The organism is Thioalkalivibrio sp. AKL19, from assembly GCF_000420165.1.
Lineage (GTDB): Bacteria > Pseudomonadota > Gammaproteobacteria > Ectothiorhodospirales > Ectothiorhodospiraceae > Thioalkalivibrio.
This window is the reverse complement of record NZ_ATUK01000014.1, coordinates 75356-301341: the sequence shown is the minus strand read 5'-3', so window position 1 is coordinate 301341 and position 225986 is coordinate 75356. Positions and strand designations below refer to the sequence as shown.

206 protein-coding genes, 2 tRNA genes and 1 riboswitch (2 of these 209 running past the window's edge) are annotated in these 225986 nt (G+C 66.9%); of the genes, 117 read left to right on the top strand and 91 right to left on the bottom strand.

Features of this window, described 5'->3' with window-relative positions:
* The 3 genes in view from def to F817_RS14325 are tightly spaced (at most 59 nt apart) and all read left to right on the top strand, a layout consistent with a single transcriptional unit that may run on beyond the window.
* A protein-coding gene (gene def / locus F817_RS0111110) for a peptide deformylase (protein ID WP_024327724.1) crosses the window boundary here: on the top strand, positions 1 to 155 show its 3' end. 382 nt of this gene lie to the left of the window's left edge; 155 of the gene's 537 nt are visible here — the last part of the coding sequence; its start codon lies off the left edge, out of view; the stop codon is at positions 153 to 155.
* 59 nt (positions 156 to 214) lie between these two features.
* Positions 215 to 622: a (deoxy)nucleoside triphosphate pyrophosphohydrolase gene (locus F817_RS0111105; RefSeq protein WP_024327723.1), complete on the top strand. Its 408-nt coding sequence runs from the start codon at positions 215 to 217 to the stop codon at positions 620 to 622.
* Positions 623 to 634: 12 nt separating this feature from the next.
* Positions 635 to 1255 carry a bifunctional 2-polyprenyl-6-hydroxyphenol methylase/3-demethylubiquinol 3-O-methyltransferase UbiG gene (locus F817_RS14325; RefSeq protein WP_081644493.1) on the top strand — a complete coding sequence of 207 codons (621 nt, stop codon included), beginning with the start codon at positions 635 to 637 and terminating at the stop codon, positions 1253 to 1255.
* Here F817_RS14325 and F817_RS0111095 read toward each other — a convergent pair.
* The 4 genes from F817_RS0111095 to F817_RS0111080 form a co-directional block, all read right to left on the bottom strand.
* Entirely contained in the window at positions 1245 to 4559 is a 3315-nt protein-coding gene (locus tag F817_RS0111095) for a DUF3427 domain-containing protein (protein ID WP_024327721.1), read from the bottom strand. The genes F817_RS14325 and F817_RS0111095 overlap by 11 nt on opposite strands.
* A gap of 216 nt (positions 4560 to 4775) precedes the next feature.
* Positions 4776 to 5834, bottom strand: coding sequence for a type IV toxin-antitoxin system AbiEi family antitoxin (locus F817_RS0111090; RefSeq protein WP_024327720.1), 1059 nt, complete (start codon positions 5832 to 5834; stop codon positions 4776 to 4778).
* A gap of 231 nt (positions 5835 to 6065) precedes the next feature.
* Positions 6066 to 7046: a UDP-glucose 4-epimerase GalE gene (gene galE, locus F817_RS0111085; RefSeq protein ID WP_024327719.1), complete on the bottom strand. Its 981-nt coding sequence runs from the start codon at positions 7044 to 7046 to the stop codon at positions 6066 to 6068.
* Between the two features lie 42 nt (positions 7047 to 7088).
* Positions 7089 to 7865, bottom strand: a complete 777-nt coding sequence (locus F817_RS0111080; protein ID WP_024327718.1) for a YdcF family protein — start codon at positions 7863 to 7865, stop codon at positions 7089 to 7091.
* Positions 7866 to 8115: 250 nt separating this feature from the next.
* Between F817_RS0111080 and F817_RS0111075 the strand changes: the two genes are divergently transcribed.
* The 5 genes from F817_RS0111075 to prsT all read left to right on the top strand — a co-directional run bounded on the left by F817_RS0111075 (position 8116) and on the right by prsT (position 16625).
* Positions 8116 to 8763, top strand: a complete 648-nt coding sequence (locus F817_RS0111075) for an XrtA/PEP-CTERM system exopolysaccharide export protein (RefSeq protein WP_024327717.1) — start codon at positions 8116 to 8118, stop codon at positions 8761 to 8763.
* A 154-nt stretch (positions 8764 to 8917) separates the two neighbouring features.
* A complete protein-coding gene (locus F817_RS0111070) occupies positions 8918 to 10312 on the top strand; it encodes a TIGR03013 family XrtA/PEP-CTERM system glycosyltransferase (protein WP_024327716.1) in 1395 nt (464 codons plus the stop codon).
* A gap of 7 nt (positions 10313 to 10319) precedes the next feature.
* Positions 10320 to 12371, top strand: coding sequence for an XrtA/PEP-CTERM system histidine kinase PrsK (gene prsK / locus F817_RS0111065; protein ID WP_024327715.1), 2052 nt, complete (start codon positions 10320 to 10322; stop codon positions 12369 to 12371).
* 61 nt (positions 12372 to 12432) lie between these two features.
* Positions 12433 to 13770, top strand: coding sequence for a PEP-CTERM-box response regulator transcription factor (gene prsR, locus F817_RS0111060; protein WP_024327714.1), 1338 nt, complete (start codon positions 12433 to 12435; stop codon positions 13768 to 13770).
* Positions 13771 to 13838: 68 nt separating this feature from the next.
* Positions 13839 to 16625 (top strand): XrtA/PEP-CTERM system TPR-repeat protein PrsT, encoded by a 2787-nt coding sequence (gene prsT / locus F817_RS0111055; RefSeq protein ID WP_051132343.1) that lies wholly within the window; start codon positions 13839 to 13841, stop codon positions 16623 to 16625.
* Between the two features lie 322 nt (positions 16626 to 16947).
* On the opposite strand, the gene F817_RS13805 is transcribed toward prsT, so the two are convergent.
* The 11 genes from F817_RS13805 to F817_RS0111000 form a co-directional block, all read right to left on the bottom strand.
* Positions 16948 to 18288 carry an FMN-binding glutamate synthase family protein gene (locus tag F817_RS13805; RefSeq protein ID WP_231369407.1) on the bottom strand — a complete coding sequence of 447 codons (1341 nt, stop codon included), beginning with the start codon at positions 18286 to 18288 and terminating at the stop codon, positions 16948 to 16950.
* A 336-nt stretch (positions 18289 to 18624) separates the two neighbouring features.
* The gene (locus F817_RS0111045; RefSeq protein ID WP_024327712.1) at positions 18625 to 19077 is read right to left on the bottom strand and encodes a hypothetical protein; all 453 of its coding nucleotides are present in this window, start codon (positions 19075 to 19077) and stop codon (positions 18625 to 18627) included.
* Between the two features lie 68 nt (positions 19078 to 19145).
* On the bottom strand, positions 19146 to 19535 hold the full coding sequence (locus F817_RS0111040) for a hypothetical protein (protein ID WP_024327711.1): 390 nt from the start codon (positions 19533 to 19535) through the stop codon (positions 19146 to 19148).
* 132 nt (positions 19536 to 19667) lie between these two features.
* Positions 19668 to 20555 carry a PfkB family carbohydrate kinase gene (locus tag F817_RS0111035; protein WP_024327710.1) on the bottom strand — a complete coding sequence of 296 codons (888 nt, stop codon included), beginning with the start codon at positions 20553 to 20555 and terminating at the stop codon, positions 19668 to 19670.
* Between the two features lie 19 nt (positions 20556 to 20574).
* Positions 20575 to 21861, bottom strand: coding sequence for a GGDEF domain-containing protein (locus tag F817_RS0111030; protein WP_024327709.1), 1287 nt, complete (start codon positions 21859 to 21861; stop codon positions 20575 to 20577).
* A gap of 117 nt (positions 21862 to 21978) precedes the next feature.
* The gene (locus tag F817_RS0111025; protein ID WP_024327708.1) at positions 21979 to 22860 is read right to left on the bottom strand and encodes an endonuclease/exonuclease/phosphatase family protein; all 882 of its coding nucleotides are present in this window, start codon (positions 22858 to 22860) and stop codon (positions 21979 to 21981) included.
* Between the two features lie 37 nt (positions 22861 to 22897).
* The gene (locus F817_RS0111020) at positions 22898 to 24538 is read right to left on the bottom strand and encodes an acetolactate synthase large subunit (protein WP_024327707.1); all 1641 of its coding nucleotides are present in this window, start codon (positions 24536 to 24538) and stop codon (positions 22898 to 22900) included.
* A 45-nt stretch (positions 24539 to 24583) separates the two neighbouring features.
* Positions 24584 to 25216, bottom strand: coding sequence for a thiol:disulfide interchange protein DsbA/DsbL (locus F817_RS0111015; protein WP_024327706.1), 633 nt, complete (start codon positions 25214 to 25216; stop codon positions 24584 to 24586).
* On the bottom strand, positions 25217 to 26389 hold the full coding sequence (gene ccsB, locus F817_RS0111010) for a c-type cytochrome biogenesis protein CcsB (RefSeq protein ID WP_024327705.1): 1173 nt from the start codon (positions 26387 to 26389) through the stop codon (positions 25217 to 25219).
* 27 nt (positions 26390 to 26416) lie between these two features.
* Positions 26417 to 28483, bottom strand: coding sequence for a cytochrome c biogenesis protein ResB (locus tag F817_RS0111005; RefSeq protein WP_024327704.1), 2067 nt, complete (start codon positions 28481 to 28483; stop codon positions 26417 to 26419).
* Positions 28484 to 28747: 264 nt separating this feature from the next.
* Positions 28748 to 29371 carry a cytochrome c gene (locus tag F817_RS0111000; RefSeq protein WP_024327703.1) on the bottom strand — a complete coding sequence of 208 codons (624 nt, stop codon included), beginning with the start codon at positions 29369 to 29371 and terminating at the stop codon, positions 28748 to 28750.
* A gap of 461 nt (positions 29372 to 29832) precedes the next feature.
* Between F817_RS0111000 and yihA the strand changes: the two genes are divergently transcribed.
* Positions 29833 to 30462 (top strand): ribosome biogenesis GTP-binding protein YihA/YsxC, encoded by a 630-nt coding sequence (gene yihA, locus F817_RS0110995; RefSeq protein WP_024327702.1) that lies wholly within the window; start codon positions 29833 to 29835, stop codon positions 30460 to 30462.
* 256 nt (positions 30463 to 30718) lie between these two features.
* Here the strand turns inward: yihA and F817_RS0110990 are convergent, their stop codons facing one another.
* From F817_RS0110990 to polA, 3 genes are read right to left on the bottom strand one after another with little or no spacing between them, the layout of a single operon-like run.
* Positions 30719 to 31366, bottom strand: a complete 648-nt coding sequence (locus tag F817_RS0110990) for an SCO family protein (RefSeq protein WP_024327701.1) — start codon at positions 31364 to 31366, stop codon at positions 30719 to 30721.
* Between the two features lie 11 nt (positions 31367 to 31377).
* On the bottom strand, positions 31378 to 31896 hold the full coding sequence (locus F817_RS0110985) for a hypothetical protein (protein ID WP_024327700.1): 519 nt from the start codon (positions 31894 to 31896) through the stop codon (positions 31378 to 31380).
* Positions 31897 to 34599 carry a DNA polymerase I gene (polA, locus tag F817_RS0110980; protein WP_024327699.1) on the bottom strand — a complete coding sequence of 901 codons (2703 nt, stop codon included), beginning with the start codon at positions 34597 to 34599 and terminating at the stop codon, positions 31897 to 31899.
* A gap of 119 nt (positions 34600 to 34718) precedes the next feature.
* On the opposite strand from polA, the gene F817_RS0110975 reads away from it, so the two are divergent.
* The 6 genes from F817_RS0110975 to ntrC all read left to right on the top strand — a co-directional run bounded on the left by F817_RS0110975 (position 34719) and on the right by ntrC (position 40167).
* Positions 34719 to 35444, top strand: coding sequence for a TIGR00730 family Rossman fold protein (locus tag F817_RS0110975; RefSeq protein ID WP_024327698.1), 726 nt, complete (start codon positions 34719 to 34721; stop codon positions 35442 to 35444).
* Entirely contained in the window at positions 35444 to 35839 is a 396-nt protein-coding gene (locus F817_RS0110970; RefSeq protein WP_024327697.1) for a DUF2782 domain-containing protein, read from the top strand. The genes F817_RS0110975 and F817_RS0110970 overlap by 1 nt, the downstream gene beginning before the upstream one ends.
* Positions 35839 to 36693 (top strand): hypothetical protein, encoded by an 855-nt coding sequence (locus F817_RS0110965; protein ID WP_024327696.1) that lies wholly within the window; start codon positions 35839 to 35841, stop codon positions 36691 to 36693. The genes F817_RS0110970 and F817_RS0110965 overlap by 1 nt, the downstream gene beginning before the upstream one ends.
* 101 nt (positions 36694 to 36794) lie before the next feature.
* Positions 36795 to 37451, top strand: coding sequence for a DUF4124 domain-containing protein (locus F817_RS0110960; RefSeq protein ID WP_024327695.1), 657 nt, complete (start codon positions 36795 to 36797; stop codon positions 37449 to 37451).
* A gap of 182 nt (positions 37452 to 37633) precedes the next feature.
* Positions 37634 to 38731, top strand: a complete 1098-nt coding sequence (gene glnL / locus F817_RS0110955; RefSeq protein WP_024327694.1) for a nitrogen regulation protein NR(II) — start codon at positions 37634 to 37636, stop codon at positions 38729 to 38731.
* On the top strand, positions 38731 to 40167 hold the full coding sequence (ntrC, locus tag F817_RS0110950) for a nitrogen regulation protein NR(I) (protein WP_024327693.1): 1437 nt from the start codon (positions 38731 to 38733) through the stop codon (positions 40165 to 40167). Before glnL ends, ntrC begins: the two co-directional genes overlap by 1 nt.
* A 319-nt stretch (positions 40168 to 40486) precedes the next feature.
* Here ntrC and F817_RS0110945 read toward each other — a convergent pair whose 3' ends face one another.
* Positions 40487 to 41479 carry a dihydroorotate dehydrogenase gene (locus tag F817_RS0110945; RefSeq protein WP_024327692.1) on the bottom strand — a complete coding sequence of 331 codons (993 nt, stop codon included), beginning with the start codon at positions 41477 to 41479 and terminating at the stop codon, positions 40487 to 40489.
* On the opposite strand from F817_RS0110945, the gene F817_RS0110940 reads away from it, so the two are divergent.
* The 3 genes from F817_RS0110940 (at position 41478) to F817_RS0110930 (ending at position 44377) form a co-directional block, all read left to right on the top strand.
* Positions 41478 to 41942 (top strand): tRNA (cytidine(34)-2'-O)-methyltransferase, encoded by a 465-nt coding sequence (locus F817_RS0110940; RefSeq protein WP_024327691.1) that lies wholly within the window; start codon positions 41478 to 41480, stop codon positions 41940 to 41942. The genes F817_RS0110945 and F817_RS0110940 overlap by 2 nt on opposite strands.
* A 116-nt stretch (positions 41943 to 42058) precedes the next feature.
* Complete coding sequence (locus F817_RS0110935; protein WP_024327690.1) at positions 42059 to 42931, top strand: dienelactone hydrolase family protein; 873 nt, start codon at positions 42059 to 42061, stop codon at positions 42929 to 42931.
* A 237-nt stretch (positions 42932 to 43168) separates the two neighbouring features.
* Positions 43169 to 44377, top strand: coding sequence for a 6-phosphofructokinase (locus tag F817_RS0110930; RefSeq protein WP_024327689.1), 1209 nt, complete (start codon positions 43169 to 43171; stop codon positions 44375 to 44377).
* A gap of 128 nt (positions 44378 to 44505) precedes the next feature.
* Here F817_RS0110930 and adk read toward each other — a convergent pair whose 3' ends face one another.
* Positions 44506 to 45162, bottom strand: coding sequence for an adenylate kinase (adk, locus tag F817_RS0110925; protein ID WP_024327688.1), 657 nt, complete (start codon positions 45160 to 45162; stop codon positions 44506 to 44508).
* Between the two features lie 150 nt (positions 45163 to 45312).
* Between adk and F817_RS0110920 the strand changes: the two genes are divergently transcribed.
* Entirely contained in the window at positions 45313 to 46479 is a 1167-nt protein-coding gene (locus tag F817_RS0110920) for a hypothetical protein (RefSeq protein ID WP_024327687.1), read from the top strand.
* Between the two features lie 82 nt (positions 46480 to 46561).
* On the opposite strand, the gene F817_RS0110915 is transcribed toward F817_RS0110920, so the two are convergent.
* The 3 genes from F817_RS0110915 to F817_RS0110905 are packed head-to-tail and all read right to left on the bottom strand — an operon-like array spanning position 46562 to position 51158.
* Entirely contained in the window at positions 46562 to 47548 is a 987-nt protein-coding gene (locus F817_RS0110915) for a DmsC/YnfH family molybdoenzyme membrane anchor subunit (protein WP_024327686.1), read from the bottom strand.
* A 17-nt stretch (positions 47549 to 47565) separates the two neighbouring features.
* Positions 47566 to 48297, bottom strand: coding sequence for a 4Fe-4S dicluster domain-containing protein (locus F817_RS0110910; protein WP_024327685.1), 732 nt, complete (start codon positions 48295 to 48297; stop codon positions 47566 to 47568).
* Positions 48294 to 51158: a molybdopterin oxidoreductase family protein gene (locus F817_RS0110905; RefSeq protein ID WP_024327684.1), complete on the bottom strand. Its 2865-nt coding sequence runs from the start codon at positions 51156 to 51158 to the stop codon at positions 48294 to 48296. The genes F817_RS0110910 and F817_RS0110905 overlap by 4 nt, the downstream gene beginning before the upstream one ends.
* A gap of 227 nt (positions 51159 to 51385) precedes the next feature.
* Between F817_RS0110905 and F817_RS0110900 the strand changes: the two genes are divergently transcribed.
* Both F817_RS0110900 and F817_RS0110895 read left to right on the top strand, forming a co-directional pair.
* Complete coding sequence (locus F817_RS0110900; RefSeq protein ID WP_024327683.1) at positions 51386 to 51913, top strand: metallophosphoesterase family protein; 528 nt, start codon at positions 51386 to 51388, stop codon at positions 51911 to 51913.
* Between the two features lie 134 nt (positions 51914 to 52047).
* Positions 52048 to 52650 carry a CBS domain-containing protein gene (locus tag F817_RS0110895; RefSeq protein WP_024327682.1) on the top strand — a complete coding sequence of 201 codons (603 nt, stop codon included), beginning with the start codon at positions 52048 to 52050 and terminating at the stop codon, positions 52648 to 52650.
* 97 nt (positions 52651 to 52747) lie between these two features.
* Here the strand turns inward: F817_RS0110895 and sat are convergent, their stop codons facing one another.
* Positions 52748 to 53941 (bottom strand): sulfate adenylyltransferase, encoded by a 1194-nt coding sequence (sat, locus tag F817_RS0110890; protein WP_024327681.1) that lies wholly within the window; start codon positions 53939 to 53941, stop codon positions 52748 to 52750.
* A gap of 566 nt (positions 53942 to 54507) precedes the next feature.
* Here sat and F817_RS0110885 point away from each other — a divergent pair.
* The 6 genes from F817_RS0110885 (at position 54508) to F817_RS14610 (ending at position 58994) form a co-directional block, all read left to right on the top strand.
* On the top strand, positions 54508 to 55284 hold the full coding sequence (locus tag F817_RS0110885; protein WP_024327680.1) for a hypothetical protein: 777 nt from the start codon (positions 54508 to 54510) through the stop codon (positions 55282 to 55284).
* A 38-nt stretch (positions 55285 to 55322) separates the two neighbouring features.
* Positions 55323 to 55802, top strand: coding sequence for an adenylyl-sulfate reductase subunit beta (gene aprB, locus F817_RS0110880; RefSeq protein WP_038029702.1), 480 nt, complete (start codon positions 55323 to 55325; stop codon positions 55800 to 55802).
* Positions 55802 to 57703, top strand: a complete 1902-nt coding sequence (aprA, locus tag F817_RS0110875; protein ID WP_024327678.1) for an adenylyl-sulfate reductase subunit alpha — start codon at positions 55802 to 55804, stop codon at positions 57701 to 57703. Before aprB ends, aprA begins: the two co-directional genes overlap by 1 nt.
* 153 nt (positions 57704 to 57856) lie before the next feature.
* Positions 57857 to 58207, top strand: a complete 351-nt coding sequence (locus F817_RS0110870) for a hypothetical protein (RefSeq protein WP_017942946.1) — start codon at positions 57857 to 57859, stop codon at positions 58205 to 58207.
* Between the two features lie 16 nt (positions 58208 to 58223).
* On the top strand, positions 58224 to 58736 hold the full coding sequence (locus tag F817_RS0110865; protein WP_024327677.1) for a peptidylprolyl isomerase: 513 nt from the start codon (positions 58224 to 58226) through the stop codon (positions 58734 to 58736).
* A 93-nt stretch (positions 58737 to 58829) separates the two neighbouring features.
* Positions 58830 to 58994 (top strand): hypothetical protein, encoded by a 165-nt coding sequence (locus tag F817_RS14610; RefSeq protein WP_196801212.1) that lies wholly within the window; start codon positions 58830 to 58832, stop codon positions 58992 to 58994.
* 151 nt (positions 58995 to 59145) lie between these two features.
* Here the strand turns inward: F817_RS14610 and F817_RS0110855 are convergent, their stop codons facing one another.
* A complete protein-coding gene (locus F817_RS0110855; protein WP_024327676.1) occupies positions 59146 to 60174 on the bottom strand; it encodes a porin in 1029 nt (342 codons plus the stop codon).
* A 241-nt stretch (positions 60175 to 60415) separates the two neighbouring features.
* On the opposite strand from F817_RS0110855, the gene F817_RS0110850 reads away from it, so the two are divergent.
* Complete coding sequence (locus F817_RS0110850; RefSeq protein ID WP_024327675.1) at positions 60416 to 61831, top strand: hypothetical protein; 1416 nt, start codon at positions 60416 to 60418, stop codon at positions 61829 to 61831.
* Positions 61832 to 61898: 67 nt separating this feature from the next.
* Positions 61899 to 63956, top strand: a complete 2058-nt coding sequence (locus tag F817_RS0110845) for a TonB-dependent receptor (RefSeq protein ID WP_155988455.1) — start codon at positions 61899 to 61901, stop codon at positions 63954 to 63956.
* Positions 63957 to 64071: 115 nt separating this feature from the next.
* Here F817_RS0110845 and F817_RS0110840 read toward each other — a convergent pair whose 3' ends face one another.
* On the bottom strand, positions 64072 to 64800 hold the full coding sequence (locus F817_RS0110840) for a rhomboid family intramembrane serine protease (RefSeq protein WP_024327673.1): 729 nt from the start codon (positions 64798 to 64800) through the stop codon (positions 64072 to 64074).
* A 268-nt stretch (positions 64801 to 65068) separates the two neighbouring features.
* Complete coding sequence (locus F817_RS0110835; protein ID WP_024327672.1) at positions 65069 to 66574, bottom strand: SulP family inorganic anion transporter; 1506 nt, start codon at positions 66572 to 66574, stop codon at positions 65069 to 65071.
* A 310-nt stretch (positions 66575 to 66884) separates the two neighbouring features.
* Here F817_RS0110835 and F817_RS0110830 point away from each other — a divergent pair, with 310 nt between their 5' ends.
* On the top strand, positions 66885 to 67373 hold the full coding sequence (locus F817_RS0110830; RefSeq protein WP_024327671.1) for a universal stress protein: 489 nt from the start codon (positions 66885 to 66887) through the stop codon (positions 67371 to 67373).
* A 331-nt stretch (positions 67374 to 67704) separates the two neighbouring features.
* Here the strand turns inward: F817_RS0110830 and moaA are convergent, their stop codons facing one another.
* Positions 67705 to 68709: a GTP 3',8-cyclase MoaA gene (gene moaA / locus F817_RS0110825; protein ID WP_024327670.1), complete on the bottom strand. Its 1005-nt coding sequence runs from the start codon at positions 68707 to 68709 to the stop codon at positions 67705 to 67707.
* A 227-nt stretch (positions 68710 to 68936) separates the two neighbouring features.
* Between moaA and F817_RS0110820 the strand changes: the two genes are divergently transcribed.
* The 3 genes from F817_RS0110820 to F817_RS0110810 all read left to right on the top strand — a co-directional run bounded on the left by F817_RS0110820 (position 68937) and on the right by F817_RS0110810 (position 73681).
* Positions 68937 to 71843: a molybdopterin oxidoreductase family protein gene (locus F817_RS0110820; protein ID WP_024327669.1), complete on the top strand. Its 2907-nt coding sequence runs from the start codon at positions 68937 to 68939 to the stop codon at positions 71841 to 71843.
* 67 nt (positions 71844 to 71910) lie between these two features.
* Positions 71911 to 72606: a 4Fe-4S dicluster domain-containing protein gene (locus tag F817_RS0110815; protein ID WP_024327668.1), complete on the top strand. Its 696-nt coding sequence runs from the start codon at positions 71911 to 71913 to the stop codon at positions 72604 to 72606.
* A 25-nt stretch (positions 72607 to 72631) separates the two neighbouring features.
* Entirely contained in the window at positions 72632 to 73681 is a 1050-nt protein-coding gene (locus F817_RS0110810; RefSeq protein WP_024327667.1) for a DmsC/YnfH family molybdoenzyme membrane anchor subunit, read from the top strand.
* A 138-nt stretch (positions 73682 to 73819) separates the two neighbouring features.
* Here the strand turns inward: F817_RS0110810 and F817_RS14765 are convergent, their stop codons facing one another.
* Entirely contained in the window at positions 73820 to 73954 is a 135-nt protein-coding gene (locus F817_RS14765; protein WP_017942933.1) for a hypothetical protein, read from the bottom strand.
* Between the two features lie 190 nt (positions 73955 to 74144).
* Here F817_RS14765 and rfaH point away from each other — a divergent pair, with 190 nt between their 5' ends.
* A complete protein-coding gene (gene rfaH, locus F817_RS0110800; RefSeq protein ID WP_024327666.1) occupies positions 74145 to 74666 on the top strand; it encodes a transcription/translation regulatory transformer protein RfaH in 522 nt (173 codons plus the stop codon).
* Between the two features lie 808 nt (positions 74667 to 75474).
* Here the strand turns inward: rfaH and F817_RS0110795 are convergent.
* Positions 75475 to 75551 (bottom strand) — tRNA-Arg (locus F817_RS0110795).
* A gap of 184 nt (positions 75552 to 75735) precedes the next feature.
* On the opposite strand from F817_RS0110795, the gene F817_RS0110790 reads away from it, so the two are divergent.
* On the top strand, positions 75736 to 76608 hold the full coding sequence (locus F817_RS0110790; protein ID WP_024327665.1) for a c-type cytochrome: 873 nt from the start codon (positions 75736 to 75738) through the stop codon (positions 76606 to 76608).
* A gap of 79 nt (positions 76609 to 76687) precedes the next feature.
* Here the strand turns inward: F817_RS0110790 and F817_RS0110785 are convergent, their stop codons facing one another.
* The 3 genes from F817_RS0110785 to F817_RS0110775 form a co-directional block, all read right to left on the bottom strand.
* Entirely contained in the window at positions 76688 to 78193 is a 1506-nt protein-coding gene (locus F817_RS0110785; protein ID WP_024327664.1) for a YifB family Mg chelatase-like AAA ATPase, read from the bottom strand.
* A gap of 59 nt (positions 78194 to 78252) precedes the next feature.
* Complete coding sequence (locus tag F817_RS0110780; RefSeq protein WP_024327663.1) at positions 78253 to 78513, bottom strand: accessory factor UbiK family protein; 261 nt, start codon at positions 78511 to 78513, stop codon at positions 78253 to 78255.
* Positions 78514 to 78577: 64 nt separating this feature from the next.
* Positions 78578 to 79327 (bottom strand): pteridine reductase, encoded by a 750-nt coding sequence (locus F817_RS0110775; RefSeq protein ID WP_029681105.1) that lies wholly within the window; start codon positions 79325 to 79327, stop codon positions 78578 to 78580.
* A 55-nt stretch (positions 79328 to 79382) separates the two neighbouring features.
* On the opposite strand from F817_RS0110775, the gene F817_RS0110770 reads away from it, so the two are divergent.
* Together F817_RS0110770 and tsaD are read left to right on the top strand one after the other, a co-directional pair.
* Positions 79383 to 80582, top strand: coding sequence for a class I SAM-dependent methyltransferase (locus tag F817_RS0110770; RefSeq protein ID WP_029681103.1), 1200 nt, complete (start codon positions 79383 to 79385; stop codon positions 80580 to 80582).
* 76 nt (positions 80583 to 80658) lie between these two features.
* Positions 80659 to 81681 carry a tRNA (adenosine(37)-N6)-threonylcarbamoyltransferase complex transferase subunit TsaD gene (gene tsaD / locus F817_RS0110765; protein WP_024327660.1) on the top strand — a complete coding sequence of 341 codons (1023 nt, stop codon included), beginning with the start codon at positions 80659 to 80661 and terminating at the stop codon, positions 81679 to 81681.
* Between the two features lie 55 nt (positions 81682 to 81736).
* Here the strand turns inward: tsaD and plsY are convergent, their stop codons facing one another.
* Positions 81737 to 82366: a glycerol-3-phosphate 1-O-acyltransferase PlsY gene (gene plsY, locus F817_RS0110760; protein ID WP_024327659.1), complete on the bottom strand. Its 630-nt coding sequence runs from the start codon at positions 82364 to 82366 to the stop codon at positions 81737 to 81739.
* Between the two features lie 47 nt (positions 82367 to 82413).
* Between plsY and F817_RS0110755 the strand changes: the two genes are divergently transcribed.
* The 10 genes from F817_RS0110755 (at position 82414) to ccoS (ending at position 93068) form a co-directional block, all read left to right on the top strand.
* Positions 82414 to 83238 (top strand): alpha/beta fold hydrolase, encoded by an 825-nt coding sequence (locus tag F817_RS0110755; RefSeq protein ID WP_024327658.1) that lies wholly within the window; start codon positions 82414 to 82416, stop codon positions 83236 to 83238.
* On the top strand, positions 83235 to 84107 hold the full coding sequence (gene bioC, locus F817_RS0110750) for a malonyl-ACP O-methyltransferase BioC (RefSeq protein ID WP_024327657.1): 873 nt from the start codon (positions 83235 to 83237) through the stop codon (positions 84105 to 84107). The genes F817_RS0110755 and bioC overlap by 4 nt, the downstream gene beginning before the upstream one ends.
* 204 nt (positions 84108 to 84311) lie before the next feature.
* Positions 84312 to 85796 carry a cytochrome-c oxidase, cbb3-type subunit I gene (ccoN, locus tag F817_RS0110745; protein WP_042799149.1) on the top strand — a complete coding sequence of 495 codons (1485 nt, stop codon included), beginning with the start codon at positions 84312 to 84314 and terminating at the stop codon, positions 85794 to 85796.
* A 19-nt stretch (positions 85797 to 85815) separates the two neighbouring features.
* Positions 85816 to 86550: a cytochrome-c oxidase, cbb3-type subunit II gene (ccoO, locus tag F817_RS0110740; protein WP_024327655.1), complete on the top strand. Its 735-nt coding sequence runs from the start codon at positions 85816 to 85818 to the stop codon at positions 86548 to 86550.
* 18 nt (positions 86551 to 86568) lie between these two features.
* Complete coding sequence (locus tag F817_RS0110735; RefSeq protein ID WP_017942920.1) at positions 86569 to 86787, top strand: cbb3-type cytochrome c oxidase subunit 3; 219 nt, start codon at positions 86569 to 86571, stop codon at positions 86785 to 86787.
* The gene (ccoP, locus tag F817_RS0110730; protein ID WP_024327654.1) at positions 86784 to 87713 is read left to right on the top strand and encodes a cytochrome-c oxidase, cbb3-type subunit III; all 930 of its coding nucleotides are present in this window, start codon (positions 86784 to 86786) and stop codon (positions 87711 to 87713) included. The genes F817_RS0110735 and ccoP overlap by 4 nt, the downstream gene beginning before the upstream one ends.
* A 184-nt stretch (positions 87714 to 87897) precedes the next feature.
* Positions 87898 to 89298: a cytochrome c oxidase accessory protein CcoG gene (gene ccoG / locus F817_RS0110725; protein WP_024327653.1), complete on the top strand. Its 1401-nt coding sequence runs from the start codon at positions 87898 to 87900 to the stop codon at positions 89296 to 89298.
* 114 nt (positions 89299 to 89412) lie between these two features.
* Positions 89413 to 90246, top strand: a complete 834-nt coding sequence (locus F817_RS0110720) for a FixH family protein (RefSeq protein ID WP_024327652.1) — start codon at positions 89413 to 89415, stop codon at positions 90244 to 90246.
* 17 nt (positions 90247 to 90263) lie between these two features.
* Positions 90264 to 92813: a heavy metal translocating P-type ATPase gene (locus tag F817_RS0110715; protein ID WP_042799148.1), complete on the top strand. Its 2550-nt coding sequence runs from the start codon at positions 90264 to 90266 to the stop codon at positions 92811 to 92813.
* Positions 92814 to 92843: 30 nt separating this feature from the next.
* Positions 92844 to 93068: a cbb3-type cytochrome oxidase assembly protein CcoS gene (gene ccoS, locus F817_RS0110710; RefSeq protein ID WP_024327650.1), complete on the top strand. Its 225-nt coding sequence runs from the start codon at positions 92844 to 92846 to the stop codon at positions 93066 to 93068.
* A gap of 304 nt (positions 93069 to 93372) precedes the next feature.
* Here ccoS and rpoH read toward each other — a convergent pair whose 3' ends face one another.
* The 4 genes from rpoH to ftsY all read right to left on the bottom strand — a co-directional run bounded on the left by rpoH (position 93373) and on the right by ftsY (position 96960).
* Positions 93373 to 94236: an RNA polymerase sigma factor RpoH gene (gene rpoH, locus F817_RS0110700; RefSeq protein ID WP_024327649.1), complete on the bottom strand. Its 864-nt coding sequence runs from the start codon at positions 94234 to 94236 to the stop codon at positions 93373 to 93375.
* Between the two features lie 102 nt (positions 94237 to 94338).
* Complete coding sequence (locus tag F817_RS0110695; RefSeq protein WP_024327648.1) at positions 94339 to 95268, bottom strand: ABC transporter permease; 930 nt, start codon at positions 95266 to 95268, stop codon at positions 94339 to 94341.
* Positions 95265 to 95942 (bottom strand): cell division ATP-binding protein FtsE, encoded by a 678-nt coding sequence (gene ftsE / locus F817_RS0110690; RefSeq protein ID WP_024327647.1) that lies wholly within the window; start codon positions 95940 to 95942, stop codon positions 95265 to 95267. Before ftsE ends, F817_RS0110695 begins: the two co-directional genes overlap by 4 nt.
* A gap of 10 nt (positions 95943 to 95952) precedes the next feature.
* Positions 95953 to 96960, bottom strand: coding sequence for a signal recognition particle-docking protein FtsY (gene ftsY, locus F817_RS0110685; protein ID WP_024327646.1), 1008 nt, complete (start codon positions 96958 to 96960; stop codon positions 95953 to 95955).
* A gap of 55 nt (positions 96961 to 97015) precedes the next feature.
* Here ftsY and F817_RS0110680 point away from each other — a divergent pair, with 55 nt between their 5' ends.
* The 14 genes from F817_RS0110680 (at position 97016) to F817_RS0110615 (ending at position 111950) form a co-directional block, all read left to right on the top strand.
* Positions 97016 to 98428, top strand: coding sequence for a pitrilysin family protein (locus F817_RS0110680; protein WP_024327645.1), 1413 nt, complete (start codon positions 97016 to 97018; stop codon positions 98426 to 98428).
* A 14-nt stretch (positions 98429 to 98442) separates the two neighbouring features.
* On the top strand, positions 98443 to 99747 hold the full coding sequence (locus F817_RS0110675) for a pitrilysin family protein (protein WP_024327644.1): 1305 nt from the start codon (positions 98443 to 98445) through the stop codon (positions 99745 to 99747).
* Complete coding sequence (rsmD, locus tag F817_RS0110670; RefSeq protein ID WP_024327643.1) at positions 99734 to 100345, top strand: 16S rRNA (guanine(966)-N(2))-methyltransferase RsmD; 612 nt, start codon at positions 99734 to 99736, stop codon at positions 100343 to 100345. The genes F817_RS0110675 and rsmD overlap by 14 nt, the downstream gene beginning before the upstream one ends.
* A gap of 180 nt (positions 100346 to 100525) precedes the next feature.
* The gene (locus F817_RS0110665) at positions 100526 to 102148 is read left to right on the top strand and encodes a BCCT family transporter (protein ID WP_024327642.1); all 1623 of its coding nucleotides are present in this window, start codon (positions 100526 to 100528) and stop codon (positions 102146 to 102148) included.
* Between the two features lie 9 nt (positions 102149 to 102157).
* On the top strand, positions 102158 to 103039 hold the full coding sequence (locus F817_RS0110660; RefSeq protein ID WP_081644490.1) for an NAD(P)-dependent oxidoreductase: 882 nt from the start codon (positions 102158 to 102160) through the stop codon (positions 103037 to 103039).
* Between the two features lie 369 nt (positions 103040 to 103408).
* Positions 103409 to 103612, top strand: a complete 204-nt coding sequence (gene rpmE, locus F817_RS0110655; protein WP_024327640.1) for a 50S ribosomal protein L31 — start codon at positions 103409 to 103411, stop codon at positions 103610 to 103612.
* Positions 103613 to 103628: 16 nt separating this feature from the next.
* The gene (locus F817_RS0110650) at positions 103629 to 104492 is read left to right on the top strand and encodes a hypothetical protein (protein WP_042799156.1); all 864 of its coding nucleotides are present in this window, start codon (positions 103629 to 103631) and stop codon (positions 104490 to 104492) included.
* A 15-nt stretch (positions 104493 to 104507) separates the two neighbouring features.
* Positions 104508 to 105374 (top strand): M48 family metallopeptidase, encoded by an 867-nt coding sequence (locus F817_RS0110645; protein WP_024327638.1) that lies wholly within the window; start codon positions 104508 to 104510, stop codon positions 105372 to 105374.
* 74 nt (positions 105375 to 105448) lie between these two features.
* Positions 105449 to 106669 (top strand): malic enzyme-like NAD(P)-binding protein, encoded by a 1221-nt coding sequence (locus F817_RS0110640; protein WP_024327637.1) that lies wholly within the window; start codon positions 105449 to 105451, stop codon positions 106667 to 106669.
* A gap of 29 nt (positions 106670 to 106698) precedes the next feature.
* On the top strand, positions 106699 to 107622 hold the full coding sequence (gene mdh / locus F817_RS0110635) for a malate dehydrogenase (protein ID WP_024327636.1): 924 nt from the start codon (positions 106699 to 106701) through the stop codon (positions 107620 to 107622).
* Entirely contained in the window at positions 107606 to 108562 is a 957-nt protein-coding gene (locus F817_RS0110630) for a 5'-3' exonuclease H3TH domain-containing protein (protein ID WP_024327635.1), read from the top strand. Before mdh ends, F817_RS0110630 begins: the two co-directional genes overlap by 17 nt.
* The gene (locus F817_RS0110625) at positions 108559 to 109218 is read left to right on the top strand and encodes a DUF1007 family protein (RefSeq protein WP_024327634.1); all 660 of its coding nucleotides are present in this window, start codon (positions 108559 to 108561) and stop codon (positions 109216 to 109218) included. The genes F817_RS0110630 and F817_RS0110625 overlap by 4 nt, the downstream gene beginning before the upstream one ends.
* Positions 109219 to 109228: 10 nt before the next feature.
* The gene (locus tag F817_RS0110620) at positions 109229 to 109768 is read left to right on the top strand and encodes a pseudouridine synthase (RefSeq protein WP_024327633.1); all 540 of its coding nucleotides are present in this window, start codon (positions 109229 to 109231) and stop codon (positions 109766 to 109768) included.
* Between the two features lie 115 nt (positions 109769 to 109883).
* The gene (locus tag F817_RS0110615) at positions 109884 to 111950 is read left to right on the top strand and encodes a transglycosylase SLT domain-containing protein (RefSeq protein WP_024327632.1); all 2067 of its coding nucleotides are present in this window, start codon (positions 109884 to 109886) and stop codon (positions 111948 to 111950) included.
* Between the two features lie 348 nt (positions 111951 to 112298).
* Here F817_RS0110615 and F817_RS0110610 read toward each other — a convergent pair whose 3' ends face one another.
* Positions 112299 to 112682: a group III truncated hemoglobin gene (locus F817_RS0110610; RefSeq protein WP_024327631.1), complete on the bottom strand. Its 384-nt coding sequence runs from the start codon at positions 112680 to 112682 to the stop codon at positions 112299 to 112301.
* Positions 112683 to 112750: 68 nt separating this feature from the next.
* On the opposite strand from F817_RS0110610, the gene F817_RS0110605 reads away from it, so the two are divergent.
* Positions 112751 to 113659, top strand: coding sequence for a fructosamine kinase family protein (locus F817_RS0110605; protein WP_024327630.1), 909 nt, complete (start codon positions 112751 to 112753; stop codon positions 113657 to 113659).
* 306 nt (positions 113660 to 113965) lie between these two features.
* Here the strand turns inward: F817_RS0110605 and proC are convergent, their stop codons facing one another.
* Entirely contained in the window at positions 113966 to 114784 is an 819-nt protein-coding gene (gene proC, locus F817_RS0110600; protein WP_024327629.1) for a pyrroline-5-carboxylate reductase, read from the bottom strand.
* Positions 114781 to 115497, bottom strand: a complete 717-nt coding sequence (locus F817_RS0110595; protein ID WP_024327628.1) for a YggS family pyridoxal phosphate-dependent enzyme — start codon at positions 115495 to 115497, stop codon at positions 114781 to 114783. The genes proC and F817_RS0110595 overlap by 4 nt, the downstream gene beginning before the upstream one ends.
* Before the next feature lie 141 nt (positions 115498 to 115638).
* Between F817_RS0110595 and F817_RS0110590 the strand changes: the two genes are divergently transcribed.
* From F817_RS0110590 to F817_RS0110580, 3 genes are read left to right on the top strand one after another with little or no spacing between them, the layout of a single operon-like run.
* Complete coding sequence (locus tag F817_RS0110590; protein WP_017942890.1) at positions 115639 to 116673, top strand: type IV pilus twitching motility protein PilT; 1035 nt, start codon at positions 115639 to 115641, stop codon at positions 116671 to 116673.
* 51 nt (positions 116674 to 116724) lie between these two features.
* On the top strand, positions 116725 to 117897 hold the full coding sequence (locus tag F817_RS0110585; protein ID WP_024327627.1) for a PilT/PilU family type 4a pilus ATPase: 1173 nt from the start codon (positions 116725 to 116727) through the stop codon (positions 117895 to 117897).
* Between the two features lie 20 nt (positions 117898 to 117917).
* Positions 117918 to 119036: a PilT/PilU family type 4a pilus ATPase gene (locus F817_RS0110580; RefSeq protein WP_024327626.1), complete on the top strand. Its 1119-nt coding sequence runs from the start codon at positions 117918 to 117920 to the stop codon at positions 119034 to 119036.
* Positions 119037 to 119088: 52 nt separating this feature from the next.
* Here the strand turns inward: F817_RS0110580 and F817_RS0110575 are convergent, their stop codons facing one another.
* The 11 genes from F817_RS0110575 to gshB all read right to left on the bottom strand — a co-directional run bounded on the left by F817_RS0110575 (position 119089) and on the right by gshB (position 127840).
* On the bottom strand, positions 119089 to 119997 hold the full coding sequence (locus F817_RS0110575) for a dihydroorotate dehydrogenase electron transfer subunit (protein WP_024327625.1): 909 nt from the start codon (positions 119995 to 119997) through the stop codon (positions 119089 to 119091).
* Positions 119994 to 121286, bottom strand: a complete 1293-nt coding sequence (locus tag F817_RS0110570; protein ID WP_024327624.1) for a dihydroorotase — start codon at positions 121284 to 121286, stop codon at positions 119994 to 119996. Before F817_RS0110570 ends, F817_RS0110575 begins: the two co-directional genes overlap by 4 nt.
* Positions 121283 to 122296: an aspartate carbamoyltransferase catalytic subunit gene (locus tag F817_RS0110565; RefSeq protein ID WP_024327623.1), complete on the bottom strand. Its 1014-nt coding sequence runs from the start codon at positions 122294 to 122296 to the stop codon at positions 121283 to 121285. The genes F817_RS0110570 and F817_RS0110565 overlap by 4 nt, the downstream gene beginning before the upstream one ends.
* Before the next feature lie 19 nt (positions 122297 to 122315).
* Positions 122316 to 122834, bottom strand: coding sequence for a bifunctional pyr operon transcriptional regulator/uracil phosphoribosyltransferase PyrR (gene pyrR, locus F817_RS0110560; protein ID WP_024327622.1), 519 nt, complete (start codon positions 122832 to 122834; stop codon positions 122316 to 122318).
* On the bottom strand, positions 122831 to 123226 hold the full coding sequence (ruvX, locus tag F817_RS0110555) for a Holliday junction resolvase RuvX (protein WP_024327621.1): 396 nt from the start codon (positions 123224 to 123226) through the stop codon (positions 122831 to 122833). The genes pyrR and ruvX overlap by 4 nt, the downstream gene beginning before the upstream one ends.
* 2 nt (positions 123227 to 123228) lie before the next feature.
* On the bottom strand, positions 123229 to 123807 hold the full coding sequence (locus F817_RS0110550; protein WP_024327620.1) for a YqgE/AlgH family protein: 579 nt from the start codon (positions 123805 to 123807) through the stop codon (positions 123229 to 123231).
* Positions 123808 to 123869: 62 nt separating this feature from the next.
* Positions 123870 to 124811, bottom strand: a complete 942-nt coding sequence (locus tag F817_RS0110545; protein WP_024327619.1) for an energy transducer TonB — start codon at positions 124809 to 124811, stop codon at positions 123870 to 123872.
* Positions 124812 to 124877: 66 nt separating this feature from the next.
* Positions 124878 to 125435: a Gx transporter family protein gene (locus F817_RS0110540; protein ID WP_024327618.1), complete on the bottom strand. Its 558-nt coding sequence runs from the start codon at positions 125433 to 125435 to the stop codon at positions 124878 to 124880.
* Between the two features lies 1 nt (position 125436).
* On the bottom strand, positions 125437 to 125811 hold the full coding sequence (locus tag F817_RS0110535; RefSeq protein WP_024327617.1) for a NusG domain II-containing protein: 375 nt from the start codon (positions 125809 to 125811) through the stop codon (positions 125437 to 125439).
* Positions 125808 to 126845: an FAD:protein FMN transferase gene (locus tag F817_RS0110530; RefSeq protein WP_024327616.1), complete on the bottom strand. Its 1038-nt coding sequence runs from the start codon at positions 126843 to 126845 to the stop codon at positions 125808 to 125810. The genes F817_RS0110535 and F817_RS0110530 overlap by 4 nt, the downstream gene beginning before the upstream one ends.
* Before the next feature lie 5 nt (positions 126846 to 126850).
* Positions 126851 to 127840: a glutathione synthase gene (gshB, locus tag F817_RS0110525; RefSeq protein WP_051132342.1), complete on the bottom strand. Its 990-nt coding sequence runs from the start codon at positions 127838 to 127840 to the stop codon at positions 126851 to 126853.
* A gap of 143 nt (positions 127841 to 127983) precedes the next feature.
* Here gshB and F817_RS0110520 point away from each other — a divergent pair, with 143 nt between their 5' ends.
* The 6 genes from F817_RS0110520 to F817_RS0110495 are packed head-to-tail and all read left to right on the top strand — an operon-like array spanning position 127984 to position 137759.
* Entirely contained in the window at positions 127984 to 128400 is a 417-nt protein-coding gene (locus F817_RS0110520; RefSeq protein ID WP_024327614.1) for a PleD family two-component system response regulator, read from the top strand.
* 37 nt (positions 128401 to 128437) lie between these two features.
* A complete protein-coding gene (locus F817_RS0110515; RefSeq protein ID WP_018865952.1) occupies positions 128438 to 128803 on the top strand; it encodes a PleD family two-component system response regulator in 366 nt (121 codons plus the stop codon).
* On the top strand, positions 128800 to 129381 hold the full coding sequence (locus F817_RS0110510; protein ID WP_024327613.1) for a chemotaxis protein CheW: 582 nt from the start codon (positions 128800 to 128802) through the stop codon (positions 129379 to 129381). The genes F817_RS0110515 and F817_RS0110510 overlap by 4 nt, the downstream gene beginning before the upstream one ends.
* A 36-nt stretch (positions 129382 to 129417) precedes the next feature.
* Positions 129418 to 131508, top strand: a complete 2091-nt coding sequence (locus F817_RS0110505; RefSeq protein ID WP_024327612.1) for a methyl-accepting chemotaxis protein — start codon at positions 129418 to 129420, stop codon at positions 131506 to 131508.
* Between the two features lie 15 nt (positions 131509 to 131523).
* Positions 131524 to 137271, top strand: a complete 5748-nt coding sequence (locus tag F817_RS0110500; RefSeq protein WP_024327611.1) for an Hpt domain-containing protein — start codon at positions 131524 to 131526, stop codon at positions 137269 to 137271.
* A complete protein-coding gene (locus F817_RS0110495) occupies positions 137268 to 137759 on the top strand; it encodes a hypothetical protein (RefSeq protein WP_024327610.1) in 492 nt (163 codons plus the stop codon). Before F817_RS0110500 ends, F817_RS0110495 begins: the two co-directional genes overlap by 4 nt.
* A gap of 55 nt (positions 137760 to 137814) precedes the next feature.
* Here the strand turns inward: F817_RS0110495 and F817_RS0110490 are convergent, their stop codons facing one another.
* The 4 genes from F817_RS0110490 to metK form a co-directional block, all read right to left on the bottom strand.
* Positions 137815 to 138561, bottom strand: a complete 747-nt coding sequence (locus tag F817_RS0110490; RefSeq protein ID WP_024327609.1) for a 16S rRNA (uracil(1498)-N(3))-methyltransferase — start codon at positions 138559 to 138561, stop codon at positions 137815 to 137817.
* Between the two features lie 5 nt (positions 138562 to 138566).
* Positions 138567 to 139421: a methylenetetrahydrofolate reductase [NAD(P)H] gene (gene metF, locus F817_RS0110485; RefSeq protein WP_024327608.1), complete on the bottom strand. Its 855-nt coding sequence runs from the start codon at positions 139419 to 139421 to the stop codon at positions 138567 to 138569.
* A gap of 95 nt (positions 139422 to 139516) precedes the next feature.
* Positions 139517 to 140929 carry an adenosylhomocysteinase gene (gene ahcY / locus F817_RS0110480; RefSeq protein ID WP_024327607.1) on the bottom strand — a complete coding sequence of 471 codons (1413 nt, stop codon included), beginning with the start codon at positions 140927 to 140929 and terminating at the stop codon, positions 139517 to 139519.
* A 19-nt stretch (positions 140930 to 140948) separates the two neighbouring features.
* Positions 140949 to 141030: riboswitch (S-adenosyl-L-homocysteine riboswitch) on the bottom strand.
* 33 nt (positions 141031 to 141063) lie between these two features.
* Positions 141064 to 142236 carry a methionine adenosyltransferase gene (gene metK / locus F817_RS0110475; RefSeq protein ID WP_024327606.1) on the bottom strand — a complete coding sequence of 391 codons (1173 nt, stop codon included), beginning with the start codon at positions 142234 to 142236 and terminating at the stop codon, positions 141064 to 141066.
* Between the two features lie 404 nt (positions 142237 to 142640).
* Between metK and tkt the strand changes: the two genes are divergently transcribed.
* From tkt to F817_RS0110445, 6 genes are all read left to right on the top strand, one after another.
* The gene (gene tkt, locus F817_RS0110470; RefSeq protein WP_024327605.1) at positions 142641 to 144641 is read left to right on the top strand and encodes a transketolase; all 2001 of its coding nucleotides are present in this window, start codon (positions 142641 to 142643) and stop codon (positions 144639 to 144641) included.
* A gap of 41 nt (positions 144642 to 144682) precedes the next feature.
* Positions 144683 to 145681, top strand: a complete 999-nt coding sequence (gap, locus tag F817_RS0110465) for a type I glyceraldehyde-3-phosphate dehydrogenase (RefSeq protein ID WP_024327604.1) — start codon at positions 144683 to 144685, stop codon at positions 145679 to 145681.
* Between the two features lie 129 nt (positions 145682 to 145810).
* The gene (locus tag F817_RS0110460) at positions 145811 to 146989 is read left to right on the top strand and encodes a phosphoglycerate kinase (protein ID WP_024327603.1); all 1179 of its coding nucleotides are present in this window, start codon (positions 145811 to 145813) and stop codon (positions 146987 to 146989) included.
* Positions 146990 to 147026: 37 nt separating this feature from the next.
* On the top strand, positions 147027 to 148457 hold the full coding sequence (pyk, locus tag F817_RS0110455) for a pyruvate kinase (protein ID WP_024327602.1): 1431 nt from the start codon (positions 147027 to 147029) through the stop codon (positions 148455 to 148457).
* A 79-nt stretch (positions 148458 to 148536) separates the two neighbouring features.
* Positions 148537 to 149601, top strand: coding sequence for a class II fructose-bisphosphate aldolase (gene fba / locus F817_RS0110450; RefSeq protein WP_019583042.1), 1065 nt, complete (start codon positions 148537 to 148539; stop codon positions 149599 to 149601).
* Positions 149602 to 149732: 131 nt separating this feature from the next.
* Entirely contained in the window at positions 149733 to 150512 is a 780-nt protein-coding gene (locus F817_RS0110445) for a lipid-binding SYLF domain-containing protein (protein ID WP_029681097.1), read from the top strand.
* Here F817_RS0110445 and bioD read toward each other — a convergent pair.
* Both bioD and F817_RS0110435 read right to left on the bottom strand, forming a co-directional pair.
* The gene (gene bioD, locus F817_RS0110440) at positions 150452 to 151171 is read right to left on the bottom strand and encodes a dethiobiotin synthase (protein WP_024327600.1); all 720 of its coding nucleotides are present in this window, start codon (positions 151169 to 151171) and stop codon (positions 150452 to 150454) included. The genes F817_RS0110445 and bioD overlap by 61 nt on opposite strands.
* Positions 151168 to 152064: a phosphoribosylaminoimidazolesuccinocarboxamide synthase gene (locus F817_RS0110435; RefSeq protein ID WP_024327599.1), complete on the bottom strand. Its 897-nt coding sequence runs from the start codon at positions 152062 to 152064 to the stop codon at positions 151168 to 151170. Before F817_RS0110435 ends, bioD begins: the two co-directional genes overlap by 4 nt.
* 276 nt (positions 152065 to 152340) lie before the next feature.
* Here F817_RS0110435 and purE point away from each other — a divergent pair, with 276 nt between their 5' ends.
* The 13 genes from purE (at position 152341) to trpC (ending at position 163593) form a co-directional block, all read left to right on the top strand.
* Positions 152341 to 152850 (top strand): 5-(carboxyamino)imidazole ribonucleotide mutase, encoded by a 510-nt coding sequence (purE, locus tag F817_RS0110430; protein ID WP_024327598.1) that lies wholly within the window; start codon positions 152341 to 152343, stop codon positions 152848 to 152850.
* The gene (locus F817_RS0110425) at positions 152847 to 154016 is read left to right on the top strand and encodes a 5-(carboxyamino)imidazole ribonucleotide synthase (protein WP_024327597.1); all 1170 of its coding nucleotides are present in this window, start codon (positions 152847 to 152849) and stop codon (positions 154014 to 154016) included. Before purE ends, F817_RS0110425 begins: the two co-directional genes overlap by 4 nt.
* Entirely contained in the window at positions 154013 to 154630 is a 618-nt protein-coding gene (locus tag F817_RS0110420) for a class I SAM-dependent methyltransferase (protein WP_024327596.1), read from the top strand. Before F817_RS0110425 ends, F817_RS0110420 begins: the two co-directional genes overlap by 4 nt.
* 2 nt (positions 154631 to 154632) lie before the next feature.
* Positions 154633 to 155298, top strand: a complete 666-nt coding sequence (locus tag F817_RS0110415; RefSeq protein WP_024327595.1) for an energy-coupling factor ABC transporter permease — start codon at positions 154633 to 154635, stop codon at positions 155296 to 155298.
* 170 nt (positions 155299 to 155468) lie between these two features.
* A complete protein-coding gene (locus F817_RS0110410) occupies positions 155469 to 155792 on the top strand; it encodes a c-type cytochrome (RefSeq protein ID WP_024327594.1) in 324 nt (107 codons plus the stop codon).
* A gap of 190 nt (positions 155793 to 155982) precedes the next feature.
* Positions 155983 to 156672, top strand: a complete 690-nt coding sequence (gene rpe, locus F817_RS0110405; protein ID WP_017942853.1) for a ribulose-phosphate 3-epimerase — start codon at positions 155983 to 155985, stop codon at positions 156670 to 156672.
* Between the two features lie 23 nt (positions 156673 to 156695).
* On the top strand, positions 156696 to 157379 hold the full coding sequence (locus F817_RS0110400) for a phosphoglycolate phosphatase (RefSeq protein ID WP_024327593.1): 684 nt from the start codon (positions 156696 to 156698) through the stop codon (positions 157377 to 157379).
* Between the two features lie 94 nt (positions 157380 to 157473).
* Positions 157474 to 158961 carry an anthranilate synthase component I gene (gene trpE / locus F817_RS0110395; RefSeq protein ID WP_024327592.1) on the top strand — a complete coding sequence of 496 codons (1488 nt, stop codon included), beginning with the start codon at positions 157474 to 157476 and terminating at the stop codon, positions 158959 to 158961.
* A gap of 10 nt (positions 158962 to 158971) precedes the next feature.
* Positions 158972 to 159772, top strand: coding sequence for a triacylglycerol lipase (locus F817_RS0110390; protein ID WP_024327591.1), 801 nt, complete (start codon positions 158972 to 158974; stop codon positions 159770 to 159772).
* 142 nt (positions 159773 to 159914) lie between these two features.
* Positions 159915 to 160508: an aminodeoxychorismate/anthranilate synthase component II gene (locus tag F817_RS0110385; protein ID WP_024327590.1), complete on the top strand. Its 594-nt coding sequence runs from the start codon at positions 159915 to 159917 to the stop codon at positions 160506 to 160508.
* The gene (locus F817_RS0110380; protein WP_042799145.1) at positions 160505 to 161719 is read left to right on the top strand and encodes a multidrug effflux MFS transporter; all 1215 of its coding nucleotides are present in this window, start codon (positions 160505 to 160507) and stop codon (positions 161717 to 161719) included. The genes F817_RS0110385 and F817_RS0110380 overlap by 4 nt, the downstream gene beginning before the upstream one ends.
* A gap of 30 nt (positions 161720 to 161749) precedes the next feature.
* Complete coding sequence (gene trpD, locus F817_RS0110375) at positions 161750 to 162784, top strand: anthranilate phosphoribosyltransferase (protein WP_024327588.1); 1035 nt, start codon at positions 161750 to 161752, stop codon at positions 162782 to 162784.
* Positions 162781 to 163593 carry an indole-3-glycerol phosphate synthase TrpC gene (gene trpC, locus F817_RS0110370; RefSeq protein ID WP_024327587.1) on the top strand — a complete coding sequence of 271 codons (813 nt, stop codon included), beginning with the start codon at positions 162781 to 162783 and terminating at the stop codon, positions 163591 to 163593. The genes trpD and trpC overlap by 4 nt, the downstream gene beginning before the upstream one ends.
* A gap of 34 nt (positions 163594 to 163627) precedes the next feature.
* Here the strand turns inward: trpC and crp are convergent, their stop codons facing one another.
* Entirely contained in the window at positions 163628 to 164275 is a 648-nt protein-coding gene (gene crp, locus F817_RS0110365; RefSeq protein ID WP_018142212.1) for a cAMP-activated global transcriptional regulator CRP, read from the bottom strand.
* 193 nt (positions 164276 to 164468) lie between these two features.
* Here crp and F817_RS0110360 point away from each other — a divergent pair, with 193 nt between their 5' ends.
* Together F817_RS0110360 and speD are read left to right on the top strand one after the other, a co-directional pair.
* A complete protein-coding gene (locus tag F817_RS0110360; RefSeq protein WP_024327586.1) occupies positions 164469 to 164897 on the top strand; it encodes an OsmC family protein in 429 nt (142 codons plus the stop codon).
* Positions 164898 to 164989: 92 nt separating this feature from the next.
* Positions 164990 to 165799 carry an adenosylmethionine decarboxylase gene (gene speD, locus F817_RS0110355; protein ID WP_017942843.1) on the top strand — a complete coding sequence of 270 codons (810 nt, stop codon included), beginning with the start codon at positions 164990 to 164992 and terminating at the stop codon, positions 165797 to 165799.
* Positions 165800 to 165857: 58 nt separating this feature from the next.
* Here speD and coq7 read toward each other — a convergent pair whose 3' ends face one another.
* Together coq7 and F817_RS0110345 are read right to left on the bottom strand one after the other, a co-directional pair.
* On the bottom strand, positions 165858 to 166499 hold the full coding sequence (coq7, locus tag F817_RS0110350) for a 2-polyprenyl-3-methyl-6-methoxy-1,4-benzoquinone monooxygenase (protein ID WP_024327585.1): 642 nt from the start codon (positions 166497 to 166499) through the stop codon (positions 165858 to 165860).
* Between the two features lie 62 nt (positions 166500 to 166561).
* Entirely contained in the window at positions 166562 to 167755 is a 1194-nt protein-coding gene (locus F817_RS0110345; protein ID WP_231369408.1) for a (Fe-S)-binding protein, read from the bottom strand.
* A 103-nt stretch (positions 167756 to 167858) separates the two neighbouring features.
* Between F817_RS0110345 and F817_RS0110340 the strand changes: the two genes are divergently transcribed.
* The 4 genes from F817_RS0110340 to F817_RS0110325 all read left to right on the top strand — a co-directional run bounded on the left by F817_RS0110340 (position 167859) and on the right by F817_RS0110325 (position 169503).
* Complete coding sequence (locus F817_RS0110340; protein ID WP_024327583.1) at positions 167859 to 168596, top strand: YdiY family protein; 738 nt, start codon at positions 167859 to 167861, stop codon at positions 168594 to 168596.
* An 82-nt stretch (positions 168597 to 168678) separates the two neighbouring features.
* Positions 168679 to 168984, top strand: coding sequence for a ferredoxin (locus tag F817_RS0110335; RefSeq protein ID WP_024327582.1), 306 nt, complete (start codon positions 168679 to 168681; stop codon positions 168982 to 168984).
* Between the two features lie 65 nt (positions 168985 to 169049).
* Positions 169050 to 169126: transfer RNA gene (locus F817_RS0110330), tRNA-Met, on the top strand.
* A gap of 167 nt (positions 169127 to 169293) precedes the next feature.
* Positions 169294 to 169503, top strand: a complete 210-nt coding sequence (locus F817_RS0110325; protein ID WP_024327581.1) for a hypothetical protein — start codon at positions 169294 to 169296, stop codon at positions 169501 to 169503.
* A gap of 34 nt (positions 169504 to 169537) precedes the next feature.
* Here F817_RS0110325 and F817_RS0110320 read toward each other — a convergent pair whose 3' ends face one another.
* From F817_RS0110320 to F817_RS0110310, 3 genes are all read right to left on the bottom strand, one after another.
* Entirely contained in the window at positions 169538 to 170548 is a 1011-nt protein-coding gene (locus tag F817_RS0110320; RefSeq protein WP_024327580.1) for a M14 family metallopeptidase, read from the bottom strand.
* A gap of 8 nt (positions 170549 to 170556) precedes the next feature.
* Positions 170557 to 171996 carry a glutamate-cysteine ligase family protein gene (locus F817_RS0110315; protein ID WP_024327579.1) on the bottom strand — a complete coding sequence of 480 codons (1440 nt, stop codon included), beginning with the start codon at positions 171994 to 171996 and terminating at the stop codon, positions 170557 to 170559.
* 265 nt (positions 171997 to 172261) lie between these two features.
* Positions 172262 to 172723, bottom strand: a complete 462-nt coding sequence (locus tag F817_RS0110310; protein WP_024327578.1) for a hypothetical protein — start codon at positions 172721 to 172723, stop codon at positions 172262 to 172264.
* A 146-nt stretch (positions 172724 to 172869) separates the two neighbouring features.
* Here F817_RS0110310 and F817_RS0110305 point away from each other — a divergent pair, with 146 nt between their 5' ends.
* The 3 genes from F817_RS0110305 to F817_RS0110295 are packed head-to-tail and all read left to right on the top strand — an operon-like array spanning position 172870 to position 174751.
* Entirely contained in the window at positions 172870 to 173433 is a 564-nt protein-coding gene (locus F817_RS0110305; RefSeq protein ID WP_024327577.1) for an RNA polymerase sigma factor, read from the top strand.
* Positions 173423 to 174241 carry a hypothetical protein gene (locus F817_RS0110300; protein ID WP_024327576.1) on the top strand — a complete coding sequence of 273 codons (819 nt, stop codon included), beginning with the start codon at positions 173423 to 173425 and terminating at the stop codon, positions 174239 to 174241. The genes F817_RS0110305 and F817_RS0110300 overlap by 11 nt, the downstream gene beginning before the upstream one ends.
* Positions 174242 to 174262: 21 nt before the next feature.
* Positions 174263 to 174751: a DsrE family protein gene (locus F817_RS0110295; protein ID WP_024327575.1), complete on the top strand. Its 489-nt coding sequence runs from the start codon at positions 174263 to 174265 to the stop codon at positions 174749 to 174751.
* Positions 174752 to 174789: 38 nt separating this feature from the next.
* On the opposite strand, the gene murU is transcribed toward F817_RS0110295, so the two are convergent.
* From murU to F817_RS0110280, 3 genes are read right to left on the bottom strand one after another with little or no spacing between them, the layout of a single operon-like run.
* The gene (gene murU / locus F817_RS0110290) at positions 174790 to 175464 is read right to left on the bottom strand and encodes an N-acetylmuramate alpha-1-phosphate uridylyltransferase MurU (RefSeq protein ID WP_024327574.1); all 675 of its coding nucleotides are present in this window, start codon (positions 175462 to 175464) and stop codon (positions 174790 to 174792) included.
* 3 nt (positions 175465 to 175467) lie between these two features.
* Positions 175468 to 176463, bottom strand: a complete 996-nt coding sequence (locus tag F817_RS0110285) for an aminoglycoside phosphotransferase family protein (protein WP_024327573.1) — start codon at positions 176461 to 176463, stop codon at positions 175468 to 175470.
* Positions 176460 to 177242, bottom strand: coding sequence for a phosphodiesterase (locus F817_RS0110280; protein ID WP_024327572.1), 783 nt, complete (start codon positions 177240 to 177242; stop codon positions 176460 to 176462). The genes F817_RS0110285 and F817_RS0110280 overlap by 4 nt, the downstream gene beginning before the upstream one ends.
* A 160-nt stretch (positions 177243 to 177402) precedes the next feature.
* Between F817_RS0110280 and dksA the strand changes: the two genes are divergently transcribed.
* Positions 177403 to 177828 (top strand): RNA polymerase-binding protein DksA, encoded by a 426-nt coding sequence (dksA, locus tag F817_RS0110275; RefSeq protein ID WP_024327571.1) that lies wholly within the window; start codon positions 177403 to 177405, stop codon positions 177826 to 177828.
* 12 nt (positions 177829 to 177840) lie between these two features.
* Here dksA and argA read toward each other — a convergent pair whose 3' ends face one another.
* The 3 genes from argA to F817_RS0110260 form a co-directional block, all read right to left on the bottom strand.
* Complete coding sequence (argA, locus tag F817_RS0110270) at positions 177841 to 179202, bottom strand: amino-acid N-acetyltransferase (protein ID WP_051132346.1); 1362 nt, start codon at positions 179200 to 179202, stop codon at positions 177841 to 177843.
* 110 nt (positions 179203 to 179312) lie between these two features.
* Positions 179313 to 179786: a DUF192 domain-containing protein gene (locus tag F817_RS0110265; RefSeq protein WP_024327569.1), complete on the bottom strand. Its 474-nt coding sequence runs from the start codon at positions 179784 to 179786 to the stop codon at positions 179313 to 179315.
* Positions 179787 to 179789: 3 nt separating this feature from the next.
* A complete protein-coding gene (locus F817_RS0110260; RefSeq protein ID WP_024327568.1) occupies positions 179790 to 180062 on the bottom strand; it encodes a heavy-metal-associated domain-containing protein in 273 nt (90 codons plus the stop codon).
* An 85-nt stretch (positions 180063 to 180147) separates the two neighbouring features.
* Between F817_RS0110260 and ilvD the strand changes: the two genes are divergently transcribed.
* On the top strand, positions 180148 to 182004 hold the full coding sequence (gene ilvD, locus F817_RS0110255; protein WP_024327567.1) for a dihydroxy-acid dehydratase: 1857 nt from the start codon (positions 180148 to 180150) through the stop codon (positions 182002 to 182004).
* 120 nt (positions 182005 to 182124) lie between these two features.
* Here ilvD and F817_RS0110250 read toward each other — a convergent pair whose 3' ends face one another.
* Positions 182125 to 184161 (bottom strand): methyl-accepting chemotaxis protein, encoded by a 2037-nt coding sequence (locus F817_RS0110250; RefSeq protein WP_024327566.1) that lies wholly within the window; start codon positions 184159 to 184161, stop codon positions 182125 to 182127.
* A gap of 457 nt (positions 184162 to 184618) precedes the next feature.
* Between F817_RS0110250 and radC the strand changes: the two genes are divergently transcribed.
* On the top strand, positions 184619 to 185290 hold the full coding sequence (radC, locus tag F817_RS0110245) for a DNA repair protein RadC (RefSeq protein ID WP_024327565.1): 672 nt from the start codon (positions 184619 to 184621) through the stop codon (positions 185288 to 185290).
* A gap of 205 nt (positions 185291 to 185495) precedes the next feature.
* Here the strand turns inward: radC and bioF are convergent, their stop codons facing one another.
* Genes bioF through F817_RS0110225 form a run of 4 tightly spaced genes read right to left on the bottom strand, consistent with a single transcriptional unit; the run spans position 185496 to position 188889 of the window.
* Positions 185496 to 186677 (bottom strand): 8-amino-7-oxononanoate synthase, encoded by a 1182-nt coding sequence (gene bioF, locus F817_RS0110240; protein ID WP_024327564.1) that lies wholly within the window; start codon positions 186675 to 186677, stop codon positions 185496 to 185498.
* Positions 186674 to 187426 carry a class I SAM-dependent methyltransferase gene (locus F817_RS0110235; protein ID WP_024327563.1) on the bottom strand — a complete coding sequence of 251 codons (753 nt, stop codon included), beginning with the start codon at positions 187424 to 187426 and terminating at the stop codon, positions 186674 to 186676. Before F817_RS0110235 ends, bioF begins: the two co-directional genes overlap by 4 nt.
* A 12-nt stretch (positions 187427 to 187438) precedes the next feature.
* Complete coding sequence (bioB, locus tag F817_RS0110230; RefSeq protein ID WP_024327562.1) at positions 187439 to 188434, bottom strand: biotin synthase BioB; 996 nt, start codon at positions 188432 to 188434, stop codon at positions 187439 to 187441.
* Entirely contained in the window at positions 188431 to 188889 is a 459-nt protein-coding gene (locus F817_RS0110225) for a hypothetical protein (RefSeq protein ID WP_024327561.1), read from the bottom strand. Before F817_RS0110225 ends, bioB begins: the two co-directional genes overlap by 4 nt.
* Before the next feature lie 240 nt (positions 188890 to 189129).
* Between F817_RS0110225 and F817_RS0110220 the strand changes: the two genes are divergently transcribed.
* Positions 189130 to 189690 (top strand): ComF family protein, encoded by a 561-nt coding sequence (locus F817_RS0110220; RefSeq protein ID WP_042799154.1) that lies wholly within the window; start codon positions 189130 to 189132, stop codon positions 189688 to 189690.
* Between the two features lie 14 nt (positions 189691 to 189704).
* On the opposite strand, the gene ubiA is transcribed toward F817_RS0110220, so the two are convergent.
* From ubiA to F817_RS0110185, 7 genes are all read right to left on the bottom strand, one after another.
* Positions 189705 to 190574, bottom strand: coding sequence for a 4-hydroxybenzoate octaprenyltransferase (gene ubiA / locus F817_RS0110215; RefSeq protein WP_024327559.1), 870 nt, complete (start codon positions 190572 to 190574; stop codon positions 189705 to 189707).
* 366 nt (positions 190575 to 190940) lie between these two features.
* Positions 190941 to 191507, bottom strand: coding sequence for a TlpA disulfide reductase family protein (locus tag F817_RS0110210; RefSeq protein ID WP_024327558.1), 567 nt, complete (start codon positions 191505 to 191507; stop codon positions 190941 to 190943).
* Positions 191504 to 193837: a protein-disulfide reductase DsbD gene (dsbD, locus tag F817_RS0110205; protein WP_024327557.1), complete on the bottom strand. Its 2334-nt coding sequence runs from the start codon at positions 193835 to 193837 to the stop codon at positions 191504 to 191506. Before dsbD ends, F817_RS0110210 begins: the two co-directional genes overlap by 4 nt.
* Complete coding sequence (cutA, locus tag F817_RS0110200; RefSeq protein WP_024327556.1) at positions 193825 to 194166, bottom strand: divalent-cation tolerance protein CutA; 342 nt, start codon at positions 194164 to 194166, stop codon at positions 193825 to 193827. Before cutA ends, dsbD begins: the two co-directional genes overlap by 13 nt.
* A 3-nt stretch (positions 194167 to 194169) precedes the next feature.
* Positions 194170 to 194967 (bottom strand): efflux RND transporter periplasmic adaptor subunit, encoded by a 798-nt coding sequence (locus tag F817_RS0110195; protein ID WP_024327555.1) that lies wholly within the window; start codon positions 194965 to 194967, stop codon positions 194170 to 194172.
* A 38-nt stretch (positions 194968 to 195005) separates the two neighbouring features.
* Positions 195006 to 196382, bottom strand: coding sequence for a TolC family protein (locus F817_RS0110190; RefSeq protein WP_024327554.1), 1377 nt, complete (start codon positions 196380 to 196382; stop codon positions 195006 to 195008).
* 36 nt (positions 196383 to 196418) lie between these two features.
* Positions 196419 to 196958 carry a thioredoxin family protein gene (locus F817_RS0110185; RefSeq protein ID WP_024327553.1) on the bottom strand — a complete coding sequence of 180 codons (540 nt, stop codon included), beginning with the start codon at positions 196956 to 196958 and terminating at the stop codon, positions 196419 to 196421.
* A gap of 217 nt (positions 196959 to 197175) precedes the next feature.
* Here F817_RS0110185 and F817_RS0110180 point away from each other — a divergent pair, with 217 nt between their 5' ends.
* From F817_RS0110180 to F817_RS0110160, 5 genes are all read left to right on the top strand, one after another.
* On the top strand, positions 197176 to 197658 hold the full coding sequence (locus F817_RS0110180; protein WP_024327552.1) for an FxsA family protein: 483 nt from the start codon (positions 197176 to 197178) through the stop codon (positions 197656 to 197658).
* A 154-nt stretch (positions 197659 to 197812) separates the two neighbouring features.
* Positions 197813 to 198103, top strand: coding sequence for a co-chaperone GroES (groES, locus tag F817_RS0110175; protein WP_024327551.1), 291 nt, complete (start codon positions 197813 to 197815; stop codon positions 198101 to 198103).
* A gap of 49 nt (positions 198104 to 198152) precedes the next feature.
* A complete protein-coding gene (gene groL, locus F817_RS0110170) occupies positions 198153 to 199817 on the top strand; it encodes a chaperonin GroEL (RefSeq protein WP_024327550.1) in 1665 nt (554 codons plus the stop codon).
* A 453-nt stretch (positions 199818 to 200270) separates the two neighbouring features.
* Positions 200271 to 200912 carry an OmpA family protein gene (locus F817_RS0110165; protein ID WP_024327549.1) on the top strand — a complete coding sequence of 214 codons (642 nt, stop codon included), beginning with the start codon at positions 200271 to 200273 and terminating at the stop codon, positions 200910 to 200912.
* A 214-nt stretch (positions 200913 to 201126) separates the two neighbouring features.
* Positions 201127 to 201627 (top strand): thioredoxin fold domain-containing protein, encoded by a 501-nt coding sequence (locus F817_RS0110160; protein ID WP_024327548.1) that lies wholly within the window; start codon positions 201127 to 201129, stop codon positions 201625 to 201627.
* A 350-nt stretch (positions 201628 to 201977) separates the two neighbouring features.
* Here the strand turns inward: F817_RS0110160 and F817_RS0110155 are convergent, their stop codons facing one another.
* The 5 genes from F817_RS0110155 to F817_RS0110135 all read right to left on the bottom strand — a co-directional run bounded on the left by F817_RS0110155 (position 201978) and on the right by F817_RS0110135 (position 212260).
* Positions 201978 to 206117, bottom strand: a complete 4140-nt coding sequence (locus F817_RS0110155; protein WP_024327547.1) for a translocation/assembly module TamB domain-containing protein — start codon at positions 206115 to 206117, stop codon at positions 201978 to 201980.
* An 8-nt stretch (positions 206118 to 206125) separates the two neighbouring features.
* Positions 206126 to 207949, bottom strand: coding sequence for an autotransporter assembly complex family protein (locus F817_RS0110150; RefSeq protein ID WP_029681093.1), 1824 nt, complete (start codon positions 207947 to 207949; stop codon positions 206126 to 206128).
* A gap of 75 nt (positions 207950 to 208024) precedes the next feature.
* Positions 208025 to 209134, bottom strand: a complete 1110-nt coding sequence (locus F817_RS0110145; RefSeq protein ID WP_024327545.1) for an ABC transporter ATP-binding protein — start codon at positions 209132 to 209134, stop codon at positions 208025 to 208027.
* Positions 209131 to 210894 (bottom strand): iron ABC transporter permease, encoded by a 1764-nt coding sequence (locus F817_RS0110140; RefSeq protein WP_029681092.1) that lies wholly within the window; start codon positions 210892 to 210894, stop codon positions 209131 to 209133. The genes F817_RS0110145 and F817_RS0110140 overlap by 4 nt, the downstream gene beginning before the upstream one ends.
* Positions 210895 to 211222: 328 nt before the next feature.
* Positions 211223 to 212260: a Fe(3+) ABC transporter substrate-binding protein gene (locus tag F817_RS0110135; protein ID WP_024327543.1), complete on the bottom strand. Its 1038-nt coding sequence runs from the start codon at positions 212258 to 212260 to the stop codon at positions 211223 to 211225.
* A 152-nt stretch (positions 212261 to 212412) separates the two neighbouring features.
* On the opposite strand from F817_RS0110135, the gene glnE reads away from it, so the two are divergent.
* From glnE to F817_RS0110120, 3 genes are read left to right on the top strand one after another with little or no spacing between them, the layout of a single operon-like run.
* Positions 212413 to 215340, top strand: coding sequence for a bifunctional [glutamate--ammonia ligase]-adenylyl-L-tyrosine phosphorylase/[glutamate--ammonia-ligase] adenylyltransferase (glnE, locus tag F817_RS0110130; RefSeq protein WP_024327542.1), 2928 nt, complete (start codon positions 212413 to 212415; stop codon positions 215338 to 215340).
* Between the two features lie 12 nt (positions 215341 to 215352).
* Positions 215353 to 216273 (top strand): branched-chain amino acid transaminase, encoded by a 921-nt coding sequence (locus tag F817_RS0110125; protein WP_024327541.1) that lies wholly within the window; start codon positions 215353 to 215355, stop codon positions 216271 to 216273.
* Positions 216274 to 216312: 39 nt separating this feature from the next.
* A complete protein-coding gene (locus F817_RS0110120; protein ID WP_024327540.1) occupies positions 216313 to 216537 on the top strand; it encodes a zinc-finger domain-containing protein in 225 nt (74 codons plus the stop codon).
* A gap of 56 nt (positions 216538 to 216593) precedes the next feature.
* On the opposite strand, the gene F817_RS0110115 is transcribed toward F817_RS0110120, so the two are convergent.
* Positions 216594 to 217418: a hypothetical protein gene (locus F817_RS0110115; RefSeq protein ID WP_231369405.1), complete on the bottom strand. Its 825-nt coding sequence runs from the start codon at positions 217416 to 217418 to the stop codon at positions 216594 to 216596.
* A 291-nt stretch (positions 217419 to 217709) separates the two neighbouring features.
* Here F817_RS0110115 and F817_RS0110110 point away from each other — a divergent pair, with 291 nt between their 5' ends.
* The gene (locus F817_RS0110110) at positions 217710 to 218921 is read left to right on the top strand and encodes an O-antigen ligase family protein (protein ID WP_155988453.1); all 1212 of its coding nucleotides are present in this window, start codon (positions 217710 to 217712) and stop codon (positions 218919 to 218921) included.
* Here F817_RS0110110 and F817_RS0110105 read toward each other — a convergent pair.
* The gene (locus tag F817_RS0110105) at positions 218897 to 220006 is read right to left on the bottom strand and encodes a glycosyltransferase family 4 protein (protein ID WP_024327537.1); all 1110 of its coding nucleotides are present in this window, start codon (positions 220004 to 220006) and stop codon (positions 218897 to 218899) included. The two genes, F817_RS0110110 and F817_RS0110105, sit on opposite strands and share 25 nt — an antisense overlap.
* Positions 220007 to 220122: 116 nt before the next feature.
* On the opposite strand from F817_RS0110105, the gene F817_RS0110100 reads away from it, so the two are divergent.
* From F817_RS0110100 to F817_RS14550, 3 genes are read left to right on the top strand one after another with little or no spacing between them, the layout of a single operon-like run.
* On the top strand, positions 220123 to 220794 hold the full coding sequence (locus F817_RS0110100; protein WP_024327536.1) for a 2OG-Fe(II) oxygenase: 672 nt from the start codon (positions 220123 to 220125) through the stop codon (positions 220792 to 220794).
* A 28-nt stretch (positions 220795 to 220822) separates the two neighbouring features.
* Positions 220823 to 221788, top strand: coding sequence for a mitochondrial fission ELM1 family protein (locus F817_RS0110095; RefSeq protein WP_024327535.1), 966 nt, complete (start codon positions 220823 to 220825; stop codon positions 221786 to 221788).
* A gap of 26 nt (positions 221789 to 221814) precedes the next feature.
* Positions 221815 to 222705, top strand: coding sequence for a glycosyltransferase family 2 protein (locus F817_RS14550; RefSeq protein ID WP_196801211.1), 891 nt, complete (start codon positions 221815 to 221817; stop codon positions 222703 to 222705).
* Here the strand turns inward: F817_RS14550 and lpxL are convergent.
* Positions 222662 to 223528, bottom strand: coding sequence for an LpxL/LpxP family Kdo(2)-lipid IV(A) lauroyl/palmitoleoyl acyltransferase (gene lpxL, locus F817_RS0110090; RefSeq protein ID WP_024327534.1), 867 nt, complete (start codon positions 223526 to 223528; stop codon positions 222662 to 222664). The two genes, F817_RS14550 and lpxL, sit on opposite strands and share 44 nt — an antisense overlap.
* A gap of 86 nt (positions 223529 to 223614) precedes the next feature.
* Here lpxL and F817_RS0110085 point away from each other — a divergent pair, with 86 nt between their 5' ends.
* On the top strand, positions 223615 to 224898 hold the full coding sequence (locus F817_RS0110085) for a 3-deoxy-D-manno-octulosonic acid transferase (RefSeq protein WP_024327533.1): 1284 nt from the start codon (positions 223615 to 223617) through the stop codon (positions 224896 to 224898).
* Between the two features lie 56 nt (positions 224899 to 224954).
* On the opposite strand, the gene F817_RS14300 is transcribed toward F817_RS0110085, so the two are convergent.
* Positions 224955 to 225521: a SprT-like domain-containing protein gene (locus tag F817_RS14300; protein WP_231369404.1), complete on the bottom strand. Its 567-nt coding sequence runs from the start codon at positions 225519 to 225521 to the stop codon at positions 224955 to 224957.
* Between the two features lie 141 nt (positions 225522 to 225662).
* Here F817_RS14300 and F817_RS0110080 point away from each other — a divergent pair, with 141 nt between their 5' ends.
* A protein-coding gene (locus F817_RS0110080) for a hypothetical protein (protein WP_024327532.1) crosses the window boundary here: on the top strand, positions 225663 to 225986 show its 5' portion. The gene runs 123 nt beyond the window's last position; 324 of the gene's 447 nt are visible here — the first part of the coding sequence; it begins with the start codon at positions 225663 to 225665; its stop codon lies beyond the right edge, outside the window.

Sequence of the window (225986 nt, the reverse complement as noted above, 5' to 3'; positions counted from 1 at the left end):
GAACGCCGCGCCATCTGGAGCCCGAAGGCTTTCTCGCCACCGTCTTCCAGCACGAGATCGACCACCTCGACGGCAAGCTCTACATCGACCGCGTCACCGACACCACGCGGCTCGCCTTCCACGACGAATATCGCGAGTTCCACGTCTCGATCTGATGGGCCTTCGGCGTGGACGAACCTGGTAGCATCCGGGGCAGCCTGGATGGAGGAGCCCTGTGGCATCGGTCGAAGGCATAGCGGAACGTTGTGTGGTCTGCGCCATCATCGAGGATGAGCGCGGCAGAATCTTTCTCGCCCGCCGCGCGCCGGATCAGGCGTTGCCTGGCTACTGGGAGTTTCCCGGTGGCAAGACCGAGCCCGGCGAGCCTTTGGAAGCTGCCCTTCGCCGCGAGCTGTTGGAAGAACTGGGGATACACGCCGAGATCGGCGAGGAGATCGGCCGCAGCCTGATCCCCGATTCAGGCGGCGTGGAACTGGTCGCGCTATCCGCCGTTGCCCCCGAGGGCCAACCCCGCCTCACCGTCCACGATCACTGCTTATGGGTCCCATCCGAGAAAGCACACGAACTGGACCTTGCTCCAGCCGATATCCCGTTGCTCCATGCCTTTCTCGAAAGGCAGTGATCATTGCGCGCCATGTCAAACGCAAATGACATAGCAACCCGCTGGTACGGTACCCGGGCAAAAGTGCTGGTCGGTCAGTATGAAGCCGTCCGATTCGAGGCTGTTCACCGATGGCTGCTGCCCCATCTTCCTGAGGCGACTCTCGGGTCAGTTCTCGATGTTGGCGCTGGATCCGGACGCGATGCGGCCGCGTTCGCTGAGCGAGGGTATTCCGTCGTGGCGGTCGAACCAACGGATCTGTTGCGCGAAGAAGCGCAACGGCTGCATCCACATTCCCGCATCGAATGGATTGACGACCGTTTGCCGCATCTGTCTCAGCTGCGAACCGCCGCCTATGAATTTCAGCTAATCCTTCTATCAGCGGTTTGGATGCACGTAGCCCCGGAAGAGCGCGAGAAGAGCCTGGGCACTCTGCTCGGCCTGCTTGCTTCCGATGGGGTCCTCGCTTTCACATTGCGTTTGGCCGAACCCGAGGCGGAGCGCGGCATGTACGGCGTAAGCATGGAGGAGCTCGAGAGCTTGGCTGTGGCTCAGGGATTGCAGGTGATTCATTCGAGCACGAACGAGGATGCTTTGAACCGGAAAGGCATTATGTGGGCTGAGATCGCTTTCCGCCGGGGCGCTAAGATTTGAGCTGGAAGGTGACGCTCATTGGGGCCGAACCTTGGTGTGTGACGTACTCGACTGGACCCATGTATTGAAAGTGCGCTGCTCGACCATCGGGCCCAAGCTTATGGTCACGGACGAACAGATGAATATCGATGCCCTTTTCTCGGTGTTCAATGATTTCCTTTCCACGCCTGCTTTCGGGCGTGGTTTGGTTTTGGCTCTGCCAGTGGAACGTGCGTTCGTCGACGAAATAGTCCAGATACCGGTGGTCTTCCGCTTTTCCTTGCTTGTTCAGCGTTACCAGTAGGATATGGGTTCGAGTCTCCGGCAGGACGATGTGTCCCGATTGCCACGCGCCTGAGGTGTACGTGGCTCCGAAGAGTTCCGCGATCTTCGTGCGCTCGAAATGCTGTCCAATTGCGAGGTCCAATGGATCAAGCACGTCCCGCAGGCGGGCGAAGGTCCGCATCGAACTATCGGCTTCGAGATCCCGGTAAGCAGGGTTGTTGGCTTTAAGGATGTAGCGTCCGTGAGCATCCTTGGTGACTACTCGTAGCAGGTACTGGTTATCCCCAGCCTCGTCTTGTCGTTCGATCGCCATGGTTGAACCGGTCACAGACCCGGCGGACGTGTCGGTCACCCACTCAAGCAGCAAGTAGTCACCATCCTGGATTGGATTCTTACCCCCGTTCATGGAGTCCCCCTGCGCACGGGCGACGAAGTGACGATCGGGGTCGAGGCGACCGTAGCCAGCGGGTACGGCGATGTTCTCTTCACCGTCTCCGCGCGCCACGCGGAAATGGCCGCAAGCAATCTTTAGGTCTGGGTAGAAGGGTAGTTGAGTGTGGCCTTCCTGATGTGGAAAAGGGAGGACGTGCGCTTCGTCAGGACGCTGGTCTGCGGGATCGATCGCAGGGCGGTATTGGGCTAACCGGTAATCCACAAGCTCTTGGACCATTTGGGTGAAGGTGTCGGCTTGCACGCGATCGCCGAGGTCAAAAGTTGGGGTGAACTGATCATGATCAACGATGAACCAGCGCCGTACGTCTGGACCTTGGTCGGCCTTGGTCCAGAAGTGAATTGGATTCTTTCGCCAATACGGGCGCAACTTGGTCACATCCAACCCGTCGGGCCCACGGAGCTCGGGGGGTAAATCGGCCTGCAACTGAGGGCGGCGCCTGAACACCTGGGCTGAGGCGGCCACGAGGTCGTCGATTTTCGCCGCTTCGCGGAATCCATCGAGCTCCAATAGGGCTTCCAGTAGAACCATCTTGTACGACCGGTTCAGCTTGGTAACTTCGGCTTCGCGCAGGAAGTCGCCATGAGCTGTCACGCACTCCATTTCGCTATCAGACAAGTCACCATGGTCGGCGAGGAACTGCCACCAACTGCCGCTTTGCTGCCGCAAAGCTTGCATGGAAAGACCCGCCCGATAAGCCTCAGCCGCGGTTGGTCGACGCCCGAGCGAGGCTTTGAGGTTCTCGTAGCGCTCATGGGCCGCCTGTGGCTGGAGCCGTTCCAGGAAATCGAGAAACGCGAGATCGTAGTTCACGAAACAGCCAGAGGGTAGGTCCAGCGTACCCTCCCTGGCTCGTTCCACTAGCTCTTGTAGTTCTCTCCCAGTGTCACCTACCTGGAACAGGGCACGAGGGCGGTTCAGAAAGGCTCGATGGTTGCCAATAAAGTCGAGTACTACCAGGTGTTCCTTGCCTGCTTCGGGGGCCTTGCGGAGCCCGCGCCCAAGCTGCTGGAGGAATAGGACTGGGGATTCCGTCGGTCGAAGCATCATCACGGTGTCCACGACAGGAACATCAATCCCCTCGCTAAACAGGTCCACCGAGAACACTACCTTTGTCTGACCGGTTTTCAGTCGCTCTAGCGCTTCTTCTCGGCTCATTGTGGAACCCGCGTGAACCGAGAGTGCTGCGACCCCCTGACGAGAAAACTCTTCTGCCATGAAGTCTGAATGGCGTCGGGAGGCGCAAAACGCGAGTGTGCGTTGGCCCGCTTTGTGTCTCCATTCACGCAAGTTATGTCGGGCGCGCGCGGCCGTCGCGAACTGGTTCTCTACCGCCTGTTCATCGAAACGACCGTTGCGCCAGGGGATTTGCTTGTAGTCAACGGAATCGTCGTGGATTCCGTAATAGTGAAACGGGCAAAGTAGGCCGGCGCGAATCCCGGCAAACAGGTCCGTAGTCTGTACCAGGTTGTCATCGCACAGTGCGAGGATGTTGGCCTGGTCCGCTCGTTCAGGCGTTGCTGTGAGTCCTAGGAGGAACCGGGGCCCGAAATGCTGTAACACCCGCCGATAGGTCGCGGAAGCTGCGTGGTGAAATTCATCCACCACGATGTAGTCGAAGGCATCTGGTGCGAACCGTTCCAGGTGTTCCTCCCGGTGTAGTGTCTGAACCGAGGCGAACAGCATGGTTGCATCTGTGTCGCGAACGTCGCGGCGATACCGGCCTACGTGCGCCTGCGGAAAGACCCGTTGGAAAGTCGCCTCTGCTTGAAGCAGGATTTCTTCTCGGTGAGCAACGAATAGCACTCGGGTTGCTTGGCACTGCTGTGCGTCGAAGGCTGCGAGGTACGTCTTCCCGAGACCTGTTGCCATTACCACTAGCCCACGCTCGTATCCCTCGGCACGGGTCTGTGCGAGGGCTTCCAGGGCTTCTTGCTGAGGTTGGGTGGGGTCAGGAGGAGGAAACTCTGGATCATCGCTTCCGGGTGCGACCCGCGGGCGCTCGGTCGGCCTGCGTTGTTCGTAGGCATCAACCCATGCATATTCCAATGGCCGCGTACGTGGGTGCCAAAAAACCTCCCGAAAGGCTTCTCGGATTTCGTCCAGGCGATTGGAGCCACCATCGACCGATGCCTCTGCTTCCACCCGGTAGTTCCATTCGATTCCTCGAGTTAGCGCTTCGTGGCTGATGTTGCTCGACCCGACGAAGGCTTCTCCATCTTGGCCGGCACTGCGGAGGAATAAGTATGCCTTGAGGTGAAAGCTCCGCTTGTCGGACTCGTACACGCGCACATCTGCGCCACGCTCAGCGAGAAGAAGAAGCTGTCGCAAGGCCTGGGGGTCGGTGACGCCAAGATAATCGCTGGTAACGATGCGAAGAACAGCGGGCCGGGCGCCATCGCAGCGCTCCACCAGTGCCTCGAAGATCAGGTTGAGGCCTGAGGATTTAATAAAGGCGACAGCTAGCTCGATTTCGTCTGCATGACGGATTGCAGCTAGGAGCCGGGGAAGAAACGGGTCGCGTTCACCGCCGCGGACTAGCCGGCGTACGTCGGTCTCTGCACGTTTGGGTTGTGCGCTCGAAGTCACGGTCGGATCGGTCTCCCCCTAAACCGAAAACCAGGATAGCACGCGTTTTATCAGGTTCTTCCGGTGGATATCCGGTCCCCGCTGTGGAAAGCCCAAGCGCTTTCTTGCATCGCTTTACCAGCTGTCTTCTGTTCCCTCGCGAGGGCGTGGCGGACAATGAGGCCGAGCTCGGTGGCCAGGCGATCGAGCTCGCCCAGCGCTTCTGTTTGCAGTGGATCAATCCGGTTCGAGATGTCCAGCCAGACCCTGTTCATAAAGCATCCTTGCGGTTTCGATGTTCCGTTCGTGTCCGCTCGCCAGTAGTTCGGCATAGACGAGCAGGCGGGGCGCCAGGTCCGGTGCGTCTGTGTTGCACTCCGGGGGCCAGAAGCTCTTGTGGAGCTCGATATTTCCTGTCGGGTCCTTGCGCAGGCCGAAGGTGGCCAGTAGAGGGGCTGGGGCCATTCGCGTGTGAATGGAGATGCGTTCCGGGACCAGGTAGCTGGTGAGTCGCGCGGCCGCCACTTCACCACCCCAGGCGGCTTCGAACGGGGCCAGGTCGGCGTCCTGCCACCACTCCGGGTCGGCCGCGCGGTAACGCCCGAGGAAGGTTTTCGGCCGCAGTTGTTCGGGGTAGGCGAGGGTCCAGCGCTCGATCAGGGTTGGGTAGTTGTGCAGTCGCCGTGTGCGTCGGCTGGTTTCCAGGAGATAGCCCTGGTCCCGCAGTGCATGCAGCGTTCGGCTGGCGCTCCCCAGTGACACGCCGGCGGCCTCGGCGATTTCCCGATAGGTGGAGCTCACGAGATGTGGAGCGCAAAGCAGGGCGAACACGATGCGCAGCCCGGCGCCCTGAAAGGCGGCGTGCGCCGCGGGTGCGGGATCCGGATATTCCATGGCCGCACGCTTGTTGCCCTTGATGAAGACATAAACTGGCGGGGCGTTGATGTACGCGTTGCCGGCGAGGTCCAGAAAGCCGATGTCCATGTCACGCAGGCGGTCGGCCATCTTCGGGTTCACGTATTCGCTGATGATCAGTGCGGGCCATTCGGGATCGAGCCGGTTGGCGGTCAGCCCCAGTTCGACTGGAGTGAGCCGAGGCAGGACGTGGACTTCAAAGCACCGGTTAGTGTGTTCCGGGGCGACGCGCAGGAATGCGGACCGGTCTCCCGCCCGAGCCGTGCTTCCGCGGGCGGGTGCGCGTTCAATTTGCGGCCGTAGTCCCGTCTCGCGCTCCAGGCGCTCGTATGCCTGCTGCAGAAGCGGATGTGCCGCGAGGATTTCGTCAGTCGGGCGCATTCGTTCAGTATTAGTCTTTGTTCAATTCGGTTGAACATAGGCCTAAATGGAACAAAAATCAAAGTCCGGATTGTTTGTACGGTGAGGAACGGGATGTTTCCCGGCGTGGAGTGATGGATTGGTGTTGCGCCGGTGGCGAGAGCGTCGGGGTTTACCCGCGAATCTTCAGGCCTTGCCTTTTGCCCCGTCGGTTATCGGACGGGGCCGCGATTTCCAGGGAGATGTTAGTGCTCAGGCGGTCTCTAGTGACGTCTTCTGCTCCCAGGCGAGGGCGTGGCGGACGATGAGGTCGAGGTCGGCGTATTGCGGTTCCCAGGCGAGGGTCTGGCGGATGCGGCGGGCGTCGGCCATCAGGGCGGGCGGGTCGCCTTCGCGACGCGGGCCGAGCGTGACGTGGAAGTCGACGCCGCTGGCGCGTTTCACGGCGTTGAGGACCTCGAGCACGCTGTAGGCGTGGCCGTAGCCGCAGTTGAGCACCTGCGAGTTGCCGCCACCGTCGAGGTGTTCCAGGGCGCGGACGTGAGCGGCGGCGAGGTCCTCGACGTGGATGTAGTCGCGTTCGCAGGTGCCGTCGCCGGTGGCGTAGTCGGTGCCGAACACGGTGATCCCGTCGCGCTGGCCGGTCGCGGCCTGGCAGGCGACCTTGATCAGGTGCGTGGCGTCCGGCGTGGCCTGGCCGAGACGGCCTTCGGGGTCGGCGCCGGCCACGTTGAAGTAGCGCAGGCTGACATAGCGCAGGTCGGAGGCGGCGCCCAGATCCATCAGCATGCGCTCGGACATCATCTTGGAGGCGCCGTAGGGGTTGATCGGCCGCAGGGGTGCGTCCTCCGCGACCGAGACGGTGTCGGGGATGCCGTAGACGGCGGCGGTGGAGGAGAACACGAAGTAACGCACGCCGGTGGCGGCACAGGCCTCCAGCAGGTTGAGCGTGTTGCGGGTGTTGTTGCCGTAGTATTTGAGCGGGTCGGTGACCGATTCCGGAACGATGATGTGCGCGGCAAAGTGGAGTACGCCGTCGAAGCCGCGTTCGAGTGTTTCCCGCAGGCGCCCGGTATCCGCCAGGTCGCCGACGACCAGCTCGGCATCCCCCACGGCCCATGCGTGCCCGGTGCTGAGGTTGTCGTACACGGTGACGTCGTGCCCGCCCCTGCGCAGATGCCGCAGTACATGGCTGCCGATGTATCCGGCGCCGCCCGTTACCAGCAGATTCATCCGTTGCCCCCGGTTGTGATGGGTTGGGGCTGGCGGGCCGCGTCAGGGGTCCGGCGGTGCCGGGCGACGACCGTATTGCCAGCGATACCACAGAATACCGAGGTACTCGTGCATGGCGAGCCAGCTGGTGCGCATGGCGTTAGCCTGGGGTTTGAAGGCGCCTAACGAGAGGCGCGTGTCGTGGGCGACGAAGGCGCCGGTCGGGGCCGGGATGGGCTGCAACCCCGCGCGTTCGAAGGCCGCTGTGGCGCGCGGGAGATGGTGCGCGTGCGTGACGAGCAGGACGCGCTGCAGGCCGCGTTCCCGCAGCAACGCGGCCGAATTCCGGGCGTTTCCTTCCGTGTCGCGTGCCCGCGTCTCCTGCCACACCGGCGTAACGCCGAACTCCTCGAGGACCTCGGCCATCCAGCGGGCTTCCGGTTCCCGGTCCTCGGGGCCGCCGCCGGTGGCGACGACCGGGAGGCCGGTGCGCCGATGCAGGGCGGCGGCGTAGCGCAGGCGCACCAGGGCCAGGTCGTTGACCGTCTCACCGGAGAATTCCACGGCACCGCTGCGATAGCCGGCGCCGAGGACGACGATGGCTTCGGCTTGCTCCAGCTCGGTGCTGCCGGGTGGCGAGTAGGCTGCTTGCAGCGGTGCCATGAGGGCGTGGCTCACGGGCGGGATGCTGAAGGCGTAGGTCAGTAGAAGCCCGCCGGTCAGCAGCGCCTTGCCCGTCACGGTCCGGTACAGGAGTAGGCCTGCCAGGGCCAGGAGGAGGGGACCGCTGGGTGGGAGCAGCAGCCAGTCGGCCAGGAAACGGAGCGAAAGGAAATCCACGGTAAACCCCTGTTCGGCGGAGTGGGCGACCCGGCTTTCGCCGTAACGCGAACGTTAGTCCCGGAGCGCGGGCAATGAAGGCCTTACATGGACTCTGTTCATAACCGGGGCCTAACATCAAGTTGCTTGTGGAATCCGGCATTCCCGGTAAGCGTAGCCAGTTGCCGCGGCCTTTGGGGTGCGGCGCGGGCCCCGTTCCCGGTCGGGTGAAGCCTCCAACAACCGTCAGATTTTCCTAGGGGGAGTCGTGATGTCCCTGATCAATGCTCCAAAGGCCGGGTCGAAGTCCGGGCCAAGGTTCGGCTTCGTCATCCTGCTGCCGGCCATGCTGCTGGCTGGCTGTGCCACGACGGATTACCCGGAGGCCCCGACCTCCATCGAACGCACGGTGATCGAGCAGTACATCATCGGTCCCGGCGACTCCCTGCAGGTGGCCGTGCGCGGCAACCCGGATCTCTCCACCAGTGTGGCGGTGCGGCCCGACGGGCAGATCACGACCCCGCTGGTCGAGGATGTTCAGGCCAGCGGCCAGACGCCCACGGAGCTGGCGCGCGCGATGGAGGAAGAGCTTTCCCGCTTCCTGCGCGATCCGATCGTGACCGTGATCGTGACTGGCTTTGCCGGGCCCTATAACCGCCAGGTCCGGGTGATCGGGCAGGCCGCGGAGCCGCAGGCGCTGCAATACCGCGAGGACATGAGCGTGATGGACGTGATGATTGCCGTGGGCGGTATCACGGACTTCGCGGCGGGCAATCGCGCGGTGATCGTGCGCCACGAGAACGGCGAGCGCCAGCAGTACCGCGTACGCCTGGACGATCTCGTTAACGGCGGCGATATCTCGGCCAACGTGGACATGCTGCCCGGCGACACGTTGATCATTCCGGAACGACGCTTCTGACGACCCCGGGCGGGTTGCGTTGTGTCCCGGGCGGGCTTGAGGGTCCGTCCGGGGGCAACCACTCCCAGGCAACGGGATCGGGGACGGTGGTAATGGATCCCCTGACAAGGACGAACAAACCCCCTGTGCACGCGCCTCGGCGAGGGGGCTAGCCGTGCGCATCTTTGGCCACTACATTCGCCGCCGCGTCCTGATGCTCGCGGCCGCGGAGTTGTTGGTCGCGTATCTGTGCCTGTATCTGGTGTTGAGCCTGCCTCCCTTCCAGCCGGAGGCCCTGAGCCTGCTGGATCCCGAATTGATGGCGGCGACGCTGATCGTCCTGGTGGTCCTCACCCTGGCCGGGCTGTACGAGTCCGATTACCTCGCGACCCGCAGCATCCCGCGGTCCCTGCTGCGCCTGGTCCCGGCGATCCTGGTGGTTGGCGGGGTGCTGCTGGCCTACGGCGCCATCGTGCCGGCGGCGCTGTTCTCGCCGACGGCCGTGGGTGGCGGCGTGCTGCTGTTGCTGACCGGCCTGGTCGCCGAGCGCACCCTCTGGTGCAACTTTTCCGAGGCGGATGCGTTCAAGCGCCGGGTCCTGGTACTGGGTACCGGGAGTCGGGCCTGCGCGATCGAGACCATCCATCCGGACAAGCCGCCCGAAGACCTGCCGTACCGGGTTCTCGGATACATCGCGACCGACGGCGAGAAGGATTGCCCGCTGGGCCATGGGTATCCCCTGCAGCTCGGGCCGGACGCGAGTCTGCTGGACCTGGCGCGCGAGTACCGGGCGCACGAGATCGTGGTCGCGATCCGCAATCGCCGCGGTAACCTGCCGATCCGGCAGTTGCTCGAGTGCAAGCTGAATGGAGTGGCCGTTACCGACCTGTCGAGCTTTTTCGAGCGCGAACAACAGCGGGTGCAGCTGGATTCACTGAATGCCAGCTGGCTGATCTTCGGCGAGGGCTTCCGGCAGCACTGGACGCGCAGCGCCGTCAAGCGGACGTTCGATGTGTTGGCCAGCGCCACCCTGCTGCTGGCAACCCTGCCGGTGATGCTGGCGACGGCCCTGGCCGTCAAGCTGGAGAGTCGCGGCCCGGTGTTCTACTGGCAGACCCGCGTGGGGCTGGGAAATGTACCGTTCGAGGTCTGCAAGTTCCGCAGCATGCGCGAGGATGCCGAGATGGATGGCGTCGCGCGCTGGGCCGTGTCCGACGACGATCGCATTACCCGCGTGGGGCGCATCATTCGCAAGCTGCGCATCGACGAACTGCCGCAGGTGATCAACGTATTCGAGGGCAGCATGTCGTTTGTCGGGCCGCGCCCGGAGCGTCCGATGTTCGTCGAGCAGCTGACCGAGGAGATCCCCTATTTCCCGGCGCGCCACACCATCCGGCCGGGCATCACCGGCTGGGCCCAGGTGCGGTATCCCTACGGGGCCTCGGTCGAGGATGCACGGCAGAAACTGCAGTACGACCTGTACTACGTGAAGAATCACACCCTGTTTCTGGACATCCTGATCCTGTTCGAGACGGTCAAGGTCGTATTGTTCGGACGCGGTGCCCGCTGATATCGCGATGATGAGTGTTCCCCTTGCCGCGATCAGCTATCTGACGGCGGCGCTTGCGTTCCTGATCCTGGCGGTCGTGACCCTGGTGCGCTGGCGTAACCGGCCTTCGGGCCTCTGGGTGGTGCTTGCCGCGCTGTTGTCGGTGGCATGGGCCGGGTATCTGGCCTTTCTCGCCTGGCACTACGGCACCAGCGCCGCGCTCTCCGGTGGCGTGATGGAGGTGGCGCGCAATGCGGGCTGGTTTGCGCTGCTGCTGGCCCTGCTGGCGGGCAGCGGGAGTCGCCCCGGAGTCGAGCCGCGGGCGTTGCGCGGATGGGCCAGCGCGGTCGCGGCCTTCCTGCTGTTCATGCTGGTGCCGATGCTGTGGCCGCAGTTGCTGGGTGCGATCTGGCCCGGGCTCGCAACCCTGTTGATGGCGATTGCCGGGCTCGTGCTGGTGGAGCAGGTCTACCGCAACACGCCGCCGCAGAATCGCTGGGAGATCAAGTTCCTGTGCCTGGGGCTGGGTGGCCTGTTCGCGTTTGATCTGTTCCTGTTCGCGGACCTGGTCCTGTTCCAGACGATCGACAGCCCGTCCTGGCAGGCCCGCGGGTTCGTCAACGCCCTGGTCGTCCCGTTGCTGGCGGTGGCGATGAGCCGGCGTTTGCCCCAGCGCGAGGGGCCCACGGTTTCCCGCCACCTGCTGTTTCACACCGCGTCGCTGTTCGGGGCCGGACTTTATCTGCTGGCGGTCGGGGGTGCGGGCTACTATCTGCGCCACCACGGGGGCGAACTGGGCGCGTTACTGCAGGTCACCCTTTTGTTCGGGGCCGTCCTGCTGCTGGCGATCGTGCTCTTTTCCGGCAGCGTGCGTGCCCAGTTGCGTGTCTGGCTGGCCAAGCACTTCTTCAACTACCGCTACGACTACCGCCAGGAGTGGCTGCGCTTTACCGGCACCCTGGCACAGACGGATCACGAGACCCCGTTCCGGCAGCGGGCCATCCAGGCCATCGGCGAACTGGTCGAAAGCCCCGGGGGGTTGCTCTGGGTCCGGCGGGACGATGGCACCTTTGCCCTCGACGGGGTGCTGAATCTGGGCGAGCCGGAGTACCCGGCGCTGGAACCGGACGACCCGCTCGTGGTGTTTCTGACGCAGTCCGGATGGGTCATCGACATCGACGAGTTTCGCCGTGATCCGGCGTTCTATCACGGGCTCGTGTTACCGGACTGGCTGGTCGAGAACCCGCGCCACTGGGCGGTGGTGCCGTTGCTGAAAAGTGACGGCCTGGAGGGCTTTGTCGTGCTCGCCCAGCCACGCGCGCGACACCGCATCGACTGGGAGGAGCGCGACCTGCTGAAGACCGCGGGCCGCCAGCTGGCGGTCTACGTGGCTCTGGTGCAGACCGACGAGGCATTGCTGGAGGCACGCCAGTTCGAGACCTTTCACCGGCTGGCGGCGTTTCTGGTCCACGACCTCAAGAATGTCTCGGCCCAGCTGTCCCTGATCAGTGCCAACGCCGAGCGCCACCGCGACAACCCCGAGTTCGTGGCGGATGCCTTCCGTACCGTCGGCCATGCACGTGACCGCCTGGAACGCACCCTGGCCCAGCTGCGCAAGGCGCAGCCGGGTGCCGACAGCCCGCGTCAGTCCATCCAGATGGATACCCTGCTGGACGAGGTTGCCCGTGACAGCGGCGAGGTTCGGCCGCTGCCGAGGGTGTCGATCGAGGCGCCGGCGGAAGTCCTCGGAAACCGCGATGCACTGCGGAATGTGCTGCTGCACCTGGTGCGTAATGCACAGGAGGCTACAGCGGATAACGGCGATATAACCTTGACCCTGAAAACCCGGGACCAATGGGCCATCATCGAAATCGAGGATAACGGGGCGGGGATGGACGAGGACTTCGTTCGTCGGCGGCTGTTCCGCCCGTTCCAGACCACCAAGGGAAACGCCGGCATGGGCATTGGCCTGTACGAGGCCCGGGACCTGGTGGTCCGGATGGGTGGGCGGATCGATGTATCCAGCCGCGTTGGCGAAGGTACCGCCTTCACGCTGCGCCTGCCGCAGTACGCCACATGATCATCCTTCGTGCCGTTCACCATCACGTCCTCCCGGGGCCGGGTACAAAGTAATGGAGTCGATGCTCAAGCTTCTGATTGTCGAGGATGACGCAGGCCTGCAAAGCCAGTTGCGCTGGTGCCTGGACGGCTACGAGATCCTCCAGGCCCAGGATCGTGCCAGCGCAATGGCTCACATGCGCCGGCACGAGCCCGAGTTGATCACGCTGGATCTCGGCCTGCCACCGGATCCCGCCAACGCCACCGAGGGCCTCGCGCTGCTGGAGGAGATCCTGGCGTTCAATCCCGGTGCCAAGGTGATCGTGGTCACCGGAAACGACGATCGCGAGAACGCACTGAAGGCCGTCGCGCTGGGTGCCTACGACTTCTACATCAAGCCCGTGGACGCCGAGCTTCTGCGGCTGATCGTGGATCGCGCCGCGCGCCTGTACGAACTCGAGGACGAGAATCGCCGCCTGGCCCGGGGCAGCACCTCTTCGTTGTCCGGGATCATCACGTCGGACCCGCGCATGCTGCAGGTCTGCCGCATGGTGGAGCGTGTGGCGCCCTCCGATGCGACCGTACTGCTGCTGGGCGACAGCGGAACCGGCAAGGAGGTCCTGGCACGCGCCGTCCACGATTTCAGCAACCGCGCCAGGGAACGGTTCGTCGCGATCAACTGCGCGGCCATCCCGGAAAACCTCCTGGAAAGCGAACTGTTCGGCTACGAGAAGGGCGCCTTTACCGGCGCCACCCGCCAGACCATCGGCAAGATCGAGCACGCCGACAAGGGCACCTTGTTCCTGGACGAGATCGGCGACCTGCCGCAGAGCCTGCAGGCCAAGCTCCTGCGCTTCCTGCAGGAGCGCACCGTCGAGCGCCTGGGTGGGCGCAACGAGATCCCGGTGGACGTGCGCATCATCGGCGCCACCAATCAGGACCTCCAGGCCCTGATCAAGGAGGGCGACTTTCGCGAGGATCTTTTCTATCGCATCAGCGAGATCGCGATCGAGATTCCGCCGGTGCGCGAACGCCCGGGTGACGCAACCCTGCTCGCGCACGCGCTGCTGGAACGCTTTGCCCGCGAGCAGGGCAAGCCGCGCCGCGGCTTCACCGCCGACGCGCTGCGGGCGATCGAGAACCACAACTGGCCCGGTAACGTGCGCGAGATGGAGAACCTGATCCGGCGTGCCGTGATCATGGCCGACGGCAACCTGGTGACCGCGGAAGACCTCGGCCTCCAGGACCGGGACCACGACGCGCCACCGGAACGTCTGCGCGAGGCCCGGGACCGGGCCGAATACCAATCCGTAATCAAGGCGATGGGCCGCTGTAACGGCAACATCGCCCAGGCGGCCGACACGCTCGGCATTACCCGTCCAACGCTCTACGGCCTGCTCGACAAGTACGGGCTTAGATGAGGAGCACCATGGTGACTACCCGATACACAGAACAAGGCCCCGGGCTTGCCCGGCCCCGTCACAGCCGTATGCCGAATGGACGGCTCAAGCCACTGGCCCTGGCCGTGGTGCTGGCCACCGGTGTGGGCCTGGCGGGCTGCGACCAGATCGGGTCGGCCAGCGAACAGGATTACCTCGAACGTGCCCAGGCCCTGCAGGAGCAGGGTGACTACCGCGGTGCCCGCATCGAGTACCGCAATGCCCTCCAACTGAACACCGATGCCCCCGCCACACGGCGGCACCTCGGGGTGGTGTACCTGCAACTGGACAACCCCGAGGAGGCCCGCCGTCAGCTGGAGCGGGCGCAGTCGCTCGGGATCCCGGAGGCGCAGGTCACGCTGCCCCTGGCCGAGGCCTGGTTCGCACTTGATCATTTTGGACGCATCCGCGCACAGGAGGTGCCGGAGGATCTGGCGGCCGAGGAGCGGCCGCGGCTGCATGCGTTGCGTGCCGTCGCATTCGCGGCGGTCGGTGAACGCGACGCGGTGGAAGGCGAGCTGGCGGGGCTCGGCGCGGGCGAACAGGAGCCGTTGCAGGCCCTGGCGCGTGCCCATCTGTCGATGGCCGACGGCGATGCCGAAAGCGCGATCGCGTCCCTGGAACAGGCGCTCGACCTGGAGCCCGGGCTGGGGCAGGCCTGGAGCCTGCTCGGCGAGTTTCGCCGCATAACCGGCGACCTGGAGGGTGCGGAAGAGGCCTTCAGCCGGGCCATCGAGGTACGCCCGGTCTCGGGTCGCGATCACATGGCGCGTGCGATGGTGCGCCTGAACACCGGTGACCACGAGGGTGCCCGGGCGGATGTGGACGGCCTCAAGCAGGGCGGCTCGTCCCATCCGGGCGTGCATTATCTGGACGGAATGCTCCTGATGCAGCAGGAGCGCCATGGCGAGGCGCGGGCGAGTTTCGAACAGGCGCTGGCGGGCAATCGTGCCTACAGTCCGGCGCTGCTGGGCCTCGGGCTGGCGCACCGCAGTCTGGGCAACCTGGAGCAGGCCGAACACAACCTCAACCGTCATGTGCAGGAGAGCCCGGGATCGCTGCAGGGTATCCGCACGCTGACCGCGATCTATCTCGAGCAGGAGCGTGTGGAAGACGCACTGCAGTTCGTGGAGCGGGTGAGCCGCGACTACACCGGCGACCCGGCCGACATGGCCGAACTGCGCGGGCGGTTGTTGCTGGTTGCCGGCGATTCCGACGCCGGGATCGAGGCCTTGCGTGACGCCGCAGCCTCGAGTCCGGGATCACAGGGCCTGCAGGAGCTCCTGGCGGTGGCCCTGCTCCGGGGCGGCGAGACCGAGGAAGGTCTGGAGGCCCTGCGCTCCGCCGGCGGCGGCGAGGCCTCGGTCCAGCAGGCGGATACCACCATGGTGCTGTACCTCTTGCAGATGGGGCGCTATGACGAGGCACTGGAGCGCGCCCAGCGCCTGCAGGAATTGCAGCCGCAAGCGGCAGGACCGTTGAGTCTGCAGGGGGCTGCCCTGATGGGGCTGGGGCGAATCGACGAGGCCCGGGCAGCCTTCCGCGAGGGCGTCGCGCTGGACCCGGATGACCTCTCCGTGGCGATGAACCTGGCCGGCCTGGAGCTCCAGGCCGGCAATCGGGGGGCGGCACGCGAGGTCCTGGAGGGTATCCAGGAACGCCATCCGGGACATGCCCGGTCGGCGGAGCGGCTGGCCAACATGAGCCTGCAGGATGGTGATCATCAGGGCGCGGCCCGCTGGTTGCGGGTGACCATTGACTCCCAGCCCGGCATGCTGCCCCCGCATCTGATGATGGCCCAGATCCAGCTCCAGGGGGGGCAGACGGAGCAGGCCCTGGAGACGCTCCTGGCAGCCCGCGAACATCACCCCGGAAATCCCGACCTGCTGTACGCGCTGGCGGATGTCCAGCAGACGCTCAACCGTCCCGATGCCGCTGTCGCAAGCCTCGAGGAGGCCGTCGAACAGGCACCGGACAATGTGAACCTCCGCCTGGCTCTGGCCCGCGCGCATGCGCAGGCGGGCGACGAGGGCGCGACCGAGGCCACGCTCCGCGAGCTTTTGGAGCGGCAGCCGGACCACTACCGGGCACGCGTGCTCCTGGCCCGTGGTCTCCTCAATCAGGAGCGTACCGACGATGCCCGGCCCCACCTGCAGCGTCTGGCGGAGCGTTTCGAGGACCGTGGCGAGGTCCAGGCCCTGCTGGGCCGCGCGGCCCTGCAGCGGGATGACCCCACAGCTGCCGTGGAGCACTACCGGGCGGCCCTGGAGGACGCGGGTAACCAGCGCCGGGACTGGGTGCACGAGCTGGCCCGGGCCCAGCGCGAGTCCGGCAATGTCGAGGCCGGCCAGGCCACGCTGGCAGACTGGCTCGACGACCACCCGCAGGACCTGGCGACCCGTCACATCTACGCGGCGCAGCAGATGGCCACGGGCGACACGTCCGGCGCCGTGGTGTCGTACCGCGAGATTGTCGAGCAGGATGGCGACGACGTGATCGCGCGCAACAATCTGGCATGGGCGCTGCGCGAGAGTGATACCGGGGAGGCCCTGGAACATGCCCGCCGCGCTGCCGAACTGGCACCGGAGGCGCCCCCGGTACTGGATACCCTCGGCGTGGTTCTGATCCATGCCGGCGAGGCAGCCGAGGCTGCGGAAATCCTCGGTCGTGCCAGTGAGCTGGCACCGGACAATGCGGGTATCCAGTATCACCTGGCCTGGGCGGAAAGCGAGCGGGGCCAGAACGACGCCGCTGCCGAGCGTCTGCGCCGGCTGCTGGATACGCATGACCAGTTCCCCGAACGGGCGGACGCCGAGGCCCTGCTCGATCGGCTGTAAGCCCGGCGCGCCAGGGCCGCAGACAAGGGGGCTCGTCCCCCTTGCTTGCGGACGGGGCTGCTCCGTTGTGGTGGCTGCGAGCGATCGGTGGTCCACCCACCGGTACAGGAGAACCGGATCCGTTACCGCTGGAGGTCGTATTGCCGGCGCCGATCCCTGGTGGATGTGTCCGAGGCGTTGTGCGCGCGAGGCGCGCTCCAGCGGAAAGACAATACTGGCCCGGGGTGGCCGGGGCGACCCCCGTCGTGGCCGACCCCGAAAACGGCGAGGCGGTGAACCGGGATCTTCTCGGGCCCCTGTACGGCCGCGTTGCCGGCATGCGTCATTCGCGATTGCCGGAGGGCTGTGTGCGTGACACACCGGGGCGGACATCCCGGCCCTGGTTGATTTCCCGCAGTGTGGGGTAGAACGCGTCCAGCGGGACGGACTGGCCGTGGCTGGCGACGATGCGGGCGTGGAAACGTTCCAGTTCGCGGGGCTCGCGGACGCCACAGGAGTGCGCGATCACCTCGACCTCGTGGATGGTGTTGCGGACGTAGTGGGCGACGCGCACCGACTTGTGGGCCGGGTCCAGGCCCTGCTGAAGGCGGGGGTTGTGGGTGGTGATGCCGGTGGGGCAGGTGTCCTTGTTGCACTGCATGGACTGGATGCAGCCGAGGGCGAACATGAAGCCGCGCGCGGACACCGCGAAATCGGCCCCCACGCACAGCGCCCAGGCGACGTCGGTTGGGGTCACCAGCTTGCCCGAGGCGATCACCCGGACCCGCTCGCGCAGCCCGTAGCGCTCCAGGATGTCGATGACCATCGGCAGGCTCTCGCGCAGCGGCAGCCCCATGCTGTCCATCAGTGCTCCGGGGGCCGCGCCGGAACCGCCGTCCGCTCCGTCCACGGTCACGAAGTCGGGTGCGAAAGCGGTGCCGCGTTCGAGGATCTCCCGGCACAGGGTCTCCAGCCAGCCGTAGGCGCCGACCACGAACTTGATACCGGTCGGTTTGCCGGTGGTTGTGCGCACCTCCGTGATCAGGTCCAGCAGGTCCGGGATGCTGTCGACCTCGACGTGACGGTTGGGGCTGATGGAGTCGAGCCCGACCGGGATGCCGCGAATCCGCGCGACCTTCTCGGTCACCTTGCGCCCCGGCAGCAGGCCGCCCTTGCCGGGCTTGGCCCCCTGGCTCAGCTTGATCTCGAACATGCGCACCGGCGCCAGGGCGGCCACCTCCCTTAGCCGGTCATGATCCAGGCGGCCGTCCGGGGTTCGCACCCCGTACTTGGCTGTGCCGATCTGGAACACGAGATCGCATCCGGCCTCCAGGTGGTAGGGCGAAAGTCCCCCTTCGCCAGTGTTGAGCCAGCAGCCGGCTCGGGCGGCACCCTGTGAGAGGGCTTGCACCGCGGGTTTGGAGATGGCCCCGTAGCTCATGCCGGAGATATTGAACAGCGAGGGTGCCGCGTAGGGATGGGAGCAGTGCGGGCCGATGACCAGGGGTTCACTGGTGGCCGCGTCGGTCGCCAGGGTGGGGAAGGGACAGTTGACGAAGAACACCGAGCCAGTGGGCGTGAGGTCGCGTGTGGAGCCGAAGCTCGCGGTGGTATCCAGATCCTTCGCGGCGCGGTAGACAAAGCTGCGCTGGGCGCGGTTGAAGGGCAGCTCTTCGCGGTCCATGGCAAAGAAGTACTGGCGAAAGAACTTGCACGAGGTGCTCCAGGAGGTAGCGCAGCCGCCCGATGACGGGATAGTTGCGGCGGATCGCCTGGGTTCGCTGGGTCCGGTCGATCGCGTAGAGCACCATCAACGCGGCGATGATGCTGCCCACCACGAAGATGAACAGCAGCGACATGAATTCCATCAGGCCCATCAGCCAGCCGGACTGTCCCATGGGGGCCTATCTTCGGGGGGGTTGCCCGTTTGCCTGGATCTGTCTCCGAGTATTGGCGCAGCGGTGCGCGGGTGTAAGGGTCGAGCGTCCGGGAGACGTGTCCCAGGGTCCGGGTGGCGCGTTCAGGACCCGCCAACGGCCATCTCGCCCACCCACTGGCCGGCGCGGTAATCCAGCCAGAGATTACGCGGCACCATGCGCCGGGTGCCGGCGCTGGAAAGCTCGCGTCGGGCGGGGTAGCCGGCGGCAAACGCCTCGGGCGAGCAGATATCGGATTCCACCGTGCTCGCCCGGACATACAGTTGCGGGACGGCTGCGACGAAATCGGAGCGCGGCGGTGACTCGTGGAACAGGACCCGCTTTTTCACGACGCAGGAAAAATAGAGCTGCATCTCGACATAGAGGGGCGTTGTTTGCTCCTCCAGGGCCTGCCGGGCGCGATCGGTCCAGTAAACGTGGACGGTCCGCTCGCGGAGGGTGACTTCGGCCGCTAGCCGGTAGGGATGCAACCAGCGGTCGATATGCGGAAGCGGGTTGAAACCGGCGGCCGAGAAATAGGTATGTCGCAGGGCCATGTGGGACTCCTTGTACGGGCGAATGCCGGGCAGCGCGATGGTCCGTGCTGCCCGGAAATGCCGCTCAGTCAGTCGTCGGCGGGCCCGACGTTATCCAGTTCGTACCAGGGGGTCGGATTGATCGGGCAGCGATAGCGAAAGCCGTCCTCGCTGATCGTGACCCGGGCCGATCCGGTCTCGCCCGGCTGCAGCGGGAACATTGCCAGGGTTTCGTTGGTGCGATGGTTCTGCACCTGGAAGCCCGCCACCTTGCCGGCCTGGTTCGTGACGATGAACTCGTATTCACCGGCCTTCAGGTCGGCCAGGGTTTCTTCTGCGGCAAAATAGCCGTTGTGCTGTTCCAGGTGGATGCGGGTGACCTCTTCGGCACTCGCGGTGGCCGAGAACGCCAGCGCGATGGGCAGGACCAGACTCAGCGCCAGGCTCTTGATGCTGCGTGTGCGGATTGAATGATGCATGACCATGCCTCCTCAGTTGGGCTTGCGAACGGGCGATCCGTCATGGATCGCCCTGTTCCTCAAGGTAGAGGGGGCAGCGTGCGCGGGATATGCCGCGGCGTGCGGTCTTTGTGTCCGGGCGTCCCGGTGCGGTCAGCCCGAGCGCCAGTCGCGCGACGCCTCGCGATAGAACGCGGCATCCGCGGTGGTGGCGCCCTGCAGGGAGCAGACGGCGGCCGCGAACCCGAGTGCGCGCTCGAGGGTGGTCGCCCAGGGCCAGTCGTGTTGCAGGCCGATGATGGCCACACTGGCGAAGGCATCGCCAGCCCCCACGGCGTCGCGGAAGCCGTCGACGGCGGGGGCCGGGGCCTGCCAGTGCTGCCCGTCGGCCGTGTGGATGCCGGCGCCGTCGGCGCCGTGGGTGATGATCAGGGCAGAGCGGATGGCCGCCCGTTCCAGCAGCGCCGCCGGACGTTCCGTTGCGGTGACTTCAGGGGCCAGCGTGGCGGCCTCGTCGGTGTTCAGCTTGACCACGTCGGCCCCGCGCATCAGGGCGAGGACGTCGGTGGGCTCGTACCAGGGTGCGCGCAGGTTCACGTCGACGAAGCGCCGGCGGGCGCGGGCCTGAAGGCGTTCCAGCAGGTCCCGGTTGCCGGAGCGCAGGGCCAACGTGCCGTGATAGAGCAGCGCGGCGTTCTCGGGGAGCGCCTCTGCCCAGTCCGCCGGAACATCGTCGTAGGCCTGGTCGGGCACGATGGTGTAGCTCGGTTCGCCGTTGTCCAGTGCGATGCGGACCTGGCCGGTAGGAGCCGACGGGTGGTGGTACAGCCCCCGGGTGTCCATCGCGATGCGGTCCATGTGTGCGCGGATGGCGTGGCCGTCCGCGTCCTCCCCGATGCCGCCGACGAAACAGGCGGCCTCGCCCAGCTGGTGCAGGTTCCAGGCGACGTTGAAGGGGGCTCCGCCGAGTACGCGTGTGCCGTCGGGGAAGCAGTCGAACAGGACTTCGCCGAAGATCAGGTGAGGTGGCTGTGCGTTCATGGCGTCCCTCGACACGGGATCAGTCGTCGGCCCGCTCGATGCGGTCGCGGCCCCGCTTCTTGGCCTGCAGCAGCGCATGGTCGGCCGCGTCGAAGATCATCTCCGGCGTGGCCGCGGGGTCGATCCCGGCCAGACCGGCGGAGATGGTGACCTTCAGGCGCGTTTTCCCCGCCCGCACGATCAGGCGGTCCACCGCCTCGCGGATCGTATTGGCCTGTTCGTGCGCGGCTGCGGGTTCCCGATGGATGATCATCACGAACTCCTCGCCACCGTAGCGCGCGACAAAGTCCGGTTCGCGGACGCCCTCGGCGAGGATTTCGGCGACCGCCCGCAGGACCTTGTCGCCCGCGCTGTGGCCGTATTCGTCGTTGATGACCTTGAAGTGGTCGATGTCCCAGACAAGCAGCGAGGCGGTGCCGGATTGCTTCAGCTCCGCGGGGAGCTGTTCCAGGCGTTGCTCGAAGGCCGTACGATTCGGCAGGCCGGTCAGGCTGTCGTGCGTGGCTTCGGCGCGGGCCTGTTCCAGGCGGGCGCGCAGCGCCTGCACCTGCCCCTCCAGGCTGCGGCCCTTGGAGCGCAGGGCCCGGTTGCGCTCCAGTGCGGCCAGCAGTTCGCTCTCCTGTTCGTCGCGGAAGGTCGTGACCCGTTCCACCATGCGGTCCAGGCCGCGACTGACCTCGGTGCGCAGGGTCGGCAGGTCCTCGACGTCGACGACCCGGCCCTTGATCCGGGCGACATCGCCGGAGATCCCGGCATGCAGCTCCGAGACCGACTCGCGGGCGCGTTCGCCGCGCGCTTCGTCCTCGGACAGGGCGGTGTCGACATCCTCGAGGCGATGCCAGATTTCGCCGACGACCTCGGTAAGTTCTTCGCGCTCGGTCATGGCCTTCTGGCATTTGTCGTGCAGCACCGAGAACAGGCGGCCCAGGGTGCGCTCGATCTCTGCCTTGTCGCGTCGGTCGGCCGCGCGGGTCAGGGCATCCACTTCGGAGTCGAGAAACTCGAACCCGTGGAGGCCGCGGCGGACAACCTCGAGGATGCCCTCGGCGAGGTCCTGGCGCTGGTCACTGGAACGTACGGCATCGGCCAGCTGGCCGCTCAGGCGGTCCAGCCAGGCGGTATCGCCGGGGTCGGATTCGATGGCGCGGGTCAGGTCGCGTACAGCCCCCTCCAGCGCCGGGACCTTCGCGGAAACGACGGCGAGCGCGCGCAAGGCAACCCGTCGAGTGGCATCCTGAACGGCACGTTCCCGCTCCAGCGATCGTTCGAGGTCGATGACGGTTTTTCGCAGATCGCTGTCGGACATCGGGAAATCCCGGATAGTAGGCGCGTCTATTTAAACGCGGAACTGGGGTGGATGCCAGGGAAACACGGACTCATGTACACACTCGCGCTTGAACCGTACCCGTCTTTCGGCATCGGTTTAGTGCGCTGGATCATGAAGGGCCTGGCGCTGCGGGAGCTCGATCTCGATACCGACCGGGAGGTGATCGGACAGGGCCACGTTGTAGACGCGCACGTCGCTGACGTGCAGGTCCGGCGTGAGCAGGATGTGGTCGAAGACCAGGCGCGGGTCCCAGGCGGGATAGGTCGCGGGGCAGGCCATGGGTTCCATCAGGCCGGTGCGCGCGACCAGCTGGCGCAGTTCCTCGCTGTCCTGCTGGCAGTTGAGATCGCCCATCACCACGGCATGCGGCAGGTCCTGGATATGTTCGGCGACGTAGGCCAGCTGGGACTTGCGGGTGCGTTTGCCGAGCGCCAGGTGCAGCAGGAACAGCACCAGCTCCTCGCCATCCCCCATCGCGTAGTGGGCCTCGATGGCGCCGCGCCCGGGCAGCGCGCCGGGCAGCCGGTGCATCTCGACCCGGTCCGGCTCCAGGCGCGAGAACAGGGCGAGGGAGTGCTTGGCGAACTGGCCGAGGTCGCGGTTGATGCGATTGTAGGTGTAGGGGAACTGCGCGCGTTCCGAGAGATAGGACGCCAGGTCGACGAAGTTGCTGCGAATGCTGCCGCCATCCAGTTCCTGCACGCCGACGATGTCGAATTCGGAGATAAACCGTGCGACCCGGTCGAGGTTGTCCATGCGCCCGCCGTAGGGGAGCACGTGTTTCCAGCTGTTGGTCAGGTAGTGATGCAGGCGGGAAGAATGGATGCCCACCTGGGCGTTGAAGCTCAATAGCCGCAGGCGCTGGCTGTCCGGCTCGTGCTGGTAGCCCAGCTGTTCCGGGGCCGACGTGTCCGGTTGTGCCGCACCCGCGTGCTCGGGGCTCGGATCGTGGCCGGTGCCGGTCGCGATTGGGGTCATCGCGGGCATTCTCCTGCTGGCGGTAAAGTCCGTGTCGTCAGAATGGACAAACCAGCTCGCCCAAACGTTCCGTCAGCTTCATGTTCTCGCTGTAGTCCACCGGGCAGTCGATGACGGTCACGCCGGGCTCCACGAGCGCCTCGCGCAGCGCCATCTCCAGGCTGTCGCCGGGTTCGATCCGCACGCCGTGTGCTCCGAAGGATTGCGCCAGCTGCACGAAATCCGGGTTGCCGAATTCGACGAAGGCCTTGCGGCCATATTCGCGGACCTGTTTCCACTCGATCAGGCCGTAGGCGTTGTCGTTCCAGATCAGCACGACAAAGTTGATGCCCAGGCGCACCGCCGTTTCCAGTTCCTGCACGTTCATCAGGAAGCCGGCGTCGCCGGTGACCGCGACCACCTGGCGTTCGGGATAGAGCTTCGCGGCGGCAATGGCACCCGGCAGCGCGATTCCCATGCTCGCGAACCCATTGGAGATCAGACAGGTATTGGGCAGTTCGCAGCGGAACATGCGCGCCATCCAGAGCTTGTGCGCACCGACATCAGTGATCATGATCGCGTCGAGGTCGGCGGCGGTGCGCAGGTCCCAGATCAGTTTTTGTGGCTTGAGTGGCACCTGGGTGTCGTCGCGGTGCTCGTTCATGTCCTGGATCAGGCTCTGGCGCAGCGGACGCAGGATCGTCTCGTCGCGCGGGCTGACCTGTTCCGCCAGGCGGTGCAGACAGGTCGTCAGGTCGCCCAGGACCTCGGCGGTCACGTTGTAGTGCCCGTCGATCTCGGCCGGGGCCGAGTCGATGTGGATCAGGGTGCGGTCGCCGTCCGGATGCCAGAAGCTGGGCGGGTATTCGACCAGGTCGTAGCCAATGCAGACGATGACGTCGGCCTTGTGAAAGCCAAAGTTCACGAAGTCTTGGCTTTGCAATCCGACCGAGCCCAGCGCCAGCGGATGCCGGAACGGCAGCACGCCCTTGGCCATGAAGGTGTTGGCCACCGGGATATTCAGGGCGCTGGCGAGCGCGGCCAGGGCGCCGCTGGCGCCCGAACGGATCACGCCGTTGCCGGCGAGGATCAGCGGGTGGTGGGCCTCGTTCAGCAGCCGTGCGGCCGCTTCCAGCGAAGCGTCGGCCGGAACGGCCGCCGGGCCGGCGTGCACCGGCAGGGGCGGGTTCGGGCACGGCAGGGAAGCGATATTCTCGGGCAGTTCGAGAAAGCTGGCGCCGGGCTTGCCGCCCTCTGCCCATTTGAAGGCCTTGCGCACCACTTCCGGAAGAATCTCGGGCTCGACTACGCTGGAGCTGTACTTGGTGATCGGCTGGAACAGGCCCTTCAGGTCCAGGACCTGATGGGATTCCTTGTGCAGGCGATGGGTGCTGGCCTGACCGGCAATCGCGACCAGCGGGGCGTGATCCATATTGGCGTCGGCGACGCCGGTGATCAGGTTGGTGGCCCCGGGGCCCAGTGTGGCCAGGCAGACGCCGGCGCGGCCGGACAGCCGCCCGTGGACGTCGGCCATGAAGGCCGCGCCCTGTTCGTGACGCGTGGTGACGAACTCGATGGAGGAATCGGCCAGGGCGTCGAGAACGGCCATGTTCTCCTCGCCGGGGAGGCCGAAGATGCGTTCAACGCCCTCTTGCTCGAGACATTCGACCAGGCGCTGAGCGGTGGTCGGCTCGCTCATCGCCGGGCGACCTCGCGAGCGAGGAAGGCGCGGAGTGACCGCGCGCTAGCCGCGGGCACGTTCGATCAGGTAGTCGGCAACCTCCAGCATCTCGTCGTGCCCGCCGGCCATGCTGGCGGAGACGATCGCCTCGCCGTTGATGACCAGGGTCGGCACGCCGCCTACGCCGTAATCCTGCACGGCCTCGGTGGCCTCGACAATCCGGCGCCGGATGGCATCGGAGCGCATGGTTTCGCGGAACTCGTCGGCATCCAGCCCGCGCTGGTCAACGAAGCGCAGGATCGCGCTTTCCGAATGCATCTGGCGGCCCTGGTCATGGATCGCGTCGTAGAACGCCTGATGGATCTCGTCCAGCACGCCCAGCTTCTCGGCGGTGTAATACACCCGGGCATGCAGTGCCCAGACGTCGTTCATCGGGGCCGGCAGGTATTCGAACTGCACGTCGTCCGCCAGGTTCGGCTTCCACGCCTGGACCTTCGGCTCGAAGGCATAGCAGTGCGGGCAGCCGTACCAGAAGACCTCGACCACCTGGATCTTGCCATCCTCGAGGCCGGTGTCGAGCGGCGGCTGGATGACCCGGTAATGCTGGCCTTCGCGGAACTCGGCCGCGAGGCTGGTGCCGCTGGCGAGCAGCAGGCCGGCGCCACCCAGGGCGCCCATGAATTCACGACGCTTCATTTACAGTTCTCCGTAGGAGTGCAGGCCGGACAGGAACATGTTGACGCCCAGGAACGCGAAGGTGGTGATGAACAGGCCCACGATCGCCCACCAGGCCATGGTCGGCCCGCGCCAGCCCTTGGTAAAGCGCATGTGCAGCCAGGCCGCGTAGTTCAGCCAGACGATCAGCGCCCAGGTCTCCTTCGGGTCCCAGGACCAGTAGCCGCCCCAGGCCTCGGCCGCCCACATCGCGCCCAGCACGGTGGCGATAGTGAAGAAGGCGAAGCCGATCGCGATGGCCTTGTACATCACGCTGTCCAGGGTGTCCTTGGTCGGGATGCGCTGGGTGATGGCCGCGTCCGGCCGTGTGCGTTCCAGCCGGTTCCGGATCAGGAAGGCGACGCCGAGCATCGCCGCGATGGCAAAGCCACCGTAGCCCACGAAATTGGTGGGCACGTGGATCTTCATCCACCAGCTGTTCAGCGCCGGAACCAGCGGTTCGACTACGTGGGCATCGCGGGTGAACATGTACCACAGCAGGAAGGTGACCGCGGCCGCGATGATGAGCATTACGAAGGCGCCCATGTTGCGCGAGCCGGTGCGCTGTTCGTAGTACAGATACATCAGCGCGGTCAGGGCCGCGAACAGGATGAACACCTCGTAGAGGTTGGCAACCGGGATGTAGCCCCAGGTCGGGTCGGTCAGGTAGATCTCCCGCCAACGCACCAGCAGGGCCATGGTCCCGGCACCGGCACCTACCCAGGCGAAGGCGGCGCCCACGCGGGAAGGGAAATCGGAACTGGAGAACAGACCCATCAGGTAGGCGACGGTGGAGAGGTAGAGGAACACGCTCATCCACATGACGCCGGCCTGACCAGAACCGATGTAGTTCAGCCAGAAATTCGTCTCGTTGGCGGCCAGGTTGTCGCCGTAGAGCCAGATGCCGAACAGGGACAGCACCCCGACGATGACCGAGAAGGCTTGCCACGGGCGCCAGAACCAGCCCATCCAGGCGCTGGTGCCGACCGCGAGGATCAGGCCGCCGATGTCGTAGCGGTCCATGTTCTCGCCGTAGAGCGCCAGCGAGATCACCGCCACGGCGGCCATCAGTGCAAAGTAGGCCCAGTCGCGCAACTGTAGCTGGCGGAAGAAACCGGGCCGTTCGAAATCCAGGGCCTCGTGGGGTACTGACATGGGCGTGCTCCTCCGACTACTTGCGGGTCATGCGTTCTTGTTTTGGTCTTCGCGTTGCGGGTCCGAACCGACCGGCTTCTGGTCGATGATCCACCGCTTAAGATGCGCGAAACGTTCCTCGAATTCCACCTGGTGGCGGTTGCTGGTGCCGGCCATCACCACGTGGGTGCCCTCGCCATCGTCGCGCCGCCGCGCCATGATCCACAGGCGTTGGTACGACACGTAGAACAGCAGGAAGATCCCGACGATCAGCATGGTGCTGCCGGCGTAGACCGTGCTCTGGCCCGGTGCGCGGGCGATCTGGAGACCCGAGGCCTCGCGGTGCTCGAAATCCGTCAGATGGAAGAAGAACGGCGACTGATACAGGGTGATCGCGTTGATGGCCGAGATCGTGTCCTCCAGGAAACGCTGCTCCTCTTCCTGGATCGAGACGACACCCTCGTCCTGCAGGACCTCCATGTAAAGCCCCTGGAGCCCGGCATGGAGGATGCGAATCATCAGGTCGCGCACTTCCTCGATGCGTTCGGCCGGCACGCGGCGCTCGATCTCGTTGTGTACGGCCATGTAGCCGCCCTCGGCGAACAGGCCCATCAGCTCGGCCGTCGTGCGGGCGATGGCCTGGTTCTGTTCGTCGGCCACCGTCTCATCGTCGCGCGCGACCTGACGGGCGATTTCGTTGCGCACCTCGGGGTTGTGCAGCATGGCCAGATAGGTTCGGAAGCGCTCCAGCGAGTTGTCGGCGTCGGCCGGCAGGAACAGGTAGTGGAACTCGTCAGCCGGGCTTTCGCGCACGCCGCTCAGGAAGTACATCGCGCCTTCCTGCAGGGCGGGGCGCTTGTAGTTACGGTAGTACAGGCCGTGCCCGGTGCGGTCCATCAGACGGAAATCGAAGCTCGGGCCCATCTGGCGGTTTTCACGCACGCCCTCTTCGTTGAGAAGCGGAACGACGTTCTCCGACTGGAAGTTGATGAACTCGATGGTTCGCGTATCGCCATCCGGGGTCGGGATGTCCATCTCCTGGAATACGCGACCCGGGACTTCGAGTTCCTGTAGTGCCTCGGCGCCCAGCGGGATGGCGTCGATGCTCAACCGAGTGCCGCCGTCGGCGAAGCTGGCCTGGTAGATCGCGTAGCCGTTGTAGATCAGCGGGTGATTGACCGAGATGGTGTGCCGCAGCGGCTCGTCGCGGTTTGGATCATGGATCACCAGATCCGATTCGTAGGAGCTCTCGGCGCCGGTGGAGAAGCGCTCGATGCGGAATTCCTCCAGCTCGATGCGGAAGGGAAGTTCCTGCACAAAGTAGCCTTCCCGCATCGGCAGGAAGACCACGTTTGCGGACGCGCCCTCGGGGATCTCCACCGAGCCGCGGAAGGACGGGTTCCACTCCGGCACCCAGGCCGAGCGCGGGACCTCGGAGATCGGCACGCTACGGGTCTCGACCTCGAGGTTCCCCAGCCACTCGTTGACCTTCAGCAGGGTTGTGCCGTCAGCCAGGGCGCCCACACAGATCACCACGATGCCCACATGGGTCAGCAGGTAGCCCATGCGGTTCCAGCGCCCGCGCATGGCGGCAATCACGGTCTGTCCGTCGTGGTTCTTCTCGCGTGCCTTGAAGCCCTGGGCCTTCAGGACCCGGTGGGCGTGCTGCAGGAATGCGTCCTGCGGCTGCTCCAGGTCTGCCTCGGCGGACGAGTGAAACGAGCGCAGCGACTTTTCCTTGACCTGCGTGTTGTAGCGCCGCAGGTCTTTCAGCAGCCCGGGGGTCTGGCGGTAAACGCAGAAGGACGTGGAAATGACCAGGAACGCCACCACCAGCAGGAACCAGGTGGCGGAATACACCTGGTACAGGCCCATCCCGGCAAAGATCTCGTGCCAGAAGGGACCGAAGTCCATCAGGTATTCGGTGTAGGGCTCGTTCTGTACCAGAACGGTGCCGATCACCGACGCAATCGCAAGCGCGACCAGGAGCGTGATCGCCAGGCTCATCGAGCCCATGAAATCGACAATGATCCGGCTGCGCCGCGGCTTGCGGGCGGTCTTCTGACGGGATGCGGGGGCCGGGCCGGCGGTTGCGGCCTGATCGTTATTCGACATTCTGAAACCTGCTTTAACCCTGGCGACTATGCGAAGCAACCCGACGGGGATTCAATTTCCAAGACAAACTGCACGGACGTTCCGCGAGCATTGAGTGGACCGAGCACGCGCCGTGGAGTTCGCCGCGCCCCACCATGACGCATCCGGCTGCGGCGGCATTCCCGTATGAAGCACTTTTCTCCTGCCCAATGAAAAGGGGCGGCCGAGGCCGCCCCTTCCCTGGGTCGTTTCGCCGCCATCCTGCGCGGCGGACTCGAAGCCGAATCAGTCGTTCGGCTGCAGGCCGGCCATGTACTGGGACACGGCCTCGATGTCGGCGTCGGACATGTTGCGCGCGATGTTGCGCATCATGCGGCCGTTGTCGTTGGCCCGGTCACCACTGCGGAAGTAGCGCATCTGATCGGCGCTGTACTGCGCGTGCTGACCCGCGACCGCCGGGAACATGGCTTCCGGGTTGCCGTTGCCGTTCGGGCCGTGGCAGGCGATGCAGGCGGCGACGTTCTGCGACGGGATGCCGCCGCGATAGATCCGCTCGCCACGCTCGACGACTTCTTCGTCGGCGGTTTCCGTGGTGATCTCCTGCTCGGCGTAATAGGCCGCTAGGTCACGCATGTCCTGCTCGTCCAGGTTGGCGACCTGGCCCAGCATCAGGCTGTTCTCGCGGCGCTCGGACTTGTAGTCCTGCAGCTGCTTGACGGTGTACTTCGGATGCTGGCCAGCGAGCTTGGGCCATTCCGGGTTGACGCTGTTACCGTCCGCCTGGTGGCAAGCCGCGCAGGACTGGGAGAGTTCCTGGCCGCGCTGAGGATCGCCCGCCTGGGCCGCCGACAGCGGGAGCAGCAGGGATACGGACAGGGCAGCAAAGAGAGCGGAAAGCTTGTGGTTCATGATGGAGAATCTCCTGCTTGTAAATGCGTGCCGGGTCTCGACCCGTTCCTTGTGCCCCGTGGCAGGGCGATCAACATAAGGGGCGCAGTTTATAGCACAATGCTAATTTGTACTCAAAAATAAACCGAGTCCGGCACTCGGCCAAGGGAAACACTGATCAATGTACACGCTCGCGTTGGGACCCCAGGTTTTCCGAGGCAAGGCGCGTCGCGCAGCGGGTAGTGGATCTACCCGCAAGCGGCGCAACGCCGGATCGGGGAACCTGGGGTGCCAACCCCACAAACGATTCAAAGCAGGGGCTCGGCCGCCCGTTGTGATCAAAAACGGGCGCGGGAACGGCGTTGCGGCTCCCTTGTGCAGAATGACTGCACGGCGGTCGCCGCGCCTTGTTCGCACGCAAAAGCGACTCGAGCGCGCGCGTGTACATTCATCAGTGTTTCCCTAGGATGCTCTCTCGCCCCATGGAACCCCGATTTCGCGAAACCGACTTCCTGCGTGGCGTGGCGCAGATTGCCCAGCTCCCGGCCGACACCGGCGTCGAGATCGCCTTTGCCGGGCGCTCCAACGCCGGCAAGTCCAGCGCCCTCAACGCCCTGTGTGGGCGCAAGGCGCTGGCGCGGGTCGGCCGCACCCCCGGCCGCACCCAGGAGATCAACCTGTTCGGCCTGCCACCGGCGGAGCACTGGCGGCTGGTGGACCTGCCGGGGTACGGCTATGCGAAGGTCTCGGCCGGCAAGCGCGCCGAATGGGACCAGCTCCTTGGCGGCTACCTGCGAACGCGCCAGTGCCTGATCGGGCTGGTGCTGATCATGGATATCCGCCGCCCGCTGACGGACCTGGATCGCCAGCTGCTGGAGTGGGTCCCGCTGGAGCGCTGCCGCCTGCACTGTGTGTTGACCAAGGCGGACAAGCTCTCGCGCCAGGAGGCCGATCGCCAGTTGCGCAAGGCGCACGGCGAGCTGGAGGCCATGGGCGTGGAAGCAACCCTGCAGACCTTCTCCTCGCTGAAGAACCAGGGCGTCGATGACCTGCGCGGCCTGCTGGGCGACTGGCTGGCCGAGCACGATGCGGGTGGCCCTGCGGCCGAGTGAGGACCGCGTCCCCGCGTCTCGCGAAACCCAGACAAAAAGAAGCCCCGGCCTTGGGGTGGGACCGGGGCTAATTTCGGCCTCTACAGGGGGGAGAGAGGCCTATTGCCCGCTCAGGGAGAGAAGCGGGCCGCGCTGGGCTAGAGCGCTCATTGAATGAGAAAGCGGCCCCCGGCCAAAGTTCCGGTCGAGTGCCTCCGGATTGCGAAATTTTTCACAGAATCCATCTTTTCGGGCGGCGCGAGACCGCGGGCGCGGCCTATTCCCGATCGTCGCCCCGTTCCATGTGCCTCTGGAGGCCTTGCAACAGGTCGCCGGCGGGCGTCCCGTGCGGATAGATATCCAGCAGCTCGCCTTCCGGTCCCACCAGGTAGGTGGACGAGCTGTGGTCCACCACATACCCCATCGCCGAGTCGATCTCGGTGCGCTCGTAGAACACCCCGTAGCGTTCCGTGATCGGCTGGAGCTCCTCGTGGCTGCCGGTGGCGGCCTGGATGGCCGGGTGAAAGTGCCCGACATAGGTTTTCAGGCGCTGTGCGTCGTCGCGTTCCGGGTCGACGCTCACCAGCACCGCGGCCACCTCGCCCTCCAGCTCGGGAGGCAGGCGATCCAGCGCGGCGCTGATCCAGCCGAGGCTGGTCGGGCAGGCATCCGGGCAGGCGGTATAGCCGAAGTACACCCAGACGTATTGACCCTCCAGGTCCGCGAGCCGGAACCGTTCGCCCTCCGTGGAGACCGGCAGTTCGATCGGCCCGCCGGATGCCGCATCGGCCACCGGGAGGCGCTCGTGGCCGGCCCCCTGGGACACGGGCGGCGGGGCCGGGCGCAGCATCACGAAGACGAGCAGGGCACCGGCCGCCAGCACGGCCAGGCCCCATAACAGGCTGCTCAGCGGAATACGCTGCATGTCGGTCTCCCTCAGGGTGTCCCCGCGTGGCTGCGGCGGGTGATGAAGCGGAACTGGACCCGGGCCGCGTCCGGGTCGCCCGCGGGCATTACGGTGGCGGCCCAGGTCATGGCCTCGGTGGTACAGATGGGCAGCGTCGTCTCGCCGGTGTAGCGCCCGTTGCCGGTGTGTTCCAGCCGCGGGCGCTGGAAGCCCATGTACATCTCCACCCCCGCCAGGTCCAGCTCCAGGGCCTCCGGCTCGCCCAGGCTGGCGCGGGCCGCCGCATCCAGTTTCAGGGTCAGGTCCAGTCGTTGCAGCATCGGCACCGGGCGCGGTGTGATCGCCAGGGTGAGCGTGCCGCCGGCCGGATGGGGGGCGCTGCAGGGCCGCGTGTTCAGGTCGCAGTCGCCGGGCTGGACGATGGTGATGTCGTCGGAACCACCGGTATCCAGATAGCGATCGGCCAGTACCCAGGCCGTCGCCAGCAGCAGGACCGCGACCAGCCAGGGGGCGACCCGATTGAACCCCTTCGCAAGCGAGCCGGCCATCTAGTGCGCGTCGTCCCAGTTGGCGCCGGTGCCGACATCCACCACCAACTCCACGTCGAGCTCGGCAGCGCCGCTCATGGCCCCGCGCACGAGCGTGGTCAGGGAGTCGATCGCATCGTCGGCCACCTCGAATACCAGTTCGTCGTGCACCTGCATGATCATGCGGGCATCGATTTGCGACTCCGCGAGGTCGTTCGCGACCCGCACCATCGCGCGTTTGATGATGTCGGCGGCCGTGCCCTGCATCGGGGCGTTGATCGCGACGCGCTCGGACTGCTGGCGCCGCGCGCCGTTGCGGCTGTTGATCTCCGGCAGGTACAGGCGACGACCAAACAAGGTCTCGACATAGCCGTTCCCGCGCCCGCTGGCGCGGGCCTTCTCCATATAGTCGTGCACGCCGGGATAGCGATTGAAGTAGCGGTCGATGTATTCGCGCGCCTCGCCCTGCTCGATGCCGAGGTTGCGCGCCAGCCCCCAGGCGGACATGCCGTAGATCAACCCGAAGTTGATCGCCTTGGCGGCCCGGCGCTGGTCGCTCGAGACCTGGTCCGGCTCTGTGCCAAAGACCTCGGCGGCGGTCGCGCGGTGGATGTCCTGGCCCTCGGCAAAGGCCTTGAGCAGGCCCGCGTCCTGCGACAGGTGGGCCATGATGCGCAGCTCGATCTGCGAGTAGTCGGCCGCCAGCAGCTGGTGGCCCGCCTCGGCGACGAAGGCCTGGCGGATGCGCCGCCCGGCCTCGGTGCGTACCGGGATGTTCTGCAGGTTGGGTTCCGACGACGACAGGCGTCCGGTGGCGGCGCCAGCCTGGTGATAGGACGTATGCACCCGCCCGGTTTCGGGGTGGATGCGCCGCGGCAGCGTCTCGGTGTAGGTGCTGCGCAGCTTGGACAGGCCGCGGTGCTCGAGGATCAGGCGCGGCAGGGCGTAGTCGTCCGCCATCTGTTCGAGCACGTCCTCGGCGGTGGAGGGCTGGCCCTTGGGCGTGCGCCGCAGCACCGGAAGCCCCAGGCGCTCGAACAGGATCTCCTGGATCTGCTTGGGCGAGCCGAGGTTGAACTCGCCGCCGGCCTCCGCGAAGGCCTCGCGTTCGATGCGCTCCATCTCGCTCAGCAGTTCCTGGCTCTGCTCGCCCAGCAGGTCCGGGTCCACCTTCACGCCCGCGCGTTCGATGTCCGCCAGGACCGGTACCAGTGGCATCTCGATCTCGCGGTAGACGAAGGCCGGGCCCTCGGCCTCGTTCAGGCGTGGCTGGAATACGGCATCCAGTTGCAGGCAGATGTCGGCGTCCTCGCCCGCGTAGTCGGTGGCGATCCCGATATCCACCTCGGCGAACGGGATCTGCTTGGCGCCCTTGCCGGCCACGTCCTCGTAGTGCGTGGTCTTGTAGTCGAGATGACGCTCGGCCAGCGAGTCGAGATCGTGGCGGTTGGCGCCGGCGTCCAGGCAGAAGGACTCCAGCAGCGTGTCATCGACGATGCCCCGCAGGGTGATGCCGTGATTGCCGAGCACGTTGCGGTCGTACTTCAGGTGATGGCCCAGCTTGCCGTGGTCCGTGGATTCCAGCCACGGCTTCAGGCGCTCCAGCGTCGCGTCGAACGGTAACTGTGGGTCCGCATCCGGCCCAGTATGGGCGAGCGGAAGGTAGTACGCGGTACCCGGCTCGAACGCAAAGGACATGCCCACCAGTTCGGCGCGCATCGCGTCCAGGCTGGTGGTCTCGGTGTCGAACGCGACCCGGTCGGCCTGCTCCAGGCGTTCCAGCAGCTTGGCCAGCTCGGCCTCCTCGCGAAGGGTCTGGTAGTCGCCCTTCGTCTGCGCGGGGCCGGGATTTTCGGCGGCGGTATCGCCGTTGCCGCCTTCCAGCTCCGCACGCCAGCGGGTGAAGCCGTAGCGGCGAACCATCTCCAGCAGGCGGTCGTGGTCCGGTTCCCGGATGGCGAGGTCGTCGGGGCCGATGTCCAGCTCGAGATCACGCTTGACCGTGATCAGCTCGCGCGAGGTCGGCAGCCGGTCGGCGGCCGCGCGCAGGTTCTCGCCGATCTTGCCGCCGATGTCGTCGGCCTGCTCGAGGATGGTGTCGAGGTCGCCGTACTTCGCGATCCACTTGGCCGCGGTCTTCGGGCCGACCTTGTCCACGCCCGGGATGTTGTCGACGCTGTCGCCCATCAGCGCGAGATAGTCGACGATCTGCTCCGGGGTCACACCGAACTTCTCCTGCACCCCGTCCGGGTCCAGGGTGACGCCGCTCATGGTATTCACCAGCGTGATGCGATCATCCACCAGCTGGGCGAGATCCTTGTCGCCGGTGGAGATCACCACGTCGTGCCCGGCGCGCGCGGCCTGGTCCGCGAGGGTCGCGATCACGTCGTCGGCCTCGACGCCCCCGACGCACAGCAGCGGCAGGCCCATTGCGCGGACGAGTTCGTGCAGCGGCTCGATCTGGGCGGCCAGCTCATCCGGCATCGGTGGGCGGGTGGCCTTGTATTCGGGGTAGATGTCGTCGCGGAAGGTCTTGCCCTTGGCGTCGAACACCACCGCCATGTGCTTCGGCCCGTAGTCCGCGCGCAGCTTGCGCAGCATGTTGGCCACGCCGATCATCGCGCCGGTCGGGGCGCCGTCCGGGGCCGTCAGCGGCGGCAGCGCATGGAAGGCGCGGAACAGATACGACGAGCCGTCGACCAGGACGAGGGGCGCTTGCGACATGGATACGGAGTCCGGACAGGGAACGCGCGCCATTCTACAGGCCCGGCCCGTGCCGCGACCATTTGTGCCCACCCGGGGCCGCCGGTACGCTGATGTCCTGACCCTTGGGAATCTGCTGCATGAACAACCGCGAACGTGCCGAACACCCGGGCCTGCGCCCGATCGATGACTCCGCCCTGACCCGGGAAAGCTGGAAGATCTTCCAGATCATGGCGGAGTTCGTGGAGGGCTTCGAGCGCCTGGCGCACATCAAGCCCTCGGTGAGCATTTTTGGCTCTGCCCGTTTTCCCCCGGAGCATCGCTATTACCAGCTGGGCGAGACGACTGCGCGACAGCTGTCGGATGCCGGGTTCGCGGTCGTCAGTGGAGGCGGGCCGGGCATCATGGAGGCGGCCAACAAAGGGGCGTTCGGTGGCCGTTCGCCCAGCATCGGGCTCAATATCCAGCTGCCGCACGAGCAGAGCGCGAACGACTACCAGGACGTGGGCCTGGGCTTTCGCCACTTCTTTTCGCGCAAGGTGATGTTCGTGAAGTACGCCTCGGCCTATGTGGTCCTGCCCGGGGGCTTCGGGACGCTGGACGAGCTGGCGGAGATCCTCACCCTGGTGCAGACCGGCAAGACCCGGCGCATTCCCGTGGTGCTGGTGGGCAGCGAGTTCTGGAAGGGACTCCTCGACTGGTTCCAGGACACGCTCGTGGAACAGGGCACCATCGACCAGGAGGACCTCCAGCTATACTCGCTGGTAGATTCGCCGGAGGACGTGGTGGACGTGATCTTCGAGTACTACGAGGCGCGCAGCTTCGAACCGTCCGCGGAAGAAAAGAAACGACTCATGGAGCTGTGATGATGACCCCGATCCGCCCGAGTCTGCCCCTGTCGCTGCTGGCGGCCCTGCTGCTGGTCTCCGGTACGGCGCTGGCGCAGGAAGACCGCGAATGGGGCGATGCCCCGCCTCCTCCGGAACTCGAGGAGGGCGACGACCCGCCGCCCCCGGTGCTCGACGAGCGCGCCCGCGAGCAGCGTTCGCTGGAGGACGCCGACATCATCATTATCGAGCGCGAAGGCGAGACGCGGCGCGAATACCGTGTGGGTGGCGAGCTGGTGATGATCGAGGTTACACCCGCGGTGGGTCCGACCTACTACCTGATCGATACCACCGGCGATGGCACGCTGGATGGCCGTCGCAACGAGCTGGATCCTGACTTTGTACCCCCTTCCTGGGTGATTTTCCGATGGTAATGACTGATTCCGAGATCCGCGCCTGTGGCGAGTGTGCCGGCCTGGCCCTGGACCCCGGTGCCGGCGGCCCGGAACACGAAGGCCGTCCGGCGCAGTGTCTGCGCGTGGCGCCAGGCGCCGCCCCGGCCCTGGAAGCCGCGCTCGCCGAAGTGCCCGCCGGCTGCGGTCGCGTGATCGGCCGTGGCGTGGATGCCGATACCGGGCAGGTGGTGCTGGTGCTGGAGCGCGGCCAGCCCCGGCAGGACGCGGTCGCGGCCGAGGGGCCGGGCAGCCTTGAGGCCCTGGGCGAGCGCGCGGCCGACTGGCAGGGCCGGCACACGGCCGGCGCCCTGCCGGCCGGCGATGGCTACCGGCGCGGTGTGCTGCAGCAACAGATGCGCGAGCGGGCGGATGCCATCGCGGCTTCGCTGGATGCCGAGTCGCGCGCGATCCTGGATGCCGAACTGCACCACCAGGGGCTTTATCGCTTCGAGGATCTGCCCCTGGCGGGGAGCTACTGGCAATCCGTGCGCGTCTATCCGGAGGGCCCCGGCCTGGCGGACCTGGTCGTCCCGCCCGCACCCGTCCCGGCCTTCTGGCAGCTCGCGCGCATCGCCCTGGCCGTGGCCGTGGACGAGGTCGGCCAGCCGGACGCCGAGCGTTACCGGGCCTTGCTGTCCGGTTTCAATGGGCGTCGTCCGCTGGCCGCCATCGAGCGCGGTGCGGCGCCCACGATGCTCCGCCTGGCCGCGCTGGACGACTGGCTCGAGGAACTGGAAGCGGGCGCCGGCGGGACCGCGCGGCGGGATCGCCTCGCGGCCTTGCAGGCCGAAGCGGCACGCCTGCAGGGCGTCTGGGTACGCGCGGCCGCCTGATCCTGACGCGCACCCGCTCCGGCGGCGGGCAGCCGAGCTCGCCGCGATCGGCAAGCACAAAGGAGGCGGGATTGGTCCGCGTCTCCCAAGGAGGAAGGCCCATGTTCCGAACCACGCTCTGGCTGGCCTTGGCGCTGGCCGTCCTTCTGGCCCCGGCGCTCGCCAGCGCCGAGGTCTACCGCTGGACCGACGATCAGGGCAATGTCCATTTCGGGGACCGGCCGCCGGAGGGGCGTTCCACTGAGTCCGTGGATGTGCGCGAGCCGATGCGCGGGGTGCCGCTGGAGGGGGCGCGGGAGATCCTCGAACGTCCCGTGCGTCCGCGCGGCCAGCCGGAAGCGGAGGGCGCCTATCAGCGAGTCGCGATCGACCGGCCGGAGGACGGCGAGGGGGTGCGCGCGAACGACGGCAACGTCACCGCCGAGCTGGACCTCGAGCCAGCGCTGGATGCCGATGCCGGGCATCGCGTGATCTGGCTGCTGAACGGCGAGGAGGCCGGCGAAGGTGTCGCACCCAGCACCACCTTCGAGGGGCTCGATCGTGGCGCGCACACCTTGCAGGCCCGGATCGTGGATGAATCCGGCCAGGAGCTGGGGGCGAGCGAGACCATCGAGTTCAACGTCCTGCGCATGGCCGTTCCGCGCGAGCAGCAACAGCAGCAGCGACCCCAGCAGTTCCCGCCCGGCGGCGCGCCCCAGGCGCCCCAGGCCCCGCAGGCGCCACGGGCGCCGCAGCCGGTGACGCCTGGCGCGAACTGACAAACCTTTTTCTGCACCTTATTGGTGCGCCATGAGCCCCAACATGGTGCTATAGTTGCACCATGTTGGGGCGTTTTTGTTTTCAGGGTGTGGTGGCCGGCTTCGATTCGTGACCCAGCCCACGGCTTCGGCGCCTCGCCCGGCCATGTTTGCTTGGCGCGATTCCTGCTTGAGGCCTGTTGATGACCACGCCCCCTTCCAATTCCGGACCGGCCACCCCGCCCTGGTGGGACGATCTGTCCACGGCCGTGCTGGTCACCGATGCCGACCTGTGCCTGCTGAGCATGAACAGTGCCGCCGAGGTGCTGCTCGGGCTGAGCCGCGAGCGCATTGTCGGCCATGGGCTGGGGCAGTGGCTCAAGCTGGACCGGAACCTGGCGAACCGGCTGCGTTCGGCCCTGACCCTGGATCAGCCCATCACCCTGCGCGCCCGACAGATGGAGCCGCTGCGCGCCGACCGCTTCCTCGCCGACGTCGTCATCACGCCGCTGCACGGCGAGGCGGGACAACCGGGTCAGCTGCTGTTCGAACTGAACGCGATCGACCGCCACGAGCGCATCAGCCGCGAGGAACAGCTGCAGAAGCAGCAGGCGATCACCCGTGCAGTGACCCGCGGGCTGGCCCACGAGATCAAGAACCCGCTGGGCGGGCTGCGCGGCGCGGCCCAGTTGCTGGCCAGCGAACTGGATGACTCGGGGCTCAGGGAATACACTCAGATCATCATCCGCGAGGCCGATCGTCTGCGCAGCCTGGTGGACCGGATGCTGGGGCCGAACAACCTGCCGCGGCGCGAGGCGGTCAACCTGCACGAGGTGCTGGAGCATGTCCGGGGCCTGGTCAGCGTCCAGCTCCCGCTGGGGCTGAAGATCCGCGGTGACTACGACCCCAGCATCCCCGACGTGCAAGCCGATCGCGACATGCTGGTGCAGGCGATCCTGAATCTGGTGCAGAACGCGGTGCACGCCCTGGAGGATGGGGGCGAGATCACCCTGAGCTCGCGCATCCTGCGCCAGTACACCATCTCCGGCCACCGCCACCGCCTGGTCGCCAAACTGAGCGTGCGCGACAACGGGCCCGGTATCCCGGAAGAGATCCGCGAGCGCATCTTCTTTCCGATGGTGACGGGCCGCGCGGCGGGTACCGGTCTCGGGCTGCCCATTGCCCAGAGCCTGATCCAGCTGCACGACGGACTGATCGAATGCCATTCACGCCCCGGGGTGACCTCGTTCGACATCCTGCTTCCGATTGAACCCCCGAAGGCCCGGGAGGCCACGCACTGATGGAGCCCATCGTCTGGATCATCGACGACGACGACTCGATTCGCTGGGTGCTGGAACGCGCCCTCCAGCGCCACGCGCTCGCCGTGCGCGGTTTCGAGTCCGCGGATGCCGCCTGGGCGGCGCTGGAACGCGACCCGGTCCCGGACACCATCGTCGCCGACATTCGCATGCCGGGCCTGAACGGCCTGGACTTTCTCGCTCGTATGCAGACCCGCCCGGACCCGCCGCCGGTGATCATCATGACGGCCTTTTCCGATCTGGAGAGTGCCGTGGGCGCCTACCAGACCGGGGCGTTCGAGTACCTGCCCAAGCCGTTCGACGTCGACGAGGCCGTGGCGCTCGTGCAGCGCGCGCTGGAGGCGCGCCGGGCCGGCCAGGAGAACGGCCCCGCCGGTCCCGAGATCGAGGAGACCCCGATCATCGGCGAGGCCCCGGCCATGCAGGAGATGTTCCGCGCCATCGGCCGGCTCTCGCGCAGCAACATCACCGTGCTGATCAATGGCGAATCCGGTACCGGGAAGGAACTGGTCGCGCGTGCCCTGCACCAGCACAGCCCGCGCGCCGATCAGCCCCTGATCGCCCTGAACACCGCGGCGATCCCCAAGGATCTGCTGGAGAGCGAGCTGTTCGGCCACGAACGCGGGGCGTTTACCGGGGCCAACCAGAGTCGCAAGGGGCGCTTCGAGCAGGCCGATGGCGGCACGCTGTTCCTCGACGAGATCGGCGACATGCCGTTCGACCTGCAGACGCGCCTGTTGCGTGTGCTGTCCGATGGCACGTTCTACCGTGTGGGCGGGCATACCCCGATCCGGGTGGACGTACGCATCATCGCCGCGACCCACCAGGACCTGGAGGAACGCGTCCGCGCGGGCCTGTTCCGCGAGGATCTGTTCCACCGCCTGAACGTGATCCGCATCCACGTGCCCTCCCTGCGCGAGCGCCCGGAGGACATTCCGCTGCTGGTGCAGCACTTCATGGCGGAGGTAGCGCTGGAGCTGGGGGTAGAGGCCAAGACCATGCGCCCCGAGGTGGTTGCGGAGTTGCAGCGCCTGCCCTGGCCGGGCAACGTTCGACAGCTGGAGAACACCTGTCGCTGGCTGACCGTCATGGCATCGGGCCGGGAGGTGCACCTGGATGACCTGCCGGCCGAGTTGCACCAGCCCACCGAGACCCGCGCCGAGCCGGGGGGCGCCCCGGCCAGCGTCGTGCCCGGCCCGCGGGACTGGACCGCCGAGCTCGCCCAGGTCGCCCGCCAGCACTGGCAGCGGGGTGATCACGACCTGCTGGGTTCGGTCCTGCCACAGCTGGAACGCACCGTGATCCGCGAGGCCCTGAACGCCACCGGCGGCCATCGCCAGCAGGCGGCCGCCCTGCTCGGCTGGGGCCGCAACACCCTTACTCGCAAGATCCACGAACTCGGCCTCGACGACGAGTAGGTTCTTTCACCACGAAGCACACGAAGGCGCGAAGAAGGGCGAAGGCCAAAAGCTTTTGTGCCACAGAGTGCACATTGGACACGGAGAACGGCGCCAATTTTTCAGAGGGGTAGGATGCGTTGAGCCATGCGAAACGCATCGGGGCCGGGCCACCCCGTGTGGCCGATGCGATTCGCTACGCTCATCGGCATCCTACCCGTAACAAAACCATCCCTGGTTTTCTCCGTGTCCTCCGTGATCTCTGTGGTTAAATCGCCCTTGCCCTTCTTCGTGCCTTCGTGGGCTTCGTGGTCAACAGGCTCTTTAGTGAACCGGCCTTTCAGGTGGTGGGATCCTGCGGTGCGGGCGGGGCGCAGGCGGAGACGGCACCATTCAGTTGCAGGGTGCCGGTCAGGTCGCGCACGTGGGTGTAGCCGTGGCGGTCCATGTAGTCGCTGACGCCGTGCAGGATCTTCGGCAGGCACAGGGGATCGTAGAACAGCCCGGTGCCCACGCCGACCGTGCTGGCGCCGGCGATCAGGAATTCCAGCGCGTCGGTGGCATTCATCACGCCGCCCTGGCCGATGATCGGCACGTTGTGCGGCGCGGCCACCTGATAGACCTGCTGCACCTTCAGAAGCGCGATCGGCTTGATCGCCGGGCCGGACAGGCCGCCCTGGTTGTTACCAATGACCGCGCGGCGGTTTTCCACGTCCACTGCCATCCCCATCAGGGTGTTGATCACCGCAAAGGCGTCGGTGCCGGCCTCGATGCAGCGTCGGGCGTTTTCGGCGATGTCGGTCTGGTTGGGCGATAGCTTGGTGATCAGCGGCTTGGAGGTGACCTTGCGGCAGGCCTCGACCACCCGCGCGGACATGTCCGGGTCATTGCCGAAGGCGACGCCGCCCTCCTTCACGTTGGGACAGGAGATGTTGATCTCGATGGCGTCGATCGGCGAGTCGTCGAAGCGCCGGGTGACCTCGATGTACTCCTCGATTGTTGAGCCCGAGACGTTGGCGAAGAAGCGGGTCTCGTCGAAGTCCAGCTGCGGCAGGGTGTGGTCCACCACGTGATCGACCCCGGGGTTCTGCAGGCCGATCGCGTTCAGCATGCCGTCCGGGGTCTCGTAGACGCGGTGCGGGGCATTGCCCAGCCGTGCGGCGCCCGTGGTGCCCTTCAGGCAGATAGCCCCGGCATCGCGATTGGAGAAACCCGCCACGCGGGTGTATTCCTCGCCAAAGCCGACACAGCCGGACAGCAGCACCAGCGGCGTGTTCAAATGCAGCCCGCAGAAGTCCAGGGCCAGCCGCGGATCGGTGCGCGAATCACTCATGCTTCACATCGTCCTCTATGAACCGGAGATCCCGCCGAACACGGGCAATATCATTCGTCTGGCGGCCAATACCGGGGCGGCGCTGCACCTGATCCACCCGCTCGGCTTCGAGCTGGACAGTGCGCGGGCGCGCCGCGCCGGGCTCGACTATCACGAGCTGGCCCGGGTGCAAGAGTATGACAGCCTCGACCATTGGCGGGAATCGGTGCAGCCTGGCCGGGTGTTCGCCATCACCACGCGCGGGCAGGCTCGCTACGACGCCCCGACCTTCCGCGATGGCGATGCCTTGTTGTTCGGTCCGGAGACGCGAGGCCTGCCCGAGTCCGTCCTGGATGCCCTGCCGTCGAAGCATTGCCTGCGCCTCCCGATGCGCGAGGGCAGTCGCAGCCTCAATCTCTCCAATGCCGTCGCGGTGGTGGTCTACGAGGCCTGGAGCCAACTGGGGTTCCCCGGCGGCACATGATCCCGGGCTGGCGGGCAGGCACGGCCTGCGGGATTGCACTACCCTCGGAAGAAAGCACCCGCGCCGTCCGTCTTTCGAGGACGTCGCACCCGTTCGTCCACTATGAGAGGTTTCCGATGTTTCCCGTGCTGCGCTCCTTCTGTCTGCTGGCCGCCACGGCCCTGGTCTCCGCCCCGCTGACGGCCGATGAACCCACCGGTTCCGACAACTGGTGGTGGGACGACGATTGGTGGGAGGACGGGGTGATGTACTCCGACCTGGAAAACCACGAGGTCGAGATCGAGCGCTTCGAGTACCAGCGCGACGACCTTGATATCCCCGCGATGGTGGCCCGCCCGTCCGATGGCGAGGCCTATCCGGCGATCCTCTGGGCGCATGGCCGGCGCGGGCTCGATGACCTTGCCGAGCTGCACGTGAAGCGCCTCGCGGCGCGTGGCTTCGTGGTGCTGGCACCGGACATGTACACCGGTCGTTTCATGGAAAGCCACCCGCTGGATCATGACTACGAACTGGAAGGCGACCTGGACAGGGGGCTGGACGTACTGCTGGAGCGCGACGACATCGTGGGTGACCGTGCCTGCCTGGTGTCCATCACCCGTGGCGGTTACAAGGCGCTCAAGGTCGCCGTCACCTTCGAGCGCCAGGTCGCCGATGTCGCCTGCTGGGCCGGCTACTACCCGCACCTGCAGGACCCGAACCTGGGCGAGCCGCACCAGGTGTATCGCTACGCCAACGAGGTCAACCAGCTCGAGATCCCGATGATGATCCTGATCGGAGAGGAAGAGCAGTACCAGCGCCATCGCACCGCGCGCATGGCCGCCGACGGCCTCGAAAGCCGCGGCGGCGAGGTGCACTGGATCGAGTATCCGGGCGTGGGCCGTGGCTTCGACTTCCGCAACGGCAACAACCGCACCTTCGCCGACGACCTCGCGTCGCGCGACGCGATGATGCGTGTAACGCGCTTCGTCAATCAGAATTTGCGCGACTGAGTCCTTCCTCCGCCCTCCCGCTCTGCCAGCGGGACGATGCCACCAACCCGGGGGTTGGTGGCATCGTCGTTTCCGGCAGTCTGAATTGATCAATAAGTCTTTGACAATACAATTAAATGTTTCCGTGCGCAGAGTGCGGAATTTGCTATCTTCGGGCTTTACGTCATCGAGCTGCACCGGTCGCTGCACGGCCGGTTCCCGGTTTGTACGCACGAAAGTCCAGAAAGGAGGATGAAGATGGCAAAGGTTCTGATCGCCCAGGGCGGAGGCCCGACGGCGGTAATCAATCAATCCATGGTGGGCGCGGTCCTCGAGGCCCGGAAATTTACCGATGTGGAACTCGTTTACGGGGCCTTCCACGGGGTGCGCGGGATTATCGACGAGGAGTTTCTGGATCTGACCCAGGAGACCACCCACAACCTGGAAATGGTCGCGCAGACGCCCTCGTCGGCCCTGGGCTCCACGCGCGACAAACCGGACCTCGACTATTGCAAGGAGATCTTCAAGGTCCTGAAGGCCCACGAGATCACCTATTTCTTTTACATCGGGGGTAATGACTCCTCCGACACGGTGCGCATCGTCAGCGAGGAGGCGCGCAAGGCGAACTACCCGATGCGCTGCGTGCACATCCCCAAGACGATCGACAATGACCTGGTGGAGAACGACCACACGCCGGGCTTCCCGTCGGCGGCGCGTTTTGTGGCGCAGGCCTTTATCGGTGCCAACCTTGATAACTACGCCCTGCCGGGGATTTATCTGGCGGTGGTCATGGGGCGTCATGCCGGCTTCCTGACGGCCGCCTCCGCGCTCGGCAAGAAGTTTCCGGACGACGGCCCGCACCTGATCTACGTGCCGGAGCGGGTGTTCGATGTGGACCGTTTCCTGAAAGACGTGAAGGCGACCATGGACCGTTACGGTCGCTGCGTGATTGCCGTCAGCGAAGGCATCCATGATGCGGAGGGCGAACCGATCGCCACCAAGCTGGCCAAGGACGTGGAAAAGGATGCGCACGGCAACGTCCAGCTCTCCGGTACCGGTGCGCTGGCCGATATGCTGTGTGGCGAGATCCGCGACAAGCTCGGCGTGAAGCGCGTACGCGGGGACACCTTCGGTTACCTCCAGCGGGCCTTTATCGGCTGTGTGTCGGACGTCGACCAGCGCGAAGCGCGCGAGGTGGGCGAGAAGGCGGTGCAGTTCGCGATGTGGGAAGGCCGCGACGGCTCGGTCGCGATCAAGCGCACCGGCTTTTACTCGGTGGACTACGAGTACGTCCCGCTGGAGGCCGTCGCGGGCAAGACCAAGGTGATGCCGGACGAGTTCATCGATGCCTCGGGCACCGATGTCACCGATGCCTTCCGCATGTACCTGCGTCCCCTGCTGGGTTCGCGCATGCCGGATGCCTACCGGCTGCGGCAGAACAAGGTGACCAAGGTCCTGGGGCGCTAGTCGCGGCCAGACCGGCAGGAGAGGGGGCTGGCCGGTTGGCGGGCCCCCGAATCGAAAAGGCCCGCCCGGTGTTTCGGGCGGGCCTTTTTACCTCGTGGGAGGCAGTTTCCGGACCTTCCGGGAGATTGTCAGCCCAGGGCCTTGAAGATCTGATCGCGGATATCTTCCACCGATCCTGTCCCCTTGATGTGGACACACTTCGGGGCGTCGGGCTCGCCGCTTTCCTCCCACTTGGCGTAGAAGTCGACCAGCGGCTGGGTCTGACTGTGATAGGCCTCGAGGCGCTTGCGTACCGTCTCTTCGTTGTCGTCCTCGCGCTGGATCAGATCCTCGCCCGTGACGTCATCCTTGCCTTCGACCTTCGGCGGGTTGAACTCGACGTGGTAGGTGCGCCCCGAACCCGGGTGTACCCGGCGCCCGCTCATCCGGCGGATCACTTCCTCGTCCGGCACATCCACCTCCACGACGAAGTCGAGCGGCACACCCTGATCCTTCAATGCCTGGGCCTGCGGGATGGTGCGCGGGAAGCCGTCGAACAGGAAGCCGTTATCGCAGCAGTCGGGCTGGTCCACGCGTTCCTTGACCAGTCCGAGGATGATGTCGTCGGACACCAGGCCGCCTGCATCCATGACCTCCTTGGCCTTGAGGCCCAGTGGGGTGCCCGCGTTCACGGCTGCGCGCAGCATGTCGCCGGTGGAGATCTGCGGGATGTTGTATTTCTCGCAGATGTACTGGGCCTGAGTGCCTTTTCCGGCGCCGGGCGCCCCCAACAGAATCAGTCGCATGCTCTCGCTCCTATGAGGAGTGGGTGGTTGTGCTATGGTCGCGACAGACGCTTCCATGCCGCGCAAGTTACAGTACAGTGATTGTGGTTGTCGGTACAAGCGTGCCCGCGCCGTCCTGGATCGCCCCCTGGCAAGGAGTCATCGACCGTCATGCAAGCCGGCCCTCGCGAGATCACCACGCCGTTCCGTCCCATCCCTCTCGATATCCCGGAGGGCATGAAACCCAACGAGTTCTTCAACAGCACCGAGAACCTGGCTGACCTGGTCAACAACAACGGCCTGCTGGTCAACCCGGAGAACCTCCTGCTCTATCGCAAGGCTCTGGGGCACAGCAACGAATTCGACTGCTCCATCATCTACAACACCTCGCAGACGATTCTGGATCCCATGGGGCGCCCGGTGCGCCGCACCCAGGTCCCGGAGCCCGTCCGGCATGTCTGGAACCGGATGAACGGGGTCATCATCGAGTACATGCTGGAACAGTACCCGGATCCGGCCGAGGCCCTGGTGCTGGCGGGGGAGGCGAGCCTGGATGCGACCTGGCCGCTGACTGCCCCGGGGGTGCCCAGCATCCGCATGCTGCACAACCATTTCATCGTCTTCCCGAAGTCGAAACTGGCCGATGCGCCGCTGGCGGACCCGGGTAATCCCAATCTGACCGACGGGGGGCAGCACAGCCTGTTCCAGGCCTACATGCGCGAGGTGTACCGCGCCTTCTTTACCCGGGCGCTGGATCTGCAGATCCTCCGGCCGGCGTCGGATCACGAGGCCCGCCTGGAATTGACCGGCTACCCGCACGGCCTGCCGAGCTGGGAGATCCAGGGCGGCGTCGAGGCGCTGAAGGACATCCGCTTCTGGCGTGAATACGACGCGGTCCTGCAGGGCTTCCTGGACTTCTACCGCACCTTCTTCTCGCAGGTTTCCACCCGCAATGCGCCGATGCCCGCTGGCGTGCATTTTCCGAATGCGGTGGAAGAGGTTCTTTTATTCAACAACGATTTCCTGAAGACCGCGAAGAAGGTGCGCGACCGCTGCTTCACCGACGCCAAGTACGCCCACGCAATCCGCTGGCAGCCGGCATTCAAGCAGTTGATCTATCGCAATGACGAAGGCCGGCTGATTGTCACGATCAGTCAGAACTCGATCGGCAACGCGATCACCGAGCTACTGGGCGTGGTGGTCAACCGGGTGCCGGACGCGGAGGCCTACGAGCGCCACGAGCCGGCGCTGATCGAGAAACTGCTGGAGGTGCGCCGCCGTCTGGTGGAGGTGGATCTGGGGCAGGGCATCGCGACCGAGGGCTGGCCCGCCGCCTGACCCGCCGCTTGATTTGGAGGGTTCGAGCCCGCTTCGGGTGGGGAATGGCCGAAGGGGCGGTGGTCCCACCCCTTCAGTGTGCTCAGGCGACTGACTGGTAATAGATGTTCTGCGGGTGGTTGGCCTGGGCGAAGAAGAACCAGCGCTCCGCGATCAGGCCCAGGTACTGGATCACGAACGCCGCGATCAGCACGCCGGTCGGGTCCATGCGCGTGGCCAGGACGACCACCAGCAGGACCGCCGGGATCACGAAAGCCGTCAGCAGGAACATCCATTTCATCCCGCGCAGGAACGCGGCGGACATGTGGTGGAAGAATTCCCGGGTGTTGAACGATCCGCCCATGAAGCCCTGGGATTTCTGCTGGATCTTCGGGTGCTTGACGCCGATCGCGGTCTGCAGCGTGGACTTGGCCTTGATGCGTGAATTGCGAACCAGCGAGGCGGCCCGGGTGGCCAGCCCCAGGATGGTCAGCACGATGGCCACCGTCACCAGGAAGTTCACCAGCCCCGCGGCGCCGGCCCAGGCGGCATAGGCCGCCGCCAGGGTAAAGCCGGAGGCGGCTCCCAGCACGGTGTAGTTGACCACGGTCAGCGGCGAGTGCCATTCCTGCAGGAACTTGATGCAGGCGTAGATCATCGCGGTCGTTATATACAGCACGATCGCGAGCAACGCCCCGAGGGCCCCGAGCAATACGGTCGGGAGGACCGGATAGCCGCCGGCCAGCGTGCCCAATGGCGGGTTGAAACCGAACCAGTGGGCGACACCATAGAGGAACACCACCCCCATGAATGCCGGAAGCACGATCACCTCGCGCGCGAGCCACGAGGTGCGCCACTTGGTGGCCGTGCGCCAGGCCCGCTCCGGGCGCCCCAGATGAAAGAACGATGCCACCAGGCCGAGCACCAGGAATATCAGCGCGATCAGCGACCCGAGCGCCAGGAACTCGGAGCCGGGTGCCGGGAGCACACCCAGATGGCCCAGTGACTCGGCACCGAACAGGGCCAGGAACAGGCCCTGGCCGGCGCCGATGAGGGTGGTGAGGAAAATGACCGAAAAGGCTGGATGCATAACGTGTTCGTCCCTGTTTACCAGCTGGTGACGTCGTCGAGCGAGGGTTCTTCCTGCCCGGGCTTGGGTAGCTGGCTGTCGATCTTCAGCGGGTTGTCGGCGCGTTCCACCTCGTCCTCGCGGATGGTGACGTGCGTCTTGCGGCGCGGCAGGTAGTGGTTCGCCGGTTTGGTCCCCCACTCGGGCATCAGCTGATAGCCCCCGGCCTCGCGGATCGCCTTCGAGACCACCGATTCGGGGTCATGAATGTCGCCGTACAGGCGCGCATTGGTCGGACAGGCCCGCACGCAGGCCGGCTTGCGATCCCACTCCGGCAGTTCCTCGTTGTAGATGCGGTCCACGCACAGGGTGCACTTGGTCATCACCTTGCGTTCGGCATCCACCTCGCGCACGCCGTAGGGGCAGGCCCAGGAGCAGTACTTGCAGCCGATGCACTTGTCGTAGTCGACCAGCACGATGCCGTCGGACTCGCGCTTGTAGGAAGCCCCGGTCGGGCAAACCGGTACGCACGGGGGTTCCTCGCAATGCAGACAGGACTTGGGAAAGTGCACCGTCTCGGTGTTCGGATACTCGCCGACCTCGAAACTCTGTACGCGGTTGAAGAAGGTACCGGTGGGGTCCGCGTCGTAGGGGTTCTGGTCGACCAGTGGGCCGGCATCGCCGGAGGTGTTCCATTCCTTGCAGCTGGTCACGCAGGCGTGGCAGCCCACGCATACGTTGAGATCGATGACGAGGGCGAGTTGGGTCATTTCTTGCCTCCTAGGCCCGCAAAGAAGTTCAAAACACGTGCCCGCGTGGACTGGCCGGGGTACGGTTTGAGGGCCTTGAACTGGGGTGAGGTCTCCTGCGGCTCCCCTTCTTCGGCCTTGTAGATGCGTACGCGGACGTCATACCAGGCCGCCTGACCGGTCACCGGGTCGGAGTTGGAGATCGGGCCGTCGTCACTCGGCAGCTCCTCGGAGATCAGGTGGTTGAGCAGGAAGCCCTTGCGCGACTCGTTGGCGCGCGGGGTCAGGTTCCAGGCACCCGAGGCCTTGCCGATGGCATTCCAGGTCCAGACCGTACCGGGTTCCACCGCCTCGGAGTACTTGGCCATGCAGCGCACCCGGCCCCACTGACTCTCCACCCAGATCCAGTCTTCGTCCTGGATCCCGGCGGCATGCGCGGTACGCGCGTTCACGTACAGCAGGTTGTGCGCGTGGATCTGACGCAGCCAGGCGTTCTGGGAGTCCCAGGAGTGGTACATCGCCATCGGACGCTGGGTGATGGCGGCCAGCGGGTAGGTGTGCTTGTTGGTGGACTGGTATTCCAGTGGGTCGTAGTAGAACGGCAGCGGATCGAAGAAGGTCTCGACCCGCTTGGCCAGGTGTGCGGGCGCCTTGCGCGATGGGCCCTTGCCCTGGGCCGCGGCGCGGAACTTCATCAGCACCTCGGAGTAGAGGTGAATCAGGATTGGCTCGCCAAAGCGCGTAATGCGGTTGCGCTGCGACCACTCGAGATAACCCTTGTTCCAGTTGCGCATGTATTGGTAGCTGCGTGGCAGCTCGTACTGGAATACGCAGTTGTTCTGGGCGTACATCTCCCACTGGTTGGGATTGGGTTCGCCGCGCAGGGATTTCTCGCCGCCCTTGCCGCGCCAGCCGGCGAGGAAGCCGATGCCCGAGCCCGGTTCGGTTTCGTAGTTGACCACGAAGTCCGGGTAGTCGCGGAATTTGCGGTCGCCCTTCTCGTTCACGAACGCCGGCAGTTTCAGGCGCGAACCCAGTTCGATCAGGACTTCCTGGAACGGCTTGCACTCGCCCTTCGGCGGCACCACCGGGATGCGCACCGAGTCCACCGGGCCGTCGAATTCAGAGATCGGGCGGTCGAGCATGGACATCACGTCGTGGCGCTCGAGGTATGTGGTGTCCGGCAGGATCAGGTCGGCAAAGGCCGTCATCTCGGACTGGAAGGCGTCCGCCACAACCAGGAACGGGATCTTGTATTCCCCGTTGTCGTCCTTGTCGTTCAGCATCTTGCGGACCTCTTCCGTGTTCATGGTCGAGTTCCACGCCATGTTGGCCATGAAGATCAGCAGGGTGTCGATCGGGTAGGGGTCCCCGCGCCAGGCGTTGGTGATGGCGTTGTGCATCATGCCGTGCACGGCCAGCGGGTATTCCCAGGAGAAGGCCTTGTCGAGTCGTACGGGCTCGCCCTTGTCGTCCACGAACAGGTCATCCGGGTCCGCTGGCCAGCCGAGTACCATGCCGTCCAGCGGCTTGCCGGGCTGCACGCCTTCCGGCCCCTTCGGGGTGCGGGCGCAGGGTGGGATCGGACGCGGGAACGGCGCCTTGTGGCGGAAACCGCCGGGGCGGTCGATGGTGCCCAGCAGCGACATCAGGATCGACAGGGAGCGGATTGTGTGAAATCCGTTCGAGTGCGCTGCCAGGCCGCGCATGGCGTGGAAAGAGACCGGATTGCCGGTGACCGACTCGTGTTCTTCGCCCCAGGAATCGGTCCAGGCGATGGGGAGCTCGATCCGCTGGTCGCGGGCGGTCACCCCCATCTCGTGGGCCAGGCGCCGGATATCCTCGGCCGAGATGCCGGTGATGCGTTCCGCCCACTCGGGCGTGTATTCCGCGACCCGGTCCTGCAGCAGCTGGAATGCGGGCTTGGTGCGGGTGCCGTCTTGCAGGGTGAATTCACCCAGTAGATAGGGGTCCGCGCCCGGGGTATGGGTTTGCACCGGGCGGCCTGTTTTGCGGTCCCACCAGAGCTGGTCCTGCGCGTCGTAACAGCCCTCCGCCGGTGGTGCGTCGGCGCGCAGGAACATCCCGAAGGCGTCGCTGTCCTCGTCCATGTTCACCAGCTGACCGGCGTTGCTGTACCGCACCAGGAAGTCGCGGTCGTACAGGCCCTTGCTCATGATCTCGTGGATCAGGGCCAGCAGCAGGGCGCCGTCGGTGCCCGGACGGATCGGGACCCATTCGTCCGCGATGGCGGAATAGCCCGTGCGCACCGGGTTGATGGAAATGAAGCGTCCGCCCTGGCGCTTGAACTTGGAGATCGCGACCTTGAGCGGGTTCGAGTGGTGGTCCTCGGCGGTGCCGATCATCACGAACAGCTTGGAGCGCTCGAGGTCGGGCCCGCCGAACTCCCAGAACGAGCCACCGATGGTGTAGATCATGCCGGCGGCCATGTTGACCGAGCAGAAGCCGCCGTGCGCGGCGTAGTTGGGGGTGCCGAATTGCTTGGCGAACAGCCCGGTCAGGGCCTGCATCTGGTCGCGCCCGGTAAACAGCGCGAAGCGCTTCGGGTCGGTCTCGCGGATATGCCCGAGCCGTTCGGCAAGGATCTCGAAGGTCTCCTCCCAGGAGATCGGCTCGAATTCTCCGTCGCCCCGTTCGGCACCGGCCTTGCGCCGCAGGGGCTGGGTCAGCCGCGCGGGCGAGTGCTGTTTCATGATCCCGGAGGCACCCTTGGCGCAGATGACCCCCTCGTTGATGGGGTGCTCGGGGTTGCCATCGATGTAGCGCACCTCCCCGTCACGCAGGTGCACCCGGATGCCGCAACGGCAGGCGCACATGTAACAGGTGGTGTTCTTGATTTCGTGCGAAGGGGTCTGTGCCATAAATCGTCAACGCCTTGAAAGTTAGACAATCGCGATATACTGCAAAACCCCTTAATTCCTTCGGGGTTGCCCCCACTATGCAGTTCCGGGGTGCCCACCACAAGGCGTTTCGAGTGCGATCTTCGCGGCCTGTTTTTACAGGCCCGGGCACGACCGGGACGCGAGGATGGGCGCCGCAGTGTTATGGTTTCGAGCCAGTAGCTTGACAACAAAGGCGCGTGAACCCCATGAAGGTATGCATTGTTTCCGACAGTCACGACCGCGGCCCGATGCTGGCCCGTGCCATCGAGGCCGGCATTGCCGACGGCGCCGAGGCGGTCATCCATTGTGGTGACGTGATTGGCGGGAATACGCTGCGCGCCTCGCTGAAGCTGGGTGTCCCGATCCATGCGGTGCACGGCAACAACCTGGGCGACCCGGTCGCGATCTCGCGCATCGCCCACCAGTCCGACGGCCTGCTCCATTACTACGGGCTGGACGCCACCATCACGCTCGGTGGCCGGCGTATCTTCGTTACGCACTATCCCCATTACGCCCATGCGATGGCCTGTACGGGTGACTACGACCTCGTCTGTTGCGGGCACAGTCACGAGACCGAGATCCGCCAGCAGCCCCATGTGAAGGGTGGTTCCACCTGGCTCGTGAATCCCGGCACCGTAGCCGGTCTCGGGGCGCCCGAGGCGACCTGGGCGCTCGGCGACCTCGAAAGCATGGAGTTCAAGATCCGGTCGACGCCGGAGGAAGATGCGGCCTGAATCCGCCGCAATCGAGCACCGCTGGGTCGTGGTTCGCTGTTGGTGCCTGTTCCACCCCTGATCGCGGGACCGGCTTGTCAGCGGGTGCGTGTCAGGGCATCGTCTAGGTTCCCACCCTGGATGGAGAGAACGCGATGACAGCAGAATTCCCGCACAAACCCCTACCGTCGAGCAAGGCATCGCCCGGGACCGGTCTCCAGCAGGTTACGGAGGAGGACCCCCAGGTCACGCTGGCATCGTCCGCGCTGTGCGTGATGACGGACTTTCGCCGGGTTCCGGTTGCGACCATTGGGCCCGAGGCGACGCTGAACCAGGCGACCGAGCAGATGATTGCCAAGGGTGTGCGGCTGTTGATCGTGGTCGACTCGGAGCGCGTGCTCGGCCTGATCACGGCGCGCGATACGCAGGGCGAACGCCCGATCCAGATGGTGAACGAGCGCGGGATGCGGCACGAGGACCTGAGGGTGCGTGACCTGATGGTTCCGGTGGATGATATCGACCTTCTGGACATGCAGCGTGTCATGCAGGCCGACGTGGCCGACATCGTCGCGACCCTGAAGGACTGGGGGCGTCAGCACGCGCTGGTCGGGCAGCGAGATCCGCAGACCGGGGAAGCCCGTATCCGGGGGATGTTCTCGGCTACGCAGATTGGTCGCCAGCTGGGAATCCAGGTGCAGACATTCGATGTCGCGCGGACCTTCGCGCAGATCCAGGCGACCTTGTCCAAGGCCTATTAGTCCACGGTCAGGCAGGGATTGCTGCCGCAGCAGCGGGTGCTGCGGCAGCAATTGGCCTGCGTGTGTCCGAAGGCGGCGTGTTGAGGGGCCGCCAGCGCTACTGCTGGTTGATTCCCTGGTAGTACTCCATCAGGATTTTCGCCACTTCCGGGCGGGAGAACTCGACCGGGGGCGCCTCCCCGCGTCCCAGCATCTCGCGCACCTTGGTGCCGGATAGCAGCACGAAGTCCTCCTTCGTGTGGTCGGGTGCGTCGCACATCATGACGACGCGGTCGAGCTTCTTCGAATAGGCCGTGTGGTCGGCGCGAAAGATCTCGATCTCCAGGGCATCGTCCGGGACCTCGGTATCGAAAATGGTCTGGGCATCGAACGGCCCGTAGTAGTCGCCGACCCCGGCGTGGTCGCGGCCGATGATGAAGTGGGTCGCTCCCATGTTCTGCCGGAACAGTGCATGAAGGACTGCCTCGCGGGGGCCCGCATAGAGCATGTCGAAGCCATACCCGGTGATCATCACCGTGTTCGGGGGGAAGTAGAGTTCGGCCATCTTGCGAATGGCGGCGTCGCGCACCGGGGCCGGGATGTCTCCGGGCTTGAGCTTGCCCAGCAGCATGTGGATCACAATCCCGTCGGCGTCCAGCTGCTCCATCGCCATCCGGCACAGCTCTTCGTGGGCGCGGTGCATCGGGTTTCGCGTCTGGAACGCGACCACCCGGTTCCAGCCGCGTTCGCTGATTTCGTTGCGAATCTCCACGGCCGTGCGGAAGGTGTCGGGGAAGTCGTCCTGGAAGTACGAGAAATGCAGGACCTCGATGGGCCCGGAGACGCAGACGCGACCGACGCTGTTGAAGGCGGCAACACCGGGGTGTTCCATGTCGGTCGTGCCATAGACCTTCCGGGTCATGGCCTCCATCTGCTCCGGCGTGAACTCCTCGATCGCTTCGACCTCCTGAATGGCGAGCACCGGGTTCCCCTCCATATTCGGATCGCGCAGCGCGATGCGCTTGGCCCCGCGGATTGCGTCGGCGTCTTCCAGTAGGTTGACGATCGGGACCGGGAAAAAGAGACCACTGGTGGTCCGCATGTTCTCGGCGCAACTCACGGCATCCGCCACATTCATGAAGCCGGTGAGCGGCGTGAAATAGCCGCCGCCCATCATTACGGCATTGCCGGCGGCCGCGGAACTGATCACCACGGAGGGGAGGGTCTCCGCCTCTTGCAAAAGGGCATGGTGTCGATCGGGGTCGTATACGAACAGGGGCTTCAGGGTGTCTGCACCGTGCGGTTTGATCATGGGGCTTTATCTCCTGCCGACGCTGGATGTGGGCTGCATGGGTAGGGCGGCATGGGCCGCCGGATGTGGTCCGGGCCGCATTCGTTCAGTCGGCCGCGTGGCCGGCGTTCTGCGGAATCGCCCCCGAACGTAGCACAAGATAGTCCATAAAGGGCCGGGTTTCTTGACCCCTTAACCCGGGCGCCTCCTGCGTGGCCCGGCGCGAGCCGGCACCCGGTCAGGTTATACGCAACGACTCGCCGCTTGGCTTGAGCCCCCATCGGGTCCCCCGCCGCACGCCCGCGACCCCCGCCTTGTGCGCGTCAATGCGGCCCTCGCGCGCCCCGGCATCATCCGGTGTCCGCGGCCGTTCCCGTGATGCCTCCCGCGACCCTAGATTAGCGTTTCCATAAATAAGCATATGACCTAATAGGTTTAATTTATGCGCCGGCAAGCAAGTTTGATTTGAAGCGCAAGATCGAGTTGGCACAGACTCGGTGTGCCAATTGGACACTCTGAGGAGGCCTGACGCCGTGATCACTAGCAATCCCTTTGCCGAACTGGCTGCGTTTATCCCACCAGCCGCAATGCAGGCGTATGTCGTGCTCATGGTCATTCTGGTGGCCGTCGGCACGATCCTCGACATGATGCACAAGAGGAGTGCCCAGTACTTCTTCGAGAACGCCAAGAAAGCCGAAAAGAATGCGACCCGCGGCGTGAGCGGTGGCGAGAAATTCTCCCAGGCCGTCCAGACCCTGGGGAAAGAGGTCATCACCTCCGGCGAGTTCAAAAACCCGAAGCGCCGCGCCTCGCACCTGTTCACGATGTGGGGCTTTATCGTGTTCGTCGTCTCCTCCGCCGTGCTGATCTTCGGTTATGCGACCGAACCGGCTGCGGGCGTGTGGCCGGTCCTGTGGCACCTGGGCGCCCTGTCGCTGGCCTTTGGTGGCTACTGGTTCTGGTTCTTCATCCGCGTCGATGTGTATTCCGAGGGTCGGCGCTGGTACCAGCTGGTCCGCGCCGACCTGTTCATCGTGTCGCTGCTGGCAATGTCGACCTTCGCCATCCTCTGGTCGCTGACCCAGGGGACCGGCGCCCTTGGCTGGCTGTTCTTCGCGCTCTTCCTCGCGGCCACCACGACCCTGTTCGCGACGGTCTACTGGTCCAAGTTCGCGCACATGTTCTTCAAGCCCGCTGCTGCCTACCAGAAGCGCATTACCCGGGCCGACGGCTCCGCGGAGAACCTTCCGACCCTCACGCGCGACGACCCCGAGCAACAGCAGCGCCACTCGATGGAACTGCTGCGCGACGCGCCGATGGACATGGGGAAGGGTATCCAGCGTGAAGCGCCCCACCACTACTAAGCCACTTATCCAAACACCAGCATCGATCGAGGACTACCATGCCAACTTTCGTATACATGACCCGTTGCGATGGCTGTGGATACTGCGTGGATATCTGCCCGTCAGACATCATGCATATCGACGAAACCACCCGTCGCGCCTACAACATCGAACCCAACATGTGCTGGGAGTGCTATTCCTGCGTGAAGGCCTGCCCGCATCACGCCATTGATGTACGCGGCTACGCGGATTTTGCGCCACTGGGTCACAGCGTGCGGGTCGACCGCGACGAAGAGCGCGGCACGATCGCCTGGAAGATCAAGTTCCGGGATGGTCGCGAGAAGAATTTCCTTTCTCCGATTACCACCAAGCCCTGGGGCAAGCACATCCCGCAGCTGGCGGACGTCCCCGCGCCCGACAAGTCGATGCGCGACAGCCAGCTGCTGTTCAACGAGCCCAAGTACATCCGCATGGATGAGGGGGATCTGCACACGCTTGAGGCCGCCGGTCTCAAACTGAAAGAAGGGGTGTACTACTGATGGCCTACAAGACAATCGTCGAAGACAACATCGACATCCTGGTCTGTGGTGCGGGGCTCGGGGGCACGGGCGCCGCCTGGGAAGCCCGCTTCTGGGGCCAGGACAAGAAGGTCGTGATTGCCGAAAAGGCCAACATTGACCGCTCCGGTGCGGTGGCCCAGGGCCTGTACGCGATCAACTGCTACATGGGGACCCGCTGGGGCGAGAACAACCCCGAGGACCATGTGCGCTACGCCCGTATCGACCTGATGGGTATGGTGCGCGAGGACTTGCTGTTCGACATGGCGCGCCACGTCGACTCCACCGTGCACCAGTTCGAGGAATGGGGCCTGCCGCTGATGCGCGACCCGAAGACGGGCGCCTACCAGCGTGAAGGCCGCTGGCAGATCATGATCCACGGCGAGTCCTACAAGCCGATCGTGGCCGAGGCGGCCAAGAAGTCCGCCGACACGATCTACAATCGCATCTGTGTCACCCATCTCCTGATGGACGAATCAAAAGAGAACCGGGTGGCCGGTGCGGTGGGCTTCAACGTGCGCACCGGCAACTACCACGTCTTCAAGTCGAAGTCGGTGGTCGTCGCCGCCGGTGGCGCCTCCATGATCTTCAAGCCGCGTTCCGTGGGCGAAGGCGCGGGTCGCGTCTGGTACGCCCCGTGGTCGTCCGGTTCGGCCTATGGCCTGCTGATCAACGCCGGCGCCAAGATGACGCAGATGGAAAACCGCATCGTGCTGGCCCGTTTCAAGGATGGCTACGGCCCGGTCGGTGCCTACTTCCTGCACCTGAAGACGCGTACCCAGAACTGTAACGGGGAAGAGTACGAATCCAAGTGGTGGCCAGGGCTGCAGGAAATGGTCGGCAAGGAATACCTGGATCCGGAGGTCTCCCACCGGACCCATCGGCCGATCCCGACCTGCCTGCGCAACCATGCCTTCCTCAACGAAGTGAACGCGGGGCGTGGCCCGATCCACATGGTCACCATGGAGGCCTTCCAGGATCCGCACCTCGAGGAGGTGGGCTGGGAGAACTTCCTCGGCATGACCGTCGGCCAGGCCGTGCTGTGGGCCGCCACGGATGTGGACCCGAAGAACGAGAACCCCGAGCTGACCACCTCGGAGCCCTACGTGATGGGTTCGCATGCCACCGGCTGCGGCGCCTGGTGCTCCGGTCCGGAGGATGTTTCCCCGCCCGAATATTTCTGGGGCTACAACCGCATGACCAGCGTCGAGGGCCTGTTCGGTGCCGGCGATGCCGTGGGCGGGACGCCGCACGCGTTCTCCTCCGGTTCGTTCACCGAGGGCCGCCTGGCCGCAAAGGCTGCCTGCAAGTACATCGACGATGGCAAGGCCGACGGCATCCGCGTCTCCGATTCGCAGATCAGCAAGCTGAAAGAGGAGATCTACAAGCCGCTGGAGCACTACAAGGTCTATAGCAACGAGGTGGTTGCTGGTTCGGTCAACCCGAATTTCATCAACCCGCGCCAGGGTCTGGACCGTCTGCAGAAGCTGATGGACGAATACTGCGGTGGCGTGACGGTCAGCTACATGACCAACGAAAAGCTGCTCAATATCGGCCTGAAAAAGATGAAGATCCTCGAAGAGGACCTGGAAAAGCTGGCAGCGGAAGACATTCACGAACTGCTGCGCGCCTGGGAGCTCAAGCACCGCGTGCGCACCGCAGAGAGCGTCTTCCACCACACCCTGTTCCGCAAGGAGACCCGCTGGCCGGGCTACTACTACCGCGGCGACTACATGAAACTCGACGATCAGAACTGGCATCACCTGACCGTTTCCCGTCGTGACCCGAAGACGGGCGAGTACACCATGGAAAAGGCGCCGTGCTATCACCTGGTCGACAAGGACGAGGCCCCGGCGAAGGAAGCCGAGAAAGAGGAAGCCTAGGGTGCTAACGTGGCGGGGTCGGCCGCGACCCCGTCACCTCGCACGGAAGCCGCGACGGCCGGCGCGTTCACGCGCGGGTCTTCTCTTTCAACCGCCAGACCTGAGGGTTTCAACATGACCAGCGCAGCTGAAGCACAAAGCTTGCCGGAGACGATGAACATCATCGATCACTCGGACGAGGAGATCGTGGAGATCGCCCACCCCATGTGGGCCGATCTGGTCAAGTATTCGAACAAGGGGCAGTACGGCAAATTCGTCCGCCGGTTCTCCTACCACCTGCTGTTCGGGCTCAACGAGGTCGAAGTCGGCAAGCAGTTCGCCCAGAGCGAACTGACCCGCAACCTGAGCGCGGACTGGGACTTCCTCGGCATTATCCGTCGGGGCGAACACGTCACCGTCCTCTACCGGGTGCGCAGCACGAAGAAGGAGGGCGAATGGCTTGGTCGCATGGTCCTCGGATACGAGGAAGGCGAGGTGCGTATCTTCGGTGCGTCCATTTTCTGAGACTGCGGGACTTTGAATGACAGATGTAATCCAGGACAACAAGTACGTCGAACTGAACTACCAGGTGATCGACGAGAAATCCGGCCAGGTTCTGACCGAGGTCGAGTTCCCGCTCGGTTATGTGCACGGCGTGAACGAGGTCCTTTCACCCCAGGTGATGGGCGAGCTGGAAGGCAAGGCCCAGGGCGAGACCATCGAGGTTCCCATCGACTGCAACGCCCTGTACGGGCCGCGTGACGAGTCCCTCGTGATCACCGAATCGATCGAGAACGTGCCCGAGGAGTACCGCGAGGTCGGCACCGCCATCCTGATGGAGAACGAGCGCGGCCAGACCAAGAGCTTCCTGGTGACCCGGATGGACGACCAGACCATCACCATCGACGGCAACAACCCGCTGTGTGGTCGACAGGTGGTCTTCAAGCTGAACATCCTGCTGGTGCGGGATGCCAGCGCAGAAGAAATCGAGCATGGCGGCAAGGTGGAGACGGGGCCGGAGATCGACAGCGGGCGAGCGGTCCCCATCGAGTGATGGACCACGTTCGCCCGGTTTTGTCAGTGAGTCGGGGGCGAGACGGCGTTTCTTCCGTCCCCTCTTTTTTCATCGCAGCGAGGTGAATGCACCATGAGTCAGCAATCCGACAAGAAGCACCCGGAAGTTCCGGACGGCAAGTCACGCTTTCTGATAACCCGGCAGATGAAGCCGAACGAAAAGGGCTTTGTCGGCTACGAGACCATCTGGGAACCCTTCCAGAAAGAGGCCGAGTACCAGACACCCAAGCGCCCCTGAAGCCGCGGCGTGAAGGCCCTACCCCGGTAAACGGGGTCCGGGACTAGTCTCTTGTGCAGCAAAATGGCCCCCGCCGGGGCGTAGTCCGGCGGGGGCCTTTTACTGCCTGCCCGCCGACAGTCCTGGCTGCCGGCTGGCTCTTGCTACGGCGTCAGAAGTCGTAGCGCATGCCAACGGAGAATGCGGTGGCCGTTTCCCCGGCGGCGCCACCCGGCGTTGCGCTGCGCGCCTGGCCCCACGGTGTCAGGCTGGAGACGGCGTCATTGTCGACGGTCGCAATGTCGCCGTAAAAGCGCAGGTCGCTGTCGAGGCGGTACTCCAGGCCAATCGCGTACATCGTGGCGTCGGCATCATCCAGATCGGAATCGAGCTGAAAGACGTGGCTGTTGAGACGCAGGCTGGGCGTCAGACGGAACTGCCCGGCCAGGCCGTACACATCCGCCTCGTCGCCGCTGGTGGTTTCCGAGTTCTGGTAGAACGCCGCCATCCGCAGTGCCGGTGTGATGCTGTAGGCCAGCACAGCACGCACTGCATCCGGGTCTACCGCACCGTCTTCCTGCTTTTCGTAGGCGAGTGCCCCGCTGAAGTCCCCCATGTTGAGGTTCAGCGCGGTCGAGTAGGCCTTGTTGGGCGCGCCATCCTCGGTGGTGGCGTCGCCCGTCTCGTTGGAGTATTGGAGATCCCAGGTCAGGCCCCCGAACTCCGGAGTCCGGTAGTGGATGCTGTTATTGAAGCGTTGATCGAACCGCCCGGTCTGGGCGCGCGAGCGGGCAAGGTTGCGCAAGTCGCCGACGCGATCGCCAAAGAAGTTGGCCTCACCCCGCGCACGCTTGAACGGCGTATCAAACTTACCGATTCGCAGCATGCCCCACTGGTCACCTTTCAGGCCAACGAAGGTATCGCGCGTTGCGAAGCTGAGATCGTTGTCTGCGGCGGTGTCGAAGTCGATTTGCTGCTCGATCTGGAACATGGCGATCAACTGCTCGCGAAACTCGCGCTCGCCCTTGAAGCCCAGGCGGCTGGAATTGCTCGAGACGTTGAATTCGTTGTATTCGGCGCCGTCATCCAGGATGTCGGCGGACAGATGGGCCCGCCCGTACAGCGTCCAGTCGGCAGTGGCCAGGGCCGGGACGACCAGGCCGGCGGCGATCAGACTGGTCAGCAGGTGTTTGCGGTTCATGGAATTCTCCCCTAGTGGCGTTTAAAGGTTGGCGGGGCACGGTGGTGTCCCGACAGGGCGCTAGAATGGGGAGAGCCGGTGAAGGGCCCGTTACGTGGCGATGAACATCGCGTTAAAAGCCAACAGCGTTGCCCGATTACAACGGGCGTTCAGGGAACCGGCCGGAACCCGGGCAGGTCTGCTCTGGCAGGGGCGGCGCGGTCCGCCCGACTGTCAGATCCAGATCAGGGGGTACGAACCGATGGCGAAATCGATCAAGGCGTTGAGCGTAGCGGCGGCACTTTCGTTGTCCGGGCTGGCGGCGGCGCAGGCCGCGGTGACCAGCGTCGCGCAGGGGCTGGATGCCCAGGAGCGGGTGCTGGTGCATGCCCAGGGTATGGCCGCCGAGGATGCCTTCATGGCGCTGGGGGCGCTGACCGTGAAGGGCCGGTTGATGCGCGACAGCGAGCTGGGTCACGAGGGTTACCGGCCCGAGTTAACCGGGGACCCGATGCGGGCGGTCGGCGAGACCTGGCTGGAACTGCTGGACGTGGTCCACGGCCGGCTGGTGGACGATGGCCGCATCCGTGCGCACGCCGGTGGTGATGTCGAGGCGTCACCGGTGGCCTACGCGGATGCCGCGTATCTCTATCACATGCACCACAGTGCCGGACGGTTCGAACACCTCGGGCTCTACGACGAACTGACCCATACACCGTCGCCGCTGATTTCCATCCTGACTAGCCATCTCGTCAATGAGCTCTATGCCGATGGTGCGGTGCATGCCGCGAACGATTCCCGGGGCGATGGCTTCGCGTATGGCCTGGATGCGCTGCACGCGGCGGTCTATGCATGGGTGCGGCAGGACAAGCCCGGTGGTGCGGAGGATATGGGCCAGATGGACCGGGCCGCGCTGTCGGGTTGGCTGGGCCATTCCCGCGAGGATCTGGTGGTCATCGCTCGGGCCCTTGCCGAACGTGCCGAGGCCGCCTGGGATGCGGACGCCGGCATTTACGTGTTCGACCAGGGCGCGGAATGGTCGCTGGACCAGCTCGGCGCAATGCTGCGCGGCCACAAGGCGCTCTACGAGATGCTGTATTTGTACGGGGACTCCGACGATGCAGCGCGCGCCGAAACCCTGGCGGATCGCGCTGCCGCCATTACCGAAGCGGTCGTGGCCGGGCATGGTGCGATGCGTGACTGGGGATTGCCGGCTCGACTGACGTTCGAGGACGGCAAGGCCCGGGCCGCCTCCGATCGCGTCGATACCGCGGCGCAGTGGCGCTTCGTGCACCAGTTGACCGGCGGCTTCTCCCTGCTCCGGGAACGCGAGGGGACCTCCGGGCTCATCGGTGAGCGTGCGCCGGAACTGGAAGGCCAGGTGGGGCGCGCGGTCGACCGCCTGGTCCTCGGTGCGCTGGATTACCAGCTGGGCGACGGGATGATCCCCGCCGCCCTGAGCTACTCTGACGGCCGCGTGATCGATCCGCGTGTGACTACGCGCTCGGTCGCGGCCTTCGTCCAGGCCGTCGGAAATGGGTACCGGGTTGGCGAGGCGTTCGACCGTCCCGGCACCTGGGAAGAGGGCTCGCGACTGGCCGAACGCAGCCGCACCCTGTACGACGCCTTTCTCGCCCATGGCGAGCTGTTGACCGAGCGCCTGATCCTGCGGGAGTAAGGGCGCCGTGGTGCGGGCGGTATCGGTGCCGGAGACCGCGGCGGCAACCGCAGTCCGCGGCCTCCTCGTGCTCGGCCTGCCGATTCTCTGGGTGCCGGCAAGCCCGGTCTGGGCGGAAGACGCGCCGCCCCCGGTCCTCGACCCGGTAGAAGTCACGGTGACCGCGCCGCGCCTGGCGACCCCGCTGGCGGATCTGCCGGCGGCGGTCAGCCGGGTCGACGAACGCCAGGCCACCGAGGGGCGGCAGGGGCTGCAGCTGGACGAGGCGCTCAACCGTGTGCCGGGGTTGTTCGCGCAGAACCGCTACAACTTTGCCCAGGATGCGCGGCTCTCGATCCGCGGTTTCGGTTCGCGCGCCCCGTTCGGGGTGCGCGGGCTGCGTATTCTGCAGGACGGCATCCCCGAGACTACGCCGGACGGGCAGTCGCAGGTGGATGCGATCGATCTGCTGAACCTGCGCGACATCGAGGTCCTGCGCGGGCCCAGCGCGGCGTTGTACGGCAATGCCTCTGGCGGCGTGATCGCTGCGCGCACCCGCGACGGGCGGGATCCGCGCGGATTCGGCGGCGGCGTGCTGATGGGCAGCTACGGTTATCGTCGCGCCGAAGCGGTGGCGGAGCAGAACCATGGGACCCACCGCTATTCCCTGACCGCCCATGATTTCGCCATCGACGGCTACCGCGAACAGTCCACCGCCGAGAAGCGCTATATGCGCCTGCACACCGCCTCGGAGCTGGAGGCGGGCACGCTCAACTTTCACCTGCGCTACCTGGATGCGCCGCGCACCGACGATCCCGGCGGACTCACGCGCGAGGAGATGGAACAGAATCGGCGTGCAGCGGCACCGCGAGCAAAGGAGTTGAACAGCACCCAGGAGGCCGAGCAGCTGACAATGGGGCTCCAGTGGGAGCAGTTGCTGGGCGCCGGCGAGCTGCGCCTCGGCGGATTCTGGACCCAGCGTGATTACGCACAACAGCTTCCATTTCCTACTGACTCAAGAGTGGCGTATGACCGGGATTTCTACGGTCTCAACGCCCAGTACGAGCAAGACTTCGGGCGGACCCGAGTGTTGACCGGTATCGACCTGGAGGAACAGCGCGACGACCGGACTCGCCGCTGTACGTCGGGCACTTTCGAGCCTGGGGAGCTGGATTGCGACGATGACGAAGTGGTCGGCGATCTGGCTCTGGATCAGCGCGAACGGGCCCGCTCGCGCGGGGTGTTCGTGCAGACCGATACGGCGCTCGGGTCGGACTGGAACCTGGTTCTGGGCGCCCGACACGATCGCGTCCGCATGTCCATCGACGATCACTTCTCTACCCAGGTGGGGCAGCCCGATCAATCGGGCGCGCGTACCTTCGAAGAGACCAGTGGCATGGCCGGGCTGATCTGGCACTTCCGGCCCGAGTATCGCGCCTACGTGAATGTGGCGACCAACTTCGAGACCCCGACCTTCACCGAGTTTGCCAATCCGGAGGGCGGGGGCGGCTTCAACCCCGAGGTGGAGCCACAACGGGCGCGCAGTATCGAGGTCGGTATCCGGCGCGAGAATCCGCAGCTCTCCTGGGAGGCCTCGTTCTATGCCACGCGGGTTCGAGACGAGATCGTCGTGGACGACGAGGGAGATTTCCGCGATTTCTATGAGAATGCGGGACGTACGGCGCGTGAAGGGGTGGAGCTTGGAGTCGAGTGGCGGGCGTCGGAGGCCTGGACCTTGAGCAGTGCGCTGAGTCTGAACCGCTTTCAGTTTCGGGAGTATGCGGATGCTGGGGGCGAGCACTTCGACGGCAACCGCATGCCGGGGCTGCCGCGCGAGCAGTTGTTCGTCGAGGCCGACTGGCGCGACGGCCCCTGGTTCGTGACCGTGGACACGCTGCACGTGGGGTCGCGTTACGCGGACAATGCGAACACGGAGAAGGTGGGGCCGCAGACGACGCTGAATCTGCGCGCCGGCCGGTTCTGGCGGCAGGGCGGTACCCGCGCCGAGGCCTTCGTCGCCGCCAACAACCTGCTGGATGCGGACCACGTCGACAACATCCGTATCAATGCGGCGGGCGGCCGCTACTACGAGCCCGCGCCCGGCCTGACCTTGATGGCGGGGGTGCGGATGTATTTCGGACAGTGAGCGGGGTGGGACCGGTGCGGTTCGCTGCGCTCACGGCACCCTGCGATCGGCGGGTCCGGAAGCATCATTGCAGGATGCGCTGAGCGCAACGAACCGCATCCACACACGTGTCCGACTAATCGCGACGCCACGGCTCGTCCGACGACTTCCCGGGCTCGATCTCGTCCAGGCGCCCCTGTTCGATCTTGCGCAGGGTCTCCGGGTCGGTGTCGTCGTCCTCCTCCCAGGCGGGCCGCCGTGCCCGGGGTAACGGGTCGCGGCGGTACAGAAACCAGCCGCAGACCGCGCCGACCACCGCTCCGAACAAATGCGCCTCGAACGACACCCGGGGGGTGCTGGGAAAGACGCCCCACAGCATGCTGCCGTAGAGGAACAGGATGATGATGGCGAGCGCGATGGATAGCGCATCGCGGCGGCGGATGCCGATCACGACGGCAAAGAACATCAGCCCGTGGGTCAGGCCCGAGGCACCGATATGCAGCCCCTCGCGGGCGAACAGCCAGACGCCCAGCCCGCCCATCAGCCAGATCAGCGGGACCGCCACGCGTGTGGCACGGGGAAAACCGTAGAGGGTGAGCATGCCCAGTACCCAGAGAGTCGGGACATTGGCCAGCAGGTGGCCCCAGGAGCCGTGGATCAGCGGCGAGGTGATGATGCCCAGCGCGCCGACGGCATCGCGCGGGAGGATGCCCAGGCGTGACCAGTCGCCGCCGGTCAGCTCCTGCAGCGCATGGATCGCGATCAGGATGCCGGCGCCGAGCAGGGGCCAGATCAGGGCACGCCGAATGCGCTCGCGTTCCGCCCTGGGATCGGTCGGGGGTGCCGGCCGGCGCAGATTCATCATGCGCCTAGCCTGCCATGCCTTGGAGCTGGGTCCAATTTCTCCAGTCCCCGGGCGCCGGCCCCAGCACCATCATTGCGAGGAGGCGAAGCCGACGCGGCACAAAAGCAGCGAAGCTGCCTTGAACGGCCGAAGGCCGGCCCGAAGGGCGAGCGGAGCGAGTAACCTCCGAAAGCTGGCGCCTAATTGGGAGCCGGTGGTTCCGGATGGAGGTTGCCGCGGCCCCTCCGGGGCCTCGCAATGACGGTGCGAGTACGTAGTCGCGCGCGGGTCAGTGCCCGCCCGGCCCCAGGTCGGCGCCCTTGTCGTGCAGGGCAAGCTTGTCGTGGAGTTCACCACTCTCGCCGCGCGGGGCCTTGACCTCGACCTCCATGCCGTTACGGCGGAACTTGCCGACGACCTTGTCGATCGCGGCCACCGCCGAGCTGTCCCACAGCGAGGCGCGCGTCAGGTCGATCTCGACGTTGTGGATGCGTTCGCGGTAGTCGAAGCTGTCGATGAACTTGTCCACGGCGACGAAGAAGAGCTGGCCGCGAACGGTATAGATGCGGGTCTTGCCGTCCTCCGACAGGTCGCTTTTCACGTCGACGGCCTTGACCATCTTGCGTGCGAAGAAGATCGCCGAGAGCAGCACGCCGGCGAACACGCCCATCGACAGGTCGTGGGTGATCACGGTGACCGCGACGGTCACGATCAGCACCACGGCATCGGTGCGCGGCAGCTTGTGCAGCGTGGTCAGCGAGCCCCAGTCGAAGGTGGCGATGGAGACCATGATCATCACCGCGACCAGCGCGGCCATCGGGATGATCGACACCAGATCGCCCAGGAACACGATGAACAGCAGGAGGAAGAGGCCGGCCGCCAGCGTGGACAAACGGCCGAGCCCTCCGGACTTGATGTTGATGACCGACTGGCCAATCATCGCGCAGCCGGCCATGCCGCCGAAGAAGCCGGTGACGATGTTGGCGATGCCCTGGCCCTGGGCCTCGCGATTCTTGCCGGAGGGGGTGTCGGTCAGGTCATCGAGGATCGAGGCCGTCAGCAGCGACTCCAGCAGACCAACGATCGCCAGCGCGAACGCGGTCGGGAAGATGATCTGCAGGGTCTCCAGGTTCCACGGGATGTCGGGGAACAGGAACACCGGCAGGCCGGAGGGCAGGTCGCCCATGTCGCCGACTTCCAGCGTGGGCATGCCCATGTAGTAAACGACGGCGGTTAGCGCGATGATCGCGACCAGCGGTGGCGGCAGGAGCTTCGGGTAGCCCGGGATCATCGGCAGGCCGTAGAGGATGATCAGGCCGGTCGCGACCAGCGCCCACATGGTGGTGTCGCCATCGACCAGGTACGGCACCTGGGAGAGAAAGATCAGGATCGCCAGCGCGTTGACGAAGCCGACCAGCACCGTTCGGGGGATGAACATCATGTAGCGCGCGAGCTTGGCCCACGAGAACAGGAGCTGGATGAGCCCGGTCAGGATCGTGGCCGCCAGCAGGTACTGCAGCCCGTGCTCGGCCACCAGCGTGACCGTGAGCAGGGCCATCGCCCCGGTTGCCGCCGAGATCATTCCGGGGCGCCCGCCGGCGAAGGCGATCACCACGGCCATCGTGAACGAGGCGTACAGGCCTACGCTGGGATCCACGCCGGCGATGATGGAGAAGGCGATCGCCTCGGGGATCAGGGCCAGTGCGACCACGATCCCGGCGATCAGGTCGCCGCGGACATTGAAGAACCAGACCTTGCGCTGGCGGGACAGGAAGTCTTGTATGGTCTGCTGCACGTTGCGTTCCCCAATACCGATGCGCGCCGAAGCCGACCCGGGTCGGGATCAACGGGTGAACGAACAGGTACCAGAGACTTTGGGAGGCACGGATCAACACGAGTGGGTGGATCGGCGCTTCCCCGGTGAAGTAGCCGGGCCCGGTTGCCACCAGTGGATGGCGCGGTTGCAAGCGGTTCGTGGCCAGTACAGACTGAGAACCGCTCTGGAAAGGCGCGAAATTATACCACTCCATTAGTCGTTTCTGAAGTTTTCATGCCCGCGAGCCCGCACGCCGGGCCGCTTTCATGCGATCAAAAAGGGGATCCCCATGCTGCAGCGCGTCATCATCGCCATCGACTTCTCGCCCGCCTCGGCGGCGGCCCTGGCGGTTGCCCGCCAGCACTGCCCGGGGGCGAAGAAGCGGTTGCTCTACGTGATGAAGCCGTCGGAAGTGGCCGGTCCCAGCTCCGCCGGTGCGTTCAGTGGTGCGGGCTCGTCGCCGCTGAACGCGAAGGAAATGCGCAACTCGGCGGAAGAGAAGGTGCGTGCGCAGTTGCAGGAGTGGGCGGAGGCAGACGACGACGTCGCGATCGCCGTGGGCAGTGCCCCGGAAGAAATCTCGCGCCACGCCGAGGAGTGGGGCGCGGACATGATCGTGATGGGGACCCGCGGGCGTAGTCAGATCGCCAACATGCTCTCCGGCTCGGCGACCGAGTGGCTGGTGCGCAATGCACGCCTGCCGGTGCTGGTGGTGCACGACGTGCCGTTGTCCGACTCGATGAAGGAAAAGCTGCCGCCGGAAGGCGCCGTCGACTGAGCTGGCTCGCCGTTCCCCGACACGCAGAAGGCCCGCTTTCAGCGGGCCTTTCTCGTTCCTGCGGAATGCTCTTGCAGCGTCGGTGCCCCGGACCGTAGGAGCTCAGCCCTCTGAGCGATAGGGCTTGATCCACGCCCCATCGGCCAGAGGCTGGCCTCCTACGGGGGCGGGGCCGCGCCGGGGTGTTTTTCAGGGCACCGTTATGGCGAGCCCCCGCAGGGGCCGTGGCCATCTCCAGACGCCGCACCGGGCCTGGCTTCCGGCGAGTGGCGGGGCGGCGCTGGAGATCGCCACGGCGCTTCGCGCCTCGCGATGACGGGTACGCCGGGCCTCAGCCCCCGGTCATGGACATGAACCGCATCACCTTCTCCGGGCGCTCGGAGAATTCGTGGCGTTCCGGCTTCAGGTTGATGGCCTGGACCACCAGGTCCTCCAGCTCGGAATCGGTGCAGCCCTCGCGCAGGTAGGGGCGCAGGTTCAGGCTGTGGTCGTTGCCCAGGCAGGTGTAGATCGTGCCGTCCACCGACAGGCGCACACGGTTGCAGGTATCGCAGAAGTGCTGCGAGATCGGGGTGATGAAGCCGATGCGCACGTCGGTATCCGGGATCTGCATGTAGCGCGCCGGGCCGCCGCCGGGCATCACGCCGGGCACCAGGTTGTAGCGCGGTTCCAGGCGGGCGCGCACGTCCTGCAGGTTCACGTAATGCCCCTCTTTCGCCTCGCGGCCGGTATCGCCCATGGGCATGGTCTCGATGAAGCGCAGGGTAAACCCGTGCTCGATGCAGAAGTCGACCATGTCCTCGACCTCCGGCTCGTTGATCCCGCCCATCACGACCATGTTGATCTTGATCGGGTCGAGCCCGGCGGCCTTGGAGGCCATCAGCCCGTCCAGCACCTTCTCCAGCTTGCCGCCGGTGATCTCCTTGAAGACCTCGGGCTTGAGCGAGTCGAGGCTGACATTGATGCGGCCGACGCCGGCGTCCTTCAGTTCCTGCGCGTGGCGCGCCATGCGTGTGGCGTTGGTGGACAGCGAGATGTCGTCGATGCCGGGCAGGGCATTCAGGCGCGCGGCCAGATCCGGCAGGTTCTTGCGCACCAGCGGTTCGCCGCCGGTCAGGCGCACGCGACGGGTGCCGAGGCGGCCGAAGGCGCCCATCACCCGCTCGATCTCCTCGAAGCTGAGCCAGTGGTCGGGCTCCTCGAAGTCGCGGAACCCCTTGGGCATGCAGTAGAAGCAGCGCAGGTCGCAGCGGTCCGTGACCGAGAGGCGGACATACTCGATGCGGCGTCCGAAGGTGTCGACCAGGGCGTTCTCGTCCTTGAGGTGTTGGTCCATGGGGTCATCCTTCCTGCCGGTGAGGGCGATATGTTCCACGATACACATCGTAGACCACTGGCCCGGGAACGCAACAAGAATGCCCCAGATTCGCTATGGCAATAAACAAAATCTCTCGCAGATAATCTTTCCTTATTTCTAGATAAGAAGTTTTCGTTGGCCAGAAGTCCCGTTTATGGCCAATATGGCCCCTGAATAAGCAAACCGTAATCTATGGGGTCGTCTGAATGAGCGCGTTGCCCGAGTTCGAGAACCACAGCGAGCAGGAAATCAAGTACACCACCTGCTACATGTGTGCCTGCCGCTGCGGCATCAAGGTTACCGTCCAGAACAACAAGGTCCGCTATATCCAGGGCAATCGGCACCACCCGATCAACAAGGGTGTGCTCTGTGCCAAGGGTAACGCCGGGATCATGAAGCAGCAGTCCCCCGCGCGCCTGCATCAGCCGATGCGCCGCAAGCCGGGCACCGAGCGCGGCGCCGGCGAGTTCGAGCCGATCTCCTGGGACGAGGCCCTGGACACCCTGTCCACGCGCCTGCAGAAGATCCGCGAGACCGACCCGCGCAAGCTGGCGTTCTTCACCGGCCGTGACCAGATGCAGGCCCTGACCGGCCTGTGGGCGACCCAGTTCGGTACCTACAACTGGGCGGCCCATGGCGGTTTCTGCTCGGTGAACATGGCGACCGGCGGTCTGTATACCACCGGCTTCGCCTTCTGGGAATTCGGCGACCCCGACTGGGACCGCACCAAGTACCACATGCTCTGGGGCGTGGCGGAAGACCATGCCTCCAACCCGATCAAGATCGGGCTGGAGAAGCTCAAGCGCAGCGGCGGCAAGTTCGTCGCCATCAACCCGGTGCGTACCGGTTATCAGGCAATTGCCGACGAGTGGGTGGGCATCAAGCCCGGTACCGACGGCCTGTTCGCGCTGTCGATGCTGCACGTGCTGCTGAAGAACGACCAGTTCGACTGGGACTTCCTGGTGCGCTACACCAACGCCACTCAGCTCGTGGTGCAGACCCCGGGCCAGAAGGGCGACGGCCTGATCCTGCGTGACGACGATGGCAACCCGCTGGTGTGGGAGCTGGAGCAGGAGGCCTTCGTCGACGGCAGCCAGGTGGATATCAAGCCGGCCCTGTTCGGCGAATACACCGCCCCGGATGGCCGCCCGGTCAAGACCGTGATGACCCTGCTGGCCGAGCGCTACCTGTCGGATGAGTATTCCCCGGAGAACACCGAAGAAGTCACCGGTGTGCCGGCCAAGCAGACCGAGCGCCTGGCGCTGGAGATGGCCCACGTCGCCTTCAAGGAGACCATCGAGCTCGATATCGAGTGGACCGACTCCTGGGGCCGCAAGCACGACAAGGTGTTCGGGCGTCCGGTGTCCATGCATGCGATGCGCGGCATCTCCGCGCACTCCAATGGCTTCCAGACCTGCCGCGCGATCCATCTGCTGCAGATCATGCTCGGCTCGGTGGACTGCCCCGGTGGCCACCTGGCCAAGCCGCCTTACCCGAAGCATGTCCCGCCGGGCATCAAGCCGGCCAAGGAATGCGCGCCGAACACCCCGCTGAAGAGCCCGCCGCTCGGTTTCCCGACCGCGCCGGAGGACCTGGTCATCGATGACGACGGCAATCCGCTGCGCATCGACAAGGCCTTCTCCTGGGATGCGCCGATCTCCAACCATGGCCTGATGCACATGGTGGTGACCAACGCGGTCAACGGCGATCCCTATCCGATCGACACGCTGATCTTCTTCATGGCGAACATGTCCTGGAACTCCTCGATGAATACCGCCGAGGTGATGGACATGCTGCGGGCCAAGGACGAGAACGGCGAGTACAAGATCCCGTTCCTGGTGGTCTCGGATGCGTTCCATTCGGAGACGGTCAACTTCGCCGACCTGGTGCTCCCGGACACCACTTATCTGGAGCGCTACGACACCATCTCCATGCTGGACCGCCCGATCTCCGAACCGGCCGCGGCGGCGGACTCCATCCGTCACCCGATCCTCGAGGTCGATCGCAACGTGCGCCCGTGGCAGGAGGTCATGGTCGAGCTGGCCGGGCGTCTGAAGTTCCCGGCGTTCACCAAGGACGACGGCAGCCGCAAGTTCGCGGACTACAAGGACTTCATCGTCAATTACGAGAAGGAGCCGGGTATCGGCTTCCTGTCCGGCTACCGCGGCAAGGACGGCACGACCCATCTGCGCGGCGAGCCGAACCCGAAGCAGTGGGAGGCGTACATCGAGAACCAGGGGTTCTTCGTGCATCACCTCGCACCGAGCCAGCAGTTCTATCGCTACGCCAACAAGGACTACCTGGAGCTGGCCAAGCACGCCGGCTGGGTGGGCAAGACCGATCCGATCACGATCGAGCTCTACTCCGAGACCCAGCAGCGCTTCAAGCTGGCCGGCCAGGGGCTGTATGACGGCCCGCAGCCGACCAAGCAGGAGCACAAGGATCGCCTGACGCAGTTCTTCGATCCGTTGCCGATCTGGCACAAGCCGCTGGAGCAGACCCGTATCGACGAGGACGAGTACCCGTTCTACGCGGTCAACCAGCGCCCGATGTTCATGTACCACTCCTGGGATTCGCAGAACGCCTGGCTGCGCCAGATCTGCGCCCAGAACTACCTGTACATGAACCGCGGCAAGGCGCAGTCCATGGGTATCGAGGACATGTCCTGGGTCTGGCTGGAGTCGCACAACGGCAAGATCCGCGTGCAGGTCAAGCTGATCGAGGGCTGCGAGCCCAGCACTGTCTGGACCTGGAACGCCATCGGCAAGCAGAAGGGCGCCTGGGGTCTGAAGCCGGACGCCAACGAGTCCAACAAGGGCTTCCTGATGAACCACCTGATCAGCGAGCTGCTGCCGAAAAAGGGTGATCCGGTGGACAACATCACCAATTCCGACCCGGTGACCGGTCAGGCCGCGTGGTACGACCTGAAGGTCAAGATCACGCCGGCGGATCCGGACGAGGCCAACACCTGGCCCGAGTTCGACACGATCAAGCCGGCCCCCGGTATGTCCGAGGCCCCGGACCAGCTGCGCTACGCGGCGCACAAGCCGGTGCACCTGAATCGCTCCATCCGCGACGTGCTGACCCGCGGTTCGCTGGACGAAGACAAGTAAACGCCACGAACCCGGGACATGCCGCCGGCAGCGACCGGCGGCTCGAGAGAATTTGAGGAGTAGCTGTATGCGACTTGGACTCGTAATCGACATGGACACCTGCGTGGGCTGCCACGCCTGCGCGGTGGCCTGCAAGCAGTGGAACACCAGCGGCACCACCGGTGCGCTGACCGACTATCGCCCGTATGGCGAGGATCCCAGCGGCGTGTGGTTCAACCGCATCCGCCACTATGAAGTCGGGGACTACCCCAACAACAAGACCGTCAACATCCCCATGTCCTGCATGCACTGCCAGCATGCCGACTGCGTGAATGTCTGCCCGACCGGCGCTTCCTACAAGCGCCCGGAAGACGGCATCGTGCTGGTCGACCAGGACAAGTGCATGGGCTGCAACTACTGCGCCTGGGCCTGCCCCTATGGTGCTCGCGAGCTGGATCGCGAGGACGGGGTGATGAAGAAGTGCACGCTGTGCGTGGATCGCATCTACGACGAGCAGCTGCCGCCGGAAGAGCGCCAGCCCGCCTGCGTGATCACCTGCCCGGCGCATGCCCGGTTCTTTGGTGACTTCGACGACGACAACTCCGAAGTCAGCCGCCTGGTGCGCGAGCGCGGCGGGGTGAAGCAGATGCCGGAGCTGGGCTACAAGCCGGTCAACACCTATCTGCCCCCGCGTATCACCCGCCCCATCCCGACCGACGACGTGCGGGCCAACAAGTTGGTCACCTCGGTGAAGGACTGGGTCAACAAGATGGTCGCGCGCTAGGCGCGGCCCGAACGGGAGAATTCATATGCATCCGGCATTTTCCGTCATCCTGTTTACCGTCATCTCGGGCGCGGGCTATGGCCTGTTCATCCTGCTGGCGGCGTTCCATCTCGCGGGCATTGGTCCGGCGATGAGCCACGGTGAGCTGCTCGCGCACGGCGTCGCGTCGCTCGGCATGATCACCCTGGGGCTGATGCTCTCCACCGGTCACCTGGCGAACAAGAAGAACGCCTGGCGTTCGTTTATGCGCTTCAAGACCTCCTGGCTGTCACGCGAGGCGGTGTTTGCGGTGCTGTTCTATCCGTTCGCCGGGATCTACGGGCTCGGCGTGCTGCTGCAGGGCTCAGCCATCGGGCCGCTCCCGGCGATGGCGGGCGTGATCGCCGCCGTGCTGGCCGTGGTCACCTTGTTCTCCACGGGCATGATCTACGGTTGCCTGAAGACCATCCGCCAGTGGAACACCGCGCTGACTCCGGCCAACTACATCATGCTGGGCATCGCCACCGGTACCGCGCTGTTTGCCGCCATCGCGGCCGCGTTTGGCAATGCCACCACGATGCACGCCGGTGTAGCGATGGTTGCGCTGGTCGCGGCAGCGGTGCTGAAAGGGATCTACTACTTCTGGATCTCGCGGGTGAACGGCCCGACCATCAATACCGCGACCACCTTCAACCGGGCCACCGTCCGTCTTCTGGATACCGGCCACACCGCCGGCACCTTCCTGACCGACGAGTTCGGCTACGACCCGCGCAAGGACACCATCGACAACATCAAGATGGGCGTTTTCCTGCTCGGCTTCATCGCCCCGGTGCTGGTGTTCGCTTCGATCCTTTCCGGTGCACCCGCTGGCATCGCCTGGCTGGCGGCGGTTTCGAGTCTGGTCGGGATCGGCATGGAGCGCTGGCTGTTCTTCGCCGAGGCGAAGCATGTGGTGCGTCTCTACCACGGTGCCCAAACCTGCACCGACTCCCTGGCCGAGCCGAGCCGTGTCGGCCCGGAAGTGGCCGCGGATACCCGTCGCGGCGACGCGCCCCGTGGCGAGCTGGGCGATACGCCCGGGGGTTCCGGCTCCTGATGCCGGCCCCGCGGGCTGTCCGGCTTGTCCGGCCGCCCGCGGGGGCTTCGAACGACACAAGAACAGGCCAGGGCGGAGGTCATCCGATGCCCTGGCCTTTTTATGTATGGGCGGGACCCGCCAGCAGCTGGAAGCGTGTTACCGGCCCTTGTCGTTCTCGTGCATGCCGTGAACGATGAAATACCCGACGTAAGCGAAGAATGCCACGATGCCGGCCAGGGTCAGGATCGTCAGGATCCCGATGGGCGACTGAAACATGATTTCCATCAGCATGATCTTTCCTCCGGTTGGGTCCATGCACCTTCGACGCTAGCGCCGGTACCGGACACCGAAATTGATCCAGATCATGGCTTGCCCCGATCGGGGCTGTTGTCTGGCCACCGTGCTTCGCGGATGGGTATCATCAAGACGTTACACGGCGGATTCCGCCCCGGCATCCGGCCGGTGGCGTTGCGAGGTCCTCTTGAAACACTGGTACACCGTCCACTGCAAACCTCGCGAGGAGGCCCGCGCGGAGGCCAATCTGGCCCGGCAGGGCTATCACACGTTTCGTCCGCTGATCCGCCGTGCCGCGCGTCGTGGTGGACGGCGCACCACGGTGACCGAATCCCTGTTTCCGCGGTATCTCTTCACGGAACTGTGCGACAGCCACGAAAACTGGGCACCGATCCGTTCCACCCGGGGGGTCCTGGGGCTCGTTCGTTTTGGTCATGTCCCGATCCCGGTGCCCGAGCCGGTGATCGAGGCAATTCGCCTGCGACTGGACCCGGCGAGTGGTTGCCTCGACCTGACCCGTGACGCTGATTTGGTCGCCCGGCAGCCCGTCACGATCACCGAGGGCCCTTTCCAGGGGCATGAGGCGCTATTCCTCGCCCGAACCGGCGACGAGCGCGTCATGGTTCTCATGCAGATCATGAACCAGAGTCAGGAGGTCGAACTTCCGGCTGCGGCGGTGGGGCCTGCGGCCTTGGTAAGCGCGTCCTAGGGGAAACACTGATTAATGTGCACGCTCGCGTTGGCACCCCAGGTTTTCCGAGACAAGGCGCGGTGCGCAGCAGGTAGTGGTTCTACCCGCAAGTGGCGCAACGCAGGATCGGGGAACCTGGGGTGCCAACCCCACAAGCTATTGAACGACGGGGCTCGGCCGCCCGTTGTTGATGAAAACGGGCGCGCGCTCGGCGTTGCGGCTCCCTTGTGCAGAGTGACTGCACGGCCGTCACCGCGCCTTGTTCGCACGCAAAAGCGACTCGAGCGCGAGCGTGCACATTAATCAGTGTTTCCCTGGTGGAGGCGTTGGGTCGAACGTAGTTTTGTGAGGTGTGGTTGGGGCGCTTGCGCCCGAGAGGGTGAGCCGGGGTTTTGCGAAGCACGGCTTCGCGCCGGCGAACGCCAAGGGGTCGGGCTGGCTGCGCGGGCCTCGGCTCGAACGGAGGGGCATGGAGTCGGGCTCCGGGGTGTTCGTGCTTCGCGCCCGAGAGGATGGCTTCGCCGCCTGCGGCGGCTCGGTCCTTCGGACCGGTGCAGCCGTTGGCTGCGCCGCGATGTCGGCCCGCTGCGCGGGCCTCGATTCGAACGGAGGTTCGCGGGGTCGGACTCGGGGGTATTCGGGCCGCGCGCCCGAGAGGATGGCTGCGCGACCTGCGGTCGCTTGGCCCTTCGGGCCGGCACCGCCTGTGGCGGTACCGCGCGTCGGCCCGCTACGCGGGCCTCGGCTCGAACGGAGGTTCGAATCGGGCCCTCGGGGCACACCCCCATAAAGAAGAAGGGCCCCTGAGGGCCCTTCTTCTTTATGATGGCGCGCCCGAGAGGATTCGAACCTCTGACCTCTGCCTCCGGAGGGCAGCGCTCTATCCAGCTGAGCTACGGGCGCAAGACCTACAATGATACGGGCGGCGGCTTCGGCGCGTCCAGCCATATTTGACCACGCCGCTGGGTTTGTGGTCGCGCCCGGCATGATGCCCTATACTCTGCGCCCGATTTGCGCGTACCGCGCGAGCGCTTTCGAAAGAGCACACCACAAGGCCACGCACGGCCAGGATCTCGGAGGGAGAGAAGTGGGAAATCAACCGATCAAGATGGACACCGGGAACAAGGTGTTGCTGTTTATCTCGTCGCTGGCCCTGCTGGGGGCGGTACTCTTTCTGGTGTCGCAGCTTGCGGGCTGGATTGCGGGGATGACGGGTTCCCAGGCGGAGGCCGTGAGTGAGGAGCGCATCGCGCAGCGTATTGCCCCCATTGGTCGGGTCGTTTCCGGCGAGGTGGATACGGCCGCGGAAGCCGCGGATCTGAGTCCGGGTGACATCTACGCCAACGTCTGTGCCGCATGCCACGACAGCGGAGCCTCCGGTGCCCCGATCAAGGACGACACCGACGAATGGGCGAATCGCCTGAACGACAAGGGCCTGGATACGATCTTCGACAATTCCATCAATGGCATCGGCGCCATGCCGGCGCGCGGTGGCGACTCCAGCCTGACCGATGAGCAGATGCGCGACGTGGTCGCCTACATGCTGGACGAGGCCGGGGTCGATCACGACTACGAAGGCAGCGATAACGGCAATGGCGACACCGCCGCTGAAGATGCTGCCGAGGGCGAAGAACCGGTCGCCACGACCGAGACTGGCGCCGCCGCGGCCGATGAAGAGGCCGAAGCGGTTGCGGCCATCGCGGTAGAAGACGGTGATGCCGAGCGCGGCCAGTCGCGCTACAACACCTGCGTCGCCTGCCATGGTGCGCAGGGCCAGGGCACCCCGGTATTCCCCAAGCTGGCCGGTCGTGACGCCGAGTACATCGCGGACAAGCTGGTGCGTTACCGTGCCGGCGAGACCGTCGGCGACCAGACGGCCCTGATGGCGCCCAATGCCGCGAACCTGTCGGATCAGGAGATCGCCGACCTGGCGGTCTACGTGGCAACCTTCGAAGACTGACCGTCTCGCAGCCGAGCCGCTCGAAGGCCCCGCCCGGGAAACCGGGCGGGGCCTTTTGTTTGTCGGCCCCGTGTTCCGGTTACTGGGCGCGCCAGTGATCGAGGGCGCGATAGCTGAGCGCCTCTGTCAGATGGGGTGTGTCAATACGGTCCGCGCCGTTCAGGTCGGCAATGCTGCGCGCCACGCGCAGGATGCGGTGATAGGCCCGCGCGGAAAGCCGGAAGCGTTCCGCCGCCTTGTCCAGCAGCTGGCGATCCTGGGTCGCGAGGGTGGCGTGCCGGTCCAAGCCCGCGCCCTCGAGTGCACTGTTGAGCCCGCCCTGCCGTGCGTGCTGCAGGGCTCGTGCCCGGACCACGCGCTCTGCGACCGCCGCCGATCCTTCGGCAGTCGTCTCCGCGCCGGCCAGCTCACTCGGCGGGATGCGCGGGACCTCGATCGCCAGGTCGATCCGGTCCAGGAGCGGCGCGGACAGGCGCTTGCGGTGGCGGGCCCGCTGTTCCGGGGTGCATTCGCAGCGTTCGGCCAGGTCGCAGTCGAAGCCCTGCGGGCAGGGGTTCATCGCGCCCACCAACTGGAAGCGTGCCGGAAACTCGGCCTGGCGGGCGGCGCGCGAGATATGGATGACGCCGGTCTCCAGGGGTTCGCGCAGCACATCCAGCACCGACCGGTCGAATTCGGTTAGCTCGTCCAGGAACAGCACCCCCTGGTGTGCCAGCGAGATCTCGCCCGGGCGGGGCGTGCTGCCGCCGCCGACCAGCGCGACGCCCGAGGCGGTGTGGTGGGGCGAGCGGAAGGGGCGCTCGCGCCAGTCCCCCCGCAGGTGGGCACTGCCGCGCAGGCTGTGGATCGCAGCCGTTTCCAGTGCCTCGGCCTCTTCCATGGGCGGCAGGATGCCCGGTATGCGAGCCGCCAGCATCGACTTGCCACTGCCGGGCGGCCCGACCATCAACAGATGGTGCCCGCCGGCGGCCGCGATCTCCAGCGCCCGGCGTGCCTGATGCTGGCCGCGCACGTCCGCGAGGTCCGGGTGCGTCGGCGGAGCGCGTTCGGGCGGCTGTGCGGGCGTCAGGGCGTCGCGCCCGGAAAGGGCGGCGCACACCGCGGTCAGGTGCGAGCCGGTGAGGACCCGGGCGCTGCTGGCCAGGGCGGCTTCTGTGCCGTCGTCCGGGCTAACGACCAGGGCGCGCTCGGCATCCGCGGCGGCGATCCCGGCCGCGAGGGTGCCCCCGACCGCGCGCAGCTGACCGTCGAGGCCGAGCTCGCCCAGGAATTCGTGGCGGGCCAGGGCCTCGGCCGGGATCTGCTGGCTGGCGGCCAGGATCCCCAGGGCGATCCCGAGGTCGAAGCGTCCGCCGTCCTTGGGGAGGTCGGCGGGGGCCAGGTTGACGGTGATGCGGCGCCGAGGGAATTCGAAGCCGCTGGTCTGGATCGCCGCGCGTACGCGGTCGCGGCTCTCGCGCACCGCGGCCTCGGGCAGGCCGACGATCTGGAAGGCCGGGAGGCCGTTCGCCAGGTGTGTCTCGATGGTCACCAGCGGGGCATGGATGCCGTCGATGGCGCGGGCGTAGGCGATGGTGACGGGCATCCGTGCCCCTCCGTCTGGGCGCCGGGCATCCGTGCGCGGCGCGTGGGTTCAGGTGGTGATTACTGCCCGGATTCGTCGTTCGGGCGGCTTTCCAGCGCGGCGACGCGCGCCTCCAGTTCCGCCAGGCGTTCGCGGGTGCGTTCCAGCAGGGCGACCTGGATGTCGAAGTCCTCGCGGGTGACCAGGTCCATGCGCTCAAAGCCGCTTTGCAGCGACGAGCGGACCTGGCGCTGGACGTCTTCCTGCATGTGGCGCACCGACTCCGGCAGGCTCTCCGTGATACGGCGGGCGAGATCGTCGAAGCGTTTGGAATCGATCATGCGGTGGTCTCCTGGCGCGTGTGCTTGGTCGGGTTCAGTGTAGCGCGGCGGACGGGGTGTGCGGCTACTGCGATGCCGAGCGCCCGCCGTCCACCGGAATCACCTGTCCGGTGATGTAGGGCGCGTCCAGGAGCAGGAAGCGTACGGTACGCGCGATGTCCTCCGGGCTGCCCTCGCGTTTGAGCGCGGTGCGTTCGATCATCGCCTCGTGGGTGCCGGTGTTTTTCGCGTCCTCGGGGGCGAGGATCGCGCCGGGGGCGACGCCATTGACCCGTACGCCCGGTCCCAGTTCGCGGGCGTAGGCCTGGGTCAGGGCCCACAGCCCGGCCTTGGCTGCCGAATACACCGGGTAGCCCTTCAGCGGGCGCAGGGCATGGATGTCGACGATATTGACGACCGCGCCCTGCTGGCGCTGCAACGCCGGGTTGCAGGCCTGGGTGAGGAACGTCGGGCCCTTCAGGTTGGAGCCGATCAGGTCGTCCCAGGCTTGTTGCGTGATCGCGCCCACGGGGGTTGGATAGAACGTCGAGGCGTTGTTGACCAGGAAGTCCAGGCGGCCCCAAGCGCCCTCGGCCTCGCGGGCCAGGCGTTCGATGCCCTCCGGGTCGAGCAGATCGGCCTGCAGCGTGCGGGTGCTGTCGGGGCGCTCCGCGTTCAGCGCGGAGGCGAGCGCCGCGGCGTCCGCGTGTGACCCGCGGTAGTGGATCAGGACCCGCAATCCGGCGGCGTGCAGATGCCGCGCGATGGTGGCGCCGACCCGTCGTGCGGCCCCGGTGACCAGTGCTACCGGGGCCGACCCGGAAGCTGTGTCCATGCTGTTGAATTGTCCCTGCGCCACGTCTGCCCCCGGGTTGGTACCATGCGTCGCCATGATGCCGCCGAAACCTAGCACAAACACCGCGGGCGATCCGGTTGCCCGGGAGATCGCCGCGCGCCTGCGCGTTCACCTGCAAGAGAGTGTCGCCGCGGGCGCGGGGTTCCTTCCGTTCGTCGATTACATGCAGGCGGCGCTGTACGCGCCGGGGCTGGGCTATTACGTGAACGGTGCCCACAAGCTGGGTGAAGGCGGGGACTTCGTCACGGCGCCAGAGCTCTCGCCACTGTTCGGCGAGACCCTGGCCTCCTGGCTGGCTCCGGTCCTGCGCGACGACCTTGGTGGTCGCGGAACCCTGCTGGAGTTCGGCGCCGGCAGTGGGCGCCTGGCGGGGGATGTGATCACGACCCTGCGCGAACTGGGGGTCGACTGGGAGCGTTACTGGATCATAGAGGTCAGCCCGGACCTGCGGGCCCGGCAGCAGGCCTTTCTCGAGGCCACCCTGGAGCCGGCGGAGTACCGGCGTGTCGCGTGGCTGGACTCCCTCCCCGAGACTCCCCTGCGCGGTGTGGTGCTCGCCAACGAGGTGCTGGATGCCCTGCCCGTGGAGCTCTTCCGCTGGCGCGACGGCCACGTTTGGCAGGTCGGGGTCACGACGAGCGCCGACGGCGGGCTGACCCTGGCCGAGCGCGAGGCGCCGCCCGCGCTTGCCGGGCCGGTGACGCGGCTGGCGGCCGAATGCGGTCCCTGGCCCGAGGGCTACCTCTCCGAGTGGCGCCCGGCGCAGGCGGCGTGGGTGACCGCGCTGGCCGATGTCCTCGAGCAGGGGGTGGCCATGCTCGTGGATTATGGCTTCCCTCGTCGTGCCTACTACGCGCCGGAGCGTCACCAAGGCACCCTGGTCGGCTATTACCGTCAGCAGATGATCCAGGATCCGCTGGCCCACCCGGGCCTGATGGACCTGACCGCCAGCGTGGACTTCACCGGGGTGGCCGAGGCCGCGGATGCCGCGGGCCTCGATGTGCTGGCCTACGCCGGGCAGGGCGAATTCCTGCTGGGGGCCGGGTTGCCGCAGCGTTTCGAGGCGCGGGTGGGGAGCGGTGAGGATGCCCGCCTGACCATGCAGGCGGCGCAGGCCGTGCGCATGCTGACCCTGCCGGGCGAGATGGGCGAGCGTTTCCAGGTCATGGCCCTGGGTCGCGGTTGTGCGCACCTGCCGCTGGACGGGATTCCGGATCGCCGGGGGCGCCTGTGATGTCCGCACCCGGTCTTATGGCGCAGTGGATCCGGGGCTGTTTGGTGCGTTCCCCGAAACCGGGCATGCTGGCGTCATGAAAGTACTGGGTATCGAGACCTCCTGTGACGAGACGGGCGTGGCGCTGATCGACGCCGAGCAGGGCCTGCTGGCCCATCGGTTGTACAGCCAGACGGATCTGCACGCGGTCTACGGTGGCGTGGTGCCGGAGCTGGCGTCGCGCGACCACATCCGGCGACTCCTTCCGCTAGTGCGCACGGTACTGGAGGAGGCGGGCGTGGAAGGGCACGACCTGGATGCGGTTGCCTATACCGGCGGACCGGGGCTCCTGGGGGCGCTGCTGACCGGGGCCTCGGTGGCGCGTGCCCTGGCCTGGGGCTGGGGCATCCCGGCGCTGGCGGTTCATCACCTGGAGGGGCATCTGCTGGCACCGTTCCTGGAGGACACCGGACTCGATTTCCCGTTCCTGGTGTTGCAGGTCTCCGGCGGGCACACCCAGTTGATCCATGCGCGGGCCCTGGGCGACTACGACCTGGTTGGCGAGAGCATCGACGACGCCGCCGGCGAGGCCTTTGACAAGACGGCCAAGCTGTTGGGGCTGGGCTATCCGGGTGGTCCGGCGCTGGCGCGTCTGGCCGAGCGCGGCGCGCCGGATGCCCTGCGTCTGCCGCGCCCGATGCTCGACCGCCCGGGGCTGGACATGAGTTTTTCCGGCCTGAAGACCGCGGTACTGACCGCGCTGAAAAAGCAGGCCTACCGCCCGGAAGATGTTGCCCGCGCCTTCGAGGAGGCGGTGACCGACACGCTGGTGGAAAAGACCCGGCGCGGCCTGGAGCAGACCGGGGCCCCGGCGCTGGTGGTCGCCGGCGGCGTGGCAGCCAACACCACATTGCGCGCCGGGCTCAAGGCCATGGCGCAGCGTCAGGGGGTCCCGGTGTACTTCCCGCGCCCGGAGTTCTGCACCGACAACGGCGCGATGATCGCGCTGGCCGGACTGCGACGGCTGCAGGCCGGGGCGTGCGCGGATACCGGGGCGCCGGTGGTGGCGGCGCGGGCGCGCTGGCCGCTGTCCGAACTGGGACCGCCAGCCCCGGCTTGAAGCGGCACGCGAGCCGGCTTGCAAATTTTCAGACCTGTCCGCAGGCCTGCAGGTTTCAGTCGGAGGAGTTTTCCTGCGAGGGCCGCGAGGCCTTGTCTTTCTGGCCGATTCGGGATTCCTCGCCGCGCATCAGGCGGCGGATGTTGCTGTCGTGGCGGATGAACAGGGTCACGCTCATCAGGGCTACCGCGGCACTGAGCCAGTGGTCCATGCCCAGAAGGACCATGTACACCGGGGCCATACCCGCGGCCACCAGGGCAGCCAGGGACGAGTAGCGCCAGACGGCGGCGACGACGAGCCAGGTCAGCAGAACCAGCCCGCCGACCAGCGGGCTGATCGCGAGCATCACGCCGAGCGCGGTGGCCACGCCCTTGCCGCCCTGGAATCGGTAGTAGACCGGAAAGACGTGCCCGAGGAAGGCGGCCAGGCCGATGAGGCCGATCGCCCAGCCGGGGAACAGGTCCAGTTGCAGGGCGACGAACACCGGCAGCCAGCCCTTGCCGACATCCCCGATGAGCGTGATGATGGCCGCCGTCTTGCCGCCCGAGCGCAGTACATTGGTGGCGCCGGGGTTCCTAGAGCCGGTGGTGCGCGGGTCCGGCAGGCGCAGCAGCTTGCTGACCAGAATGGCCGTGGAAAGCGATCCCAGCAGATACGCGATGATGATGCCGATTGTAATTGCCATGAACGGTCAGCCTGCCTGCGCGGATTGGCGAGTGGATGCGAGCGCACATGATACGCAAGCCGGTGGACGCCGTTCAGGGCGCTGACATGCGGGGTGCGGAATCCAGGGCGCGCGCCCCGACGCTGGTGCTGCTGCATGGCTGGGGCTTTTCCGGTTCGGTCTGGGCGCCGCTGCGGGCCGAATTGCCGGCAACGACGCGGGTGCTGGCCCCGGATCTGCCCGGGCACGGGGCCTCGGGCGACGGCGGACGGCTGGCGGAAGCCGAGGACGCCGCCGCGGCGCTGATCGCCGCGTTGCCCGCCGAAATCGAGTACCCCGTCTGGGCCGGATGGTCCCTGGGCGGGCTGGTCGCACTCGCGGCCGCACGGCAATGGCCCGGGCCCCAGGGGCTCATGCTGATTGGTGCGACGCCGCGCTTTCTCCGTGGCGACGACTGGCCGGCTGCTTTGCCACCGGCCGAGCTGGAAGATTTCCGTGCCGCCCTGGAGGGCGACCGTCGTCGGCTGGGACGGCGCCTGGCCATGCTCTGTGCCCGCGGCAGTCCAGACGCGGCCTCGCTGGCTCGCGAACTGGCCGCGCAGCTGCAGGCGGTTCCGGCCTCGCCGGAAGGCCTCGCGGCCGGTCTGGACCTGTTGCGCCGTGCCGACCAGCGCGCCATCTGGGCCGAACTGCGGGCGCCGGCGGCGCTCTGGCTGGAGCCGGAGGACGCGCTGGTGCCCGCGGCGGTGGAGGCCGAGTTGCGTGCTCTGCGGCCCGATTGCCGGGTGGGGCGGGGTATGGCTGGCCATGCGGAGTGGTTGGCCCGGCCGGGGCCACTGGCCGCTTTCGTTTCCGAGTTTCTGGATCACTGCAGTGCAGGGGAGTCCGTATGAGCCGACCCGACAGCTTCGATCTCGACAAGGCGCGGGTCCGCGAGGCCTTCGCGCGGGCGGCGGCCACGTACGAGGAGCATGCGGTCCTGCAGCGCGAGGTGCAGGAGCGGATGCTGGGGCGGCTGGACTGGATCCGGATGGAGCCGGAGCGGGTCGTCGACCTGGGCTGCGGCATCGGCGAGGCCCTGGATCACCTGAGCCGCCGCTACCGCGGGGCGCGCCTGACCGGCGTGGACTTTGCCCCGGAGATGGTGGCCCGGGCGCGACGCCGCGGCCGCTGGCTGCGCCGGCCGCAGGTAGTGTGCGGCGATCTCGAGGCCCTGCCGCTGGCAGAGCGGTCCTTCGATCTGGCGGTCTCCAGCTCGGCCCTGCAGTGGTGCAGCGACCTCGACCAGGCGTTTACCGAGGTCCGCCGCATCCTGCGGCCCGAGGGGCTGTGGATGTTCACCACCTTCGGTCCGGATACCCTGCGCGAGCTGCGCGCGGCCTTCGCGGCGGTGGATGGCGGTGCCGGGGCGCACGTCAACGCGTTCATGGACATGCACGACATCGGCGATGCCCTGGTCCGGGCCGGGTTCGCCGACCCGGTCATGGACCAGGAGGCCCTGACCCTGACCTACCCCGATCTGACCGGACTGATCCGCGATTTGCGCGGGGTCGGGGTGCGCAATGCCCTGTCGGGCCGGTCGTCGGGCCTGTTCGGGCCGCGCCGCCTGGTGGCCGTGGCCGAGGCCTATGCGCGCGAGTTCGGCGTGGAGGGCCGCCTGCCCGCGACCTGGGAGGTGGTGTACGGGCATGCCTGGGTGCCGGATGCGCCGCCGCCGTCGCGTCCGCAGGGCCGCGTGATCCCGGTACAGCCCGTTCATTGATCCAGATCAAGCAATCCGTTGCTCAACCCCTCGCCTGGACGCGCGCGGAGAATGTATTCTTGTCGTCGTCAAAAGTTCCGTCGATCGTGCTCAATATCCGAGTGACACAGGCGGTATTGGTTTTTTGTGGGCCCGGAATGGGGTAGAGTTCACGCCCCCGAACCATCGGGACATCCGTGTTCCCCGCAGCAAGGTGGAAAAGTCATGTCACAAGCAGCCACTACGGCGGGTGCCGCACCCGCAGCGTCAGTCGCGACTTCCGAGCAGTACAACTACGCGATTATCAAGCGGTTTGCCATTGCCGCCGTCCTCTGGGGCGTGTTCGGCATGGCGGCCGGCGTCTGGATCGCCTCGCAGCTGGCGTTCCCGTTCCTGAACTTCGATATCGCGCAGATCACCTTCGGGCGCTTCCGTCCGGTCCACACCACGGCCGTGATCTTCGGTTTCGGGGGTAACGCGCTGTTCGCCACCTCGTACTACGTGGTGCAGCGGACCTGTCAGGCGCGGCTGTGGAGCGACTCCATGGCAAGCTTCACCTTCTACGGGTGGAACCTGGCACTGGTCCTCGGCGTGATCACCTATATGATGGGGATCACCCAGGGCCGCGAGTATGCCGAGTTCAACTGGCAGATCGACCTGATCATCCTGGTGGTCTGGGTGGCCTATTTCATGGTCTTCCTGATGACCCTGCTGCGTCGCAACCAGCCGCACATCTACGTGGCCAACTGGTTCTTCATGTCGTTCATCCTGGCGACCGCGCTGCTGCACGTCTTCAACAACATCCAGGTTCCGGTGGGTCTGTTCCACCCGCATTCCTACTCCATCTTCTCCGGAGTGCAGGATGCGATGACCCAGTGGTGGTATGGCCATAATGCGGTAGGCTTCTTCCTTACCGCGGCCTTCCTCGGGATGATGTACTACTTCGTGCCGAAACAGGCCGGGCGCCCGATCTACTCGTACAAGCTGTCCATCATCCACTTCTGGGCGCTGGTCTTCCTGTACATGTGGGTGGGCGCGCACCACCTGCACTGGACGGCCCTGCCGGACTGGGTCTCCACCCTGGCGGCGACCTTCTCCATCCTGCTGCTGCTGCCCTCCTGGGGCGGGATGATCAACGGGATCATGACCCTGTCGGGCGCCTGGGACAAACTGCGCACCGACCCGATCATGCTGTTCCTGATCACCGCGCTGGCGTTCTACGGCATGTCGACCTTCGAGGGTCCGATGATGTCGCTGAAGAGCGTGAACGCGCTGTCGCACTACACCGACTGGACCGTGGGCCACGTGCATTCCGGTGCCCTGGGCTGGGTGGCGATGATTACCTTCGGCTCCCTGTACCACCTGATGCCGCGGCTGTGGAACGTGAACCTGTACAGCCTGAAGCTGGTGTACGTGCACTTCTTCCTCGCGACCATCGGGATCGTGCTCTACATCACTGCGATGTGGGTCGCCGGTATCGGTCAGGGCCTGATGCTGCGTGCCTTCGACCAGTACGGGAACCTCGCCTACACCTTCACCGAGTCGGTGGTGTTCCTGCACAAGCCGTACGTTGTGCGCGCCATTGGTGGCGGGTTCTTCCTCGCCGGCATGCTGATCATGGCGTTCAACATCGCGATGACCGTTCGCACGGGCATCAAGGCCGAGGCCCGCGAGGCCCAGGCCGCGTCCGCCGAAGCCCGCACGGCCTGATTAGGGAGAGAATAGATCCATGAAGCATGAAAGCGTTGAAACCAATGCCGGCCTGCTGATCATCCTCACCCTTGCGGTGATCAGCGTCGGCGGCCTGGTCGAGATCGTGCCGCTGTTCTACATCGACGACACGATCGAGGAAGTGGACGGCGTTCGCCCGTACACCCCGCTGGAACAGCGCGGGCGTGACATCTACGTCCGCGAGGGCTGCTACACCTGTCACTCGCAGATGGTGCGTCCGTTCCGTGACGAAATGCTGCGCTACGGCCACTACTCGCTGGCGGCCGAATCGCAGTACGACCATCCGTTCCAGTGGGGCTCCAAGCGCACCGGACCCGACCTGGCTCGCGTGGGGGGCAAGTACTCCAACGAATGGCAGGTCCAGCACCTCATTGATCCGCAGTCGCTGGTGCCGGAGTCGATCATGCCGGGCTACCCCTGGCTGGCCGAGACCCCGCTTGACTACTCCGACATCGACCGCCGGATGATCGCGCTGAAGCGCGTGGGTGTGCCGTACTCGCTCACCGACGAGGAATACGAGGCCAACGTCGAGAAGTTCGGCGAGGAACACGCCCGGATGTTCGACATCCGCGACGCCGAGGACAACCTGATTGCCCAGGCGCAGGCTGAAAACTTCGACGGCAACCCCGGGACGATCACCGAGATGGACGCCATCGTGGCCTATCTCCAGGTCCTCGGGACCATGGTCGACTTCAGTGAATACGACGACGGGCACTTTGCCGAATTCCGGTAAGGAGGAGCGGGCGCAAGCATGATGGGACTGTGGGAGTGGATCACCGACATGGGCAACAGCAAGATCGTCGCGCTGTTGCTGTTCATGGGCACCTTTATCGGGGTCGTGATCTTCCTGTTTTCCAATCGTCGGCGCGCCCAGAAGTTCGAGACGTATCGCTACATTCCTCTGGACGACGATGATTCACACCGGGAGCCCGTGGCCCGGCGTGACAAAACCAAGAGTGACGAGCAATGAGCACACAGGACAACCGTGAAAAGGACCCGAACCAGGTCGAGACCACTGGGCACGTCTGGGACGGTAACCTTCAGGAATACAACAACCCGCTCCCGCGCTGGTGGCTGTGGGGCTTCTACGCCACGATCGTATTCGCGGTGGTGTACTGGCTGATCTACCCCGCATGGCCGATCGGCGACACCTTCACCAAGGGCTTCAATACCATCACCTTCGAGCAGGGCGGTGAAGAGCGGACGATGCACTGGAATACCCGTGCGTTGCTCGCCAAGGACATGCAGACCGGCACCTACGCGGTGCGTCAGCGTGAAATGCTGGAGCAGGTGGCCGCCCAGGACTACGAAACGATCCTGGCCGACGCCGAGAGCATGAGCTTCGTCAACGCCTACGCCCAGGGCTCGTTCGGCACCTGGTGTGCCGCGTGCCATCAGGTCGGTGGCGCGGGGGTGGTCGGTCAGTACCCGAACCTGCGCAATGACCACTGGAAGTGGGGCGGTACCGTGGAGCAGATTGAGGAAACCCTGCACCAGGGTCGTCTGGGCTACATGCCTGGCTACCGCGACACCCTGAACAGCGATCAGCTGAACCAGGTTGCCGCTTACGTGCTGTCGCTGAACGACTACACCGTCGATCAGGACGACGCCGATGCCGGCGCCCGGATCTTCACCGGCTCGGACGGCGGCTGCTTCCAGTGCCACGGCATGGATGCACAGGGGCTGACCTCGCAAGGTGCGCCCAATCTGACCAATGATCTCTGGGGTCTGATCGACGTGCGTGGCGCAGAAAGCGACAGCGAGCGCCAGCGCCTGGTCGCCAACTTCATTCGGGATGGCGCCCAGCGCGAGATGCCCGCTTTCGCGGATCGTTTGTCGGACGCGGAGATCAAGATGCTTACCGCCTACGTTCACTCCCTCGGCGGGGGTCAGTAGCCTGGCGCTGGATCATCTGTCGACCGCCGGGGCTGGCGGTCGACAGAACCGCTTTTCCACAGGGGTGCCCGCCGGGTTTCTTGACGCCCGAGGGCACCCCTGTTTGTTTGGCTTGAAGAGTACCCGCGGGTAGCTCGGCGATGCCGCCGGCGCCCCTCTGCCGGATAGCCTCCGGGAGGATTCGATGTCCCAGGCCCAGCCGTTGTACGAAGCGCGTATCCCGATCCATCCGCGATCGGTCAAGGGCCGTTTCCGTAACCTCAAGACCGGGATCCTCCTGGTGGCCTACGGTGTGTTCTTCGGACTGCCGTGGATACGCTGGGAGCGGGAGTACGGGCCCAACCAGGCTGTGCTCTTCGATATTCCGGGCCGCCAGTTTCACATCTTCGACCTGGTGGTCTATCCCCAGGATATCTTCTGGTTGGCGGGGTTCCTGGTGCTGGCCGCCTTGCTCCTGTTCTTCGTCACCGGTGTGGCGGGGCGTGTGTTTTGTGGCTATTTTTGCTTCCAGACGCTGTGGACCGATGTCTTCATGTGGCTGGAGCGCAAGATCCAGGGCGAGCGGCCCGCGCGGCTGCGCCTGGCCAAGCAGCCGTGGAACGGCGAAAAGCTCATCAAGTACGGGCTGACCCACGCTTCCTGGCTGGTGGTCGCGTTCGCGACCGGGCTGGGTTTCGTCCTCTACTGGGGTAACGCGCCGTCCATCGTGGCCGACTTCTTCACCGGGCAGGCGGTCTACGCCGCCTATGTCACTGCCGGAATCCTCACGGCCACTACCTATACCTTCGCCGGCCTGGCGCGCGAGCAGGTCTGCACCTTCATGTGCCCCTATGCGCGCTTCCAGAGCGTGATGTTCGACCGCGACACGATGATCGTGTCCTACGACGAGGCGCGGGGCGAAGGCACGGCTGGCCGGGCGAAAGTCACGGCCGGCCTGAAGACCCGCGAGGAGCGCCAGGCGGCCGGCGTGGGCGACTGCATCGACTGCGGGTACTGCGTCCAGGTCTGTCCGACCGGGATCGATATCCGCGACGGGCTGCAGTTCCAGTGCATCCACTGTGCGCTTTGCATCGATGCGTGCAATACCATCATGGACAAGCAGGGCTGGCCGCGCGGGCTGATTGGCTACACCTCGGAACGCGAGCAGGAGGGGGGGGAGACCCGTGTCCTGAGGGGCAAGACCCTTGGCTACGGGGCCGCGGTCGTCATCGTGATCGTGGCGCTGGCAGCCAGCATCCTCGGCCGCCCCCCGGTCGATGCCAACGTCAACCAGGTGCGTCAGCCCCTGTACGTTCAGATGTCCGATGGGCGGATCCAGAACGGCTACGAGATCCGCCTGAACAACACCGCCGACCGCGAGCTGGACTTCGAGATCGGGCTCGCGGGACTCGAGGGCGCCGAGCTCGATCTCGGCCAGGTGGAGCGCATTCGCCTGGAGCCCGGGGAGCGACTGACCGTGGTCGCCCGGGTGCGCCACGAGGTACCCGCGGGGGCGCCGTCGCCACAGCCTTTCCGGTTTGTCATCACGGACCGCGAGGGACATATCGAACCGCTCGAGGTGACCTCGCAGTTCAGTCATCGATAGCCGCCCTCCGCCGCGAGCGGCGGACGGGCGAGAAACAGTAATCCGGCTGCCGGAAATCGCGCAGCTCAACGCAAGCGCCTAGCTTGCGACAACGCAGGAAACGAAGAAACCGTCATGAGCAATCTCGTCATTACCCTCGGCGTCGGCAGTGCGGCCCTGGCCTTCCTGTTTGCCCTGATCTATCGCTTCACGCGGTTGAAGGCCTACAGCACCGCAGCGGTGGTGGTCGCGATCATGCTGTTCCTGTTTATCCCCTATTCGATCCTCACCTGGCAGGGGGCGGATGTATTCGCCATCCATCTTGCGCTGTACATCATCGTGCCCTATGGCCTGGGGATCGTCTTCACCCAGAAAGAGGCCGAGGCCGAGAACGGTGGCAAGGCCAAGATGGGCCGCTTGCACTGGGCGCCGCTGGTACTCGTCGGGTTCTTCACCATCGTTGCGTCCGTTCAAGCCGTTTTGATCACGCTGGCCCATAACGGCATGCCGCAGCAGTTCATCGGCTCGATCCTGCCCGAACCCGAGAACCGGGCGGAGCAGGTAACCTCGGCCTTCCCGGGGACCGTGGCCGGCATGGAAAGTCGCAAGCAGGCGCTGGCGGTGCACCGAGTGTCCGAGCTTCAGGCCCAGCGCGAAAAGGGCTGGCAGGTCCGCCAGGGCTGGGTGGAGCGTCCCACCGAGGGCGAGACCGCCACCCTCCAGGTCGAGGTCCGCGATGCCGACGGCGTGCCGATCGACGACGCCAGCATCCGCGGCCTGTTCATGTGGCTTGCCGACGAGCGCCGCGACCAGGGCTTCGAGATGCAGCACATGGGGGATGGCCTGTACCAGGTCGAGGTCGCATTGTCGGCCCCGGGCCGCTGGGACTTGCGTTTCCAGGTACAGCGCGACGGGCAGTTGCTGGAGCAGCAGGCCCGGACCCGCGTGCGTAGCGCCCAGTCCGGCTAGATCTCTCCGCCTTCGCCGTGGCGCTCGCGTCCGATTCGCAGGGCCCGGCATCGTCCGCGGCCCCTACCCGTTGTTTCCACTGCGGGCTGGATGTGCCCGACGGCGCCTGCTATCCCGTCGCCTTCGAAGGCCGGGAGGAACCCACCTGCTGCCCCGGCTGCCAGGCCGTGGCCGGTGCGATTATCGAACGCGGCCTGGGCGCCTATTACCATCACCGTGATGCGCCACCGGCGGAAAGCGGCAGTCCCCTGATTCCCGAAGAGCTCCGCGAGCTCGAGCTGTTCGACCACCCCGGTGTGCAGCAGCAGTTCGTGGCGTCCGCGGGTGATGGTGGCAACCGGCGCGAAGCCGCCCTGATGCTCGAGGGCATCACCTGTGCAGCCTGCGTCTGGCTCAACGAACGCCATGTCCAGGCGCTGCCGGGCGTGGAGAGCTTCCGCGTCAACTACTCCACTCATCGCGCGCAGGTGGTGTGGGATCCTGAGCGGATTGCCCTGTCGGACATCCTCAAGGCGATCCGCGACATCGGCTATCACGCCCATCCCTACGACCCCGGAACCCGGGAACAGGCGATCGCACGCGAACGCGGGCTGGCCCTGCGCCGCATCGCCGTGGCCGCGCTGGGAATGATGCAGGTGATGATGCTGGCCGTGGCCCTCTGGCTGGGCGCGGAGGACACCGAACATGAGGATCTGCTCCAGTTTATGCGCTGGGTCGCGGCGGCCCTGACCACCCCGGTGGTGCTGTATTCCGCGATCCCGTTCTACCAGAGCGCCTGGCGCGACCTGCGCCACTGGCAGCTCGGCATGGATGTACCCGTAAGCCTGGCCATCATCGTCACCTACCTGGCCAGCCTCTACGCGGTGATCCTCGGGACCGGGGAGCACGTCTATTTCGAGTCGGTCGTGATGTTCGTCTTCTTCCTGCTCACCAGTCGCTACCTGGAGCTGATCGCGCGCCAGCGCGCCAGCCATGCCATCGACCGCCTGGACCGGCTGGTCCCGGCCATCGCCAACCGCGAGGGCGCGGACGGCCAGGTGGAGGCGGTCCCGGTTGGTGAGCTGGTCCCGGGCGATCGGGTGCGCGTGCGCCCCGGCGAGACCATTCCCATGGACGGCGTGGTGTGCACGGGCGAGTCCACCGTTAACCGGGCCCTGCTGACCGGGGAGCCCGAGCCGCACCCGGCCCGACCCGGCGATGCGGTGACCGGCGGGACCGTGAATGTCGACGGCCCCTTGATGATCGAGGTCCGGCGGGTCGGAGCGGAGACCACCCTGGCGGCCATTCAGCGCTTGCTCGACCGCGCCCAGACCGAAAAGCCGCGCATGGCCCGGATCGCCGAGGCCGGCACGGGCTGGTTCGTGGGCACCGTCCTGGTCCTGACCGCGTTGGCCGGCCTGGTCTGGTACGCCTGGATCGATCCCGCGCGCGCGTTGTGGGTCATGGTTGCGATGCTGGTGGCTACCTGCCCCTGCGCCCTGGCGCTTGCCACGCCGGTGGCGCTGACCGCCACCACCGGCGCGTTGTCGCGCCTCGGCCTCCTGGTGACTCGCGGAAGCGCCCTGGAGACAATGCCGCGCGTCGACCTGGTGTGCCTCGACAAGACCGGAACGCTGACGATCGGCATGCCGCGCCTGGTCGCGCGGACGGACCTGCGGGCCGCGCCCGCGGGCAGTGACTGGCTGCACTGGGCGGCTGCCCTGGAGGCCCACTCCGAACACCCCGTGGCGCGTGCCCTGGTCGAGCCGGCCGGGACCCCGGCGTTGACCGCCAGTGAAATCCGCAATATCCCCGGCCAGGGCCTCCAGGGACGCATTGGGACGCATCGTGTCGCGATTGGTGGTGCTTCCATGCTTCCGTCCGGTGGGGCGCCGAGCCCGCAGCCCCCCGCCGATCATCCCCTCGCCACCCCCGTCTGGCTGATCGTCGACGACCAGCCAGTCGCACGGTTCTGGCTGGCCGATACCCCGCGTCCGGAGGCGCGGCATGTCATACAGGACCTGCGTGCGCGCGGCCTGGAGGTGGTTCTGCTGACCGGCGACCGGCCCGAGGCCGCGCGGGCGTTCGCCGCGCAAATGGACATCTCGGCCGCCGAGGGTGGCATGAGCCCGGAGGACAAGCTCGCCTATGTGCGGGCCCGTCAGGCCGAGGGTCGGGTCGTGCTGATGGCCGGCGAGGGTATCAACGATGCCCCGGTACTCGCCGGCGCCGACGTCTCGCTGGCAATGGGTGGCGGCACCCAGCTGGCTCAGACACAGGCGGACCTGGTCCTGTTGTCGGATCGGCTGGAGCATCTGCCGCAGGCGCTGGACCAGGCTCGCCACACCCGGCGCGTGATCCGTCAGAACATTGCCTGGGCGATCGGCTACAACGTGGTGGCGCTGCCGGTGGCGGCGTCCGGGCTGCTGACCCCCTGGCTGGCCGCGCTGGGCATGTCGCTCAGCTCGTTGCTGGTCGTCGGCAATGCCCTGCGGCTGCGCCCTGCGCGGGGGGTTGAGGAGCGGCCGTCCGAATCCCGGTCCGAAGCGCTCGCGCGCGGCCGGCCATCGGGTGCGCCCCCGGTTTAAGCCCGCCCCGCGGCTGGGTACACTGGGGGCATGACCATCCTGTACCTGCTGATTCCGCTGGCGATGCTGTTTGCCCTGGTGGTGGGTCTGGTGCTGTTCTGGGCCATCCGCTCGGGGCAGTACGATGACCTCCAGGGCCCGGCCCATCGCATCCTGATGGATGACGACGACCCGCGCATCCCGACCGGTTCGGATGATCATCCGCCGGACCGGGATGAGGATGCCCCGCGCGGGCCGGACAATCCCGAGCGCTGACGTGGGTCGCACTTGCGCCTCGGCGCGGCGCGGCTTACCCTTCGCCTGTTCTGGTTGGAAAATTCCGAGGATTGCGAGATGCGCGAATGGTTTAGCTTTGACAACTTTCCGCTGACCTTCACGGTCGGCCTGATCATCTGGTCCTGGATCAGCTTTTTCTCGGTGATCCTGTTCGGTTGACCGGAAACGAACCCAGCCGGGATCGCGGGGCAGGGCCCCGGTGCACCCGGCAACAAAAAGGCCCCGGCGTATGCCGGGGCCTTTTTCGTTCGGGCGATTCCGTTTCCGGCGCCAGACCCGGTCGTCAGTCGTCGAAGGCTGCCCGGATGCGTTTGATCGCGTTGTTCTCGATCTGGCGGATCCGTTCGGCCGAGACGCCGTATTCCGCGGCCAGCTCGTGCAGCGTGGCCTTCTGGTCCGCCATGTAGCGGCGCATCAGGATGGTGCGGGCGCGCTCGTCGAGTTCGCCCAGGGTCTGGCTCAGGCGTTCCTGGTAGTGGCGGTCCCAGTCCTCGTCCTCGGTCACGTGCGCCGGGTCGTCACTCAGGTCCTCCAGGCTCAGGCGCTCGGACGGGGACTGGTAGCCCTCGTCGTCGGCCTCCGGGCCCGGGTCGAAGCTCGCATCCTGGCTCGACAGGCGACGTTCCATCTCCCAGACGTCCTTCTCCGAGACACCCAGGTCCTGCGCGACGGCGGAGACCTCGGCGTTCGACAGCCAGCCCAGGCGCTGTTTGGCGCTGCGCAGGTTGAAGAACAGCTTGCGCTGGGCCTTCGTGGTCGCGACCTTCACGATGCGCCAGTTGCGCAGGATGAATTCGTGGATCTCGGCGCGGATCCAGTGCACCGCGAAGGACACCAGGCGCACGCCCTGATTCGGATCAAAGCGGCGCACGGCCTTCATCAGGCCCACGTTGCCCTCCTGGATCAGGTCACCCAGCGGCAGGCCATAACCCTGGTAGCCGCGCGCGACGTGGATCACGAAGCGCAGGTTATGCAGGATCAGCTGGCGCGCGGCGTCCAGGTCCTGGCGCTCGTGCAGCGCCACGGCCAGTTCGCGTTCCTGTTCGACGTCCAGTACCTCGATGCGGCCAACGGCCTGCATGTAGTGATCGAGGTCGCCCACCGGTACGGGCATGTCGATGCGCGGGGTGGTCAGGGCTTGGGTCATGCGTGGTGATACCTCCGGGTTCATTACTCTAGATTAGCAGTCTGTGGATAAGAGTGCTAAACCCTGCAAAAGTTCCGGCCGTTTTTGCCAGCCCGAGCCTCCTTACGGCGCATCGCGCAGGGCATGGCCGCTGCCCAGCCGCGCCCCCAGCCAGCCAAGGAGGAGCCCGGCCAGCAGCAGGGTCAGGAGGTGGCTGGCCCCGGGGAGTCCGAGCGCGAATTCGAGATCGAAGGCCGCGGCGGCCTGTTCCAGGGGCGCCCGGCTCAGCCCGATCCCGATCAGCAGCAGGATGCCGGCGAAGATCCCGCCGCCAAGGCCGGTGATCAGGCCCCCGTAGAGGGAAGGCCGGCGCAGGAAACGGTGGGTGGCCCCGCTGATGCGCGAGATCGCGATTTCCTCCCGGCGCTCGCGCAGCTCCGAGGCGGTCGCCAGGGCCAGGATCAGCAGTGCTCCCAGGCCCAGCAACGCGCCGACCACCGCCAGGATGCGCAGCCCCAGTTGATGCAGGCTGTTCAGTTGGCGGACCCACTCGTCGTCGCTGACTACGGTCGCGTCCGGGGCGGTCGCCGCGAGCGCCTCGCGCAGCGCCGCCACCGTGTCCGGGTCGGCCGTGGCGGGCACGACGTCGACCACGTCCGGCAGCGGGTTCTCGTCCAGCCAGTCCAGCAGGCCCGGATCGCTCATTCCCTCGCGGTAGGTGGCCAGGGCGTCATCCGCATCGATCCAGGTCCAGCGTTCCACCCGCGCATCGGTCTCCAGGTGGCGTTCCAGATCCGCAACCGTGGCCGCCTCCACGCCGTCGAGGTAGAGGGCGATGCGCGGGTCGTGGTCCACGTGGGCGGACAGGGCGCGGGCGTTGTCCAGCAGGACCCAGAGGTAGGCCGGCAGGGCGAGGATAAAGCCCAGCACGGCGATGCTGATCAGGCTCAGGACCGGGGCCTGCATGCGCCGCTGGAGGCTGCGCCGGCCGGCATCCCGGTGGGCCTCCAGCCAGGCCGGGACGACATCCAGCATGCGCCGCGCGGGCTTCATGCCGTGCCCTCGCCGGCCGCCCGCGCTTCGACGCGCCCGTCCTCCAGGTGCAGGACCGGCTTGCCCATCCGCTCGACCAGCCCGAGGTCATGGCTGGCGATCAGGGCGGTCATGCCGACCCGGTTGAAGTCGTCGAACAGTTGCAGGATCTCGCGCGACAGCGCCGGGTCGAGGTTCCCGGTGGGCTCGTCCGCCAGCAGCAGCACCGGGCGATGGACGATGGCGCGGGCAATCCCGACGCGCTGTTGCTCCCCCGCGGACAGGGTGCGCGGGTTGACCGTCTCCTTGTGCAGCAGGCCCACCTTGTCCAGTGCGGCGCGCACGCGCTTGCGCATTTCCGGGCGGCGGTAGGCGAGAATTTCCAGCGGCAGGGCGACGTTGTCGAACACCGGGCGGTCGAACAGCAGGCGGTGGTCCTGGAACACCAGCCCGATGCTGCGGCGAAACCCGGGGATGGCGCGGTTGGAGAGCCGGTCGAGGTCGTGGCCGTTGACGCGGATGCGGCCGCGGGTGGGGCGTTCCAGCCCGGCGATCAGGCGCAGCAGCGTGCTCTTTCCGGCGCCCGAGGGGCCGGTGATGAAGGCCATCGCGCCCGGGTCGACGCGCAGGCTGACGTTGCTGAGCGCCTCTCCCGCGCTGCCGAACCGCTTGGTGACGCGTTGCAGGTGGATCATCCGGAACGTGTCAGTCGCTGTCGCGGCCGAGCAGGGCGCGGACGAAGGCGCGGGCATCGAATACCTGCAGGTCCTCGGCCTTCTCCCCGACCCCGATGAAGCGCACCGGCACCCCCAGCTGTTCGGCCAGCGCGAACAACACGCCGCCCTTGGCCGTGCCGTCCAGCTTGGTGACCACGATCCCGGTCAGGCCCAGGGCCTCGTGGAACTGGCGTGCCTGGTTCAGGGCGTTCTGCCCGGTCCCGCCGTCCACCACCAGCAGGACCTCGTCCGGGGCCTGCTCGTCCAGCCGCCCCATCACGCGCTTCACCTTGCGCACCTCGTCCATCAGGTTGGTCTGGGTGTGCAGACGCCCCGCGGTGTCGGCGATCATCACCTCGATGCCGCGCGCCTGTGCCGCCTGCAGCCCGTCGTACACCACCGACGCGGAATCGGCTCCGGTGCCCTGGGCAATCACCGGTGCGCCGTTGCGCTCGCCCCAGGTCTGCAGCTGCTCCACCGCCGCGGCGCGGAAGGTGTCGCCGGCCGCCAGCAGCACCGAGCGGCCATCCGCCTGCAGGTGATGGGCCAGCTTGCCGATAGTGGTGGTCTTGCCGGCGCCGTTGATGCCGACCACGAGGATGGAAAAGGGGCGTTCGGCCTCCGGGATTTCCAGGGGGCGCGAGACCGGTTCGAGGATCTCGATCATGGCCGCCTCCAGGGCGTCCATCAGGGCCTCGGCGTCGTCCAGTTGTCCGCGTTTTACCTCGCGGGTGATACGATCGATGATCTGCTGGGTCGCATCCAGGCCCACGTCTGCAAGGAGCAGGCGCTCCTCGAGTTCCTCGAACAGTTCGTCGTCGATCTTGCGCCGGAACAGCGTACCCAGGTCCCCGCCCAGGGCCTGCCCGGTCTTGGCCAGGCCCTTGCGCAGGCGCTGGAACCAGCCGCCGCGGGTGGGCTTCTCCGGCTCGCTGCCGGGTGCCTCCGGATCGGGGGTGGCGGGGTCTTCGGACTTCTTCTTGCGGAAACCGAACATGCTCGATGTGGTCAAGTAGAGAGTTCGCCAATGCTAGCACGAGGATTCATGAATCATGCGCGGTAAAAACCTGGTAACAGTGCTCGTCACGGCGCTTGCGCTGGCCTGGCCCGTCGTGGTCCCGGCCTCGGCGCCCGAAATCGAATCGGACGTGGTCGAGGCCACCTTGGACAACGGCCTGACGGTGCTGGTGCTGGAGGACCGGCGTGCCCCGGTAGTAGCCAATATGGTCTGGTACCGGGTCGGTTCGGCCGACGAGCACAGCGGTGTCACCGGTATCTCGCACATGCTGGAGCACATGATGTTCCGCGGGAGCGAGCAGTACGAGCCCGGCGAATTCTCGCGCATCGTCTCGCGTCTGGGCGGGCGCGAGAACGCCTTTACCGGGCGCGACTACACCGGCTATTTCCAGGTGATCGGGCGCGATCACTGGGAGACGGTGATGGCGATGGAGGCGGAACGCATGCAGCACCTCAAGCTGCAGGAAGACGAGTTCCGGCCGGAGCTGAACGTGGTCAGGGAGGAGCGCCGCCTGCGGGTCGAGGACCAGCCGAACTCCCTGCTGCGCGAACAGCTGATGGCCACGGCCTTCTTCAACCATCCCTACGGTAATCCGGTGATCGGCTGGATGAGCGACATCGAGGCCTACACCCTGGAAGACAACCAGGCGTGGTACGACCGTTACTATCACCCGAACAACGCGGTGGTCGTGGTGGTCGGCGACGTGGATGCCGAGCGAGTGATCGACGCGGCCCGCGAGCACTTCGGCGAGATCCCGGCCGGGGATCTCCCCGAGGCGAAGCCGCGTACCGAGACCCCGCAGAAGGGCGAGCGCCGCATTACCGTGGAGGCGCCCGCCGAACTGCCCTACCTGATGATGGGCTGGAAGACGCCCGTGCTGAACACCGTGGACGACCCGATGGATGCCTACGCCCTGATGGTGGCGGCCGGGATTCTGGATTCCGGCGAGGCCTCGCGCTTCGCCCGCGAGATTGTGCGCGGCGCCGAGCTGGCCGGCGCAACCGCGGCCCGCTACAGCCCGTTCAGCCGGCTGGATGACCTGTTCCTGGTCGCCGCGGTCCCCACGGCGGATACCGACGTGGAGACCCTGGAGGCCGCGCTGCTGGAGCAGGTGGAGCGCCTGAAGGACGAGCCGGTCAGCGACAGCGAGCTGGAGCGGGTGCAGGCGCGGGTCATTGCCTCCGAGGTCTACCAGCGCGATTCGGTACGCTCGCAGGCCTTCCAGCTGGGCATGCTGCAGACCATCGGGGTCGGCTGGCAGGAGGGCGATCGCTTCGTCGAGCGCGTGCGCGCGGTCACCGCCGAGGACGTGCAGCGCGTGGCCCGCGAATACCTGGTGCCACAGCGGCGCACGGTCGGCGTTCTCGACCCGCAGCCCCTGGATGGCGAGGACCCGCCCGATCCGGGTGCGGTAGAACCCTATGGCGAACCCGCGGGGGGCATGTGATGACCGGAGGCAAGATGATGCGTGCAGGATGGCTGACGGCCGTTGTGTGGCTGCTGGCGCTGGCGCTGCCGGCCCAGGCGGTGGAGATCGAGGAATGGGAGACCGACGAGGGGCTGCGGGTGCTGTACGTGGCGGCCCCGGACCTGCCGATGGTCGACCTGCGCCTGACCTTCGACGGCGGGGCCTCGCGCGACGGCGAGCAGAATGGCCTGGCCTCGCTGACCAGTTCTGCGCTGCGCCACGGCACGGCGGAGATGGATGCGGACGCGCTGGCCGAGCGCTTCGAGTCCGTGGGGGCACAGTTCGACACCGACTCGCTGCGCGACATGGCCATCGTCAGCCTGCGCAGCCTGACCGAACCGGACTGGCTGGACGCGGCGCTGGAGACCCTGACCGGCGTGCTGGCCGCGCCGGCCTTCCCCGCGGCGGATTTTGAACGGGCCCGGCGCCAGGCCCTGCAGGGGCTGCAGCGCGAGCGCCAGGATCCCGGGAGTGTTGCCACCCGGCGTTTCTACGAGTTGATGTACGGCGATCACCCCTATGCCAACTGGCCGGGCGGCGAGCGGGAGACCCTCGAGGCGCTGGAGCCGGGGGATGCCCGCGGGTTCTACGAGCGCTTCTACACCACGGGCAACGGCGCCCTGGCGATCACCGGTGGGCTGAGCCGCGAGGAGGCCGAGGCCGTTGCCGCGCGCATCTCCGCGGCCCTGCCACAGGGTCCGGCGGCGGAGCCGCTGCCCGCGGTCGAGCTGCCCGGAGCGCCGGTGGAGGAGCGCGTCGACTTCCCCTCCGAGCAGGCGCATATCCATATGGGGGCCCCGGCCCTGCGGCGCGGGGACGAGGATCACTACGCCCTCACCCTGGCCAACCACGCCTTCGGGGGCGGAGGGTTCACCTCGCGCCTGTTCCAGGAGATCCGCAGTGCGCGCGGCCTGGCCTACTCGGTGAGCAGTCGCCTGCAGCCGATGGCGGTCGAGGGGCCCTTCCGGATCGGGATGCAGACCGGCGTGGATCAGGCGGACGAGGCGGTCACGGCGCTGCGCGAGGAGCTGGCGCGCTGGCACGCCGAAGGCGTCGATGCCGACGAGCTGGAGGCCTCGCGCGAGAACGTCGTCAACAGCTTTCCGCTGTCGCTGGCCTCGAACAGCGACATTGTCGGCCTGCTCGGGATGATGGCCTTCTACGACCTGCCGCTGGACTATCTGGACCGCTATATCGAGCGCATGGAGGCCGTGGAGCTGGACGAGCTGAATGCCCGCCTGCGCGAGCGCATCAATCCGGATGCGATGGTCACGGTGATCGTGGGTGGGCAGGAGTAGGCGCGCCCCTGCCGGGCGCCCGGCACGCATCCGCATCATTGGCGGGGCCTGGCGCCGCCGATGGTTGCCGGTGCCCGGAGTGGGTGGGCTCCGGCCCACCGCCGACGCCCTGCGCGAGACGCTGTTCAACTGGCTGCAGCCCCGGTTGCCGGGGGCGCGGGTGCTGGACCTGTTCGCCGGCACCGGGGCCCTGGGGCTGGAGGCCGCCTCGCGCGGGGCCGATACGGTGCTGCTGGTCGAACGCGATGCGCGTGCCGCGGCGCAGCTCCAGGCGAACTGCGAGACCCTGGGCGCCGGGCAGGTTACCGTGCGCCGGGACGACGCCCGGCGCCTGCTGGCAGAGCCGCCGCCCGACGGCCTCGCCTACGACCTCGTGCTGGTGGATCCGCCGTTCGGCAAGGGGCATGTGCCGCCGGTGCTGGAGGCCCTGCTGGCGCAGGGCTGGCTGCATGCGGACAGCCGGGTGTATGTCGAGATCGAGGCCGAGGCGGATCTGGCCTTCCTCGCCGCGGGCGGCTGGCAGGTCGAGCGCGAACGCCAGGGGGGGCAGGCCCGAGCCCTGCTGCTCGCCCAGCACGCACCCGGTGCCCAGGCATGATCTCGCGCCGGGCGTGACGCTCTTCGCGCTTTTGCAGTCGGATGAGTCTTTCGCTACGGTGACGGGGTCCCACCCAACTGCGGCAACGCCCAACGGGCGCCACCCCGCGCGGCTTCCAGACCACCCCGGAATCAGGCCGCCCGGTCTTGCGCTTGCCACAAGAATACAAGGGGAAACCGAATGGATGAGCAGTCCACCCCCGGTCTGACGCAAACCCGCCTCGGCGGCTTTGGCGTGATCTGCAGCCCGGTCTTCTACACCTCCAGCATCGTGATCGCGCTGTTCGTCCTGTTCGGGGCGATCTTCCCGGACACCGCCGAAGCGGTCTTCAACCAGCTGCAAAGCGGCATCGGGGAGTACCTCGGCTGGTACTACATGCTGGTTGTGACCGTGTTCCTGGTCTTCTCCCTGTACCTGATGTTCAGCCGTTACGGCGGGGTTCGCCTGGGTGATCAGTTCGAGGCCCCGCGCTTCAGCTACACCGCGTGGTTCGCGATGCTGTTCTCCGCGGGCATGGGGATCGGGCTGCTGTTCTGGAGCATCGCCGAGCCGATGTACCACTACCTCAGCCCACCGCACGTCGAGGGCGAGACCGGCGCGGCGGCGGTCGAGGCGATGCGCTATACCTTCTTCCACTGGGGGCTGCATGCCTGGGCAATCTACATTGTCGTCGGCCTGTCGCTGGCGTATTACGCCTACCGCCACAATCTCCCGCTGCTGATCCGTTCCTCGCTGTACCCCTTCATCGGCGACCGGATCTATGGCCCCTGGGGGCACCTGGTGGATGTGGTGGCGCTGTTCGGCACCATGTTCGGCGTGGCGACCTCGCTGGGCCTCGGTGTCATGCAGATCAACTCGGGCCTGAACTTCGTGTTCGGGATCGAGGAATCCACCTACATGCAGATCGTGCTGGTCGCGATCATTACCCTGATCGCGGTGGGCTCGGTCGCGCTGGGCGTCGACAAGGGCATCAAGCGCCTGTCGAACTTCAATATCGGTCTGGCGGTGATCCTGATCGCGCTGCTGCTGGTCATGGGTCCGACCCTGTTCATCCTGCGCCTCCTGGTGGAGAGCACCGGCGTCTACGTCCAGTTCCTGCCCGAGATGAGCCTGTGGGCCGACACGATCGAGGATTCCGGCTGGGCGACCTCCTGGACCATCTTCTACTGGGGCTGGTGGATCTCCTGGGCCCCGTACGTCGGCATGTTCATCGCGCGGGTCTCGCGCGGCCGGACCATCCGCGAGTTCGTCGCCGGGGTGCTGCTGGCCCCGACCGCCGCGGCCTTCGTCTGGCTGGCCGTGTTCGGCGGTACCGCGATGAGTTACGAGCTCGATGGCGTGGTCGACCTGACCGGCGCCGTGTCGGAGAACATGTCCACCGCGCTGTTCGTGACCCTGCAGGCCATGCCGCTGTGGGATTGGCTGTCCGTGGCCGTGATGGCGGCGGCGACGGTGCTGATCGTCACCTTCTTCGTGACCTCCTCGGACTCCGGCTCGCTGGTGATCGACACCCTGGCCTCCGGTGACGTGCGCAACCCGACCGTCACCCAGCGCGTGTACTGGGCCATCCTCGAGGGGGTGGTCGCGTCCATCCTGTTGCTGGCAGGGGGGCTGGCTGCGCTGCAGGCGGCCGCGATCAGTGTCGGGCTGCCCTTCTCGGTCATTATGCTGATCATGGTGTTCGGTCTGTGGAGAAGCCTGCACCAGACCGAGGCGGTCACCCCGAGCAAGTACCAGAAGGAGGCCCCGCCGCCGCATACCCTGTTGGGGTATACGGAAGATCTGGACGACAAGATCAAGTAGGGGGTAACGATGACTGCGTCCCGAGTGGCGCTGCTGGGATGCGGGCTCATGGGGCAACCCATGGGCCTGCGTCTTTTGCAGGCCGGATTTCCCGTGGTGGCTTACAACCGCACGGTCGCGCGCGCGAGCGATCTGGCGGCCGAGGGGGTCACCGTTCACAGTTCGCCCGCCGCGGCTGTCGCGGAGGCGGACGTGCTGGTGCTGATGCTCAGTGATGCCGCCGCCATCCATGCCGTGCTGGATGCCCTGCCGGCCGGCGCGCTGGATGGTCGCTGCGTGATCCAGATGGCGACCATCCTGCCGGCCGAGAGCCGGGCCCTGGCGGAACGGGTGCGGGGCGCCGGCGCCTGTTACCTGGAGGCGCCGGTGCTGGGTTCCATCCCCGAGGCCCGGGATGGCCGTCTGCTGATCATGGCGGGCGCCGACCGCGAGGCCGACTTTGCCCGGGCCCAGCCGGTACTGGCGGCTCTGGGCGAGACACCCCGGCATGTCGGTTCGGTCGGACAGGGGGCGGCGTTGAAGCTGGCCTTCAATCAGCTGATCGCGAGTCTCACGGCGGCGTTTTCCCTCAGCCTGGGGCTGGTACGGCGCGAGGGGGTGGAGGTGGATACCTTCATGGAGATCCTGCGCGACAGCGCCCTGTATGCCCCGACCTTTGACAAGAAGCTCGGCAAGATGGTCTCCGGTGACTTCGGTACCGCCAACTTTCCGGTCAAGCACCTGCTGAAGGATGTGCGCCTGACCGAGCGCGCGGTGGAGGATGCCGGACTGGTCGGGCCGTGGCTGCCGCTGCTGGCCGATCTGCTGGACCGGGTGCGCGAGCAGGGCCTGGCTGACGCGGACTACTCCGCCATTTATGCGGCCATTGCCCCGGAAACCGCGGGTTCATGAGGTACATACGTTGGCCCTTATGCACAGCGGATGCGAATGGCCCGGAAGGCCTGTCCGCCCGGGGCGCGATCTCCCGGGTCGCGAACGATCCGATTTTTAACCTTTCAAAATCAAATCGTTAAAGTGTCGAGCCGGGGTTTTCCGGCGGGTGTCCCTTGACGTTTCCGGCGTGGCCCGTTCCGGGCGCGACAATTCGTCCACAAAGTTATCCACAGGTTGTTCGCGTGGGTAAAACCATGTGGCCATTCAGGGGGTTGTCGCCCGGATTTCAAACGGCCTGTCCAGAAGGCGGTGTAACCCGGTCTTGCGCCCGTGCCCCGGTCTCCGCTACCCTACCGGACTTTTCGCCAGAACCTGCGTGAGCCGACCATGAAAGCCGACATCCATCCGAACTATCACGAAGTCAAGGTTATCTGCAGCTGCGGTACGCAGTTCGAGACCCGTTCCACCCTCTCCGGCGAGGAGATGCATGTGGACGTGTGCTCGCAGTGTCACCCGTTCTACACCGGCAAGCAGAAGATCGTTGATACCGCCGGCCAGGTCGACAAGTTCAACCGCCGCTTCGCATTCTGAAGCCGCGGCGCGCCGCCTGGCGCGCAACGTGACCGGACGCGTGACCGCCCTGGCGAGCCGTGTCCGACCCGACGAGGGCGTCCTGCGGGGCGCCCTCGTCTGCGTTGTGGGCCTGCTGCTTCTGTCGCAGGCCGGGGCGGCCGCGGCGGAGTGCCGGCTGGCGGACCAGGAATCGCGGGGGCTGCAGGAGGTCGGGGTCGAGCGTGTCCTCGGGTTCGACCGGCTGCGGCTGGCCGATGGGCGGACGATCCGCCTGATCGGCCTGGCCCTGGCCGCCCCGTCGCCGGAGGCGATGGCCCCGGTGCGTGACCTTTCCCTGCATGAAGGGTTGCGCGACGCACTCGAGGCACGCCTGGAGGAGGCCGGCCAACGCCTGACCCTGCGCCCGGGACGTCCCGCCCGGGACTCGAGGGGCCGTCCGCGCATGCATGCGTGGCTCCCCGACGGCGCGCTGCTGGCGGCCCGGCTGATCGCCGCGGGTGCGGCGATGCCACGGCCGGGGCCGTGGCCGGAACCCCTCGATGCCTGTCTCTATGCGGCCGCGGCCGAGGCGCGGGCCGGGGAGCGTGGCCTGTGGCTGGAGCGGCCGGCGGCCCTGCCCGCGCGGGTCCTGGACCCGCTGGACGGCGCGTTGCGCCACGGGCGGCTGCGGGTGCAGGGCGAGGTGATCTCGGTGCGTGCGACCGAGCGTCACTGGGTGATGGAACTGGACGGTCCCCTGGATGTGCTGATCCGCGGGGATGACCGCGATCACTGGCCCGATCTCGAGCCCGAATCCTTGACCGGCGAGGCGGTGATTGTGCGTGGTCAGGTGTATCCTTGGAGAGACCGACTCCGGATGCGCATATGGCATCCGCTCGATCTCGAGGTAGTGGACTAACGAGGTGCTCGAATAATGCGTGCGTTTCCCAATTCGTGGCGGATGGCTCGCGGTCGCCTGACCTCCCTGCTCCTGACGGTGCTGATCGCCGGCGGCCTCGCCGTGGCTATCCCCGGGTGCACCACCAACCCGGTGACCGGGCGTTCACAGTTGATGCTGGTCTCCGAGAACCAGGCGATCGATGCCTCGCGCACCGCCTACGTCGAGATGCTGGCGCCGGCGCGCGAGGAGGGTCGCATCAATGCCGACCCCGAGATGACCGCCCGGGTGCATGGCATTACCGAAAAGGTCGTCGCCCAGGCCGTGAACTATCGCCCCGAGACCGCCGACTGGGACTGGGAGATCGTGGTGATCGAGGCCCCGGACACCGTCAACGCCTTCGCGATGGCGGGCGGCAAGATGGCCATCTACTCGGGCATCATCGAACAGCTGGAGCTGACCGACGACGAACTGGCGCAGATCATCGGGCACGAGATCGCCCATGCGCTGTCGGCGCACACCGCCGAGAAGATGTCGGTAGCGCTGGCGAGCAACATGGCCGTGGCCGGCTATGCGATGACGGGCGACCGCTCGCAGGTGGCCCTCACGGGCGCCGCGCTGGGGGCGGCGCTGGCGGTCCAGCTTCCGCACAGCCGGGCGATGGAATCCGAGGCCGACGCGATCGGCATGGAACTGGCGGCACGCGCAGGCTATAACCCGGACGCCGCGGCCAGTCTCTGGCGCAAGATGGCGGCGCAGTCGAATGGCCGGCATCCGGTCTTTCTCAGTACGCACCCGGCCCCGGAATCGCGCCAGCGTGACCTCACCCGCATGGCGGACCGCTTCCGGCCGCTCTACGAGGACGCGCGCAATAGTCGTGTTCCGACGCACCCAGTCAACTGATGCTCACCTTCCGGCCTCGCGCCGGGCGCTGAGTACCGCAATGCATCCCCGATCGAAAAAGGCCCCGCTACACCATGTCCAAGGATTTCAATCAGCGCGCGCTGGAGTACCACGAGCAGCACCCGGCCGGCAAACTGGCGATCCACGTTACCAAGCCCACCGCCACTCAGGATGACCTCTCCCTGGCCTACTCGCCGGGTGTTGCCGCGCCGGTGCGCGCAATCGCCGAAGATCCGGAGTTGGCCTATCGCTACACCGGCAAGGGCAACCTGGTCGCGGTGATCACCGATGGCACCGCGGTGCTGGGGCTGGGCAACGTGGGTGCGCTGGCGTCCAAGCCGGTCATGGAGGGCAAGGGGGTGCTGTTCAAGGCCTTCGCCAATATCGACGTCTTCGACATCGAGGTGGACGCCGCGCAGCCGGAGGACTTCATCAACACGGTCGCGCGCATCGCCGGCGGCTTCGGTGGCATCAATCTGGAAGACATTGCCGCGCCGCACTGCTTCGAGATCGAGCGCCGCCTGTCCGAGCGCCTGGATATCCCGGTCTTCCACGACGACCAGCACGGCACCGCGATTATCACTGCGGCCGGCCTGGTCAACGCCCTGGAGATCCAGGGCAAGAGGCTGAGCGAGGCGAAGATCGTCTGCGTCGGCGCCGGGGCTGCCGGGATCGCGTCCATGCAGCTGCTGGTCCGTCTGGGCGCGGCCAAGAAGAACCTGTTCATGGTGGATCGCAAGGGCGTGATCCACAGCCAGCGTGACGATCTCAACGAGTACAAGCAGATCTTCGCGGTCGATACCGAAGCGCGCAGCCTGGCCGATGCCTGCCGCGACGCCGATGTCTTCATCGGGCTGTCCGGCCCCGACCTGCTGACGCCGGAGATGCTGCGGTCCATGGCACCGAAGCCGATTGTCTTCGCCCTGTCCAACCCGGACCCGGAGATCCGCCCGGAGTTGGCGCATCAGACCCGCGACGACCTGATTATGGCCACCGGGCGTTCGGACTACCCCAACCAGGTCAACAATGTGCTGGGCTTCCCGTTCATCTTCCGTGGCGCGCTGGATGTGCGCGCGCGGACCATCAACGACGAGATGCTGGTGGCCGCGGTGCACGCGCTGGCCGGCCTGGCCCGCGAGCCCGTGCCGCAGGCCGTGCTGGATGCCTATGGCCTGGAGGCCCTCGAGTTCGGCCCGAATTATATCCTGCCGACGCCGTTTGATCCGCGCCTGATCGATACCGTGCCGCAGGCGATCAGCCAGGCCGCCCGCGACAGCGGGGTCGCCCGCCTGTAGCTCACCCCCAACCAGAGGAGGAGCAGCGCATGCAGAAGATCGCCATTGTCGGCGCCGGACGTGTCGGCGAATCCACGGCCCAGTTCCTGGCGCGGCGCGATGTCGCCCGCGAGATCGCGTTGCTGGACGTGCGCGAGGGCGCGGCGGCCGGCGCCGCCCTGGATATCCAGGAGACCGCACCGCTGCTGCGTTTCGACACCCGACTGACCGGCAGTCACGAGGCGTCGGTCATCGCCGGGGCGGACCTGGTGATTATCACCGCCGGATTGCCGCGCAAGCCGGGCATGTCGCGCTCCGACGTGCTGGACAAGAACGTCGGGATCCTCGACCAGATCCTGCAGGACATCCTGGTCCACGCCCCGCAGAGCCGTATCCTGGTGGTCTCCAACCCGGTGGACGTGCTGACCTACCGCGCCTGGCAGAAGACCGGCTGGAGCCGCGACCGGATCTTCGGCCAGGCCGGGGTGCTGGATACCTCGCGCATGGCGGCCTTCATCGCGCTGGAGACCGGTCTGTCCACCCACGACATCCAGGCGCTGGTGCTGGGTGGCCATGGCGACGCGATGGTCCCGATGCTGCGCTATTCCTCGGTCAACGGTGTGCCGCTTCACCACTTCATGGATCCGGATACACTGGATGACATCGTCGAGCGCACCCGTCACGGTGGTGCGGAGATCCTGGCCCTGAAACAGACCTCCAGCGCCTACGGGGCCCCGGCCGCGGCGATCGCGGAGATGGTGGAGGCGATCGCGCTGGATCGCCGGCGCGTGCTGCCCACGGTGGCCCTGCTGGACGGCGAATACGGCGAGCGTGACGTGGCCATGGGCGTGCCCTGCATCCTGGGGCAGGGCGGCATGGAACGCGTCATCGAGCTGGAGCTGAACGCGGAAGAGCGGGCCGCGTTCGACCAGTCCATCGCCGGGGTGCGGAAGGACCTTGAACGCCTCGCCTGAACCCGGCCCGGTCCCGGGCGCGCGACTGCCGACCCTGACCCTGGTCGACAGCAGCATCTTCGTCTTCCGCGCCTGGTTCGCGCGCGGCCTGGATCCGGACCCGCAGGGTCGGCCGGGCGGGGCGCTGCATGGCCTGGTACATTCGCTCTGCCAGTGGCTGCCGGCCTGCGCGCCGGGGCCGGTGGCATTCTGTTTCGATACCGGCCTGCGCCGTGGCTTCCGCCATCGCATCGATCCCGCCTACAAGGCCCATCGTCCGCCGGCCCCGCCCGAGCTGCGCGAGCAGTTCGCGCGCATCCGTGAGCTGCTGGGCCGGCTGGGTTTCGCGACCCTGGCCGATCCGGAATACGAGGCCGACGATCTCATCGCCAGCCTGGCCCGCGCCGGACGCGCGGCCGGCTATCGTATCGACGTGAAGAGTGCGGACAAGGACCTGACCCAGGTCATCCTCGGCGAACAGGACCGGCTGCATGATCCCGAACGGGGCATCGGCCTCGATCGCCGTGCCATCGAGAAGCGCTTTCGTATCCGGCCCGAGCAGGTCGCGGACATGCTGGCCCTGGCGGGGGACGCCAGCGATAACATTCCCGGTATCGACGGGGTGGGGCCAAAGACGGCCGCGCGCATCCTGCGCCGTCTGCATGACCTCGACAGCGTACTGGCGGACCCGACGGCCGTCGCGCGCTGCAATATCCGCCGCGCGCCCGCAGTGGCCGCGTCCATCGCCGGGCAGGCCGAAAGGCTGCGCCGCTCGCGCCGGTTGACCGGCCTCGCCGACCGCATCCCGGATCTGCCGCCAGTCGGGCAACTGCGCCCGGCCGGCCCCGACCCGGAGGCGCCGGCCTGGCTGCAGGGCCTGGGTGTCGCCCCGACCTATCACGCGGCGCTCCTGGCCGCCGCCAACGCCTGGACCCGGGCCGCTACGAGGCAGACCGCATGAACCCGCGACGGTATCTCCCCGCGATCCTGATCGTCATGGCCCTGGTCCTGTTGCCGGTCGCGGTGCAGGCCCACCCGCACGCCTGGATCGATCTGCGCATCAGCTTCGAGCGCGATGCCGATGGGCGGATCACCCACATGCTCCACCACTGGCGCTTCGACCCGACCTATGGGCAGTACCTTTTCGATGACGCGCAGGAGCATCAGTCGGGCGACACCCCCGAGGCGCGCCTGCAGGGGCTGGCGGGCGAGATCCTCGACAACCTGGACGAGTACCGCTGGTACAGTCACTTGCAGGTGGAGGATGAGGCGGTCGAGATCGCGGCCGCCGGGGATCCGCGCATGGCGATGGAAGGCGGGTTGCTGCATTTCCGCTTTCGGCTGGAGCTGGCGCAGCCGGCGGATCCTGCCGTGGCGTCGCTGGAGTACAAGGTCTACGACCCGACCTACTTCATCGAGATCCTGCATCAGGAGCCCCATGGCACGCGGGTCGTCGATGCCTCCGGACTGGTGGATGCGACCTGCGCGGCCCGGCTCGAACGCCCGCGCCCGGATCCGGCCATGGTGGCGCGGGCGATGGCGCTGGACTATGGCGCCAGTGTCGATTACGACCTCGGGCGCTACTTCGCCGAACGCGTCACCGTGCGCTGCGACTGACCCGGCGGTCATGGCCCGGATCGTGCTGTTTCACAAGCCCTGGGGCGTGCTGCCGCAGTTCACCGATCCCGAGGGGCGGCCGACGCTGGCCGATTACATCGACATGGCCGGTGTATACCCTGCCGGGCGTCTGGACCGCGACAGCGAGGGCCTGATGGTCCTCACCGACGACGGCCGCCTGAACGCGCGGCTGACCCAGCCGCAGCACAAGACCAGCAAGACCTACTGGGTCCAGGTCGAAGGCGAGCCCGATGACGCCGCGCTCGCCGCCCTGCGCCAAGGGGTCGAACTGAAGGACGGTCGCACGCGCCCGGCGAAGGTAGAGCGCATGGATCCGCCGGATCTCCCGGAGCGTGACCCGCCGGTCCGCTTTCGCCGGCACATCCCGACGTGCTGGCTGGCGATCACCCTGCGCGAGGGCCGCAATCGCCAGGTCCGCCGTATGACCGCCGCGGTCGGGCATCCGACCCTGCGCCTGGTGCGCTACCGGGTCGGCTCCTGGACCCTCGACGGCCTGGCGCGCGGCGAGGTTTGCGTGCTGGATCCCTGATCCGGGACGCCTTCCTGCCGGAACTGCCCGCCCACCCCCGCGAAACCGGCCGGAAGCCGTTGCAAGCACCCCGTCGCTGGCCGATGATGAACAACCATTGATGCGAGGGCAGGACATGCGCCTTTCCAGGAACGTATTTGCCGGGCTGGCCGTCCTGTTGCTGTCCCTGGCCGCGGTGCTGCCGGCAGCGGCTGCCGAGGAGGACCGCTACGCCTTCGAGCGCAGCCTGTTCCTGCTCGCGGAGCGGGCGCTGAACCGGGGCGACATGACCGCCTACCGTGCTGCGCGCAGCACCCTGACCGGCTACCCGCTGACCCCTTATCTGGACTACCGCGAACTTGCGCGCAATCTGGGCCGTGCCGACCCGGACGCCGTGCGTGACTTCGTGCGCGAACACGACGACACCCCGCTGGCCGCGCGGCTGCGCAGCAGCTACCTGACGCACCTCGCGCGCGAGGAACAGTGGGAGGACTACCTAGGATTTGTCGCGGCGACCGGGCCGGAGGGGTCGCTGTCGGTCGAGCAGGACTGCCACCGGCGCCAGGCATTGCTGAAGACCGGCGAGCGCGAGGCTGCCCTGGAGGACATGGAGTCCATCTGGCTGCACGGACAGTCCCGCCCGTCGGCCTGCGATCCGGCCCTGGACGCCTGGCGCGACGCCGGCGGCCTGACCGGCGAGCTCGCCTGGGGGCGCTTCGAACTGGCCGTGAAGGCGGGCCAGACCGGCCTGGCGCGTTATCTGCGCCGGTATCTGGACGCGGATGACCGCCCGTGGGCGGAGCACTGGCTGGACCTGGCCAGTCGTCCCGCGCGGGTGGTGGAGGTCGACTTCCAGGCCGACGAGCACCGCTCGGCCGAGGCGCTTCTGGAGCGGGCCTTTACCCGCTGGGTCCGCCAGGACCTGGACGCCGCGCTGGAAGGCTGGGAGGCGTCCGGGGACGGACTCGGGCTGTCGGCCGAAGCCGCCGGGCGTGTGCAGCACGCCCTGGCGCTGCGTCTGGCGCTGCGCTACCGCCCCGAGGCCCTGGACTTCATGGCCCGCCTGGAGCCCGAGGTATTCGATACCCAGCTGCGCCAGTGGCAGGTGCGTGCGGCGCTCTACGAGCGCGACTGGGAGACGGTCATGGACGCGATCCGCGCCATGGATCGCGACGTGCGCGACGAGGCGGCCTGGCAGTACTGGTATGCCCGCGCCCTGGAACAGACCGAATCACTGGAGGCCGCGCGCCGTTTCTACGAGCGCGCGGCACGCGAGCGCAACTTCTACGGATTTCTGGCTGCCGATCGCCTGGGTCAGCCCTATCGCATCGGGCATCAGCCCCTGGTGCTGGAAGACGGGCAGCGGGCGGCCATGCGCAGCCACGCCGGCATGCAACGCATGCGCGAGCTGGTCCGCCTGGACCGCAACGCCGAGGCCCGTCGCGAATGGACGCGCGCGGTAGCCGACATGGATACCGCAGAGCTGGAGGCGGCGGCGCGCACCTTCGCCGACTGGGGCTGGCACGATCGCGCGATCTTCACTGCGGCGCGGGCGCGCAACTGGGACGACATCGAGCTGCGCTTCCCGCTCGCCTTTGATGACCTGATCGTGGCCGGGGCACGTGAACAGGGCGTCGATCCTGCCTGGGCCATGGCGATCGCCCGGCAGGAGAGTGCCTTCCTCCACGACGTCCGTTCCGGTGCCGGGGCGCTGGGTATCATGCAGGTCATGCCCGCGACCGGCCGTTCCATCGCCTCGGCGGCGGGTGTGCGCGTGAACTCCGACTGGGACATCCTCGACCCGGCGACCAACGCCCGGCTCGGCACCTACTACCTGCGGCGCAACCTCGACCGCTTCGGCGGCCACAGCCTGCTGTCCTCCGCGGCCTACAACGCAGGGGCCCACCGCGTGAGATCCTGGCTGCCGGAGGACCGTGCGATGGACCCGGATATCTGGGCCGAGCTGATCCCGTTCTCCGAGACCCGCGACTACATCCGCCGCGTGTTTGCCTACCGCATCCTGTACGCGGTGCGCCTGGGGCAGGAGCCGCCGTCGTTGTCCACCCTGCTGTATCCGGTTACGCCGCAGGACCGCCTGGCCACGAGCCGCGAACGCCACCTGGCCGGGTTGCCGGGCGATGCGGGCATTACCCTCAGCCGCGCCTTCTGCGACGCCCCGGGCTACACTGAAAACGCCTGCTAGGACTCGCTTGCGAAGGGCTTGTTGACCACGAAGCGCACGAAGGCACGAAGAAGGGCCAGGTCAAGGGCGATTCACAGGAAGAAGGGAAGGAAGGAACCCTGTTAAGTGGCAACGAGCTATGCGCTCGCCCTGATGCCTTTGCGGTCGCGGTTGGGGGTGTCGGGCGTCCAATCGCCAGCGGCTCGCTGGCCGGTATTCATGCCCAACCTTTTTATTGCCGGCCGGTGGTCGCGCCGAGACCTTGCGTTGCTCGGCCCTCCAGCCCATCAGCCCCCTTCCAAGCTTCAAACCTTCCTGTGCATCGCCCTTGACCTTCTTCGGGCACACCGTGGTTCACTCAGAGACCTGTCAGCCGCTGATGATGTCCTCGCGCATGCGGCTGGCGATGCCGTCGGCCAGCTGCTGCCATTCGGCCGCCAGCGGTGCCTCCAGGTGCTCCTCGGTGGTGGCCTTGAAGTGGCGCATCCAGACGGCCAGGTCGGCCTCGGTCAGGTTCAGTGGCGCGTGCTTGCCGACCATGTCGATGGTCGGCGGCTGTTCCAGGCGTCCGCCGAGATTCATGTACCAGAAATCGGCGATCCGGTTGACGTGATCCGGGAAGTCCTGGATGCGCTCGAAGTGATGACCGATCTCGGGATCGGCCGAAAGGCGGCGGTAGAAGTCGTCGATCACCGCGCGGATGCGTTCGGCGCCGATCTTGTCGCACAGGGGTTCGAGCTTGCGAAAGGCCATGGGGGTCTCCTGACGAATCCTGCGTCAGCCGGTACCCTGCACGTTGCAGAGCAACCCGGATGCCGAGGATGAACCGATTCGATTCAGCGGGCCCCGATGCCGTGACGGCGGCGGTGGCCCAGTGCATTAGCGACCATACCGGAACCGCCTTCCAGCCGTCAGGAAGCCAGGCCTGCTCCGGGGGCTCCATTAACCAGGCGCAGCGCCTGACCGGTAGCGACGGCCGCGAGTTCTTCGTCAAGCTGAGTGGCGGCGAAGGCGCCGCGATGTTCGCCGCCGAGGCGCGCGGCCTGGAGGCGCTTGCGCGCTGCGAGCGGTTGAAGATCCCCGAAGTGGTCGGCACGGGCTCCGTCGGCGGCACCCATTTCCTGGTGATGGAAAACCTGGCCCTTGGCGGGCGCCGCGACGGCGTGGCCCTGGGCCACGGGATTGCCGACATGCACCAGAAGACCCGGCCGCGTTTCGGGCTGGATCACGACAACTTCATCGGCAGCACGCCGCAGTCGAACACCGAACACGACGACTGGGTGTCGTTCTACCGCGACGAGCGCCTCGGCTTCCAGCGCCGGCTGGCGCGGGAGCGCGGGGCGGCGGGTTCGCTGCTGGGGGCGCTGGAGGAGCTGGAGGCCGCTCTGGGCGGTTTCTTTGTCGACTACCGGCCGGAACCATCGCTCCTGCATGGGGATCTGTGGAGCGGCAACTGGGGCTTCCTCGACGATGGCCGCGCGACGATCTTCGATCCGGCGGTGTACTACGGCGACCGCGAGGCCGACCTGGCGATGATGGAGCTGTTCGGCCACCCCGGACAGGACTTCGTCGCCGCCTACGAGGAGATCCTGCCCATCGACCCCGGCTACGGGGTGCGGCGCACGCTCTACAACCTCTACCACATCCTCAATCACGACCACCTGTTCGGCGGCGGCTACGGTTCCCAGGCCGAGCGCATGATCCGCCAGCTCCTGGCCGAACTGCGCTGATTGCTTGGCCCGAGGCTCACGAAGAAGGTCAAGGGCGAATCACAGGAAGGTTTGAAGATCGGAAGGTGGGCGATGGGTTGCAGGGCGGGGGCGCCGGGGCTCTTGCGTCAGGGATTGTCCGTCTGCAGGGGCGAGTGGCAAAGCATCTGGCCCGGCGCACTGCTGGCAATTCGCTGCCGACAGCCCCAGCCGTGAGCGCGCAGGCAACAGCAAAGGGACATGCCCCTCAGCCGCCCTACAAGACCTCTTCCTGACTTCCCTTCTTCCTGTGAATCGCCCTTCTTCGTGTGCCTCGTGGTGGATTTTTCAGCGGCCGAGTTCGCGCGAGCGGTCGGCGGCCGCGGTCATGGCCCGGCGCATCAGTTCGCGCAGGTCGCCGTCTTCCAGGGCCTGCAGGGCGCGTTCGGTCGTGCCGCCCGGGGAGGTGACGCGGTGGCGCAGTTCGGCGGCGCTCTCGTCGCTCTCCGCGGCCAGGCGGGTGGCGCCGGCCAGGGTGCCCAGCGTCAGCTCGAGAGCGGTATCCGCCGGCAGGCCCAGCGACTGCGCGGCCTCCTGCATCGCCTCGATCATCAGGAACACGTAGGCCGGTCCGCTGCCGGATGTGGCGGTCACGGCGTGCATCTGCTCCTCGTCCTCCACCCAGATTGCGCGGCCCACCGCCTCCAGCAGCCGGGTGGCCGTGGCGCGATCCTCGGGGCCTGCGGTGGGCGCGGCATAGAGCCCGGTGACCCCGGCGCCGACCAGGGCCGGGGTGTTCGGCATCGCGCGGACCAGGCGCGTGCCGTCGCCCAGCCATCCGGCGAGCTGCGTGGTGGTGATGCCGGCGGCCACGGAGATTACCAGCGGCTGGCCCTGGTTCACCGCGTCGCGCAAAGTCGGGGCCAGCTCCGGCAGGGTCTGCGGCTTGACCGCGAGGACCAGGGTGGCGCTGCTGGCGGCCAGGTCACTCGCGCTGCCGCTCGCCAGCCCGGGGTAGCGGGCCTGCAGGTCGCGCACGCGCTCGGCGCTCTTGTCGGCGATGGCGATGTGTTCGGCGGCGTGACCGGACTGGACCAGCCCCTGGAGCAGGGCCTCGCCCATGTTGCCGGCTCCGACGAAGCCGACCTCGTAGCGGTGTTCCGTCATGCGGACTCCTTGGATGGGGGTTGGCGTGGGCCGAACAGGGCGGTACCGACGCGCACCAGGGTCGCCCCTTCGAGGATCGCGGCCTCGAGGTCGCCGGACATGCCCATGGACAGCGTGTCGAGTGTATGGCCCCGGGTGTTCAGGGTATCGCGCAGGGCGCGCAGGCGTGCAAAGGGTTCGCGCTGGCGCCCGGGGTCTTCTTCGGCAGCCGGGATGGCCATCAGGCCGCGCAGGTCGAGGCCCGGCAGGTCGCGCACGGCGTCGGCCAGGGTGGCGGTCTCGGCGGGTGCCACGCCGGCTTTCTGCGGCTCTTCGCTGATATTGACCTGCAGGCAGACCTGCAGTGGCGGCAGGCCCGCCGGGCGCTGGTCCGACAGGCGCCGGGCGATGCGTTCGCGGTCGACGGTATGCACCCAGGCGGCGCGCTCGGCCACGGCGCGGGTTTTGTTGCCCTGCAGCGCACCGATGAAGTGCCACTCGAGCCCGAGCGGTGCGGGAGGCGCCTCCAGGGCGTCGTGCTTGTCCACCAGTTCGGGGACGTAGTTCTCGCCAAACGCGTCCTGGCCGCGGGCGTGCAGGGCGCGGATCTCGTCCGCGCCGCGCGTCTTGCTGACGGCCAGCAGCCGGACCGAATCCGGGTCGCGACCCGCCTCGCGGCAGGCGGCCTCGATGCGGGCCCGAACGGTGCCCAGGGCATGGTCTGGTGTGGTCATTTCCCTATGATATAGTCCGGAAGAACACAAGGTCACCGCGGATTTTCACGCGGCCCTTCATCAAGCGACAGGGCGTGGTGGTCGCGGCCGCCACCCGGGTGCTGACGCGCCTTGGCGTGGCGCCCGACAACAGGGGGATGCATGGATATCACGCAGTTGCTGGCCTTCTCGGTCAAGAACGGGGCCTCGGACCTGCACATCTCTGCCGGCATGCCGCCGATGGTGCGCATCGACGGCGACATGCGCCGCGTGAACGTGCCGGTCATGGACCACAAGGAGGTCCAGGGCCTGATCTACGACATCATGAACGACCGCCAGCGCAAGGACTACGAGGAGTTCCTGGAGACGGACTTCTCGTTCGAGGTCTCGGGGCTGGCCCGCTTCCGTGTCAACGCGTTCAACCAGGACCGCGGCGCGGCGGCGGTCTTCCGCACCATCCCCTCCAAGGTTCTGACCCTCGAGGAGCTCGGCGCCCCGCGCATCTTCGAGGAGATCTCGAACTATCCGCGCGGCATCGTGCTGGTGACCGGGCCGACCGGTTCGGGGAAGTCGACCACGCTGGCGGGCATGGTCAACCACCGCAACGAGAACGACTACGGGCACATCCTCACCATCGAGGACCCGATCGAGTTCGTGCACGAATCGAAGAAGTCGCTGGTCAACCAGCGCGAGGTGCATCGTGACACCCACGGCTTTTCCGAGGCCCTGCGCTCGGCGCTGCGCGAGGATCCGGACACCATCCTGGTCGGCGAGCTGCGTGATCTCGAGACCATCCGCCTGGCCCTGACCGCGGCCGAGACCGGCCACCTGGTGTTCGGGACCCTGCACACCAGCTCCGCGGCCAAGACCATCGACCGCATCGTCGACGTGTTCCCGGCGGCCGAGAAGGACATGGTGCGCGCGATGCTGTCGGAGTCGCTGCGCGCGGTCATCGCCCAGACCCTGATGAAGAAGATCGGCGGCGGACGCGTCGCGGCCCACGAGATCATGCTGGGCACGCCGGCGATCCGGAACCTGATCCGCGAGAACAAGATCGCGCAAATGTACTCGACCATCCAGACCAGTGCCGGCACCGGGATGCAGACGCTGGACCAGTGCCTGAAGGACATGCTCGCCCAGGGCGTGATCAGCCGCGAGGACGCGCGGCGCAAGGCCGCCAACCCGGATTCCATTTGATCAGCGGCCCGCTGGGCGTGATCGCCGCAACGGGTATTAGGGGAGAACGCCATGGATCGTGACAAGGCGATCAAGTACATGCACGACCTGCTGCGGGCCCTGGTGGACCGGGGCGGGTCGGATCTGTTCATTACGGTAGGGATGCCGCCTGCGGCCAAGATCGATGGCCGGGTGGTGCCGATGACCGAACAGCAACTGACGCCTTCGCATACCCAGGCGCTGGTGCGTTCGCTGATGAACGACAAACAGTCGGCCGAGTTCGAACGCCACCAGGAGTGCAACTTCGCGATCGGCCTGCAGGGTGTGTCGCGCTTCCGCGTGAACGTCTTCACCCAGCGCGGCAGCCCCGGCATGGTGCTGCGGACCATCAACTCGGTGATCCCGAAGTTCGAGGACATCCAGATGCCCCCGCAGCTGGAGAAGATCACCCAGGAGCGGCGCGGTCTGGTGATCTTCGTCGGCGGGACCGGGTCGGGCAAGTCGACCTCGCTGGCGGCGATGATCGGCTACCGTAACCGCACCATGCCCGACCACATCGTCACCATCGAGGATCCGATCGAGTTCGTCCACGAGCACGACAAGAGCATCATCACCCAGCGCGAGGTCGGGGTGGACACCGAGAACTACGAGATCGCGCTGAAGAACACCCTGCGCCAGGCGCCGGATGTGATCCTGATCGGCGAGATCCGTGACCGCGAGACGATGGACTATGCCATCGCGTTCGCCGAGACCGGGCATTTGTGCCTGTCCACCCTGCACGCCAACAGCACCAACCAGGCACTGGACCGCATCATCAACTTCTTCCCCGAGGACCGGCGCGAGCAGTTGCTGATGGACCTCTCGCTGAACCTCAAGGCGGTGATCTCGCAGCGCCTGGTGCGCAAGGAGAGCGGCGATGGACGAGTGCCTGCGGTGGAGATCCTGATCAATACCCCGTTGATGGCCGACCTGATCCTGAAGGGGGAGGTCCACAACATGAAAGAGCTGATGTCGCGTTCGCGCGAGCAGGGCATGCAGACCTTCGACCAGGCCCTGTTCGATCTCTACGAGTCCCGCAATATCAGCTATGACGAGGCCCTGCGCAACGCCGACTCGGTCAACGACCTGCGCCTGCGCATCAAGCTCGACAGCCAGCGCGCCCAGGACGACGGGGCGCCCGCGGTGAAGGACGAGGGCGAAGGCCTGTCCGTGGACGAGCGCGCCGAGGACTTCAACCTGCGCTAGACGCCAGGGAAGCTGAAATCATGAGCCAGTTGCAGATCGAGCCCTACCTGAAGTTGATGGCGCAGAAGGCCGCCTCGGACCTGTTCTTCCTGACCGGCGCGCCGGCCAGCATCAAGGTCGATGGTCAGTTGCAGCCGATCTCGCGCAAGGCGCTGGCGTACGGTCAGGCCGAGAGCATCGCGCGCGAGATGATGAGCGAGCATCAGGCGGAGATCTTCGAGCGCGAGACGGCCGTCAACTTCGGCCTGTCGCGCGAGGGCCTGGGGCGCTTTCGCGTGAACGTCTATCGCCAGCGCGGCGAGGTTGCGATGGTCATCCGCTTCATCCGGGTCGCCATCCCGACCATCGAGCAGCTCGGGCTGCCCGAGGTGCTCAAGCAGTTTGTGGCTTACAACGACGGGCTGATCCTGATCGTCGGGGCCACCGGGACCGGGAAGTCGACCACGCTGGCGTCGATGATCGACCACCGCAACACCATCCAGAGCGGGCACATCCTCACGGTCGAGGATCCCATCGAGTTCCTGTTCTCGCACAAGCGTTCGATTGTCGGTCAGCGCGAGGTGGGGATCGATACTCCCAGCTACGACCACGCCCTGCAGGAAGGCATGCGCGAGGCCCCGGACGTGATCATGGTGGGCGAGGTGCGCTCGCGCGAGACCATGCGCGCGGCGCTGACCTATGCGGATACCGGCCACCTGGTGCTGACCACCCTGCACGCGACCAACGCCACCCAGGCGCTGGACCGGGTAATCAACCTGTTTCCGGAGGACAACCGCCCGCAGATCCTGTCGGACCTGTCGCTCAACCTGCGCGCGATCGTCGCCCAGCGCCTGCTGCAGACCAAGGACGGACGGCGGGTCGCGGCGCTGGAGATCCTGGTTAATACCCCCTATGTCAGCGAATTGATCCGCGACGAGAAGATCAGCGAGATCAAGGAAATCATGGGCAAGGGCGGATCGGTCGGCATGCAGACCTTCGATCAGGCGATCGTCAAGCTGTTCAAGACCGGGGATGTGATGCTGGACGAGGCCCTGAACAAGGCCGACTCGCGTGCCGACCTCGAGTGGCGCCTGAACTTCGGGGGCGGGGTGGCCTCCGCCGACGAGACCGAGGAAGAACTGAAACTCCCCGACCGATAGGAGCCTGTTCGGAGGCGAAGCCCCTGCCAAGGCCTCTTCCGGGCTTTTTGCCTCAGGCGCTCGTCGGCTCCGGGAAGACGTCGGAGGCCGCGAACACCGGGCCGTCCACGCAGACCCGCTTCATCGCGACCCCGTCCGGGGTGCGCACCGGCACCGTGCAGCCGGCGCAGCCGCCCACCGCGCAGGCCATGAATTCCTCCAGTGATACCTGGCAGGGCAGGTCGAATTCCGCCGCCAGTTCGGCGCAGGCCTCGAGCATCGGGTGGGGGCCGCAGGCGAAGATCTCGACCTGGTTGCGCTCTTCCGGCGCGAGTCCGGCCAGCCAGGCGCGCCCCAGGTCGGTCACGAAGCCGTCGAAGGCACCCGGCAGTCCGGCTTTCGAGGTCAGGCGGCAGGCGACCCCCCAGTCCTCCAGCAGCGGAAGGGTGGCGATCGCCCCGTCCGGCAGCCCCGGCCACAGGATCTCGGAGGGGCGTGCGTGGAACGGGAACGGGACCTCGGAACCCAGAATCGCGTGGGTCTGTCCCGCCTCGCCCTGCAGGTGCAGGCGGTGGGCGAGGAAGATCATCGGCGGGATCCCGACCCCGCCCCCCAGCAGCAGCCGCTTCGGCCGCTCCGGGTGCAGGCGGAAGGGCTGGCCGATGGGTCCCAGCACGCTGAGGGTGTCGCCCTTCGCCTGCTGTGACAGGGCGTGGGTGCCGTCCCCCACTACCTTGTAGAGGAATTCCACCCAGCCGGCCGTGCGATCGACGCGCTGGATCGACAGCGGGCGGCGCATCAGCAGGCGCGGAGCGCACTGCAGATGGGCGAACTGCCCGGGCTGTGCCGCGCGGGCGCATTCGGGCGCGGAGACCCGCAGGATCCACTGGTCCGCCCCGGCATCATGGTGGTCGAGGATGCGGCCTTCTTCCTGGAAGATCGTGCCGCGATGGGCACGGGCATGGGGGGCGGGCGCGGTCATGCGGTGTCCTCGCTGGGCCGGGTCCAGACCGGACGTCCGGCGACCCAGGTCTCGCGGACCTGTCCGGAGAAGGTCCAGTTGAAGAAGGGGGTGTTATGCCCGGCGCTCAGCCAGTCCTCGCGGTGGACCTCCTGCATCGTGGCCGGGTCCCACAGAACGAAGTCGGCGCGGGCACCCGGAGTCAGGCGACCCTGGGCAAAGCCGAGGATCTCCGCCGGTCCGGTGGTGACCCGGGCCAGTGCGTCGTGCAGGCTCAGCAGCCCGTCCTCGACCAGACGCAGTGTCAGCGGCAGCAGGGTCTCCAGCGCCGAGATGCCGGGCTCGGTGCCGGCGAACGGGCCGAGCTTGCTGTCGGGCTCGTGTGGCTGGTGGTCGGAGCAGATCGCACTGATCTCGCCGCGGGCGACCGCCGCGCGCAGCCCGTCACGGTCGCGCTGGACGCGCAGGGGCGGGATCACGTGGCAGTTCGGGTCGTATTCCGCGACGTCCACCTCGGTCAGGAACAGCTGGTGGGCGGCGACATCCGCGCTGACCGGCAGACCCTCGGCGCGCGCCTTGGCGATCATCTCCGCGCCGCGCCGGGTCGACAGTCGCGCCACGTGGACCCGCGCCCCGGTCTGCTCGACCAGCGCCAGGATGGCGCCCAGCGCCGCGGTCTCGGCGGCCTCGGGGATGCCGGCCAGTCCCAGTCGGGTGGAGACCGCGCCCTCGTGCATGCAGCCGGAGCCGGTCAGGGCCGGGTCCTGGGCCGACAGCACGATGGTCAGGCCGAAGGTGGTGGCGTATTCCAGTGCCCGGCGCAGCACGAGCAGGCTGGCCAGCGGCTTGTTCGCGTTGCTGACCCCGCGCGCGCCGGCGTTCATCAGGGCGGCCATCTCGGCGAGCTGCTGGCCCTCCAGTTGATGGGTGAGCGCCCCGAGCACGTAGACCCGAACGCCGCAGGCCTGGCGGGCGCGGCGATTGATCAGCTCGACCTCGGCGGGCGAGTCGATCGGCGGTTCGGTATCCGGCGGGACGACCAGACTGGTAATCCCGCCACTGGCCGCCGCTAGGGTCTCGCTGGCGACGGTAGCCTTGTGCTCCTGGCCCGGTTCGCGCAGGCGTGCCGCCAGATCGATCAGGCCGGGGATCAGCCACAGCCCGCTGGCATCGATGCGCCGGCGGGGCTCGAAGCCGTCCGGTGCCTGGCCGCGGGCGAGGATCTCGCTTCCCTGCACGCACAGCGAGCCGATGGTGTCGTAGCCATCCACCGGGTCGAGGATGCGGGCGTTCTCGATCAGCACGCTCATGCCTGGTGGGCCCCCATGACCATCGACATCACCGCCATGCGTACCGAGATGCCGTAGGTGACCTGCTCCAGGATCACCGAGTGCGGCCCGTCGGCCACCGCGGACTCGATCTCTACCCCGCGGTTGGCGGGGCCGGGGTGCATGACCAGGCAGGTCGGGTGCGCCAGCTGCAGGCGCCGCGAGGTGAGGCCGAACAGCTGGTAGTACTCGTGCTCGGAGGGGAGGTGGGCATGTTCCATGCGCTCGCGTTGCAGGCGCAGCATGATGATGACGTCGACGTCCTTCAGCCCCGCGTCGAGGTCGTTGTAGACATGCACCCCGAGCTGATCGACATTCGCCGGCAGCAGCGAGCAGGGCGCGACCACTCGCACCTCGCCCGTCTGCAGGATATTCAGGGCATGGATCTGCGAGCGCGCGACGCGTGAGTGCAGGATGTCGCCGACGATCGCGACCTTCAGCTTGGTGAAGTCGCCCTTGTGGCGGCGGATGGTGAACATGTCCAGCAGGGCCTGGGTCGGGTGCGCGTGGCGGCCGTCGCCGGCGTTCAGCACGCTGATGCCCGGGGCCACGTGGCGGGCAATGAAGTGCGCGGTGCCGCTCTCTTCGTGGCGCACCACGAACATGTCGACGTTCATCGCCTCGATGTTGCGCAGGGTGTCCAGCAGGCTCTCGCCCTTCACCGCCGAGGAGGTGTTGATGTTGACGTTCAGCACGTCGGCGGACAGGCGCTTGGCGGCCAGTTCGAAGGTGGTGCGGGTGCGGGTGCTGGCCTCGAAGAACAGGTTGACGATGGTCTTGCCGCGCAGCAGCGGGACCTTCTTTACCGCCTTCTCGTTCATGTTGGCGAATGACTCGGCGGTGTCCAGGATCTCGGTCAACAGCTCCCGGTTCAGGCCTTCGATGGTCAGCATGTGGCGCAGCTGCCCGTCGTCGGTCAGCTGCAGGCGGTTGGGCAGCGGGCCCGGCTCGGGCAGGCGCGCGCCCGGGTGGGCGATCAGGGTCTCGGTCATCCGTCGTGATTCCGCTGGCTCAGGCCTCGAGGTCCTCGGGGTCGATGGCCACCCGCTCCAGGCGCAGCGGCTCGGGGCCCCGCAGCTTGATCTGTTCGGCCGGCCCCAGTTCCATGTGGGCGCCGACGATCGCGGCCTCGATCGGCAGCTCGCGGCCGTCGCGCTCGACCAGCGCCGCCAGCGTCACCGAGGCCGGACGACCGTAGTCGAACAGCTCGTTCAGGGCCGCGCGGATGGTGCGCCCGGTGAACAGCACGTCATCCACCAGCAGCACGTGTTCGCCATCCAGGTCTTCCGGCAGTTCCGACGGGCGCACCTGCGGGTGCATACCGATGCGCGAGAAGTCGTCGCGGTAGAAGCTGATGTCCAGCTTGCCCAGCGGGCGTTCTACCCCGAGACGCTCGCGCAGGTGCTCCGCGATCCAGACCCCGCCGGAGTGGATGCCGACCACGATGGGCTGCTCGATCCCGTGGGTCTTGAGGTAGTGGCGGGCCTGTTCGGCCATGTCGTCGAGCAGGGTCGGGACGTCCGGTGTCATGATGCGTTCTCCAGGAACCAGCCTTCGAGGATGACCGCGGCGGCATGGGCGTCCAGCCCCGGGTCATGGCGTCCCGGCCGACGGCGCTCGCGGGCCAGGTGGGATGTCAGGTGCTCGTCGCACCAGTATACCGGTTGCCGGTAGCGTTCTTCGAGGGTGCGGGCGAAGCCCCGGATGCGCCGCGCCAGCGGCGTGGGCTTGCCGTCGGCCTGGGTCGGCCAGCCGACCACGAAGCCCTCCGGGGCCCATTCCGCCACCAGCGCGTCGATCGCGGGCCACAGGTCCGGCGCATCGCTGGCGAGCGTGCGCAGGCCGCGGGCCGAGCCGGTCAGTTCCTCGCCAACCGCCACCCCGATCCGGCGTCGCCCGTAGTCGAACGCCAGCAGCCCCACGGTCAGGCGTGACCGGAGGCCGAACTGATCAGGTTGACGTCGATGCCGATCAGTTCGGCGGCGGCGCGCCAGCGCTCGGCGCTGGGGTGATCAAACAGGACGTCGGCGTCGGCGCGGGCCGTCAGCCAGGCGTTCTCGGCCAGCTCGCTCTCCAGCTGGCCGGGGCCCCAGCCGGCATGGCCCAGCGCGATCAGGACCCGGCGCGGGCCGCGGCCCGCATTGATCGCCTCGAGGATGTCGCGCGACGTGGTCAGCACGATGGAGTCAGTGATGGGCTGACTGCCACGCCAGGTCTGCTCGGCGGAGTGGAGCACGAAGCCGTGTTCCGGCTGTACCGGGCCGCCGCGGTAGACCGGCATCTCCGGCAGGTCCTCGCCGGGTTCCAGTTCCACGTGCTCCAGCAGCTCGCGCAGTGAAAATTCCGTGGGCTGGTTGATCACCAGACCCAGCGCGCCTTCTTCGTCGTGATCACAGATGTAGGTGACCGCATGGCTGAAGTAGCCATCGTTCAGGCTCGGCATCGCGATCAGGAAGTGATCGCGCAGGCTGTCGGGCTCGTGGCGGGCGGTCGTCGGCTTCATGCCAACAGTATCGATGCTGGCCCGGCCGGTCGCAAGGAAGGCGGCCGGGTTTGTCCGGTCCGTCAGCGGATCTGTTCCATCTGGTCGCGGCGGAAGGCCCAGGTGCGGGTGATGACCAGTTCGTCGTATTCCTCGCGCATCGCGTCGGTGAAGGGTGCGTACGGGGCCGCCAGCTCCACGATGCGGATGGCGGCCTGGTCGAGGACCGGTTCCCCGGAACTGCGCGCGACCTCGATATCGAGCAGCTCGCCCTCCGGGTTGATGCGCACCGACAGGACCAGGGTTCCGGACAGGCCCCGGCGCCGCGCCTCGTCCGGATAGTTCAGGTTGCCCAGGCGTTCGACCTTGTTGATCCAGGCCTGCAGGTAGGCGGCCTCGGGGGCGCTGCGCGCGGCCAGGCTATCCAGATAGCGGGTGCGGCTGGCGCGGGTGGAGAATGTCTGGCGCTCTTCCGCCGGTGCCGCGCGGGCGCTCTCCAGGCCGCGGTTCATCAGCGTCGCGGCGGAGGGCCGCTCCTCGGCGTCCGGGGCCTCCAGCGGCTCGGGGTCGGCGACCTCGGGCGGCGCGGCACGCTCGTCCGGGGTGTCGGCGGTGACCTGGTCGGGTTCCGGCTCGGGTTCCGGCTGCGCCGGGTCCATGATCAGCGGGCCTGCCTCCGGCAAGGGTGCGTCCAGGCCCTCCGGCTCGGGTTCGCCGACGCCGGCATCGTCGGCCTCCGGGGCCCGGGCCTCCTGGATTTCCTCGCCCTCGCCGCTGGCGGCCTGGTCCCGGGTGGCGATGTGCTCGATCTCCTCGTCCAGCTCCGGTGGCGGGGCATCGGGGTCGGTGACCCAGGTGATGTCCAGGGGCTCGCGGGTGGGGCTTTCGATCGGATCGACCGCGAAACCGATCCCCAGAATGATCAGCGCGTGCGCGACCACCGCGAGGAAGATCATGGTCCCCAGGTGGTCCTGCATCCGCGGCGACTCCGGTGGCGGGGCGCCCGGTGTGGCGGGGCGCGTCATGCCGCCCCCGGCCCGCGCTCGGCGCGCGCACGCCCGGACCCCGCCGAGTGGCGGGGCCTGGGGGTGCTATGAACTGGGAGCGGGTTTGCGGACATGACGCTGGATTCGGGGATCGGCTAGGACCTGGGCGGTCAGTATACCGGTCAGGCTGCCGGCGATCAGGGCCGCGAGCAACAGTGGCGGCAGTACCAGCGGCAGGTTGGGATGCGGGATGATGATCGCCCAGGCGAGCAGGAATTGCCCGGTGATGTGGCCCATGGCGGCCGCAATGGCCAGTCCCACGGGCCCGACATGCCGGGGTGTGAAGGGCCGCAGTGCGGCCAGCAGGACCAGGCTTGCGACGGCCCCGGCCAGCGAGAGCCAGAAGGCGGGGCTCAGCAGGGTCCCCAGCAGCAGGCTGCTGCCGACCACCCGGATCAGCGTGACCGCGACGGCCGCGCGCCAGCCGAGGACCAGGAGGGTGATCAGGGTGACGATGTTGGCCAGCCCCGGCTTGATGCCGGGGACCGGGCTGGGGATCGCGGCCTCCAGGATCTGGATGCCGATCGCGATGGCGGCCAGTGCCGCGATGGCGCGGTCACGGGCGTCGCTGCCGGCCCGTGGATCGCCGGCCGGGGTCCCCATGTCAGTAATGCATGCTGTCGAAGCCCGGTTCCGTGCCCAGGACCTGGAGGGTCAGCCGGTTGGGCAGGCTGACGGCCACCTCGCCGTGGGCCTGCAGCCAGCCGCTGGCCTCGCAGATGTCCTGGCGTCCGGGGGATTCGGCGCAGCGCGCCCGGCCGGGTTCGATCTCGATGCGGGTAATGCCGGCCGGCCCCCGGATCTCGAGGACCCGGGCCCGGTCCAGTGGCTCGTGCCGGGGTTCGGCCCCGGCCTGGCTGATGACCAGCACCCGGGCATCGCCCGAAGGGCTGTAGGCCAGCACGAAGGCCGTGAGCACGATCGCCGCGGCCAGTGTGCCGATCAGGGCGTCGCCCCAGCGCAGCAGGCCGCCCGTCACGGCAGTTCGCGCACCACGAGCGGTTCCCGGTCGCGGCCGGGTTGTACCCGTTCGGCCAGCGCTGGCGTGGCCTCGATACGGTCTTCCAGCACCACCAGGGCGTGTTCGATGCCCATCTTGCGGGCGTATTCCGGCCAGGCATCCGGCCCGGCGATCATCAGGGTGGTGGCGGCGGCGTCGGCCACGGCCGGGTCGTGGTGGAGCACGGTGGCGCTGTCGATGCCCCGGCTCGGGCGGCCGGTGCGCGGGTCGATCACGTGGTGGATGCGTTCGCCCTCCCAGTCGTAGCCGCGCTCGTAGTCGCCGGATGTGAACAGGGCCTCGCCGGCGTCCAGTTCGATGCTGCCGAGTACGCCGCCATGGGGGTGGCGGATGCCGACGCGCCACGGCCGCCCCTGCGGGCGTCCCAGGGTCATCAGGTCGCCACCGGCGTTGAAGATCGCGGCCTCCACCCCCTGCTCCGCGAGCAGTTCCAGCACGCGTTCCACCGCGAGGCCCTTGGCCAGTCCGCCGAAGTCGAGCTGCAGGTCCGGGTGGGTGCCGCGCAGGCGGACGCCGTTGCGCTCGATGTCCTGCATGCCGGGCGGATCGTCCAGCAGTTCGGCCAGGGTGTCGTCATCCGGCGGCGGGCCTTCGGGTTCGTCCTGGTGGAAGCCCCAGGCGGCGACCAGCTTGCCGAGGGCGGGGTTGAACAAACCGTCGCTCAGGGCCTCCATCTCGCGGCCGCGTTCGATCAGCGGGAGCACCGACGGCGGGGCGCTGAATTCGCCCTGCAGGGCCAGCAACTCGTTGGTGCGACCAAGCGACCCGGGCTCCCAGGCATGCCAGGAGGTGTGCAGGATCTCCAGCTCCTCCTGGACGGCGGTTCCGATCGCCTCCACGTCGTATTCGCCGGCGGGGTAGAGGCTGAGGTCCACCAGCGTGCCGAAGGCGTAGAACCCCAGCTGTTCGGTATCCGGTTCCTCGCCGCCGCAGGCGACCAGCAGGGCGGTTGCAAGCAGCAGGGGCAGGGTGCGGGTCATCACGAGGCGCATACCGGTCATCCTTCCATCGCGCGGGTGAGGTAGTCGATGTACTGCCCGGCCAGATCGTGCCCGCCCGCGGCGTCCAGTTCGCGCACGCCGGTGGGGCTGGTGACGTTGATCTCGGTCAGGTAGTCACCGATCACGTCGATGCCGACAAAGTCCAGGCCGCGGGCCTTGAGCTCCGGGGCGATCTCGCGGCAGATCCAGCGGTCGCGGTCGGTCAGTGCCCGGGCCTCTCCGCGCCCGCCGGCGGCCAGGTTGGCGCGGCTTTCGCCGGCGGCCGGGATGCGCGCCAGGGCGTGTGCGTAGGGTTCGCCGCCGATCAGGATGATGCGCTTGTCGCCGGCCGTGTACTCTGGCAGGAAGCGCTGCGCGACCACGCTGCGCTGGTCGAACTCGGTGATGGTCTCGAGGATCACCGAGGTGTTCGGGTCGTCCTCGCGGATCCGGAATACCGAGGCCCCGCCCATGCCGTCCAGCGGCTTGACGACGATATCGCCGTGGGCCTCGAGGAAGGCGCGGATCCGGCCGCGGTCGCGGGTGATCAGCGTGGGTGGGCAGCACTGCGGGAAGTGGGCGGTAAAGGCCTTCTCGTTGACGTCGCGCAATGCCTGTGGGCGGTTAGAGACGCGCACGCCCTCGCGCTCGGCGAGATCGAGGGCGTAGGTGGCGTAGATGTACTCCAGGTCGAATGGCGGATCCTTGCGCATCAGCAGCAGGTCGAAGCGCGCCGCCGGCCCGGTCTCCGCCGCGCCCAGGGAGAAGAAATCCTCGCGCTGGTCGCGCACCTCGATCGGGTGGCTGCGCGCGGCGGCGCGGCCCTCCTCGATCCAGAGGTCGGCCGGTTCCAGATAGTGCAGACGGTGCCCGCGAGCCTGCGCCGCCAGCATCATCGCGAAGGTGGTGTCCTTCCAGGGTTTGATGCTGGCGACCGGGTCCATCAGGATGGCAATGTTCTTGGCCACGTTGCCTCGTGCGTACGGGGTGTCCGGGGAGTATGCCATGCCGGTCGGGGGCGGCGCGGTCCTGTGCGCCCGGCCCGGTATCCGGTGCATTGCGGTGGACGCGATGCAATATCATGGCGTCCTGTTTGTCACAGGACCCCGCTTCCGCTAGATTCGGGGCGAAATGACCTCAGGGGGAGAAGGTGTCTAACGCGCTTGCCGAAGCGGACTCGGCCACCGAGTTTCAGGGACTCAAGGTCATGGTGATCGATGACAGCAAGACCATCCGGCGCACTGCCGAGTCCTTGCTGCAGAAGCACGGGGCCGAGGTTGTGACTGCCGTGGACGGCTTCGAGGCGCTGTCCAAGGTTGCCCAGTCGCGCCCGGACATTATCTTCATCGATGTCATGATGCCGCGTCTGGATGGCTACCAGACCTGCGCCCTCATCAAGAACAACAAGCAGTTTCGCGCCACGCCGATCATCATGCTGTCGAGCAAGGACAGCGTGTTCGACAAGGCGAAGGGCCGCGTTGTGGGGTCGGAGGACTACCTCACCAAGCCATTCACCAGGGACGACCTCCTGGGTGCCATGCGTCAGTACGCCAGCCCCTCGGCATGACGCACCCCGTCACATCAACCAAGGAAAGACGAACCCCATGGCCCGCATTCTGATCGTTGACGATTCGCCGACCGAGATCCACGTCCTGCGCACCATGCTCGAGAAACACGGGCACTCGGTAACGACGGCCGAGAGTGGCGAGGACGGGGTCGCGGCCGCCAAGTCGCAGGTTCCGGATCTGGTGCTGATGGATGTCGTGATGCCCGGCCTGAATGGCTTCCAGGCGACGCGCCAGCTGTCCCAGGCCGAGGAGACGGCGCATGTGCCGGTCGTCGTGGTCAGCACCAAGGATCAGGCGACCGACCGAGTCTGGGCGATGCGCCAGGGGGCCCGGGACTACATCACCAAGCCGGTAGTGGAGAAGAATCTGCTGGAAACCATCGGGAAGTACCTGTCGGCATGAAGACCGACCTGTCCACGCCGTATGCGCTGATCGCGAGCCTTGATCGCGAAGGGCGCCGCGTCAATCGCGAGCTGCGGCGGGACATTGGTACCGGCTGGCGCGGCGTGCTGCTGCGCGTCGGGGATTTCCGCTTCCTGGTCGACATGGACTCGATCGCCGAGGTCGCCGACCCGATGACGCTGACACGCGTCCCGCTGGCGGATTCCGCCGTGCTGGGCGTGGGCAATCTGCGCGGGCTGGTGCTGCCGGTGTTCGACATGGGCCAGCTGTTGCTGGACCGTCCGCTGCCGGACGATGCGACCGGGCAGCGTATCGTCGTGGCGCCGCAGGGCCAGGGCATGGCCGGGCTGCTGGTCAGCCAGGTCGAGGGGATGCGCCGCTGCATCCCGTCCCAGCGCCGCCTGGAGGTCTCGGTCCCCGAGGCCGTCCGACCCTTTATTACTGGCGGATTCGATCTCGGGCACCGGTTGCACCCGGTGCTGGACCTGGATCTGCTGCTGAATGACAACAATCGCTTTACCGGCACGGGCTTGGCCGGTACATCCAATAGCGAACAGTCCGCAGCCGCCGTCGAATGACGCGGGTCGCGGGGCTGCGACAGGGGGTATGAACTGATGGGATCGAGTCGTCGCGCACGTAATCTTGTCCTCGGGGGGCTGCTGGTACTGGCCCTGATCGCGACCGGCGGGGCCTTCACCTACCACGAGTACGAGCAGAGTCAGTATCGCGACCGCATCGCGCTGGCCAACGATCTGCGCCTGCTGTCACAGCGGCTGGCCACCAGCTCGCTGGAGGCCGCGGCGGGCTCCGAGCAGGCGTTCACCGACCTGCAGTCCCTGCGCGATGACTTCGAGGCGCGCCTGGAGCGGATCCGCGAGGGAGGTGAAGGCCTGCAGCCGCTGCCCGAACCCCTCCACGACGACATCGCCGATGTCGATCGCGCGTGGGCGGCGTACCGGGAGCACATCAACACGGTCATCCTCGGACGCTCGGATATTCAGCTGATCACCGAGTTTTCCGACGCGGTGGCGGCCTTCTCGCCGGAGCTTTCGCGGTTGTCCGATGATGTCGTGCGACGCATGACCCAGATCGGTGAGCCGCCCGAGCAGGTCTACGTCGCGGCGCGTCAGACCATGCTGATCCAGCGCATCGCCAACAGCCTGGGGCAGGTGCTCCAGGGCGGTGCCGAGGCGGCCACTGCGATCGAGCGTTTCGAGCGTGATGCGACGCTGTACGGTCGCGTCCTGGACGGCCTGATCGAGGGCTTTGCCCCGCTGGGCGTCGAACCCGTCGATGATGCGCAGGCCCGTGCGCTGCTGCAGGAGATCGCCACCCTGTTCGTCGCCTTCAGCGAGGCGGTGGAGGGCGTGCTGGATACCTCCACCCAGGTGTTCGAGGTCAATGCGGCCGCCTCCAGCGTCGAGGCCAGCAGCGGCGCCATGCTGGAGACGACCGGCGAGTTCGAGAACGCGATTACCCGGGAGGCCGATCGCGCGGGCGTGATTGCGCTGATCGGTTTCGGCTTCGGCGGTCTGGCGCTGCTCCTGCTGATCGCGATGGGGCTGTTCCTCTACCGCGATACCAAGCGCGAGCTGGCCGAGACCGAGGCCCAGAACGAACGCAACCAGCAGGCGATCCTGCGCCTGCTCGATGAAATGATGAACCTGGCGGACGGGGACCTCACCGTGAACGCGACGGTGACCGAGGACTTTACTGGCGCCATCGCGGACTCGATGAACTACGCGATCGAGAACCTGCGGACCCTGGTCGCGACCATCAACACGGTGGCGGCCGACATCAGCGAATCCTCCGCCACTACGCGTTCCCAGGTGCTCGGGCTGGCCGAGAAGTCGGAAGAGCAGGCCCGCGAGATCCAGCGCGCGGACGACGCGATCGACGAGGTGTCGCGCTCGGTCGACAAGGTCGCCCAGGACGCCGAGCAGTCGGCCTCCGTGGCGCGTAACTCGGTGGAGATCGCATCCCGCGGGGCGGGTACCGTGCGTCGCTCCATCGAGGGCATGGACAGTATCCGCGAGCAGATCCAGGAGACGGCGAAGCGGATCAAGCGCCTGGGTGAATCGTCGCAGGAGATCGGCGACATCATCGGCCTGATCAACGACATCGCCGAACAGACCAACGTGCTGGCACTGAATGCGGCGATCCAGGCGTCTGCCGCGGGCGAGGCCGGTCGCGGCTTCGCGGTGGTGGCGGATGAGGTCCAGCGCCTCGCGGAGCGTTCCTCCAGCGCGACCCGTCAGGTGGAAGGGCTGGTCAAGGCCATCCAGGCCGATACCAGCGAGGCCGTGAGCTCCATGGAACAAAGTACCGCCAACGTGGTGCAGGGGGCCGAACTGGCCCAGGCCGCGGGCGAGGCGCTGTCCGAGATCGAACAGGTCTCGGCCGACCTGGCCGACCTGATCGACGGGATCTCCTCTTCGGCGCGCAAGCAGTCCGAGATGGCGCAGGACGTGACGTCCATCATGTCGCAGATCCGCGAGATCACCTCCGAGACCACGCAGGGCACCCAGTCCACCGCGGCGGCGATCGGCGACCTCGCCCAGCTCTCGGCCCAGCTCCAGTCCTCGGTGTCGGACTTCAAGCTACCCGAGCCGGAAGGTCGTGCCGACACCCTGGGCGGTACCCCCGACGAGGCGGATCCCGACCCCGATTCCGGCACGCCGCCCTCCGACGAACAGCGGGCCTGACGGCGGACGCGGCCGATGGCATCCAGCGCACTGAACTGGGTCCGTGACGAACTCGACAAGCTGTTTGTCGAGGTCCAGGACGCCTTGCGGCGGTATTCCGACGACCCGGCCTGTGGTGATTGCCTGGCCGAGGCTCGCAGCCGGGTCGAGCAGATCCGCAACACCCTGGTCATGGTCCAGGTCGAGAGCGTGGTCCTGATCCTGGACGAGATGCTGCAGGTCCTGGATGAACTCCAGCAGGCCGACGAGCCGAACATGGCGGCCACCGAGCCCCTGCTGCGCGCCTCCCTGCAACTCCCGGACTATCTCGAGAATGAGGGCGATGGCGAGCTGCCCTCGCCGATGATCCTGGTGCCCCTGCTGAACGAGCTGCGCAGCAGTCGAGGGGCATCGCTGCTGCTGGATGTCGCGGCGCTGATGCCGGACCCGCAGGCCGTGGACGACGAACGCGTCGGTTCCGGTGGCGAAGTGCAGGATCCGGCCTCGCGCATCCCGGTGTTGCAACAGGCGCGCCGCCGCTTCCAGCGTGACCTTCTGGAACTGGTGCGGGGCGAGGATGTGCTCGATCCGGCCGCTCGCATGCAGGCGACTGCGCGTGTGGTCGAGGAAGCAGTTCCGGCTGGCGAGGCGCGGCGCCTGTTCTGGGTCGCCGGGGCGATGCTGGAGGCGTTAGCACAGGGCGGTATCGAGGCCGATACCGACGTCCGCCGGCTGGTGGGACGGGTGGATCGTGAACTCGGGCGCTACCTCAATGTCCTGACGACCCATGTGGAAGCCGGTGATCCCGGGTCGGAACCCGCCTACGAGGCGCCGTCCGACCTGATCAAGACCCTGCTGTTCCATGTCGCCTGTGCCACCTCGGAGGGGGAGCAGACCCTCGCCGTGCGCGAGGTCTTCGGGCTCGATCACTTTAGCCTGGAGGACGGTGGCAGCGGCGTGGGCCGATCGGTCTACGACAACCTGCGCCAGGCACTGGAAGACGACCTTGCCGAGGTGCGCGAGCGGCTGGATGTGCTGATGCGTTCCCCGGTGCGCGGGACCGAGGATCTCGCCAACCTGCGCGAGCAGGTCGAACGTATCGGCTCGACGCTCAGCCTCCTGGGGCTGGATGCCGGGCAGGAGCATACCGACGCCCTGACCGCCTCGCTGACGCCGGAACGTGCCGGCGAGGCGGACGACCAGGTCGACATGGTGCTCGCGGAGCACCTGCTGGCGCTCGAGTCCCTGCTGGAGTCGGGCCTGCGCCGCCAGCGCAACAGCCCAACGCCACAGGCTGAATTCGACCGCGCCCTGGCAGCGGCCGTGTACAAGGAGGCCCTGGTCGATGTGCGCCGGGTTCGCGATATCTTCCTCGGATTCCTGGATGCGGGGGCAGACGCCAGTAATGACGGACTCGACGAGGCCCGCGAGGGCCTGCGCCGCATCGAGGGCGCGATGTCGATGTCGGGCTTCGAGGCCCTGCATGCCCTGCTCGGACCACTGATCCGCCACCTCGATTCCCGCGCTGGCATGGCCGCGACCGAGCTCGACGAGGGCGAGATCGAGGCGCTGGCCGAGGTGCTCAGCAGCATCGAGGTGGCGCTCGAGTCCTCCGGTCAGCCCTGGCGCGAACTGGATAGCGTCCACGAGCGTGGAATCGCGGCACTGCAGCGCATTGGCGCAATCTCCGGCGGTGATGCCGCGGATCTGCGCCTGGCCGCCGCGCCGGACGTGGCGGATGAAGCACCGCCGACGCCCACGCTCGACGAGGCCGAGTCCGCCCCCGGCGACCTTCCGGACTTCGATTTCGGCGCCGCCGACGAAGAACCCGCCGAAGTGTCGCCTGACCCGTCCGCTGAGCCCTCGCCAGCCGATGCCGAAGCACCGCCGCCCCCTCCCCAGGCCACCCCGGTGCCGGCCGGGGGCCGCGATTCGCTGCCCTTCGACGACACCGTGCTGGCCGACCAGGTACGCGGGCCCGATGTCGATCCGGAGATCCTCGAGATCTTCCTCGAGGAGGCGGACGAGGAGGTGGCGAGCCTGCGCCAGCAATTCCCGCTCTGGCAGGCCAACCCCGCCGACCTCGACAGCCTGTCGGTGATCCGGCGCTCCTTCCACACCTTGAAGGGATCGGGCCGCCTGGCCGGGGCCCTGCGCCTGGGCGAGTTCGCCTGGGCCGTGGAGTCGTTCCTCAACCGGTTGCTGGATTCGGACCACGAGGCCGATCACGCCACGTTGCAGGTGATCGAGGATGCCATCGGGGTGCTCCCCGGGCTGGTGGCCGAGGTCCGTGACGACACCGGGCCGGATACGCCGGTCCTCGACATCGCCCTGCGCCTGCGGGCTCTGGCCGCCGGCGAGCCGGAACCCGAGGCCGAGCTGGACGACGAGGCGGCCGAGCGCGCCGCGCCCCCGGGGGCGGCCGCGGAGTTCGAGGCGCTGGCGCGGACCCTCGACGGGATGGACCCCACCGATACCCCGGCGGGCACGGAAACCACGGACATCACGGATACCGCCGAGGCGGACCCGGACGAGGCGGCCGGGGAGCTCCCGCAGGACCCGGGCGCGTTCGTGCCGGATCTCCCGCCGGATGCGCTCGAGCCGGGCGACCTGGATACCGTAACGCCCGGGCCGCAGCAGGACGCGGAGCCCGCCCCGCAAGAGCCGTCGGCATCCGGGTCGGCCGTCGAGCCGCTGGACCTGGATGATCTCGAACTTCCCTCCGACGCCTTCGAGGTGACGGAAGAAGCCCTGGACGAGGACGACTCGCTGGCGGCCGACGCCGTGATCGAGGCGGGGGAGGCGGGCGCACCGCTGGAAGGGGATGCCGAAGAAGGCATCGCGCCGGAGGAGCCGGCGGCAGTCGAACCCGACCTGCAGGATGCACCCGCGGAACCTGTGGCCGCACGCATGGATACGGATCCGCAGCTGTGGCAGGTGTTTGCGGCCGAGGCCCAGGTCCATCTGCTCACCCTGCGTGGCTGGCTGGACGAGGCCCAGTGGCGTCCCGACCGGGTCCCGAATCACGATCTCGAACGGGCACTGCACACCCTGAACGGCAGCGCACGCACGGCCGACATCCGGGGCATCTACTCGGTCTGCGGCCCGTTCGAGCGCCTGATCCGCATCCACCGCGACATGGAATGGGCGTTGCCGGCCGGCGCCGTCGCGCTCCTGCGTCAGCTCGAGACCTATGTCGCCGATGCGGTCGGGGACGACGAGCCGGACCCGGCCAAGGTGCTGGAGCCGCCGCCCTGGGCCTCGGAGGTCTACGCCCTGCTGGATCATGCGACGGCCGAGCAGCTCTTGCGCGCCGAGGAACAGGCGGACGAGGAAGAGGCGTCGGACTTCGATGATGTCGAGCCCGCCGCGTCCGGCGCGGAGACGGAACCGGACGTGTCCGGCGAGCCGGAGCCCGAGCTGGAGATCGACTGGGAGTTCGCCGAGGTCTTCATCGAGGAGGCCCGCGACATCCTCGACGCCGCCTTCGCCGCCCTCAATGGCTGGCGCGAGGCCGGCGGCCGTCCGGGCCCGGACCAGAATGCCTTCCAGCGTGAGGTGCATACCCTGAAGGGCAGCGCGCGCATGGCCGGCTTCACCGTGGTCGGGGCGATTGCGCACGCCCTGGAAAGCGCCCTGAGCGTAGAGACCGAGACCGGCCTGGAACCGCGTGACGGCTTCTTCCAGCTCACGGAGCGTGCCCTGACCGACGTGCAGCATCTGGTCGAGCGCGGAGTTGGCGCCTGGCAGATGGACGAGGCGGCCAGTGACTCGCTGCCCGCCCTGCGTGCCTGGTCTGCGGGCGAATCGGATGCCGAGGCACCCGTGGACCCGAGCGAGGCGGATGCCGCGGAGCCCGATGATTCGGCGGCCGAAGACGCCGTCGGCGCCGATCTGGCGACAGCACAGGTGGTCGAGACCGATCGCCGTTCCCACGAGATGCCGGAGACCGAAGGCCGGCGCATCCAGGACCAGGTCCGCATGGACGCCGAGGTCCTCGACAGCCTGGTGAACAATGCCGGCGAGCTGGCGACGTTCCATCGTCGTTTCGAACAGACCGTCGGCCGGGTCGAAGGACAGGTCGACGAACTCGACCGTACGATCGCCCGCCTGCGCGACCAGCTGCGCAAGCTCGAGATCGAGACCGAGGCGCAGATCCTGTTCCGGGTGGAGGAAGAGAGCGGTGAGGAGGCCGTCGACTTCGATCCCCTGGAGATGGACCGCTATTCCGGTATTCAGCAGTTGTCGCGCGCCCTGGCCGAAAGTGTCAGTGACCTCGAGGCCCTGAAGCAGGAGGTCGGCGACGAACTGCAGAACGCCGGCGGGATCCTGCTGCAGCAGCGCCGCGTTGGCACCGACCTGCAGGACCAGTTGATGCGGCAGCGCATGGTGCGTTTTGCCCGCATGGCCCCGCGACTGCGCCGGGTGGTACGCCAGGCGGGCGAGGACTTGGGCAAGGGGGTCCGGGTCGAGTTTACCGGACAGGGGGCCGAGCTTGACCGCGCCCTGCTGGAACGGCTGGTCTCGCCGCTGGAACACCTGCTGCGCAACGCCATTGCGCACGGCATTGAAGCACCGGCCGAGCGCGAGCAGGCGCACAAGCCCGCGCAGGGGCAGATCGATGTCAGCCTGGAACAGTCCGGCAGCGAGATCCGCCTGCAGGTGACCGACGACGGCAAGGGCATCGACGCCGAGGCCATCCGCGCCCGGGCGATCGAGCGGGGCCTCATCGCGGCCGATGCCGACGTAAGCGACTCCCAGGCCCTGCAACTGATCCTCCAGTCCGGGTTCTCCACGGCCGCCGCGGTCTCGCAGGTCGCGGGGCGCGGGGTTGGCCTGGATGTGGTCAACAGCGACGTGAAGCAGCTGGGCGGCACACTGGAGATCCAGTCGACGCCCGGCAAGGGTTCGCGCTTCACCATGCGTCTGCCGTTCACCCTGGCCATCTCCCAGGCCCTGCTGGTGCAAGTGGGCGAAGAGACCTTCGCCGTCCCGATGGCGTCGGTGGAGGGGGTCGTGCGTGCCCGCGCCGAGGAGATCGACGCGCGTGATGGCAAGGCGACCTACAACTACATCGGCCAGGACTACGAGGTGCGTGGCCTGGGCGACCTGATGGGCGTGGAGAGCCAGGCCGGGATCGACCACTTCCCGGATCACCCGTTCCCGTTGTTGCTGGTTCGGGCCGACGATCGGCGCGTCGCCCTGCGCATCGACGGCCTGCTGGGGAGCCAGGAGGTCGTGGTGAAGTCCGTGGGGCCGGTGCTGAGCCGCATTCCGGGCGTGGCCGGGGCCACCCTGCAGGGCGACGGGTCGGTGATGCTCATCCTGGATCTCAGCATGCTGGTGCGCTTTGCCGAGGCCGCCGCGTCGCTGCCCGAGGCACCGCAGACGGCGGCGGAGGGCGCGAGTTCCCGACGGATCATGGTGGTGGACGACTCGATCACCATCCGCAAGGTCACGGCGCGCCTGCTGACCCGTCACGGCTACGACGTGGTGACCGCGCGCGATGGCCTGGATGCGGTGGGCCTGCTGGACGAGCGCCGCCCGCAATTGATCCTGCTGGATGTCGAGATGCCGCGCATGGATGGCTTCGAGTTCGCCGCGCACGTGCGCGATCACCCGGACTTCGGGCATGTGCCGATCATCATGATTACCTCGCGCAGCGGGACCAAGCACCGCGAGCGGGCCGACCGCCTCGGGGTCAACGGGTATCTCGGCAAGCCGTATCTCGAGAATGACCTGCTGAATGCGATCCGCGAGCAACTGCAGGAGGTGTCCGCATGAGCGACGAGGCACAGGCCCAGGCCGTCGAGGCCGTGATCGTGCAGCTGGATGCGGGATCCATCCTGCTGCCGCGTAGTGCCTTTCTCGAGGTCACGACGCGGGCGGGGGCGGTGGAGCAGGCCTCCGAGCACCCGGATATTCAGTGGCTGGAGCCCAGCCTGGTCTGGCAGGACGTGCAGGTGCCGGTGGTTAACGTGAACCAGCTTCTGGACCCGGGCCGCGACACGGGCGAGGACCGTCGCCGTTTCACGCGTTTGCTGGTGATGCAGGCGGTGATGGAACCGGATCACCTGCCGTTCTATGCGCTGGAGGTTCGCGGTACGCCCCATCCGGTGCAGATCACTCCGCAGAACATCTACGCGCTCGAGGATTCCGATGCCACGCCGTGGTCCTGGCGCGTCAAGGCGTCGGGGGTGACGACGCACCTGCTGCGCCTGGATATCCTCGAGCAGCGTCTGCTGGAGATCGCCGAGGGCCAGCCGGCCTGAGAGCCCTCCCGCCCCCGCTGCGGTGCACGCCTAGACTTCCGAGCCGCTTTTCCGGTCAGCCTCGCAGGTCGCCCAGCCGCGACTGGACCAGCGTGACCAGGGCCATCGCGGCGGTCTCGGTGCGCAGGGTGCGCGGCCCCATCCCGACCCCCAGAAACCCCGCATCCCGAGCATGCTCGGCTTCCGCGGGCGTGAGCCCGCCTTCCGGACCAACATAGAGCGCGACCGACGAGGGCCAGCGGTGGCGTTCGCCCAGGCGCGCATCCAGCCCGGGGGCCCCCTCTTCGGCCAGCAGTCCGAGGCCGTCGGCGCAGCCCGCGAGGGCCGTCTCCGGCGGAGCGGGTTCGAAAAGCTCGGGCAGCTCGTTGCGGCCACACTGTTCGGCGGCGGCGCGCAGGATGCCCTGCCAGTGGCGCTGGCGCTTGTCCAGCCCCTTGTGCGCGGCGGCCGACCGCGAGCGCTCGCACAGCACCGGGCGGATGGACTGCACGCCCAGCTCCACGGCCTTCTGGATGGCGAGGTCCATGTGGTCGCCACGGGCCACGCCCTGCAGCAGGTGGATCGGAAACACGGGATGGGTCGGGGCGGCGGCACGTTCGCCCAGATGGAAGGTGCCGTGGCGTCGGTCGCTCAGTTCGAGGGTCGCGTCGAATTCGTTGCCGAGGCCGTCAAAGACGCGGCAGGGGGCGCCGCTCTTCAGACGCAGGACGGTGGTGGCGTAGTGGAGCCGGTCCTGCGGGGCAGGAAGCGACTGCCCCTCGACCAGTGCCTCGGATTCGAGCAATAGCCGGGGGCAGCGCATGCAGTCTACTTCCGGTTGTCGAGGTCCAGGGCCTTCCAGATCTGTTCGGTGGGGCCGGCCTGGTTCATCGAATAGAAGTGGATTCCCGGCGCGCCCTTGTCGAGCAGGTCGTCGGTCAGACGCGTGGCGACCTCGATCCCGAATTTGCGGATCGATTCCTTGTCGTCGCCATAGGCTTCCATCCGCTTGCGGATGTAACGCGGGATCTCGGCGCCGCACATCTCGGAGAAGCGCACGATCTGGGTGTAGTTGGTGATCGGCATGATCCCGGCAATGATCGGGATGGTGATGCCCATTTTTTCCACCCGTTCCATGAACGCGACGTAGGCGTCCACGTTGTAGAAGTACTGGGTGATCGCGGCGTCGGCGCCGGCATCCACCTTGGTCTTGAAGTTCTCGAGGTCCTTTTCGGCGTTCGGCGCCTGCGGGTGGAATTCCGGATAGGCCGCCACCTCGATCTTGAACTGGTCGTTGAACTCGGCACGCACGAACTCCACCAGCTCCGAGGCGTAGCGGAAATCGCCACCGGAATTCTTGGTGCCGGACGGCAGGTCGCCGCGCAGTGCGACGATGCGGTTCACGCCGATATCGCGGTAGGTCGACAGCAGCTCGCGCAACTCGTCCTTGGTGGAGGAGATGCAGGAGACGTGCGGGGCGGCGGGAAAGCCGTCGTTGTCGATGATGTCCCGGACCGTCTCCAGCGTGCGGTCGCGGGTGGAACCCCCGGCGCCGAAGGTGACGGAATAGAACTCGGGGTTCAGGGCGCCCAGGCGCTTGCGGGCCTTGGCCAGGCGTTCGGCTCCGGCCTCGTCCTTGGGCGGAAAAAACTCAACGCTATAGACGCGTTCTTGTGCAGACATGTTTGTCCTCCAGACAAAAAGAAGGCGGACCGCACGAACATGCGGCCCGCCCCGGCGTTCACATTAACAACGAATTGAAATGTGAGGCTGGCCGATCAGTAGCGGTAGTGTTCCGGCTTGAACGGACCATCCACCGGCAGACCCAGGTACTTGGACTGCTCGTCGGTCAGACGGGTCAGGTTGGCACCCAGCTTCTTCAGGTGCAGCTGCGCGACCTTCTCGTCCAGGTGCTTCGGCAGCACGTAGACGTTCTTGTCGTACTGGTCACCCTTGGTCCACAGCTCGATCTGAGCCAGGGTCTGGTTGGTGAAGGAGTTGGACATCACGAAGCTCGGATGACCGGTGCCGCAGCCCAGGTTCACCAGACGGCCTTCGGCCAGCATGATGATCCGGTTGCCGTTCGGCAGGATGATGTGGTCAACCTGCGGCTTGATGTTCTCCCACTCGTACTTGCGCATCGCGGCCACGGCGATCTCGGAGTCGAAGTGACCGATGTTGCAGACGATGGCCTGGTTCTTCATGCGGGTCATGTGATCTTCGGTGATCACGTCCTTGTTACCGGTCGCGGTGACGAAGATCTCGGCCTTGTCGGCTGCTTCTTCCATCGTGACCACGCGGAAGCCTTCCATCGAGGCCTGCAGGGCGCAGATCGGGTCGATCTCGGTGATCCACACGGTGGCACCCAGGCCGGCCAGCGACTGCGCGGCACCCTTGCCGACGTCACCGTAACCGGCGACCACGGCGATCTTGCCCGCGATCATCACGTCGGTGGCGCGCTTGATGGAGTCCACGGTGGACTCGCGGCAGCCGTACAGGTTGTCGAACTTGGACTTGGTGACCGAGTCGTTGACGTTGATCGCCGGGAAGGCCAGCTCGCCGTCCTTAGCCATCTGGTACAGGCGATGGACACCGGTGGTGGTCTCTTCGGTCACGCCCTGGATCTTCGACAGCATGTCGGAGTACCAGGTCGGCTGTTCGGCCAGGCGTTCCTTGATCTTGGCGAACAGGGCCTCTTCTTCCTCGTTCTCCGGCTTGGAGATGACCGACTGGTCCTTCTCGGCCTTGGCGCCCAGGTGCAGCAGCAGCGTGGCGTCACCACCGTCGTCCAGGATCATGTTGGCGCCGCCGTCGAATTCGAAGATGCGGTGGCAGTAGTCCCAGTACTCTTCCAGGGTTTCGCCCTTGACGGCGAAGACCGGGGTGCCGTTGTCGGCGATGGCGGCCGCGGCGTGGTCCTGGGTGGAGTAGATGTTGCAGGAGGCCCAGCGCACGTCGGCACCCAGGGCTTCCAGGGTCTGGATCAGCACAGCCGTCTGGATGGTCATGTGCAGGGAGCCGGCGATCTTGGCGCCCTTCAGCGGCTTGGAGGCCGCGAACTCTTCGCGGGTCTGGACCAGGCCGGGCATCTCGGTCTCGGCGATCGCGATTTCCTTGCGGCCGAACTCGGCAAGGTTAATGTCCTTGACGACGTAATCGGTCGTTTTCTTGTCGTTCATCACAGCATTCATGGATTAACTTCTCCGTCTATCTGGATGAGCGCCGTGTTCACGTTTCAGGGGAGCATCCGGCTGAGCCTGACGGTGGAACCGCTGCAGCGCTCCTCAGCCGGATGGGTATTTCGCTTACAAAATGTCGGGTGCTATTAGAGGCCCGCCATCTTCTTAAGTTCCTCGGCCTTGTCGGTACGCTCCCAGGGGAGGTCGACGTCTTCGCGGCCGAAGTGACCGTAGGCGGCGGTCGCCTTGTAGATCGGGCGCAGCAGATCCATCATCTGGACCAGCCCCCACGGGCGCAGGTCAAACGCTTCGCGGACGAAGCCTTCGATCTTGCGGTCGTCCAGCTTGCCGGTGCCGAAGGTGTCGATGGTGATCGAGGTCGGTTCGGCCACGCCGATGGCGTAGGAGACCTGGATCTCGCACTTGTCGGCCAGGCCGGCGGCGACGATGTTCTTGGCCACGTAGCGGCCGGCGTAGGCTGCGGAGCGGTCCACCTTGGACGGGTCCTTGCCGGAGAACGCGCCACCACCGTGACGGGCCATGCCGCCGTAGGTGTCGACGATGATCTTGCGGCCGGTCAGGCCGGCGTCACCCACCGGGCCCCCGATCTCGAACTTGCCGGTCGGGTTGATGTGGATCTGGTCGTCGGAGACCTGGCTCAGCCACTCGGCGGGCAGGACCTTCTTGAAGATCTCTTCGTAGACCGCTTCCTTCAGGTCCTTCTGCGAGATGTCCGGGCTGTGCTGGGTGGACAGGACCACCGCGTCCAGGCCGGCCGGCTTGCCGTCTTCATAGCGCAGGGAGACCTGGCTCTTGGCGTCCGGACGCAGCCACGGCAGCTTGCCGCTCTTCATCAGTTCGGACTGGATGCGCACCATCTTGTGGGCGTAGAAGATCGGGGCGGGCATCAGGGTGTCGGTTTCGCGCGCGGCGTAGCCGAACATCAGACCCTGGTCACCGGCGCCCTGGGTGGCGCGGTCGGAGACGTCGCGGTCCACGCCCATGGCGATGTCCTGGGACTGCTCGCCGAGCACGTTCAGCACGGCGCAGGTTTTGCCGTCGAAGCCCTTGTCGGAGTCGTCGTAGCCGATCTCGCAGACCGTTTCGCGCACCAGCTTCTCGTAGTCGATCTGCGCCCCGGTGGTGATCTCGCCCAGCAGCATGACCATGCCGGTCTTGGTGGCGGTTTCGCAGGCGATACGGGCGTGCGGATCCTGCTCGATGATGGCGTCGACGATGGTGTCGGAGACCAGGTCGGCCATCTTGTCGGGGTGACCCGCAGAGACCGATTCGGAAGTGAAAATATAATCGTTGGACATTAGGCGTTCCTTTATGGTCGTTTCCATTTAGTTTTGCGCAAAACGACCGCTAGTGTAACGCGACTCGCGGCATTTTTCTAAGCCCCTCCCCGGCAAAGGTAGGGGCATGCGCCTCCGCGCCGGTGGCGATGGCGCGGCGTGGCGCGGTCTGGGGGCGACTTGCCCCGGTGCGCGAAAGTGGCCAAAATGCACCGCGTTTGATGGGGAGGGCCGCCCGCCGCGTGTTCGCGCAGTCGGGTAGCGCCTGCCCCGCAGGCTGCTCGGGCCGCCGCGCACTGCAACGCCGGCCGATATAACCGTGAGCCCCTGGTTTCGACCGACTCGTCCGGGTCGGCCGCCGCTGGCGCCTCGCGCCGCCGCCCGCCATCAGCCAAACCCAACACTACTTAGAGCAGGAGATCAGCATGCCGACCCGTAGAGAGCTTGCCAACGCCATCCGCGCCCTGTCGATGGACGCGGTTCAGAAGGCCAATTCCGGTCACCCGGGCGCGCCGATGGGGATGGCTGATATCGCCGAGGTGCTGTGGAACGACTACATGCAGCACAACCCGGCGAACCCGAGCTGGCCGGATCGCGACCGCTTCGTGATGTCCAACGGCCACGGCTCCATGCTGGTCTACTCCCTGCTGCACCTGACCGGCTACGACCTGCCGATGGACGAGATCAAGCAGTTCCGTCAGCTGCACTCGCAGACCCCGGGCCACCCGGAATACGGCTACACCGCGGGCGTCGAGACCACCACCGGCCCGCTGGGCCAGGGGATCTCCAATGCGGTCGGCATGGCGCTGGCCGAGAAGATGATGGCCGCCCACTTCAACCAGCCGGGCCACGACATCGTCGATCACAACACCTACGCCTTTCTCGGCGACGGTTGCATGATGGAAGGGGTCTCCCACGAGAGCTGCGCGCTGGCCGGTACCCTGGGCCTGGGCAAGCTGATCGCGTTCTGGGATGACAACGGCATCTCCATCGACGGCGAGGTCGAGGGCTGGTTCACCGACGACACCCCGGGGCGCTTCGAGGCCTACGGCTGGCACGTGGTGCGCGGCGTGGATGGTCACGACGCCGACGCGGTCAAGGCCGCGATCGAGGAGGCCCGCAAGAACAGCGACAAGCCGAGCCTGATCTGCTGCAAGACCGTGATCGGCTTCGGTTCCCCGAACAAGTGCGGCAAGGAAGAGTGCCACGGCGCTGCCCTGGGCGATGACGAAGTGGCCCTGACCCGCAAGGAACTGGGCTGGGAGCACGGCCCGTTCGAGATCCCGAACGACATCTACGCGGGCTGGAGCGCCAAGGACAAGGGTGCCAAGGCGGAGGCCGAATGGAAGGAGCGTTTCGCCGCCTACAAGCAGGCGCACCCCGAGCTGGCGGCCGAGTTCGAGCGGCGCATGGCGGGCGACCTGCCGTCCGACTGGAGTGAGAAGGCCAACGCCTACATCAAGCAGACGGTCGAGAAGGCCGAGAAGATCGCTTCGCGCAAGGCCTCGCAGAACGCGATCGCCGGCATGGCCCCGGCCGTCCCGGAACTGCTGGGCGGCTCCGCTGATCTGGCCGGCTCCAACCTGACCATGTACAGCGGCTCCAAGGGTGTGACCCGTGACGATGCCGCCGGCAACTACGTCTTCTACGGTGTGCGCGAGTTCGGCATGGCCGCGATCATGAACGGCATCGCCCTGCATGGTGGCTTCATCCCGTACGGCGGTACCTTCCTGATCTTCTCCGACTACGCCCGTAACGGGATCCGCATGTCCGCGCTGATGAAACAGCGCATCATGTACGTGTTGACCCATGACTCCATTGGTCTGGGCGAGGATGGCCCGACTCACCAGCCGATCGAGCAGACGCCGAGCCTGCGTCTGATCCCGAACCTGAACGTCTGGCGCCCCTGCGATGCGGTCGAGACCGCAGTGGCCTGGAAGGCCGGTATCGAGCGCACCGACGGCCCGTCCGCGTTCATTCTGTCGCGCCAGGGCCTGCCGCACATGGAGCGTGATGGCGAGCAGCTCGCCAACATCGCCCGCGGTGGCTACGTGCTGAAGGACTGCGACGGCACCCCGGACCTGATCTTCATCGCCACCGGCTCCGAGGTGGAGCTGGCCGTGCAGGCCGCCGACGAACTGGCCGGCGAGGGCAAGAAGGTCCGCGTGGTGTCCATGCCCTGTGTCGAGCTGTTCGAGCAACAGGACCCGGCCTACCGCGAAGCCGTTCTCCCCGCTGCCGTGCGCACGCGCGTGGCCGTCGAGGCCGGCGCCACCGCGGGCTGGTACAAGTTCACCGGTCTGGACGGCGCCGTGTTCGGTATGGACCGCTTCGGCGAGTCTGCCCCGGGCGGGGCCCTGTTCGACTACTTCGGCTTCAAGCCGGAGAACGTCGCCCAGGTCGCGCGTGACGTGATGAAGGGCTGAGCCCGAATCGATTTCGCATAAGCAATAGAGAGGAGACTTCCATGTCTATCAAGGTTGGTATCAACGGCTTCGGTCGCATCGGCCGCATGGCCTTCCGCGCCATCGCCAAGGACTTCCCGAACCTCCAGGTGGTCGGCATTAACGACCTGCTGGATCCGGAATACCTGGCCTACATGCTGCGCTACGACTCCGTGCATGGCCGCTTCGACGGTGACATCAGCGTCGACGGTGATCACCTGGTGGTGAACGGCAACCGCATCCGCCTGACCGCCGAGAAGGATCCGGCCGCGCTGAAATGGGGCGACATCAACGCCGATATCGTGATCGAGTCCACCGGTCTGTTCCTGACCGCCGAGACCGCCCAGAAGCATCTGGATGCCGGCGCCAAGAAGGTCGTGATGTCCGCCCCGTCCAAGGACGACACCCCGATGTTCGTCTATGGCGTGAACCACGGTGACTACGCGGGCCAGACCATGGTCTCCGCCGCGTCCTGCACCACCAACGCCCTGGCCCCGGTGGCCAAGGTGCTGAACGACACCTGGGGCATCAAGCGTGGCCTGATGACCACCGTGCACGCCGCCACCGCGACCCAGAAGACCGTCGATGGCCCGTCCATGAAGGACTGGCGTGGCGGCCGCGGCATCCTGGAGAACATCATCCCGTCCTCCACCGGTGCCGCCAAGGCCGTGGGCAAGGTGCTGCCGGAACTGAACGGGAAGCTGACCGGCATGGCCTTCCGCGTGCCGACCTCCGACGTGTCGGTGGTCGACCTGACCGTGGAACTCAACGGCGATGCCAAGTACGACGACGTCTGCGCGGCCATGAAGAAGGCCTCCGAAGGCGAGCTGAAGGGCGTGCTGGGCTACACCGACGAGCTGGTTGTCTCCACCGACTTCCGTGGTTACACCGCCCCGTCCGTGTTCGACGCCGGCGCCGGCATCCAGCTGGACCCGACCTTCGTGAAGGTCGTCGCCTGGTACGACAACGAGTACGGCTACACCTGCAACATGCTGCGCATGGTGGAGCACGTCGCCAAGTAAGGCCGGATGGCCGGGCCCCACGGGGCCCGGCCATTTCCGTTTTCCCGGGGCCCAGAGGCCTGGGGCGAGCCCCGTCGGGGGCTCGCCCGAAGCCTTTTTCTTTCCAACCGTATTTCGAGAGGTACTCCCATGTCTGTCATCAAGATGACCGATCTCGACCTGCAGGGTCGCCGCGTACTGGTGCGTCAGGATCTGAACGTCCCGGTGAAGGACGGCAAGGTCACCTCCGACGCCCGCATTCGCGCGAGCCTGGAGACCGTACAGAAGGCCCTGGACGGCGGCGCCGCCGTGATGCTGATGTCGCACCTGGGACGCCCGACCGAGGGCGAGTTCTCCGAGGAGGATTCCCTGGCCCCGGTGGCCGAGCACATGGGCGGCCTGCTCGGGCGCGAAGTGCGCCTGGTACGCGACTACCTCGACGGCGTGGACGCGAAGCCGGGCGAGGTCATCCTGCTCGAGAACGTACGCTTCAACGCCGGCGAGAAGAAGGACGACGAGGCGCTGGCGAAGAAGTACGCCGCGCTGTGCGACGTGTTCGTGATGGATGCCTTTGGCACCGCCCACCGCGCCCAGGCCTCCACCCACGGGGTGGCCAAGTTCTCCCCGCAGGCCTGCGCCGGCCCGCTGCTGGCCAAGGAGCTGGAGGCCCTCGGGCATGCCCTGGAGACCCCGAAGCGCCCGCTGGTGGCGATCGTCGGTGGCTCCAAGGTCTCGACCAAGCTGACGGTGCTGGAGTCGCTGTCCAAGGTCGTCGATCAGCTGATCGTCGGTGGCGGCATCGCCAACACCTTTATCGCGGCCCAGGGCCACAGTGTCGGCAAGTCGCTGTACGAGGCGGATCTGGTCGACGAGTCCAAGCGCCTGATGGAGGCCGCCCGCGCCAAGGGCGGCGAGATCCCGGTCCCGACCGACGTGACCGTGGGCAAGGAGTTTTCCGAGTCGACCCCGGCCGAAACCAAGGCCGTGGACGCCGTTGCGGACGACGACATGATCTTCGACGTCGGCCCCGAGACCGCGGCCACCTACGCCGAGGCCCTGCGCAATGCCGGCACCATCGTCTGGAACGGCCCGGTGGGCGTGTTCGAGTTCGACCAGTTCGCCGGTGGCACCAAGGCCCTGGGCGAGGCGATTGCGGAGAGCAATGCGTTCTCCATCGCCGGAGGTGGCGACACCCTGGCCGCGATCGACAAGTACAACCTGGCCGACCGTATCAGCTACATCTCCACCGGCGGTGGCGCCTTCCTCGAGTTCCTCGAAGGCAAGACCCTGCCGGCCGTCGCCATCCTGGAAGAGCGAGCCAAGGGGTGAGGCCCTTGTCCCGTTCCGCTGACGGAGATGCGCGCGGATGAGACGCACCAAGATCGTAGCCACGCTGGGGCCGGCGACGGACAGCGACGAGGCCATGGAGGCCATCATCCGGGCGGGTGTGGATGTGGTCCGGCTGAATTTCTCGCACGGTGATCCGGATGACCACCGCCAGCGCCTGGCGCGGCTGCGGGCCGCCTCTGCGCGCGCCGGCCGCTGTGTCGGTGTCCTCGGCGACCTGCAGGGCCCCAAGATCCGCATCGACCGCTTCCAGCAGGGCAAGGTGCATCTGGAAGAGGGCGCGCCCTTCGCCCTGGATGCCGAACTGGATCGCGATGCGGGCGATGTTACCCAAGTGGGTCTGACCTACAAGGAACTCCCGGCGGACGTGGTGCCGGACGACATCCTGCTGCTGGATGACGGCCGCATCGTGCTCAAGGTCACGGCGGTCAATGGCAGCCGGATCGAGACCACCGTCGAGGTCGGTGGCGAGCTGTCCAACAACAAGGGCATCAACCGCCAGGGCGGCGGTCTGTCCGCCCCCGCGATCACCGACAAGGACCGCGAGGACATCCGCCTGGCCGCCGAGCTGCAGGTGGACTACCTGGCCGTCTCCTTCCCGCGTTCCGCCCAGGATCTGCATCTGGCGCGCAGCCTGCTGAAGGACGCCGGCTGGGAAGCCGGTATCTGTGCCAAGATCGAGCGTTCCGAGGCCCTGGAGGTGATTGACGAGATCATTGCCGCCTCGGAGGTCATCATGATCGCGCGTGGCGACCTGGGCGTGGAGATCGGCGATGCCGAGCTGCCCGGCGTGCAGAAGACTCTGATCACCCGGGCGCGCACGCTCAATCGTCTGGTCATTACCGCGACCCAGATGATGGAGACCATGATCCAGAACCCGATCCCCACGCGCGCCGAGGTGTTCGACGTGGCGAATGCGGTGCTGGACGGCACGGATGCGGTGATGCTCTCCGGCGAGACCGCCACCGGACGCTACCCGGCACGCGTGGTCACCAGCATGGACCGGATCTGCGAGGCCGCGGAGCGCCAGCGCGCGGCGCGTCAGTCCGACCATCGCATGGATTCGACCTTCGGCCGGGTCGACGAGGCGATTGCGATGGCGACCATGTACACCGCGAACCATCTCGATGTCGACGCGATCGCCGCGCTGACCGAATCCGGGTCCACCGCGCTGTGGATGTCGCGCATCAGCTCGGGTATCCCGATCTACGCGCTCACCCAGCACGAGTCGACCAGCCGCCGCATGACCCTCTATCGTGGCGTCTACCCGGTCACCCTGAACCCGATCCCCGAGAGCCACGAGAGCGTGAACCGTGAGGCGGTGAACTTGCTCAAGGCCGAGGGCGTCGTGCAGGATGGCGGGCTGGTTATCATTACGAAAGGCGACCTGCAGGGCGAGCATGGCGGCACCAACGCCATGAAGATCGTGCGCGTCGGCGAACTGGCCTGACCCGCGCACCGCCCGGTGGTTGCGCAATCAAGAACCGACTTTTTCACTACCTCAGTCCGAATCCCGTAAGGAGGAATCCATGGCACTGATCTCACTTCGCCAGCTTCTGGACCATGCCGCCGAGCATGGCTATGGCATGCCGGCGTACAACGCCAACAACATGGAACAGGTCCATTCGATCATGGAAGCGGCCGCCGCGGTCGACTCCCCGGTGATCATTCAGGCGTCCGCCGGTGCCCGCAAGTACGCCGGCGAGCCCTTCCTGCGCCACAACATCATCGCCGCCATCGAGCAGTACCCGGACATCCCGGTCGTGCTGCACCAGGACCACGGCTCCGAGCCGGCGGTCTGCCTGCGCTCCATCCAGTCCGGCTTCAGCTCGGTGATGATGGACGGCTCCCTGATGCCCGACATGAAGACCCCGGCCACCTACGAGTACAACCGCGACGTGACCGCCAAGGTCTCCGAGATGGCGCACTCCTGCGGTGTCTCCGTGGAAGGCGAGCTGGGTTGCCTGGGCTCCCTGGAAACCGGCCAGGCCGGCGAGGAAGACGGCTCCGGCGCCGAGGGCACCCTGTCCCACGACCAGCTGCTGACCGACCCCGACGAGGCGGCCGACTTCGTGAAGAACACCAAGTGCGACGCCCTGGCCATCGCCATCGGCACCTCGCACGGCGCCTACAAGTTCACCCGTCCGCCGACCGGTGACATCCTGGCCATCCAGCGCGTGAAGGAGATCCACGCCCGCATCCCGGATACCCATCTGGTCATGCACGGCTCCTCCTCCGTTCCGCAGGAGTGGCTGGATATCATCAACAAGTACGGCGGCGACATGGGCGAGACCTACGGCGTGCCGGTCGAAGAGATCCAGGAAGGCATCAAGCACGGCGTGCGCAAGGTCAACATCGATACCGACCTGCGCATGGCCTCCACCGGTGCGGTGCGCAAGTTCCTGGCCGAGAACCCGAAGGAATTCGATCCGCGCAAGTTCCTGAAGGCCTCGACCGCCGCGATGAAGGACCTCTGCCAGGCCCGTTACGAGGCCTTCGGTTGCGCCGGCATGGCGTCCAAGATCAAGCCGATCTCCCTGGACGACATGGTCAAGCGCTACCTGTCCGGCGAGCTGGATCCCAAGGTCAACTGATCCTGCGGATTGCAGCACGAAAAAGGGGGCTTCGGCCCCCTTTTTTTGTGCCATGATGAACGTATTCGTTAGGGAGACGCCGACGCATTCGCGTGGCCGCGTCTCCCTTGGCCTTTCTGGAGGTTTCCGCGATGCAACGACTGATCCTTCTCTGCCTGACGACGCTGTTGCTGGTGGCGATGGCCGGTACGGCGCATGCCAACCCGTTCAGCCGCGAGATCGATCCGCAGGACATCATCGATCGCGCCCAGGCGACGGTGGAGAACATGGTCACCCATCCCGAGTACGAATCCCTGAAAGAAGACCTGCGCGATGCCCGTGGCGTGGTGATCTTCCCGCGCGTGGCCCGCGGCGCCTTTCTCGTGGGGGGGTCCGGCGGCATCGGGGTGTTCCTGGCCTGGGACGACGAGCGCGGCGATTACTCGCCGGTGGCGTTCTACTCGCTTGGCTCGGTCAGCTTCGGCATGCAGTTCGGCGGTGACGCCGCCGAGGTGGTGATGGTCGCGCGCACCCAGGATGCGGTGGACTCGATGTTCGGATCCGCCATTCGTCTGGGGGGCGATGCCTCGGTGGCCGCCGGTCCGGTCGGCGCGGGCCGCAGCACCACGCCGACCGCCGACTTTCTGTCCTACTCGCGGGCGCGTGGCGCGTACCTGGGCATGAGCTTTTCCGGCTCGCGCATGACCGTACGCGACGACTTCAACGAGGCGTACTACGGCGAATCCCAGCGCCCGGTGCATATCATCGAGACCCGTCGCGTCGACCGTGAGGGAACCCGTGCCCTGCGCGAGACCCTGGCCGGGTTCCGGGTTGACGAAGAGGAAGCCCCTGCGGCCTCCGAGTCCCGCGGTCAGGAGCGCGAGTCCTCCGGCGGGGTGCGCCCGGACAACTTCGAGGTGGAGAGCTTCTGAACCAGCGCCGCGCGGGTGATGCCTTCCGCTGACTCGATGATCGGCGCGCTCGTGCGTGAACGCAGCGCGGCGGCATTGTCGAGGCGCGGGTCGGCATCCACCCGGCGCCGGTTCAGCACGATCCCGGCCAGTTGCAGGCCGCGTCGTTCCAGGGCCTCCAGGGTCAGCAGGCAGGTGTTCAGCGTGCCCAGGCGGTCCTCGGCCACCAGCAGGACCGGTAGCCCGAGGGCCTCGGCGAGGTCCGCGTTCAGGCCATCGGTACACAGCGGCGAGTAGAAGCCCCCCGCACCCTCCACTAGCCGCGGGCCCGTGCCGTCGGCTGCGCAGGCCGCGGCCAGCTCCGCGATCGTCAGGCGCACGCCCTGGTTCGCAGCGGCCTGGTCCGGGGCGATGGCATCGGGGAAGCGCCAGGGCGTGACCTGCTCGATGGCGGCGTCCGGAAGGCCCGCCGCGCGGGTCAGGTTCATCCCGTCCTCGGGCCGCAGTCCATCGGGGCCCGGTGGGCAGCCGGACTCCACCGGTTTGCGCGGCTGCGGGTGCAGGCCGCGTTCCTGCCAAAGCTGCAGCAGGGCACAGCTGACGAAGGTTTTGCCGACGCCGGTGTCGGTGCCGGTGACGAACAGGCCCTGCGGGGGCGCTCCTGTCTGTGTCGGGCTCATGCGTCGCGGGTCAGGCGCTCCAGGGCCTCGCGATAGCGCGCCGCGGTCTGTTCCACCACTTCGGCGGGCAGCTCGGGGCCGGGCGCCTGCTTGTCCCAGTCCAGGGTCTCGAGGTAGTCGCGTACGTACTGCTTGTCGAAGGACTCGGGGCTGGTGCCCTGCGCGTAGCGGTCGGCGGGCCAGAAGCGCGAGGAGTCCGGGGTCAGGACCTCGTCGATCAGATGCAGGGTGCCGGCGGCATCGACGCCGAACTCGAACTTGGTGTCGGCGATGATGATGCCGCGCTCGGCCGCGTAGTCGCGCGCCATCGCGTAGATCGAGAGTGCTGCGTCGCGGACCTGCCGCGCCCGGTCCTCGCCGATGGTCGCCACGACGGCATCAAAGTCGATATTGGCGTCGTGGTCGCCGACGTCGGCCTTGGTGCTGGGGGTGAAGATCGCCTCGGGGAGCTTCGAGGCGAGCTCCAGGCCGGCCGGGAGCGGGATGCCGCAGACCGCGCCGCTGGCCTGGTAGTCCTTCCAGCCGGAGCCGATCAGGTAGCCGCGTACCACCGCCTCCACCGGCAGGGCTTCGAGCCGGCGAATCACCAGGCTGCGTCCTTCCAGCGGGGCACGAACGGTTGGGTCCGGAATCACCTGTTCCAGCGGGATATCGGTCAACTGGTTGGGAATGCCCAGTTCGCGCTCCACCTTGTGCATCCAGAACTGCGTGATCTCGGTCAGTACCCGGCCTTTCTCTGGCACGGCCGTGGGCAGGATCACGTCAAAGGCGGACAGGCGGTCGGTGGTGACCATCAGCCAGTGGTCGGCGTCCACCGCATAGAGATCGCGTACCTTGCCACGATGCACGCGTTCCAGGTCGGGGATGTGGCTTTCAAGCAGGGTGTCAGTCATGCCGCGATTCTACCGACCACCGGCCTGGCGCACCACGACAAAAGCCAGGTCAAGGGCGATCTACAGGAAGATGGGAAGGTTAGAAGGTTTTATTGGTGAGAGCCGGGCGGGGGCCCGCCCGGGGTCGTGTATCGCCTGAGGGTTCAGGAGTAGCGCCCAAATCATCTTTCTTCCAATCTTCTTAACTTCCTGTGAATCGTTTTTCTTTGGGTGCTTCGTGGTGCGCGTGGCTTGTCGGGTGGGGCCGGGGTCGCTATCGTTCGGGCCATGACTGAGATGGCAGGCAATTCGGCGGCGCCCCGGGTGGGCGTGGTGATGGGCAGCACCTCCGACTGGACGACCATGGAGCGGGCGGTGGCGGTACTGGACGAACTCGGGGTCCCGTTCGAGGCCCGGGTGGTGTCGGCCCATCGCACGCCGGATCTCCTGTTCGAGTACGCCGAACAGGCGCGCGAGCGGGGCCTGCAGGCGATCATCGCCGGGGCCGGAGGGGCGGCACATCTGCCAGGGATGCTGGCCTCCAAGACGCCGGTGCCGGTGCTCGGGGTGCCGGTCGCCTCGCGCCACCTGAAGGGACAGGACTCGCTGCTGTCCATCGTGCAGATGCCGCGCGGCATCCCGGTGGCGACCTTCGCGATCGGCGAGGCGGGCGCGGCCAACGCCGCTCTATTCGCGGCCGCGATGCTGGCGAACCACGATCCGGGCCTGCGCGAGCGCCTGGATGCCTTTCGCCAGTCCCAGAGTCAGGCCGTGCTGGGGCAGACCCTGCCGCCGGACCCGTCATGATCCAGCCCCCTGCGACTCTCGGGCTGCTCGGTGGCGGGCAGCTCGGCCGCTATTTCGTGGAGGCCGCACAGGGCATGGGCTATGCCGTGTGGGTGCTGGACCCGGACCCGGCCAGTCCGGCCGGGCGGGTGGCGGCGCGGCACCTGTGCCAGGCCTTCGACGACCCTGATGCCCTGCAGGCCCTGGCCGGGGCCTGCGAGGTGATTACCACCGAGTTCGAGAACATCCCGCGCCCGGCCGTCGAGTGGCTGGATGCCCACGCCTGTCTGCGCCCGGGGCCGCGCGCCCTGACCATCGCCCAGGATCGCCTGGAGGAGAAGGCGTTTCTCGGCGAGATCGGCGTGGCCGTGGCCCCGTGGCAGGCCGTGCCGGCGGGCGCGACCCCCGACGTCCAAGACGATGCCGGCGCGCCGGCCTTTCCCGCGATCCTGAAGACCGCGCGCCTGGGCTATGACGGCAAGGGTCAGGTGCGGCTGGCCGGGGCCGGCGAGCTGCCGGCGGCGCACGTCGAACTGGGACAGGTGGATTGCGTCCTGGAGTCCCGGGTCGAGCTGGAGCGCGAGCTCTCGGTGCTGGTGGCACGCACGGCGGACGGCGCCCACGAGGCCTTTCCGGTCGCGGAGAACGCCCATCGCGACGGCATCCTCCACCTGACGCGGGTCCCGGGCCGGGCCGCGGACGAGGTACGCGAACGGGCTACGGCCATCGCCCGGCATATCGCCGAGCGGCTCGACTACCAGGGGGTGCTGGCGGTCGAGTTCTTCCTGACCGTCGATGGCGAGCTGCTGGTCAACGAGATCGCGCCGCGCCCGCACAACTCCGGGCACTACACCCAGGACGCCTGCACCGTCAGCCAGTTCGAACAGCAGGTGCGCGCGGTCTGCGGGCTGGGGCTGGCCCCGGCACTGCTGACTGTGCCGGTCGCGATGGTGAATCTCCTGGGTGACCTGTGGCCCGCGGCCGGCGCGCCCGACTGGCGGGGCGTGCTGGCGGTCGGCCGGGCCCGGCTGCACCTGTACGGCAAGACCGAGGCCCGTCCGGGGCGCAAGATGGGGCATGTCAACGTGCTCGGTCTGCCGGGCGAGGACGACGCCGGTGCCGCGGCCTCCACCGCCGAGGCCCTGTGGCTGGGCTTGGCCGCCGCCGTCGGGGAGGGAGAGGCATGAGCGAGGCCTTCCCCACCCCCCAGGCGCGCCGCGCGCGGCAGACAGAGCTCAAGCGCGACCTGGAGTTCGAGGACACCCTGGCGGGCGAGCACCTGCGTTTTCGCACCACCTGGGGGCTGTTCTCCCCGCGGCGGATCGACGATGGCACGCGGATGTTGCTGGAGCGCATCGAGGTGGAGCCAACCGATGCCTGCCTGGATCTGGGCTGCGGCTATGGCCCGATCGGCCTGACGCTGGCGCGCAAGGCGCCGCAGGGCCACTGCACGCTGGTGGACACCAACTTCCTGGCGGTGGAGTACAGCCGGCGTAACGCCGAGCTGAACGGCATCACCAATGTGGACTGCGTGACCAGTAACGGCTTCGCGCAGATCCGTGACCGGCGTTTCGATCTGGTCACCTCGAACCTGCCGGCCAAGGTGGGGCGCGAGATGCTCTACACCTACCTGCTGGACGCCCACGAGCAGATGAACCCGGGTGGACGGATCCATGTCGTAACCATTACCGGGTTGCGGCGGTTCATCGAGAAGGGGTTCAAGGAAGTGTTCGGCAACTACGACAAGGTCAAGCAGGGCCGCGAGTACACCGTCGCGGCCGCCGTGCGCGAGCCTGACTGAGCATGGTGGAGGGGGCGGGCGAACTGCCGGTCGCGCTCCGCGTGCTGTCCTCCGTGCTGTTGGGTATTGGCATGGTGGTAATGCTCCGTCGCATGCCCTGGGAGGCCTTCTTCGTGCCCGGGCGCGCGCAGCTGTTCGTGATCGCCACGCTGTGCCTGCTGCTGATCTGGAGCCTGCGGGCGCAGACCCTGGACGGGCTGGCCCTGCACTTCCTCGGCATGACCACCGTGACCCTGATGTTCGGCTGGCAGCTGGCGATCCTGATGGTCTTCCTGGTGGTGGCACTCCTGGGCCTGTTCGGCGCCCTCCCGCTGGCCGCCTTTCCGCTGACCGTGCTGCTGGCAGGTATTCTGCCGGTCGCGGTGACCTGGGGGCTGCTGCGGCTGTCCGAGGCGCGCCTGCCGGCCCACATGTTCATCTATCTCTATGCCGTCGGTTTCCTCGGCGGTGCCCTGTCGGTGGTGGCCACCGTGCTGGCCTCGGCCGCGATCTACGGGGTGTTCACCGATCTGGCCTGGGGCGATATCTATCGTGACTACCTGCGCTATCTGGCCCTGCTGGTGCTCCCTGAGGCGGTGGTCAACGGCATCGTGATCACCGGGCTGGTGATGGTGCGTCCCGAGTGGCTGGCGACCTGGTCGGACGAGCGCTACATCCACGGGCGCTAGGACGGCACCGGCCCGCATTTTTCGACCCCTCGAATGGCTCCATGGAGCGGCCTGTGGCTATTTCCCTGTTTGGTTCTATGTTAATGCACCATTCAGGAAAGCCCTGCTAACGTTCGCTTCAAGACAGGGCGAGGACCCTGTCCAGGATCGTGAACGAGGAGACCACAACAATGAAAACCAAGCTGTTCGTGCTGGCCGGTATTGCCGGCAGCATCCTGATGCTGTCCAGCGCCGCCCAGGCCACTGATATCCAGGCCGGTCAGTCCAAGTACCAGAACACCTGCGCCAGCTGCCACGGTGCCCAGGGCCAGGGTCAGGCGATATTTCCGGCGCTGGTGGGCAAGGATGCGGACTACCTGGCAGACCTGCTGCAACGCTATCGCGCGGGCGAGGAAGTGGGTGACCACACGGCCTTGATGCGCCCGCAGGCCCAGGGCCTGAGCGACGATGACATTGCCAACCTGTCCAGCTACATCGCGGCCGAGTTCAACTGATTCGGGCGCCTTGTCGAAGGCCGGCGCAAGCCGTCCACGGGCCGGGGGAAACCCCGGCCCGTTTGCGTTGGAGGGCCGGTCATGCCTGCCGGCTTTTGCCTGGCATGGCGGCATCCGGTAAAGTTTCGCGGTTCCGAGAGCGCGACCGACGGTCGGTCCTGCTTCACCCGAGATTCCTGCGAGGCTTCCCATGGCACAACCCGATTTCATTGCCCCGTCCATCCTGTCCGCCGACTTTGCCCGCCTGGGCGAGGAAGTCGACAACGTCCTGGCGGCCGGTGCCGATACCGTGCACTTCGACGTGATGGACAATCACTACGTGCCGAACCTGACGATCGGCCCGCTGGTCTGCGATGCCCTGCGCAAGCACGGCGTGACCGCGCCGATCGACGTGCACCTGATGGTCAAGCCGGTGGATCGCATTATCCCGGACTTCGCCCAGGCCGGTGCCAGCTACATCACTTTCCATCCGGAGGCGTCGGACCACATCGATCGCACCCTGCAGTTGATCCACTCCGAGGGCTGCAAGGCCGGGCTGGTGTTCAATCCGGCCACCCCGCTGTCCTATCTCGAATACGTGATGGACAAGGTCGACATGATCCTGCTGATGTCGGTGAACCCGGGCTTTGGCGGCCAGAAGTTCATCCCGAACACGCTGGACAAGCTGCGCGCCGCGCGCAAGATGATCGACGACTCCGGGCGTGACATCCGCCTCGAGATCGACGGTGGCGTGAAGGCCGACAACATCCGCGAGATCAAGGCCGCCGGTGCCGATACCTTCGTCGCCGGGTCCGCGATCTTCGGTGCCGGCAGCGACGCCGACCCGAACCGCTACGACAGCATCATCCAGCAGATGCGCGACGAGCTGGCCAAGGCCTGAATCGACGGCTATCGGAGACCGGGATGTCCCTGAACCGCCCCCGCATGATCCTGATCGACCTGGACGGCACGCTGATCGACAGCGTGCCGGACCTGGCCTTTAGCGTGGATGCGATGATGCGCGAGCTGGGTCTGCCCGAACGCGGCGAGCCGGCCGTGCGCAACTGGGTCGGCAACGGTGTGGAACGGCTGGTCCAGCGCGCGCTGGTCAACGATCTCGACGGCGAGCCGGACGCGGAGCAGTTCGCGCGTGCGCTGCCGGTGTTCATGCGTATCTACCAGCAGAACACGGCCGGGCGTTCGCCGCTTTATCCGGGCGTGCGCGAGGGGCTGGACCAGCTCAAGGCCGCGGGGTATCGCCTGGGCTGCGTGACCAACAAGGCCGAGCGTTTCACCGTGCCGCTGCTGCGCGAGAAGGGCATCCTTGACGACTTCGAGATCGTGGTCGCCGGTGACGCCCTGCCGCAGAAGAAGCCGGATCCGGCGCCGCTGCTGCACGCGGCGGAGAAGCTGGGCGTGGAGCCATCGGAGTCGCTGATGGTCGGGGACTCCAAGAGCGACGTGAAGGCCGCGCGCGCGGCCGGCTTCCAGATCGTCTGCATGACCTACGGCTACAACCACGGCAAGGATATCCGTGACGAGAACCCCGATGCGGTGCTCGACCGGCTGGATGAGCTGCCGGGCCTGCTGCCCGCGCGGGCAGCGTGATCCATGATGTCGGCAACGGACCGGACAACGGGGCGATGGCGAGACGGCGAATGAACCGCCGCGCCACTCGTCCCCCTTGTCAGGAACCGTTGTGATGACCCCCGAACAGTTCGATCAGCTGGCCCGCGAGGGCTATAACCGCATCCCGCTGGTGCGCGAGGTCCTGGCGGATCTCGAGACGCCGCTGTCCATCTTTCTCAAGCTGGCCAACCGGCCGTATTCCTACCTGTTCGAGTCGGTGCAGGGCGGGGAGCGCTGGGGGCGGTATTCCTTCATCGGCCTGCCGGCGCGCACCCGGTTGCGCGTGCACGGCCACGAGATCACCGTGGAGACCGACGGCGAGGTGGTCGAGCAGACCACCGAGGCCGACCCGCTGGCCTGGATCGAGGCCTATCAGGCCCGCTTCAAGGCCGCCGAACTGCCGGGCCTGCCGCGTTTTACCGGGGGCCTGGTGGGCTACTTCGGCTTCGAGACGGTGCGCCTGATCGAGCCGCGCCTGGAGGGGCCGGAGAAGCCGGATGCCCTGGGGCTTCCGGATATCCTGCTGATGGTCTCGGAGGAGGTCGTGGTCTACGACAACCTCTCCGGCCGCCTGTACCTGGTGGTGCACGCCGATGCGACGCAGGCTGACGGCCAGATCGCGGCGGCCGCCCGTCTGGACGAGCTGGAGACCCGCCTGGGCGAGCCGCTGGTCCCGCCGGAGGATCCGCCGCATCCACACGCGGTGCCGGAGTACGTGTCCGGCTGGTCGGCCGAGGGCTATCAGGCCGCAGTCGCGCGGGCGCAGGAATACATCATGGACGGGGACGTGATGCAGGTGGTGCTGGCCCAGCGCATGAGCGTGCCGTTCTCCGCGCCGCCGCTGAATCTCTACCGCGCCCTGCGCGCGTTGAACCCGTCCCCGTACATGTACTACCTCGACCTCGACGATCACCACGTGGTCGGGGCCTCCCCGGAGATCCTGGTGCGCCTGGAGGACGACCGCGTGACCGTGCGCCCGATCGCCGGCACGCGCCCGCGCGGGCGCACCGAGGAGGAGGATCGCGCGCTGGAGGCCGAGCTGCTGGCCGACCCGAAGGAGCGCGCCGAGCACCTGATGCTGATCGACCTGGGGCGCAACGATGTCGGCCGGGTCTGCGAGATCGGCTCGGTGGAGGTGACTGACACGATGAGCATCGAGCGCTACTCGCATGTGATGCATATCGTCTCCAATGTGGAGGGCCGGCTGGCCCCGGGACACTCGCCGATGGACGTGCTGCGCGCGACCTTCCCCGCCGGGACCGTTTCCGGCGCGCCGAAGATCCGCGCGCTGGAGATCATCGACGAACTCGAGCCGGTCAAGCGCGGGCCGTATTCCGGCGCGGTGGGCTATCTGTCCTGGTCCGGGAACATGGATACCGCGATCGCGATCCGCACGGCGGTCCTGCACGACGGCGAACTGCACATCCAGGCCGGGGCCGGCGTGGTGCATGACTCGGTGCCGGAAAGCGAGTGGCAGGAGACCCTGAACAAGGGGCGGGCGGTGGTGCGCGCGGCCGAGACGGCCCTCGGCGGCCTGGGGCCGCGCCGCCACCGCCACTGAGGGACGGACCATGCGCGGCGGTCTTCGCATCCTGTTTCTGACGCTGGTGCTCGCCCTGCTGCCCGGCCTGGCCGCGGCGCAGATCGTGGTGCTGGTGCCCGGGGGCTGGGACCAGGGCGACGGCTTTCGCCAGGCGGGGGTCACCGCGGCCCTGAATGCCGCCGGCTACGCCGATGGCGGCCGTGCCCGGGCCCGGCCGGAGGCCCCGTGGTTTGATCGCGCGCCGGATCCGGCGCCGCGCCAGTTCTACACCGTGGATCTTCCGGCGGGCGTGATACCGCCCGAACGGGCGCGCGCGCTGGGGCAGGTGGTTGCGGGCCTGGCCCGGCGCCATCCCGGTCGCGAACTGGTCCTGGTCGGGCACTCCAGTGGCGGGGTGGTGGCGCGCGAGCTGCTGGTGCGCCAGCCACACCCGGCCGTCTCCACGCTGATAACCTTTTCCGCACCGCATGCCGGGGGTGGCTGGTCCGCCCTGGCGCGTTCGGTGACCGACGCGCTGGCCGATTCCGCACTGGGGTTGTACGCCCCGTTTGCCGGGCTCAAGGGCATGCACCGGCGCGAGGGCCTGTGGGGGCCGGAGGGTGCCTCGCCGGACGCGGCCCACCTGGAGTGGCTGAACACGCGGGAACACCCGCCCATCCGCTACGTGTCGGTGGTGCGCCTGGCCGACCCCTGGGTGGATGTCGCCAGCCAGGACATGAACCGCCTCCCGGCCCTGCGTGGCCGGGCGCATACCCTGCCCAGCCCCGGCGGGCACCGTCTGGAAGCCGCGGACGGCACCTTGCTGGCCGCGCTGCTGCTGCCACGATGAGTCCGCCCGGTTTCGCCCGTGCCGATGCGGTTGCGGGGCAGCGGGCCCGGGGTCGGGTTATGCTGAAGCCTGTCCGGTGCGCGCGCGTGAACACGGATTCACGCGGCGGACCCGTTTATTCCGTTCTCCAGGGACGTTCGTCATGATCCTGATGCTCGACAACTACGACTCGTTCACCTTCAACCTGGTCCAGTATCTGGGCGAGCTGGGGGCGGAGGTGGTGGTGCACCGCAATGACTGCATCACCCCGGAGCAAATCGCGGATCTGGCGCCCGAGGGGATCGTGATCTCGCCCGGGCCCTGCACGCCGAACGAGGCCGGGGTGTCGCTGGACGTGATCCGGCGCTTTGCCGGACAGATCCCGATCCTCGGGGTCTGCCTCGGGCATCAGGCGATCGGCCAGGTCTTCGGTGGCCGCGTGGTGCGGGCCCGCGAGATCATGCACGGGAAGACCTCGCCGGTGCATCACACCGGGGTCGGGGTGTTCGCCGGGCTCGAGAACCCGCTGGAGGCCACGCGCTACCACTCGCTGGTGGTCGAGGCCGCGACTCTGCCGGAGTGCCTGGAGGTCACCGCCTGGACCGAACGCGAGGACGGCGCGCGTGACGAGATCATGGGCCTGCGTCATCGCGAACTGGATGTCGAGGGCGTGCAGTTTCACCCGGAATCCATCCTGACCCGACAGGGCCACGAACTGCTCGACAACTTCCTGAGCCGCCTGCCCCAGCCGGCGTGACCCAGGCCCGCCGCACCCGCCTGCGCTTTGCATTGCTGGTGGCGCCGCTGTCGATGCTGGCGCCGTTCTCGCTGGATACCTATCTACCCTCGTTTCCGGCGATGGCCGAGGCCCTGCGGGTGGACTCCGGCGCGATGCAGGCGACCCTCTCGGCCTACCTGGTCGCATTCGCGCTGGCGACCCTGATTGCGGGGCCGCTGTCGGATACCTTTGGCCGCCGCCCGGTGGTGCTGTGGGCGCTGGCCGGCTACGTACTCACCTCGCTGCTGCTGGTGTTCGCGGTCGAGTACTGGCAGGTGATCGGGCTGCGGGTCGGTCAGGGGCTGTCCGCGGCGGCCGGGATCGTGGTCGGGCGTGCGGTGGTGCGCGACCGCTTCGAGGCCACCGATGCGCGCCGGGTACTGGCGCTGATTACCATGATGTTCGCGATCGGCCCGGCGGCGGCCCCGATCGTCGGGGGCTACCTGCAGGCCGGATTCGGCTGGCGCTCGGTGTTCCTGTTTCTGACCCTGTATGGGGTATTCCTGTTGCTCGCGATCCGGGCCTGGCTCCCGGAGACCCTGCCGCCGGTCGGGCGCGCCTCCGGGCGTCCGGCCGTGATCCTGCGGGGCTACCTCGGCACCCTGCGCAACCCGACGTTCCTGCGTCCGGCGCTCGTACATACCGGACTGTTCGGGGCGATGTTTCTGTTTGTCGCGGCCTCGCCGACGGTGATCTATGTCCACCTGGGCGGGCAGGAACAGGACTTCTGGTGGCTGTTCCTGCCGCTGGTGGGTGGCCTGGTGGTAGGCGGCTTCATCGCGGGGCGCACCGCCAGCCTGCTGAGTCCACCGCTGGCGATCAGTATCGGCGTGGGGCTGGCCGGGGTCTCGCTGGCGCTGGTGGCGCTGGGGATCGTGACCGGGGGTCCGGTGGTCGCGGTGACCCTGCCCTTCGCGCTGTACAGCTTCTCCCTGGCGACGGCCGTGCCCTCGCTGAACCTGCTCGCGCTGGATTGCTATCCGGGCGCACGGGGCATGGCTTCGGCCATGCAGGCCTTCCTGCAGTTGGGCTTCAGCGCGTTGCTGGCGCTGTTTCTGGTGGATCGCCTCGATGACCATCTGCCGTGGTTGATCGGCGGTTCGCTGGTGATCTGGGCGGCCGCGGCCCTGTTGTGGTGGACCGGGCCGGAGGCGCGCGGTCGTCGGACCCCGGCGCGGGCGTTACACTAGCCGCTTCGATTTTCCCGCAGGAGCGATCCCGTGACCGTGCAGCAAGCGATAGCGGCCCTTATCGAGCGCCGCGACCTGGACGAAGCGACCATGACCGCCGTGATGCAGGCGGTGATGACCGGCGAGGCTACCGATGCCCAGATCGGCGGATTCCTGGTGGCCCTGCGCATGAAGGGCGAGACCATCGAGGAGATCCGTGCGGCGGCCGGGGTGATGCGTTCGCTGGCCACCCGCGTGGACGTACCGCGCACTGGGCTGGTGGATACCTGCGGGACCGGCGGCGACGCCTCCGGAACCTTCAACATCTCCACCGCCTCCGCCCTGGTGGCGGCGGCCGGCGGGGTGCGGGTGGCCAAGCACGGCAACCGGTCGGTGTCGTCGAAATCCGGTTCCGCCGATGTCCTGGAGCACCTGGGGATTCGCCTCGACCTGACGCCGGAGGCGGTCGGCGCCTGCATCGACGAGGTGGGGGTCGGGTTTTTGTTCGCCCCCGCCCACCATGGCGCGATGAAGCACGCGATCGGTCCGCGCAAGGAACTCGGTGTGCGCACGCTGTTCAATGTGCTGGGGCCGCTGACCAATCCGGCCGGCGCGCCCAATCAGGTCCTGGGCGTGTTCTCCCAGGACTGGGTGCACCCGCTGGCCGAGGCACTGAAGGGACTGGGCAGCGAACACGTACTGGTGGTCCACGCCGAGGACGGCCTGGACGAGATCAGCATCGGATCGCCCACCCGGGTGGCCGAGCTCAAGGACGGCGCGATCCGTGAGTACACCATCCGCCCGGAGGACTTTGGCCTGACCACCACGGCGCTGGATGCCGTCCGCGTCGACAGTGTGGAGGCCTCGGCGGCGATGCTGCGCCACGTACTGGACGGGCAGGCGGGCGCGGCCCGCGACATCGTGCTGCTGAACGCCGGCGCGGCGATCTATGCCGGGGGCGGCGCGGACACGCTGGCGGCGGGCATCGAGGCCGCCGCCCGGGCCATCGATACCGGTGCGGCACGCGAACGGCTGGAACGCCTGCAGGCGACCAGCGCACGACTGGCAAACAAGGAAGCACAATGACCGAAGCCAACGCAGTACCCGATATCCTGCAGCGCATCCTGGAGCGCAAGCGCGAGGAACTGAAGGAGCGCGAGGCATTCTGGCCATTGCGCGAACTGCGCGGCTGGATGGGCTCGGCTCCGGCGCCGCGCGGTTTTCGCGCGGCGTTGCAGCGTGACATCGATGCCGGACGGCCTGCCGTGATCGCGGAGATCAAGAAGGCGAGCCCGAGCCAGGGCCAGATCAGCCCGAACTTCAATCCCGAGGCCTTCGCGCGGAGTTACGAGGAACATGGCGCCACCTGCCTGTCCGTGCTGACCGACGTGGACTTCTTCAAGGGGCGCGACGGCGATCTGCGCGACGCGCGTGTGGCCTGCAAGCTGCCGATCCTGCGCAAGGACTTCGTGATCGATCTCTACCAGGTCTACGAGGCGCGGGTGCTGGGTGCGGACTGCGTGCTGCTGATCGCCGCGGTGCTGGACGACACGGCGCTGCACGAGCTGTACTTCCTGACCCGCGAGCTGGGCATGGATGCGCTGGTGGAGGTGCACGACGCCGAGGAACTGGAGCGGGCGAAGAAGATTGGCGCCGACCTGATCGGGATCAACAACCGCGACCTGCACAGCTTCGAGACCCGGCTGGAGACCACGCTGGAGCTGAAGGACCAGGCACCAGAGGACGCCCTGCTGGTCACCGAGAGCGGCATCCACAGCCGCGAGGATGTCGAACGCATGCAGGCGGCCGGGGTGAATGCCTTCCTGGTCGGCGAGGCCTTCATGCGCACCGAGGATCCGGGCGTGGCCCTGGGTCAGCTGTTCCGCGGCGAATAAAGGCCCCCACGGGCCTGGTCCGGCCGGGGCCGCGTCAGCGCGTGCCGAACACCACGATGGTCTTGCCGTGGGCGGTGATCAGGCCGCGCTCCTCCAGATCCTTCAGCACGCGTCCGGCCATCTCGCGCGAGCAGCCGACGATGCGTGCGATCTCCTGACGGGTGATGCGCAGCTGCATGCCGTCGGGGTGGGTCATGGCGTCCGGCTGGCGGGCCAGATCCAGCAGGGTGTGGGCGATGCGCCCGGTGACATCCACAAAGGCCAGGTCCATCACCTTGCGCGAGGTCTGGCGCAGACGGGTCGCGATCTGGCTGGTCAGCAGCATCAGGATCTCGGGGTCGCGCTGGGCGATCTCGCGGAACTGGGTGTAGGGGATCTCCGCGGTCTCGGTGTCCTCGCGGGTGGTGACGGTCGCGCTGCGCGGGTCGTCCTCGAACATGCCCAGCTCGCCGAAGAACTCGCCCTTGTTAAGGTAGGCGAGCACCAGTTCGTGTCCGTTGTTTTCACCCAGTACCGAGACCGATCCACTGACCACGTAGTACAGCGTGTCGGGTACCGTGCCCGAGTGGATGATCGTGGTGCGCTTGCGGTACTGACGGCGGTGGCAGTAGCCGAGAAAACGCTCCAGCGCGGGCGACGGCTGCGCCGGGCGGTAGACGAACGGGTTGTTCAAGGCTTCCATGGTCACGTCCGATATCAGCTTCCTGAGGATGTGCGCCAGTCTAATGCAGCGCCCGTGCCCCGCACGCGGGGGTGGCTGGACCCGTTCACAAAATCCGCCCGGCGACCTCCGATTTTGTGCGGCAGGTCCGCCCTGCGTAGAGTCCTCTCTGAAGTATAGGCATTGATTCGTGTTTCCCAAAAGGACGAGCCCGATGCAGGTGAAAGTGAAATGGCTGGACCAGGTGGCGTTTGTCGGCGAGACCGACAGTGGCCACGCGGTGGTGATGGACGGGGCGCCGGATGCCGGCGGGCGCAACCTGGGTGCGCGTCCGATGGAGATGCTGCTGCTGGGGATGGGTGGTTGTACCAGCTTCGACGTGATTGCGATGCTGAAGAAGGCGCGCCAGCAGGTGCTGGACTGCGAGGTGACCGTGGAGGGCACGCGGGCGGAGACCGTGCCCAAGGTCTTTACCGATATCCACGTGCACTTTCGCGTGTACGGCCATGAGCTCTCGGAGAAGCAGGTCGGGCGCGCGGTCGGTCTCTCGGCCGAGAAGTACTGTTCCGCCTCGCTGATGCTGGGTGCCTCGGCGAAGGTGACCCACGACTTCGAGATCATCGAGGGGCCGGCGCGACGCTGAACCCGCGCCGACCGGATGCCCTGTCCTTGGACTGGCGGGCCGGGGCGTCTACAATTCGCCGCTCGCTGCGGCCCGGGCCAAGAGGACACGCCATGCCTCGTCACAAGAAGCAGATCAAGCTCCACGGTTTCAATAACCTGACCAAGAGCCTGAGCTTCAACATTTACGATATCTGCTATGCATCGGGTGACCGGCATCGCGACGAATACATCGCGTACATCGACGAGGCGTACAACGCCCAGCGTCTGACGCAGATCCTGTCCGACGTGGCCCACCTGATCGGGGCCAATATCCTCGACATCTCGCGCCAGGACTACGATCCGCAGGGCGCGTCGGTGACCATGCTGATCTCGGAGGAACCGGTGGCCACCGAGAAGATCGGCTACACCGAGGGCCCCGGCCCGCTGCCGGAGACCGTGGTCGGCCACCTGGACAAGAGCCACATCACGGTGCACACCTACCCGGAGGCGCACCCGGAGGGCGGCATCGCGACGTTTCGCGCGGATATCGACGTGTCCACTTGCGGGCGCATCTCGCCGCTGCGGGCCCTGAACTACCTGATCCACAGCTTCGAGTCCGACATCGTGATCATGGATTACCGCGTGCGCGGCTTTACCCGTGACGTGCGCGGCAAGAAGCACTTCATCGATCACAAGATCAACTCGATCCAGGACTTCCTGTCCCGCGACACCAAGGAGAAGTACCAGATGGTGGATGTGAACGTGTACCAGGAGTACCTGTTCCACACCAAGATGGTGCTGAAGGACTTCGATCTGGACAGCTACCTGTTCGGGCTGGGCAAGGACGACTACTCGGCCAAGGAGGCCAAACGCATCTCCAAGCTGCTCAAGCACGAGATGATGGAGATCTTCTACGGCAAGAATATGAGCCGCCCGAGCTGAGGCGGTGCGCGCCGCGCGTGGCACGCGGCGGTGATCATCTGGCTCCCCGCGTCGCGGGTCAGATCCAGTAGGCGGTGCGCGTCATCATGCTGGACGTCAGCGGCATCAGGATATTGCGCACCGGCCACGGGGGTGCCTTGCCGCCCAGTGCCATCGCATGCGCACCGTGTTCCACCTCGTCCTGCTTCATCTGCGCCAGGATGCGCGCGGAGACCTCGTCCTGTGCCGGCAACCGCTCCAGGTGGCGGTCCAGGTGGCGTTCCACCTGGCGTTCGGTCTCGTCGACAAAGCCGAGGCTGTAGGCATCGCCGGTCAGCCCGGCGAGCGCGCCCATCCCGAACGAACCCACGTACCAGAACGGCCCCAGCAGGCTGGTGCGACCGCCCAGGTCGTGCACCCGGCGGGCGCACCAGTGCAGGTGGTCGCCCTCCTCGCGGGAGGCCTGGTCCAGGTGGCCGCGGATCTCCGGGTTGCGGGCGGTCAGCATCTGGCCCTGGTACAGCCCCTGTGCCGCGACCTCGCCGGCGTGGTTGACCCGCATCAGGCGGACGGACAGGTCGCGTTCGTGGTCCTCCAGATGCGGCCCGATGTCATCCCCGCCCGGAGATGGCCGGCCGGTGGAGCGGGCCTGTCCGGCGACAACCTTGACGAAGGCGTCGGCCTGGTTGATCAGATGATCCAGCGGGGAAAGTCGGCGCATGGTTCCGCTCCGGTCGAGGGGTCGGGGTGAGGCTTCAAGAGTACCGCAAGGAGTCGCGCGGATCAGCGCCCGGCGTCGCCGCGCGGGCCGTTTTTCAGGCGCCGGGCCAGGAAACGGGCGGGTGACAGGATCTCCGGCTGGCCCGCATGCTGGCTTGCGAGCGCCCGCAGGTGCACGCTGCAACCGACATTGGGGCTGACGATCACGTCGGGCGCGGCACCGGTCAGGGCCTTCAGGGTTTCGCTGCCCAGACCGTCCGCCATCGCCGGCTGGGTCAGCATCGCGGTGCCGCCCGCGCCGCAGCAGTTGGGCGCGCCGCTGACCGGCGCGAGCGAGACCCCGGGAAGGCGCTCCAGCATCGCGGCCGGCTCCCGGGCCTCGCGGGTGACGTTGCGCTGGGTGCAGGGCCGATGCAGCGCGATCCGGATCGGGGTGTCCTCCCAGATGTCCCCCTGGGGGTCCGCATCCAGCCGCTGTGCCAGGAACCGCGTGAGACTCTGGCTGCGCGCGCCCAGTGTGCCCTCGGGGTATTCGCGCAGCGTGGCCTCGCACCCGCTGTCCAGCGCGATCACCGGTACCTCGCGGGTGCCGAAGACCTCGCCATTCCGCGCCCGCAGCGCCTGCGCCGCCGCGCGGTGGCCGGTGTGCTGGTCCAGCGCCCCGCAGCAGACTTGGTCCTGGGGGATGGCCACGCGCACGCCGAGGGCGTCGAGGACCGCCAGAGCGGCTTCGAGATCGGGGCCGGTAAAGAAGCGGTCCATGCAGCCGGTGAACAGCAAGGCATCGGCCGTATCCGGGCTCGCGGTCGCGTGCAGTCGGGGGGCGGGTACCAGGGAGTCGCGGGTGTGGGCGAGACTGCGTTCCCAGCCGCCGCGTGGCAGCAGTCGGTCCACACCGAGGCGGGCGCCGGTGCGCGCCGCCAGTCCCCCGAGGCTGCGCAGGCTTGGGTGCAGCAGGGCCTGATGTTGGAGCGTCTGGCGCCAGCCCTTCGCGCGCGAGGGCGTGGCGGGGTGTTCGGTCAGGATCTCGCGAGCGCGGTCCATCAGTGCCCCGAAGGGCACGCGGGCCGGGCACACCACCTCGCAGGAACGGCAGCCCAGGCAGCCCTCCAGGTGGCTGCGCAGGCGTTCGGATTCCGGCTCCAGTCGGCCCTGGGCCAGCCCCTGCATCAGGGTCAGCCGCCCGCGTGGCGAGTCCCCCTCGACGCCGTGCCAGCCATAGGTGGGGCAATGCGGAAGGCACAGGCCGCAGTGCACACACTGGTCGGCGGCGGAAAGCCCCCGGAATCTCAGGGGCTGGTCCGATGCGCCGAGCGGCTTTGCTAGGGTCTTGCCCTCATTCGATTCCGGGAGGTTTCCCATGCTCGTGCGTTCGTTCCGGCCCGTCGGGTCTGCGTTTGCCTCGCTCATCCTGTTGAGCATACCAGTCTCGCAAGGGCTGGCCTGGGAGGCGGAAGGCTGGCAGTCGACGATCGAGCTGGGGGCCTCCAAGACCACCGGGAACACCGAGTCCACCACGGCCACGGGCCGTTTCCGCGCGGAACACACGACCATCGACTGGCGCAATCGCATCCGCCTGGACGCGTACTTCCACGAAGAGGACGACGAGACCACCGGCCAGCGCTACATCGCCGGTTATCAGGCGGACCGCAAGCTCGGCGAGCACGACTACCTGTTCGGGGCGCTGCGCTACGAGCGTGACCGCTTTAGCAACTATGACTACCAGGGTTCGGCCACGGCCGGTTACGGTCGTCGCCTGATCGACGGCGAACGGGTGCGGCTGGACGGCGAGGTCGGCGCCGGTATGCGCCAGGTGCGCATCCGCACGACCGGGGAAACCGACAGCGAACCGGTCGGACGCCTGGCCGGCAACTTGCGCTGGGACATCAGCGACAACGCCCGCCTCACCGACGAGCTGCTGATCCTGACCGGCGGCGACAATACCGAGATCGAGAACATCCTCGCCCTGACCGCGGACGTCACCAGCCGGATGTCCCTGCGTACCAGCTTCACTGTGAAGCACAATACCGACGTCGAGCCGGGCGTGGAGAATACCGACACCATCACGGACGTGAGCCTGGTCTACCGCTTCCGCTGAATGTACGGACAGCGCACGCTGCCACCCGCCGTTTTGCCGGTGGCAGCGTTATCATGAGTCGCAGGGATCACCGGAGACTTCCATGGGCTACTACCAGCGCCATATCTTTTTCTGCACCAACTGCCGCGAGGACGGCAACTGTTGCGAGGACCACGGGGCGACCGAGATGCGCGCCTATGCCAAGAACCAGGCCAAGGCTATGGGCATCCACGGCAAGGGCCTGGTGAGGGTGAACACCGCCGGCTGCCTGGACCGCTGCAACGAGGGCCCGGTCGCGGTCGTCTACCCGGAGGGCGTCTGGTACACCTACCAGGACGAACGCGACATCGACGAGATCCTGGAAGAACACCTCAAGAACGGCCGCGTGGTCGAGCGCCTGCAGATCTGAGCCCCGCCGGCCGCCGCGCTGGCTTGACTTTATGCGCCGGCCTCCGGAGAATTCGCAGCCCGCGTGGCTACGTAGCTCAGCTGGTTAGAGCACATCACTCATAATGATGGGGTCCCCTGTTCGAATCAGGGCGTAGCCACCACCGAATCCCGGACAGGGGCTGTCATGCCGATGACAGCCCCTGTTTCGTTTGGGGCGCTGGTGGGCCGGTGCCTGTATTGCCGGTCTTCAGGGGCTCGGATAGACTGCGCGCCGGGTCGTGTGCGTGCACGCGGGCGACCCCTCAAGGAAGCAACCTCGGACGAATCCATGAAACGCTACGGAATCCGCATCCGCCTGCCGGAAGGCAGCACCATGGCCATGCCGCACCTGCTGGGGCCGGACTGGGAATCCTATCGCTGGTACGACAGCGAACAGGCCCGCGAAGAGGCGCTGGCCGACATGCAGCGCGACCTCCCGAATTACCGCAAGGGCGATCACGTCGCCCAGGTCCTCGAGCGCGTCGAACGCGACGCCTGAGCCGGATTCGAATCCGTCGCGAACAGCGGCGGGATCAGAGTGTCAGCGGCTCCATCAGGTAGCACAGGCAGTCCTGGGCGATCACGCGGGTGTCCAGCGTGAGCATGGACGGCATCGCCTGGCGCTTCAGGCGGATCTCCTGACCGGCCCGCTCCAGATATTCCCCGGTCACCTCCGAACCGTCCTCGGCGATCGCGACGAGCGGCTCGTCGGCATCCTCGTGCACGTTTACCAGGCGCGATCCGGCGGGTAAAAGCTGGAAGTTCAGGCCGTCCAGGTCGGGTTCCAGGCGGATGTCGTGCTGTGCCTCCAGCCCGACTTGCAGCCCCGGCCGGACCCGGACCTGGGCCACGGTATGGAAGATCTCGATGGCCCCTTCGCGTGGCGGCTGCTGGGCGAAATGGTCCAGGTGCAGAACCGCGTCGATCATCTCGCGCGCGTGGTCCACGCCGGCCGTGTCCTCGGGGTGGCCGCATTCCAGTGTGACGGCCGGTGCGATCCGTGCCAGCGCCATGGAGGCGACGCCGCGTGGCCGGGTGAAGTAGACCACCGTGCGCCCGAACAGCGCCGCCAGGTTTAGAAACGGCGCATCCAGGCGGTTGATGCAGGCGTAGTGGGGGTTGCGCCCGGTATTGTTGTGCAGATCGATCGCGGCGAACAGGCCGCGGCTCTCCAGGCGCCGGCACAGCTCGGCAAAGACATCGGCTTCGCGCGAACCGCCTTGTTCGGTTCCGGGCCAGATGCGGTTGAAGTCGGGCTGGTCGTCCAGGTGGCGCTGGTTCAGGGCCGCCGCCTGCGGGTTGCCCACGACCAGGGTCAGCGAACGCGGCAGCGGGCGCCCGGTGTAGTGGCGCAGGAGCTGCTGCACCGCGTGCAGGCCCACCGGCTCGTTGCCGTGTAGCAGCAGGACCACGGCCACCGCGGGCTCGCGCTGGCCCTCCAGGTGGATCAGGGCCGGGCCGGGGACGCACTGGTGCAGGGTCTCGGGCGTGGCCTCGAGGAAGCCGTCGGGCAGTTCGAAGTGTTCGTTGATCATTTGCGTCACGGGTTTCCTCAAAGGCCCCAGGTGTGGACCGGTGCGCCGGTGTTCTGCCAGCCGCGATAGGCCCGGACCAGCCCGGGCCAGTCGCGACCATGACGTGCGACCCAGTCGCGTTGCCAGCGCGCGCCGGTCTGGCCGCTGGCCACGCGTGCGGCGATGATGCCGAGCAGGGCGTCGCGTTCGCCGGAATCAATGCCCAGGTGTTCCAGGCCCTCGGCCGCGCGGGGCAGCAGGTCGCGCGTGATCAGGCGTGGTGCCGGGACGGGGTCGCGATGGCCCCAGCGCAGGCGGGCGTCCAAGCCTTTCCGGGCTGCATTGTAGAAGTTGTCGCGTGCCTCGGAAAACGGGGTCTCGAGGGCCCCGTCCGGCGACTCGGCCACCAGGTGTTCGATCAGTCCCAGTGCAAAGGCCGTGTTGGCCAGCATGTCGATCAGCGAGGGGCCTGCCGGCAGGCAGCGAAATTCCAGGCGCAGGCTGCGGTGGCCATCGGCATCGCAGCCGACGATCGGTCGGGTCCAGCGCCAGATGGTGCCGTTGTGGAAGGCGAGGTGGGCCAGCTGGTCGGCTGGCTCGTCCAGCGCCACCGGCAGCAGTACCGGGAAGTGTTCGAGGTTCTCGGTGAACAGCTCGCCGATGGAGGTGTGCAGATATCCGGTGCCGAAGGTCACGCGGCGGATCGGCCCCCGCGCCGAGTCGGCGAACCCGCCCACCTCCACGGACTGTTCGAACAGCGGGATGCGGCTCTCGGCCCACAGGTCGTGACCGAAGATGTAGGGCGTGTTGCCGGCAGCGGCCAGGACCGGTGCAGCCGCGACCAGCGAGGCGTTGTAGGCCCGGTGGGCGACGTCGGGCCGGGTCTCGATATGAACCTGGAAGGAGGTCGCCGCGGCTTCCAGCATTACATCCGCGTGGCGGTGATGCAGGTGTTCGTGGCCGACAATGTCCACCTCCAGCGGGCGCTGGGCGCGCTGTTCCAGGATCGCGCTGTTCAGCGCCCGGTAGCGGGCCTGGCGTGACATGTGGTGCAGCCCGAGATCGGCCGGGTCCAGGGTCGGCAGGCTGCCGGCCATTAGCAGTTCGGCGCCGGCGTGGCGCGCGGCCCGGCGCGCCTGGCGCAGGGTCTCGCGCAACTCGTCGAGGATGGCGCCGAAGCAGCCGGGCCCGGCGCGGAAGACGCTGCTGTTCAGCTCGATATTGAATTGCGCCAGTTCCAGGGTGGCCAGCGGGCTGTCCATGGCCGCGAGGAAGGCGTCGTTGACCGGAAGCGGGCGGCCGTGGGTGTCGCACAACCAGGCCTCGATCTCGAAGCCGAGCCGCGGGGGTGGCGTGGGGTCCTCGGCTGGTCCCGTACGCAGCCATTCCAGCAGGCGAGCCGTCTCGTCGGCGAGCTTCTGGTGGAAGCGGTCGAAATCCGCCGCGCCAAAGTGCTCCTCGCGGATTTCGCGGCCCAAGGCTAGTGGTCCTTCAGCTTGATCGTTGCCGGTGCGGCGTTCCTGTGGTGTTCCGCTGCCCGGCGCGGCGCGGCGACAATGGCCGCAGCCCTCGTCAAGTACCGCGACGCCGCCGCGGGGTGCCACGAAAGAACCCGACGACTTGGTCTTCCAGTGTCCATGACCGCGTTCCGATCCTTGTAAAGGGCCGCGCCATTACCCGCAATTCGCGCCCTTTCCGGAACGTTGGCCGACCTGCCGAACCCGCAATGATCACCTTGCGGGGTCACGAGTCCTCGTCCTGTTCGTCGGCGTCCGGTGCCTCGTCGTACAGGCTCTCCAGGAGGTCGCCCCAGATTTGCTCGTGGTGCTCGATGAAGGCGAGCAGGACTTTGCGGAAGGCGAGGTAGTCGGCCTCGAAGGCCTCGAAGTCGGCGCCCCCGTTCAGCAGCTTGGCGGCGCGGTCGGTCTGCTGAAGGCTGTCGCGCAGGTTGAGGCTGGCAGCCATCGCACCCTTCACGCGCTCGCGCTCGTGTGGAATCCAGGCACGGTCGGACAACATGGAGCGCAGGTTTTCGCCCAGTTCCAGCAGGCGCTTGCGCAGGCGGGGAACCGCCCCGATGGTGCCGGTCTTGAGCTCGCCCCAGACGGCATCGGTGATCAGGCGGGCCCAGCGTTCGCGCAGGTCCCGTACGGTGTCGGGATCGAACGCAAACGAGCGCTCCAGTTGTTGCGGATCAAATGGCATTGGGTATCCTGATCAGCGGATCGGGGTGCGCGGTTTGTGCGGTCGCAAGGCCGGGACACCGGAATAGCCTCGCGCCCGGTAGCGTCCTACAGGGTACAAGAACAAGCAAGGCCGCACGTACGGCCTGCGGATGGAGGAAACACAACATGGCAACCTGGTTCGCGCAGCGCAGGCTGCGCCAGAAGGTGTGCGACCTGCGGCCCCAGATGTACCGCATGGCATTCGCGTGGTGTCACGATGCCGCGCTGGCGGACGACCTGGTGCAGGAGGCGATGATGAAGGCCCTGACGCGGCTGAAGTCGCTGCAGGACGAGGACGCCCTGAAGGCCTGGGTGTTCCGCATCATGACCAACTGCTACCGCGACTGGGGGCGGCGGCAGAAGGATACGGTGGACGTGGACAGCATGGAGCTGCCCTGCGAGGACTGCCCGGAACAGCAGACCGAGCGCAATCGCATGGTCGCGGATGTCCACCGGGCGATGGCCGAGCTGAGTACCGATCACCGCCAGGTGGTCGCGCTGGTGGACCTGGAGGGCTTTGCCTACTCCGAGGTCTCGGAGGTGCTGGACGTACCGATCGGCACCGTGATGAGTCGCCTGAGCCGGGCTCGGGCGCAGCTGAAGAAGGTGCTGCTGGAGCAGCAGGCCGACACGGGGAATGCGGCCGATACACCCTATCTCAAGGTAGTGAGGAATCGGCATGTCGAATGAACGACTGAGTGCGAAGAACCGGCCCAGCGAGGAGATTCTCAACGCCTTCGTGGATGGTGAATTTTCGCCGGAGGACCGTCTGTACACGCTCAAGACGATCGCCTCCAGTGAGCACCTGAGCCGCGAAGTCTGCGACATGCACCAGCTCAAGGAACTGGTCAACATGGCCTACGAGGACGTGCCGGCCAAGCGCGCCTCCGGTGGGCGTTGTCGCCTGTCGCGCGGCGGCCGTTCGGCCTGGTTCCCGTCGGTGGCGGCCGGGGTGCTCGCGCTGGTCGTGGGTTCGCTGGGCGGGTACGAGATTACCCGTGATGCCGGGTTCTTCGGGGGCAACCCGTCGGCCGCAACCGGGCAGGACGCCGAAGCCCTGGCGCAAGTGGCGGCCAGTGACGAGACTCCTGGTGGCGCGGCGGCCCCGCAGCAAGTGTTTTCGGCGACCGAGACCGACCAGATCCTGCTGCATATCAACGAGGGCGATACCCGCGCCATGGCCGAGCTGCTGGACGACATCGAGAGCATGTACCGCGAGGCGGCCTCGGTGGGACGCGACCTGAACGTGCAGGTGGTGGTGCACAACAACGCGATGGACCTGCTACGGGCGGACAGTGCCCCGTATCCGGAGCGTGTCGCCAGCATGGCGCAGGACTATCCGACGCTGCGTTTTACCGCCTGCGCCCAGACCCTGAACCGGCTGGCACGCGAGGAGGGACGGACCGTGGATATCCTGCCGCAGGCCGAGCTGATCGACTCCGGCGTGGCCGAGGCGGCCCGCCGTCAGGCCGAAGGTTGGATCTACATCAAGGTCTGATCCGGTGCGGCCGGAGTCCCGATGAACCGCGATAAACGAGTGTTGCGCCCCGGCTGGTTCCTGGCCGGGGCGTTCTTGTTGATGCTGGTGGCGGGCGGTGCGACGGCGCTGTTGTTCGGCACCATCGCCGAGGCCCCGGCGGCCGACGAGCCGCTGCGGGTGGTCTATCACATCAATACCGATGACCCGGAGTTGCACCTGAACGCCCTGCGCAACCTGCAGAATCACATCGACGGGACCCCGGCGGATGCCGCGCTGGAGATCAAGGTGCTCACCCACGGCAGTGGCATCAGCCTGCTGCAGCACGCCCGCACGGACCCGGACCTGCGCAGCACCGTGAATACCCTGAAACTGCAGGATGTGCGGTTCCTGGTGTGCGGCAACACGATGGAGTCGCGCGGGCTCGAGCGTGCGGATCTGCACGAGGTCGCGGAGAAGGACGTCGTTTCCAGTGGTCTCGTCGAGCTGACCCGTCTGCAACGCGCCGGGTATACCTACATCAAGCCCTGAACAATGCGTCCGCAAGGGTGCTGCGGGTTGCCGGCGGGTCAGCCTCCCGTGAGTTCCGCGTCCAGCGCCGCGAGGCGCTCCGGGGTGCCGATGTCGCGCCAGTCTCCGCGGTAGCACTCGCCGGTGACCCGTCCGTCCGCGATCGCCTCGCGCAACAGGGGGCCCAGGGCATGACGCCCTGGCGGCAGATCCCGGAACAGGGCGGGGTCGTACCAGCCGATGCCGCTGAAGGTCAGCGGTTCGCCGCCTTCCAGCCGGACCCGTTCCCCGTCCAGGGCAAAGTCCCCCTGTGCATGATGCGCCGGGTTGGCGACCAGTACGAGATGCGCGAGCGGCCGCTCGACGCCCGCCTCCATGGTCGCCGGCGGGGTCAGGGGGTGGTCGCACCAGACATCGCCGTTGACGACCAGGAACGGTTCGTCCCCCAGCAGAGCCAGCGCCTGGCGGATGCCGCCCGCGGTCTCCAGCGCGCCCTCGGGTTCCGGCGAGTAGCGCAGGGTCAGCCCCGACTGCTCCTCGCCAAGCGCCGTGCGGATCTGGTCGCCCAGGTGGGCCAGGTTGATGACGACTTCCTGATACCCCGCGGCCGCGAGACGATCGAGCGTGTAGCCGATCAGCGGCCGTCCGCCGGCCGGCAACAGGGGCTTCGGGCAGCGGTCGGTCAGCGGACGCATGCGTTCGCCACGTCCCGCGGCCAGGATCATCGCCCGCATCGCCTAGTCCTCCTGCAGCCGTTCGGGCATGTGATTTTCAAACCAGGCGGCGACCGGTTCCAGGCCCGCATGGGGCAGCCCCTGCGCCAGCAGGCGGTGCAGGCGGGGCAGGTGCTCCAGGTAACGGGGCTTGGCGTCGCGCCGGGCCAGGCGCACGAAGATGCCGAGGATCTTGGTGGTGCGCTGGGCACCGAGGACCCGGTAATGGCGCATGAAGGCCTCGCGGTCGCGGGGGGTTCCCGCGAAGTAGCGGTCCAGGCCGCGTTCCACCGTGGCCGGCGACACGTCGCGGCGGGCATCCTCCAGCAGGGAGACGACATCGTAGGCCGGGCTTCCGATCACCGCGTCCTGAAAATCCAGCACGGCACAGCCGCGGTCCTCGCCGGGTGGCAGCATCAGGTTGTCGACGTGGAAGTCGCGCAGCACCAGTGTGTTGTCCAGGGCGGGGAGCCCTTCAAGGGTCTCGCGCCACGCTTCCATGAACGCCTCGCGCCGCGTCGGCTCCATCGCGGTACCCCGATGTTCCGGCCAGTACCAGTCGGCGAACAGGGCGGCCTCGTCGAGCAGGCGCGGGGTGTCATAGGTGGGCAGGGCCGGCGCCTTCGCGGCCTGGTCCGGCCAGGCACGGTGGAGCTGGACCAGGGTGTCGATCGCGCGGTCGTACAGCGCGCCTTCTCCGGCCCCTTCGGCAAGGGCCCGGGTAAAGGTCCGGTCGCCCAGATCCTCGAGCAGGACGAACCCGGCCGTCGGGTCGTGCACCAGCACGCGGGGTGGCCGCAGCCCCAGCGACTCCAGCAGCCGCGCCACCTGCACGAACGGTCCGGTGGCCTCGCGCTCCGGCGGGGCGTCCATCAGTACCACCGATTCGCCATCGCGGCGCAGGCGGAAATAGCGCCGGAAACTGGCATCCGCCCGCAGCAGGGCCAGGTCGGTGAAGGTGCCCGGCTGCTGCTCCAGCCAGGCCGCGAGCTGCTTGCTGCGGGTGTCGTCCGGGATCATGCTTGGGCCTCCTCGGGGCCGGCGCCAGGAACCCGTTCGACGCGGGTGTCGATCCGGCCGTCCGGGTGCAGTTCCAGCACGCGATAGCCGGCGTGCTCGGTGTCCAGCGCAAACCGTTCGGAACCGGGGGCGAACTGGATGCAGGTAGAGGGACAGCCCAGCAGCTCGACGCTCCGACGCTCGCTGCGAAAGTCCTGGTGGATATGGCCAAACAGGCAGGCACGTACGCGCGGATGGCGGTCCAGCACCGCGAACAGGTCGTCCGGGTTGGTCAGGCCGATGCGGTCCATCCAGCCGCTTCCGATCGGCACGACCGGGTGGTGGATGGCGATCATCACCCAGTGCGCCGGATGACGGGTCAGCACCTGCTCCAGCCGTTCCAGTTCGGCGGGCTCGATGCGCCCGGCCGCCTGTCCCGGGACTGCCGAGTTGACTCCGACCAGGAGCCACTCGCCCCGTACGCGGTGTCCGTCCAGTGCGTGTCCGGCCGACGTGAAGGCCCGGTCCAAGTCGCACCACTCGTCGTGATTGCCCGCCAGGCCGGCGAGCGGCCAGCCAGGCACATGCCGGTCCAGCAGGTCCAGCAGGCGCGTATAGGCCTCCGGCGCGGGGTCTTCCGCCAAGTCGCCGGTCAGCCAGAGCAGGTCCGGGCGCGGCTCGTTCCGGACGAGCGCCTCGAGGACCCGCGCGAGCTGGTGGTCGCTGTCGGGGTAGCCGGGGCGGATCGGTCCGGGCTCCCGGCCCAGATGGGTGTCGCTGATCTGGAGGATGCGCTGCATGCGGGGCGTGTTGCTGTCCGTTGGTCGGGGTTGTGCGTTGGGGCGCGCTTTCGTATTTGCCGCCCGGCCGGGTTATTGCCCTATACTCGATCGGGTGTACCGCGTAACGCGCCGGGACCTTCCCGCATGGGGCGGGAAGGGGCCTGGCGAGGGGCCCGAGATGAGCCAGGAAACCAAGACCCGCCCGGATTCCGGGTACCGTCCGTCCGAGGACGAACCCTACATGAATCCGCGTCAACTGGACTACTTTCGCGCCAGGCTCGAGGCCTGGCGTGCCGAGCTGATCGAGGAATCGGAGCAGACCCTGGAACACCTGCGCAGCGAGAGCTGGCAGGAGCCGGATCCCAATGACCGCGCCAGCCACGAGACCGATGCCGGCCTGGAGCTGCGCACCCGGGATCGTTACCGCAAGCTCCTGAACAAGATCGACGAGGCGCTGGCGCGCATCGACCGGGGCGAATACGGGTACTGCGAGGAGACCGGGGAGCCGATCGGCATCGCCCGGCTGGAGGCCCGTCCGATCGCCACCCTGAGCGTGGCCGCCCAGGAGGCCCACGAGCGCGACGAGGCGCGCTACGCCCAGTAGCCTGTCGCGCCGCTACGCGGTGTCCAGGATGCGGGTAAAGACCCGCGAGTTGCGCGCCTGGTTGTAGCGGGTCTGGCGGCTGGCGGGCAGGTCGTCCACCTGGCCCGGCGTGTAGCCGCGCTCCTGAAACCACTGGGCCGTGCGGGTGGTGAGCACGAACACCCGCCGGATACCCTGCTCCCGCGCCAGTTGCTCCATGGCCTGCAGCAGGCGGTCGCCGCGGCCACTCCCGCGGTACTCCGCGTGCAGGGCCAGGCAGGCGATCTCCGCCGCATCCGTCTCGAAGGGGTACAGCGCTGCAGTGCCGATAATCAGGCCATCGGCCTCCAGTACCTGGAAGCGGTCGATTTCCAGTTCCAGGTGTTCCCGGGCGCGATGCACCAGGATGCCTTCGGCCTCCAGCGGTTCCAGCAGGGCATGGATGCCACCAACATCGTCGAGCGTCGCCGGACGCAGTTGCTCCAGCGGCTCGCGCGAAACCAGTGTCCCGATCCCCTGGCGGGTGAACAGTTCGGTCAGCAGCCCGCCGTCGTCGTGTCGGTCCACCAGGTGCACGCGCATCTCGCGGCGGTGGCAGGCGTCGATGGCGCTTCGCAAGTGGTTGGCCAGTTCCTCCGGAAGATCGGTGGCGGTCTCCAGCAGTTCCTGGGCAGCGGGCACGGTAAGCTGGTCGAGCACGCCGTGTTCGGGGTCGCGCAGCACCCCGGCTTCGGTGAGAAAGATCAGCTTGTCGGCGTTCAGCGCGATCGCCACCTGGGTGGCGACATCCTCGCCGGAGAGATTGAACACCTCGCCGGTGGGGGAGTAGCCGAGCGGGGAGACCAGGGCCACCTGCTCGCGGTCCAGCAAGGCTCCCAGTGCGGTGGTATCTACCCCGCGCACCTCGCCGGTGTAATGGAAATCCACGCCGTCGCGGACGCCCAGCGGACGGGCGGTGACGAAGTTGCCACTGGCCACGCGCAGCCGGGCGTTGCCGGTGCCCGGCTGGCCCAGGCTGCGCGACAGCAGACCCTCGATCTGAAGGCGCAGCCGGCCCACCGCGTCCAGTACCGCTTCCAGTGCCGGGGCGTCGGTTACGCGCAGCCCGTTCGCGTAGGCCGGGGTCAGTCCGCGTTCCGCCATCCGCGTCTCGATCTGCGGGCGGGCGCCGTAGACCAGCACGACCCGGATGCCGAGGGCATTGAGCTTGGCGATGTCGCGCATCAGTGCCGGGAATTCCGGTCCCTGGGCGGCTTCGCCCGCCAGTGCGATCACCATGGTGCGCCCGCGGTGGGCGGCAATGTACGGCACGGCATCACGGAACCATGCCAGCTCCCCGGGCTGCGGGGTCCGGCGCAAGGGCGCGCCGGGGCGAGCGGATGGAGTGGTGGGCATGGTGGTCACGTGCGCGTCCGTTTCCTGTGGGTGTCCTGACCGCACAGTCTAGGGAGACGCGGCCCAATTCGCACGTCCGGACCGCAGTGCGGTGGGGCTTCAGGGGTGGCTCAGTCGCTCCGGCCCAGCACGCGCTCAAGATCCTGCACGCGGTCGCCGGCCCCGATGCCGTGTGCCTCGAACCACCCGGCATTGACCTCCAGGGCGTAGCGCACGGGGCGTTTCGCCTCGTGGATGCGGGTGGAATGGGGTGTCATGGTGGCGATGTTGGTGATGGTGAAATCCGCATTGATGAAGGCCACGTCCAGCGGGATGCGGGTGTTCTGCATCCACATGCCGTACTGCGCCGGGCGCGCCCAGACGAACAGCATGCCGTGGTCTCCGGGCAGGTGGTCACGGTGCATCAGCCCCACACGGCGACTGCGCTCTGTCGCGGCGATCTCGATCGTGAGGGTCTGTTCGCCGACTGTCAGATCGGCGGTTGGCAGCCCGTCGTCCGCGTGCGCCTGGCCCGCGCCGAGGACGACGATGAGCGCCAGCCAGGCAAGGCCGTGCCACGCCCGGCCCCACAAGGCGGGCGTCACGGCCTATTCGCCGCTCATGCGCCCCACGGCGCAGCTGGCGAAGGACTTGGCCTTGGCGCTGGCGGAACGCAGGCCGGAGACCGACCCGACTTCCGGGTAGCCCATGTTGGCGAGTTTCGCGGCCACCGCCTCGCGGGCGCTGTCCGGGGCCTCGACCTCGACCGCACCGCCTTCCACGTCCACCTCGGCGCCGGTGACGCCCTCCACCTGCAGCAGGCCCTTGCGGATGGAGCTGGCGCAGCCGCCGCACTTGATGTTCTCGACTTCGATTTTCATTCCACGGACCTCGGGGTACTGGGGTTTGTACGACTCATTATGTACGATTCCGCTTCCGCGTAAACGTTCACGAGAGCCCGAACCCATGCCCGCCTATCGTTCCCGCACCACCACCCATGGCCGCAACATGGCCGGCGCCCGTGCCCTGTGGCGTGCCACCGGCATGAAGGATGGCGACTTCGGCAAGCCGATCATCGCCATCGCCAATTCCTTCACCCAGTTCGTGCCGGGGCATGTGCACCTGAAGGATCTGGGTCAGCTGGTGGCCGGCGAGGTGGAGAAGGCCGGTGGCGTGGCCAAGGAATTCAACACCATCGCGGTGGACGACGGGATCGCGATGGGCCACAGCGGGATGCTCTATTCCCTGCCCTCGCGCGAGATCATCGCCGACTCGGTGGAGTACATGGTCAACGCGCACTGCGCCGATGCCCTGGTCTGCATCTCCAACTGCGACAAGATCACCCCCGGTATGCTGATGGCCGCCATGCGCCTGAACATCCCGGTGGTGTTCGTCTCCGGCGGGCCGATGGAGGCCGGCAAGGTGCAGGCACCGGGCAGCGACAAGGTCATCCACCTGGACCTGGTGGACGCGATGGTCAAGGCCGCCGACTCCAGCGCCTCGGATGAAGAAGTGGAATCCATCGAGCGCTCCGCCTGCCCGACCTGCGGCTCCTGCTCCGGCATGTTCACCGCCAACTCAATGAACTGCCTGACCGAGGCGCTGGGCCTGTCGCTGCCGGGCAACGGCTCGCTGCTGGCCACCCACGCCGGGCGCAAGTCGCTGTTCGAGCAGGCCGGCCGGCGCGTGGTCGAGCTGGCCAGGTGTTACTACGAGCAGGATGATGCCTCGGTACTGCCGCGCTCCATCGCGACCTTCGAGGCCTTCGAGAACGCGATGAGTCTGGATATCGCGATGGGGGGTTCCACCAACACCGTGCTGCACCTGCTGGCCGCCGCGCGCGAGGGCGAGGTGGACTTCACCATGGCCGACATCGACCGCCTGTCGCGCAAGGTGCCGAACCTGTGCAAGGTCGCCCCGGCCACCCAGCTCTACCACATGGAAGACGTGCACCGCGCCGGTGGCGTGGTCGGCATCCTCGCCGAGCTGGATCGCGGCGGGCTGATTCACCGCGATATCCCCACCGTGCATGCCGACACCATGGGCCAGGCGCTGGAGCAGTGGGACGTGATGCGCCACGCCGCCGCCTCCGAGACGCTGTACAAGGCCGCGCCGGGTGGCGTGCCCACCCAGGTCGCGTTCAGCCAGGACAAGAGCTGGGACAGCCTGGACATCGACCGCGAGAACGGCTGCATCCGCGACATCGAGCACGCCTACTCGCAGGACGGTGGCCTGGCCGTGCTGTACGGCAACATGGCCCCGGACGGCTGCATCGTGAAGACCGCCGGCGTCGACGAGAGCATCCTTAAGTTCTCCGGCCCCGCGCGGGTATTCGAGAGCCAGGATGCGGCCGTCGAGGCCATCCTCGGCGATCAGGTGCAGGCCGGCAACGTGGTGATCATCCGCTACGAGGGCCCGAAGGGCGGCCCCGGCATGCAGGAGATGCTGTATCCGACCTCGTACCTGAAATCCAAGGGGCTGGGCAAGGAATGCGCGCTGATCACCGACGGGCGCTTCTCCGGTGGCACCTCCGGGCTGTCCATCGGCCACGTCTCGCCAGAGGCCGCACAGGGTGGCGCGATCGGCCTGATCGAGGAGGGCGACACCATCGTGATCGACATCCCCGGGCGCGAGATCCGCATCGACGTGGACGACGCCACGCTAGCGGCCCGGCGCGAGGCCATGGAGGCCCGCGGCCCGAAGGCCTGGAAGCCCGAGTCGCGAAACCGCCAGGTGTCCCAGGCCCTGCGCGCCTATGCCCTGATGACGACCTCCGCCGCCTACGGCGCGGTGCGCGACATCTCCCGCTTTGACGAAGCGTAGCCACTCGCCGCACGGAGTGATCCTGGCCACCACCGAGCGGTGATCCTGGGTCGCCCAGGCCGGTGCAGATCTCCTTTTGGCGATCCCGGTGCCACGCTTCGCGGCGACCGTGCCGACGTCCTAGTGCCGTTGTGAGACGGTGAACGAGCTGGTCTGGGCCTGAAGCTCCGCGGCCAGGCGGGCCAGTTCGTCGCTGGCCGAGGTGGTCTGTTCGGAACCGCTGGCTGTCTGCTCCGCGATCTCGCGGATGCTGACGATGCTGCGGTTCATTTCCTCGGTGGTGGCGCTTTGCTGTTCGGCTGCCGAAGCGATCTGTGTGTTCATTTCGCTGATGTTGCTCACCGCTTGCGTGATCGCTTGCAACGCCTTCGCGGCCTGGTCGGCCTGGTTGACGCCCGTCTGGGCCTGCTCGCGGCTGTGATCCATCACCTTGACCGCCTCGCGGGCACCGCTTTGCAGGCGCTCGATCATCTCCTCGATCTCCTGGGTGGAATCCTGGGTGCGCGAGGCGAGGGTGCGAACCTCGTCCGCGACCACCGCGAAGCCGCGTCCGCTCTCTCCGGCTCGAGCGGCTTCGATCGCGGCATTGAGGGCCAGCAGGTTGGTCTGTTCCGCGATGCCCTTGATTACGTCGAGTACAGTGCCGATCGCCTCGCTATCCGACGACACCCTCTTGATTACCTCGGCGGCGTTTTCGATCTCGCTGGCCAGTTGGGCGATGGATTTGGAATTTGAAGTCACCACATCCAGTCCGCTGTTCGCCTCGCGGTCGGTATTGCGGGTGGTGTCAGCGGCGCTGGCGGCATTGCCGGCGACATCCTGAACGGTAGCCGTCATCTCGTTCATCGCGGTGGCCACCTGGTCGGTCTCCTGGCGTTGACGCTCGACGTTGGACGCGCTTTCGCGCGAGACGGTGGCCAGTTCTTCGGAGGCTGATGCGAGCTGTTCGGTGGCTCCGATGATCTGCTGGATCAGGGCTTCGAACTGTGTGGCCATACTGTTGAAGCGTTCCCCAACCTCGTGCATCTCGTCCTGGGTGGGGATGGTGACCCGGGTCGTGAGATCCCCGCCCGCCATGTGCTCGGTTGCGTCATTGAACTGTTCGACGCTGTTCTTGATCGACCGATACAGCCCGGTGAACAGATAGGCGAGCAGGAGAAGGACGCCCACCACCACGGCGATTGCCAGGTTGCGAACGAGCGTGTCGCTGCGGATCCGGTCGGCGAAAATAGCGTGCAGCTCGGGGGCGGTGGCGTCGTACAGCGCAAAGGTGGCATCGATCGAGCGGGTGGCAGCGTCGAATACCTCGCGGGCGTTGATGTCGATCATGTCGGCGTCCAGCAATTCCGTCTGCAAGATTTCGGAGAATTCGCCTACGGCGGTTTCGTTGCGCTCGACCAGTTCCCCCAGGCGTTCGCCGAGTGCAGGGTTGGTGGAGAATGCGGCTTCGAGGCCGGCCGCGAGATCTCCTGCGATGGCCTCCATGTTGGCGGAGAGCACCGCCAGACGGATGTGACTATCCCCGGTGAATTCGCCCGCCGCTGCCGTGCCGGAGCCGACCGCCCGGGCCTGTCCCATGGTTTCAGTCAGGTTCAGCAGACGATTCGTCAGGGCATCGCCGAGATAGTAGCTGTCGAGGTGGGGGTCCAGGGTGATCTCGGAGGCATCGGCGACATGGCCGATCAGGTCGAGCAGGTCGGCTACCAGCGCGGTGTGGCGTTGCAGGCTTTCCGCGGGTGCCATCGTGTCTCCGTCCGACTGGATCCCTTTCCAGGTCTCTTGGATCCGGTCCAGCTGGCGGCGTGTCCCCAGTGCATCGCCGTTTTCCCGGTCCACCTCCGCCAGTGCTTCCAGCGCCTGGTCAACGTCGTGTGCGATTTCGCGCAGTCGGGCGCGTGCACCTTCGTCGCCGCCAAGCAGGGCTGCCATCATCCCGCGATGTTGCTGGATGTATTCCACTGGCTCGCGCGCGGCCTCGATATAGGCCAGCCCCTGACGTTCGTTGGCCACGAAGCGGATGCTTTCGTTCAGATTGACCAGGGTGATACCGCTGAGCAGCAGCAGTGGTAGCAGGACCACGACAAAAATCAGCCCGAACTTGACCGGATACCGGAACCGATTCATTAGCCAGGTGGCTGGATGGAAGAAGCCGTCCATGGATGTCCCCTCGTTTCTGTTTTTTTGCGCCCATTCTTGCGCGTGTCTTGACGCACAAGAGGCCAGTAATCCTTCTCTTGCTCTGGACTGTAGCGGCTGGACGGAACGGTTCTTGAGTCGCAAGTCCGTGATTCCAGGCACATGGGTCCGGCGTCAGGGTGTTGCGTGGAATCTCGGCCACGGGTCTCGGGAGCGGTCAGGGCGAGATCCTGCCGGTGCCCGGCCCGCCGTGAGCGTGCGGGCTTGAACTCAAAATTAGGCGTTGCTACTTGGCAGAGAAGGGGCATCTCAATTTGGGGCCTGCAGGCGACTCGTCGGATCCTTTGTCATACTGGACACCTGACCGGTTGAGGTTCAGAGGCTTGTCTCGCAGGTTGCCGGTGTGGACGATGCCACTGTCCTAAGAACGTATCCAGGGAGCGGCCTTGAGCCGTATGTTGGCCACACGGAGGTGGCAATGGCGATTACTGACTGGCCCGCGGCCGAGCGCCCGCGGGAGAAGCTGATCGAGCGCGGCCCGGCCGCATTGTCGGATGCGGAGCTGCTGGCGATCTTCCTGCGCACCGGCGTGGCCGGCAAGAGCGCGGTGGATGTCGCCCGCGACCTGCTCAGCCGTTTCGGCGGTCTGCGGCCTTTATTGCAGGCCGATCAGGCAGGGTTCTGTTCGGCCCCGGGCCTGGGCGCGGCCAAGTACGCCCAGCTCCAGGCCGTGCTGGAGATGGGACGGCGGCACCTGGCCGCGGACCTCGCGCGCGGCGATGCCCTGACCTCGCCCGGGACCACCCGGCAGTTCCTGGTGGCGCGTCTGCGCGACTATCCCTTCGAGGTTTTCGGCGTGCTGTTCCTCGATAACCGCCACCGCGTGATCGCCTTCGAGGAACTCTTTCGCGGCACCATCGACGGTGCCTCCGTGCACCCGCGCGAGGTTGTGCGGCGCGCGCTGCACCACAACGCGGCGGCTGTGATCCTGGCTCATAACCACCCCTCGGGCGTGGCCGAGCCGTCGCGTTCCGACGTCGCCATCACCCGCCGGCTGGCTGACGCCCTGGGGCTGGTGGACATCCGCGTCCTGGATCACGTGATCGTCGCCGACGAGGCCGTCTCCCTGGCCGAACGCGGCGAGCTTTAGGGCGAGCTTTAGGGGGAAGCTGATTCATTCGCGCGTCTGCGTTGCAACGCCGTGAGCTGCCGGCCACTGGTCCGGCACCGAGTGGTCATCGCGAGGAGCCGCAGGCGACGAAGCAATCTGCCGATCATTTCTCCGGGGGCATCCGGATGGCGATTGCTTCGTCGCTTTGCTCCTCGCAATGGAGCTTAGAAGCTGGCGCGCGGCGTTACGACGGCGTGTCCTTGAGAGCCTGTTCCAGCGCCTGCAACAATGCGTCGACCTGTGCCTCGGTGTGAGCGGCGGACAGGGTGATGCGCAGGCGGGACTCGCCTTCCGGGACGGTCGGAGGACGGATCGCGGGGACCAGGAAACCGGCCTTGAGCAGTCGCTCGGCGACGGTGCTGGCGCGCTCCGCCGTGCCCAGGGTGACCGGCTGGATAGGCGTGACCGGTGGCGGGTGTGGCAGACCGAGGTGGTCCAGGCCCTCGCCCAGACGCCGGAGTAGGTGCTGCAGGTGCTCGCGCCGGTCGTGTGCGGACTCGACGATTTGTACCGACACCAGCGTGCCGGCGGCCAGGGCCGCCGGCATCGCGGTGGTGTAGATGTAGGGGCGCGCGGTCTGGATCAGGGTCTCGATCAGCCGTTCGGAGCCGGCGACGAAGGCCCCGGCGGTGCCGAAGCCCTTGCCCAGGGTGCCCATCAGGACCGGTACGTCGTCGCCGCCGAGACCGAAGTACTGGCAACTGCCGCCGCCGGTGTCGCCCAGCACCGACAGGCCGTGGGCGTCGTCGACCATCAGCCAGGCATCGAACTCGCGGGCGAGGGCGGCGAGTTCCGGTAGCGGGGCGATGTCGCCGTCCATGGAGAAAACGCCATCGGTGACGATCATGCGCTGCCCGGTCGCGGGTGCCTTCTCCAGGCGTTCGCGCAGGTGTTCGGGGTCGGCGTGGCGGTAGCGCTGGCTGCGCGCACCGGACAGGCGCACGGCGTCGATCAAGGAGGCGTGGTTCAGGCGGTCCTCGAACACGGTGTCGTGGCGACCCACGAGGGCCTGCACCAGGGCCAGATTGGCCATGTAACCGGTGGAGAAGACCAGCGCGCGTTCGCGCCCGGTGAAGCGCGCCAGCGCCTGTTCCAGTTCCTCGTGGGCGCGGGTATGGCCGTTGATCAGGTGGGCGGCGCCGGCGCCGACGCCGTAGTGGTCCAGCGCCTCGCGGGCGGCGGTTGCCACCGCCGGGTCCGCGGCGAGGCCCAGGTAGTCGTTGGAGCAGAAGGCCACTACGAGGCGGCCGTCGATGACCTGTTCCGGGCGTTGCGGACCGTCAAGCACGCGGGGATGGCGCCAGCGCCCGGTCTCGCGCGCGGCGCTCAGCCGCTGTCCCAGGGCGTGCTCCAGCGAGTCGCTCATGGCCGCAGCCCCGCGCGCAGAAAGAGCGGCCAGTGCACTCGGGCCGGTGCGGTCGCGGTGGGCCACAGCGCCTGCAGGGCGGGGGCCAGCGCCGCCAGGGGGTCCTGGCCGGCGGCACGGGCACGGCGGATCGCCGACCAGGTGCCGAGGTAGCCGAGCAGGGTGTCGCGGTCCCACTGGCGCTCGATGCGAAACGTCGGGGTCTCGATCTCGGGCCACGGAAATGGCAGGTCGCGGTAGTGGCTGCGGATGTGGCTGCGTTCTTCCGGCCACCAGGGCGCCAGGGTGGTGTCGTGGAAGTCGGTCAGCAAGCGGTCCAGCGCCGGGTCCTCGGCGCGCAGTACGCCGTAACCCCAGATCGCCAGCAATCCTCCCGGGCGCAGTACGCGGGCGACCTCGTCGTGAAACTCGGGGTGGCGGAACCAGTGCGCGGCCTGGGCCACGCAGGCGAGGTCGACAGAGCCATCGGCCAGCGCACACGCCTCGGCGGCGCAAGCGACGAGCTGGATTCCGGGTGTCGGCTCCAGCGCGGCCAGAAGGGCCGGGGCGGCGTCCGTGGCAACGACCTGCGGGAAGTACGGCAACAGGCCCCGTGAGGCCTGGCCGTTGCCGCTGGCACAGTCCCAGGCGCACGCATGTCGCGGCGTATGTGCGGCCAGCCAGTCAAACAGCTCGGCGGGGTAGTCGGGGCGGTGGCGGGCGTAGTCGGTCGCCACCGCCGAGAAATGATCGGGGAAGGCGCCCGCCACTGGCCGGTCGGCTCAGGCCGACGCGGAGGCCGGTTGACCCGGTTCCGCGGGGGCTTCCGGACCGGTCTCCGGGTGCAGGCCCAAACGCTCGAACAGCGCCAGGTCGTGGTTCTCGCCGGGGTTCGGCGTGGTCAGCAGGGTGTCGCCGTAGAACAGCGAGTTGGCGCCGGCCAGGAAGCAAAGGGCCTGCATCTCGTCGGACATCTCGGTGCGTCCGGCGGACAGGCGCACGTAGGAGGCCGGCATCAGGATGCGGGCGACCGCGATGGTGCGCACGAACTCCAGCGGGTCCAGATGTTCGATGCCGTGCAGCGGTGTGCCCTCGACCTGGATCAGCTGGTTGATCGGCACCGACTCCGGGTGTTTTGGCAGGTTCGCCATTTGCTGCAGAAGGCGCGCGCGATCGCGGCGCGACTCGCCCATGCCGAGGATGCCGCCGCAGCAGACGTTCATCCCGGCGTCGCGCACGTGCTCCAGGGTCTCCAGCCGGTCCTGGTAGGTGCGGGTGGAGATGATGTGGCCGTAGAACTCCGGCGAGGTGTCGAGGTTGTGGTTGTAGTAGTCCAGCCCCGCCTCGGACAGGCGCTTGGCCTGCTCGGCCTTCAGCATGCCGAGGGTCATGCAGGTCTCGAGGCCCTCGTCCTTGACCGCGCGGACCATCTCGATCACGCGCTCCAGGTTCTTGTCGGTGGGGTTGCGCCAGGCCGCCCCCATGCAGAAGCGGGTCGCGCCCTGGGCGCGGGCGTTGCGGGCCGCCTCCAGCACCTCGTCCAGTGGCAGCAGGCGTTCGCGCTCGATCTCGACCTCGTGGTGCGCGCTTTGCGGGCAGTAGGCGCAGTCTTCGGGGCAGGCCCCGGTCTTGATCGACAGCAGCGTGCTCACCTGGACCGCGTTCGGGTCGAAGTGCTCGCGGTGGACGGTCTGCGCGCGGAAGATCAGGTCATTCAGTGGCAGGTCGAGCAGGGCCTCGACCTCGTCGGTGTTCCAGTCGTGGCGGGGCGTGCTCATAGATGATGTTCCTTGTCGGCTTCGGCGGGGATCTCGACGTCCGTCCAGGGCTCGCGATAGATATTGAACAGGGCGTAGATCGTCCACGGCAGCAGGATGGCCGCGGCGATCGCCCAGTAGGCGCGGTAGTAGTTCAGATCCGGCGGAAAGAAGGTGGCGACCCCGATCAGCAGGCCCATCAGGGCGTAGTAGCGATAGGCGGCCCACTGCGTGAAGTGGCCGACGCGCGGATCGGGATGGTGCTTGTTCAGGGCGTAGACCAGCATGGAGCCGCCGAACCACAGCACCAGCGGAACGATGCCCATGATCGCGGCGATGATGAAACCGACTCCGACGCCTTCGCTGCTCACCAGGAACAGCGGGATGCCGGCAATCGACACGCTGATCAGGTTGCCGATATCGAACATCGACGCGGCGCGCCGCGAGCTGCGCCCGGAGACGGTCCTGGTGGCCATGGTCTACCCTGCATGCAAAAAGCAGAGCATACCATTATGCCCCTGACCCCTTCACCGCAACCGGGCCCCGCACCCGCAGGGGCCACCCGCTGGCGGGACCGGGCCGCCGCCTGCGCCGAGTGGCTTGGGGAGGCCCTCTATCCGTCGCAATGCGGCCTGTGTCTGGCGCCCGGGCCAGCCGTCTGCGCGGGTTGCCAAGGGGATCTCCCGCCACTGGATCACCCGTGTCCGACCTGTGCGCTGCCCCTGCCGGAGGCCGGGGTCTGCCCGACCTGTATCCGCCAGCCCCCGGCCCTGGATGCGCTGCATGCCGGGTGGGCCTATGCCTGGCCCCTGGACCAGTTGATCCTGGCCTACAAGCATGGCGCCAGTACGCGGGCGGAACGCGTTCTGGCGGTGCTGGCGCAGGAGGTGGCGGAACGTCGGTTGAACCCGGGCCCGGACAGGCACCGCGCCGATCTCGTGATCCCGGTGCCGTTGCACGGCGGGCGCCTGCGCGAGCGCGGCTTCAATCAGGCGGATGTCCTGGCCCGGCGTGTGGCGGCGGTGCGGGGTGTGGCGCTGGACAACCGGGGTTTGCGCCGCGAGCGTGCGACGGACTCGCAGCAGGCGCTGGGGCGCAAGGCGCGTCGCCGCAACGTGAAGGGCGCCTTCGCGTGGCACGGGCCGGACCTCGACGGACGGCATGTCCTGGTGGTGGACGATGTGGCGACGACCGGAGCCACGTTGTCGGCGCTGGCCGGGGTGCTGCGGCAGGCGGGTGCCGCGCGAGTGGAGGGGCTGGTCCTGGCGCGAGCGTGAGCGGCGAGCCGGGGTCATGCCCCCAGATGGTGGTCCGCGATCATCGCCAGCAGGACGACGGCGCCCAGGTAGTGGTTGTTCTTGAAGGCGCGCAGGCAATCGGCCGGTTCGCGCTCGAAGATCAGGAACTGCTGGTAGAACATCAGCATCGCGACGAGCACCAGACCAGCGGTGTAATACCCCCCGAACCCGGCGTGCTGGCCGACAAGATAGAGCCCGAACCAGACCAGTACCTGCAGGCCCCCGGTGATCAGGCGGTCCAGTTCGCCGAAGGCGATGGCCGTGGATTTCACGCCGATCTTCAGGTCGTCCTCGCGATCCACCATGCCGTAGAAGGTGTCGTAGACCACCGTCCACGCCAGCACGGTTACGAACAGCAGCCAGGCCACCTCGGGCGGGTGCTCGCCGGTGACCGCGGTGAACGCCATGGGTACGGCCCAGGCAAAGGCGGCCCCCAGGTGTACCTGCGGAAAGTGGTGGAAGCGCTTGGAAAACGGATAGGTGGCGGCCAGCGCCACGGCCACCAGGGAATACAGGATGGTCAGGACATTGGTGAACAGCACCAGGACAAAGGCGACCACGCTGAGTGCCACGAAGGTACCCAGCGCCTCGCGCGGGGTGATGGTGCCCAGCGCCAGGGGACGGTCGCGCGTGCGCGCCACGTGGGCGTCGAAGTCGCGATCGGCGTAGTCGTTGATTGCGCAGCCGGCCGAGCGCATCAGGACCACGCCGGCGGCAAAGATGAAGATCAGGTAGGCTGGCGGCCAGCCTTCGGCCGCCACCCACAGGGCCCAGAAGGTGGGCCACAGCAGCAGGTAGATGCCCACCGGGCGATCCAGCCGGATCAGGCGGGCGAGTTCCCACAGGCGTTCGTGCTCGGTCATGGCGGCTTAGGGAGACACTGATTGGATTGCACGCTCGCGCTCGAGTCGCTTTTGTGTGCGAACAAGGCGCGGCGACTGCCGTGCAGTCACTCTGCACAAGGGAGCCGCAACGCTGCGCGCGCGCCCGTTGTTATCAAAAACGGGCGGCCGAGCCCCTGCTTTGAATGGCTTGTGGGGTTGCTGCCCCCTGTTCCCCGATCCGGCGTTGCGGCCCTTGCCGGTAGAACCACTACCGGCTGCGCACCGCGCCTTGTCTCGCGCCTTGCACATCAGGAACAGGGGGGGTACCAACGCGAGCGTGCAATCCAATCAGTGTCTCCCTAACTTACCGGCCTTGTGGACGGTAGGGCCCGGGGGTGTCCCGCGCTACAGGTGCGCCTCCAGCCATCCGTCCAGGTCGGCGGGTTCCACCTCGCCACGATGGGTATCGAGGATGGTGCCGTCGCGGCTGATCAGTACGGTGTAGGGCAGGGCGCCGATGCGGTTGCCGTATTCGCGGCCCACGGCAACGGCCTCGTCCTGCCCGATCAGGACCGGGAATTCGATGCCGAAGTCGTCCACGAAATGCTGGGTTGCCGTCTGTTCGTCCACGGCCACCGCCACGATGGTGAAGCCGCCGTCCCGGTGGGCCTCGTACGTGTCCTGGAACAGCGGCATCTCCTTCTTGCAGGGCGGGCACCAGGTGGCCCAGAAGTTCAGCACGATCAGGTCGCCGTCCCACTCGCTGAGCTGGCGTTCGTCCCCCGCGAGATCGGGCAGGGCGAAGTCGATGCGCTGACTCCCCGAGGCCTCTTCGCTCGCGACCTCGGGCGCCGCGTTGGCCGAGGCGCCATCCGTGTCCATCTCCGGCTCCGGGTCGCCACAGGCGGCCAGCAGGAAGGCGCCGGCGGTGGCGAGCGCCAGCCCTGCGAGTACGTGCGTACGATGCTTCATGGTGTCACCCCGATGGCGCTTTCCACATGCGCCAGGAAACGGTCGGCATTCAGGTAGCCGACGTTGCGGTAGTTGCGCAGTTCGTTGCCGTCGGAGTCCCAGAAGATCATGGCTGGCGGCCCGAAGAGGTTGAACTCGCGCATCAGGTCACGATGCTCGGAGGTGTTGTCGGTGACGTCGGCCTTCAGCAGGTGGACATCGGCCATCGCCTGGATCACGCGCCGATCCTGGAAGGTGGTCCGGTCCAGGCGCACGCAGTCCACGCACCAGTCGGCGTAGAAGTCCAGGAATACCGTCTGGTTGTTGTTCTGGGCCTGTTCGAGCTCGCGTTCCAGGTCGTCGAGGCTGTCGATGTAGGTGAACTGCATCTCCGTCGGTCCGGCCTGCTCGCCGGTCGTGGTGACGGCCGGCTGGTTCAGCGTGGCCAGTGGGCGGAAGATGTCCTTGCCACCGGTGGCCGCGCCCAGCATCAGCAGCACGCCGTAGATCAGGAGCACCACACCCAGGCCCTTCCACAGGGTGTGCCAGCCGGAGGTGCCCTCCGGAAGGGTCTTCAGCGCCCCCATGTAGACGGCGGTGACGATCAGCAGGATGGCCCACAGGAACATCGCGATCTCGCCCGGGATCACCCGTTCGAGCAGCCAGATGCCGATGGCCAGCAGGCCGACCCCGAAGGCCGCCTTGATGGTGTCCATCCACGGGCCGGCCTTCGGCAGGAGGCGCCCGGCCGAGGTGCCGATGGCCAGCAGCGGTGCGCCCATGCCCATGCTCAGCGCGAACAGGGCAATGCCGCCCAGCACCGCGTCGCCGGTATGGCTGATGTAGAGCAGGGCACCGATCAGCGGCGCGGTCACGCAGGGGCCGACGATCAGGGCGGAGAGGAAGCCCATGATCCCGGCGCCGACGTAGGTGCCGCCTTCCTGACGGTTGCTGATCTGCGACAGCTTGCTCTGAACGCCGGCCGGCATCTGCAGCTCGTAGAAGCCGAACATCGACATCGCCAGTGCGATGAAGATGGCCACGAAGGTGCCGATGATCCAGGGGTTCTGGAACGCCGCCTGCAGGTTGGCGCCGGCCAGGCCCGCGAACACCCCGGCAATGGTGTAGGTCAGCGCCATTGCCAGCACGAACACCAGCGAGATCAGGAACGCCTTGCGCGTGGTCAGGTTCTTCTGCCCGATGATGATGTTCGACAGGATCGGGATCATCGGGAACACGCAGGGGGTGAAGGTCAGCAGCAGCCCGAAGCCGAAGAACGCCAGGGCGACCAGCCAGATCTGGCCGTCCGCCAGCTGGGCCGCGATACGGTCCTGCTGGGTGACGGGTGCCGCCGCGTCGTCATCATCCTCGCGGGCCTCGTCGCCGGTGTCCGGCAGCGCATCGCTGTCGGCCTCGGCGGCCAGTTCGGAGGCGAAGGTGACCGAGACCTCCTGGGTGAGCGGCGGGTAGCACACGCCGGCGTCGGCGCAGCCCTGGTAGTCGATCGCCAGGGTGATGTCGGCGACGTCATCCGCGTCGCGCAGCACCGGGACGAGGATTTCCACCTCGTCGCGGAACACCTGGCTCTCGCCGAAGAACTCGTCCTCCTGCAGCTCGCCGTCCGGCGGGTTGACCGGGCCCAGTTCGATGCCGTCGCCTTCCGCGATGCGCACATCCAGTTGTTCGCGGTAGAGGTAGTAACCCTCGGCGATGTCGAAACGCAGGATCACCGCGTTCTGGCTGATGGCCTCCAGCGAGGCGGCGAAGGCCTTTTCCGGCTCCAGCAGGTCGTCGACGGCGCCGAGATCGCCGGAGAGCTGGCCCAGGTCGCCCAGCGCACTGCGTTCCTCTTCGGGTTCGTCTCGGGGCTCTTCGTCCACGGCGGCTTCGCCGTTGCCGCCCGGCAGGCCGGGCAGTTCGATGGAGACGGTCTGGAAGTGCGGCGGGTAGCACACACCCAGGTCCGCGCAGCCCTGCGAACGAGCGGTAAGTTCGATGGTGGTGCTCTCGGCCGCCACGATCGGCAACTCGACCTGAACCTGACCACGATAGGTCTCGACGCGCCCGAAGAACTCGTCCTCCTTGACCTCGCCATCCGGGATTTCGGCCTCGCCGAGCTCCAGCCCGTCACTCTCCGGGGTGAACTCGAACTGCTCGCGGTACATGTAGTACTCGTCCGCGATGTCCCAGGTCAGCCGCACGGTATCGGCGTCGATCGCCTCGGCGCTCAGGCTGAAGGCGTCATCCGGGTCCAGCAGGTCGTCCTCGAAGACGGCCTGGGCCAGGGCAGGCAGCAGCATCAGGGCGAGGAGCAGACTCGCCAGCCAGGTGCGCGGGTTCAGGAGGTGCATTGTGTTATCCAGTCCAGGTAGTCGGGCAGCCCGTGCTCGATCGGCAGGGCGATGATCTCGGGCGTCTCGTAGGGATGTTGGTCCGCCAGCCGCGCCTGGAGTTCGTCCAGTCGGGCCGGCGAGGTCTTGATCAGTAGAGTGACTTCCGCGTCGGTCTCGATATTCCCTTTCCACATGTAGACCGAGCGTCCGGGCGGCAGGATATGCACACAGGCCGCCAGGCCCTGTTCCACCAGGGCGCCGGCAAGGGAATCGGCCGCGGACGGGTCATCCAGGGTAGTGATGACCAGCCAGGCACGGGCGCTGGTTGGAGTGTTGGCGGTGTTCATGGGTCAGGAGTCCCGTTCGATCCGTGCAGTCTGGCCCGGCCGCAATGGCAGGTCGTCCGCCGGAGAGAATTCGACCTCGACGCGGTAGCCGCGATCGGGTTCTTCGCCCGTCGGCTCCCAGCCGACGCTCGCGATGGTGCCGGACAGGCGCTGGTCGCCGACTACGACCGTGACCGCTTCCCCGGGTTCCAGGGTCGCGGCCGTGTCCGCCGGCACGGTGGCCGTAGCGCGCATGGGGTCGGTGGTACCGAGGATCGCGAGCACGGGTGGCACCAGGGCCGGATTCACGTACTGGCCGGTGTTGGCCTCGACGCGTACCAGGCGTCCGCTGGCCGGGGCCCGGATGGTGGCGTCCTCGAGATCGGCGCGGATACGGTCGCGCTGGGCGCGGGCTTCCGCCAGGCGCGCGGCAATCGTGGCGTATTCGATGCGGGCCAGTTCCAGCTCGCGGGCGGCGATCAGGGTCTGGTCGTACAGGTCCTCGGCCTTGTTGCGCTCGCGCTCGGCCTCGTCCAGTTCCATCTGCAGGCGTTCCAGTGTTGCACGGGCGGCCCGCAGGTCGGCATCGGTACGGCGGGTGTCCAGCCGGAACAGGACGGCATCGGCCTCGACCTGTTCCCCGGCACGTGCCTCGATCGCCTCGATCCGACCGGCGATCGGGGCCGTGATGCGGTAGCGCTCGCCCCAGTCGAGCTGGGCCGCGAAGCCGTCCTCGGCCAGGGCGGGGGCCGGGGCAACGGCCAGCAGGGCCAGCAGGCCGGCAGCGGTCAGCAGGGATGGGCTTGTGAATGCGCGGGGCATGGGCAGGTCTCCCGTCCGGTTGCCGGTGGGCCGGCGGCTCAAGGGTTCTCGTGGGTGGTGCGGAACGGGCTCAGCTCGTCACGCCCGCTCAGCAGGGCCAGGCGCTCGTAGGCCAGGGCCAGTTGGAATTCGGTACTCGCATTGAAATGCGCCGCGGCGCTTTGCTGGACCATCGAGTCGCCCAGGTCGGCCTGGTCCTCGATGTCGTAGAGGTAGCGCGCACGGTCGATGTAGAGCTCGCGATAATCCATGCGCCAGGCAGCCTCGTCGCGCTGGGTTTGCAGGGCGCGGATCTCGTCGTGCAACTCGCGCAGGCGGTTGCGTGCCTCAATGCGCGCCTGGCCCAGTTCGGCCTCGGCGCGGTGGCGGGCGGCCACGGCCTGGCCGATCCGACTGTCGTGGCGGCGGCCTTCGTACAGCGGGATCTCCAGGACCAGGCCCGCGGCGAACGGATTGCGATCGCCGCCGCCCAGGTCACGGTGCCACCAGCCGGACTCGGCCTCGGCGTACAGGCGCGGGCGGCGCTGGGTACGGGAGGCCGCCACCTCGCGGCTGGCAGCCTCGACCTGGCGGCGCTCGGCCAGCAGGCGCGGGCTGGTGTTGTCCAGCTCGCCCAGCAGCGCGTCGAGATCGGGCAGTTCGGGCAGATCCAGCGGCAGCATGGGGGCGAGGACGGTGCGCACGCGCCGATCCGGGCGGTTCAGGGCCTCGGCGAGGGCGGCCCGGGTCCGTGCCTGGTTCTGCAGGGCGCGGGTGCGCTGTACGCGCAGGTTCTGGTACTCGGATTCGAGGCGAAAGACCTCGATGTCCGATACCTGGCCGCGCTGGTTGCGTTCCTCGGCGCGTTCCTTGGAGACGTAGGCAGCGGCCATCGCCTCGGTATCGCGGGCAAAGGCCAGGTCGGCCAGCAGCACGTCGAAGTAGCGTTCGAGGACATGGATGCGGTGACGGGCGTGGGCCAGTTCTTCCCGCTGCCGGGCGGCGTCCAAGCGCTGCTCGCTGGCGGATTCGCGGGCATGCGACTGGCCGAAGTCGCTCAGGAGCTTGCGCGCGACGATGGCGGCGCGGGAGTCGTTGCGGCTGCGGTCCTCGATCTGGTCGTTGGGCTCGATCCAGCGGGCCTCGAGTCGGGCGTTCACGGTGACGTCCCGTTCGGCGCGGGTCGCCTCAAGCGCGGCGCGGGCCTGTTCACGCTCGGCGCGTGCCTGGCGCACTCGCGGGTGCAGGGCGTCGACCCGGTCCAGCGCGTCGTCCACCCGCATCGGGTTGGGTAGTGGCCCGGCATCGGCCGCGCCACCGCCGTCCTGTGCGGTGGCCGGTCCGGCCAGGGGCCAGGCAAGCAGGCCGGCCAGCAGGAGGCGGGCTACAGGGCTGCGACGGCGGGTGCCGGGCGAGCGGGGGTGCATCGGCGACATCAGGCGTCGATCCTCGGGGCGTGGAAGATGAAGGTGTCAGCGGCCGTCTTGCTCGCGCTTGAAGCGCGTGAAATTCTGATCCTTGTAATGTCCCTCGGCGACGAACTCGCCCAGCTGCAGGAATTCGCGGGCATCGCGGGTGGCGCCGGTGAAGCGCGCGATGGGCTCGCCTTCCAGGTTGAAGAACTGGAATACCGGGGTCGCGCGCACCCGGTAGTCGCGGGTGGCCCAGTCCATCTGGGTCTTGGCCTCGCCCTCGAAGGTCACGATCTCGATCGCACCCTCGACATCCACGCTGAACACCAGGAAGTGCTCGCTGAAGTACTCCTGGACCTCGGGCTGGTTCAGCACCTGGTTCTTCATGCGGTGACAGAACGGGCAGTCGGCCATCTCGAAGAAGATCAGGATGCCCTTCTTGCCGGCGGCGCGCGCCTCTTCCAGTTCCTCGGGGAATTCCCCGAAGGTCGGGTCAAAGAAATGGTGCTCCGGATCGCGCGGGTCCTCCACGGCGGCAGTCGCCAGGGCCGGGACGAGAAGGGCCAGCAGGGCCAGCATCAGGATCGGATTACGCAGCATGGTGGTTCACTCTCCGGAATATCTCGATAGCCGTATGCACCAATGACGTGCAGAAGACTGGCTGAATTCCCTTGGCCATGCAAGGAAAAGGGGCGAGCGGCATGGCGGGGTGCGCCACCCCTGATGAATGGAGTATCCGTGGCGCATCCGGGTTCCAATCGACAGCACCCGGGGGGCATGTTCCAATGAAGGGGCTTGGTTTCCGGAACTCCACCTGATGCGCAACCCCTTCTTTCCCCTGTTTGTCTTTCTCGGCCTGATTCTGCTCGAGATCTTCGGCTTCGCCTGGGTGGGCGATGCCGTGGGCGCCCTGATGACGGTGGTGCTGGTGATCGTCACGGCGGCGGCCGGGCTGCTGCTGTTCCGGCTGCAGGGGTTTTACCACTGGCGCCGTTTGCAGCAAAGCCTGGCGCGCGGCGAGGTCCCGGCTCGGGGCCTGGTCGAAGGCTGGCTGTTGATGGCGGCCGCCGTCTTGCTGTTACTGCCGGGGTTCTTTACCGATGCCGCCGGATTCGTGCTGCTGATCCCGCCACTGCGGCGCTGGGCAGCGGACGGCATCCTGCGCCGTGGCATGGTCCGCGCGCGGACCGCCGGCCCCGGCGGCGCGCAGGGCAGCGATACCATCGAGGGCGAGTTTCGCCGCCATGACGACGGCAGCGAGACGCCCGACGAGCGGCTCGACCACGACGACCGTCGCTGATCCCCCCCCCCCATCTCGCCGGATTTGTAACGCGTGCCCTTGACTCGCCTTTGTCTGCCCCTATTATTAGCACTCGTCAGGGGCGGGTGCTAACAGGGCCCCCGTCCGACACCCCAACTTTCCTGTTGCAGACACTTTATAAGGAGTTCGCACCATGAACCTGCGGCCTTTGCACGATCGAGTCATCGTGAAGCGTATGGAAGAAGAACGCACCACCCCCGGCGGCATCGTGATCCCGGATTCCGCGGCCGAAAAGCCGATCCGTGGCGAAGTGATTGCGGTGGGCAACGGCAAGATCCTGGAGAACGGCGAGGTCCGCGCGCTGGACGTGAAGGCCGGCGACAAGGTCCTGTTCGGCAAGTACTCCGGCACCGAGGTCAAGGTCGATGGCGACGAAGTCCTCGTGATGCGCGAAGACGACATCATGGCCGTCGTCGAGGGCTGAGGCCCCGAACCGCGTCCGTCCAACACGAATTTTCAGGAGTAAACGAATCATGAGCGCTAAAGAAGTACGCTTTGGTACCGACGCCCGTACCCGCATGGCGAAGGGTGTGAACACGCTGGCCAACGCCGTGAAGGTCACCCTCGGCCCCAAGGGCCGCAACGTGGTCCTGGACAAGGCCTTTGGGGCCCCGACCGTGACCAAGGACGGTGTGTCCGTGGCCAAGGAAATCGAGCTGGAAGACAAGTTCGAGAACATGGGTGCCCAGCTGGTCAAGGAAGTCTCCTCGCAGACCTCCGACGCCGCCGGTGACGGCACGACCACCGCGACCGTGCTAGCCCAGTCGATCGTCCGCGAGGGCATGAAGGCGGTCACCGCCGGCATGAACCCGATGGACCTCAAGCGCGGCATCGACAAGGCCGTGAAGGCTGCCACCGAAGAGCTGAAGAAGCTGTCCAAGCCGTGCACCGAGCACAAGGCGATCGCCCAGGTGGGCTCGATCTCCGCGAACTCCGACACCGCGATTGGCGAAATCATCGCCGACGCGATGGACAAGGTTGGCAAGGAAGGCGTGATCACCGTCGAGGAAGGCTCCTCGCTGGACAACGAACTGGATGTCGTGGAAGGCATGCAGTTCGATCGCGGCTACCTGTCGCCCTACTTCATCAACAACCAGCAGAGCATGAGTGCCGAGCTGGATGATGCCTACATCCTGCTGGTCGACAAGAAGATCTCCAACATCCGCGAACTGCTGCCGGTGCTGGAAGGTGTGGCCCAGAACAGCAAGCCGCTGCTGATTATCGCCGAGGATATCGAGGGCGAAGCCCTGGCGACCCTGGTGGTGAACTCCATGCGCGGTATCGTGAAGGTCGCCGCCGTGAAGGCCCCGGGCTTTGGCGACCGTCGCAAGGCCATGCTGCAGGATATCGCCGTGCTGACCGGTGGCCAGGTGATCTCGGAAGAGGTCGGCCTGTCGCTGGAGAAGGCCTCGGTGGAGGACCTGGGTCGCGCCAAGAAGGTGCAGGTGACCAAGGAAAACACCACGATCATCGACGGCATGGGGTCCAACAAGGACATCAAGGGCCGCGTCGACCAGATCCGCGCGCAGATCGAGGAAGCCACCTCCGACTACGACAAGGAAAAGCTGCAGGAACGCGTGGCCAAGCTGGCCGGCGGTGTAGCCGTCATCAAGGTCGGTGCCGCGACCGAGGTCGAGATGAAGGAGAAGAAGGCCCGCGTGGAGGACGCCCTGCACGCCACGCGTGCGGCAGTGGAAGAAGGCGTGGTGCCCGGTGGTGGCGTGGCCCTGCTGCGTGCCTGCGCCGCGATCACCAAGCTCAAGGGCGACAACGACGAGCAGACCGCCGGCATCAACATCTGCCGTCGCGCGATGGAAGAGCCGCTGCGCCAGATCGTCTACAACTCCGGTGACGAGCCGTCCGTGGTCCTGAACCAGGTTCTGGAAGGCAAGGGCAACTACGGCTACAACGCCGCCTCGGGCGACTTTGGCGACATGATCGACATGGGCATCCTGGATCCGACCAAGGTGACCCGTTCCGCGTTGCAGAACGCCGCATCGGTCGCGGCCCTCCTGATCACCACCGAAGCCATGATCGCCGACATCCCGAAGAAGGATGACGGTGGCGGCGCCGGTGGCGACGACATGGGCGGCATGGGTGGCATGGGCGGTATGGGTGGCATGGGCGGCATGATGTAAGCCGCTCGTTCACCCGTACATCGCCGATGTACCCCGGGACCCCGCTTCGGCGGGGTCTTTTTGTCTGACCCGGAAGGTGCCCGAAGGACCACCTCGCCCGATTGCCCGAAGGTGCCGATTCCGGAACCCTTGGAATGACTGTGTGTCCTTTGGTGTACAACTTGCCGCGAGTCGCGTGTGCGATTCGCAGCCCGGTTGTTGCAAGACTGAAACAACTCATCCGAAAGTCACTGGAAATACGGACACATTTCGGAATGTGACGACGTTGTGATGTCGACACAAATTTTGCGCCCGGACACGTGCAAAACCCGAACGTGTGTGCCACTATCAAGGTACTGTAGAGGGCTTGGCGCAAGGAGCTCGCTGCTTTGGATGACGGTCACCGCGCGAACAGTCCCAAGCGCACGGTGTACCCGGGTCCGACGTCGATTGTTTTTACAAGGAGGCTATGCAATGAATCATAAGCTGGTTAAGAATCTTCTGGCCGCGTCCGTGGCCTCGCTGGTGCTGGGCGCCGCCGGTCAGGTTGTCGCGCAGGAACCGCCGGCCGCGAACGTGACCGACCGCAGCGGCAAGGTCGTGGTCGATCGCTCCGGCGAGTGCGTGCGCACCCGCTCCTGGGCCCCGGAAAACGTGAAGTTCGAACACTGCGCGGGCTACATCCAGGAAACCGCCGAGGCCCCCGCGCCCGAGCCCGCAGCTGCGCCGGAGCCGGAACCGGAGCCGGAATTCACCACCACCACGCTGAGCGCCCAGGCCCTGTTCGATTTCGACAGCGCCGACCTGCGCTCCGAGGGTCGTTCCGCCCTGCGTGACCTGGCCCGCAGCCTGACCGCCGACGACGCCGAGTACAGCTCCGTGCTGGTCGAAGGTCACACCTGCACCATTGGCCCGGCCGACTATAACCAGGGCCTGTCCGAGCGTCGTGCCCAGGCTGTTGCGGACTTCCTCGCCAGCGAAGGCGTGCGCGAGAGCGACATCCGCACCGTCGGCTACGGCGAAGATCGCCCGACCGCCGACAACTCCACCCAGGAAGGTCGCGAGGCCAACCGTCGCGTGGAAGTGACCTCCGACGTGCGCAAGCGCGTCGACTAAGAGTCGCTCGCAATACGCCGGGCGCCGGTTCGCCGGCGGCTCGGTGCAAGGGCCCCGCTTTGGCGGGGCCTTTTTTTGGACATTCTCCCGCCAGGCCAGCGACGACCCTCTTGGGCACGCGGCGGGGGGGGGCAGGGGCGAGGCAGGATGCCCTTCAGCCTGCGTTAATCTTGCGCACCTAGACTGGTTCCAAACCTTTGGAAAGGCCGACATCATGACGATCCATCAAATCCCGAAACGCAATCCGGTCACGGCACTGCTGGGGAGCGCCATCGTTCTGGCCGGGCTGTTGTTGACGACCAGCGCGGCGGCCGGCGGCTTGGAGCGCGCCACGGACCTGCGGGCCCTGGCCGGCAATGGCGATGGCCAGCCGACCGTGATCATGTTCGCATCCAGCAGCTGCCCATACTGCGACCGGGCGGAACAGCGCCATCTGGGGCCGATGGCCGGGGATCCGGCGTTCGCGGGCGTGAACATCCGCAAGGTGATGCTGGACCGGGAAGATGTGCGCGATTTTGATGGCGACACCATGCCGGGCAGCATCCTGGGCCGGAACTACGGCGTGCGGGTGGTGCCGACCATCATGGCCTTCGACGCCGATGGCGAGCCGGTAGGCCGTCCGCTGGTCGGCATCCCTAACGAAGAGCTCTACCGCAGCCAGATTCGCGTCCGCATCGAGGCGGCGCGCAACGGCGCCCGGGATCCTTCAAGCTAGTCGGGCCAGGCTCCGGCGGCCGCCAGGAACACGGCGGCACCTGACGTTCGGTTGGGCGGGGCAACGTTGAGCCACGCGGGTAGTGAAGGCCGGCCCAATCGCTACCGCCACGTTGCTTGGCTCCTCGTGTTGACGGCCTGTGGGCCGCGCTCCCGTCCCCGGGCGATCCGCTTCAAGCTGGCGTTATTCGGGCGTCAATCACTCTCGGCGCGAGGTCCCGGCGCCTCCGTGAGCGCCGTGCCTTCCCTGTTGCAACCGAACCGCGTTTTTCTTCGTGCCTTCGTGCGCTTCGCGGTGAAAAAAACCTTCGATCCTCAATCCGAAGCCCTCTTGCCTTCGCACCGAGCGCTCTAGCGCTCGATGCGGTAGATCAGGTCGACCGACTGTTCCGTGGTGCCGGAGGCGGTCTCCACGCTCAGGTTGCGCGTCAGTTCGTAGCGCAGCAGGACCTTCGAGGTGTTGTCGAACAGCCCGATGGAGTAGCGCAGCAGGAGTCTTGGCGAGAGGTACAGGCCCAGCGTCAGCGCGCTCTCGTCCAGCCCGCCCTCGGTATCCAGTTCCACCTCGTCCAGCCCCAGTTCACGGCCGATGCGTTCCGTGATCACCGCGCCCTGTTCCAGGCCGTAGGCCGCGGCCGCGGCGGCGATCATGTTGCCGTCGGACTGCGAGGCGCCGGACAGCGGGCGTCCGGTCAGCAGGTAGGACATCGCCTCGGTCTCGTCCATCGCCGGGTCCGAAATCACCCGCGAACGCAGGTTGTCTGGCGTACCGCGGATCTCCAGGCCAACCGTCACGTTGTACTCGCGCACCGTGCGCACCGCACGCAGGTCCAGCTCCGGATTCTCCGCCGGCCCCTGGAAGACCAGGCTGCCGCGCTCTACCCGCAGGTCCTGGCCGTAGTCGCTGTACTGACCCTCGGGAATGGTGATCTCGCCGAACAGCTGGGTCGGTTGCCCGGTGATTTCCTCGACATCCACCTCGCCGGCAAAGCGCGCGGTCAGGCCGAAGCCGTCGAAGCGTACGTCATCGCCAAGCCGGATCCGGATGCGGATGTCGGTCTTGAGCCCCTGTGCCTCCTGAATCTCCTCGCCGAGAATGATCTCGTCGCCGGAGACCCGGATGGCGCCCGGCGGTAGCTCCGGGGGCCGGATACGCGCCCAGGGCAGAAAGACCTCGCCGCGCACCCGGATACCGTCGTCGGGGGTGAAGTCCAGTTGCAGGTCCGGGGTAATACGGGCCTCGGCATCCACCCGGTTGACCACCAGGAAATCCTCGCCGACCAGGTTCAGTTCGGCACGAAGGCCGTCCTCGCCAAGATCCACACGGCCATCGAGGTCGATGCCGCCGGCTCCGGATTCCAGGCGCCCGGCCAGGGCAAGCTGCTCGGCCGAGACCACGCGGGCCGTGATCTCCGGAATGGCGACATCGATGCCCGCCTCCGGGATCAGGACGCCGCCCTCGCGAAAGGCCACCTCGCCCTCCACCAGCGGTGCGTCAAGGCGCCCGCCGAAATCCAGGCGGGCATCGAGCGAGCCTCGCAGGCGCTGGACCTCCGGGGTCAGGGCGGCCAGCCAGGCCAGGTCATCGAGGCGGGCGACAAGGTCGCCGTCGATCCGCAGGTCGTCTCCGTCCGGGCGCAGGCGGATATCGCTGCGGGCCGTCCCGCCGTCCAGGAAGTCGAGGCGCAGGGCCGCATCGATCTCGCGATCGCGGATCTGCGCGGTCAGGCGCGCGTCGCGGTAGGGTATCTCCTCCAGGTCCCCGTCCTCGTCGCGGACGACCAGATGGCCGTCCGTCGGCGTCACGGCCAGGTCGGCTTCCAGGATGCCGTCCGCGTCCACGCGGCCGCTGGCCTCGGCATTCAGGTCGCCGGCGATGGCCAGTTCCGGTGGCAGGAAGGGTCCCACCCAGGCCAGGTCGAAGGCCCGGATCGAGGCGTCGAATTCGGCCCCCGCGGCCGCGCTCCAGCGTGCCTCGGCACACACCCTGCCGTCCTCGCGTGCCAGGCACAGTCGCTCCAGCCGCGCCTGTTCGGGCCCGCCCTCCAGATCGACCGGCTGGGCCAGGCGCCAGGGCCCGGCCGCAGGCTGATCCAGTTCCAGGCGTGCGAGTTGCCCCCGCCAGTGCAGGGTCTCGGCGTCCAGGGCACCCTGCAGGGTCAGCTCCACTGAACCCAGGTTGGCCGCATCCGCCGACAGGCTCACGCGGTGCTCGTCGACGCGACCGGAGGCGTCCAGCCTCAGCGATTCCACCCGGGTGCCGTCGCCCAGTTCGAGGCCGCTCAGACGCAGGTCGATCTCGGCGGGCGCGGCAACCTCGAGGCCGGCGTCGGCATCCAGTTCCAGCCGGTCCAGGGCGATCTCCGCAAGGTGCAGACCGGAACCGCTTCCGCGCGCCACCACGCGCGGACGTTCGGGGTCGCCCGTGATGTGGGCCCCCAGCTCCAGTCGGCCTCCCAGGTCGGGCCAGGCCCGGTCCAGTTCCGGGGCGTCCAGCTGCAGCTCGAAGTCGAGGCTGTCGGTCCACTCGCCGCGGGCGGTCAAGGTGTTGCGGCCCAGCGCAAGGTCCAGGCGATCCAGCCGCAGGTGCTGACCCTCCAGCGCGATTTCTGCCTGGCCGGAGACCGGCTGGTCGCGCAGGGTGCCCTCCAGGCGTTGCAGCCGGGCCTGAAGGCGGGGCGTGCCGTCTTCGTCCAGGTGTCCCGCGCTGGTCAGGGCCAGCGCGAGCTGGCCGGGGGCCTCGGCGACCACCAGCGACGGATCCAGCCCGTCGCCTTCCAGTGCGAGGTCCCAGCGCAGGCCCTCGGACCAGTCGAGATCCCCATTCAGGGCGAGCCGGGCACCTGTGTCGGTGGCGAGTTGCAGCCGCTCGATCTCGCCACCCGTCTCGGTCAGCGCGATCAGTGCATCGCCGGTGAGGTCGATCCCGCGCAGTCGGGCGCGCACTGGGTCCAGGCCAAGCTGCGCGCTCAGGGCGCCGCTGGCGGGGGCGTAGTTGCCGTCCAGCACGAGTCGCAGTTGCTCGATCTGCCCGTCCAGCTCCGAGTGCAGGCGCGCCAAATCCGGGGCCTTCAGATCCAGCCCGAGGTCGAAGACGAGGCGGTGATCGGGGTCGCTCAGGTCGCCCGCGAGGCCGGTGGCCGAAGCGTTCAGGTCCAGCTGCGCGGTATCGCGGATTGTCAGGTGCGTGTCCTCGATCCGCGCCTGACCGTCGACCAGCCAGGCGTTCAGGCTGCCGGTGATGGGTTCCCCCTCGTAGTGCCCGGTCAGCTCGTCAAGGGTGACGCTCGCGTCCAGGGCCGCCAGAGGCGGGGTGTCGGTTCCCAGCGGCAGGGTGCCCTGCAACCGTCCCTTCAGGCGTTCGACCCCGGCATCGAACTCCACACCCATTCCGGCGGGGGTCAGGTCCTCGGCCTCCAGGGTGAGGTCCCAGTCCAGGGTGTCGACAAAGCGAATGGGCCCGGCGAGCGTGACCCGCCCGGCCTCGGAATCGATCTCCAGGGCTTCGATCTCCAGCGATTCGAGGTCCCCGTGCGCCCGGGTGTTCAGCGCCAGGCGGGGCCAGGGCGTCAGGGTGGCCGCGGTCTGCAGATTCAGCGCCCAGTCCTCCGGAGTCCCCTGCAGGTCGAGGCGGCCGGCTTCCAGGTCGATGTCCTGTCCCGGGTCGAGGTGGTAGGTGAAGGGTTGCCACTGCGCCGTCAGTTCCAGCTCCGGCGTGGCGAACAACTCGCGGGCGCTGGCCTGCAGGTTCAGCTGGATCCCGGCGTTCAGGTCATGCTCCACCTGTACGCGATCTCGCAGCGCCCCGGTCACCGACAGCTCGCCGTGCGCCAGGTCGGTGCCCAGACCCTCGGCAGCGGCCGCGGGCAGGGGCGCCTGCCATTGTCCGCGCAGCCGAAGCGCATAGTCACCGTGGGTCTCGATCTCGCCGGTCAGGCGGGCCTGGATCTCCGGCATGTCCAGCTCCAGCGCCTGCAACTCGATCCGGGAACCGCGGGCCCGGGCGCTGGCCGTCAGGTGGCTGATCGAGGCCAGCGGCTCGCCGGCCTGCCGGATCTCCAGGTCTTCGACCCGCAGTTGGCCGAGGCGGACTGCCAGCGGCAGACGAACCGATTCGGGCAGGCTGAAGGGTTCCTCGGCAGGAGGCGCATCCGCGTCGGGCGCGGGGAGGTCGACATGCATCCCCTTGGCGGTCAGCAACCGAACATTCAGCTCCCCGCGCAGCAGGCTCCGGGCGCTGACCCCGATGCGGCCGGCCGGCAGGTCGATGACCGGGCCGTCGGGCAGCGCCAGATGCAGCCCGTGCAGTCGCAACTCGGTGAACAGCGTCCCCTCGACGCGGTCGATCTGCAGCTCGACCGGGGCCAGGCGCTCGGCCTGCCCGGCCAGCCAGCGAGTACCGGATTCGGTGGCCAGCAGCCCCGCCAGGGTGCCCAGCAGGATGATCACCAGGGTGAGGACGGTGGACAGTCCCCACAGTGTCGCGCGCACCAGTGGCTTCAAAGGTCCGGCCCCATGGAGAAGTGGATGCGGAAGTCGTCGTCCGAATCCGGGCCGTGGGCCAGGTCCACCCGGATCGGGCCGACCGGGGAGCGCCAGCGTACGCCGACGCCGACGCCGTAGACCGGGTCGAACTCGTCCCACTCGTTGACCACGTTGCCGGCGTCGACGAAGGCGGCGGCACTCCAGTTCCCGACGACCGGGTAGTCGTATTCGAGGCTGCCCACTACCTTGTGGCGCCCGCCGATCACGTCGCCGTCCTCGTTGCGCGGCCCGACCCGCTGGTAGCCGTAGCCGCGAATGCTGGCATCGCCGCCAGCGTAGAAGCGCAGGGAGCTGGGCAGGTCCTGCACCGCGTCAACATCGGTGAAGCCGGCATCGGCGCGGGCCAGTACCCGGCCGGGGCCGATGCCGCGAACCAGCTTGCCGCTGGCCAGAATCTGGGCGAACGAAGCACTGGACAGGATCTCTTCGCGTGCGCCCTGCACGGTGGCCTCGAAGCGGTAGCCCCGGCGCGGGGTCATCGGGTCGTCCGCGTCCATGCGGCTGATGCGGTAGGACGGAATCAGCAACCGGCTGCGGCCGCTGTCGTCCTCGCCGGCGGTGTAGTCCTCGTATTCGTAGCGCAGCCCCTCGGTGGACTGCCAGCCGCTGCGGCGCTGCAGGATACGGTTGGCCCCGACCTGGAAGCGGTCGGATTCCTGGGTGTCGGTCTCTTCCGTGCGATAGGTGGTGAACAAGTTCAGGCGTTCACGCAGCGGGTCGCGCAGCGGGATCTCGTAGTTGTAGCCGATCCCGGAACGCACGGGTGACGCCTCGATCTCGGCCTGGTAGCGATGGCCGATCCGGTTGGCGTAGCGATGCTCGTAGCGCAGCCGGATACGCGGGCCGATATCGGTGGAGTAGCCGATGCCGGCCTCGTAGCTATGGCGCTTGCGCGGCTCCAGTTCGACCAGGATCGGGACTCGCCGGTCCTCCGCCGCGTCGCGTTGCGGGCGTACACGCACGCCGCCAAAGTAGCCGCTGTCGTTCAGGTTGCGCTGCAGCGCGATGATCTGCGCCGAGCTGTACGGGTCGCCCGCCTCGAACGGCACCATGCGCTGTACGAAGCCGTCGGACAGGATGTCCTGGTCAATGCGGACCGGCCCCACGCGGTAGCGGTCACCGGTATCCATGTGCAGGCGGATGGTGGCGGTGCGGTTGTCGCGATCCACTTCCAGCCGCCGGGTGTGGAGATCGGCGTCGAAGTAGCCGCGATCAGAGGCGATCCGCGTCATGCGGTTGCGCAGCGCCTCGTACCGGTCATGGCGCAGGGTGTCGCCCTCGCCGATCTCGGTCTGGCTGCGCACCGCCTCGAAACCCAGGTCATCGGCCCCCTCGCCGGTGATCTGGATATCCACCTGCTCGATGGTGGTCGGCGGGCCGGGGTCCAGGGTGATGCGGGCGTCCCAGCAGTCCTCGCGGCGTTCGACGTCCAGCTCCAGTTCGGCGTCGTAGAAACCGATCGCGCGCAGGGCGTTGCGGGCGCGTTCCTCGGTGTCGCGCAGCATGCGGCGTTCACGAAATCCCGGCAGGTCGCAGGGGTGGCGAGCCAGGTTGATGCTGTTGCGGATATTACTGCGCTGAGCGTCGGTACCCCCCTCGATTTGCAGGCCCGGGGTCGGGCTATCCTCCGCACCGGCCGCACCCGGGATGCCTGCCAGTGCGACGAGCAGCATCGCAGCCAAGCCCAGCCCGGTGCGGGTTGGGCGGCGGACAACAGGGGCGCGGGCGTGGGTCATGAAGCGATGATAGCGGTTGCGGAAAGGGGTGCATGTTGACATCGGAGCGCGCGAAATCACGCGAGTTCCCGCTGGGCCTGCACCAACGACCCTGGCGGGCTGCGGAGCGCGCGCGGTTCAGGAGGCCGGGCAGTCGACCCCGCTGCCGCGCGAGAACACCACCAGGTGGGTGAAATCGAGGCGCAGGCGCACGTGTTCGCCGATCACGAAGTTGTCGTGGCTGGGGGCCATGCACAACACACTCAGCCCGTCGGGCAGGCGCAGGGTGTAGAGGAAATCCGCGCCGCGGAAGGCCTTGTCCAGGACCTCGGTGCGGATCGTGCCGGCCTCGTTGTCGATGGCGATGTCATCCGGGCGTACGAGGACGTCCACCGCCGTGCCGGGTGGCAGCTGTTCCGACAGCGTGCCCTCGATCTGACCGAAGGCGGTATCCACCACGTGCTCGGCGCAGACCATGCCGGGGATCAGCGTGCCCTCGCCGACGAAGTCCGCGACGAAACGATCCGCCGGACGGTGGTAGAGGTTGTAGGCGGTATCCCACTGGGCCACGCGGCCCTGGTGGATCACCGCGATGCGATCGGCGAAGGCGAAGGCCTCGTGCTGATCGTGGGTGACCAGGATAGCGGTGGTGTTCTCCGCGCGCAGGATGCGCCGCACCTCGCGGGCGAGCTCGCCCCGCAGCTCGACGTCCATGCTGGAGAAGGGTTCGTCGAGAAGCAGCAGCTTGGGCCGCGGCGCCAGCGCCCGGGCCAGCGCGATGCGCTGCTGCTGGCCGCCGGAAAGGGCATGCGGAAAGGATTCGCCGTAGCCGGACAGGCCCACCAGCTTGAGCAGCGAGCGGATGCGCTCGTCGCGCTCCTTGTGACCCCTGTGGCGGATGCCGAAGGCGATGTTGGCGGCCACACTGAGATGCGGGAACAGGGCGAAATCCTGGAACACCATGCCGACCCCGCGCTTCTCCGGCGGTACCGTTCCGCGGGCATCGCTGACGCTGCGCCCGTCGAGCTGGATACTCCCGGCCATCAGCGGTTCGAAGCCGGCGATCGCGCGCAACAAGGTGGTCTTGCCACACCCGGAGGGTCCCAGCAGGCAGCCGATCTGACCCTTGGACAGGGCCAGTGATACCTGATGGACCACGGCGGTGCCGTCATAGCCGATATCCACGTGGTCGAGGGCGACAAGCGGCGTGTGGGGCACCTGCAGGGTGGTGTCGATGGGCTGGGTCATGGCGTATTCGTCGTGCCTGCGGGCATGGCGAGGGGTTTCTGCGGCGGTTCTTCGTCCGCCGCGCGGGTCGGGCCCTGCTGGCCGGGGCGTGAGCGGCCGATGGTCACGGACAGCAGGATAACGGGAACCAGGCCGACCAGCACGATCGCCAGGGCGGCGCTGGAGGATTCGGCCAGGCGTTCGTCGCTGGCCAGCTCGAAGGCGCGCACCGCGAGGGTGTTGAAGTCGAACGGGCGCAGGATCAGCGTGGCCGGCAGCTCCTTGAGTACGTCGACGAACACCAGCAGCAGAGCGGTCAGCAGGGTGCCGCGCATGATCGGCAGGTGCACCCGCGTGAGGGTCTGCAGCGGGCGCATGCCGAGCGAACGGGCGGCGTCGTCCATGCTCGGCTGGATCTTGCCCAGCCCTGCCTCGACCGTCTGCAGCGAGACCGCGAGGAAGCGCACGGTATAGGCGAACAGCAGGGCGAACACCGTGCCGGACAGCAGCAAGCCGGTGGACAGCCCGAAGGCGTCGCGCATGAAGCCGTCCAGGGCGTTGTCGAAGGCGGCAAACGGGATCATCACGCCGATCGCGATTACGATACCCGGCACCGCGTAGCCCATGCCGGCCACGCGCACTGCCACCCCAGTAAAGCGCCCGCCCTCCATGCGCCGGGCATAGGCAAGGACCAGCGCCAGGGCGACCGCGATCACGGCCGCGGCGATGGCCAGCCAGAAGCTGTTGAAGACCAGCCGTCCAAAGGCCGGATTCATCCACTGTTCGGTGGTCTGCACGGTCCACAGACCAAGCTGGAACGCCGGCAGGAGAAAACCCAGCAGGACCGGCAGCAGGCAGCCGACAAAGGCTGCGGCGGCCTTCCAGCCCCGCAGCTGATAGCGCGGCAGGGTGGAGTAGCGCCGGCTGGTGTGATGAAACCGCGCCCTGGCGCGTGACCAGCGTTCCAGCACGATCAGCACGAACACGAAGGTCAGCAGCACCGCCGAGAGCTGGGCGGCGGCCGCAGGGTCGCCCAGGGCGTACCAGGTGCGGAAGATGCCAGTGGTGAACGTGCTCACGCCGAAGTAGGCGACTGTGCCGTAGTCCGCCAGTACCTCCATCAGCGCCAGGGTCAGCCCGGCGATGATAGCCGGGCGGGCGAGGGGCAGGGCGACCCGGCGAAAGCCGCCGAACGGGCCGGCGCCCAGGGTGCGGGAGACCTCCAGCACGCAGACCGACTGCTCCAGGAAGGCCGCCCGGCTGAGCAGGTAGACATACGGGTACAGCACCAGTGTCAGCATGACCATGGCGCCGCCAAGCGAGCGGATCTCGGGAAACCAGTACTCGCCGTAGCCCAGGCCGGTGAGGTCGCGGATCAGGCCCTGCACCGGGCCGCTGAAATCCAGCATGCCGGTGTAGGTGTAGGCGATGATGTAGGCCGGCATGGCCAGTGGCAGCATCAGCGCCCACTGGAAGACTCCGCGGCCGGGGAAGTCGCAGACACTTACCAGCCAGGCCACCGGCACCCCGATCAGCAGCACGCCGATCCCGACACCGATCAGCAGCGCCAGGGAGTTCAGCACGTAGTCGGCGAGGACCGTCTCGCGCAGATGGGTCCAGACCTCGCCGGCGGGGATAAAGACGTGTCCGAAGATGACCAGGATCGGCAGGGCGAGGGTCAGTGCCACGACGATCGCGACCGCCGACCACGGGCTGAACGGCGGGCGCCGGCGCGCCGAGAGGCTCGCGGTCATGGCGGGGCTTGTCGTCTGAGCGGTCATGGAGTGCGAATAGTAAAGGTTCTTGTTTCGAATACCACTATGGCCGCCTTGCGACTGGCGGATTGCCGTGGTGCTGCGTGACGTGGCTGTGGCCGGGTTGTTTCGGTTGAACTACGGAGGGCACGGAGGGCACGGATGTAGGATGTGTTGAGCGCAGCGAAACGCATCGGGCCTGCCCCCCCCCCCGCCGCCACGATGATGCGTTTCGCCGCGCTCAACACATCCTGCGTAGTCCCTGAATTCGCGGTTTTCTCCGTGCCCTCTGTGGTGCAAAACAGAACGCCCCCGGAAAACCGAGGGCGCGTGAGTGAAGCATCTTGCGTGAGGCTCAGCGCCAGCGGACACGGTCCATGATGCGCACGGCCTCCGCGTTGTTGTTGCCGAGCCGGTACAGCTCGATGTCGTCCGCCTGGAAGTCACCGAAGCCCTGGAGGATCTCGCTGGCCGGTACGTCGTCGCGGATTGGGTATTCCTGGTTAACTTCGGCGTACCACTGTTGTGCCTCGGTCGAGGACAGGAACTCCAGCAGGCGAACCGCATTGTCCCGGTTCGGGGCATGCGCGGTGACGCCGGCACCGCTGATGTTCACGTGGGTACCGCGGCCGTCCTGGTTGGGCCAGAAGACGCCGATCTGTTCGGCGACCTCGCGGTCACGGCCCTCGCCATCCAGCATTAGGCCCAGGTAGTAGGTGTTGGCGATCGCGACGTCGCAGACCCCGTCGGCCACGGCGCGGATCTGGTCACGGTCCCCGCCCTGTGGCTGGCGCGCCATGTTGGCGACGATCCCGGCGGCCCAGTCCTGGGCGGCTTCGGCGCCCGCGGTGGCGATCATTGCGGCGACCAGCGACTGATTGTACACGTTGCTGGAAGAGCGGATGCAGATGCGGCCTTGCCATTGCGCGTCGGTCAGGGCCTCGTAGGTCGACAGTTCGGCCGGGTCGACCCGGTCCTTGTGATAGAGGATCGGGCGGGCCCGCGAAGAAAGGCCGAACCACAGGCCTTCGGGGTCGCGGTAGCGCTCGGGGATGTTCTCGCGCAGCACGTCGGATTCCACCGCTTGCAGGACGCCGGCCTCGCGGGCCTGGTGCAGGCGCGCCGCGTCCACGGTGATGAAGAGATCGGCGGGCGAATTGCGCCCTTCGTGGCGCAGGCGTTGCAGCAGGCTGTCGGCGCCGCCGGTGACCAGGTTGACCTGGATGCCGGTCTGATCGGTGAAGTCATCCAGCAGCGGCTTGATCAGGTTCTCCTGGCGCGCCGAGTAGAGGTTGATCTCGTCCTGATCGGCGGGACTGCAACCGACAAGGGGCATGCTGATGGCGATGGCGGCGATGGCGCCGATCAACCAGGAAAGGGGGCGCAACGTCATGATGTGGATTCCTCTTGATGAACGGATCAGGCTGTTGTTCGTCCAGTAGACGAGAACGATTGTTATTTGTGTTCTCATCCAAGTCAATACCCGCTGCCCCAGGGCTGGTACAGGCGGACCTCATCCAGGCGCAACGCTGATACGCTTGGCATATGGACAAGCCCCTGCCCGAATTCCCCGCTCCCCTGCCGTCGCAGCTGCAACAGGAGGTCCGCGACCTGCTGGCCGACCTGGACGAACAGCTCGCCTGGCCGGACACGTTCCTGGCGTCTACCCCCGCGCCGTTCGCCTTCAGTCACTATCTGGTCCAGACCGTGCGTCAGCACCCGGAATACCTGCTGGAGGCGCTGGACCCGGAGGGCTGGGTGGCGGCATGCGACGATGCGGCCTTTGAACGCACGTTGCAGGCGCGTCTGGAGGGTGTGACCGACGATGCGGAGCTGCGTCATGCCCTGCGCGAGATGCGGCATCGCGAGATGATCCGCGTTGCCTGGCGGGACCTGTCCGGTCAGGCCGATCTCGACGAGGTGATGCACGACTTGAGCCGCCTGGCCCGCTCCCTCATCGAAGGCGGGCTGCAGTGGCTGGACCGCCACCTGCAGGAGCGCTACGGCCAGCCGCGCGGGCCTGAGGGCGAGGCCCAGTCCATGGTGGTCCTGGGGCTGGGCAAGCTGGGAGGAGGCGAGCTCAACTTTTCCTCCGACATCGATCTGATCTTTGCCTTCGAGGAGGCGGGTGAGACCGATGGCCAGCGCGTGATCGAGAATCAGGAGTACTTTCGGCGCCTGGGGCGCCAGCTGATTGCGGTGCTGTCGGACGTGACCGCGGACGGCTTCTGTTATCGCGTGGACATGCGCTTGCGGCCCTTCGGCGATTCCGGGCCGCTGGTCATGCACTTCGATGCCATGGAGGACTACTACCAGGCACACGGACGCGAGTGGGAGCGCTATGCCCTGATCAAGGCGAGCCCGCTGGCGGGGGACCCGGAGGCCGGCGCGCGCCTGATGCGCCGGTTGCGGCCGTTCATCTACCGGCGCTACCTGGACTACGGCACGCTGGCCAACCTGCGCGAGCTGAAGCAGATGATCAACGACGAGTCGGCGCGGCGCGGCCGGTTCGAGGACGTAAAACATGGCGAGGGCGGCATCCGCGAGATCGAGTTCATCGCGCAATCCTTCCAGCTGATCCGGGGCGGGCGCGACCAGGCGTTGCAGCGGCGTGACCTGCTGGGCGTGATGGGCGTGTTGCGGGATCGCGAACTCCTGCCCGGCTATGCCGTCGAGCAGCTGGAGCGTTCCTATCGCTTCCTGCGTCGGGTGGAGAACCGCTTGCAGATGCTTAATGACCAGCAGACGCACCGCCTGCCCTCGAGTGGCGACGATCGCCACCGCCTGGCCCTGTCGCTGGGATTCGACGACGAGGCCTCCTTCGAGATGGCGTTGTTGCGCGAGCAGCGGCGGGTGCATGCCCACTTCGAACAGGTCTTCAGTGCGCCGCAACGGGCCGACGGGGCGGCGATGGAGGCCTCGCCGGAGGCCGACCGCGAACAGCAGCTCAATCGCCTGTGGCAGGGCTCGCTGCCGGAGGCAGATGCCCGCGCGGTGCTGGAGGCGATGGAGTTCCAGGACGCGGACGAGGCGCTGCGCGGCATCGCCGATCTGCGCGAGAGCCCGGGCGTGCGGGCGATGAGTGTGACCGGACGTCAGCGGCTGGATCGCCTGATGCCGTTGCTGATCGGTGCGATCGCGGAGATGGAGGCTCCCGACGCGGTGTTGCCGCGGGCCCTGCAAATGGTGCGGACCATCGCCCGGCGCTCGGTGTATCTGTCGCTCTTGGTGGAGAATCCGCTGGCGCTGTCACAGCTGGTGAAGCTGGTGGCCGCCAGCCCCTGGATCAACGAGCAGTTGACCCGGCACCCGGTACTGCTGGACGAGCTGCTGGACCCGCGCGCGCTGTATGCACCGCCAGACCGCGACGGACTGCGCGAGGAGCTGGAGGCCGAGCTGGCCCAGTTCCCCGGGCAGGACCACGAACAGATGCTGGACCGCCTGCGCCAGTTCAAGCAGGTGCAGACCCTGCGGGTGGCGGCCGCCGACATCATGGGGTTCCTGCCGCTGATGAAGGTCTCGGATCACCTGACCTGGCTGGCCGAGGTGCTGCTGGAGCAGGTGCTGCAGCTGGCCTGGGAGAAGATGGTCGAGCGCCATGGCGAGCCGCAGTGCGGGGCGGCGGATGCGCGGCGCGTGGCGCGCTTCGCGGTGATCGGCTACGGCAAGCTCGGCGGCTTCGAACTGGGCTACGGCTCGGACCTGGATGTGGTGTTCCTGCACGACAGCGAGGGCGATGAGGCCCAGACCGCGGGCCCGAAGGTGATCGACAACACCGAGTTCTTCGCGCGGGTGGCCCAGCGGGTGGTGCACCTGCTGGGGGCCTTCACTCCGGCGGGCCGCCTGTACGAGGTGGATACGCGGCTGCGGCCCAGTGGCACGGCGGGGTTGCTGGTCAGCGGCCTGCAGGCGTTCCGGCGCTACCAGGACGAATCCGCCTGGACCTGGGAGCATCAGGCACTGGTGCGGGCACGCTTCGTGAGTGGTGACGCCGAGCTGGGCGAGCAGTTTCATGCCCTGCGCCGCGAGGTGCTGACCCGCGAGCGCGATGCCGAGGCCCTGCGCGCCGAAGTCGTCGAGATGCGCGATCGCATGCTGGCGGAACACGCCTCGAAGAAGGGCCAGGGCTTCCATCTCAAGCGCGACCGGGGCGGTATCACTGATATCGAATTCATGGTTCAATACTGGGTTTTGGTATCCGCGCACGATCATCCCGCCGTCTGCGACTGGCCGGACAAGATCCGCACGCTGGAAACGCTCGGCCGCGAGGGCGTGATCGACGCGGGCCTGAGCGAGGCGCTGGCGGATGCCTACCGGGATCTGCGCAACCGCATCCACCGCCTGACGCTGGCGGGCCTGGACGCCCGGGTCGAGACGCCCGACGACGAGCTCCGCGCCGTGCGTGACCGCGTGATCGAAGCCTGGAATGACCTGTTCGGCGAGCCGCAAGCGGCCGCGAACCAGAACGGATAGAGGAACAAGACGATGTCGATGGCCGACCGCGACGGGGTGATCTGGCTGGACGGGCAGATGGTGCCCTGGCGCGAGGCGAAGACCCACGTGCTCACCCACACCCTGCATTACGGCATGGGCGTGTTCGAGGGCGTGCGCGCCTACAAGACCGAGCGCGGCCCGGCGATTTTCCGCCTGCAGGATCACACCCGGCGCCTGTTCAACTCGGCCAAGATCGTCGGGATGACCATCCCGTATACCGCCGACGTGCTGAACGAGGCCCAGATCGCGTCTGTTCGCGACAACGGTCTGGAGAGTGCCTACCTGAGGCCGATGTGCTTCCTCGGGTCCGAGGGCATGGGCCTGCGCGCCGACAATCTCCTGGTGCACGCGATGGTCGCGGCCTGGCACTGGGGCAGCTACCTGGGGGACGAGGGGATCGAGAAGGGGATCCGCATCCGCACCTCCTCCTACAGCCGCCATCACGTGAACGTGACCATGTGCAAGGCCAAGGCCAACGGCAACTACATGAACTCGATGATGGCCCTGCAGGAGGCCACCCGCTGTGGCTACGACGAGGCCATGCTGCTGGATACCGAGGGTTTCGTGGCCGAGGGCAGCGGCGAGAACATTTTCATCGTGCACGACGGCGTGCTGTTCACCCCGGATCTGACCTCCGCGCTCGACGGCATCACCCGCCGCACGGTCATCGAGCTGGCACGCGAGGAAGGGCTGGAGGTCATCGAGAAGCGCATCACCCGCGACGAGGTGTACATCGCCGACGAGGCCTTCTTTACCGGTACCGCCGCCGAGGTGACCCCGATCCGCGAGGTCGACGACCGTCCGATCGGCGCCGGTACCCGTGGCCCGATCACCGAGCGCCTGCAGTCACGCTACTTTGACGTGGTGCAGGGGCGTGACAGTCGCCACGAAGGCTGGCTGACCTTCATCTGAGGTCCCCGAACTTTCCGTCAACCGGATGCGAGAAAAACCATGGTGAACCCCGATACCGCCCACCATCAGGACCAGTACCAGACCGCGAATGCCCAGACCGAGGTCACGGTCACGCGCAAGGATCTGCCGCTGCACTGCCCCACCCCGAAGATGGCCCTGTGGGCCTCGCACCCGCGCGTCTTCCTGCCGATCGACGAGACCCCCGACGGCCGTTTCCAGTGCCCCTACTGCGGCACCCAGTTCATCCTCAAGGACGACGACTGATTTCCGCCTGACCGGGGGGTGCGCGGGCCAGATCAGGTCCCTGTCAGTTGCCTCGGTCAGTCCCGGGAGTTCGCTATTTCCGCTGCCAAGGCCTCTTCGGCTCGCGCCCAATAGGTATCGATCCAGGGAGTTGGGCGGATCTTCTTGTAGAGCCTTTTCCGCCAGCGTTTTTCCGGCCACTTTCCCTCCAAGGCGTCCGGAGGGTTGGGCGATCCCGGGAATGCGACCACACGGGCTCCGTCGGGTATCGCCGGCGTGCGCCAGAAACGAGCGGGCCAGGCCGGGACACAATGCACCTTGAACAAAGCGCACCACGCGTCCGGCCAGAACAGCAGGGAATCGATCTCGCGGCTGATGTAGGTTTGTTCGTTGCGATACTGCCTGCGGAAGCGGTCGAAGTCCCCCAGTAGCCGTTCGAGCAGATAGCCATGAACCCCCATGCGGAACCGGAACACCGACGTGTTACCGATCCCTTTTCCGGGTTGGGTCCAGTTCTGCATGACGACGAATGGATGCTTGGGTTCAAAGTCGAAGAAGGGGTCCAGAGAGCCCGTGACGACCACGTCTAGATCCAGGAAGAGCCAATCGCCCTCGAGACCGGAGAGCGCGGCTGGATCAAGGTAAAGAGCCATTTTCCGCCAGCCGGTGTTGCACCAGGGTTCCGGAATGTTGATCTCCGGGCATGGGTGCGTCTCGACTTCCGGTCGCAGGCCGGTCGTGTCGTCCGTAAGGCATACGAATCGAAGAGGTCCTGTCGTTTGGCGTTGTACGGCGGCGTATAGCCGGTTGACATACTCCGGGCCGTAGAGCGAGCCCCATTTCATGCAGATCACTTGTTTGCTGCCGCCGTCGTGGGCTGATCTTTGCTCGCTCTGTTCCATTCGCGATTTTTCCTAGTCAGTTACGCTAAAGGGTTGTGGCCCCTTCTTGCCGTGGGTCTTCGGGAAGAGGGGCCTTTTCCGCATTTCCGATTGTCGCCCAAAGTCCGGCAACTGTCAGGTCGACTATCAGTCGCGTTGCGCGCAGGGCCTTGTCTGTAAGGTACTATCCCGCGCTGGATTCGACAGTTGCCGGGTTTGAGTGTGATTGCGGAAGGATGGTTGCTGAAAATCAGCGGGCGAACGGATGGTGATCGCGTCTATTGGTTAGTAGTGGGGCTTGCGGCCCTGGCCTTGTTTGTCTTGCCATTTGGCACGGGGGTCTTCCTGCCCCTGGCAATGCTTTCTCTCGGCGGCCTTGCTCTGATGGTCGTTCGCTGGCGTCAATTGTGGTGCGAGTCCTGGACCCGCTGGGCCCTGTTGCTCTTGATGGCGCTATGGCTTCCGCAGCTACTGGCGTTGACCGTGGCTGTGGACTTTGATCGCGCATTGCGAACCGCCCTGACCTACCCGTTGTTTGCTGTGGCGATACTCCCGCTGCTCTGGGTCGCGCGGCATCGTGACGTAGCGACACCGTTGCTTTATGGAGTGCTCGCGCTAGCCGTTTTCTGGTCGCTGGACGGGATCTTTCAGTTTGTCACCGGCGCGAACGTATTGGGGTACCCGTACAACGGACGCCGCATTGATGGGCTGTTTCATCCGAACATGCGGCTAGGCATCGTGCTGGCGCATTTCCTGCCGTTCGTCCTGGAGGCGTCGCGTCGCCTGGCCTCTTTCAATCGGCTGGCGGTCCTGTTGCCGCTGATCGTGATCGTCGCGATACTCCTCTCGGGTTCCCGGGCGGCCATGGTGGCGACCTTGATAGTCCTGTTTGCCTACGGCCTTTTCCTTGTCGGGTATTACCGCCTGCGCATGCGTACGGTGAGCGCGTTTCTGAGCATCTTCGTACTGGGCATTGTCGTGGCGCTGTGGGTGTCGCCCGAGACTCGGGATCGTCTGGCGGTCGTCTCGAAGGCCTCTGAGCTCAGCATCGAAGCCATCGATGAGGCGACGGCGAAGCGCGGGACGATCTGGCTTGCTTCCTGGCGCGTGGCGATGGACGAGCCGATCCTGGGTGTGGGGGTGCGCGGTGTCGAGCCTGTGGCCGAAGCGCGCGGCTATACGGATATGGCCTTTGCCCACATCCATTTATATTTCCTCGATGTGCTGGTTTCGACCGGGATTGTCGGGCTGGTGGCCTACCTGGGGGTGTTGCTGGCGATCCTCCTGGCATTGTGGCAACGCGCGAGGAGAAGCGAGCGAGACCTTCTTCCGCTCTATGTCGTTGGTGGGGTGGCGATCTTCGTGGCACTGAATCCTGTCAATGTCCACTGGACGATCTACAGTTCCTACACGACAGCGGTGTTGTGGCTGGTGGTCGCGCTTGCGCTGGCGCCTCTGGTGCGAGGGGAGGCGGCGGCCCGCCAGGGCCGACCAGCCGGTCAGCGGCCGGTCAGCGTCTCGTAGAGATCGATCGTCCGGCGGCGCATGGTGTCCAGATCCCATGCGTGGGGCCATCGAGGTGCCGGGGCATTCCCTGTCGCCCAGTCGGCGAGACGCTCAATAGCGGCCGAGGTTTGTCCAGGGGGTACGCGCCCTTCGGGCAGTAGTTCGGCGAGTTGTTCGCCCACGCCGCCGTGATCGTAACCGAGCACAGGACGCCCGAGGCTGAGCGCCTCCAGGGTGGTGCGTCCGAAAGACTCGGGTTGGGTGGACAGGGATAACACTGCATCCGAAACCGCCAGGATTTCGCGTAGATCGGAACGCTGGCCCGTGAAGGTCACGCGGGGCTCAAGGCCGAGTTGCGAGAGGTGGCCTTCCAGTTCGCGATGATAGGCCTGCTTGCGCGGATCGGTGCCGCCTGCCATCAGCAGGTGCGCGGGGATTCCCCGCTGGAGAAGGCCCTGCAGTATGTCCAGGGCGTCGAAGTGTCCCTTCAGCCGAGTAATACGACCCGGAAGTGTCAGGACGTACCGCCCCTGAAGCTGTGGAAACGCGCTTTCCCACTCGGTGACCCAGGATGGCGAGGGCTCAAAGCCGGGGTGATAATTGCGTGTGTCGATTCCGCGATGGATGACTTCAATACGCTCAGCCTCAAGCCGTGGATACTGGGTGATCAGAAATTTTTTGAGGGTCTCGGATACTGTCACGACCCGTTCGCCCCGGGTGAGGATCTCGCTGTAGCGGTTAACGGAATTGAATCCGTGCACCGAAGTCACCAGCCGGGGGCGGGTGACTGCGGGCATCCGTGACCAGGCCAGCCAGACGACCCAGGCCGGCATGCGCGAGCGAACATCAATCACATCCACGCGTTGTTGTCGCAGGAAGCGCCGTAGTGGGCGCACCAGCCGGAAGGTCCAGAGGGATTTTTCCCCGATCGGCCAGGTGAAGTGTTCACTACCCTGACTCTCGAGTTCGGGCACCATGCGGCCGCCTGCCGACATCACCAGCGAGCGGTGTCCAGCCTCCACCAAGGCCTGCGCAACCTCGACCGTGCCGCGTTCAACGCCGCCGGATTCCAAGGCGGGCACGATTTGAAGGACGGTAGCCATGGCGTACGCAGGTGAGGGAAAAGCGCGAGTTTATCAGGGCGCCAGAAGGATGGGGTGGTTTGGGCGTCCCGCCCGGTGGGCATACAATGTCGTCAGTTTATGATCAGGTGTATTGAATGATTTCAGCGGCCGAAGTGGCAGAACAGGTCGAGGCGTCGTTGCGCCGGGCGCAGTCAGAGGCGTATCCGTATCGGCGGTGGTATCCGCAGGCGGTACTGCCCGAGGCGGCGGCGCGCGCGGTGGAGGCGCTGCCGTTCGAGCCGCCCGCGATTGGTGACACCGAGGGCAAGCGTGAGACGCACAACAGCTCGCGGCGCTTCTTCGATGTCGAGAACCGGCGCGCCTTCGATGTGTGCGAAAGCGTTGCGGCGGCGTTCGAGAGCCCGCAGGTGCTGGATGCGATCTTCGAGGTCTGCGGGGTGGATGTCAGCGGCAACTACCTGCGTGTCGAGCATTGCCTGGATACCGAGGGTTTCTGGCTGGCACCGCATACCGATCTCGGGGTGAAGAAATTCACCATGCTGCTGTACCTGTCGACCGACCCCGGTTACGAGGCCTGGGGCACCGATGTTTACGTGGACGCGGACACGCACTACGAGACGGCGCCCGGCACGTACAACAGCGCGTTGGTATTCGTGCCCGCGGACAACACCTGGCATGGCTACCATCGTCGCCCCCTGGAAGGCGTGCGGCGCTCTTTGATCATCAACTACGTCACCGAAGAGTGGCGCAATCGCCACGAGCTGGCCTCTCCCGACACACCTGTGCAGCGCCGCGTGCCGGCGTGACCGCAGGCCAGGCGACGAACGCTTCATTGTGACCGAGGCTTACTGCTGGACACTGACGACCGGCGAGGCCGGGATGACCAGCCAGGTCCGTGGCCTGGCCGAAGCCGTGGGGCTGCCCTACGAACACAAGACAGTGGGGCTGCGTCCGCCCTGGCGCTGGATGCGCGGCTCCTTCGCGCCCGGCGTATTGCGAGGGCTCACCTCCGATAGCGATTCCCTGGCGCCGCCCTGGCCGCGCCTCTTGATCTCCTGCGGGCGCCGCAGTGCCACGGTGGCCGTGGCACTCAGGCGCGCCAGCGGGGGTGCCATCATGACCGTGCATATTCAGGATCCGCAGATCGCCCCGCGGCATTTCGACTGGGTGGTGCCGCCGCGCCACGATGGGCTGACCGGCCCGAACGTGATCGCGACGCGCGGTGCCCTCCACCGGGTGACGGCCGAGCGGCTGGAGGCGGCTCGTGCGGATCTGGGGGATGCCTGGGCTGCATTTCCCCGGCCTTGGATCGCGGTCCTGATCGGGGGTGCCACCCAGCGGGGAGATCTGGGGCAGGAGCGACTGGATGCCCTGATCCGTGACCTGCGTTCGGCCGCAGAAGCCTCCGGGGGAAGTGTGCTGGTCACGCCCTCACGGCGGACGGGCGAGGCCAGCACGCGACGACTGGTCGAGGGGCTGGCGGATGTTCCCGGGTTTGTCTGGGACGGGCAGGGCGAGAACCCCTTTATGGCGATGCTGGCAACAGCCGACCATATCGTGGTCAGTGCTGATTCCGTGTCCATGGTCTCGGAGGCGGCCGCGACTGGTGTCCCGGTGTACACGGTTGCCCTGGGGCCGCTCGGTCGTCGCCTGCAGGCCTTCCATTCTGCCCTAGAGGCGGAAGGCGTGACCCGACCGTTCACCGGGGCGCTCGATCAGTGGTCCTACACGCCGGTGAATGACACGCTGAAGGTCGCTGCGCACATCCGGTCTGTTCTCGCATCAATGAAGGTCGGATGATGGAGTCTAAGATGGAGGAGTCAGGGATGGACGTGTCCGGGGGATCACGAAGCCTCGTTGTGCTGACTTGGAAGGCCCCGCGAACGCTCGCGCGAACGCTCGATACCCTTGCGCCTCTTTTTCCCATGTTTACCGAGCGATTGGTTGTATGCCAGGAGGCCCAGCCGGAGGAGATGAAAATTGCCAGTCGGGCGGGCTTTCAAGCGGTTCCGTTGTCCGAGAACCTGGGCATTCAGGGAGGACTGAAGGCGGCTGTGCAAGCCGCAACGACACAACGAGTGCTATTGCTGGAGAATGATTGTGGTTTTGTGGGGGGTGCCGGCATCGTGGCTGATGTTCTCGATCGGGCTGATCAACTGATGGCGCTCAGCGACGTGCGTTTCGTGAAGATGCAAGCCATGCCGGATCCTCCAAGAAGAAGGTTCTTCCGGAACTGGCGTTTCCGGAATGGACAACTCAACCGCCGCTTCGCGGCATTCTTGCGCCCAGAGAACGCCGATGGGGTTCTGTCCGAGGCTGTGGTGTTTCCCCGGCCTGATTTATTGGCTCCTCGTGCGATCGAAGCGGTCGGGGATGGGTTGTTCTTGACTGATTCGCGGTTCGCCGTATGGAGTAACCGTGCGAACTACTTGGCAAAGAACTTTTTCTTGAATGAATTGTTGCCATTCGCCGAGGCAAACCCTACTCGCAGGCATTGCAATGGGTTGCCCGAACTGGAACACCGCATCAACGCCCCGTTCAGGCGGTGGTGGTGGCGGCGCAACCGGTTCCCCTTGCTTGTTGCACACCCAGGTTTTTTTGATCACACGCGCGTTGACAGGCCCGTGGGCGACAGTAAGTGGCTTGATGGCGGGCCAGTAGCCACCTTGCGCACTACTCCGCCCGATACGGATCGGGGAGGCCCGTGCGCTTCTTGAACCGTTTGTGGGTCCAGAAGTACTGGCCGGGGGCGTCCATCACGGCTTCTTCGATGATGTGGTTGATGCGCAGGGTGTCGGCGTGGGCGTCCTCGGTGGGGAAGCCCTCTACCGGGGGGTGGATGGTCACGACGTAGTGGCCGTCTTCGCGCCGGTAGCCGAAGAACGGGAGGACCGGGGCGCCGCTCACCCGGGCGATGCGATGCGTGGCGGTCTGCGTGTTCGCGGGTTCGCCGAAGAACGGGACCAGCTCGGTCTGGCGCCCGCTGGTGGCCTGGTCGGGCGCATACCACACGGGCATGTTCTCGCGCAGGGTGCGCAGCAGTCCCTTGACGTCGTCGCGTGCGATCACGCCGGCCGTGTGGCGGTTGCGATTGACCTTGAACAGGTAGTTGATCAGCGGGCGTTCGCTGGGGCGGTACATCGCGGCAAACTCCCGGTGCAGCGCCAGCAGGCGCCCGCAAAGCTCGAGTGTGGTGAAATGGGCGCTGACCAGCAGGGCCCCCTTGCCTTGCTCCAGTGCCTTGTCCAGATGTTCCAGCCCGTGGATTGTGTAATGCCCCTTGAGTTGCGTGTCGCGTCCCCACCAGGCCATGGCCATCTCGAGGACCCCCATCCCGGCCGCCTCGAAGTGCTCGCGCAGCCACTGTTCCCGCCGTTCCGGCGGCTGGTCGGGAAAGCACAGTTCGAGGTTGGTGCGGGCGATCGCACGGCGCTCGCGGCCGAAACGGTAGAACAGCCGCCCGATGCCGCGGCCGAGCACCTGCTGCCAGCGGATAGGCAGCTGGATGACCAGCCGTGCCAGGCCGATGACCGCCCACATGGGCCAGGTGGCGGGGCCGCGGGGCGGGCGTTCGGTCGCGCTCGGATGTTCGGGGCGGGCCGTCACGGATCGGAGTCTCCCTGCGAATGACCCGCGTAGTCTACACGGCGCTGCTTGCGTTGCTGACCCCCTTGCTGCTGATCCGCCACGGACTGCGCAGTCGTCGGGCATCGGTGCGTGTGCGCCCGGGCGAGGTGATGGGGTGGGCCCCTCCGCCGGATCCGGCGGAGATCTGGATCCATGCGGTTTCGGTCGGTGAAGTGCTGGCGGCGGAACCGCTCATTCGCCAGCTCCTGGCGCCCGGCCCGCGTCGCATCCTGGTAACCACGACGACGCCGACCGGTGCCTCGATGCTGACCGAGCGGCTCGGCGATCGCGTCATGCATCGCTTCATGCCACTGGATTTGCCCTGGCTACAGGGGCGCTTCCTGCGAGCGGCGCGACCACAGTGCATCGTGGTGATGGAGACCGAGATCTGGCCGAATATGCTGGCGACAGCGCGGCGTTCGGGCATCCCGGTCGTGCTGGCGAACGCCCGCATGTCCGGGCGTTCGGCCCGGCGTTATGCCCGTATCCCCCGGCTGATCGAACCGGCATTGAGCGCGTTTGACTGGATTGCCTGCCGCAATCCGCTGGACCGGGAGCGTTTCGTCGCCCTTGGGGCCGTGCCCGACCGCGTGACGGTCAACGGCGACATCAAGTTCGATATCCGCATCGAGGCAGCCGATCGCCAGGAGGTTAAGTCCCTGCGCCCGGTGGTTGATGGCCGCCCGGTGGTTATTCTTGCCAGCACACATGCCGACGAAGAGGCCCAGTTGCTCCCGGGGCTGCGCGCACTGCGCGCCGAGTATCCACGCCTCCTGGTGATCGTGGCGCCACGCCATCCGCAGCGGTTTCCCGAAGTGGCGGATTTGCTGGAGCGTTCCGGTCAAACCTTCGTTCGTCGCAGCGACGGTGTCCCGGATGCCAACACCCATTTCTGGCTGCTGGACACGCTGGGCGAATTGAAACGTTTCTTCGGGCTGGCCGATGTCGCGTTTATTGGCGGTTCACTGGTGTCCGTTGGCGGGCACAATCCGCTGGAAGCGACGTTGTGGAAATGTCCGGTCGTCATGGGGCCGCACGTCGACAACTTTGAACTTCTGGTGGAGCGCATGGAGAGCGCGAATGTGCTGTGGCGTTCAAAGAATATCGAAGAGGCTGTTGCGCGGATGGGGACGTTGCTGGGAGAGGATGAAGCCCGGCGCGAGATCCTGCGACAGCGTGCAACCGTTTTTATTGGAGAGCAGCAGGGTGCAACCGCGCGCCTGCTGGAGTATGTGAACCGCCATGCCGCCCGGGATGATGGGGACCGGGCTCGGAGAGCCTGACGCTCGTTGTACGGGTGCACCCGAATGTGCGCGCCGACACGGTGATGGACCACCTGCTATCCCCAGCTGCCACCGTCGGACCGCCGCAGCCACTGACCGCATTGGCGGCATTGGTACCGATAGCCGCGCTTGTTGATAAGAAAATGCCGGCGGGCGCTCAGGGGTTGGGAGCCGCATCCGCATGCATAGTCGTACTGGCGCATCTTGCGGGTGGTGAGCGCCGTTGCATGTGTAATCCGCGGATTCGGAAAACCCATTGTCCCCATTAGCCCCTTCCATTCGGGACCGTGAGGACGCACCTTTCGCATGCCGTGGGTGCGGTAGACCAGTGAATGGGCCACCTCGTGCGCCACGGTTTCGGGAAAGTGCTGATCCCATTCCCGGGTGAAGGCTTCCGGATTGAAACGCAGCGTCTCCGAGTTTTTTCTCAGGCGCCACTGCCCGGCGGCCCGGCCTTTCAGGTCAAATCGAATAGCCGGAAGGTCTTTCCCCGATGTATCCGCGACCAAATGATAGAGCCGCGCGACTTCATCGCATATCCTCTTTCTTTCTTCGGGAGAGAGAATGGACGTGGGCTCTGGTGTTCCGCGTGTATTTTTATAATCTTTCTGGCATCGTTCCATGGGTTCGTATTATTCTGCCGTGGCCAACGCGAGTGTGTGCATTAACCAGTGTTTCCCTAGTTTTAGAGAATGGGACGGGGTCGTGAACCCCTGTCGTCCAAACCTGTCATTGAATCAATTTTCAGCATCCGGGAGTTCTGCATGAGCATGGATAACAAGAAGGCCTCCGATCTGTCGGCGGAAGAACTGTACGCCCTCGCGCGCCAGCGGGAAAAGGAAGAGGCCGAGCGCAAGGAGGCCGAGCGTCGCCAGAAGCGCGAGAAGCTGATGGAAAAGCGCAAGGAGATGCTGGCGCGGCATCGCAAGGAACTCAATGAACTCGAGCGACAGATCCGCGAACTGGGCGGCCGCGTGGGCCGCACCGGGAGTGCCGGCGGCGGACGTCGCGGGCGCCGGGCCGGTGGCGAGTCCATCAGTCAGAAGCTGTGCGAGATCGTCGCCAAGCAGCCGGAGATGGGCATCAAG

Coding starts and splice junctions, on each gene's coding strand:
- ubiA (WP_024327559.1), bottom strand. CDS start 190,574: ATGACCGAGCACGAACGCCTGTGGGAACTCGCCCGCCTGATCCGGCTG.
- F817_RS0110280 (WP_024327572.1), bottom strand. CDS start 177,242: ATGCAGCGCATCCTCCAGATCAGCGACACCCATCTGGGCCGGGAGCCC.
- F817_RS0110640 (WP_024327637.1), top strand. CDS start 105,449: ATGTCCAAGGATTTCAATCAGCGCGCGCTGGAGTACCACGAGCAGCAC.
- F817_RS0110865 (WP_024327677.1), top strand. CDS start 58,224: ATGACAGATGTAATCCAGGACAACAAGTACGTCGAACTGAACTACCAG.
- F817_RS0110260 (WP_024327568.1), bottom strand. CDS start 180,062: ATGAAAATCGAAGTCGAGAACATCAAGTGCGGCGGCTGCGCCAGCTCC.
- F817_RS0110510 (WP_024327613.1), top strand. CDS start 128,800: ATGAAGACCGACCTGTCCACGCCGTATGCGCTGATCGCGAGCCTTGAT.
- F817_RS0110460 (WP_024327603.1), top strand. CDS start 145,811: ATGTCTGTCATCAAGATGACCGATCTCGACCTGCAGGGTCGCCGCGTA.
- F817_RS0110915 (WP_024327686.1), bottom strand. CDS start 47,548: ATGCATCCAGCCTTTTCGGTCATTTTCCTCACCACCCTCATCGGCGCC.
- F817_RS0110435 (WP_024327599.1), bottom strand. CDS start 152,064: ATGACTGACACCCTGCTTGAAAGCCACATCCCCGACCTGGAACGCGTG.
- argA (WP_051132346.1), bottom strand. CDS start 179,202: ATGCCCACCACTCCATCCGCTCGCCCCGGCGCGCCCTTGCGCCGGACC.
- F817_RS0110165 (WP_024327549.1), top strand. CDS start 200,271: ATGAATCATAAGCTGGTTAAGAATCTTCTGGCCGCGTCCGTGGCCTCG.
- moaA (WP_024327670.1), bottom strand. CDS start 68,709: ATGGACCAACACCTCAAGGACGAGAACGCCCTGGTCGACACCTTCGGA.
- F817_RS0110305 (WP_024327577.1), top strand. CDS start 172,870: ATGGCAACCTGGTTCGCGCAGCGCAGGCTGCGCCAGAAGGTGTGCGAC.
- F817_RS0110990 (WP_024327701.1), bottom strand. CDS start 31,366: ATGCAGCGTATTCCGCTGAGCAGCCTGTTATGGGGCCTGGCCGTGCTG.
- F817_RS0111005 (WP_024327704.1), bottom strand. CDS start 28,483: ATGTCGAATAACGATCAGGCCGCAACCGCCGGCCCGGCCCCCGCATCC.
- F817_RS0110545 (WP_024327619.1), bottom strand. CDS start 124,811: ATGACGCGCCCCGCCACACCGGGCGCCCCGCCACCGGAGTCGCCGCGG.
- F817_RS0110675 (WP_024327644.1), top strand. CDS start 98,443: ATGATGCGTGCAGGATGGCTGACGGCCGTTGTGTGGCTGCTGGCGCTG.
- metK (WP_024327606.1), bottom strand. CDS start 142,236: ATGTCCAACGATTATATTTTCACTTCCGAATCGGTCTCTGCGGGTCAC.
- prsK (WP_024327715.1), top strand. CDS start 10,320: ATGATGAGTGTTCCCCTTGCCGCGATCAGCTATCTGACGGCGGCGCTT.
- ccsB (WP_024327705.1), bottom strand. CDS start 26,389: ATGTCAGTACCCCACGAGGCCCTGGATTTCGAACGGCCCGGTTTCTTC.
- F817_RS0110735 (WP_017942920.1), top strand. CDS start 86,569: ATGATGGGACTGTGGGAGTGGATCACCGACATGGGCAACAGCAAGATC.
- F817_RS0110495 (WP_024327610.1), top strand. CDS start 137,268: ATGAGCGACGAGGCACAGGCCCAGGCCGTCGAGGCCGTGATCGTGCAG.
- F817_RS0110120 (WP_024327540.1), top strand. CDS start 216,313: ATGGTGAACCCCGATACCGCCCACCATCAGGACCAGTACCAGACCGCG.
- F817_RS0110935 (WP_024327690.1), top strand. CDS start 42,059: ATGTTTCCCGTGCTGCGCTCCTTCTGTCTGCTGGCCGCCACGGCCCTG.
- F817_RS0110340 (WP_024327583.1), top strand. CDS start 167,859: ATGCTCGTGCGTTCGTTCCGGCCCGTCGGGTCTGCGTTTGCCTCGCTC.
- F817_RS0110775 (WP_029681105.1), bottom strand. CDS start 79,327: ATGGACACAGCTTCCGGGTCGGCCCCGGTAGCACTGGTCACCGGGGCC.
- ftsY (WP_024327646.1), bottom strand. CDS start 96,960: ATGTTCGGTTTCCGCAAGAAGAAGTCCGAAGACCCCGCCACCCCCGAT.
- F817_RS0111090 (WP_024327720.1), bottom strand. CDS start 5,834: ATGCGCCCGACTGACGAAATCCTCGCGGCACATCCGCTTCTGCAGCAG.
- F817_RS0110445 (WP_029681097.1), top strand. CDS start 149,733: ATGCAACGACTGATCCTTCTCTGCCTGACGACGCTGTTGCTGGTGGCG.
- F817_RS0110850 (WP_024327675.1), top strand. CDS start 60,416: ATGGCGAAATCGATCAAGGCGTTGAGCGTAGCGGCGGCACTTTCGTTG.
- glnE (WP_024327542.1), top strand. CDS start 212,413: ATGGACAAGCCCCTGCCCGAATTCCCCGCTCCCCTGCCGTCGCAGCTG.
- F817_RS0110770 (WP_029681103.1), top strand. CDS start 79,383: ATGATGCCGCCGAAACCTAGCACAAACACCGCGGGCGATCCGGTTGCC.
- galE (WP_024327719.1), bottom strand. CDS start 7,046: ATGAATCTGCTGGTAACGGGCGGCGCCGGATACATCGGCAGCCATGTA.
- F817_RS0110250 (WP_024327566.1), bottom strand. CDS start 184,161: ATGGACGGCTTCTTCCATCCAGCCACCTGGCTAATGAATCGGTTCCGG.
- F817_RS0110195 (WP_024327555.1), bottom strand. CDS start 194,967: ATGCCCCGCGCATTCACAAGCCCATCCCTGCTGACCGCTGCCGGCCTG.
- F817_RS0110105 (WP_024327537.1), bottom strand. CDS start 220,006: ATGGCTACCGTCCTTCAAATCGTGCCCGCCTTGGAATCCGGCGGCGTT.
- prsR (WP_024327714.1), top strand. CDS start 12,433: ATGCTCAAGCTTCTGATTGTCGAGGATGACGCAGGCCTGCAAAGCCAG.
- F817_RS0110515 (WP_018865952.1), top strand. CDS start 128,438: ATGGCCCGCATTCTGATCGTTGACGATTCGCCGACCGAGATCCACGTC.
- F817_RS0110660 (WP_081644490.1), top strand. CDS start 102,158: ATGACTGCGTCCCGAGTGGCGCTGCTGGGATGCGGGCTCATGGGGCAA.
- bioB (WP_024327562.1), bottom strand. CDS start 188,434: ATGAGCACGCCCCGCCACGACTGGAACACCGACGAGGTCGAGGCCCTG.
- F817_RS0110595 (WP_024327628.1), bottom strand. CDS start 115,497: ATGACCACACCAGACCATGCCCTGGGCACCGTTCGGGCCCGCATCGAG.
- F817_RS0111025 (WP_024327708.1), bottom strand. CDS start 22,860: ATGACCCCAATCGCGACCGGCACCGGCCACGATCCGAGCCCCGAGCAC.
- F817_RS0110755 (WP_024327658.1), top strand. CDS start 82,414: ATGATACGCAAGCCGGTGGACGCCGTTCAGGGCGCTGACATGCGGGGT.
- F817_RS0110565 (WP_024327623.1), bottom strand. CDS start 122,296: ATGACCGAGACCCTGATCGCCCACCCGGGCGCGCGCCTGCCCGAGCCG.
- F817_RS0110415 (WP_024327595.1), top strand. CDS start 154,633: ATGGTGGAGGGGGCGGGCGAACTGCCGGTCGCGCTCCGCGTGCTGTCC.
- ccoN (WP_042799149.1), top strand. CDS start 84,312: ATGTCACAAGCAGCCACTACGGCGGGTGCCGCACCCGCAGCGTCAGTC.
- polA (WP_024327699.1), bottom strand. CDS start 34,599: ATGTCGCAAGCGCCCCTCGTCCTGGTCGACGGCTCGTCGTATCTGTTC.
- F817_RS14325 (WP_081644493.1), top strand. CDS start 635: ATGTCAAACGCAAATGACATAGCAACCCGCTGGTACGGTACCCGGGCA.
- adk (WP_024327688.1), bottom strand. CDS start 45,162: ATGCGACTGATTCTGTTGGGGGCGCCCGGCGCCGGAAAAGGCACTCAG.
- F817_RS0110855 (WP_024327676.1), bottom strand. CDS start 60,174: ATGAACCGCAAACACCTGCTGACCAGTCTGATCGCCGCCGGCCTGGTC.
- ccoG (WP_024327653.1), top strand. CDS start 87,898: ATGTCCCAGGCCCAGCCGTTGTACGAAGCGCGTATCCCGATCCATCCG.
- F817_RS0110160 (WP_024327548.1), top strand. CDS start 201,127: ATGACGATCCATCAAATCCCGAAACGCAATCCGGTCACGGCACTGCTG.
- F817_RS0110930 (WP_024327689.1), top strand. CDS start 43,169: ATGGCAAAGGTTCTGATCGCCCAGGGCGGAGGCCCGACGGCGGTAATC.
- F817_RS0110615 (WP_024327632.1), top strand. CDS start 109,884: ATGCGCCTTTCCAGGAACGTATTTGCCGGGCTGGCCGTCCTGTTGCTG.
- F817_RS0110830 (WP_024327671.1), top strand. CDS start 66,885: ATGCTGCAGCGCGTCATCATCGCCATCGACTTCTCGCCCGCCTCGGCG.
- F817_RS0110785 (WP_024327664.1), bottom strand. CDS start 78,193: ATGCCCGTCACCATCGCCTACGCCCGCGCCATCGACGGCATCCATGCC.
- F817_RS0110840 (WP_024327673.1), bottom strand. CDS start 64,800: ATGATGAATCTGCGCCGGCCGGCACCCCCGACCGATCCCAGGGCGGAA.
- F817_RS0110940 (WP_024327691.1), top strand. CDS start 41,478: ATGCTTCACATCGTCCTCTATGAACCGGAGATCCCGCCGAACACGGGC.
- F817_RS0110490 (WP_024327609.1), bottom strand. CDS start 138,561: ATGCGCTGCCCCCGGCTATTGCTCGAATCCGAGGCACTGGTCGAGGGG.
- F817_RS0110310 (WP_024327578.1), bottom strand. CDS start 172,723: ATGCCATTTGATCCGCAACAACTGGAGCGCTCGTTTGCGTTCGATCCC.
- F817_RS0110570 (WP_024327624.1), bottom strand. CDS start 121,286: ATGAGCGTGCTGATCGAGAACGCCCGCATCCTCGACCCGGTGGATGGC.
- F817_RS0110100 (WP_024327536.1), top strand. CDS start 220,123: ATGATTTCAGCGGCCGAAGTGGCAGAACAGGTCGAGGCGTCGTTGCGC.
- mdh (WP_024327636.1), top strand. CDS start 106,699: ATGCAGAAGATCGCCATTGTCGGCGCCGGACGTGTCGGCGAATCCACG.
- F817_RS0110150 (WP_029681093.1), bottom strand. CDS start 207,949: ATGTCAACATGCACCCCTTTCCGCAACCGCTATCATCGCTTCATGACC.
- radC (WP_024327565.1), top strand. CDS start 184,619: ATGGCGATTACTGACTGGCCCGCGGCCGAGCGCCCGCGGGAGAAGCTG.
- metF (WP_024327608.1), bottom strand. CDS start 139,421: ATGTCTGCACAAGAACGCGTCTATAGCGTTGAGTTTTTTCCGCCCAAG.
- F817_RS0110720 (WP_024327652.1), top strand. CDS start 89,413: ATGAGCAATCTCGTCATTACCCTCGGCGTCGGCAGTGCGGCCCTGGCC.
- F817_RS0110780 (WP_024327663.1), bottom strand. CDS start 78,513: ATGATCGATTCCAAACGCTTCGACGATCTCGCCCGCCGTATCACGGAG.
- F817_RS0110605 (WP_024327630.1), top strand. CDS start 112,751: ATGAACCGATTCGATTCAGCGGGCCCCGATGCCGTGACGGCGGCGGTG.
- F817_RS14610 (WP_196801212.1), top strand. CDS start 58,830: ATGAGTCAGCAATCCGACAAGAAGCACCCGGAAGTTCCGGACGGCAAG.
- proC (WP_024327629.1), bottom strand. CDS start 114,784: ATGACGGAACACCGCTACGAGGTCGGCTTCGTCGGAGCCGGCAACATG.
- F817_RS0110385 (WP_024327590.1), top strand. CDS start 159,915: ATGATCCTGATGCTCGACAACTACGACTCGTTCACCTTCAACCTGGTC.
- aprA (WP_024327678.1), top strand. CDS start 55,802: ATGGCCTACAAGACAATCGTCGAAGACAACATCGACATCCTGGTCTGT.
- bioC (WP_024327657.1), top strand. CDS start 83,235: ATGAGCCGACCCGACAGCTTCGATCTCGACAAGGCGCGGGTCCGCGAG.
- F817_RS0110900 (WP_024327683.1), top strand. CDS start 51,386: ATGAAGGTATGCATTGTTTCCGACAGTCACGACCGCGGCCCGATGCTG.
- trpC (WP_024327587.1), top strand. CDS start 162,781: ATGACCGAAGCCAACGCAGTACCCGATATCCTGCAGCGCATCCTGGAG.
- dsbD (WP_024327557.1), bottom strand. CDS start 193,837: ATGCACCTCCTGAACCCGCGCACCTGGCTGGCGAGTCTGCTCCTCGCC.
- F817_RS0110530 (WP_024327616.1), bottom strand. CDS start 126,845: ATGCGCCTCGTGATGACCCGCACCCTGCCCCTGCTGCTTGCAACCGCC.
- crp (WP_018142212.1), bottom strand. CDS start 164,275: ATGGAAGCCTTGAACAACCCGTTCGTCTACCGCCCGGCGCAGCCGTCG.
- groES (WP_024327551.1), top strand. CDS start 197,813: ATGAACCTGCGGCCTTTGCACGATCGAGTCATCGTGAAGCGTATGGAA.
- F817_RS0110625 (WP_024327634.1), top strand. CDS start 108,559: ATGAACCCGCGACGGTATCTCCCCGCGATCCTGATCGTCATGGCCCTG.
- F817_RS0111000 (WP_024327703.1), bottom strand. CDS start 29,371: ATGAACCACAAGCTTTCCGCTCTCTTTGCTGCCCTGTCCGTATCCCTG.
- F817_RS0110695 (WP_024327648.1), bottom strand. CDS start 95,268: ATGAAGCCCGCGCGGCGCATGCTGGATGTCGTCCCGGCCTGGCTGGAG.
- F817_RS0110390 (WP_024327591.1), top strand. CDS start 158,972: ATGCGCGGCGGTCTTCGCATCCTGTTTCTGACGCTGGTGCTCGCCCTG.
- F817_RS0110610 (WP_024327631.1), bottom strand. CDS start 112,682: ATGGCCTTTCGCAAGCTCGAACCCCTGTGCGACAAGATCGGCGCCGAA.
- F817_RS0110665 (WP_024327642.1), top strand. CDS start 100,526: ATGGATGAGCAGTCCACCCCCGGTCTGACGCAAACCCGCCTCGGCGGC.
- pyrR (WP_024327622.1), bottom strand. CDS start 122,834: ATGACACCGGACGTCCCGACCCTGCTCGACGACATGGCCGAACAGGCC.
- bioD (WP_024327600.1), bottom strand. CDS start 151,171: ATGAGCCCGACACAGACAGGAGCGCCCCCGCAGGGCCTGTTCGTCACC.
- F817_RS0110500 (WP_024327611.1), top strand. CDS start 131,524: ATGGCATCCAGCGCACTGAACTGGGTCCGTGACGAACTCGACAAGCTG.
- F817_RS0111030 (WP_024327709.1), bottom strand. CDS start 21,861: ATGTCCGACAGCGATCTGCGAAAAACCGTCATCGACCTCGAACGATCG.
- coq7 (WP_024327585.1), bottom strand. CDS start 166,499: ATGCGCCGACTTTCCCCGCTGGATCATCTGATCAACCAGGCCGACGCC.
- F817_RS0110085 (WP_024327533.1), top strand. CDS start 223,615: ATGACCCGCGTAGTCTACACGGCGCTGCTTGCGTTGCTGACCCCCTTG.
- gshB (WP_051132342.1), bottom strand. CDS start 127,840: ATGGCATACTCCCCGGACACCCCGTACGCACGAGGCAACGTGGCCAAG.
- pyk (WP_024327602.1), top strand. CDS start 147,027: ATGAGACGCACCAAGATCGTAGCCACGCTGGGGCCGGCGACGGACAGC.
- F817_RS0110970 (WP_024327697.1), top strand. CDS start 35,444: ATGATGACCCCGATCCGCCCGAGTCTGCCCCTGTCGCTGCTGGCGGCC.
- ntrC (WP_024327693.1), top strand. CDS start 38,731: ATGGAGCCCATCGTCTGGATCATCGACGACGACGACTCGATTCGCTGG.
- bioF (WP_024327564.1), bottom strand. CDS start 186,677: ATGAGCGACTCGCTGGAGCACGCCCTGGGACAGCGGCTGAGCGCCGCG.
- glnL (WP_024327694.1), top strand. CDS start 37,634: ATGACCACGCCCCCTTCCAATTCCGGACCGGCCACCCCGCCCTGGTGG.
- yihA (WP_024327702.1), top strand. CDS start 29,833: ATGGAACCCCGATTTCGCGAAACCGACTTCCTGCGTGGCGTGGCGCAG.
- F817_RS0110585 (WP_024327627.1), top strand. CDS start 116,725: ATGGATCGTGACAAGGCGATCAAGTACATGCACGACCTGCTGCGGGCC.
- tkt (WP_024327605.1), top strand. CDS start 142,641: ATGCCGACCCGTAGAGAGCTTGCCAACGCCATCCGCGCCCTGTCGATG.
- F817_RS0110905 (WP_024327684.1), bottom strand. CDS start 51,158: ATGGCACAGACCCCTTCGCACGAAATCAAGAACACCACCTGTTACATG.
- F817_RS0111040 (WP_024327711.1), bottom strand. CDS start 19,535: ATGCATCATTCAATCCGCACACGCAGCATCAAGAGCCTGGCGCTGAGT.
- F817_RS0111020 (WP_024327707.1), bottom strand. CDS start 24,538: ATGAGCGAGCCGACCACCGCTCAGCGCCTGGTCGAATGTCTCGAGCAA.
- F817_RS0110540 (WP_024327618.1), bottom strand. CDS start 125,435: ATGGGGACCCCGGCCGGCGATCCACGGGCCGGCAGCGACGCCCGTGAC.
- F817_RS0110975 (WP_024327698.1), top strand. CDS start 34,719: ATGAACAACCGCGAACGTGCCGAACACCCGGGCCTGCGCCCGATCGAT.
- F817_RS0110300 (WP_024327576.1), top strand. CDS start 173,423: ATGTCGAATGAACGACTGAGTGCGAAGAACCGGCCCAGCGAGGAGATT.
- F817_RS13805 (WP_231369407.1), bottom strand. CDS start 18,288: ATGGACCGCGAAGAGCTGCCCTTCAACCGCGCCCAGCGCAGCTTTGTC.
- F817_RS0110965 (WP_024327696.1), top strand. CDS start 35,839: ATGACTGATTCCGAGATCCGCGCCTGTGGCGAGTGTGCCGGCCTGGCC.
- F817_RS0110590 (WP_017942890.1), top strand. CDS start 115,639: ATGGATATCACGCAGTTGCTGGCCTTCTCGGTCAAGAACGGGGCCTCG.
- fba (WP_019583042.1), top strand. CDS start 148,537: ATGGCACTGATCTCACTTCGCCAGCTTCTGGACCATGCCGCCGAGCAT.
- rpe (WP_017942853.1), top strand. CDS start 155,983: ATGGCACAACCCGATTTCATTGCCCCGTCCATCCTGTCCGCCGACTTT.
- F817_RS0110645 (WP_024327638.1), top strand. CDS start 104,508: ATGCGTGCGTTTCCCAATTCGTGGCGGATGGCTCGCGGTCGCCTGACC.
- F817_RS0110225 (WP_024327561.1), bottom strand. CDS start 188,889: ATGGCCACCAGGACCGTCTCCGGGCGCAGCTCGCGGCGCGCCGCGTCG.
- F817_RS0110410 (WP_024327594.1), top strand. CDS start 155,469: ATGAAAACCAAGCTGTTCGTGCTGGCCGGTATTGCCGGCAGCATCCTG.
- F817_RS0110620 (WP_024327633.1), top strand. CDS start 109,229: ATGGCCCGGATCGTGCTGTTTCACAAGCCCTGGGGCGTGCTGCCGCAG.
- rpmE (WP_024327640.1), top strand. CDS start 103,409: ATGAAAGCCGACATCCATCCGAACTATCACGAAGTCAAGGTTATCTGC.
- lpxL (WP_024327534.1), bottom strand. CDS start 223,528: ATGTGGGCGGTCATCGGCCTGGCACGGCTGGTCATCCAGCTGCCTATC.
- F817_RS0110325 (WP_024327581.1), top strand. CDS start 169,294: ATGAAACGCTACGGAATCCGCATCCGCCTGCCGGAAGGCAGCACCATG.
- tsaD (WP_024327660.1), top strand. CDS start 80,659: ATGAAAGTACTGGGTATCGAGACCTCCTGTGACGAGACGGGCGTGGCG.
- F817_RS0110135 (WP_024327543.1), bottom strand. CDS start 212,260: ATGACGTTGCGCCCCCTTTCCTGGTTGATCGGCGCCATCGCCGCCATC.
- sat (WP_024327681.1), bottom strand. CDS start 53,941: ATGATCAAACCGCACGGTGCAGACACCCTGAAGCCCCTGTTCGTATAC.
- F817_RS0110870 (WP_017942946.1), top strand. CDS start 57,857: ATGAACATCATCGATCACTCGGACGAGGAGATCGTGGAGATCGCCCAC.
- F817_RS0110180 (WP_024327552.1), top strand. CDS start 197,176: ATGCGCAACCCCTTCTTTCCCCTGTTTGTCTTTCTCGGCCTGATTCTG.
- F817_RS0110815 (WP_024327668.1), top strand. CDS start 71,911: ATGCGACTTGGACTCGTAATCGACATGGACACCTGCGTGGGCTGCCAC.
- ccoP (WP_024327654.1), top strand. CDS start 86,784: ATGAGCACACAGGACAACCGTGAAAAGGACCCGAACCAGGTCGAGACC.
- F817_RS0111075 (WP_024327717.1), top strand. CDS start 8,116: ATGTCCCTGATCAATGCTCCAAAGGCCGGGTCGAAGTCCGGGCCAAGG.
- F817_RS0110505 (WP_024327612.1), top strand. CDS start 129,418: ATGGGATCGAGTCGTCGCGCACGTAATCTTGTCCTCGGGGGGCTGCTG.
- F817_RS0110185 (WP_024327553.1), bottom strand. CDS start 196,958: ATGCTGCGTAATCCGATCCTGATGCTGGCCCTGCTGGCCCTTCTCGTC.
- F817_RS0110335 (WP_024327582.1), top strand. CDS start 168,679: ATGGGCTACTACCAGCGCCATATCTTTTTCTGCACCAACTGCCGCGAG.
- ccoO (WP_024327655.1), top strand. CDS start 85,816: ATGAAGCATGAAAGCGTTGAAACCAATGCCGGCCTGCTGATCATCCTC.
- ccoS (WP_024327650.1), top strand. CDS start 92,844: ATGACCATCCTGTACCTGCTGATTCCGCTGGCGATGCTGTTTGCCCTG.
- rpoH (WP_024327649.1), bottom strand. CDS start 94,236: ATGACCCAAGCCCTGACCACCCCGCGCATCGACATGCCCGTACCGGTG.
- F817_RS0110580 (WP_024327626.1), top strand. CDS start 117,918: ATGAGCCAGTTGCAGATCGAGCCCTACCTGAAGTTGATGGCGCAGAAG.
- F817_RS0110985 (WP_024327700.1), bottom strand. CDS start 31,896: ATGGCCGGCTCGCTTGCGAAGGGGTTCAATCGGGTCGCCCCCTGGCTG.
- F817_RS0110575 (WP_024327625.1), bottom strand. CDS start 119,997: ATGACCGCGCCCGCCCCCCATGCCCGTGCCCATCGCGGCACGATCTTC.
- F817_RS0110190 (WP_024327554.1), bottom strand. CDS start 196,382: ATGTCGCCGATGCACCCCCGCTCGCCCGGCACCCGCCGTCGCAGCCCT.
- cutA (WP_024327556.1), bottom strand. CDS start 194,166: ATGAACACCGCCAACACTCCAACCAGCGCCCGTGCCTGGCTGGTCATC.
- F817_RS0110945 (WP_024327692.1), bottom strand. CDS start 41,479: ATGAGTGATTCGCGCACCGATCCGCGGCTGGCCCTGGACTTCTGCGGG.
- F817_RS14300 (WP_231369404.1), bottom strand. CDS start 225,521: ATGGAACGATGCCAGAAAGATTATAAAAATACACGCGGAACACCAGAG.
- F817_RS0110885 (WP_024327680.1), top strand. CDS start 54,508: ATGCAGGCGTATGTCGTGCTCATGGTCATTCTGGTGGCCGTCGGCACG.
- ftsE (WP_024327647.1), bottom strand. CDS start 95,942: ATGATCCACCTGCAACGCGTCACCAAGCGGTTCGGCAGCGCGGGAGAG.
- murU (WP_024327574.1), bottom strand. CDS start 175,464: ATGCGGGCGATGATCCTGGCCGCGGGACGTGGCGAACGCATGCGTCCG.
- F817_RS0110420 (WP_024327596.1), top strand. CDS start 154,013: ATGAGCGAGGCCTTCCCCACCCCCCAGGCGCGCCGCGCGCGGCAGACA.
- F817_RS0110550 (WP_024327620.1), bottom strand. CDS start 123,807: ATGAAGCCGACGACCGCCCGCCACGAGCCCGACAGCCTGCGCGATCAC.
- aprB (WP_038029702.1), top strand. CDS start 55,323: ATGCCAACTTTCGTATACATGACCCGTTGCGATGGCTGTGGATACTGC.
- F817_RS0110400 (WP_024327593.1), top strand. CDS start 156,696: ATGTCCCTGAACCGCCCCCGCATGATCCTGATCGACCTGGACGGCACG.
- groL (WP_024327550.1), top strand. CDS start 198,153: ATGAGCGCTAAAGAAGTACGCTTTGGTACCGACGCCCGTACCCGCATG.
- F817_RS0110140 (WP_029681092.1), bottom strand. CDS start 210,894: ATGACCGCTCAGACGACAAGCCCCGCCATGACCGCGAGCCTCTCGGCG.
- F817_RS0110115 (WP_231369405.1), bottom strand. CDS start 217,418: ATGGAACAGAGCGAGCAAAGATCAGCCCACGACGGCGGCAGCAAACAA.
- F817_RS0110895 (WP_024327682.1), top strand. CDS start 52,048: ATGACAGCAGAATTCCCGCACAAACCCCTACCGTCGAGCAAGGCATCG.
- plsY (WP_024327659.1), bottom strand. CDS start 82,366: ATGGCAATTACAATCGGCATCATCATCGCGTATCTGCTGGGATCGCTT.
- F817_RS14550 (WP_196801211.1), top strand. CDS start 221,815: ATGGACGTGTCCGGGGGATCACGAAGCCTCGTTGTGCTGACTTGGAAG.
- purE (WP_024327598.1), top strand. CDS start 152,341: ATGGCAGGCAATTCGGCGGCGCCCCGGGTGGGCGTGGTGATGGGCAGC.
- F817_RS0110210 (WP_024327558.1), bottom strand. CDS start 191,507: ATGAAGCATCGTACGCACGTACTCGCAGGGCTGGCGCTCGCCACCGCC.
- F817_RS0110680 (WP_024327645.1), top strand. CDS start 97,016: ATGCGCGGTAAAAACCTGGTAACAGTGCTCGTCACGGCGCTTGCGCTG.
- F817_RS0110285 (WP_024327573.1), bottom strand. CDS start 176,463: ATGATCCCGGACGACACCCGCAGCAAGCAGCTCGCGGCCTGGCTGGAG.
- F817_RS0110920 (WP_024327687.1), top strand. CDS start 45,313: ATGCAAGCCGGCCCTCGCGAGATCACCACGCCGTTCCGTCCCATCCCT.
- F817_RS0110425 (WP_024327597.1), top strand. CDS start 152,847: ATGATCCAGCCCCCTGCGACTCTCGGGCTGCTCGGTGGCGGGCAGCTC.
- F817_RS0110910 (WP_024327685.1), bottom strand. CDS start 48,297: ATGACCCAACTCGCCCTCGTCATCGATCTCAACGTATGCGTGGGCTGC.
- prsT (WP_051132343.1), top strand. CDS start 13,839: ATGCCGAATGGACGGCTCAAGCCACTGGCCCTGGCCGTGGTGCTGGCC.
- F817_RS0110125 (WP_024327541.1), top strand. CDS start 215,353: ATGTCGATGGCCGACCGCGACGGGGTGATCTGGCTGGACGGGCAGATG.
- F817_RS0111035 (WP_024327710.1), bottom strand. CDS start 20,555: ATGAACGCACAGCCACCTCACCTGATCTTCGGCGAAGTCCTGTTCGAC.
- F817_RS0110960 (WP_024327695.1), top strand. CDS start 36,795: ATGTTCCGAACCACGCTCTGGCTGGCCTTGGCGCTGGCCGTCCTTCTG.
- F817_RS14765 (WP_017942933.1), bottom strand. CDS start 73,954: ATGCTGATGGAAATCATGTTTCAGTCGCCCATCGGGATCCTGACGATC.
- F817_RS0110360 (WP_024327586.1), top strand. CDS start 164,469: ATGCAGGTGAAAGTGAAATGGCTGGACCAGGTGGCGTTTGTCGGCGAG.
- F817_RS0111015 (WP_024327706.1), bottom strand. CDS start 25,216: ATGAAGCGTCGTGAATTCATGGGCGCCCTGGGTGGCGCCGGCCTGCTG.
- ahcY (WP_024327607.1), bottom strand. CDS start 140,929: ATGAATGCTGTGATGAACGACAAGAAAACGACCGATTACGTCGTCAAG.
- trpE (WP_024327592.1), top strand. CDS start 157,474: ATGACCCCCGAACAGTTCGATCAGCTGGCCCGCGAGGGCTATAACCGC.
- speD (WP_017942843.1), top strand. CDS start 164,990: ATGCCTCGTCACAAGAAGCAGATCAAGCTCCACGGTTTCAATAACCTG.
- F817_RS0110295 (WP_024327575.1), top strand. CDS start 174,263: ATGAACCGCGATAAACGAGTGTTGCGCCCCGGCTGGTTCCTGGCCGGG.
- F817_RS0110820 (WP_024327669.1), top strand. CDS start 68,937: ATGAGCGCGTTGCCCGAGTTCGAGAACCACAGCGAGCAGGAAATCAAG.
- F817_RS0110145 (WP_024327545.1), bottom strand. CDS start 209,134: ATGACCCAGCCCATCGACACCACCCTGCAGGTGCCCCACACGCCGCTT.
- F817_RS0111045 (WP_024327712.1), bottom strand. CDS start 19,077: ATGGCCCTGCGACATACCTATTTCTCGGCCGCCGGTTTCAACCCGCTT.
- ilvD (WP_024327567.1), top strand. CDS start 180,148: ATGCCCGCCTATCGTTCCCGCACCACCACCCATGGCCGCAACATGGCC.
- F817_RS0110810 (WP_024327667.1), top strand. CDS start 72,632: ATGCATCCGGCATTTTCCGTCATCCTGTTTACCGTCATCTCGGGCGCG.
- dksA (WP_024327571.1), top strand. CDS start 177,403: ATGAGCCAGGAAACCAAGACCCGCCCGGATTCCGGGTACCGTCCGTCC.
- gap (WP_024327604.1), top strand. CDS start 144,683: ATGTCTATCAAGGTTGGTATCAACGGCTTCGGTCGCATCGGCCGCATG.